This window comes from Streptosporangium sp. NPDC020072 (assembly GCF_040631445.1).
In the GTDB taxonomy this organism is placed as follows: Bacteria; Actinomycetota; Actinomycetes; order Streptosporangiales; family Streptosporangiaceae; genus Streptosporangium.
This window is the reverse complement of record NZ_JBEYAB010000010.1, coordinates 1-228464: the sequence shown is the minus strand read 5'-3', so window position 1 is coordinate 228464 and position 228464 is coordinate 1. Positions and strand designations below refer to the sequence as shown.

Here is a 228464-nt window from a genome sequence, read left to right as displayed (position 1 = left end):
GCCGGGTGTAGAGCGTGACACGGACCGCACCGGATATCCGGGTGGGCCCGGCCTTGGTGAAGCCCCGCTTCAGGGCGGCCAGCCGGGGGTCGCTCTGCCACTCGGTCCCCGGGAGCCGCCGGGAGACCAGCCACACCCGCTCCGCGCCGGGGTCGAAGGGCACCAGCTTCCCGTACGGCCCGCCGTACACGGAGACGAACAGCCAGAAGCGTTCCGGCGCGTAGAGCACGGCGTCGCCGGGGCGTTCGGCGGCGCCGAGCTCGGCCGCCAGGGTGCGCAGGTCGTCGGGGCGGTTGGCGGGGCCCCTGACGGTCAGCTGGGCGCTCATGGACAGCGCCGCGAGGGCGGCCAGGGCCGCCAGGCCGATCGGTGCCCGCCCGGAGAACGGCCGGGGCAGTCCCGCCAGACCGGCCCCGGCCAGCAGCGCCAGGGCGGGCAGGACGAACATGACGTAGCGCGGGTTGTAGACCGGGTACACCTGGGAGATCGCGTAGGACAGCGCGACCGGGACGAGGGCCCACGGCAGGGCGACCTCCGTGAGCGACGCCCTGCCGTACCAGACGCCGAGCAGGGCGAGCAGCCCCAGGAGGGCGAGGAACAGCGGCGGGGTGCCCGAGTCCTGCCAGGAGACGGGTCCTCCGGAGATCTCCACACCGAACTGCGCCAGGGCCGCCAGGTCGGGCGTCTTCAGCCAGAAGAGCTGTTCGTCCCGCTGCCCGGAGGCCATGAGGACCAGGGGAACCAGCAGCACCGCCGCCCCGGCGAGCGCCGCGAGCCAGGGCAGGATCTCCCGTCGCCCGCGGCGGAGCACGATGAGGGCGTGCGCGGGCAGCAGGAGCAGCGCGTAGAGGTGGAACCAGCCGAGCAGGGCGACCAGCAGGCCGTAACCGGCGTGGCGGGAGCGCCGTTCGCCGAGCAGGACCAGGGTCGAGGCCACCGCGACCGCGCTGACCAGGGCGTAGCTGCGTGCCTCCTGACCGTAGCGGCTGACCATGGGGATGAGCGCGTAGGCCAGGCCCGCGTAGGTCCCGGTCCAGGAGCCGGGGGCGGAGAGCCTGCGGCCCAGGGCCGTGATCCCGGCCGCCGCCCCGGCGACCGCGAGCGCGGAGGGCAGCCTGACCGCGACCTCCCCGCCGAGGGCGGCGAAGGGGCGTAGCAGCAGGTAGTACAGCGCGTGGACGGTGTCGATGTGGGAGAGCAGCTCGCGCAGCTCGTCGAAGGACATCCTGGCCGCCAGGACGCTGACCGACTCGTCACGCCAGAACGAGGGGACGCCGATCCCCCACATCACGAACGCGAAGGCCAGAACGGCGGGCGTCCCGGGGGAGCGAGCGATTCGCTCGGTAAGCGTCACTCGCCCAAGTTTCTCCCATGATCACATTCATTTGGACCATCCTGGGAGATCCCTTCCCGGGACCGTACTGGCAAGATGACTGGTATGAGTGAGAGTTTTCCTCGGCTGCACGCAAGGACCCGCCGCTTCACCCTCGGCGTTCCCCGTGCGTTCACGGTCGCGCCCGACGGTGCGCGGATTGTCTTCCTGCGGACCAAGGGCGGCTGTGACCCGGTCACCTGTCTGTGGGAGTTCGACGTGGCCAGCGGCACGGAACGGCTGATCGCCGATCCCCGGGTCATCGCCGCCGACGAGGAGAACCTCCCGCCGGAGGAACGGGCACGCCGCGAGCGCGCCAGGGAGTCGGCGGGCGGCATCGTCGCCTACAGCACCGACGCCGCGGTGACCACGGCCGCCTTCGCCCTCTCCGGCGGCCTGTACGTCGTGGACCTGCGGACCAGGAGCGTGCGCCACCTGCGCACCCCGGGCCCGGTCATCGACCCCCGGCTCTCCCCGACCGGTGTGCACGTCGGATACGTGACCGGTGGCGCCTTCCACGTCCAGGACCTTGAGGACGAGGTCGACCACGCGCTCGCCCGCCCCGAGGCGCCCGAGGTGACCTACGGCCTGGCCGAGTTCATCGCCGCCGAGGAGATGGACCGGATGCGCGGCTACTGGTGGTCCCCGTCCGGCGAGGCCGTACTGGTCGAGCGGGCCGACGACTCACCGGTCGAGAAGTGGCACATCGCCGACCCGGCCAACCCCGCCAGGCCCGCGACCGAGCAGCGCTACCCCGCGGCGGGAACCCCCAACGCCAAGGTCGAACTGTTCGTGCTGTCCCTGGCCGGTGGCCGCGTCCCGGTGCCCTTCACCGACGAGTACCTCGTCAACGCCGCCTGGGACGACCACGGCCTGTCCATCGTCACCATGACGCGTGACCAGCGGACCATGCGCCTGTTCGACGTCGACCCCGAGACCGGCGCCTCCTCCCTCGTCCGCGAGGACACCGACGCCGCCTGGGTCGACGTCGTCACCGGCGTCCCCGGCCACCTGTCGGACGGCTCCCTCGTCTGGGTGACGAACCTCGACGGGGGCCGCCGCCTGATCGTCGGCGACCAGCCCGTCACCCCGGCCTCCCTCCAGGTCCGCGACGTCGCGGGCGTCAGCGGCGACACGGTGCTGTTCCGCGCCAGCGGCGAGCCGTCCGAGATCGCGCTGTGGGCCTACAAGGACGGGCGGATCACCCTGGTCAGCCCGCAGGACAGCGGCGTCTACAGCGGCCAGGCCGCGGGCGGGACCCTCGTGGTCACCGGCCAGACCCTCGACGGAGAGGGACCGGTCACCCGCGTCTCCCACCACGGCCGCCACGTCGGGCACATCACCTCCCACGCCGAACGCCACGGCCTCGACCTGCGGGTCTCCCTGATCCGTACGGGCGAGCGCGAGCTGTCGACCGCCGTGGTCTTCCCGTCAGGGCACGTGCCCGGCTCGGCGAGGCTCCCGGTCCTCATGGACCCGTACGGCGGCCCGCACGCCCAGCGTGTCCTGTCCGCCTCGGGCGCCTACCTGACCAGCCAGTGGTTCGCCGACCAGGGCTTCGCGGTCGTGGTCGCCGACGGCCGGGGCACCCCGGGACGCGGCCCCGAGTTCGAGCGGGAGATCCTGCACGACCTGGCGACCCCGGTCCTCGACGACCAGGTGGACGCCCTGCACGGCGCGGCGGAGCGCTTCCCCGACGACCTGGACCTGTCCAGGGTCGGCATCAGGGGCTGGTCGTTCGGCGGCTACCTCGCGGCGCTGGCCGTGCTGCGGCGGCCCGACGTCTTCCACGCCGCCATCGCCGGAGCCCCGGTGACCGACTGGCGGCTCTACGACACCTGCTACACCGAGCGCTATCTCGGCCAGCCCGCCGAGGGGCACTACGACGCCTCGTCGCTGTTCGCGGACGCCGAGAAGCTCGAACGCCCGCTCCTGCTGATCCACGGCCTGGCCGACGACAACGTGGTGGCCGCGCACACGCTGCGCCTGTCGTCCGCGCTGCTGGCCGCCGGGCGCCCGCACAACGTGCTGCCGCTGTCCGGCGTCACCCACATGACGCCGCAGGAGGTCGTGGCCGAGAACCTCCTGCTGCTGCAGGTGGACTTCCTCAACAAGGCCCTGTCCTGACGAGGAGCGGCCGCCGTACCCTCCCCGGGGTACGGCGGCCGCTTCCGTTCAGTCCTGGGGCGTCACTTGAAACGCTGCCACTTGCCCGCCGACCGCTTGATGCCGTTGCGGCCGTGGCCGGTAGCGGGGCCCGTGTTGGAGCCGGGGCCCGCACCCGCGCTGCGGCCCCCGGGGGCGGCGTCGTCGGCACTGGCCTCGGGGTCGTAGGTGTCCCCGCCCTGCGGGCCGGTGGCGCCCCCGTTCTTGCCACCGCCCCTGCCGCCGACCTTGCCGCCGCTGTGGCCGCCGGTCATCGAGCGGACGTCCTGGCCTGCGTCCTCGGCGGCCCTGTTCCGCTTGGCGGGCCGCCCGGTCTTCGTCGGGCCGGGCGAGGGGGTCGCCACGGGGGCCGGGTCCGCGGTGACGGTGTGACCGACGGCGGGCACGGCGGCCTCGGCCGGCCCCCCGCAGATCATGAAGGCGGGGACAAGAAGGGCGGCTCCCGCCAGGAGCCTGCCCAGCGTCGAGCTCGTGACGGATGCGATCGATTCAGGTGACACGGGGGCACCCCTTTCCTGCGACTTTTCGCACTCGACTGACCACTGTCAGTGACGATCACTGTAGTCGCGCGGAGCCGTTTCCCCCGGAAGGTGCACCCGGAGGTTCCCCTCCTTTCCCCACCGGACAGGACGGTTTTCCTTCACTCCGCCGTTGGCGTGCCAGCTGCTCCACAGGGCGGCGTAGGAGCCACCCGCGGCGACCAGCTCTTCGTGGGAGCCGAGTTCGCTGATCCGCCCGTCCTCGACCACCGCGACCCGGTCGGCGTCGTGCGCCGTGTAGAGGCGGTGGGCGATGGCGATCACCGTACGGCCGTCGAGCACCGCGGCCAGCGAACGCTCAAGGGAACGGGCCGCCCTGGGGTCGATCAGCGAGGTCGCCTCGTCCAGGACGAGGGTGTGCGGGTCGGCCAGGACCAGCCGGGCCAGGGCGAGCTGCTGGGCCTGGGCGGGCGGGACCGGCTCACCGCCGGAACCGACCATCGTGTCCAGCCCGTCGGGCAGACCGGCGGCCCACTCCCAGGCGTCCACCGCCTCAAGCGCCGCCCTGACCTGGTCCGCGTCGGCGTCCGGACGGGCGATCAGCACGTTCTCCCGCAGCGTGCCCCGGAACACGTGGTGTTCCTGGGTCACCAGCGCGACGTGGCCGCGCAGGTCGTCGAGCGGGAGCTCGACCAGCGGGGCGCCGCCGACCGTGACCGAGCCGGTCCGCGGCCCGTGGACGCCCGCGAGCAGGCGGCCGAGCGTCGACTTGCCCGCCCCGGAGGGACCGACCATGGCCAGCCGCTCCCCCGGCCTGACCACCAGGTCGACGCCGTGCAGCACGTCGTGTCCCTCGCGGTAGGCGTAGCGGACGTCCTCGGCCCGCAACTCCTCCCCCTCGGGAGCCTCGGAACCGGCCTCCCGGTCGTCGGGCACCTCGGCGACGCCGAGCAGCCGGGCCATGGAGGCGCCGCCCACCTGGAGTTCGTCCACCCACGACATCAGCCGGTCGAGCGGGTCGGCCAGCTGCTGCACGTACAGCGTGGCCGCCGTCACCTGGGCGATCGTGACCCAGCCCTGGGTGTAGAAGACACCCCCGGCCAGCAGCGTCGTCACGATCGGGAGCACGTAACCGAACTCGACGGCCGGGAACCACACCATGCGCAGCCCGAGGGTGTAGCGTTCGGCCGCCCACGACCTGGCGATGTCGACGTCCGTACGGCGCCGCCTGCGCTCCTGGAGTCCCAGGGCCTCGACGGTACGGGCGCCGCCGACCGTCTCGGCCAGCCCCTCGGTCATGTCCGCGTAGGCGGCGTTCTCCCGCAGGTAGCCGTCCCGCGCCCGCCTGAGGTACCACCGCGTCGAGATCCACAGCAGCGGTACGACCAGCAGCGCGGGCAGCACGAGCAACGGCCCGGTCAGTATCAGCGCCCCCGCGGTGATCACGAAGGCCACCAGGGCGATCACCGTCTCCGGTACGGCGTGCCGCACGCTGCGGGAGAGGGTGTCCACGTCCCGCGAGGTGCGGGTGATCAGGTCGCCGGACCCCGCGCGCTCGACCGTGGACAGCGGCAGGGCGAGGACCCGGCCGACGAACTCCTCGCGCAGTTCGGCGAGGACCTTCTCCCCGAGCCGTGAGGAGACGTAGACCGCGAACCTGACGAGCACCCCCTGCGCGGCGAGGAAGCCCGCGATGGCCAGCGCGACCACGGTGACGTCGATCCCCGTGCCGTTCTTGATGCCGTGGACGAGGTCGCCGAGCATCCACGGCACGACCAGGCCCGCCGCCGCGGCCAGGCCGTGCAGGCCGAGGGCCGCCGACAGCGTGCCGGGATACTTCAGGGTGAGTCTGCGGGCGTAGGCCCGTACCTGTGCCCGGTCGGCGACCGGGAGGATCTGCCCGCTCACGCGGCCTCCTTTCCTGGGTTCCCGCGTCCGGCGCCGGCGGGTTCCGGGGGCCGCGTGGACTCCTCCTCTCCCCTGGTGACGACGGCGCGGTAGTCCGCGCTGACGGCCAGCAGTTCCCTGTGGGTGCCCTGGGCCCGCGCGACGCCCTCCTCCACGTAGATCACGTGATCGGCGTGGTCGAGCACCAACGGGCTCGTGGTGCAGACGAGGGTGGTTCTGCCCGCCCTGGCCTCCGCCAGCCGTACGGCGATGCGCGCCTCGCTGTGCGCGTCGACCGCGCTGGTCGGCTCGATGAGGATGAGCACCTCGGGGTCGGCGGCCAGCGCCCTGGCCAGCCGCAGCCGCTGCCGCTGGCCGCCGGAGAACTCCCGGCCCGCCTCGGCGACGGCCGCGTCGAGACCGCCGGGCAGCGCCTCGACGACGTCCTCGGCGCACGCGGCGCGCAGGGCGCGGTTGATCGTCTCCTCGGAGGCGGTCCCGGTCACGTCCAGCTCGTCCCTGAGCACCCCGGCGAACATCCCGGCCTCGTTGTCGGCGACCAGGATCCGGCGGCGGACCTCGGCGACCGGCAGACTGTCCAGCGGTACGTCGCCGAAGTCCACGTCGCCGTCGGCGTACCGGCCGAGCCGGTCGGCGATCGTCGCGCTCTCCTCGGGGACGGCCGAGACGACGGCCGTGAGGGCACCCGGGCGTACGGCGACGCCGGAGGCGACGTCACGCAGCAGGCCGCCGGGCGAGGTCCCGGTGCCGCCGGTGATCTCGGGCCGCAGGTTGAGGATCCGCACCACCCTGCGGGCGGCCACGTGTCCCTTGGTCAGCTTGTCCGCGGTCTCGGTGAGCGTGCGCAGCGGGGAGATCAGGAAGGCGGCGTAGCCGTAGAAGGCCACGAGCTGGCCCACGGTGATCTCCCCGCTGAGCGCGAACCTGGCGCCGAGCCAGGTCACGCCCGCGATCAGCAGGCCGGGCAGCAGGACCTGGGCTCCCTCAAGGGTCGCCTCGATCGCGGCGACCCGCACGCCCGCCCGCCGTACCTTCTGGGACTCCTCCGCGTAGCGCTCGGCGAAGATCTGCTCGCCGCCGACGCCGCGCAGCACGCGCAGGCCGGCGACGATGTCGGCGGCCCTGGTCGAGAGCTCCCCCTGGAGGTCACGGTGGGCGTGCTGGCGCCGGTGCAGCGGCCTGAGCAGGGGGCCGACCGCGACGGCCATGATCGGAACACCGACGAGCACGGTCAGTCCGAGCGCGGGCGAGGTGCTGATGAGGATGACGGTGACCGTGACGACGGCGACGACCGCCCCCGTGCCCCGCAGCAGGATGTCCATCGCGTTGCCGATGTGGGCGATGTCGGAGTTGCCGACGCTGACCACCTCGCCGGTCGACACCCGCTTGGGCAGGGTCGCCCCCAGCCTGGTGGCCTGCCTGACGGTGACCTGGACCGTGCGGTAGGCGGCGGACAGCCAGTTGAAGACGGCCATCCGGTGACGAAGGGTGCTCGTCACCGCCTGCGCCACTCCCAGGCCGAACACGACCGCCGTCCAGATGAGCAGGCTCCGCATGTCCTGGTTCCAGATGGCGTCCACGCTGCGACCGATCGCGGCGGGGATCAGGGCCATCGAGGTCCACCACAGGATGGCGTAGCCGATGCCGATGAGCAGGGGACCGGCTTGCGAGCGGGCGGTCCAGAGGAGATATCGGAAGGGACTTCGGGAATCGGGATCGCCGGGATCAGCGGCAGGCAGGGAACGCATAGCCCTACCAGGCTGACAAACCCCACGATCACCCGGCAAACCGTTTTCTGACCGTGAGACGGGCCTCGTCAATCAAGGTTGACATCTCAATGGCGTCAACTTACATTGACATACATGAGCGACACGGCACAGCTGGCCTCGGACGCGGGCAGCCGCGACCCGGCCGTCGGCCTGCGGGCCGTACGGGCGTTGCGGATCCTCGTCGATCGGCTGGAGGCCCTCCAGGTCGAGAACGCCAGACAACAGGGCTGGTCCTGGCAGGAGATCGCCCACTGCCTTGAGGTGACGAGGCAGGCGGTCCACAAGAAGTACGCCGGTGGCCGCGGGCTGCTGAGACGGGAGAGGTAGCGATGTTCGAACGGTTCCACCAGGAGAGCCGCCAGGCGGTCACCCTCGCCCAGGAGAACGCCAGGCGACTGCGCCACGACCGCTGCGGCACCGAGCACATCCTGCTCGGCCTGCTCGACCAGCGTTCCTGCATGGTCACCCGGGTGCTGACCGGGCACGGCCTCGACTACGAACGCGCCTACCGGGCCGTCGTACGGCTCACCCCCGTCAGACGCGCCACCGCCCTCGACGCCGAGGCCCTCGAAACGATCGGCATCGACCTGTCGGCCATCAGGGAGAGGGTCGAGGCCGCCTTCGGGCCCGGCTCCCTCGACCGCGACCCCGTCACGACCAGGAACGGACTCCGCAGCGGACGGCACATCCCCTTCACCCCACAGGCCAAGAAGGCCCTGGAGCTTTCCCTGCGCGAGACACTGGCGCTCAAGCAGAAGGGCATCCGCGACGGCCACCTGCTGCTCGGCATCCTCCGCGAGGGCAGAGGGCTGGGCTCCCGCGTCATCACCGACGCCGGCATCGACACGGGGGCACTACGCCGGGAGATCGTCGCGGAGCTCGGCCAGGATCAGGGCGGCGCCTCCCGGGCGTAGGCCGGGCCGGGGACCGGGCCTCTCTCCGGCCCGGTCCTAACCGGCCCGGAAGCGCGCGGAAACCGCGAGGGCCGCCGCGAGGCACGCGAACGGCACGACGGGAAGCACGCAACGGTGATCGAAATCGAGCACGGCGACGGGCAGCACCAGCAGAACCACCGCCGTCCCCCACGGCAGCAGCACATCCTTACGGCGCAGGCCCGCCACCCCCAGCAGAAGGATCACCCCGAGGAACGGCCCACGCAGGTAGGAGGGGTTCTGAAGGCCTGCAGGAACCCGGCGTACGGCTGGACCGCCTCGTACTCCCCGGTGACGCCCGGCGCGTATCTCCGCAGGTACGAACGGGCCCAGTCGGGAACGGCCGGCGCCGCCACGCCTCCCCACAGGCTGAGCGGCCCGGACATCCGCATCGGATGGTCCGCCGGGGTCCAGTGGAAGGCCAGCGAGACGTCACCGGCGACGGTCCGCAGATAGTCCAGTAGATCCGTCCGGGCCGGAATCCCAGCATCGTCAGCGCCCTGAGCCCCAGGGCGAGGGTCACGACCACCGCGAACAAGCGATGCCGGAAATGACTCCCGCGAATCCACCTATACCGGGAAAGGCGCTCCTGCCGGGATTCCAATGCCGTGACCACGCGAAATCCAGCCGTCGCTCAATAGGGGGACGCCGGCCTCCCCGCCACTGCGGATCGTGACGGCCCGGGGACGGCTCACCTCCGGCGCCCGCCAAATATGATCATGTCGATGGAGCGACCATATACGAATAAGGGCACCACAAGCCGACATTCAACATCATTTCCATTAGAACCGGCGATGAAAAGTGGTCATTTGTCGCCAGAGAGCCCCATACGTGCCGAGAATATATCTGACATACCGCCATTCCCATCGGTTCGGCACACCTCTGCGTTCACGCGGCAAGACTTACCGTGACCACCTTCGCGACCGGCGGCACATCATCCGTAACAGGGCGCGGAAACGTTCTGCCCGGGTGCGAAACCGGGCATTCATAGCAGATATTGAAGTACTTCCAGCCACCGCACACCCCACCTCGATCCGGAGCGAAAACACGCCGGGCAGGCCGTCCCCATGCCTTCGGGCTCCCGAGCGTTCCGCCGCCTTTCTCCATCTTTCGGATGGCATGAAAAGCGAATTATCGGCCCGCACTCCGGATTCGAAAACCGCGCCGACGGAGTGGGCGCAGTACGACTCCGAGGACACGCTCCGCGGGGAAGCAACCCACGTGCCGGGAGTCGTAACCGGCCTCCTGGTTGTCACCCAGGAGAACCGGCCTGCCCGGCGGCACACGATCCTCCGGCGCGTCGGACAGCGCGGGAACCCGGGCGAGGGCCGGCGTCGGCGGTCATCCCGCGCCTTCCGCCGTCGGCGCCGGCCCTTCGGCGGCGGGATCCCGACAACCGGACGGCTGGAGCGCGAACAACCGCGCGTACTCCCCGCCGCCGGGCATCAGCCGGGCATGGTCGCCCTGCTCCACCATCCGCCCGTCGCGGAGCACGACGATGAGGTCGGCGTCACGTACCGCGGGCCGGTCCGCTCCGCGCGGTGAGCGAGGCGTGGATCTCGTGCTCGGCCGCGGCGTCCAGCCCCGCCGAGGGCTCGTCGAGGATCATCAGGTCACGCCCGTCGCGCAGGAGCGCGCGGGCCGGCGCGAGCCGCTGCCGCCGTCCGCCGGACAGCGCCCCGCCGTACTCCACGAACCTCGGCAACCGTTCCCGGCAGGGGCCACAGCTCGGCGAGAAGAACCCGACCACCGTGTCATCGGCCAGCGATTCCCTGCCCAACGTTCCACCGTCAACGGTCAAGGTGAGGAATTCGCCGACCTCCTCACCCACCCCGAGAGGACATGACTTCTCCGTGGCCGGGCCTGGACAGCGGTTCCGTGTGTTCCCGGAGGCGTTTGATCACCCCTACCGAAAGGATCAGATTCGGTACGCAGACGTCCCGACGAGCACCAGGGCCGTGATCACAGAAAGCATGACGTCCTCCTTCAACCGACTGCCGGAGGGGATGGGCGCCGCTCGATGTCCTTGTTCATTGGTTGGAAAAGCTCGAATATGTCGTCGAGCGCGGTGACCAGCACGCCGAGCATCGTCCCGCCGAGGACGGCGATCAGCACTCCAGCGGTCTCCAGGCCTTTCTGCGGTGTCAGGGTCCCGATCACGCCGACAACGGCGACCGCGGCGAGAATCACGTTCCTTATGGCCTGGCGCGGCCCCATCGGGACGGAGGACGCCCCGAAACACCGGCACGCCGCCCGCGTCCCCCTGCGCACCACAAGAACGACGACCACCGTGAACACGGCGAGCAGTCCCGCCGCGACCACGAAACCGGCGACGCCGGTGACGGGTGTGGGTGTCGCGAGCAACACCCATGTCGCGAGTTCTGCGCCCAGCACAATTCGAGCGAGGGAACGCACCGAGGCCGGCGGCACCAAACGCATATCACGTATGGAGGCAACGAAGTCACCGAACGTGTCGCGCCCGATGAGCTTGCCCGTCGAAGATATTAGGAACACGGCGCCGATGACACAGCGGAGCCCGATCGCCAGATATTGCACCGGACGCCCTCCACATGATCAGCAATTGAATTTCAGTATGGCATCCGAATACACGGCCATCAAGTGTTGACATCATCGGAAATCACTGTTACGACAAACTCACAATAAAGCCCGCCACAAACACAAAATCCGTTTTTCAATCATCGGCACGACCGGCGCCGTGTGTGCAATCCCAGCCGAAAGGAAGTGCCGAGCCCAAAGAAGCTCGAAGCGATGGGAAGCAGTCTTCTTGGCATGTTCGTGCCCCGGGTCGAGGCCTCGGCGGCCTGCGGCCCCGTCGTGATCAAAAGCTACTCCAGCTGCTGGGAGTGCAAGGGCACCTTCGGATGCGACTGGAACGCCCCCTGTGACGCGTACTGCCGGAGCGGATGCGGGTGCGACGTCAGGACCTGCTACTGCTAGACAAGAGGCGGCCGTCACCGCCGAATAAAAGGTAGCCGATAAACATCGTGACCGCCGGAAAGGATTCGTCCGGCACGGGGCGCTTCGCCTTCCCGAGCCGACGTGAAAGACGGCGACCGGCGCGCCGCCGTGGACGGACGAAACGCAGAACGCGCCGCGGTCAGCCGGCACCGGCGGCGCATCAGCGGCGCACCGGTGGCATGAGGGCCATACCGAACGGCGAGCCGCGCGGCGGCTCGCAGAACGGTGTCACGGCAGATGGGGGAGATTACGCGGTCGTTCCCAGCGGCTTCGCCTTACGGGTCTCGACGCCGAAGAGGGCGACCGCCAGGACCGCCAGGACCAGGGGAACCGCGCCCAGGAGGGCGGTGGCGCCGATGGAGGGGACCGTGACCCCGGCGACCAGGACGGCCGTGACCGCGACCCCGCCGAACTTGCCGACCCCGGCGGACAGGCCGGAGCCACGCGAGCGGATCCGGGTCGGGTAGATCTCCGAACTGTAGGCCGCCACCACCGCGGCGATCGTGGCGGTGCCGACGATCGGGCCCGCGAGCAGCACGTACAGCCAGGTTTCGTCGTGCACCAGCGAATCCCCCGCCACGGAGAAGGCCAGCAGGGCGGCGGCCACCAGGGCGCTCAGCACGACGATGGTCTTCTTCGCGCTCCACAGCCCGTACATCGCGGCGGCGACGAAGACCAGCGGCAGACCCAGTAGCGCCGAGTCCCGCAGCGCGCGGTCGGCGGCCTGCTGGGCGAGGCCGAGCTTTTGCAGGTTGGAGGGGATCCAGAGCTGGAAACCGTAGGTGACCAGCCCGACGCTCAGCCCCAGGATCACCACCGCGACGCTGAGGCCGGTGAAGGGACGGTGGAACAACGGCGTGTAACCGCCCTTGTCCGCGGCGCTCTCCTCGGTGACGGCCCGCTCGATCTTGGCCTCGGCCGCCTCCGTGGAACCGTACCTGACCATGATGGCCCGCGCCTCCTCCTCACGGCCGTGGGCCAGCAGGAACCGGGGCGACTCGGGGATCCAGCGGTTCAGCAGGATGAGCACCACTCCGGTGGGGATGCCCAGCAGCCACAGCGACCGCCACGAGTAGACGGGGATGAGCTCGGACGACAGCCAGCTCGTCATGGCGTAGGCCAGGGCCAGGTTGCCGCCGATGAGCACCATGACCCAGCCCCGGTGCCGTCCCGGGATCGTCTCGGCCAGCAGCGAGAAGGTGATGGGCAGCATGCCGCCCGCGGCGAGTCCCATGACCAGGCACATCACCAGGTTCCATCCGAAGGACGGCATCGCCCCGCAGATCGCGGTCGCCACGAACATCACCCCGGCCAGCAGGATGGCCGCCCGCCGTCCGATCCGGTCGCCGAGCCATCCCCACAGGAACGACCCCAGGACCGTTCCCGTCAGGCCGAACAGCGGAAGGAGCGCGACGGGCAGGTCGCCGCCCGGGTTGAGGGCCGACTTGAGGCCGTACTCCTTGCCCATGCCCGGGGCCACGAACGCCAGCGTGATCGGCTTCATCGCGTCGATGGTCACCGCGGCGGTCATCACGAGGATCAGGCCGATGTGCGCGGGGCGGAGCCCGGCGTCGTCGGAGGTACGGATGCGCACCTCACCGGCCTGCCTCGCGGCCTTGAGATCACGCGGGACGAGCCCGTACGTGGTCACCGCCAGCCCGACGACGATCAACGCCATGCCGACCGTCATCGGGATGTCCATCGGCATGCCCGCCATGTGGAAGCCCATGTCCGCGGCGTGCACGTACATCGGGATGTGCAGCGCCACCCCCGCCACGCAGGTGAGAAATCCGGTCCAGAAAGCCAGGGGGTGGGCGAAGTCGATGCCGCCCACGGGCCGTTTGCTCATGAGTTCCCTCGGGATCACGATCGTCAGGGGGGTGACACCCGGGAGATGGGCCCGATCGGGTTTCGGTCACTGCCGCGAGATGTCTGCTTGTTCGATGCGTTCCGCACCGCTTTGGTTCGTCGAACAGTGCATCATCCGTGACTTGTGAACCGCTTGTGGGTCAGATGATCCGGCCGCCGCGCAGCCGCCAGTGGACCGACAGCACCCGCATCGGGCCGTTGGCGAACAGCCACTGGCCGATCCAGACGACCGTGAACATGGTCGCGAACGTCGAGAAGGCCACCGGGCGGGTGATGCCGGGAATCAGCCTCTGGTCCAGCAGGACCCACATGAGCAGGCCCTCGGGGACGATCGTGAGCAGCCCGAAGAGCGTCGGCCAGTCCTTGTCCCAGCGGAACTGCATCAGCAGGTGGTAGAGCAGTTCCCAGAGCAGGCCGACGACGGCGACCGCGAGCAGGATGAGGTAGGCGACGCCGTACGTCCTGGACATGGGGCCTCTCGTGCCCGGCAGCACCGGCACGACCAGCGCCGTGAGGACCACGCCGACGGTGGCGAGCAGGAAGATCCGGGTCTGGAGACGACCGGCGAGGGTGGGGATCACGACGTGAACTCCTCAGATGGGACGGCCCGCGGCCCACTTGAACCACTGGCTGACCGAGCGCAGGGGGCCGAGCCCGGCGCAGAACCCGCGCCGGGAGAGGTCGGCGGCGATGTCGAGGGCGGCGGTCTGCATGCCGAGGAAGCTGTCCACCGCCGGGAAGTGGTTGCCCGCGACGGCGGCACCGGAGGCGTACAGCATGCCGTCCCCGCTGCCCGCGCCGCTCACCTCGAAGTTCCTGCCGACGGCCAGGCGACCGGCGCCGTTGCGCTGGGCTCCGCCGTGTTCGAGCAGGTCCGCCAGGACCCGGTGCTCGGGCATGTCGGCCTCAAGCCCGGTGCAGTCGACGATGAAGTCCGAGACGACCTGCCCGGCCCTGCCGTCGTCGCTGCTGGTGAAGCTGACCAGCCGCCCGTCCGGGGTCGGTTCGACCCGGTGGACCACCGCCTGGATCGCGTGGTACCAGTTGCCCTCCCGGCCCCGGCGCATCTGCTCCTGCCAGCGGCGCAGCTTCGGCGTGGTCGTGCCTCCCACGAGCTTGGCCAGCGCCGCGCGTTCGGCGCCCTCCGCCCGGCGGAACCGCGCCTTCAGCTGGCCGCCGAAGGCCGACTTGGGCAGGGTGAACGCCTGGTAGGCCCAGCCGTCCCCGCCGGGGCGCCGCATCCACGGGCTCGGGCCGTGGGGTCCGGTCACGTACGTGCGCAGCAGGTGCACGATCTGGGTGTGCAGGCCGTAGCGCTCCCGGTCGTCCATCAGCCGCTGGAGCACCCGGGAGGCGACGATCCCGGAGCCGCGCACCACCACCGTGCCCGGCCTGGTCTTGAGGAACTCGTAGACGTGCTCGTGCGGCTCGTAGGCGTTGACGACGTGGTGGTAGTCGTTGTAGGTCTCCCGGAAGCACTGGAGGTCCTCAAGGAACTTCAGGCCGGGGTAACCGACCGCCAGGTGCACATACCGGGAGCGGATCGCCACCCGCTTGGTCGGCGTCATGCCCGCCGGAGGGGTGAGGAGCGTGAAGTAGCCGCCCCCGAACCTGCGGCGGACCATCCGTACCTGCCCCTTGAGCAGCATCTCCCAGTACGAGACGCGGTCGGCCTCGCGTTTGACGGTGGAGAAGACCGTCGAGGCCCTGGGACTGAAGAAGTCGGTCAGGAGCGGCTCGACCAGGACCTGCCAGAGCAGTTTGGGCGACCTGTCCCGCCAGGCCTCGTGCACGGCGTAGGACGGGAAGCCCCAGATGTTGTCCGGCCTGGCCCCCGCGTCGGAGCGGATGCGCTCCTCAGGCGGCAGCTGGGAGACTCGGGTGAGGTACTCCCAGCTCTGCCACGGGGTGTCGCTGTTGGACAGCACGCGTATGGACGAGGTGGGCACCCCGCAGATCCTCAGCACGTCGACGAGGGTGAAGGAGCCGAGTCCCCCGCCCACCGAGACCAGCGGCACGTCGTGGAACGGGATGCCCGCTTCCTGGACCATCTGGTCGTGCCAGATCGGTGAGTCGATCAGCTGAGGAGTGAGGTCGTCATGGCGCCGGGCATCTAACACGTGACGTCCCCCGTGGTCTGACTCCGAGCGAGTTGCGGGTCCCCTTATTTCAGATAAAAGGGATCACGCGCAACTCGCCCGCGAAGAGCGTCAGCCGACCAGCACCTTGATGTCGCCGGAGCCGGTGGACATCACGACCTTGTGCGCGGAGGCCGGATCCTGCGGCACGGAGACCTCCCTGTCACCCGATCCCGCCCTGGTCGACACGTTGTACGGCCCGCCGGGGAGGCGGACGGTCACGTCGCCGGAACCGCCCCGCATCTCGACCTCGTCGGGGACGGCGGTGTATCCCAGCTCGGCGGTTCCCGAGCCGACCTTGGTGAAGACCTTCCTGCCCGACAGCCCCGTGCCGGTGATGTCGCCCGACCCCGTGACGGCGGTGATCGCCCCGGTCAGGGAGGTGAGCCTGACGTGTCCCGAGCCCGTCTGCAGATCGACGGTCGTCCCCTTGGGGATCTCGATCCGGTAGTCGACGCCGCAGTTGTCCATGCTCGACGGGCAGTTGTAGCTCACGAACAGGGTCTCCCCCTGGACCCTGCGCGTGGTCTCCGGCTTCTCGTCGTTCCACCGGGCCGTCTCGACGACCTTGACGCCGCCCCCGGTTACCTCGGTCACCGAGACGTCGCCCGACCTGCCCCTGACGTTCAGCTTTGTGACCTTCTCGGTGACCTGGTGGGTCGCGGTCTCATGATGGGAGGCGGAGCCGATGTTCGTCAGCCCACACCCCGTCAGGAGCACCGCGACGGTCAGCAGGCCCCCGCCTGCCACGATCTTCTTCACCCGATGATCCTCCCAACGGCCTCACGAACACGCATCAGGGATGTCCCTGGAAAACCTCGGGGATCCCTTAGGGGGCGATGGCCCTCATCCGGTCTTGTCGCCGCGGCCGCCGGACGGCAGGCCGAAGGCCCGGCCCCCACGGGGAACCGGGCCTTCTTGGCTGTGGGGCCTACCTGGAGGCCTTGAGGTAGTCGTGGTTCATCCTGGCGATGGTGTCCAGCGGGATGCCCTTGGGGCAGACCGCCGTGCACTCGCCGGTGTTGGTGCAGCCGCCGAAGCCCTCGGCGTCCATCTGCTCGACCATGGCCCTGGCGCGGGCGTCACGCTCGGGCTGGCCCTGCGGCAGCAGGCCCAGGTGCGTGATCTTGGCCGCGGTGAACAGCGACGCCGAGCCGTTCGGGCAGGCCGCGACGCAGGCGCCGCAGCCGATGCAGGTCGCCGCGTCGAAGGCCGCGTCGGCGTCGTCCTTCTTCACCGGGACGCTGTGCGCGTCGGGGGCCGACCCGGCGGGAACGGAGACGAAACCGCCCGCCTGGATGATCCGGTCGAACGCGGAGCGGTCCACGACCAGGTCCTTGACCACCGGGAACGGCGCCGCGCGCCACGGCTCGATGGTGATGACCGCGTTGTCCGCGAAGTGCCGCATGTGCAGCTGACAGGTGGTGGTCGCCACCTGCTCACCGTGCGCCACGCCGTTGATGACCATGCCGCACATGCCGCAGATGCCCTCGCGGCAGTCGTGGTCGAAGGCGATCGGGTCGTCGCCCTCCAGGATGAGACGCTCGTTGAGCACGTCGAGCATCTCCAGGAAGGACATGTCCGGCGAGACGTCCTCGACACGGTAGGTGACCATCCGCCCCTCGTCCTGGGGGCCCTTCTGGCGCCAGACCTTGAGTGTCAGGTTCATACCCATGGCTCGCTTACCGCTCCTCGTTCGCTGTACGGACCACTCGTCGGTCTGGAGCCACGCGGGAGGCGCTCACTTGTAGCTCCGCTGGCTCATCTTGACGTACTCGTAGTCGAGCTCTTCCTTGTGCAGGACCGGGCCCTGCTCGCCGTACTCCCAGGCCGCGACGTAGGCGAAGTTCTCGTCGTCGCGCAGGGCCTCACCGTCGGCGTCCTGCGACTCGGCGCGGAAGTGTCCGCCGCACGACTCGGTGCGGTGCAGCGCGTCGAGACACATCAGCTCGGCCAGGTCGAAGAAGTCGGCGACCCGCCCGGCCCTTTCGAGCACCTGGTTGAGCTCCTCGGCCGTCCCGGAGACCTTGACGTTCCTCCAGAACTCCTCACGCAGTTCGGGGATGCGTTCGAGCGCCTTGCGCAGCGACTCCTCGGTGCGCTCCATGCCGCAGTAGTCCCACATGAGCTTGCCCAGCTCACGGTGGTAGGAGTCCGGGGTACGGTCGCCGTTGACCGCGAGCAGCTTCGCGATCTTCTCGCGCACCGCGGTCTCCGCGTCGGCGACGGCCTGCTCCTCGACCTCACCGTAGGGGCCGTTGGCGAGGTAGTCGCCGATGGTCGTCGGCAGCACGAAGTAACCGTCCGCCAGGCCCTGCATCAGCGCCGAGGCGCCGAGGCGGTTGGCGCCGTGGTCGGAGAAGTTGGCCTCACCGATCACGAACAGGCCGGGGATCGTGGACTGCAGGTCGTAGTCCACCCACAGGCCGCCCATGGTGTAGTGGACGGCCGGGTAGATGCGCATCGGCTGGGTGTAGGGGTCCTCGCCGGTGATGCGCTCGTACATCTCGAAGAGGTTGCCGTACTTCTTCTCGACCGCGTCACGGCCGAGGCGGCGGATCGCGTCGGCGAAGTCGAGGTAGACGCCCAGGCCGCCGGGGCCGACACCCCTGCCCTCGTCGCAGACGTTCTTCGCGGCGCGGGAGGCGATGTCACGCGGGACCAGGTTGCCGAACGCCGGGTAGATGCGCTCCAGGTAGTAGTCGCGCTCGTCCTCGGGGATCTGCGCCGCCGGGCGGTCGTCGCCCGCCTTGACCGGCACCCACACGCGGCCGTCGTTGCGCAGCGACTCCGACATCAGCGTCAGCTTGGACTGGTAGTCGCCGCTGACCGGGATGCAGGTCGGGTGGATCTGGGTGTAGCAGGGGTTGGCGAACATCGCGCCACGCCGGTGCGCGCGCCAGATGGCCGTGGTGTTGCAGCCCTTGGCGTTGGTCGAAAGGAAGAAGACGTTCCCGTAGCCGCCGCTGGCCAGCACGACCGCGTCGGCCACGTGCCGCTCGATCTCCCCGGTGACCATGTCCCTGACGATGACGCCCCGCGCCCTGCCGTCGGAGACGATCAGGTCGAGCATCTCGTGACGGGTGTTCATCTTCACGGTCCCCGCGGCGATCTGCCGTTCGAGCGCCTGGTAGGCGCCCAGCAGCAGCTGCTGGCCCGTCTGGCCCCTGGCGTAGAAGGTGCGGGAGACCTGGGCTCCGCCGAAGGAGCGGGTGTCGAGCAGGCCGCCGTACTCACGGGCGAACGGCACGCCCTGGGCGACCGCCTGGTCGATGATGTTCACGCTGACCTGGGCGAGCCGGTAGACGTTCGACTCACGGGCCCGGAAGTCGCCGCCCTTGACCGTGTCGTAGAACAGCCGGTAGATCGAGTCGCCGTCACCCCGGTAGTTCTTGGCCGCGTTGATGCCGCCCTGGGCGGCGATCGAGTGGGCGCGCCTGGGCGAGTCCTGGTAGCAGAAGGAGGTGACGTTGTAGCCGAGTTCACCGAGGGTCGCGGCGGCCGAACCGCCCGCCAGGCCGGTGCCGACCACGATGACGTGCAGCTTGCGCTTGTTGGCCGGGTTGACGAGCTTGGCGCCGAACTTGCGCTTCTCCCAGCGATCCTCGATCGGCCCCTCGGGGGCCTTGGTGTCGCGGATCGGCTCACCGAGGGTGTACTTCGTCACTTGACAACTCCGATCATGACCGCGACGGGGACGGCGAGGAAGCCGAGCACCAGCACGGCGGAGACCACGGCCGCGACGGCCTTCAGCGGGCGGTAGCTGCGCGAGCCCGCGAGGCCGAGCGTCTGGAAGGCGCTCCACAGGCCGTGCCGCAGGTGCAGGCCGACCATGACGACGGCGAGCACGTAGAAGGCGGTCACCCACCAGCGCGACGTCGCGAACCCCTCGACCAGCCTGTCGTAGGGCGTGCCGTCCCAACCGGCCGGGTTGACCACGCCGAAGGTCAGGTCGAGCAGGTGCCAGACGACGAAGAGGAGGATGGTCAGGCCGCCCCAGCGCATGACGTGGGTGGCGTAGCCGCTGGCCTGGGACTTGCGCTTGGCCGCGTACTTGACCGGGCGGGCCTTGTTCGCCCTGCGGGCCAGGGACACGGCCGACCACATGTGCAGTACGACGGAGGCGAACAGCACGACCTCGACGAGGGTGAGCAGAACCCTGCGCGGCACGAGCGGCTCGCCCATCGTCCGCAGGAACTCGGCGTAGGTGTTGAACGCCTCGGCGCCGAAGAAGCTCTTGAGGTTGCCGGCCATGTGGCCGACCAGGAAGAGCACCAGGATGGCACCGGTGACGGCCATCACGGCCTTCTTACCGTTGGACGAGCCCAGGAAGCCGCCTGACCTCCTGGGGGATGGGGTCTTGGCGGACCCGGAGGGTTTGACCGGCGCTGTGGCGGCGCCGCGCTCAATCGTGGCAGTCACGTCTCGACGCTAGGTAGGGTGGTTTCCCCTCGTCCAAGTCATCGTGGATGTGGTTCCCATAGCCCCCGGCTATCAGGTCTGGGTTTATGCGGGTTTTACAACGACGACCCCCGCGCGGATGCGAGCAATCTCACACCGGGTCCGTCATTGTCCCGGGGTCGGGGGGCCGCCCCGAATCCGCCACCGGCCCATCCGTACGCTAGGGAAACGTGCAGCTCCAGCAACTGGCCTACTTCGTGGCTGTGGCCGACTCCCGGCACTTCACCCACGCGGCCGAGCGGATGCGGGTCGCGCAGCCCTCGCTGAGCAAGCAGATCAGGGCTCTTGAGGCCGATCTCGGCGCGCCGCTGTTCAGCCGGGCCCGGGGGAACGTCACCCTGACCGCCGCCGGGGAGGCCCTGCTGCCGCTGGCCCGCAGGATGCTGGCCGACGCCGAGACGGCCAGGCGTGAGGTCGCCGAGCTGGCCGGCCTGCGCCGCGGCAGGGTACGGCTCGGCGCCACCCCCTCGCTGTGCGCCGGGCTGATGGCCGACGCCCTGGCCAGGTTCCACCGTTCCTACCCCGGCATCGAGCTGCTCGTCGAGGAGGGCGGCTCCCGCGACCTGGTCCGCGCCCTCGCCCGTGGCCAGCTCGACATGGCGCTGATCATCATGCCGTTGCAGAACGACGACCCCTCCCTGGTCACCGAGGAGGTGCTGCGGGAGAACCTGGTCGTGGTCGCCCCGTCCATCTCGCACGCGCGCAGGCCGTACATGCGGATAGAGGACCTGCGCGGGCAGCCGATGGTGATGTTCCGGCGGGGCTACGACCTGCGGGAGGCGACGCTGGGCGCCTGCCGTCAGGCGGGGTTCGAACCGAGGCTGTCGGTCGAGGGCGGTGAGATGGACGCCGTGCTCCGCTTCGTCGAGGCCGGGCTCGGCATCGCCCTGGTGCCCTCGATGGTCCTGGACGGCCGCCCCGGGCTGACCGGGACGCCGCTGGCGCCTCCCGGGCTGCGCCGTACGATCGCCATCGCCCACCGCAAGGACGTCGAACCGACCAGGGCCGCCCAGGCGTTCCGTGACACGTTGCTGTTCTTCCTGGCCGAGGCCTCCCATGAGGGTAGTCTTCCCGAAGGCCTTGAGCTGATCGTCCAGGACTGAGCGAGCGCGCGACCGGACGGCGCAGTCCGGGCGGTCGTTGTCCCGTACGTCCGGGTGCCGCACTATTCTTCATACCGTCAAGTAGGTTCCCCCTGAGACAGCGAAGAGGGGTCAGTGACCGCCCCGCCCAACGAAACGCTCACCGTCCTACTCATTGAGGACGACGCGGGCGACGCCTTTCTCGTGGAGGAACTGCTCGCCCAGGCCAACAACCCGCCGAAGATCATCTGGGTGCGCAGTCTGCAGGAGAGCCGGGAACGGCTGACCGACGACGTCCAGTGCGTCCTCGTCGATCTCTCCCTGCCCGACGCCACCGGTCTTGAGGCGCTCGAACAGGTGCTGGCGATGGTGCCCGACGCCGCCGTGCTCGTGCTGACCGGGCTGAACGACGCCCACGTGGGCGTGGAGGCCGTCGCGGCGGGCGCCCAGGACTTCCTGGTCAAGCAGGACGTGGAGGCCAGGCTGCTGGCGCGGGCCATCCGTTACGCGATGGAGCGCAAGCGCGCCGACCTGGCCCAGCGCAGGCTGGTCGAGGCCGAGCTGCTCACCAAGGAGAACTCCCGGCTCGAACGCGGCCTGCTGCCCGTCCCCCTGCTCGAACAGGGCGGCCTCGAACACCAGGCCCGCTACCTTCCCGGCCGCAGGCGCGCCCTGCTCGCCGGTGACTTCTGGGACACCGTGCAGAGCCCGGACGGCGCCGTGCACGTGGTCGTCGGCGACGTGTGCGGGCACGGGCCCGACGAGGCCGCGCTCGGCGTCGCGCTGCGCATCGCCTGGCGGGCCCTGGTGCTCGCCGGGCACACCGGCAACGAGCTGCTGAGCGTCCTCGACTCCGTGCTGCGTCTGGAGCGCAAGTCCGCGGAGATCTTCACGACGCTGTGCATCGCCACGATCGACCCCGCGCTCAGCCGGGCGCGGATGCACGTGGTCGGCCACCCGCCGCCGCTGCTGATCCGCGACGGCACGATCGGCGTGGTCCCCGGCACACCCTCGGGGCCGCCGCTGGGCATCTTCAAGGACGTCGTCTGGTCGGAGATCGAGGTCACGCTCGGCGACGACTGGTCGCTGCTGTTCTACACCGACGGCCTGATCGAGGCGACCGTCGGCGGAGGCCCCGACCTGCTCGGCACGGAGGGCCTGCTCGCTCTGGTGCACGAGCACGGAGGCATCCACCTCGACCGGTTGATCGAGCGGGTGATCGAGCTCAACGGTGACTCTCTCAGCGACGACCTCGCCACCGTGCTCATCTCCCGCGGCTCCTCCGGGAACGGCGGACGGTGAGCCGGCGAGCGGAGATCAGGCCGTTGCCCGCCGTCACCCCGGCGAGCGGCTTCGGCAGACTGCGGGTCGGTCAGTGGTTCACGCTCACCGGGGTCGCCATCACCCTGCTGTTCGCGATCTCCGCCGCCTTCACCGTCTCCTCGATCGAGGAGACGAGGGCGGCCAGCGTGGCCGTGGCCGACGTCGTCGATCCCGCGGCGTTGCGCACCATGGACGTCGCCAACGCGCTGTCGGCGCAGGAGAGCGCGGCCAGGGCGTACGGCAGGACCAACGAGGCCGTCTCCCTTGAGGACTACCGGGAGGCCGTCGCCGCGGAGACCGACGCCCTGCGCGCGCTCGACGGCCTGCTGCCCAGGATGCCGGACGAGCAGCCGATCAGAGCCGACGTGGAGCGCCTGAGGACCGCGGCCCAGGCGTGGCGCCGCGACTACGTGGACAAGGTCATCGCCGAGATCCCCGTCCACAAGTCGGAGACGGCCTCGCGGAACGCTCCCATCAACGCCAGCCGGTTCGCCGACGTCCGCCGTTCGATCGTCGCCCTCCAGGAGAATCTCGACCGGCTGCACGTCGAGGGCAGCGCACGTCTCGACCGGGGCTGGCAGGCCCTGTACCTCGCGCTCGGCGGGGTGGTCGCGGCGCTGCTCCTGGCCGCGATCGGCGCCGCGCTCATCGTGCGCAACGCCGTACTGCGCCCGCTCGCCGAGTTGAGCGGGCAGGTCCGGGCGGTCGCGCAGGGCGACTTCGAGCACCGGCTGAAGGTCGACCACCCCTCCGAGTTGTCGGAGCTGTCCGGCCATGTGAACTCCATGCGGCGGCGCATCATCGCCGAGTGGCGCAGGGTCGAGGACGCCCAGGCCAAGCTTGAGGAGCAGGCGGCCGAGCTGCGGCGCTCGAACGGCGAGCTTGAGCAGTTCGCCTACGTGGCCAGTCACGACCTGCAGGAACCGCTGCGCAAGGTGGCCAGCTTCACCCAGATGCTCGAACAGCGCTACGGCGACCAGCTCGACGACCGGGCCAAGCAGTACATCACCTTCGCGGTCGACGGCGCCAAGCGCATGCAGCTGCTGATCAACGACCTGCTCGACTTCTCCCGGGTCGGCAGGAAGGGCGGCGAACCGGCCCCGGTCGACGCCGACGTGCCGTTGCAGGCGGCGCTGAGGAACCTCGCCGCGCCGATCGAGGAGGCCGGGGCGACGATCACCTCCGACGACCTCCCCACGGTGCACGGCAACCGCACCCAGCTCGTCCAGCTCTTCCAGAACCTCATCGGCAACGCCGTCAAGTTCCGCTCCGAGGAGCCCCCCGTGATCCACATCGGCGTACGGCGCGCCGGGGACATGTGGGAGTTCTCCTGCTCGGACAACGGGATAGGCATCGAGAGCAAGTACACTGACCGGATCTTTCTGATATTCCAGCGGCTGCACGGCCGGGACGTCTACGCGGGCACCGGCATCGGTCTGGCCCTGTGCAAGAAGATCGTCGAGTACCACGGCGGCCGCATCTGGGTGGAGAGCGAGGCTCCCGAGCACCCGGGAACGACCTTCCGGTGGACCCTTCCCCCTGGAGAGAGCGATGAATGACCTGCGCTGGATCGACGTGCTCCTCGTCGAGGACGACCCGGGCGACGTCCTGCTGACGCGTGAGGCGTTCGAGCTGAACAAGGTCAGGAACAAACTGCACGTCGTCAACGACGGCGAGCAGGCCATGGCCTTCCTCCGCAAGGAGGGCGAGTACGCCGACGTGCCCCGGCCCGACCTGATCCTGCTGGACCTCAACCTGCCCCGCAAGGACGGCAGGGAGGTGCTCCAGGACATCAAGGGCGACGAGAAGCTGCGCGGCATCCCGGTGGTCGTGCTGACCACCTCGGAGTCGGAGGAGGACATCCTGCGCAGCTACCACCTGCACGCCAACGCCTACGTCTCCAAGCCCGTCGACTTCGACCAGTTCATCAGCGTGGTCCGCAGGATCGACGACTTCTTCGTGACCGTGGTCAAACTCCCCAGCTCCGACCAGCATTACTGACCCGGGCGGGCCCTGCGGGGCCCGTGACCGAGGATCTCCACTCGGCCCTCCCCAGCTCGCGGAATGTGGCGTCCTTATTCCCTGCTCCTGACCAACGTGACAGGAATCACACCGGGTGACGGAAAATGTGAGTGACGCTTCTCACATGAGCGGGTAGCAGCGTCGTAACGTATCCCCACCAACAAGCGCGCGCACGGTGATCCGGCGCGACCACGGCGCGGTGCGCGGACAACTGAAACGACCCGGACCCCTCCGGCGAGCAGCGGGGGTCCGCGGGAGGTGGAGAGGTCTCCGATGACCCAGACAGCGGCCGAGAACCCGGCCAGAAGGCAGCGCGCGCAGATCAAGGAGCGCACGCTGCGCACCGACCAGTGGTGGCGTTATCCGCTGGTCACCTTCATCATCTTCGGGGGGTTCCTCGTCTACGCCACGTGGACGCTCTTCGACAACAGTTATTACGCGGCGCCGTACATCGCTCCGTTCTCTTCCCCGTGCCTGGCCACGAGCTGCCCCGAGGGGGCGCGCCTGTTCGGGTTCGCGCCCTTCGGCGACTGGTACACCCTGTCGCCCAGCCTGCTGATCCTGGCCCTGCCCGCGGGTTTCCGTTTCACCTGTTACTACTACCGCAAGGCCTACTACCGCGGGTTCTGGCTCTCGCCGCCCGCGTGCGCCGTCAGCGAGCCGCACGGCAAGTACACCGGTGAGTCCCGCTTCCCGCTGATCCTGCAGAACGCCCACCGTTACTTCTTCTACACGGCGATCGTGGTCGGCCTGATCCTCGCCTGGGACGCGGTGCTGGCCCTGGTGGAGAAGCCGTTCGCTCTCGGGACGCTGATCCTGGTGGTCAACGCCGTGTTCATCAACCTGTACACGCTGTCGTGCCACTCCTGCAGGCACATCACGGCCGGGCGGCTGAACCACTTCTCCAAGCACCCGGTCCGTTACCGGGCCTGGGGCTTCGTCTCCAAGCTCAACGCCAAGCACCAGGAACTCGCCCTCATCTCGATGTTCACCGTCATGGGAGCCGACCTCTACGTACGGCTGGTCGCCAAGGGCATCGTCAACTTCCCGTTCGCATAAGGATCACCAGTGGAAATCGAGCGTCACGAATACGACGTCGTCGTCATCGGCGCGGGCGGGGCGGGACTACGGGCGGCCATCGAGGCCCGCCAGCAGGGCAAGCGCACCGCGATCGTCTGCAAGTCACTGTTCGGCAAGGCCCACACCGTCATGGCCGAGGGCGGCGCCGCCGCGGCCATGGGCAACGTCAACAGCGACGACAACTGGATGGTGCACTTCCGCGACACCATGCGGGGCGGCAAGTTCCTCAACAACTGGCGGATGGCCGAGCTGCACGCCAAGGAGGCCCCCGACCGGGTCTGGGAGCTTGAGGCCTGGGGCGCGCTGTTCGACCGCACCAAGGACGGCAAGATCAGCCAGCGTAACTTCGGCGGCCACGAGTACCCCCGGCTGGCCCACGTCGGCGACCGTACCGGCCTTGAGCTGATCCGCACCCTCCAGCAGCGGGTGGTCGCGCTCCAGCAGGAGGACGAGCGGCTGCACGGCGACCCCGAGGCCTACATCAAGGTCTTCCAGGAGTGCACGATCACCCGGCTGCTGAAGGACGGCGACGCAATCGCCGGGGCCTTCGGCTACTGGCGGGAGAACGGCAAGCTGATCGTCTTCGACGCCCCCGCGATCGTGCTGGCCACCGGCGGCATCGGCAAGTCCTACGTGGTGACCTCCAACTCCTGGGAGTACACCGGCGACGGCCACGCGCTGGCGCTGCTGGCCGGGGCGAAGCTGATCAACATGGAGTTCATCCAGTTCCACCCGACCGGGATGGTCTGGCCTCCCTCGGTCCGCGGCATCCTCGTCACCGAGTCGGTCCGCGGTGACGGCGGGGTGCTGCGCAACTCCGAGGGCAGGCGCTTCATGTTCGACTACATCCCCGACGTGTTCAAGGACAAGTACGCCACCACCGAGGAGGAGGGCGACCGCTGGTACACCGACCAGGCCAACAACCGGCGTCCTCCGGAGCTGCTGCCCCGTGACGAGGTCGCCAGGGCCATCAACGCCGAGGTGAAGGCCGGTCGCGGCTCACCCCAGGGCGGCGTCTTCCTCGACGTGTCCAGCAGGCTCCCGGCCGCGGAGATCATCAAGCGGCTGCCGTCGATGCACCACCAGTTCAAGGAGCTGGCCGACGTCGACATCACCGCCGAGCCCATGCAGGTCGGCCCGACCTGTCACTACATCATGGGCGGGGTCGAGGTGGACGCCGACACCGGCGCCGCGGACGTCCCCGGCCTCTTCGCCGCGGGTGAGGTCTCCGGCGGCATGCACGGCTCCAACCGGCTCGGCGGCAACTCGCTGTCGGACCTGCTGGTCTTCGGCCGCCGGGCGGGGGCGGGAGCGGCCGCGTACGTCAACGGGCTCGCCGCCAGGCCGCAGGCCACCGAGGAGGCGGTCTCGGCCGCGCAGGCGGAGGCGCTGGCCCCGCTTGAGCGCACCGGGGAGAACCCGTACCAGGTCCACCAGGAGCTCCAGCGGACGATGAACGAGCTCGTCGGGATCATCCGCAACGCCCAGGAGGTCACCGAGGCGCTGGAGGCCGTGGGCAAGCTCAAGGAGCGGGCCCAGGGGGTCGGCGCCGCGGGCAGCAGGATCTACAACCCCGGCTGGCACCTCTGCCTGGACCTGCGCAACATGCTGCTGGTCTCCGAGTGCGTCGCCAAGGCGGCTCTCATCCGTGAGGAGAGCCGCGGCGGTCACACCCGGGACGACTTCCCCGGCATGTCGGCCGAGTGGCGGCGCAGGCTCCTGGTGTGCGCCCTGTCCTCCGACGGCTCCGGCGTGTCCGTCGAGGAGAAGGTGCAGCCCCCCATGCGCGACGACCTGATCACGCTTTTCGACCGGGCCGAGCTGAAGAAGTACATCACCGAGGATGAGCTGGCCGACTTCGACGCGTTGGTCAAGGAGTAGCCATGAGTTACAAGGCGAAGTTCCGCGTGTGGCGGGGCGAGGGCGGCGAGGGGAAGCTTGAGGACTTCACCGTCGAGGTGAACGAGGGCGAGGTCGTCCTCGACATCATCCACAGGCTCCAGGCCACCCAGGCCCCCGACCTCGCGGTCCGCTGGAACTGCAAGGCCGGCAAGTGCGGCTCGTGTTCCATGGAGATCAACGGCAAGCCGCGCCTGGGCTGCATGACCCGGATGTCCACCTTCACGGAGGACGAGACGATCACCGTGACGCCCATGCGGACGTTCCCGGTGATCAAGGACCTGGTCACGGACGTGTCCTTCAACTACCAGAAGGCACGCGAGATCCCGTCCTTCACCCCTCCCGCGGACGTGCAGCCGGGCGAGTACCGCATGCAGCAGATCGACGTCGAGCGGTCCCAGGAGTTCCGCAAGTGCATCGAGTGCTTCATGTGCAACAACGTCTGCCACGTGATCCGTGACCACGAGGAGAACAAGCCCGCCTTCGCCGGTCCGCGTTTCCTGATGCGGATCGCCGAGCTGGACATGCACCCCTACGACGTGGCCGACCGCAAGGACTCCGCGCAGGAGGAGCACGGTCTGGGGTACTGCAACATCACCAAGTGCTGCACCGAGGTCTGCCCCGAGCACATCAAGATCACCGACAACGCGCTGATCCCGATGAAGGAACGGGTCGTCGACCGTAGGTACGACCCGCTGGTCTGGCTCGGCAACAAGATCTTCAAGCGGTCCGGCTCGAAGAGCTGACACCCCGCCCCGGCGCCGGTCACCCCCGTGACCGGCGCCTCGGCATGTCAGGGCTCATGACCCCGTACGGCTCGCGACCGGCCGCCCACGTAACGACTTCGCCGGTCCACGCCCTTCATGACGCGCCAGCCGTGGTCCGCCGGCCGTGATGCGCGGTCTGTGACTCACCACCCGCGTGACGGCGCCACCGCCCCGCGCCGGCTGTGACGCGTCGGCCGCGTGGCGGTGCCGTACGGCTCGCTTCACCGCGTTGACCGGCCATTTCCTGTCAGGACATATCCGGAAAAATGCTGATGAATTATTAGGGCCGGAAATCTCACCCTCTGGCCGACATATCACCTTTGACCAGGTATTTCATGCCAAATACCCCCGGGTGGCGACCCGGGGGTAGGTGACTACTTCTTGCGGAACAGGCCGCGCTTCTTCTTGCCGCCCTCCCCGGGGAGGGGGTAGACCGCGGTGCCCGAGGGGCCAGAACCGGGTGGCTCGAAGTTGGAAACCTCGGGGGCCGGTGCCTCAGGCTTGGGAGCCTCGGGCTTGGGGGCCTTCGACCTACCCCTCTTGGACTTGGCCGGGGGCAGCGGCTCAAGGCCGAAGGGACGGCGGGCGCCCTGCGGCTCCTGCGGGCCTCCCGAGGGTTCGGGCTTGGTGCCGGGCAACGGCTCAAGGCCGAAGGGACGCCGAGGCTGCTGTTCCCCTGCGGGCTTGGTGCCGGGCAGCGGTTCGAGACCGAAGGGACGCCTGTCGTCCCGCGGCTCCTGCGGGAACGGCGCCCCCGGGAACTCGCCCGGCCCCTGCGGCCCGTGGATCGGCCCGGCGAACTCCCCGGGTCCGCCGGGGAACCCTCCCGCTCCGCCGGGGAACTCGCCGGTTCCGCCGGGGAGGCCGCCGGGGAACTCGCCGGTTCCGCCGGGGAGGTCACCGGGCGGGAACGGCGCCCCGGGGAACTCGTCCGGTCGCTGCGGGAACGGCGCCCCGGGGAAGTCCCCCTGCACGGCGCCGGGAACGCCCCTCTGGGGAACGCCGGGAGGATCCTGCGGGAGAGGGCCGTCGAAGCGCTCCGAGCCCTGGGGGAACGGCCTCGCGGCGTCCCCGGTGAACTCCTCCGGCCGCGCAGGCTCGCCGTACCCGGGATGCTGCTCCTGGCCGGGAACCGGCATGTAGCTCGTCGGCTGCTCGTACTGCTCCGGCGCGTAGCCCTCGGGAAGCACCGGGGCGTACATCTGCATGGGGACGAAGCTGATGATCGGGGCGTAGGCCGTACCGCCCTGATAGACCGTGGGCGGCATGCCCGGCGCGGGGGCGTAGGCGGCGCCCTGCGGGTAGAGCCTCGGGTCGAGCCCGGCACCCGGGCCACGCGGTCCGGCCCTGCGTACGGCGGAGGCGTGGGCCAGACGGCGCAGCCTGCCCTCGAAGATCAACACGGCGAACAGGACCAGCAGCGCCAGGACCAACGCCGGGATGCCGAGCCGCTGGCTCAGCCCGGCGGCGTCGAAGTCGGAGCCCGCGTTACGGATCTCGTAGGGCACCGAGGCGGGCCCGTTGTCCTCGAACGTGGTGCTCTCGGTCGGCTCGGGCGTGGCGCCGGTCACGGGGGTCAGGGTCGGGGTCGGGGTCGGCTGCTGGGTCTCCTCCGTGGTGGGGAAGACCGGCGCCTGGTCGGAGGGCGTCGGATCGGCCGCCGGCGTCGGATCGGGGACCACCGGCGCGGTGGTCGGCGTCTCGACCGTCGCCGGGGTGGGGGTCGGCTCCGGAACCTGCGGCTTCTTGGGCTTCTTGGGCTTCGGGCTCGGCGTCACGGTGACCGTGGTGGTCACCGTCTTCTGCGGGGTCGGCGAAGGGGGAAGCGGGTCCGGGTCGCTGGTGACCGTGACGGTGACGACCGGCGTCGGCTCCTCCTCACACGGCCCGGCGGGATCGATGTCGCAGCCCGGGATCTCCGAGGGGTTGGCGGCCAGCAGCCGGGTGACCCCGACCGGGGTCCGGTTCGCGAACGGCGCGTTGGCGACCACCAGTCCCGCGCACACTCCCACCGACACCAGGACGGCTGAGACGGTCGCCGCACGCCGTGATCGCCTCACAGGTGCCCTCCGAGGATTCCCTATACAAGCCCAGTCAAGTCAAGGAAATACTAGTCGGATAAAAGGAATAACAAACCCCTGTTTCATGACACCTATCGCGTACCGCGTCTGCGCTGAATACGCGCCTGCAGCCACAGCAGACCGAGCAGACCGCCGACCGAACCCCCCACCACGGGAAATCCATTCGCGCCAGTCAAGGACGGAGTCCACAGGGCCACCGGCTCGATCTCCTGACCGGGCCCGTCCACGTCCTGGGGCAACGGCGCACCCGGCGGCGGGGCATCCGTGGCGATCGCGGGGGACGCGGGGGGCCCTGCGCCGACGGCCGTCGGCGCAGCCAGCGGCATCCTCAGGTTGGGGTCGTTCCACAGCGGAGGTACCTGCCCTGCCCCCGGCACGTTGACCGCCGCCCCTGCCCCCGGCGCATTGGCCGCCGATCCGGTCTCCGGCACGTTGGCCGCCTGCCCGGCCCCCAGCATGTTGGCCGTCTGCCCGGCCCCTGGGACACCGGCCGGGACCGGCGGCCCGGGAACCTCCGCCCGCCGCCCGGCGCCCGGCCCCTTCGGCGCTCTGACCGCCTTATGCGACGTGGGCGGCGTGACCGTCTCGTACGGCTCAGGCCCAGGCTGGACACCCACCTCCGTGACCTCGCCCCGGTCCCGCCCGGGGTCCGCCCCCTGATCCACCTCCCCGGAACCGCCTTCCGGCGGCACGACCTCCGCCTCCGGAACCGGACGGACAACCCCTGGCCACCGAACCGGCGGCACAGCCTCCGCCCCCCGAACCGGCGGCACGACCTCCGCCCCCGGAACCGGACGGACGTTCCCCGACCCCTGAACCGGCGGCACAGCCTCCACACCCAAGGCCGGAGGAACCCCTCCCGCTCCCTTCACCGGACGGACGGTCCCCGGCTTCCGGACCGGAGGCACGACCTCTGCCCCCGGGACCGGACGGGCGGCCTCCGCCCCCTGCCCTGGAAGGGTCTCCCCTGGCTCCCAGACCGGCGGAGACCCCTGAGTCAGCGGAGTCCCCTGCGCCGGCGGAACGGATCCCGGCCCCTGGATCGCCGGGGCCCACGCGCTCCCCCGCTCCCCCGCCCCCTCTTCTCCCGGCGAGCCAGGAACACCCCGGGTGTCCGGGCCCGGCGCCGACGAACCGCTTCCCTCGGGCCGTTCCCAGGCGATCGGCTCGATCTCGATCCTCTCGGGGCGCCGCCGCGGCAGGAAGTCCGCCTCCCCGGGGCCGCCCGTGGGCCGTGCCCCCCGCAGGCCGGTGGCCGTACGGGTCACCCACTCGCCCTCCGGGGTGCGCATCCGCAGCAGCGCGGCCAGCCCGACGGGCCAGGCCCCGGCCGTGGGCGCGTCGACCAGCACGTCAACGGACGTGCGCGCGCTCACCTCCCCCAGGAGGCACTCCCGCCATACCTGCACAGCTCCCGACGACCCCAAGCCCTCCGAGGATCCCAACGCGGCCCCCGGCTCAGGCTCTGACGCGGATCCCGACCTGGACCCCTGTGCGGGCCCCAACGCGGCCCCCGGCTCAGGTCCTGACCTGGACCCTGATGTGAGTCCCGGCGTGGGACAGCCGACGAACCGGATCTCCGTACCCGGCGTCGCCACGACCGTGAGCCGCGCCTCACTGCCCGGCCCGCTCAGCCACACCCGGAACCCCGCCGTCCCGTCGGCACGGACCACGTCCGGTGGTACGGCGTCGCCCGCCCCGGCCGCGTGGACCACCGGCCCCCCGCCGAGGACGAACGTCCCCGCTCCGACCGCCGACATGATCCGGGCACCCCGCCACCATCCGGTCACCGCATCTCTCCGATCCCCCGATTCGGACACGCGACAACAAACGTTCAGTGGTGTTATGTCACAGTGAGTAGCCGATCAACCCCCGCCGAGCCGACCTTGTACGGCCCGCACGATCGGCAGGTCCGCCGGAAGCCACGGCACGTCGTAGAGTTCGTGACCGGCCAGCCAGCGCAGGTCCAGGTGTTCCTTGGCCTCCGGCTCGCCCTCGACGATCCGCGCCAGCCAGACCCGCAGCACGTATCCACCCGCCAGCGGCCAGTCACCGCCGATCTGCTGCCCCACCTCGACCAGGACGCCGAGTTCCTCCTCGCACTCCCGGACCAGCGCGGTGCGGTCGTCCTCCCCCGGATCGACCTTCCCTCCGGGGAACTCCCAACCGCCCGCCAGCTCAGGGGGGTCGGCGCGCTGTGCGGTGAGCAGTCTCCCGTTGCCGTCGACGATCGCGGCTCCCACAACGACCTTGTCCATGGGCCCGATTGTGTCAGCCCTGTTCCCTCAACCTGAGCTGCTCGACGACCTGGGGGTTGGCCAGCGGCCGGGTGAACCCGACGATGCCGGTACGGTCCTTGTAGGTCGTGACCTTGATCGGCCCGCACAGACGGCACCTGGCCTCGACCATCTTGCCCGGTGAGACCACCATTCCGACGTGCCCCGGCCGGTCGGCCGAGGTGCCGGGCCCGGCGTTGAAGAAGACCAGGTCTCCCGCCTGCTCCTGCCCCTCCGGCACCTTGACGCCGAACGGCCACTGGCCGAAGGTCGTGCGCGGGATCGTCAGGCCGACGCTGCGGTAGGCCATGTAGATGATCCCCGAGCAGTCGAAGGCGTCGGGCCCCGTGCCACCCCACAGGTACGGCTTGCCGCGCTGGTTCAGGGCGTACTCCAGGATCCCGGCCACCGTGCCGGAGGGGGCCGCCGCGATCAGCGGCTCGTCGCAGAGTTCCTCCGCCTGTGACGGCACGCCGACCGCGCCGTCCTTGGCGTACCGCTCGGCGATCTCCATGACCTGGTCGACGTACCACCAGGCCCGGTTGTAGACGAACAGCGACCTGCGCACGTTCTCGGGTGCCCCGTTGTGCTTGAGCATCTTGGCCGCGCCCAGGATGGCGTCGGCCGGGTTGTAGACGTCCGCCCAGCCGTCGCCGTCGCCGTCCGAGGCGTAGCCGTTGAACGTCGACGGGATCTTGATCTTGGCCTTGCCGCCCCAGGTGCTGATCAGGAACTGCATCGGCCCCGCGGCGCCCGCGTAGTTGGTGCCGCTGCTGACCCCCGGCAGTGTCGAGCGTCCGTGGTCGGTCTCCCGCTTGCCGACCCCGGCGAGCACGTTCCACTGCACGCCGATCTTCTTGGCGCTGGCGCGGTACTGCTTGAGGTACTCGGAGGGGATGTCGGAGGCCGCGGTCTCCGACTCGTCTCCGACCGGCTGCGCCCTGTCGTTGCAGTCGGGCAGGTCACCGCCGGTGAAGGACGGGAAGGAGCCGATCATCAGCACCGGCGCCATGCTCAGCGTGAACAGGCACAGCGCCCCGACGGCCAGGATCAGCGCGAGACGGATCCTCTTGTTGTCCCTCATCCAGCCGCTCCGGCGGGCACGCCGTACGGGGTCAGGCGGACGAGCATCGCTTTCCCTCTCATCCGGCCGCGCCCGAGGACTGGTCGTCTCCGTCCTGTCCCTCGTCGGCGGGCTGCAGGTCGTGGATCCGCCACTCGGTGCCCATCTCGACGACCGTCACGGCGTAGTCGGCGGTGCGTTCCTTGGCGCCGCTCTTGGCGGTGACGGTCTGGGTCCCGGTGACCACGAAGATCACCGAGGACCGCTGGATCTGCCTGATCTCCTTCACCTTCGCCGATCCGACGGAGACCACCTCGTCGGCGGTGTTGGCCGCGATGGTGCCCGGCGAGGTGACCGTACGCAGCAGCACGTCGGCGAAGTCCGACGTGGTGTAGCTCCTGAGCCGGTCACCGTAGGCGGAGGGCTGTTCGTCGTAGCTGAACGTGCCGTACTCGACGGTGAACCGCCGGGCGTAGTCGGCGGCTGCCGCCAGCTCCTGCTTGGTCATCGGCAGGTAGGAGTAGACGTCGAAGGGCGCGTTGCTCGCCGTCGCCTCGGCGTGCGGCGGCTCGGCCTCCCCCCGTGTCGTACGGCTCACGCCCGCCGGTTCGGCGGCGGGCTCCTGCCCGCCGCCGTCCGGACCGGACCACATGGTCAGGTAGAGCCCGACCAGCGCGAGCACCGCCACCAGCACCGCGAAGACGACGCCCCGCCTGCCTTCGACCATCGTCAGTCCTTATCGGGGTTCGAGGCACGCAGCCAGAACGGCGCCGCCTCCCCTGCCTGCCTGTCGCGCTCCGGTCTGCTGGCCAGCCAGAGCGGCGGCGCCTCTGAGGACCGGCCGCGCCCCGCGTCGTCCCGGGAACCGGAGGAGCTGAAGATGCTGCTGCCGGACCTGGAGGAACCGCCCGAGGAGCCGGAGCCCCGCGGGCTCGACTCGGCACGCCGGGAACCGCCGCCGTTGTTGCCGCCACCGCCGCCGAAGAGACCGCCGCCCGACCGGCCACCGCCGGAGGAACCGGACGACCTGCCACCGCCGGAGGACGGCCTGCTGCCCGAGGACGGCGCGGAGGACCGGCCACCGCCCGACGACCGGCCCGTGGACGACCCGCCAGAGGAGCCTCGCGGAGCCCAGCCCCCCGAGGACCCGCCGAACCAGCCACCGCCGGAACCCGAGCTGCCGGAACCCGAACCGCCCAAACCGCCCGAGCCGGTGCCACGACCGGCTGAGCCCGTCCTGGCCGGGGTGGAGCCACCCGCGCCACCGGACAGGTTCAGCGGCGGGGCCGCGCCCGTACGGGTCGCGGTGACGGGACGCCCCACGCCCTTGCGCCGGTTGCCCGACTGGGCCTCGGTGTCCAGCGGCGCGGGCTGTGCGCCCGCCGGGACCCGGGTGCCCGCTCCCGCGCCCCGGTCGCCTTCCTCGCCCCTGACCTTGCCCTGGGCGACCGCCGCCGCGGCCGTCGCGACGGAGGCGCCGCCCGCCATGGCCGCCGCCTGCAGTACGGGCTCGGCCTTGCGCATCCCCCACCGGCCCGCCCTGGCCGCCGCGACCGGGGGCAGCACCCCCGCCGCGCGCTGCAGGGTCGGCGCGGAGGCCGCCTCACCCAGCATGCGCGTGGTGAACGTGTGGCCGTCCATCGAGGAGAACAGGTGCTGGAACGGCCGCCGGTAGAAGAACACCGCGATCGTCATCAGCGCCATGAACATGACCTGCATGCCCCACGGCAGCTCGGTGGCGATGATCAGGGCGTAGCCGTACACCAGGACGCCCAGGACCAGTGCCAGCACCGCCTGTCTGAGCAGGGTGCCGATCAGCATCTCCACCCAGCGCATCGCGATGATCCGCCCCGACCCCGGATGGACGCCGATCAGCAGGAAGACCGGCGCGAGGATCAGCAGCAGCAGGAACCCGATCTTCAGGACCAGCAGCGAGACCGCGACCAGGAAGATCAACAACCCCGCGACCATCGCGGCCATCAGGGCGCCGATCGCGATGCCGAGCCTGCTCGTCCAATCCTTTCCCTGGAAGAGGAAGAAAATGGGGGTGTTCTGCAGCTTGCTCGCGACCTCTTCCTCGTATCTTGCCTGGTGGGCATTGGTGTTGGGCGTCTGGTTCGCCTTCAGCTCGGCCGCGTCCAGTGCCTGGATGTCCAGCAGCTTCGCACCGAAGACCTTCACCACCGGCGCGTTGGGGTCGGCGGTACCGAACACACCCATGAGCCACGGCTTGCACACCAGGGTCGACCAGAGCGCCTCGGCGTTCTGGTCGACGCCGGGGACGCCGGTCTGGCCGTAACCACCGGGCTTCGCCTGGGGATTGGCGACGTCCTTGGGAGCGAGGCAGGAGGCACCTCCCGCGTTGGGCAGGTTGGAGAAGGCCGAGTTGACGACCTCTCCGGTCTTGTCCGTCACGGTCTTGCCGAGACCGGTGAAGTCGCCTGGCCTGCTGAAGAACCAGACGGCGACGGTGACGGCCAGGACCATCCAGATGATGCCCTCGGCGGTCGTGGTCGCACGTTTGCGGATGAGGCCGTACCACGCCAGCCAGATGGCGCCGAGGATGACGATGGGCCGCAGGTACGGCCAGTACATCGCCTCGGCCAGGTTGCCCACGATGTCGTCGACGACGCCCTTGATCGACTCAAGCGGCCCCTCGGTCGCCGCCGCCTGGTAGGTCGTGATGGTCAGCCGGTCGAGCGCCTTGGCCCAGGAGAAGACGGTGTTGGCGGTCATGTTGCCCATGACCGCCGCGACGTCGCCGCAGCCGAGCCCGTAGGTGTGCCAGAACTGGCCGCCGGTGCCGTACCGGGCGTAGTTGCTCTGCGGGGCGGCGCCGGGCGCGGTCGGCGCCGGGGTGGGTGCCGCGGTGGGTGTGCCCGCCGCAGGCGTGTCCGGAGGCGGCGCCTTGACCAGACCGTCCACACCCGAGCCCACGATCTCGGGGGCCAGGTCCGGGGAGAGGTCGCAGGGGCCGGCGGCGACGGCGGTCGAGTCCCCCGTCGGCACCAGCATCGGTAAGGCGAAGAAGGCGGCCAGGGCCACCAGGGTGATGGCTATCCGCCTGCGTAGTCGTCTCTTGCGGGAGTTTCTGCTGCCCTCGCGGGAGCCCTTCATGACCGTACCTCCAGCGCCGTGGCCCCCGGCCTACTGACTCTGTCGCCCCCGGAAAGATCATGCACGTTCTCGGCGGGTTTGTCGTGGGTCGGATTCGTGTCCAGCCAACGGAGCAGCTCATCGGAGATGAGGTCCACCCCTATCCGCCCCGCGCGCCCGTCCAGATCCCGGAAAACACACTCGCCGTTGCCCAGCGAGCGCAGCACCGCCTTGTGCTCCTCGGAGGGTTCGACCCCGAGCAGCGCCATGACATGGTCCACCTCCACCCGTTCGGTGGACCTGAAGGCGAACACCGACGACAGGCAGTTGGTCACCTGTTCGTTCAGCAGGTCGCCCGCGTTCTGTGAGACCAGCACCAGCGCGGTGTTGCGCGAACGCCCCATCCGGCTGACCTCGGGCACCAGCTTGGCGCCCTCCGGGGTCGAGGTGATGGCCCACGCCTCGTCCAGGAAGATCGCCTTCGGCGTCCTGCGGTCGAGGCCGTTCATGAGTCCCCTGGCGAACTGCGCGACCAGGTAGAGCAGCGCGACGGACAGGCGCTGTTCGTAGGAGTAGTCGTCGCGGCCCGTCGAGGCGTCGGGAAGCGTCAGGCCCCCCAGCGTGAAGACCGTCGTCCAGCCCTCGGTGTCGATCTGGTCGCCGCCCGACGGGTCGAAGCACAACCGCGCCAGGTGCATCTCCGACATCGAGCGCAGCACGGCGCCCAGGTTCTTCGAGGCCGCGTCCTCGGCCTGTTCGAGGAAGTCGACGACCTTGCCCAGCGACGGATCCGGCCTGGCGGAGACCGCCGCGACCGCCTGGATCATCGCCGACTCGCGTTCCTCCGACATCCGGGGAAGCAGCAGCCGCAGCGTCTCGCTGGCCATGGTCTTCTTGGCCGCGATGTCGTCGCCGAAGGAGAACGGGTCGAGCAGGCCCGGCGCCGCGGAACCGAGCGGGATGACCCGTGCCTTCCTGCCCCGCGCCTGCAACAGCTGGACCAGGGAGTCGGCGTCGCCCTTGGGGTCGATCACCGCGACCGTCACCCCGCGCAGCGCCATCTGATAGATCATCAGCAGGGCCAGCGTGGTCTTGCCGCCGCCCGGCTCACCGGTGATCGCGATGGCCGTCGGCCGGTTACGGGTCGCCGCGACCAGCGGGTCGAAGTGCACGATGCTGCGGGCCCTGCCCAGGGTCTCCCCGATGTACGGTCCCATCCAGCCCGCGTTGCCCTCGTCGACCCGGTCGCCGAGATCGACGGTGGCGCCGGCCATGCCGCCCGCGATCGTGCGCAGCGGCTGCCGCTGGGCGTAGGCGTTGACCCTGACCTTCTCCCCGGGAAGCGCCTCACAGAACAGCGAGAACTGGTCGCCGGTCGAGTTGACGATGTCGATGCCGATGTCCCGGTAGTGCTCGACGACCGCCTCGACCCGCTGCACGCAGATCTCCTCGGTCGGGGCGGACACCATCAGCCGGTGCCAGCCGTACACGAAGGGCAGGCGTTCCTTGGTGATGCCGTGTTCGAGCATCCGGGCCGCGTCGATCTGCTCGGCGAGCGCCAGTGGCGCCTCCGCTCCGGCCTCGCGGATGTGGATGTCCATGTCACGGGCGTGCGCGAGCTTGCGCGCCACGTCCTTGCTCGCCTTGATCGGCGAGATCAGCCGCATCCTGGAGCTGATCTCGACGGGGAAGGGCAGCTGGTCGGCGAAGTGCATCCACGGTTCGCCGTCGGGGAAGGGCATCAGGTCGGGGAAGCGGGCGAAGGACAGGTGCGCGACGTAGGAGTCGCCGTCCGGCTGCTCGATCCGCAGCAGGGACCTGCCGTTGTGGATCTGCCCCTCCACGAGGGACTCGATCTCACCCCTCCCCCACTGCCGCCTCGGGCTGGCCGAGGGGGGCGGATCGCCCAGGGAACCGGTCGCGGCGTGCTGGAACAGCCAGGCGATCTCGGTCGAGGTCGCGTGCCTGGCGTACAGCGCGCTCGACGACAGGGCCCGTCCCAGACGCTCGGCCTGCTCACTCCACCGGGTGATCTCCGCCTTGGGGACGTGGTCGTCCTCGATGCCCAGGACCTTCTCACCGCGCTGGTAGAAGCCGAACAGCTGGGACAGCACCCCGGTGCCGAGTTGCCTGCCTCGCGCGCCGAGCCGTACGCCGAGGTAGACCTCCTTGGTCCAGAAGTCCTTGGCCCAGACGTGCCGGTACATCTCCTCCAGGTAGTCGCGCCAGCCCGGCCCCTCGTCGGAGGTGGCGTCCAGCGCCATCGCCCATTCGGCCGCCGGGTAGGTGCGGTGCGCGACCCGCAGGTGCACCTCGGCGTCCGGCATCCTGATCGCCGCGAGCGCGATCGTGATGTTGGTGGCCAGCGCCTCCCGTTCGTCGGGGGTGATGAACTCGTAGCTGACGGTCGGCAGCCGGAAGTACGCCCAGACCGACGTGTCGGTCAGCAGAATCCTGTCGTCGAAGTAGCGGACGGCCAGACGGTTGCGCGCCCGCGAAGAGCGGCTCACCCGTGCCCCCCAACCGGCACGACCTTTCGGGGGTTCACCTGAGCACCTCGCTGTCTCCTCGCGCCCGGGGGATCACTGGGCCACTTCCTCCTCGCTCGGTCGAACCGCCTGCGCCGTCCCGAAGCCCGCGACCACGACCCCGGCCAGCGCGAGGTAGGCCCGGCGGCCGGGGGCACGCAGGTGGGACGGCTCGACACGCTCCGACCTTCCCGGAGCCAGCTCGTCCTCCCAGGGCACCCGCACGATCGCCCTGCACCGCCCTCTGGCGACGGCCTCGGCCTGCTCGACGTCGCCCATGCTGCGGCGGCTCACTCCGTTGACCACCATGATCGCGCGCTTGCGCAGGTCCGCGCAGCCGTGTCCGTCAAGCCACTCATAGGTCATGGCGACCGCGTCAGGGCCGTCCTCGCTGGCCGGGACGACCAGGACCAGCTGGTCGGCGTAGGGCAGCACCCTCGCCGCCAGCGCGGCGGCCGGGTCGACCACGACCAGCTTGTAGTGCCGGTCCAGGAGGTCCATGGTCCTGCCGAGCCGCCGGTCGGAGAAGAGCGTCCGGTCGGAGAGCCGCTGCTCGGCGCCCGAGTCGGCGTCGCCCGCCAGGACTTCGAGGCCGGAGGCGCACCTGCTGGTGTAGGCCCGCATGCCGAGGTAGCCGTTGACGCCGTCCAGGCCCGCGAGCAGGGAGGTCAGTGTCTCCGGCGACTCGGCCTGGATCCGGCCGGACAGGGCGTTCGCCCCGGTGTTGGCGTCCACCGCGAGCACCCGGTCCTCACGGTGCCTGGCCAGGGTGTGACCCAGCATGAGCGCGGTCGTCGTCTGGCCCGCGCCGCCGGTGCACCCGAGCACGACCACCCTGCGGCTGCCGGTGAACATGGCCTTGGCCCGCGCCTCGTCGATCTCCGACCCATCGGTACGGCCCGCGCCCGGCCCGATCACGACCTGCGCGAGACGCCGCCAGCCGCCGGCCGAGTCTCTGCCGACGACCGACTCGACCCGGCGGACCTTGGGCTCGGCCTGCCCCGGCCTCGACACCGGGACCGGGGGCACGACCGGTGCCGGGCCCGCCGTCGGCCCGCTGGGGACCGCCCTGATCGAGACGCCCTGCGGGGGCCCCTGCCGCTGGGCGGGGCGCTGGGTGGGGCGCTGAGCCGGTCTCTGCACCGGGTGTTCCCCGGTGGCCTGCTGGTCCTGGCTCCGCCGTACCTGGGGGATCTGCTCGGCGCGCGGCGCTCTGGCGACCAGCCGGTCCTGCCCTCTGCCTGCCTGCGCGGCCCGCTGCTCCTCGGCGAGGCGGCGTCGCTCGGCGAACTGCTCCGCGGGGACGGGCTGCCCCCTGCGGTGCTGGGCGCGAACCCCCTCGTCGGCTCCGGCGGGGGCACCCACGGGCGGGACGTTCCTGTACGGCGCCGCCTCCGGCCGCTTCACGGGCTCCTGGTCCGGGAGGCCGACGGGCGCCTCGGGAGCCGGGGCTTCGGTCGCCGGGGTGCCGGGTGCCGCGATCTCGAGGGCCGAGGTGCCAGGGGCCTCGGTCTTGGGCGCCTCGGTCGTGGGGGCCGGGGTGCCGGGTGCCGCGGCCTGGACCGGGGCCTGCGCGGCGGGCTTCTCGGGGGCCTTCGGCACCTCGGGCGCCGGGGCGGTCACGGCCTCGACGGGGGTGGCCCGCTCGGACGGACCGGGAAGCACGGCCTGCCGTTCCGGCCTGTCGTCGCGCGTGACGGTCGTGGGTCGTTCGGTCGCGGGCGGGTCGGCGCGGAAGGCGGCGGCGCGCTCGGCCTCGGTGGCGGCGGCGAGCCTGCGCAGCCGGCGCAGCGCCTCCGGACCGATCGGGGCCTCCTGGGCCACCGGGGCGGACTCCTCAAGAGCGGAGTCCTCGGAGGCGGGGTTCACCGGTACGGAGTCCGCGGGCGTGGACGCCGCGACCGCCGACGCCGTGGGGGCCACGGGCTCGGAGGCCGCCGGTTCCGAGACCGGTTCCGAGACCGTGGGGACGGCCTGGGGAGCGGGGGCCGGAGCCTGGGAGAGCGCGATCTCGGGGCTCCGCGCAGTGGGGCTCTGGGCCGTGGGGCCCTGCGCGGCGGGGGTCCGGGGCGCCGCGGCCTGGGGCGTGGCCATCTCGGCGCGGGATGCCGGAGCCGGGGTTCGCGCGTTCTCGGACGCCGTGGAGGGCTGAGCCTGAACCACAGGCTCGACCCGCGCCACCGGTACGGCGGGCGCCGCCTCGGCCTCCCGGACCGGGGCCTGCTCGGGAAGGGCGCGTGCGGACGGGGCGAAGACCCGCTCGACCGGGCTCGGCGTCTCGGTCCCGAGGGCCGGGGCCGTACCCCTGCGTGGGACAGCAGGCGTGCCCTTGACCGGACGTTCGCGGACGGCGGGAGCGGTGGTCGCCGCCGCCGCGGCGGCCACGGCGGGACGGACCTCACGGGCCGGGGCCGAGGGGGCGATCTCCGGGGCCGTGGCGCCCTTCGCCTTGCGCCCGGCCTTGCCCTTCACACGGTCCTTCACCCGCGCGGGACTGGGATCTGCCCGCCACACCCGGCCGGTCAGCGCGATCTCGCCGGGCTCGGAGGTCGGCGCCATCCGGCACCAGGAGCGTGGCTCCCCCATGTAGCGGACCTGTGACTGCAGCAGTTCGGTGAGCCGCTTGCTCTCGATCACCGGTCTGGTCGAGAGCCAGGTCACCACCCCGGGCGGCACGAGGTAGACCACGTGCCAGGGGGCGTCGAAGGGCAGACCGAGAAGCGCGAGCAGCAACGACCAGGGGGCCGCCACACCCACGAAGACACCGATCCAGACGATCGGCAGCGGCGTCGGCAGCCGTAGGTCGTACAGCTTGTAGAGCCGCTTTTCGATCCGCCAGATATTGGTATACGTGGGTAGATCCACACGCTCCTCCTCTCCGCCACTCGTTCTTTGACCGCAAACACGCGGTCTCAACCCGCCGAGATGCCCAGTGCTCCCGCGATCGCCTTGGCGGTCACCTCGATGATGTTGGGCACGTAGAAGATCACTCCGATGGCTATCGCGAGAATGATGAACTGGACGAACCTGGTGATCTCACGCGTGAAGAGGAAGAAGAGCGCCACCACGGAGACGATGACGAGGAAGAGCGGCGCGAAGAAGCTCCTGAGGAAGGTGGCCAGCCCCTGGGTGTTCACACCCTGTGGAGGGGACGTCGGCTGGGCGAGATCGACCGCGTGCAGCAGGATCGTCTTCAGGATCATTTCTCGTCCTCCGTGCTCATGATCACGGCCCGGGGGATAACGGGCCCGCGACGCGCATATGGGAACCCGCTCACTGCCGACTCACCGATCAGGGGGGGTTTGTTCACTGTGGACCGGCACCATTCGATCATGTGTTACCCCACAGACCGTTTCGCGCCTCGGATGTCCTTGACGAACCACTTGTCGCCCTGCTTCACCACGGTGAGCCGGTAGGCCTGCTCCAACTTCCCGCTCGCCTCGCCGGGATCGACGTTGGTGGTCGAGTCGAGGGACGTGGTGGTCCGCGCGGGCACCCCCCACACGACCGTCGCGGTCACCTCCCGGGTGGCCCCGCTCCCCGCGGGAACGACGAGGTCCTTGAGGCTCACGAAGGTGAAAGCGCCGCCGAAGCCCTCCAGGGTCACCCCGGCGGCGGCGTAACGCTGCAACGACACGTTGTTGCCCGCGGCGTACGCCTTGAAGAAGTCGGCCAAGGGTGTGCGCAGCTCGGTCTCCGCGGCCGCGTCCCTGTCTCCCGCCGGGATCGCGGGCAGGTTCGCCGAGGAGGGCGCGGGCAGGACGGCCGGGCGGCCGGAGACCACGAACCTCCCGGTCTCCGTGTCGTAGAACACCGGCACGGACAGCAGCTGACGGCGGTCGTCCGACTGGAAGGCCAGCGTCACGACGGCGTTCTGCCTGTCGATGATCTCCGAACCGTACGGCTGCACCGCCCCGGCGGCCATCCGGCCCAGGCCGTCCCAGCCGAACTGCGGCTCGGCGCCGTCGGGGAGATAGGGGGCCAGCCGCGACGCCCTTTCCTGGAGGCGGACGGCGTCGAAATTCAGATAGACCGCCGCGAACTGGCTGGCGAAAGAGGTCGCCCTGCTGACGGGGAATTCGGCGTCGGGGGAAATCTGCGGGGTTCCACTGGTCGTGTTCTGCTGGGTGAAGCGTTCAAAAGGTGCACGGACCCCGTTCACCACGATGACCACTATTAGCGCCCAAAGTATGGCGCGACCTGCCCATACGAGCCAACGACCACCGCCACCGGACCAACGACCCCTGGACGGCGCACCACGTCCCCGCGCCGGAGCACGGTCGAACTCGGGGTCGTGCGGCGCCCCCGGGTATGCCGACAGCTCAGGGTCGTCGGTGATCCGAGGATCACGGACGGTTGACCTTCGAGCCATCTTGCCTCCGCTCGCGCCAAACCCCCGGCTGACGCGGTCTCGTATTACTCCCGACCCCGTAAACCATGGTCAAGCACTTACTCTAACCGCCTTGACGATTGTTCCAGGAAAGCCACGCCTATGCTGCAGGCATCACGGTTACCGAGCAAACCGGGTCTGGAACCCGGCTGACGACCCATCCGGGGACAACAAGACGAAGAAAGCACATTCCACCTGGCCAGCCCCTACGTCGATTACTCAAACGCCACGCATTGCTATCCAAACGGTCCCCACACTGTCCCGACCTGCCCTTTCCTCCCCGAACCGGTCACTCACCGTAACCGCTCACGCAGGCCCGCTCCCCTCGCACGGGAGGCGCACGGGGAGGGGCGTCGCGAGGGACGCCGCGAAGGGCGCCGGGAGGGACAGAGCGGAACCAACACGTCAGAGGCGCTCGCGTCCATGATCACGAAGGCCGGGCCGGGAGCCGCCGCGCCGTTGGTCGCGGAAACGGCCGGGGAACGGGTACGGCGAGCGGAAAGTCTCGTCCCGCCCGCCGTACCTCTGATCAGCACGCCTGTGGCGCTCCCCGACCTGGGACCAGGGCACGCGTTTCCTCGACCCGGCAGGCCCGTGGCGGCGCGGTCCCGACGGGGACGCCGACGGCCCGCCACGCCGATACTTCCGCAAGGACGCATATCCGGCGGGTCCGCACCGTCAAGGACCTGAACCGAGCCCGACGGCCGCCCCACGCGAGACGCTCGGCGGGGAAACCCCTGCCGAGCGTCTCGCCAAGCCTCCGGCGGCAGCCGGTTGATCGGCCTGTGTTACGACGACCCCTGGAATCGGGCCTTCGGGCGTCGCGGATCTGCGGGGGCCGTCAGACGTTGAACCTGAACTCGACGACGTCGCCGTCGCGCATCACGTAGTCCTTGCCCTCGATGCGGGCCTTGCCCGCCTGACGGGCGGCGGCGATGGAGCCCGCCTCGACCAGCTCGTCGAAGGAGACGATCTCGGCCTTGATGAAGCCACGCTGGAAGTCGGTGTGGATGACCCCGGCGGCCTCGGGGGCGGTCGCGCCCTTGCGGATCGTCCAGGCCCTGGTCTCCTTGGGACCGGCGGTCAGGTAGGTCTGCAGGCCGAGCGTCTCGAAGCCGACGCGGGCGAGCTGGGCCAGGCCCGACTCCTGCTGGCCCACGGACTGCAGCAGCTCAAGGGCCTCCTCCTCGGACAGCTCGACCAGCTCGGACTCGATCTTGGCGTCGAGGAAGACCGCCTCGGCGGGGGCGACGAGCGCGGACAGACGCGCCCTGAGGTCGTCGTCGGTCAGCTCGTCGGCGTCGAGGTTGAAGGCGTACAGGAACGGCTTGGCGGTCAGCAGGTGCAGCTCACGCAGGTCGGCGAGGTCGATGCCCGCGCCCTTGGCCCCGGCGTACAGGGTGGTGCCGCCGTCGAGGAGCTTGACGGCCGCCTCGACCGCGTCGAGGGCCGACTTGCGGTCCTTGTTGGTCCTGGCCTCCTTCTGGAGGCGGGGCAGCGCCTTCTCCAGAGTCTGCAGGTCGGCGAGGATCAGCTCGGTGTTGATCGTCTCGATGTCGCGGCCCGGCTCGACGGCGCCGTCCACGTGGGTCACGTCGGGGTCGGCGAAGACACGGATGACCTGGCAGATGGCGTCGGTCTCCCGGATGTTGGCGAGGAACTGGTTGCCCCGCCCCTGCCCCTCGGATGCGCCCTTGACCAGTCCGGCGATGTCCACGAACTCGACCTTCGCCGGGAGGATCTTCGCGGAGCCGAAGATCTCGGCCAGTTTCTCCAGACGGGGGTCGGGAACACCGACGATGCCCACGTTGGGTTCGATGGTGGCGAAGGGGTAGTTCGCCGCCAGGGCGTTAGCGGTCTTCGTCAACGCGTTGAAAAGCGTTGACTTGCCGACGTTGGGCAATCCGACGATGCCGATGCTCAGGCTCACGTCAGCCGAGTTTACGGCGAATCACCCGGTGCTGACCGCCGCTGCGGGCCGGAGGCACCCGGAACCGGCGGTGCTGACATCATTCCGTGGTGGATGTCATGGCGCTCGCCTTCCAACTCGCCGTAGGACTCGCCGCCGGGCTCGCCATCGGGTTCCTGCTCGGCAGATCCCGTGCCTCCACGGGTGTGGAGGACGTCGTGGCGCGCATGGCGGACGCCGAGGCGAGGGCGAAGGCCGCCGAGGAGAAGCTCGCCTACGTCGAAGGGCAGCTCACCGACCGGTTCCAGGCGCTGTCGGCCAAGGCGCTCGACGTCAACAACCTGCGTTTCCTCGAACTGGCCGAGGCCAGGCTCGCGGCGGGCCGGGCGGAGGCCGCGGGCGAGCTCGAACAGCGCAAGCAGGCCGTCGAACACCTGATCGAGCCGCTGAAGGACACCCTGGCGCGGGTCGAGACGCAGCTGCGCGACACCCAGGCCGGTCAGCGGGCCGCCCACGCCGAGCTGGCCAAGCACATCGACGTGGTCAGGGAGAGCAACGAGCAGTTGCGGCTGCAGACGACGGCGCTGGTGCGGGCGTTGCAGCGGCCCGAGGCCAGGGGCAGGTGGGGCGAGCTGCAGCTGCGCAGGGTCGCCGAGATCGCCGGGATGCAGCGGTTCTGCGACTTCGACGAGCAGGCGAGCGTGACCACCGCCGACGGCGCCCTCAGGCCCGACATGGTCGTACGGCTCGCGGGCGGCAAGAACATCGTGGTCGACTCCAAGGTCTCCCTGGCCGCCTACCTGGAGGCGGCGGAGTCGGCCGACCCCGAGCGCCAGTCGGTCAGGCTGGACGCCCACGCCCGGCATGTGCGCGAGCATGTGGACCGGCTGGCGGGCAAGGCCTACTGGCAGGCGTTCAGCCCGGCGCCCGAGTTCATGGTGCTGTTCATCCCCGGTGAGGCCTTCCTGGCGCCCGCGCTCGAACGTGATCCGGGGCTGCTCGAATACGCCATGCGGCGGCGGGTCCACATCGCGACGCCGACCACGTTGATCACGATGCTCCGTACCGCGCACTACGCCTGGCAGCAGGAGGCGCTCAGCGAGAACGCGCGGGCCGTCTTCGAGCTGGGCAAGGAGCTCTACGAACGGCTCGGCACCCTCGGGCAGCACATGGAGACGATGGGCCGTTCCCTGGGCAGGGCGGTCGAGGCGTACAACAAGACCGTCGGTTCCCTGGAGAGCCGGGTCCTGGTGAGCGCGCGCAAACTGAACGATCTGGGCCTCGTGGACGGCGAGCTGGACGGCCCCGGCAGCGTCGAGAACCTGCCGCGGGCGTTGACCTCGCCCGAACTGCTGGCAGAAGAGGAGTCAAGCCCGTCTCCCATCTCCCGCCTGAACGGTAAGTTGGCGGGCGACCTGCCCTAGAGATGCTGTTCCCCGCGAAGCGCAGGCGGCCGGAGACCGCAGGCGGACAGGGGGGTCGACGCGGGCCGAGGTCGAGGGGGGCACAGTGGTGAACGAGCGAGGCGACGGGCAGCCGCTTGATGAGGCCGCCCGTGTGGGCGGAGCCGACCGGCCGGGCGGGACCGGCCAGTCGAACGGGGCGGGCCGTACGGGTGGGGCCGCAGGCCGTACGGGCGGGACGGGGCGTAAGGACGAACGCGGGCGGCCGGGCGGCGGTGTCCGGCTGACCGCGAGGGGCGCGATCGCGCTGGTGCTGGTCTCGACGCTGGCGGGCAGGGTGCTCCAGGCGGTGGTCGGGCCGTCGGCGCTGCTCGGCCTGACGTTCGTGGCCGGCTGCGCGGGCGCGGTCGTGCTGGTGAACCGGCGGGACCTGCTCTCGCTGGTGGTCAGTCCACCACTGGTCTTCTTCGTCGCGGCGCTGGTCACCGAGGGCGTGAGCGCGATGGGGGCCAAGGTGCCGATCCAGGCGTTCGGGCTCGGCATGTTCGCGCTGTTGTCGGCCAGTGCCCCGTGGTTGTTCGCGGGGTCGCTGCTGGTCCTGCTCGTCGCCTGGCGGCGCGGCCTGGCCACGTGCGTGCGCGAGCTGCGTGAGGAGCTGCGGGCGGCGGGACCGGCCCCCGTACGGCAGAAGGCGACCGGCGCGGCCTTCGCCCCGGAGCCCGAGGGCTACTTCGAACCCAAGGTGTACGGAACGCCGCGCGAGGAGCAGCCCACCGAGGAGCGGCCCGCCCAGGAGCAGGCGGCGGACGGCCGGTAGGGCGCGGGTGCCGTACGACACCCGCGCGGCCCGGTGGCGGGGCGGATCAGACGGTCGCGCGCAGGTCCTTGCGCAGCTCGTGCGGCAGGGCGAAGCGGACGCTCTCCTCGACCGACTCGACCTCCTCGACGTGGTCGAAGCCGTGCCCGGCGAGGCGGGCCAGGACCCCGGCGACCAGCTCGTCGGGGACGGAGGCGCCGCTGGTCACGCCGACCGTCGTGACGCCGTCGAGCCACTCGTCCCTGATGAAGGAGGAGTCGTCGACCAGGTGGGCGGCGTCGGCCCCGTGGTCGAGGGCGACCTCGACCAGGCGCTTGGAGTTCGAGGAGTTCTCCGAGCCGACGACGATGACGAGCTGGGCCTGGGAGGCGATCTCCTTGACCGCGACCTGACGGTTCTGGGTGGCGTAGCAGATGTCGTCGCTGGGCGGGTCGATGAGGTTGGGGAAGCGCGCCTTGAGCCGGGAGACCGTCTCGGTGGTCTCGTCGACCGACAGCGTGGTCTGTGACAGCCACACCAGCCGCTCGGGGTCGCGCACCTTGACCGTTTCGACCGAGTCGAGGCCGTCGACGAGCTGGATGTGCTCGGGTGCCTCGCCCGCGGTGCCCTCGACCTCCTCGTGGCCTTCGTGGCCGATGAGGAGGATGTCGTAGTCCTGGGAGGCGAAGCGCCTGGCCTCGTTGTGCACCTTGGTCACCAGCGGGCAGGTGGCGTCGATGGTCTTCAGGCGGCGCTGCGCGGCCTCCTCGTGGACGGCTGGGGAGACCCCGTGCGCGGAGAAGACGACGATGGCGCCCTCGGGCACCTCCTCGGTCTCCTCGACGAAGATCGCGCCGCGCTGTTCGAGCGTCCGGACCACATGGGTGTTGTGGACGATCTGCTTGCGGACGTAGATCGGCGCGCCGTACCGCTCCAGGGCCTTCTCCACAGCCTGGACCGCGCGGTCCACTCCGGCACAGTAACCACGAGGCTTGGCCACTAGGACGCGCCGGATCGTGGGGGTCTCTGACGTCATGTTCTTATGCTACGTGGAGCGCCCACTCGTCCTGTGGCCACATGAGGCATCGTCTTGCCCGACACTTGCCATACGGAACGACCCAAACAGATCCATCAGGGAGACGACATGTCAGTCCCCGACATCATTCGCAATGTCACCAGAAACGTGCGCGAGGCGCTTTCCAGCCGTGAGGAGTTCAAGGAGAAGACCAAGGATCTGCCGCTCTACGTGCTGCAGAGCACGCTGAGCGGGGTCGGCCAGGCCCTGCAGTTCGGCGGCCGAGTGAAGGACAGGATCAGGCGCCTCGCCGGGCAGGACGTGGAGGAGGAGACCGAAACCACCGAGACCGCCGAGCAGGCCGCCGACGACAAGCCCGCCCGCAGGGAGCCGGTGATCTTCGCCCCGCGTCCCGACAGGACGGCCGCCAAGGAGACCGCCGAGCCCGTCGAGCCGAAGGCCGAGGCGAACGGCGCCAGGACGCGCCCCGAACCCGTCATCTTCGCCCCCGCGAAGCCCGCCACCGAGCCCACCGCGAAGTCCACCACCGAGGCCGCCACCGAGCCCACCGCGAAGCCCGCCACCGAGACCCCGGAGAAGGCCGCCCCACAGGCCGAGACCACCAAGGCCGTCGCCGAGCCCGCCGCGAAGCCCGTCGGTGAGGTCGCCGAGGAAACCTCCGCCGCCCCGGCTGACGCCCCCACCGACGCCGCCGTGAGCGCCCCCGCCGACGTCCCCGCCAAGCCTTCGGCCGAGACCCCCGCCGAAGTCCCCGCTGAGGCTTCCACGGACGCCCCTGCGGAGGCCCCTGCCGAGCCCCTCGCTGAGACCACCACCGGGACCCCGGAGAAGGCCGCCCCGCAGGCTGAGACCACCGAGGCCCCCGAAGCCGCCAAGACTCCCAAGGCCGCTGAGACCGTTGAGACCGTTGAGCCTTCAGAGGCCTCAGGGACGAAGGCGGCCGAGGAGGAGAGCGCGCTCGTGGAGCCGATGCCGGGGTACGCCACCCTGACGATCGCCTCTCTGCGCGCCCGGATGCGCGGCAAGTCCGCCGAGCAGATCGGTGAGCTGCTCGCCTACGAGCGGGCCACCTCCGCCAGGCCCGAGGTAGTGCGCATGTACGAGAACCGCCTGGCCAAGCTCCAGGCCGCCGAATGACGGCCCGGGCCGCGTAGGCTCTGCGGACATGACCTCGAAGACCACCCCCGAACAGCCGCTTCCCGTCCGCACGGTGCTGCAGATGGTCGGCGGCTGGATCGGCAAACTCGGCACCGTGTGGGTCGAGGGGCAGATCACCGAGCTGACCGCCCGGGGTGGCACGGTCTTCCTGACGCTGCGCGACCCGGTGGCCAACGTCTCGGCCCGTGTCACCTGCCCGCGCGGCGTGTACGAGGCGACCGTCCCCCGCCCGGTGGACGGCGCCCGGGTCGTCATGCACCTGAAGCCGGACTTCTGGGTCAACAAGGGTTCCTTCGCCTTCACGGCCCTGGAGATGCGCCCCGTGGGGGTCGGCGAGCTGCTGGCCAGGCTCGAACGCCTGCGCCAGCTGCTCGCCTCCGAGGGGTTGTTCAAGGTGGACCGCAAGCGGCGGCTGCCGTTCCTGCCCGGCGTCGTGGGGCTGATCTGCGGCCGTGACTCGGCCGCCGAGCGCGACGTGCTGGAGAACGCGCGGCGCCGCTGGCCCGCGGTGCGGTTCAAGGTGGAGACAGTCGCCGTGCAGGGGCCGTACGCCGTGACCGAGGTCACCGAGGCGCTGCGCGGGCTCGACGCGGACGACGAGGTCGAGGTCATCGTCATCGCGCGGGGCGGCGGCTCCCTTGAGGACCTGCTGCCCTTCTCCGACGAGTCGCTGGTCAGGGCCGTGGCGGCCTGCCGTACGCCGGTGGTCAGCGCCATCGGCCACGAGCAGGACAACCCGTTGCTCGACATGGTCGCCGACGTGCGGGCCTCGACCCCCACGGACGCGGCCAAGAAGGTCGTGCCCGACGTCGGTGAGCAGCTCACGCTGGTGCGCCAGCTACGTGACCGGGGGCGCAGGGTCGCGGGCGGGTGGCTCGACCGCGAGCTGACCTGGCTGGCGGCCGTACGGTCCCGGCCCGCGCTGGCCGACCCGGTCCGGGAGATCGAGCGCAGGGCCGAGCAGGCCGAGCAGCTCAGGGACCGTGCCCGGCGCTCCCTGGGCGCCTCCCTCGACCGGGCGGAGGACGCCCTGGGGCATCTGCGGGCCCGGTTGGTCGCGCTGTCGCCCGCGGCGACGCTGGAGCGCGGCTACGCGATCGTGCAGCGCCCCGGCGGCGAGGTCGTACGGCGGGCGGCCGACGTCGCCCCCGGCGCCGAGCTGACGATCAGGTTCCCCGACGACCGGGTCACCGTCAGACGGGACTCCGCCACGTGAGCGAGGGGTAGCCGTCGGCGGTGAAGCCCATCTCCCGGTAGAGCGGCGCCCCGTCGGAGGTGGCGTGCAGGTCGATCCTGCGGATGTCCCTGGCGCGGTACCACGCCATGAGGGCGGCCAGCACGGCCCTGCCGTGTCCCTGCCTGCGGTGGGCGGGGTCGGTCGTCATGCCCTGGATGTAGCCGTAGCGTCCGTCGGGCAGGCCGGGGCCGGGGAAGCGGTCGAAGATGAGACCGACCCCGCAGGAGGCGAGTCCGCCCTCGGGGGCGTCGACCACGTAGACGGCGGTGTCGGTGCTGCCGATCCGCTCGCTGAGGCTGTCGGCGTAGGACTCACGCCAGCCTCCGTCGATCGGGAAACTGCCGTCCATCGCCATGCGGTCGGCCAGGATCTGGCGGAGCCGTACCAGTTCGGGGATGTCCTCGGATGTCGCGGGGCGAACACTCACCGGCCCAGTCTCCCAGGCGGAAGATCGTCGGCGGTCGGCGGGTCCCCGTCAGAGGCCTGTCCGCGGAACTTTCCACCTACCGAGGTCGCCCAGGCCGCGCCCCGCGGAACAAGCCCTAGGGTGGGGGCGTGGCCGATGAGAAGACACCGTCGTACGAGCAGGCGCGTGAGGAGCTGACCGAGGTGGTCCGCCGTCTTGAGGCGGGCGGGCTCACCCTGGAGGAGTCCATCCAGCTGTGGGAACGGGGCGAGCGGCTCGCGGCGCTGTGCGAGGAGTGGCTGCAGGGCGCCCGGGTGAAGCTGGCGGCGGCCATGGCACAGCGCAGGGGGCCGGACCCGGCGGGAGACGCGCCCTTCCAGCCCTTCTAGGTCAGTTTGGTCTGCTGCTTGAGGGTCGCGGCCAGGGCGGACAGCTCGTCCCACTGGGCGGTGCCGGTGACGACGAGTGTGACGTCGGGCAGGACCTGCACCAGGGAGCGCTGGTTCTTGTCCTCGCGGAAGCGCTTCTCCCAGGTCACCCCGTCGATCTGGAGGCTGCCCTGGGGCCGGTCGCTGTTGGCCATCCGGTTGGCGAACCCCGCGGCGGGCCGTTCGTCGCTCTGGGCGATCAGGGCGTGGGCGCGCTTGGCGGTGGCGAAGCCGAGCCGCCAGGTCACGGTCGCCTTGCCCTCGCTGTCCTTGCCCTTGGTCATCCGCGAACTCGTCGGCACCCAGTTGGCGAGCACGGACGCGGGGGACCACACCTGGTACGGCGCGTCCCGGCGCATGTTGGCCACGTCGATCGAGTAGTCGACCTTGGGAATGTGCTCGGTACGGCTCTGCGGGGTCACCAGGAGAAAGACACCGACGCCCGCGAGACAGACCATCATCGCGAACGCGTATCCGTAGAAGCCCTGAGTGAACCGTCTCACGACCATCGAGACTATCCGCTCACGGGGGCGCTCCCGCCTCAGGGGCGCCGGATCTGCCCGATGATGCCCAGTACGTTCTCGGCGAGGACGCGGGAAGTCTCCTCGTCCGGTGACAGGACGACCTCGATGACGGCGGCGTCCAGCGCCCCGGTGAGCACCACGACCAGCGCGTTCTCGCCGTCGAACAGGCTGGCGCTGCGCCTGGTCCACCGGCGCAGCCGTTCGCGCATGACGACCTCGAAGCCGGGCGGCCCGTCACCGCGCAGGAACAGCGCGGCGATCTCGCGTTCGGCCAGGCAGCCGTCGAGGTAGGCACGGGCGCCCGCGACGAACAGCCGCACGGGGTCGTCCTCACCCGTGGCGCGGGCCGTGTGGACGGCCTGCCTGGTCCGCCGGGCCTGCCGCTCCTGGAACTCCTCGAACAGCGTCAGGTAGAGGTCGGCCTTGCCGGAGAAGTGGTGGTAGAGGCTGCCGACGCTCGCCTCGGCCCTGGAGACGATGTCGGTGACGCCGGTGTCGGCGAAACCACCGGTGAGAAAGGCCTCCCTGGCGGCGGCGAGCAGGGCCGTACGTGTCGCGGCGCCTCGTTCCGAGGCGCGTGCGGTCAGGCCCGCGGGTTCCCGTTCCGTGTCACGGCTCATCGTGGGGACATTATCCTCCGCTGCTCGGTCAGAAGAGGGACAACTACGATCGATGTGCAGCAATCCACGAGAGGGGCCCTCCGCCATGTCCGATCAGACGACCGTCCCTGCCGAACTGGCCACGGGTGAACACGCACCTGATCGCAACCTCGCCCTCGAACTCGTCCGGGTGACCGAGGCGGCGGCGATGTCCGCGGCCCGCTGGGTCGGGCGGGGTGACAAGAACGGCGCGGACGGCGCCGCGGTGAACGCCATGCGCCAGCTGATCAACACCGTGTCGATGAGCGGTGTGGTGGTGATCGGCGAGGGTGAGAAGGACAACGCGCCGATGCTCTACAACGGTGAGCGTGTCGGCGACGGCAGCGGCGCCGAGTGCGACGTGGCCGTCGACCCGATCGACGGCACCCGGCTGACCGCGCTCGGCATGCCGAACGGCATCTCGGTCATCGCGGTCAGCGAGCGCGGCTCGATGTACGACCCGTCGGCCGTCTTCTACATGGACAAGCTGGTCACCGGGCCCGAGGCGGCCGACGCGGTGGACATCAACGCCCCGGTCGCCGACAACATCGCCGCGGTGGCACGTGCCAAGGGCGGCGCGCCCTCCGACGTGACCGTGGTGATCCTCGACCGGCCGCGCCACGACAAGGTCATCCGGCAGATCCGGGAGGCGGGCGCCCGGATCAAGCTCATCACCGACGGCGACGTGGCCGGTGCCATCATGGCGGCCCGCGCGGGCACGGGCGTCGACCTGATGCTCGGCATCGGCGGCACGCCCGAGGGCATCATCGCGGCGTGCGCGCTCAAGTGCCTGGGCGGGGTCATCCAGGGCAGGCTGTGGCCGCAGGACGACGCCGAGCGGCGCAGGGCGCTGGACGCCGGTCTCGACCTCGACGCCACGCTGACCACCGACGACCTGGTCAGGTCGGACGACGTCTTCTTCGCCGCGACCGGGATCACCGACGGTGAGCTGATGCAGGGCGTGCGCTACCGGAGCGGGCGGGCCGTGACCAACTCTCTGGTCATGCGGGGCCGTTCCGGCACGATCCGCAAGATCGAGAGCGAGCACCAGCTCTGGAAGCTGCGGGCCTACAGCGCGATCAACTTCGACGACGCGAGCTGACCCGTCACGCCGACCGGCGGCGGAACCACGGCCTGCGGGGACGCTTGGGTGACTTGGCGACGACGTTGCCCATGGTGACGAGGCCGGTGATCTCGATCACCGGCCCGTCCGGGGAGGGCGGGACCTGGTTCTTCCTTCCCGCCATGAACCCCGACCCGGACATCAGGATGCGCACCCCCTCGGGGACGATCAGGGTGAGGGTGGCGGCCATCACGGTGACGTTCAGCGTCACGTGGCTCGACTGGAGCACCGCCTCGCGCAGGTCGAGGGTGACGTTGGCGCAGATGGCGGTGGCGGAGTAGCGGGTGGGCACCACCCAGCGGCCCGCGTGTGTCTGGGTGCCGAAGAGGGCCATGACGGGCCGGACGTCGGTGCGCAGGGGCTGCTCCTCCGGCGGGAGCAGGTCCGTGGTGAACGCCGCGAGCTCACCCAGGGTCCTGGCCTGGTAGACGGCGGTGAGGCGTTCCTCGTGTTCGTCGGGGGTGAGCCTGCCGTCGGCGAGCGCGTCGGCCAGCACCGCCGCCACGCGTTCCCGGTCGTCGTTGCCCGCCCTCAGATCACCGGGACGCGGTTCGTACACGGGATCGCGAGGCGCCGGGGGAGGGTAGCTGTCCACCTCTCGACCATAACCTTCCGGGGAACCCGTGAAGCCTCCGCGTGAGCGTCCGTTGACCGTCGGGTACGGCAGCGCCCCGGTCCTGCGGTCTCCCGGCTCGCCGGAGGCTTCCGGCCCTCCCTGCCCGCGGGCCCTGTCCACGGTTGCGTCCGGGAGGCCGTCTAGGGCGCCTTCGTCATGGGCAGGCGCGGGTCGTCGGGGGCCTGGCCGTGCGCCCGGATCTCGGTGGCCGCCGCCGGGCGCTCGGGCCCGGCCAGCACGCTCAGGTGGTAGAGGTCGTGGCCCGGCGCCGCCGTCGACGGGCCGTGGCAGCCGTGCGGGACGAGCACCACGTCCCCTGAGGAGACCTCGGTCACCGTCTCGTGGGCGCCGTGAATCCGCTGGTAGCCGGGCCCGCCCTCGAAGTAGTAGATCCGCTCGCGCACGGCCCCGCACTCCGGGGTCGCGTCGTGCTCGTACGGCGGGCAGGGCGTACGGTTGCCGCCCGGGGTGAGCACCTCGACCGCGACGAGCCGGTCGCACTCGAAGGCGCCGGGGGCACAGAAGCCGTTGATCTGGCTGCTCGTCCGGCCCTCCCCGCGCACCTCGACGGGCACCTCGCGGGCGGGGCCGTACCTGACGGGGAAGCTTCTGCTCGCGCGGGCCGTGGGGAAGGCGAAGCGGCCTGCGCCGGTGATCCTGACCGTCGCGCCGACGGGCAGGTAGGCGAAGTCGCTGACCGCGTGGAAGACGGAGACACGCCCTTCGAGGGCGAGCCGTACGCCGTCGCACTCGATCCGGCACGAACCGGAGAGCGGCAGGACCAGCATCTCCTCGTCGCCGGTGCAGAAGAGCACGCTCTCGTCGGAGAGCGTGAGCAGGCGGAGCCCGGCGTGGTTCCAGCCCGCCGTCTCCGGGGTGATCCACAGCGCCCACGGCGCCAGGGTGGAGGTACCCGCGGGGACGAGGGTCATGGTCTCTCCCGACGTCGTGTTTCGCACGATCCTTCGCCCATGCCGCCTCCAGCGTGTCCTGGCCGTTACCGGCAGGCGTATAACACCGTCGGCCCGACCACAAGACCCATCGCCGCACACGGTATGACGGCGGCCGTGGACATCGACATAACGACGGCCGATTCCCGCGCGAATTACCCGTCCGACCTGCGCCGGGGCCGGGGCGGGCGGCCGGACTACCTTCGACAACCGCGGCCCGGGACCGGGTCGCGGGGTTCGACTGGAGGAGGACACATGGACCTGCGACTGTCCGGACAGGTGGCCGTCGTCACCGGGGCGTCCAAGGGAATCGGGCTGGCGGTCGTGAGCACCCTGCTGGCCGAGGGCGCCCGGGTGGTCGCCGCCTCGCGCGGGAGCAGCCCGGGACTTGAGGCGCTCGCCGGAGACGACCTGGTGCACGTCGCGGTCGACCTCATGGAGCCGTCGGCTCCCGGACTGGTGGTCGCCCGTGCCGTTGAGGAGTTCGGCGGGCTGGACATCCTGGTCAACAACGCCGGAGGGCCGCCGCCCGGGGTGACGTTGCCGCGTTCGTCGTTCTTCGAGGCCGGTGACGACGACTGGCGGACGGTGTTCGAGCTCAACCTGTTCTCGGTGGTGCGCGCCGTACGGGCGGCCGTCCCGCTGATGTTGCGGCGGGGCGGCGGGGCGATCGTCAACGTCTCCTCGGTCAACGCCAGGCAGCCCTCGCAGATGAACGTCGACTACGGCGCGGCCAAGGCGGGCGTGAACAACCTGACCAAGGCTCTGTCCGAGGAGTTCGGCCCGCAGGGCATCCGGGTGAACACGGTCTCCCCCGGTCCGGTCCGCACGCCGTGGTGGACCAAGCAGGGCGGCGCGGCCGATGTCATCGCCTCGATGACGGGTTCCGACCGGGACAGCGTGATGGACCGCCTGGCGCCGGAGATGATGCGCCTGACCACCGGCCGCCTGGTCGACCCGCAGGAGGTGGCCGACGCGGTCGCGCTGCTGGCCTCCCCGAGGTCGGCCAGCACCACGGGGGCCGACTTCGTGGTGGACGGCGGCTTCCTCAAGGCGGTCTGATCCGTCGCCTCCTCCGGAGGTCAGTGGTTGAGCCGCTCGTGGGTCTGTCCCTGGATCTGTCCGGGGCTCTGCTCCGGGGCGCTGCGCTGGCTGGGCAGGTCACTCCTCTCCAGCCGGCGCCTGCGCTGCTCCGCCTTGGAGATGTCGGCCGGCTGCTGGGGCGCCTCGCCTTCGTTGCTTCTGATGGTCGCCAGCGCTATCGCGATCAGCGAGACCGCCAGTCCCGCGACCACGAGGAGAGCCAGGATCGCGAGCATCACGATGTTGCTGCTCAGGATGGTGTCCACGGTTCTCATGACGTCCTCCGGCCTTCTCTCTTTCCACCTTTCTCCTCTTCTTCGCGAAGGGTGGTCGAAAAGCCGTCATTAAAGGCCCAAATGTTGATATATGCCTTTGGGTGGGTTTGTGGTGCCCGACCACGGCGAGGAGGCGTGAGCGGCAGGCCGTACCCTCTATGAGACCGGAGAAGGCCACCGGCACGGAGGACCGAGGACGATGCCCGAGTTCGACTACACCGACCTGCTTCCGCTGGGACAGGACGAGACCGAGTACCGCCTGATCAGCACCGAGGGGGTGCGTGTCGTCGAGGCGGCGGGCCGCAGGTTCCTCGAAGTCGATCCCGAGGCGCTGCGACTGCTGACCGAGACGGCCGTCCACGACATCTCCCACTACCTTCGCTCCTCCCACCTGGCCCAGCTTCGCAAGATCGTCGACGACCCCGAGTCGAGTGGGAACGACCGCTTCGTCGCACTCGACCTGCTCAAGAACGCCTCGATCTCGGCGGGCGGCGTGCTGCCGATGTGCCAGGACACCGGCACCGCGATCGTCATGGGCAAGCGGGGTCGTCACGTGCTCACCGACGGCGCGGACGCCGAGCACATCTCGCGCGGTGTCTACGACGCCTACACCAGGCTGAACCTGCGCTACTCCCAGATGGCCCCGATCACCATGTGGGAGGAGAGGAACACCGGCTCCAACCTGCCCGCCCAGATCGAGCTGTACGCCGAGGACCCCAACGGGCACCCCGACGAGTACAAGCTGCTGTTCATGGCCAAGGGCGGCGGCAGCGCCAACAAGTCCTTCCTGTACCAGGAGACCAAGGCGGTCCTCAACGAGAAGCGGATGCTCGCCTTCCTTGAGGAGAAGATCCGTTCCCTGGGCACCGCCGCGTGCCCGCCGTACCACCTGGCGATCGTCGTGGGCGGCACCTCGGCCGAGTTCGCCCTGAAGACGGCCAAGTACGCCAGCGCCCGCTACCTGGACTCCATCCCCACCTCGGGCTCCCCCAGCGGCCACGGCTTCCGCGACACCGAGCTTGAGGCGAAGGTCTTCGAGCTCACCCAGAAGCTCGGCATCGGCGCCCAGTTCGGCGGCAAGTACTTCTGCCACGACGTCCGCGTCATCCGCCTGCCCCGGCACGGCGCCTCCTGCCCGGTCGCCATCGCGGTCTCCTGCAGCGCCGACCGCCAGGCGCTGGCCAAGATCACGGCCGACGGGATCTTCCTTGAGCGGCTGGAGACCGACCCGGCGAGGTTCCTGCCCGAGACCACGGACGAGCACCTGTCCGACGACGTGGTACGGATCGACCTCAACCGCCCGATGCCGGAGATCCTCGCCGAGCTGACCAAGTACCCGGTCAAGACCCGCCTGTCCCTGACCGGCCCGCTGGTCGTGGCCCGCGACATCGCGCACGCCAAGATCGGCGAGCTGCTCGACGCGGGCGGCGAGATGCCGCAGTACATGAAGGACCACGCGGTCTACTACGCCGGTCCCGCCAAGACCCCCGAGGGATACGCCTCCGGATCGTTCGGGCCGACGACGGCGGGCCGCATGGACTCCTACGTCGAGCGCTTCCAGGCCGCGGGCGGTTCCATGGTCATGCTGGCCAAGGGCAACCGCTCCAAGCAGGTCACCGACGCCTGCGCGACCCACGGCGGCTTCTACCTCGGCTCCATCGGCGGCCCCGCCGCCCGGCTCGCCCAGGACTGCATCAGGAAGGTCGAGGTCCTGGAGTATCCGGAGCTGGGCATGGAGGCCGTCTGGAAGATCGAGGTCGAGGACTTCCCGGCGTTCATCGTGGTCGACGACAAGGGCGACGACTTCTTCACCGACCGCACGGGGCCGGTGCTGTCCATCGGGCGGCGCTGACCTGAGACGACCCTGGGAGGGGGCGGGGAGATCCTCGCCCCCTTTTCCGTGTTCCGTTTTGCGTCCCTGCCAAGGTGTTCCGGCGGCCGCGTTTCAATGGCCGGATGGACACCTCACGGGCGCGGGCCCTGTTCGTGACCGCCAGGGTCGCCCGCCTGGCAACCGTCAGCGCCGGTACCGCCGTCACCGCCGGCGCGCCCCGGATCGTCCCGGTGACCTTCGACGTGGACGGCGACACGGTCGCCTTCGCGATCGACCACAAGCCGAAGCGCACGACGGATCTGCGGCGGCTGCGTGACATCGCCGCCGACGACCGGGTGTGCCTGCTGGCCGACCACTACGAGGACGACTGGACGCGGCTGTGGTGGGTCCGTGCCGACGGCAGGGCCAGGATCGTCACGGACGGGCCCGGCAGGGAGCGCGCCCTGGCCCGTCTGGCCCGGCGCTACCCGCAGTATCGCGAACGGCCTCCGCACGGCCCCGTCGTGCTCATCGAGGTGACGTCGTGGACGGGATGGGCCTTCAGCGATCCGCCGGGAGAGGGCTGAGAAAGGTCCCGCGCGGGAGGACGGTGCGAACGCCCTCGATCCGACCGGCTCGGGACGACCCGGACCACACGGACGTCCGTGCCGCGCCGCGCCGTACGGGTGTGCGGGACCCCCTCCGGACCAGCTGACACCTGCCATCATGATGTAATTGCGAATTACTTGCAACTACTGAGAGTCCTAGGTCGCAAGTCTGATGCACATGCATGTATCCGGCAGTAGTGTCGGCGAAGTACCGACCAACGAGGAGGTAGACCTTCATGGGTGAGTACACCCTTCCGGATATGCCCTACGACTACGCGGCGCTTGAGCCCGCGATCACCGGCGAGATCCTGGAGCTGCACCACTCCAAGCACCACGCCGCCTACGTCAAGGGCGCCAACGACACCCTGGAGCGGCTGGCCGAGGCCCGCGACAAGGGCGAGTTCGGCGGTCTCGTCGGCCTTGAGAAGACCTTCGCCTTCAACCTGTCCGGCCACGTGCTGCACTCGATCTTCTGGGAGAACCTCTCCCCCGACGGCGGCGACCGCCCCGACGGTGAGCTGGCCTCCGCCATCGACGAGCACTTCGGCTCGTTCGAGGCCTTCCAGAAGCAGCTGACCACCGCGACCGCCGGGGTGCAGGGTTCCGGCTGGGGCGTGCTGGCCTGGGAGCCGCTCAGCCGCCGCCTGGTCGTCGAGCAGATCTACGACCACCACGGCAACGTCGGGCTGAACACCACGCCGCTGCTGGTCTTCGACGCCTGGGAGCACGCCTACTATCTCCAGTACCGCAACGTGCGCCCCGACTACGTCGAGAAGCTGTGGTCGCTGATCAACTGGGACGACGTGAAGCGGCGCTTCTCGACAGCGACGAGCGCGAAAATCTGACCGAAGAACGCAAGAAGTTTCGGCCCGGTCCCTACTGGTCGCATTACGCAAATCGGTAAGCTGCCCATCATGCGTGCGCCCTCCGGATACCTCCTTGCAGCGCGCTACCGGCTTTCCGAGCCGGTCGGGCGCGGCGGCATGGGTACCGTCTGGCGCGCGCACGACGAGTTGCTCGACCGCGAGGTCGCGGTCAAGGAGGTGCGGCTGCCCCTCGTCCTGGACGAGGACCTGCGGGCGGAACTGTGCGCCAGGACCGAGCGTGAGGGGCGGGCGACCGCGATGGTCGCCCATCCCTCGGTCATCACCGTCTTCGACGTCGTGACGGAGGACGAGCGTCCCTGGATCGTGATGGAGCTGCTGCGCGCCAGATCCCTGGAGCAGCTCCTGCAGGACCGGGGACCGCTGCCGCCCCGCGAGACCGCCGAGATCGGCCGCCAGGTCCTCGGGGCGCTGCGGGCCGTACACGCCAAGGGGATCCTGCACCGGGACGTCAAGCCGAGCAACGTCCTGGTGACCGACGACCGGGCGGTGCTCACCGACTTCGGCCTGGCCGCGCTCGAAGGCGACGTGTCGATCACCCAGGCGGGCATCGTGCTCGGCTCCGCCGGATACATCGCCCCCGAGCGCGTGCTCGGCGCCAAGGCAACCCCCTCGGCCGACCTGTGGTCGCTCGGCGCGACCCTCTACACCGCCGTCGAGGGCCGCGGCCTGCACGGACGCCGTACGGCGGCCGCCGCCCTGGCCGCGTTGACCAGCGGTGAGCCGATTCCGATGGAGAAGGCCGGCCCGCTGACCCCGGTACTGCGCGGCCTGCTCATGATCGACCCGGCGGCCAGGCTCGACGCGGTGCGCGCCTCGATGATGCTCGCCAGGGTCGCGGCGGGCGGGACGGCGGAGGAGCCGCTCGCCAGGACCACGGGCAGGATCGGCAGGAACACCGCGACGCTCACGGTCCCGTCGTTCAACCGTCGTCCGCAGCACCGTGGGCTGCACCGCGCGGGTTCCGCTCCGTTGCCGCCGCCCCCGCTCATCCCTCCGCCTCCGCAGACCGTGGCGCAGCCTCCCGCGCCGCCCCCGCCGTACCCGCCGCCCTCGTCCAGGGCGCACCGCCGCCCGGCGGAGGGGATGCACCGCAAGCCGATGAGCCAGGCCCCGGAACCGCGGCCGTTTGTCCGTTTCGTCACGCCCCTGATCCGCCTGGTACTCCCTCGGCTGTTGTGGCCTAAGGAGCTCCGTAAGCGAAGATAAAGCGAGCTTCAAGGAAGAATCGCTATCTTCTTCTCATGCCGGAACAGCAGACGCGCGTGCTCGCTGACCGCTACGAGCTGATCACACCGCTCGGCCGGGGGACGATGGGGACCGTTTGGCGTGCCCACGACCGTTCCCTCGGTCGTGAGGTCGCGATCAAAGAGATCCGTCAGGAGCCCGGGCTCAGCGAGGCACAACGCGCCGAACTTCGGGAGCGCATGATCCGTGAGGGTCGTACGGCAGCCCGCATCAGTCATCCCTCGGTGGCCACCGTCCACGACGCGATCGTCGAGGACGGCAGCCCGTGGATCATCATGGAGCTCGTCCAGGCCCGCTCCCTCGAACAGGTCATCGAGGAGGAGGGGCCGCTGCCGCCCCGGCTCGTCGCCGAGATCGGCGTGGACCTGATCGGCGCGCTGCGCGCCGCCCACGACCAGGGCATCCTGCACCGGGACGTCAAGCCGGGCAACGTGCTGGTCACCGAGAGCGGCAGGGTGGTGCTCACCGACTTCGGCATCGCCAAGGCGGAGGGGGACAGCAGCCTCACCAAGACCGGCATGGTGATCGGCTCGCCCGGCTACACGGCGCCGGAGCGGGCACGCGGTGAGCACACCGGTCCCGAGTCCGACCTGTGGTCGCTCGGCGCGACGCTGTACTTCGCCGTCGAGGGCCGTCCGGCCTACGAGCGTTCCTCGGTGGCCGAGACCCTGGCCGCGCTGATGACGGACAAGGCCGATCCGCCGACCCAGGCCGGCCCGCTCCGGCCGGTGCTCGAACACCTCCTGGAGCGGGACCACACCGCCCGTCCCTCACACCTGCAGGCGATCGCGATGCTCAGGACCGTCGCGGACACCCCGACCGGGTCCATCCCGGTCGTGCCGCCCCTGGAGTCCCCCGGCGCGTCCCAGAAGGCGGCCTCCCAGAAGGCGGCGTCCGGAACAGCCGCCGGAGGCACCGGAGACACTGCCGCGAAGGCCGTCCCTGAGGCGTCCAGGCCTGCCGGGGTACCCGTCAACCCCGTCCAGTCCCCGTCCCGCCCCTCCACGGCCCAGCCGCCCGTACAGGCTCCGGCTCCGGCTCCCGCCCAGCCCTCCGCGCCGGCTCCCGCTCCGGTCTCCTCGCAGGGAGACGACGAGGAGTTCGACGCCAACCGCACGGTGGTGGTCATCCGCCCCAAGGGGGGTCTGCGCCTGCCTCCCGGTCCGCAGGCCGCCGCTCCCGTCCCGCCGACGGCCCCCGCGCCGGTCGGCGGGCGCCCTGCCGTACCCGGCCTCGGAACGCCGGTCGCGGGAGCGCGGACTCCCTCCCCGCCTGCCCCTCCGGTGCTGGACAGACCGGTCGCGGGTCCCTCGGCCCCTCCCCCTTCCCCGGGCTTCCCGCCCGGCGGAGCCGTACCGCCGCCGCAAGGACCGCCGCCGCAGGGGCCGCCGCAGGGTCCCTGGGCGCCCGCCGGGCAGCCGGGGGACGGCGTGCGTTCCCACGGGCTCGGGACCGACCTGTTCGCCATCGCCGGGCAGAACGGCCCCTCCGCCCAGAACGGTCAGGCGCCCCAGCGGAAGTCCTCAGGGAGCCGGGCCGGGGTGCTCGTCCTCATGGGCGTGGCGGCCGTCGCCCTGGTGGTGATCGTCATCCTGGGCGTGTCCTTCCTGACCGGCTGAACCGGCTGAGCCGACTGAACCGTGGCGCCCGGCGACGGGCCGGGCGCCACGGGGCGTCGCCGGGTCAGACCCCGATCACGTTCAGGGACACCCACAGCGCCACGACCGCGAGCGGCAGCGTGGCGCCGACGGTGAGCAGGCCGAGCCGGGTGAACTCCCCCAGCCCGACCCCGGTGTCGTGCTCGCGCACGATCCGCCGCCACAGCAGGGTCGCCAGGGACCCGGCGTAGGTGAGGTTGGGCCCGATGTTCACCCCGATCAGCACCGCGAGGACCGCGCCCGGCCCGGCGGGGGCGGTCAGCGGCAGCAGGACCAGTACGGCGGGCAGATTGTTGATCACGTTCGCCAGGACCGCGGCCAGCGCCGCGATCCCCAGCAGGGCCGGCAGGCCGGTGCCACCCGGGACCAGGTGACCGAGCGCGTCGGCGAGACCGTTGCCGACCACCGCCCGCACCACGACGGCCAGCGCCAGGACGAAGGCCAGGAACGGCACCGCGGCCGACCGCACGACGGCCACCGGGGTGGTGTGCCCCCTGGCCAGGGCACGACAGGCGAGTACGGCCGCGCCCGCCAGGGCCGCCCACGCGGGGTTGATCCCCAGCCAGGAGGCGACCACGAACCCGGCCAGCGTGCACACCACGGTGACCAGCGCGAAGACCGGTGTCTCACGAGGCTCGGCGACGGCCGGGGCCACGGCCCCCGCGTCCAGGTCCGTGGCGAAGAACCTCAGGAACAGGACGTACTCCACCCCGACCGCGACCAGCCAGGGCAGCGCCATCAGGGCCGTGAACCGGGTGAAGCTCAGGCCGCTGGCGGCGAGGGCGAGCAGGTTCGTCAGGTTGGAGACCGGCAGCAGCAGCGAGGCCGTGTTCGACAGGTGGGCGCAGGCGTACACGTGCGGCCCTGGGCGGGCGCCGAGCCGGGCGGCGGTGGCGAGCACGACCGGCGTCAGCAGCACGACCGTGGCGTCCAGGCTGAGCACCGCGGTGATGAGCGAGGCCGCGGCGAACACCTGGGCCAGCAGGTGACGTGGCCGTCCCGCCGCGCCACGGGCCATCCAGACGCCGCAGGCGTGGAACAGCCCCTCGTCGTCGCACAGCTTGGCCAGGACGAGCACGGCCGCCAGGAAGCCGACAACCGGTCCCAGCCGGGCCATCTCGGCGACGGCCTGTTCCACGGAGATCGCCCCGATCGCGACGACCGCTCCGGCGGCGGGGACCGCGACCACGGCCTCCTGCCAGCCCCACGGCCGGATGACCGCGCAGGCCAGCACCGCCAGGAGCAGGAGGACCGAGACCGTCTCGGCGAGCACGGCGTTCAACGGCGTCCTTTCCTGGGCGGGACCTTCCGGCACGGACAGGGCGGCCACAACTGTGGGAGGAGTCTCGCAAACGCCCTCAGGTATGGTCACGTCACCCCAGGCGTCCGTGTCCGGCGAAGGCGCAAACTGGAAGCATGAGCGAGTTTCGGATCGAACATGACTCGATGGGCGATGTGCGGGTCCCGGCGGACGCGAAGTGGCGGGCGCAGACACAGCGGGCCGTCGAGAACTTCCCCGTCTCCGGCCGTGGCCTGGACAGCGCGCACATCGCGGCACTCGGCCTGATCAAGGCCGTCGCGGCCGAGGTCAACACCGAGCTCGGCGTGCTCGACAAGGAGATGGCCGAGGCGATCGCCGAGGCGGCGACGGACGTCGCGGAGAACGAGTGGGACGCCGAGTTCCCCGTCGACGTCTTCCAGACCGGCTCAGGCACCTCCTCCAACATGAACGCCAACGAGGTGATCGCGACCCTCGCCGAAGAGCGTCTCGGCCGCCCCGTCCACCCGAACGACCACGTCAACGCCTCGCAGTCCTCCAACGACGTGTTCCCGACCTCGATCCACGTCGCGGCGACGACCGAGGTGACCTACCACCTGATCCCGTCCCTGCGGCACCTGGCGACCGCGCTCAGGAACAAGGCGCTGCAGTTCGAGGACGTGGTCAAGGCGGGCCGTACGCACCTGATGGACGCCACCCCGGTGACGCTGGGGCAGGAGTTCGGCGGTTACGCCACCCAGATCGACAACGCCATCACCAGGGTTCGCGGGGTGATCCCCCGCCTCGTGCAGCTGCCGCTCGGCGGCACGGCCGTGGGGACCGGGATCAACACCCCGCCCGGCTTCGCCCCCAAGGTCATCGAGAAACTCCGCGAGGCGACGGGCCTGCCGTTCTCCGAGGCCCCCGACCACTTCGAGGCGCAGGGGGCCAGGGACTCCATCGTGGAGCTGTCCGGCCAGCTCCGCACCGTCGCCGTCTCGCTCAACAAGATCGCCAACGATCTGCGCTGGATGGGCTCGGGGCCGCGCACCGGACTCGGGGAGATCAACCTCCCCGACCTCCAGCCCGGTTCCTCGATCATGCCGGGCAAGGTCAACCCCGTCGTCCCCGAGGCCGTGTGCATGGTCGCGGCCCAGGTCATCGGCAACGACGCGGCCATCGCCTTCGCCGGGGCCTCGGGCAACTTCGAGCTCAACGTGATGCTGCCCGTCATCGCCCGCAACGTGCTGGAGTCGATCCGGCTGCTGGCCAACGTCTCCCGGCTGCTGGCCGACCGCTGCGTCATCAGGATCACCGCCAACGTGGACCGGCTGCTCGAATACGCCGAATCGTCCCCCTCGATCGTCACCCCCCTCAACCGGCACGTCGGCTACGAGGAGGCCGCGAAGATCGCCAAGCAGGCCCTGGAACAGCGCAGGACGATCAGGGAGGTCGTGGTCGAGCGCGGTCACGTCGCCAACGGCGCCCTCACCGAGGAGCAGCTCGACGCGCTGCTCGACGTGCTCTCCATGACCCGGCCGCCGTCGGCTCCCGAGGATCGGGGAGACTCCCGGACATGACACAGATCAAGATCTACGGCCGCCGCGACGTCTGGGCCGACCGGCGCCGGGAGGTGTCCGACACCCTGCACGCGTGCCTCACCGAGGTGTGGCGGCTGCCCGAGGACAAGCGTTTCCACCGGTTCCTGCTGCTCGACGCCGAGGACCTCCTCTGCCCGCAACGGAGCGAGCGGTACCTCATCGTGGAGATCGTCTGTTTCACCGGCAGGACGGACGAGGCCAAACGCGACCTCATCCGCACGCTGTTCGCCAGGGCCCAGGAGCGACTCGACCTGCCCGCCGCCGACCTGGAGATCGTGATCATCGAGTCTCCGCAGGTCAACTGGGGCATCAGGGGCATGCCCGGTGACGAGCTCACGCTGACCTACCCGGTTTCCGTCTGAGGCGACTGGACTCTCCCCCCGTGGGAGAGTCCAGCCTTACGGCATGAAGCAGATCCACCGCGACCTCTACACGGCCACCGCGACCCCGCGCCTCCTCGACGTCCCCGAACTGCCCTGCCTCATGTTCGACGGCTCGGGCGCCCCCTCGGACGAGTCGTACCTCGACGCCGTCGCCGCCCTGTACGGCGTGGCCTACGCCGTACGCGCCGAGTTGAAGCCGGTCGTGACCTACTCGGTCGCCCCCCTCGAAGGGCTCTGGGACGGCGACCCCGGCGACCTGTCCGCCATGCGCTGGACGGCCCTCATCCCCCAGCCCGCCCAGGTGACCGCCGAGATCGTCGAGCGGGCGGTGGAGACCGTACGGCGTAAGCGGCCCGGGACGCGGCTCGACGGCCTGCGGCTGGGCACCATGAACGAGGGCAGGTCGGCCCAGATCCTGCACGTCGGCCCCTTCAGCGAGGAGCCCGCGACGGTCAAGACGCTGATGGAGTTCATCACCGGGCAGGGCCTGGCCCTGGCGGGCAGGCATCACGAGATCTACCTGTCGGACTTCCGCCGCACCGCCCTGGAGAAGCAGCGGACCGTCATCCGTTACCCCGTCGGCTGACGGGCCTGGCGTCCACCGGATCGGCGGGACCGGACACTACATTCGACGTCATGACTGATCTGGCGGGGCGACTGGCCCTGGTGACCGGGGCGGGCAGCGGGATCGGACGGGCGTGCGCGCACCGGCTGGCCGCCGCCGGGGCGCACGTGGTCGTGCTGGACAGGGACGCGGGGGCCGCCGCCGAGGTGGCCAGGGAGGTCGCCGGGACGCCGGTCGTCGCCGACCTGGCCTCGCCCGGCTTCGTCGACCTGGTCCCCGCCGACGTGGACGTCCTGGTGAACAACGCCGGGTTCCAGCACGTGGCGCCGATCGAGGAGTTCCCGCCCGAGGTGTTCTCCACCATGCTGAAGGTCATGGTCGAGGCGCCGTTCCTGCTGGTCAGGGCGGTGCTGCCGGGGATGTACCGGCGGGGCTGGGGGCGGGTCGTCAACGTCTCCTCGGTCCACGGCCTGCGTGCCTCGCCGTACAAGTCGGCCTATGTCACGGCCAAGCACGCCCTCGAAGGGCTGTCGAAGGTCGTCGCGCTCGAAGGCGCCGAACACGGCGTCACCTCCAACTGCGTGAACCCCGCCTACGTCCGCACGCCCCTGGTCGAGGAGCAGATCGACGACCAGGCGAGGAACCACGGCATCGGCAGGGACGAGGTCGTGGAACGGATCATGCTCGGCCCGGCGGTGATCAAGCGGCTGATCGAACCGGAGGAGGTGGCCGAGCTGGTCGCCTACCTGTGCGGCCCGCACGGCTCGTTCGTCACCGGGGCCTCCCTGCCTCTCGACGGAGGCTGGACGGCCCGCTGAGAGCCACCGCCGGGGCGGGCGCGACAATGACGTCATGAGCGCGCGGGTCTTCCTCGAACTACTGGCCAGGGAGGCGTCCGCCGTGGAGTTCGAGGGCCCGGTCCTGGCCGCCAGGAGCGCGGGCGCGGACGCCGCGACGCTGGCCGACCTGGAGGAGGCCAAGATCGTCGCGCTGCGGGTGCGGGAGCTGCTGCGGCGCAGGGCCCGGCGTGAGGCCGAGCTGTCGGCGCTGTTCGACACCGCGGGCGACCTGGCCGGGCTGCGCGACCTCGACGCCGTCCTTGAGGCCATCGTGCGCCGGGCCAGGCAGCTGCTCGGCACCGACGCCGCCTACATGACGCTGCACGACCCCGACCGGGGAGACACCTGGATGCGAGTGACCGACGGCTCGGTCTCGGCCAAGTTCAGGGCGTTGCGGCTGCCCATGGGGGCGGGGCTCGGCGGGCTGGTGGCCCAGACGGCGACGCCGTACTCGACGGCCGACTACTTCGCCGACCCCCGTTTCCGCCACAACACGGACATCGACGACGCCGTGGTCGAGGAGGGGCTGGTCGCCATCCTGGGCGTCCCGCTCAAACTCGGCGGCCGGGTCATCGGCGTGCTGTTCGCGGCCAACCGCGGCGTGCGGCCCTTCAGCCAGGACGAGGTGGTGCTCCTGGGCTCGCTGGCCGCGCACGCGGCGGTGGCGATCGACAACGCCAGGCTGCTGCAGGAGACCAGGAACGCCCTTGAGGAGCTGAGCGAGACCAGCCGCCTGGCCAGCGCCCACAGCGGGGCCGTCGAGCGGGCGGCGCACGCCCACGACCGGATGGCCGGGCTGGTGCTGCGCGGCGGCGGCGTCGAGGACGTGGCCGCCGTGGTGACCGAGGTGCTCGGCGGCTCGCTGGTCGTGCTCGACGACGCGGGACGGCCGATCGCCGGCGACCCGGGCGAACTGGGCGAGGGCGTCACGGCGGTGATCGCCGAGGCGGCCAGGACGTCCCGCGCGCTCGGCCGTACGGTCAGGAGGGGCAACCTGCTGGTCGCCTCGGTCGACGTGGGCGCGGAACCGTTGTGCACGCTCGTGCTGCGGGCCGCGGAACCGGTCGCCGACACCGACCAGCGCATCCTGGAACGGGCGGCGCTGGTCACCGCGCTGCTGACGCTGTTCCGCCGTACGGTCGCCGAGGCCGAGGGCCGGGTCAGGGGCGAGCTGCTCGAAGACCTGATCTCCCGTCCCGGCATGGACGGCCTGACCGAGCGGGCCAGGCGGGTCGGCGTCGATCTCGGGGCCGCCCACGTGGTCGTCGTGGCCCGCTACGGCGACGAGCGGGAGCGGGCCGCGTTCTGGGCCTCCTCGCACGCCGCGCTCAACCGCGGCCTGGCGGCCCAGTGCGGGGACGAGGTCGTGCTGCTGCTGCCCGGCGAGGACCCCGGCGCGCTCGCCAGGCGGGTCGCGGCCGAACTCGGCGCCGCCCTCGGCCGTCCGGCGACGGCGGGCGCCTGTGGCCCCGTACGCGGCCCCGGAGAGGTGGCCGGGGCCCACCAGGAGGCAAGGCGCTGCGCGGACGCCCTGGTGGCCCTGGGCCGCGAGGGAGAGGGCGCGGGCGTCGCCGAGCTCGGCTTCGTCGGGCTGCTCGTCGGCGGAGGCCGTGACATCGAGGCGTTCCTCACCGCGACCGTGGGCCCGGTGCTCGACTACGACGCCCGGCGGGGGACGGCGCTGGTGCGCACGCTCACCGCCTACTTCGGCACCGGCTGCTCCCTGTCCCGTACGGCCGAGGCCCTGCACATCCACGTCAACACGGTCACCCAGCGCCTTGACCGGGTGGCGCAGCTCCTGGGGCCGGGCTGGCAGGCCCCGGAACGGGCCCTGGAGGTCCAGCTCGCCCTGCGGCTGCACCGGCTCAGCGGCCGGCCGGGCTCGGTCCCGCCGGGTCAGCCGGGCACGTAACGCCGCTGGGCGGCCCTCGTCACCCTGACGACCCTGCGAACCCCCGGGATGCGCAACGCCACCCGTTTGAACAGCGGGTAACGCGGGGCCGGTCTCCTCGCGGCGGAGGCCGCGCGGACCTCGACCCGGCCACCGAGGCTCATCCCGACCTTGAAGCGCAGTCCGACCTCCCGGTCCCCGATCCGCAGGAACGGCCGCCAGTCGCCGGGGGCGAGGAAACCCTCACGGTAGACCCGCCGTACCGGCACCTTGGCGACGAGCCGCCCGGCGAGCTGCCCCGGCACGCCCGGCTCGACCAGCGCGGGCGCGCAGATCTCGTGCTCCCCCCTGCTGGCCCTGCGCAGCACCAGCTCCGCCGCGGGCCCCCCGCTCGGCGGCACGTACGGCACGGGCACCACGACGAACACGTGGTCGCGCCGCGAGGTGACGGTCGCCCCCGGGGAGACCAGTGCGATCGACTCGGCGAACGAGCGGGGCTCGACACACACGCCGAGTTCTCCCCGGTCCGACCACCAGGGGATGACCAGGCGTTCGGAGTGGTCGGCCAGTGTCCCGGTGCGGTTCGGCGGGGAGCCGGTCACCCGGGCGCGGACCTGGTGGGGGCCGCCGTACATGCGGACGTGGACCTCCCACAGGCCGGGGGGCAGCGCCTCCCCGAGGGCCGCGGAGGAGGCGTCGAGCCTGGCCGATCCGGTGACCTGGAGCCTGACCCCGTTGTGGTGCCTGCTCTGGATCACCGAGCAGGTGACGGGCAGGAAGTAGATGAGCCCGCTCTCCTCGTGCCTGACGTAGACCTCGAACCTGGCCCGGGAGGCGGCGTGGGTGACGTCGGCCAGCTCGGGCCGCAGGCTGAGGCCGTCGAGGGGGACGGGCGGCTCCCAGGCCAGGCCGTCCTCGCCGTACCGGACGAACCGCACCGGTTCCCCGCCCGCGCGGACGATCTCCACGGCGAGGTTCATGGTGAAGGCGCCGTCCTGCCAGGACAGGCCTCTGAGGTCGGCCCGCAGGCGGGTGCCGCGCATGGCCTGGGCGAGTTCGACGAGCTGGTCGAGCCTGCCCGCGCGCAGCAGCGCCGCGCGCACACGCATGTGGACGGGCAGGTAGCGGTCCAGGCGTGGGGGGAAACGCTGCACGACCAGTTCGCGCAGGGTCGTGAAGGTCGCCGCCCTGTCCTTGGACGAGGTGACGAACCCGGCCCCCGCGAGACGGCGCAGCACGGCCGTGCGGAACCAGTGGGCGTACATCCGGTCGCGCCGCCGCCCCTGGGGGACCTCGTAGTCGACGACGTCGAGCAGTTCGCGTAGTTCGGTGGCGTGGACGTAGGGGTCGTCCTCCTGACGCGCCGGACGTTCCCCGAGGAGGCAGCAGACCCGGTCGGCCAGGACGGTGATCGTCCTGGCCCGCAGGTAGGCCCTGGTCACGAACGTCTGCTCGGCCAGCGTCCCCCCGGGGTCGGGGAAGGTGAGCACCTCCTCGTCGAGGAACTCCCTGCGGTACAGCTTGTGCGGCGTCGGCAGGGTGAGCAGCCGGTCCCCGAGCAGGTCGGCGTTCTCCCGGTTGCGTTCGAAGATCTTGGACGGCGGCGCCTGGCCGTCCGCCAGCCGCCCGATGAGGATGTCCGCTCCGGTCTCGACCGCCCGGTCGTACATGCGCTCAAGGGCGAGGCGGTCGAGGCGGTCGGTCTGGTCGAGCAGGTAGACGTACTCGCCCCTGGCGACCGCCATGGCGACGTTGCGCCCGCGCATCGGCGAGCCGGTCCGCCCGAGGTGCAGGACCCGGACGTTCGAGCGGACCGCGGCGATGGCGTCGAGGCGGAGCTGGATTCCGTCGTCCGATCCGTCGTCGGCGAAGATGACCTCGTACTCCTCCGAGGACATCGACTGTTCGAGCACGGACCGGATACACGCGTCGGCGGTATCACCGGGGTTGTACACCGGCACTACGACGCTGACTTTTACATCCATGCGCCCAAGCGTGCGACGCCCGCGTCTTCGAGATGGTCAGACTTGCCGACTCTTGGAGTCTCAGTACCACCCCGTGGCCTGGGAATGGCCCCAAGCACCACAAGGGGTGCCGTAACGCCCCTTGATGTAGGTGAGGCCCCACTGGATCTGGGTGGCCGGGTTGACCTGCCAGTCGCTGCCCGCGCTGGCCATCTTGCTGCCGGGCAGGGACTGCGGGATGCCGTAGGCGCCGCTGTAGCGGTTCATCGCCCGCTCGTTCCAGCCGCTCTCCTTCATCCAGAGCTTCTCCAGGCAGCCCCACTGGTCGCCCCAGCCCATGGCCTCAAGCATGCTCTTGCCGAGGGCCTTGTTGCCGGTGGGGTTCGCGCTTCCCGGCGGGAAGGCCTTGGGGTCGAAGCCGTTGCCGCCCGGCGCCTTCTTCGGGATGACGATCGGGTCCAGCGGGTCACGGTCGCCGCGCGCCGCCTTGAGTTTGTCCTCCTTGGCGGCCTGGGCTGCCTGCGCCTTCATGACGTCGGTCTTGGGGTCGGGCGCGAACGGGTCGCCGCCGCCGAACACCCTGGCCAGTTCGTCCACCGAGAGCGCCGACGCCGAGGAGGTGGCCGAGGCGTTCTGGATGGCGGTGTGGACGGTGAAGCCCCCGCCGCCGACCACCACGACGATCGACGTGCCGATGATGACGGCGCGCTTGGGAGTCAGCCATCCCCGCGGCTTGACGGTCCCGTCGGAGCGGGCCGTACGACGGGAACGCGGAGCCCGGGGCTCCTTCAAGTGCGGTGATCCTGAACTCACGACCTATGAGCTTGCCGTGCTCTGGGGGGTGCTTCGCAACCCGAACGATGGAGTTGACGGCTGTTCACGGAACGTCCAATGGGATTTGTGTGACCTAGGTGCGTGACTACATGGTCTTTCCTTGACACTGACCGGCAAATGTGATGTTAATCACACTTTTCTCAGGAGACCTGTCCCACGGGCCCCTGTTCCGAGGGAAGCGGCCTCGGTCAAGCCTCACAGAACAGCGTCATGATCTCGCCCAACCCTCGTCACAGTTTCGTGACGTGGCAGGTGCTATCGGGCATTGCAACAATAATGACCGCGTGGCTGGCATCCTCCTTGTAGAAGACGACCCCTCGGTCCGGACGGGACTTGAGCTGGCACTGAGCCGTCAGGGCCACACCGTGACCTCGTACGGCACCGGCGAGGAGGCACTCGACCACATCCGGTCGCGCCGCCCCGAGATCGCCGTGCTCGACGTCATGCTTCCCGGGATCGACGGAGTCGAGGTGTGCCGCAGGATCAGGAAGCTGGACCAGCTCCCGGTGATCCTGCTCACCGCGCGGGGCGACGACCTGGACGTGGTGGTCGGGCTTGAGGCCGGAGCTGACGACTACGTGATCAAACCGGTCGAGCCGAGGGTTCTCGACGCCCGGATCCGCGCGGTCCTGCGCCGGGTCGAGTCCCTGGCCTCCGACCGCATCACCTTCGGCGACCTGGTCGTCGACCGGGGGGCGCTGAAGGTCTCGCTCGCCGGCCGGGAGGTCCACCTGACCCCGACCGAACTGCGCCTGCTGCTCGAACTGGTCCGTCACCCCGGCCAGGTCCTCAACCGCAGATACCTGTTGCGGGCCGTGTGGGACCACACCCACGTCGCGGACTCCCGGCTGGTCGACGCCTGCGTCCAGCGGGTCCGCGCCAAGATCGAGGCGGTGCCCGCCGAGCCCGAGTTCATCCACACGGTGCGTGGTTTCGGCTACCGCTTCAGTCCGCCGTGAGACGGATCTACACCGGCCTGCGCGGGCGCCTGGTCATCACCTTCACCCTGATCGCCATCGCGGCCTCCTCCCTCGTCGCGGGGATCGGCTACGAGCTGGTCAAGACCCGGGTGATCGAACGCGCAGAACAGGTCGCGGTCGGCGACGTGCGCAACACCCTCGAAGGGATAAGGGTGCCCATCGGCGGCCTCTGGCCCGGTGAGACGCCGCCGACCGACACGGAGATCGACGAGCTGCAGAAGAGGCTGCGGACCCCCAACGGCGCCGTCGTCGTCCGCTACGAGGACCCCCGCGTGCCGCGGGACGAGTACCTCTACCCGGACGGCGACTTCAGCATGAACGACGTCCCGACCGACCTCGTCCTCGGGGCCGACCGCAAGATCGCGATCAAACGGCAGCGGATCAACGGCCGCATGTGGCTGATCGTCGGCACCCCGGTGTGGCGGATCGAGCCGATCCACACCGCCCAGCCGACCGGGATGAGCATCTTCGCCTTCGTCCCGCTGTCCGAGGAGGAGCAGCTCCTGAACGACCTACGCCAGCCCCTGGCGGCGGCGGGGGTCATCATGCTGGGCATCGCGCTCGCGGTCGCCCTGCTGTCGGCCAGGCGGGTGCTGCTGCCCGTCAGGAGGCTCGGCTCCGCCGCGCGCGCCCTCGGCGCCGGCCACCTGGACACCCGGCTGCCGGTGCACGGCCAGGACGAGCTGGCCGAGCTGACCGCGACGTTCAACGACACCGCGGCCGCCCTTGAGCGCAGCGTCTCCGAGCTGCGCGCGCTTGAGGCCATGTCCCGCCGTTTCGTCGCGGACGTGTCCCACGAACTGCGGACCCCGCTGACCGCGATGACCGCGGTGACCGACATGCTCTCCGAGGAGGCGGACCGGCTGCCCAGCGAGCCCGCGGCGGCCGTACGGCTGGTGCTCAGGGAGATCGCGCGGCTGCGGACCCTGGTCGAGCAGCTCATCGAGGCCAGCCGGTTCGACTCGGGGACGGCGACGCTGCACCTGGACAGCGTGAACGTCGCCGACGCGGTCAGCGACTGCCTTGAGGTGCGGGGCTGGCTGGACAAGGTGCGGACGAACGTGCCGCAGGGCCTGACCTTCTCCCTCGACCCCCGGCGCTTCGACGTGATCGTGGCCAACCTGGTCGGCAACGCCCTGCGCCACGGCGAGCCCCCCGTCGTGGTGACCGCGCGGAGCACGCCGAACGGGCTTGAGGTGAAGGTGCGCGACCACGGCAAGGGCATCCCCGCCTCCGACCTGCCGCACGTGTTCAACCGCTTCTACAAGGCCGGGGCCAGGGGCGACGGCAGCGGTCTCGGCCTGTCCATCGCGCGGGCCAACGCGCACCTGCACGGCGGCACGATCTCGGTGCGCCCGCAGGACCCGGGCACGCTCTTCACGGTCTGGCTGCCCCCCGCATGAACCGAGACACCAGGAGAACGAGGAGAACGGCGATGCGGCGCGCGCGGCGGCTCACCTGCCTGCTGACGGCCGTCCTGACGCTGAGCGCGTGCGGGATCGCGCCGACCGAGGTGCAGGACCTGGGACGCCCCCCGGTGATCAGCTACAGCCCCACGTGGGTGACGGTCTACCTGCTCCACAACGGCCGTCTGGAGCCCGCCAACGTCCCGGTCGGCTCGAACTCGGCGAAGAACATCATCGACGCCCTGTTCAGGGCGGGCAAGCAGCCGCCGAAGCCGGAGCTGAAGCTGACCAGCGCGCTCGGCTCCTTCAGCCACCACGACACCGAGACCACGAGGTACCGCGACGAGTCGCCGCGCAACGACCCGTCGGGCAACCTGGGCTACCGGCTGACCGTGATCGTCACGGGCGCCGGGGAGATGTCCAGGGAGGCTCTCGCCCAGATCACCTGCACGATCCGGCAGAACAAGCAGGAGAGCATCTGGAGCGTCGAGGTCACCAGGCTGTTCCCCGGAGCGCCGAAGACCTGGGGGGAGCACACCTGCTTCGAGTACCGCGATCTCGCGGCCAAAGGGGTGCGACTCCCCCCGTGATCGTCACGGGCCCTGCGGCCCGATCACATCGTGACGTCCTCCAGCATCTCGGTGACCAGCGCGGCGATCGGCGAGCGCTCGGAACGGGTCAGCGTGACGTGGGCGAACAGCGGGTGTCCCTTGAGCTTCTCGACCACCGCGACCACGCCGTCGTGCCTGCCGACCCGCAGGTTGTCGCGCTGGGCGACGTCGTGGGTGAGCACGACCCTGGAGTTGGCGCCGATCCTGCTCAGCACGGTGAGCAGGACGCCCCGCTCCAGTGACTGCGCCTCGTCCACGATGACGAAGGCGTCGTGGAGCGAACGCCCGCGGATGTGGGTCAGCGGGAGGACCTCCAGCATGCCCCTGTCGATGACCTCCTCGATCACCTCGGGGCTCGTCACCGCGCCCAGGGTGTCGTAGACGGCCTGGGCCCACGGGCCCATCTTCTCGTTCTCCGAACCGGGCAGGTAGCCCAGCTCCTGGCCGCCGACGGCGTACAGGGGGCGGAAGACGATGACCTTGCGGTGCTGGCGCCGTTCGAGCACGGCTTCGAGGCCCGCGCACAGGGCCAGGGCCGACTTGCCGGTTCCCGCCCTGCCGCCCAGCGAGACGATGCCGACCTCGGGGTCCATCAGCAGGTCGAGCGCGATGCGCTGCTCGGCGGAACGGCCGTGCAGGCCGAAGACCTCCCGGTCGCCGCGCACCAGACGGACCGACTTGTCCGGCTGCACCCGGCCGAGGGCGGAACCACGGCTGGACAGCAGCCGCAGGCCGGTGTGGGTGGGCAGGTCACGTGCCTCGGCCAGGTCGGCCGTACCGTGCTCGAAGAGCGTCTCGACGTCCTCGGTGGTCACCTGGAGCTCGGCCATGCCCGTCCAGCCCGACTCGACGGCGACCAGTTCCGCCCGGTACTCCTCGGCGGCGAGACCGATCGAGGCGGCCTTGATCCGCATCGGCAGGTCCTTGGAGACCAGAACCACGTCGTGCCCCTCCGCGGCGAGCGTGCGCGCCACGGTCAGGATGCGGGTGTCGTTGTCGCCGAGCCGGAAGCCGACGGGAAGGATGGATGGGTCGCTGTGGTTGAGCTCCACCCGGATGGTGCCCTCTCCGATGGGCATCGGCTCGTCCAGCCGTCCGTGTGTCACCCTCAGGTCGTCGAGGGACCTCAGCGCCTTGCGCGCGAAGTATCCGAGTTCTGGATGATGGCGCTTGCCCTCCAACTCGGTGATGACGACGATCGGGAGGACCACCTCGTGCTCCGCGAAACGGCTTATCGCCGCTGGATCCGCCAGGAGGACCGAGGTGTCCAGGACGTACGTACGCCGGTTGGTGACCGGCGACGTCGGTGAGGACGACGAAGGGTTTGCCACGCGTTCTCCCCCGGGCGCCATGGGGGGCGCCCTGCCATGAGCTGGGATGCGGACCGGACCCGGACCCACGCTCGCGGCATGACGAGGAGGCACCGGTGACCGGCCCTCCTTGGCAGGTCGTGACGCAAAGGTGGGCCCTCTCCGGAGTAGACGAGCTGCGCCCGTCTACTTGTTACGGTACGTCCTGAATGCCCGTCTTCCAACAGGGCAAGTCCTGCTGAAAGACGGAGTTCACGTCCTGTTTCAGGAGCCGTACCGTCGGTGTCGCGCGGCGTACGAGCGCAGGGCCCGCAGGAAGTCGATTCTGCGGAAGTCAGGCCAGTAGGCCTCGCAGAAGTAGAACTCCGAGTGGGCGCTCTGCCACAGCAGGAAGCCGGACAGCCGTTGCTCTCCCGAGGTCCTGATGACCAGGTCAGGGTCGGGCTGGCCGCGCGTGTAGAGATGCTCCGCGATGTGCTCGACATCGAGGACCTCCACGATGTCCTCGATGCTCGCGCCCTTGCTGGCGTGCTCCTGGAGAAGGGAGCGCACCGCATCAGCGATCTCACGCCTTCCCCCATACCCAACGGCAACGTTCACAATCAAACCCGGACGGTGTGATGTTGCCTCTTTAGCGTTTTTCAGGACACGGGCCGTGTGATCGGGCAGCAGGTCAAGCGCTCCCATGGGCTTGACATGCCAGCCGTCATCCACGAGTTCCTGGACCACGTCCTCGATGATCTTCACCAGGAGGTCAAGCTCGTCCTGGGACCGGTTGAGGTTGTCACTGGACAGCAGCCACACGGTGACCACCTCGACCCCGGCCTCCCGGCACCAGCCGAGCAGCTCGGAGATCTTGTCCGCGCCCTTGCGATGACCTCGGCTGACGTCCTCAAGGCCCATCGAACGCGCCCAGCGCCTGTTCCCGTCGACGATCACGCCGACATGCCGGGGGACCATCTCGCTCTGACGGGACAGCTTCCCTTCCAGCCGCCTCTCGTAGAGCCGGTAGACGAGATCACGCACGCCCATTGAAGCCCTCCCCTCAACGCCCGCCGTCGAAGGGCGCCGCCAGGCAATTATCGCCGCCCCAGAGACCTCCGCGCCCCCTCTATCGGGGTTCTGGGGGAGTTGCCGGACTTCTGTGCTCCCAGACATTCCTCGGCCTCGGCGACGAGTCCGTCCACGAAGGCCCCGAGTTCCGCTGAGGTGAGCACCGCGCGCATCCCGACACCGCCCTGGCCCCAGGCTTCGAGGAAAGCCCGCCTGGCCAGGCGCCACTCTCCCGGGTGGTCCCGGCCCCCGGGGATCCAGATCGGGATGGTGCGCAGCTGGCAGCGCAGCTCACCACCGCTGACGATCCCCCTCCTCGTCCGGTACCGGAAGGTGAACAGCTCGTCGTCCTCGGGGAAACGGTCGTCCGGATCCGGCCACTGGTCCTGCTGACCCGCGCGGGCCTCCGCGACGCCTGTGGCGAGGCTGACGAGGAACCACCCGCACCTCTCGCCGACCGTCCCGTACAGCGCGCCGTCCCGGTGGAGTTCGAGCGTGACCTCGTACGGCGAGCCGATGCTGTCGCGGCATGCCACCGGCGTAACGGTCAGGTACGACCCATCAAGGCAACGCAATCCCCCCACCTCAGAGAGGGTATCCCTGGCACAGGCTGCCAAAACGTCCCCGGGGCCGAGCGGGCCGCCATGGGACACCCCCGTCCCGGCTCAGCCGCTCCCTCTCCCCAGGACCCGGCCGAGCAGCCGTCCCAGCCCGCCGGAGCGGCCGACCGGCGCGGCGGCACCGGGGGGCTCCGGAAGCAGCCCCCGCTCGCCGAGCCAGGCCGCGAAGTCACGCGCGTCGGCCCGGGAGCCGCCCTCCGGCTTGGGGCGTCCGCGCGCGTAACCGTCGAAGTGGGCCGCGAAGCCGTCGCCGAGCAGGACGACCAGGTCGGGCCTGACCCTGGCGACCGTACCGCGCCGTTTGGAGATCAGCGCGCCCTCCTGGACCCGCAGCCGCGCCGCGTCGAACCCCTCGGGGACCTCGCCCCCCGCGACCAGGGCCGCGACCAGCTCCGTCTGCGCCCTGCCCAGCTCCTGCCGCGCCCGCTCACGGGAAGGCTCAGACACGGGCCATCGCACCGCGGATACGGCCGAGCTCCTCCTCGAACACGGCGTCACTGGGGTAGTCGCCGTCCCATTCGAGCAGCACGCCCGGCGGCTCGGTCCTGGCGCACAGCTCGGTGAGGATCTCCAGCACCTCCTGCGGCACCCGGGAGGTGTGCGTGTCGTGCCAGAGCCCGTGGTGGGAGTACCCGCCCGCGACGTGGACGTAGGCCAGGGCGGAAAGCGGCAGCCCGTCCAGCGCGGAGACCGCCCCGAGCCCCAGGTTGACCTGGTTGGTGTAGAGGTTGGCGACGTCGACCAGCAGCCCTACCCCGGTCGCCTCGACCAGCTCCCCGAGGAACTGCGCCTCGGTCATCTCGTCCTCGGGCCAGCCGAACAGCGCCGCCACGTTCTCCAGCGCCAGCGGTACGGCCAGCGCGTCCTGGGCCCGCCGTACGTTCTCCACCACGACCGACAGGGCGGCCCTGGTGCGCGGCACGGGCAGCAGGTGGCCCGCCTCCATGCCGCCCGCCCGCACGAAGGCCAGGTGCTCGCTGACCAGGGGTGAGCCCAGAGCCCGCGCACAGGCGTCCAGGTGGGCCAGCCTGTCCGGGTCGGGCGGCTCCGCGCCGCCGATCCCGAGGCCGACCCCGTGCGGGATCACCGGAACGCCTCGGGCCAGCAGCACCCGCAGCGACTCGGGGAGCGCGCCGGGCCGGATGTTCTCCGCGATCACCTCGACGAAGTCGACACCGGGCATGCGCTCGACGGTCAGGTCGATCTCGGGCCGCCAGCCCAGGCCGACCCCCAGTCGCCCGGCCGCCCCGTGTTCAGCCACCGCCGCATCCTCCTCCGCAGCCGGAACCACAGCCGGAGCCGCCGCCGCAGCTCGACCCGCCCGAGTCCCCACCACCGCCCGAGTCCCCTCCTGCGCCCCAGTCTCCCGACCCGAAGTCACCACCGCCGCCGAAGGAGGAGCCGTCGGAGGAGGACGAGCCTCCGCCGCAGGCGCCCGCGGCGCAGCTCGACCCGCCGCCGGCGGTGTGGGCGTTCCTCTTCAGCTCCTCGGTCAGCAGCGGGTCGCCCAGCTCGCCCAGGCCGTACAGGGCCACGGGGAAGGCGACCGCGAAGGCCAGGTCGGAGGTCGCGGGACGGGCGCCGCGCACGTGGACCCCGCGGGCGGCGGCGAGCGTTTCGTGCCCGGCCCGGCTGAGCGCCCCCCGCAGGGCTCGCCGCATCCGCGAGTAGACGACGAGCCCGCTCACCGAGGCCACCGCCCCGGCCAGCGTGGACAGCACGCCCAGGTGCCCCCACGACAGGACGGACAGCAGCGAGCCGAACTCGAAGAGCGCCGCGATCACGGTGAGGACCAGCAGCCTGCGGTGGAGTCTGCGCGCCTCGGCGAAGGCGCCCTCGGGCACCAGCAGTCCCATCCCCAGCAGGCGGTAACGCAGGCCGTCCACGGCGACCCCGGTCCCCACCGTACGGCGCAGCTCCGCCGCCGGGCAGGAGCCGCCCCGCTCCCTGAGGGCGTCGAGAACGGCCTTCTCGACAGGTTCCGCAGGAGGCAGGGCGCCCATCACGAGGCTGATCCGGCCGCCCCTGGCGACCCGGATCGAACCCGCCCTGGCCAGCACGCCGAGCGCGGTGTTGACCGCCCTGAGCGGCCCACCGGCCAGATAGGCCAGCTCGTAGGGACCCAGGGGCGCGCCCGTACCCCTCGGGGGGCCCGCGAGCACCCTGCGATGCTCGCTCCGCAGCCCCACCGCGGTGGTCCATACAGCCGCCACGAGGGTGACGCCGATGACGAGCAGTGTGAATTCCATGTCCGCCTCCGGGGGAAAGGCAAGGCGTGCGCGTGACTGTTCTGTCAGGTAGACGTGGGGAACGTCCCCGAGGTTGCGCCTGACCGCCTTTTTGTCGTCATCTTTGTCGCCTTGGTCTTCCCCTACCCCCGTACGGCACCCGTACGACACGACACGCCGGTCCCCGTACCGGAACCGGCGTGTCGGATGTCCCCGGCGAAAGGGACACGTGGATCAGCCCAGACGCTCGACCAGCGCCCGGTACTCGTCCCACAGTTCCCTGGGCAGGTGGTCGCCGAAGGTCTCGAAGAAGGCCGGGACCAGGGCCGCCTCCTGGCGCCAGACCTCCTCGTCCACGGTGAGCAGGGTGCGCAGGTCCTCGGCGGGGATGTCGAGGCCCTCGGTGTCCAGCTCGGCGGGCAGCAGGCCGATGGGCGTCCGCACGGCCTCCGCCTCACCGTTGAGGCGGTCCACGATCCACTTCAGGACGCGGCTGTTCTCCCCGAAGCCGGGCCAGATGAACCGGCCGTCCTCGCTCTTGCGGAACCAGTTCACGTAGTAGACCCGCGGGAGGCTGACGCCCTCACGCCTGCCCAGGCCGATCCAGTGGGCGAAGTAGTCGCCCATGTTGTAGCCGCAGAAGGGCAGCATCGCGAACGGGTCGCGGCGCAGCTCGCCGACCTTGCCCTCGGCGGCGGCGGTCTTCTCCGAGGCGATGTTGGCGCCGATGAACACGCCGTGGTTCCAGCTCAGCGACTCGGTCACCAGCGGTACGGCGCTGGCCCTGCGCCCGCCGAAGAGGATGGCCGAGATCGGCACGCCCCTGGGGTCCTGCCACTCGGGGGCGATGGTCGGGCACTGCCCGGCGGGCACGGTGAAGCGGGCGTTGGGGTGGGCGGCGGGCTCGTCGCTCTCCGGCGTCCAGTCGCGGCCCCGCCAGTCGGTCAGGTGCGCGGGAGGCTCGTCGGTGAGCCCCTCCCACCACACGTCGCCGTCGTCGGTCAGGGCGACGTTGGTGAAGATGCTGTTGCCCCAGAGCGTCCTGATCGCGTTGGCGTTGGTCGACTCGCCGGTGCCGGGGGCGACGCCGAAGAACCCGGCCTCGGGGTTGATGGCGTACAGGCGGCCGTCGTCGCCGAAGCGCATCCAGGCGATGTCGTCGCCGACCGTCTCGACCTTCCAGCCCGGGATGGTCGGCTGGAGCATGGCCAGGTTGGTCTTGCCGCAGGCGCTGGGGAAGGCCGCGGCGATGTAGCGGGTCTGCCCTGAGGGAGGCGTGAGCTTGAGGATGAGCATGTGCTCGGCGAGCCAGCCCTCGTCGCGTGCCATCGTGCTGGCGATGCGCAGGGCGTAGCACTTCTTGCCCAGCAGGGCGTTGCCGCCGTAGCCGGAGCCGTACGACCAGATCTCGCGGGTCTCGGGGAAGTGGCTGATGTACTTGGTGGAGTTGCACGGCCACGGCACGTCGGCCTGGCCGGGCGCGAGTGGCGCGCCGACCGAGTGGACGGCCTTGACGTAACCGCCGCGCTCCTCGATGAGCCGCAGGGCCCGCTCCCCCATCCGCGTCATGATCCGCATGGAGACCACCACGTACGGCGAGTCGGTGATCTCGACGCCGAGCTGGGAGATCTCACCGCCCAGCGGCCCCATGCAGAACGGCACGACGTACATCGTGCGCCCGCGCATGCAGCCCTTGAAGAGCCCCGCGAAGGTCCGGCGCATCTCGTCGGGGGCGATCCAGTTGTTGGTCGGGCCCGCGTCCTGTTCGCGCTCGGAGCAGATGTAGGTCCGGTCCTCGACACGGGCGACGTCCGTGGGGTCGGAGGCGGCGTAGAAGCTGTTCTGCCGCTTGGACAGGCGGGTGAGCGTCCCCTGCTCGACCAGCAGGTTCGTCAGCCGGGTCCATTCGACCTCCGAGCCGTCGCACCATTCGATCCGGTCGGGCTGGGTCAGCTCGGCGATCTCGTTGACCCACGCGGCCAACTCTTCGTGGGTGGTAGGACTGGGGGCGGTTACGTCCTCGATAACGGACACTGCTACGGCTCCTTACGCTCCTCAGGGCCAGGTCATCATTGACGACCAAACCGCCGTTAATCCAATTGGCATAGACCAGTGAATAACGGCTGTCCGTCGCCGCAACGACTCCGAACCGGCCCCGGTGACCGGCATAAGGGCAGGCAGGAGTCATGATGTTCCGGGTGACCTACCCAAAAGAAGCGACGTTAAAGGAGCGTGTTCCGCCAGTGGTATAGGCCATTAACAGAGGTCTAAACCAATCACCGCACAGGTTCAGACCAATTTCGGCCCGTTTTCCCTGGCCCGCCTCAGGAACCGATGTCCGGGCCGGAGGCACGCACCCGGTCGACGTGCTGAAGCGCGTCGCGCAGATCGGCCAGCCAGGTGTCGGTGTGGGCGCCCACCAGACGCACACACCAGGCGAGCGCGTCACTGCGGCTGCGTGCGACCCCAGCCGCCACAAGAGTGTCCAGGACGCGCCGCTCGGGCTGGCGCAGACGTGTCATGACCGGGACCGAGAGTGTGGTGAACATCACCGTCTCGTCACCCACCGCGATGCCCCACGAGACCTTCCTGCGGAAGCGGTGCTCGGCCTCCCTGGCGATCTCGACGCGCCGCTCCCTGGTCTCCTCGCGGAAGCGCTGGATGCCGCCCTCGACGGCGGCGGCCCGCTCGATCTCGGAGACGCCCTCGGCGGGCGCGGGCGCGGCGAGCCTGCCGACGACCGTGATCTCCTCACGGTCGAGCACGATTTCGGGACGCCCCTCGAACCACCCCTCGGGCAACCGCCCGGAGAACCAGCCACGCAGCTTCTCGACCGCTTCGTCACTATCCATGTAATCGAGATTACATCGCTTCATCCAAGGGGACCATCGCCGGTCCCGGACAGGGACGGGTGGGCCTCCTGTGGCACTCGTTGCAGTGTTCACACCTGTCGCCTAGACGCGACAATCGGCCCATGAGCTCACCTCAGCGCCCCGAGGGACTACGCGAACGCAAGAAGGCCAGAACCCGGCGAACCATACAGGAGCAGGCACTGCGCCTGTTCGCCGAGCAAGGCTACGACGAGACGACCGTCGAACAGATCGCGGAGGCCGCGGAGATCTCGGCGAGCACCTTCTTCCGCTACTTCCCCACGAAGGAGGACGTCGTCGTCCAGGACGACCACACCCCCCTGGTGATGACGGAGCTGGCCGCCCAGCCCCCTGAGCTGGCACCGGTCCCGGCGCTGCGCGCGGCGGTGCACACCGCCTTCACCCGGCTCGCCCCCGAGGAGGAGGCGCAGATCCTCGCCATGACCAGGCTCCAGCTACGCCACGTCGCGCTGCGGGCCAGGGCCGTGGACAGCATGATCTGCACGATCGACACCCTCGCCGAGGCCCTCGCCGGACGCCTGGGCCGCCACAGCGGCGATCCGCTGAGCCGTACGGCCGCGGGCGCGGTGGTCGGCGCGATCCTGCCCGCCCTGTTCGGCTGGGCCGAGTCCGGCGGCGTCACCCGCCTAGCAGACACCGTCGACGAGGCCCTGTCCCTCCTGGAAGGAGGCCTAAAGGTCTAGGACTCCTCCGGTGCCATCCGTGAGGGGTGTGGCTTGTGCCTTACCGGTGCCATGCGTGAGGAGTGTCCGGCTTGGGCGCGTCGGTGCTTGGACTGAGGAGCGAAGGAGCGACGAGGGAAAGCGCCGACGCGAAAGCGCCCAAGCCCGCGACGCCGCAGGCGGCGCAAATAGGCACAGTCATCTCACCTGGGCGGCTATCTGGGGGCTGATGCGGACGGCGCCGGCGAAGTTTCTGGTGTAGATCGGGACGAGCTTCACCACGTCACCGGTCCTCGGCGCGTGCAGCATCTTGCCGTCGCCCCAGTAGATCGCCACGTGGGAGACGTAGCCGGGGTTGGTCGGGTCGTTCCGCCAGAACAGCAGGTCACCCGGCTGGGCCTGGGACAGTTCGATCCGCGGCCCGGAGACGAACTGCTGGTGGGTCACCCGGGGGACCTGGATGCCCGCCTGGCGGTAGGCCCACTGGACCAGGCCTGAGCAGTCGAAGGTGTCGGGGCCCTCCGCCCCCCACACGTAGGGGCGGCCGAGTTTGCTGATCGCGGCGGTGAGGACGGTCCTGATCTGGGGGGCCGTCGGGAAGGCGCCCACGGGCCAGACGGTGCGCCTGGGCGCGGTGAACACCGGGTTGATCGTGGCGACCTGGCTGCCCTTGGGCAGGACGCGCAGCAGCCTGTTGCGCAGCTCGGCCGAGTCGGCGCCCGGCGCGCTCACCACCAGCGCGTTGTCCTGGGGGAAACCGAGGGAGCGCGCGGTCTGCTGGGAGACGACGGCGTCGATGGCGCCCATGCCCATGGTCGCGTAGGCGCCGACGCGCAGGCTCGTCCTGGAGGTGGAGACGGTCTTGCCCAGGGTCATGCCGCCGTCGTTGCCCAGGACGAAGGAGACGACCAGTTCTCCCGCCGAGACGTTGCGCCAGAGCCGGTCGGAGCGGGCGGTCGGCTTGGGGGTGAAGGCACGGAACGTCGAGGGGTTGACCCCCAGCGTCTGCACCCGTTTCCCGTCGAGGACGACCTCGGCGGCGTCGGCGCGTTCCACCGCCCGTACCCCGGAGAGCCGGGTCACCCTCGCCACGACCGCCGAGCTGAGCGGTTTGTTCGTCACGACGAACAGGTGCGGCTTGCGGATCGTGGTCAGCGGGGCGACCGGCGGTGGCGGGGTCTGGGCCGGGGTGGGGGTCGCCGTGTTCTGCGGGACCTCCTGGAGAGCTCCCTGGAGCGTCTGTCTGGCGGCGGGCCTGCGCAGGGCCGTCGTCGAGGAGTCGTCGGGCAGCCTCAGGACGATCACCACGGCCGCGGTCAGCATGACCACCGCGACCGTCGCCACGATGGGAACGGCAGGGCGCGGCGTGCCGATGCGGGGGCGTGGGCTGTAGGCGAGGTCCTGTCTGGCCTCGTCGATCAACCGGGAGACACGCGTCCGCCTGTCGGGCACGACATCTTCCCTTCCACCCGTCCTGATCCACCCCTACGTAGAGTGCCGTACGCCGCGCCACAATGCGCAGGAACTCACCAAAACGCTCCAAACACGACACGCTGTGCAGTGGCGGCGGGGTTTCGGCCGGCCCGAAGGGCCCCCAACATGGGTACGGACATGGCTATCCGCCGGGACCCGGTCCCGGCGGATCAGCGTGTCCGATGCGGATCAGTTGCCGATGTACGGCACGGCCTCGATGATCTCAACCGTGTTGGACCTGCCGTTCGGCATGGTGTAGGTGGCCTTCTCGCCGATCTTCTTGCCGTTGATCGCCGCCCCCAGCGGCGACTTGGGCGAGTAGACGTCGATCGGGGCACCGCTCTCCTCGCGGGAGGCGAGCAGGAAGGCGACCTCCTCGTCCTCTCCCTCGAACCGTACGGTGACGGTCATGCCGGGCCCGACCACGCCCTCGGCACGGGGGGCCTCACCGACCTTGGCGTTGTCGATGATCTGGCGGAGGTGGAAGATGCGGGCCTCCATCTTGCCCTGCTCGTCCTTGGCGGCGTGGTAGCCGCCGTTCTCCTTCAGGTCGCCCTCTTCCCTGGCGGCCTCGATCTTCTTCGCGATGTCGACACGCCCGGGCCCCGAGAGGTACTCAAACTCCGCCTTCAGGCGGTCGTACGCCTCCTGAGTTAGCCAGGTGACGCTCTCGTTTCGGGAGTCGGCCACGGGTTCTCCTTGCTTCCTCTGTGGGGCTTGGTACTAAGGGGTAGCGCTCGTTCGAATTTCGACAGGCTAACAAGTTAACCGGCCGAGCGCTTCCCCAAATGTCTCACTATACGAGATAGCAGTAGTGAACGTCGCCGGAAGTAGCCTGGCTACTGGTCTCTAGCCTCTCGGTAAGGCGGACATACCCCTCACCAGCGGGAATATTGACCTCGCGGCTGCCCACTTCGACGTGGCCCACATCCATGGCCCTGAGCCTGCACACGGCGGCGCGGCTGGACGGCTTGACCACTTCGAAGGTGATCTGCAGAGAATCGCCGCGGCTGGTGTCGAACGCGATGACCTGGTCGATGACCTCGGTGTTGCCCTTGGACGCCCACATCACGTATCCCCAGCCCCCGGCGCACACCGCGCAGAGGATCGCGATCACGACGTGCACGACGAAGCGCCCCCTGCGCTCCGGACGGTCGGGGAAGTCGTCCGGGGTGCCGAGCACGGGGCCGGTCTGGCGGCCCGTCCCGGCCTCGCTGGTGGCCATGCGGAATCTCCCTGCGCTACCTCGGTGTTATCCAAGACAATTGTCTCTCGCGGGGGCCTTGCCCTCGCGACCGCCCAAGAGAAACTAACCTCTCTTTAGAGTGACCCAGCCCAACCCGGGGAGCGGTGCGGCAGGCGGGGGCCGAGCACGTCACGGCGATGAGCGCGTCCGTGCGGCCCGCGCGGACCCCAGCGCGCCCAACGAAGAGGAGACACCGAGCCCGTGAGTGCACCGCTGAGGCTGATGGCAGTTCACGCGCATCCCGACGACGAGTCGAGCAAGGGTGCCGCGACCATGGCACGCTATGTCGCCGAGGGCGTGGACGTGCTCGTCTGTACCCTCACCGGAGGGGAACGCGGCTCGATCCTCAATCCCAAGATGGACCGTCCCGACATCCTGGAGAACATCGGGGAGGTCAGGCGTCTGGAGATGGAACGCGCGCGGGAGATCCTCGGCGTCGAGCAGCGCTTCATGGGGTTCGTCGACTCGGGCCTTCCCGAGGACGAGAGCGAGCCGTTGCCCGAGGGGTGCTTCGCCGTGCAGCCGCTTGAGGTCGCCGCCGCGCCGCTGGTCGCCGCGGTGCGCTCGTTCAGGCCGCACGTCATCCTCACCTACGACGACGACGGCGGCTACCCGCACCCCGACCACATCATGACCAACCGCGTCTCGGTCGAGGCCTTCGAGGCGGCGGGCGACCCCGACCGCTACCCGGAGGCGGGCGAGCCCTGGCAGCCGCTCAAGCTCTACTACCAGATGGGCTTCACCAAGGCCCGCTTCGAGGCGCTCCACGAGGCGATGAACGCCCGCGGCATGGGCTCGCCGTACGCCGACTGGATCTCCCGGTGGGAGGACCGGCCGGAGAAGTGGCCGGTGACCACCCGGGTGCCCTGCGGCGACTACTTCGAGGTCCGTGACCTGGCGCTCCTGGCGCACGCGACGCAGGTCGACCCGGACGGCTTCTGGTTCGTCTGCCCGCGCGAGCTCCAGGCGGAGATCTGGCCGACCGAGGACTACCACCTGGCCCGCTCCCTGATCGACACCACGCTCCCCGAGGACGACCTGTTCGCCGGCATCCACGCCGACGAGGTCTCCCCCGCCTGCCACTAGGGAAATCACCGGCCCCTTCGGCCCCGCCGGAGGCGGGACCACGGGGTCGGGATGGCAGACTTGAAGGGTGCCTACAGATCCGAACTCTCTCAACTCCCTGGTCAGCCCCGGCCTGCTGGGCTTCCTGATGGTCGCCGCGCTCGGGCTCGCCCTCTACCTGCTCGTCAAGTCGATGCGGCGGCAGATCTCCAAGATCGAGGTGCCGTCCGAGGCCGAGCTGCGGCAGCGCGACAGGGACGGCGCCACGCCGATCTCATGACCAGGCGCGCTCAAGGGCCTTCGGCAGGCCCCAGCGCCCCAGCGGGGTGAGCACCTCGCTCTTGTCGACGATGCCCAGGCAGGCCCACAGCGGCGTGACCGAGCTGAAGAGGGTCTCCGCCGCCTCCAGGTCCTCCGGGTCGTCCATCTGGACGTCGATGTCCTCGGACTCGGCGATGAACCTGGCGATCCGCTCCGGTGAGGCCAGCACGCCAGGCCCCCGCCTGGCCAGCGTCGCGACCACGGCCAGCCAGTCGGCGTGGTGGATGGCGCACAGCGCGGCCAGCACCGCGTCCTCGTGGCTCAGCTCACCGTCCAGGTCGGCGAACTCCTCGGGGACGTCGTCGTCCTCCGGCAGGTCGGAGACCGGTCCCGCGATGCCCGCGGTGACGCTCAGCCACAGCTCCTCGTCGTCGGCGGGAAGCGGCTCCCCCTCGTAGCCCGCGCAGGCCCGCAGTACGTTTCCCGGGTAGCCGGGGTCGGCCAGCACCTCGCGCAGCCGTACACAGGCGGCGCGCAGGTCCGCGGCGGGGCGCTCCGGGGGCGGCAGTTCGGCCAGGATGCGCCGCAGCTCGCCGAGCGCGAACGCCTCCTCCTCGTCCCAGGCCGCGAACAGCTCCTCGTCCTGCTCGTCGCTCACCGCGATCCCCGGCACCCGCCCGTCGGGCAGCGGGCCGTTGAGCCAGCGTTCCTGCAGGTCCTCGTAGGCCTCCCTGGCCCGTTCGTCCCGTAGCGCGAGCGCGTCCGGGTCGATCTCCCCCGAGGCGACCCGCTCCTCAAGGAAGGACACCATCCGCTGGAACATCTCCCTGGCGACCGGGCCTCGCTCGTCCTCCTCGGGCCAGACGAAGAAGCTGCGGGTGAGCAGGAGGGGTTCCGTGCCGGTCGACTCCAGCCACCTCTGCACGTCACCGACCGTCGCGTTGCCGGACTCGATCGCGCCAAGCGTCGTCTTGGCCGAGTCCCAGAAGTGGGGGGACAGCGGATTGCCCAGCGCCGCCAGCGCCCTGCGCAGGTCGGGAACCGCCACCAGGGCGACCCCCGAGGGTACGGCGAGCAGCGCGCGGGCCACGTCACGACGGGTCAGCTCAAGGGCGGGCCGTCCCGCGTGCACACAGACGAAGTCGAGATCCACGCCCAGTGAGCCTACGCGCGAAGCCGCTCGAACACACCTCCCAGCCCGTAAACTTCCTCCCCGCGTCCAAAGAGGGATCGCCGGGACACCTCACCCCATCCCTCCGGCCGTTTTCCCCGGCGCCGGGAAAGCCATCTAGAAAGCACCCATTCCTCATTTGTCGCTTTAAATCTATCAGACAACAGACATGACTAATAGTCATGATTTTTCGCCAATCTCCTGCTAGATCATGATTATCGCCTTTTGAGCAGTCTCGGCGATCTTCGAGACGTCAGGAGAACTCGTGCTACGACCCCCCAGAAGCGTCGCCACGGCGACGCCCGTCGCCGTGATCCTCTCCCTCACCGCGGCCCTCGTGACAAGCACCCCCGCCCACGCGGCCGACCCGCCCGCCCAGGTGGAGCCCCGTACCGGCACCGAGACCCCCGCCCTGGTCAGCGGCCTGAACGAGGCTCCGGTCAGCGGCGACCCCGTCACCGTCGCCCGGCACCACCTCCGCCAGGGCCGGTACGGGATCACGAACGTGAACACCGACCTGGTCCCCCTCGACGTGGTCCGCGACGGCCAGGACGAGACCGTCCGGTTCGAGCAGCGCTACCAGGGCATCCGCGTTTTCGGCGCCAACTACCTCGTGCAGATGACGAAGGAGGGCAACGCCCACCGGGTCACCGGAGCGGGCGGCCGTTTCCTCACCGAATTGAGTGTTTCGACCACGCCGAAATTCCCGGAAAGGCTCGCGCTCGACGTCGCGCTTTCCCGGACCGCGGCACGGACCGGCGGCGAGAAGGAGGCCCTCACCGCGGTCTCCGGCGGCCTCGTCGTCGTCCCGACCGGCAAGGGCCTGCTGGCCTGGCGGGTGACCGTCACCGGGACCGACGCGCGCAGGCAGCTGCCGCTGCTCACCGACGTCTACGTCAACGCCGGGAACGGCGCCCCGCTGTTCGCCTCCGACCGGATCCGCACCGCCGTCGAGAGCTCCGCCGAGGGACCCCTCGCCACCACGGGCACGACGGTGCGCGGCGCCACGGTGCCGATCAACGCCTACCAGCGGGCCGACGGCAGGTACGAGCTGCGCGACCGCACCCGGTGGAACGGCACCGCCGGCGAGGTCGTCACCTACGACGCGCAGAAGCGCGACGTCTCGCGGTTCCAGGGCTCGCTGCCCGCGGACACCCCGATCGTCGCCTCCGACACCCCCACCTTCACCGGCGCCACCACGGAGATCGGCGCGGTGGACGCCCACTGGGGCGCGAACCAGGTCTACGAGTACTACCGGCGGCTCGGACGTGACGGGCTCGACGGCAAGGGCGGCTCGATGCTCTCGGTCGTCAACGTCACCTCCTCCGGCAGGCCGTACATCAACGCCTTCTGGGACGGCACCAAGATGGTCTACGGCGGGGGCGGTGACCAGTACTACTCGCTGGCCTCGGCCCTGGACGTGGTCGGCCACGAGATGACCCACGGCGTGGTCGAGCACACCGCCAACCTGGTCTACTTCGGCCAGTCCGGCGCGATGAACGAGGGCATCGCCGACTACTTCGGCAACGCCATCCAGAGTGACGCCGAGGGGATCGACCCGGCCGACCCCGACGCGGGGCTGCTCGGCGAGACGCTCTGCCGTACCGGGACACCGCGTCAGTGCGCCCTGCGTGACCTCAACGACGGGCGGGTGGCCGCCGACGACTACGTGGGCTCCACCGGCCGCATCGACAGCGCGGGCGTCCACCTCAACTCGACGATCTTCAGCGGCGCGCTGTGGGACATCCGCGAGAAGCTCGGCGCCAGGGCCGACAAGGTCGTGCTCAAGGCCCTGTCCGAGTACATGACCCCGCTCGACGACTTCAGCGACGGCAGGCGAGCGGTGCTGGCGGCGGCCGTACGGTCCCGGCTCGGGGCGCGGGACCTGCTGACGATCGCGCGGGCCTTCGACGCCCACGGCATCAGGAACGGCTGGGAGCGTCGTATCGCCACCGACCACGACGTCCTGCTGCGCGGCGTCACCGACCCCTACGCCCAGCCGGACGCGGCCGGTGACCGTTACGTGGTCACCAACTCCTCCGCCGACCAGACCGCCCCCGCGGCCGTCTACACCGGACGGGTGCGCGGCGGCAAGGCCGTCCAGCTCTCCGAGCCGAACGAGATGTCGAGCTACGACGCCGTGACGGACGGCAGGAGCGCGGTGTGGACGACCTATGCCCAGCGGGAGGACGGCTGGAAGATGCAGGTGTGGAGCAGGCCGCTCGACCGCTCCCAGCCGCAGCGGCTGATCCACGAGGGCGACGGCGACGTGCCCAACATGGCGGTCGACGGTGACACGATCGCCTACTCGGTCTGGGACTCGGCCACGGGCGGCTACGACCTGTGGGTCAAGAAGGGCGACGCGGCCCCGGTCAACATGACGCCGCAGCCCGGGATCTACAGCAGGGTGCCGACGATCAGCGGCGGCCGGATCGCCTACATCAAGCTGTACCTGTGGGAGGGCGGCCCCCGCCGTATGGTCATCACCACCCGTGACCTCGCGACGGGCCAGGAGACCGACCTGCCGACCCCGCCGAGCCCGCCGAACGTGATCGGGCTCGTGAGCGGCCCGGTGCTGACCGGCACCTCCCTGTTCTGGCTCCAGGACGCCCAGCAGGACGGTCTTCAGGGCATCATGCGCGCCGACGCCGACGGCGGTTCCCCGGTGGCGCTCACCCCGGACGACGCCACGTCGCCCAAGCTGCTGGACATGGACGCCACGGACACGGCCGTCACCTACAGCGTCTACCCCGACCTGACGGTGATCAGCAACGACACCCTGCCCAAGATCACCCAGATCCCGGCCAGGGGCGGCAAGGCCGTACGGGTCACCTGCAACCGGGGTGAGCAGGCCCAGTTCGCCTCGGGCGAGGGTGGCAGGGTGATCTGGATCGACGGCACCGCGGCCCACGTGGACCTGGCCACCCGGGCCCGCCCGAGGGTTGCCTGCCGGGCGGCGTAACCGTACCGAGGTCGTCCAGCGGGCGTGGGGGCGCCCGCTGGACGGCTCCGCGAGCGGGATCAACGGGCGGTATCGGATGGATCCGCCGTTAAAGTGTGATGATGTACGTACGGCAGTCCGACAAGCTGGCCAACGTCTGCTACGACATTCGCGGTCCCGTACCGAAGCGCGCGGCAGAGCTGGAGTCCCAGGGTCACCACATTCTCAAGCTGCACATCGGCAACCCTGCTCCGTTCGGCTTCGAGGCTCCCGAGGAGATCCTGCAGGACATCATCCGCAACCTGCCCGTCTCCCACGGCTACGGTGACTCCAAGGGCATCCTCAGCGCCCGCAGGGCCGTCGTGCAGCACTACGAGGGGCACGGCTTCCCCGACCTCGGCGTGGAGGACGTCTACCTCGGCAACGGCGTCTCCGAACTGATCGTGATGGCGATGCAGGCGCTGCTCAACAACGGCGACGAGGTGCTGGTCCCCTCCCCCGACTACCCCCTGTGGACCGCCGCGGTCTCGCTCAGCGGCGGAACCCCCGTCCACTACGTCTGCGACGAGGGGGCCGACTGGCTGCCGGACCTCGACGACATCGCCTCGAAGATCACCGACAGGACCAAGGCCCTGGTGATCATCAACCCGAACAACCCGACGGGCGCCGTGTACCCGCCCCGGCTGCTCGAAGGCCTGGCCGACCTGGCCCGCAGGCACGGTCTCGTCGTCCTCGCCGACGAGATCTACGACCGGATCCTCTACGACGGCGCCGTCCACACCTCGATCGCGGCGCTGGCCCCCGACCTGTTCTGCCTGACCTTCTCCGGCCTGTCGAAGACCTACCGGGTGTGCGGCTACCGCTCGGGCTGGATGGTGCTCTCCGGTCCCAGGGAGCGGGCCTCGTCCTACATCGAGGGCCTCGACATCCTGGCCAACATGCGCCTGTGCCCCAACGTGCCCGGCCAGCACGCCATCCAGGCCGCCCTCGGCGGCCACCAGAGCATCGAGGACCTCGTACGGCCCGGCGGACGCCTGTGCGAGCAGCGCGACCGCGCCTGGAAGCTGCTCAACGACATCCCCGGGGTGAGTTGTGTCAAGCCCCTGGGCGCGCTGTACGTCTTCCCCAGGCTCGACCCCGAGGTCCACCCGATCACCGACGACGTCCGCTTCGCCCTCGACCTGCTCGAACGGGAGAAGCTCCTCATCGTGCAGGGCACCGGCTTCAACTGGGCCCGCCCCGACCACTTCCGCCTGGTCACCCTCCAGCACGCCGACGACCTCGAAGAGGCCATCGGCCGCCTGGGGGGCTTCCTGTCCACCTACCGGCAGTGACGTCCCGTGACCGCTTCTCCGTCGTGCTCTGACGGGAAGGCGGTCACGACCGCCCGGCCCCCTCACGGTGGCGCGGCGAACCGTCCACCGGCGCCTCCCGCGTGTGCGCGGCCCCTGGCCGGGCGGGCAGGCCGAGGTGGGCGATGATCCGGTCGGCGACGGGGGCCAGCAGGTCGTGGAGCCGGCGGGTGGCGTCAGCGCCGAGGGTGGCCCAGGGGCGTTCGGCGAGTTCGTCGGTCCGTTCCTCGACCGCCCGGCGGAGGGCCTGGCCCGCGGTGGTGAGACCACGCGTGTCGGGCTCCAGCAGCCCGCGGGTGATCAGGCGCCGCTCGGCCGCCTCCCACTCCTCGTCCGTCCACTCCCGGATCCCCTGCAGACGCTCGCGCCGGTCCGCGCCCGCGGCGACGACCAGCACCAGGGCCTCCGGCCCTTCGACGCCGGAGTGCAACAGCGTGGCGAAGTGGCCGTCACCCCGGTGTTCACGCAGAGTGGTCGCGGCCTGCCAGAGCGCCAGGTGAGGTCGCGACGGCAGGGGCAGCGCGGCGTTGGCGCTGCCCAGCGGGCGGCCCGGGGCGTCCCGGCAGGCGTTCGCGGCGAGCCCGGCGAGCCCGGCCGCCTCGGCCAGCTCGGGTGCGGCGACGGACTCCTCCCCGAGGATCGCGCGGAGACCGGCGTCCGCGGCGGCCAGTCGCGCCGCGAGCACCGCTTCGGGGTTCGTCTCCGCCCGGACCGCGCGGACTTCGCGCTCCACCATGCGCGGGCTGAAGTGGTGGAACAGCGCGTGGACAGCGGCCGGGGAGACCTCCCCCAGCGGAGCGGTGCGCAGCGCGAAGTACGGTGTCCAGCGGCCGGTCAGCCCGAGCCGCCGGAAGGCCTCGCCGGCCTGCGGGGCGAGGACGGCCACCAGATGGTAGGGCTCCAGGACGGCGCGCATGGCCCGGGTGAGATCGTTCACGGAAGCCTCCGAGGCGGGTGGGAAAGGTCGTGGAGCAGGCCCGGGCCGTGCTCCAATGTGCCCGGCGACCGGTCAGGGAACGCCGATCACCGCCGCCAGGTCGGGCCGGGCCCGGGTCGGCAGCAGTTCCGTGACCTCGTGCGCCACCAGACCCGCCCTCAGGTAGGGGTCCTCCCCCAGGATGCGGTCGAGCTCCTCACGGGACACCCCCTGGGCGAGGATGAACCCTCCGGTGGCCGGCACCTTGCGGCCGCCCAGAAGGAACGTCCCGCTCCTGAAGTGCTGGTCGATGAAGACGTAGTGCTCATCGCGCAGCGGGAGAATTCGCTCCTCCGGGACCAGATAGGACAGCAGTACCAGGAACATGCGGCCGCTCCCAGAGCTCATTGTCGGTGATGGGCGACGACGGACGGGGTGAGGGGACGCACCGCCGGACGGCGACGGCGCGCCCCGCTCCGGTCCGTCCGGGTCAGTCGGTCTTCTGGGCCAGCAGCAGCAGGCCACCGGGGATGTTGGGACGGACCGTCTTGCGGATCTCGAACCCGCCCTGGCGGAAGGCGTCGCTCCAGCCCTCCTCGCTGAGCAGGCCCTGGCCCATCAGCGCGTGGATGAGGGTGAACTCCGGGGTGAAGGTCTCCGGGCAGGCGCGGTCCCGCTGCGGGGGAAGCACCTCGGCCGCGAGCACGTGCGCCCCGGCCGGGAGCCGCTCGGCCAGGCCACGCAGATATGAGACGAAGTAGTCGAGGCCCTGCTCCAGCACCTCGTGCATGAAGAAGAAACCGACCACGAGGTCCACGGTCTCCAGGCCGGGGATCGCGGCGGCGTTGGAGGCGTCCGCCTCGACCACCGTGATGCGCTCCGTCAGGCCGTCCTTGGCCACTTCACGGCGGGCCTCCGCGATCGCGTCGGCGCTGATGTCCACGCCCAGGCCGTCGGCGTCCTTCAGCCCGCAGATCCCGATGAGGTTGCGGGCGTTCCCGCAGCCGAAGTCGGCGACCCGGGTGAACTCGATCTCGGACAGCAGGGAGTGCACATACGGCTTGAGGTCCTCCAGACCGAGGTCGGCCGAGGAGACCGCGACGATCCGGCCGTCGCGCGAGATGTCCTTGCCGTACTTGCTCTTGCCGGAGACCAGTTCGCCGAAGCGCCAGAACGGCTCGCCGAAGCCTCCCGCGATCCAGAAGATGTAGCCACGGTCGCGCAGCAGTTCCCGGCCGTACCCGGTGAGCCGGTAGACGTCGCCGTCGGGTGCCACGACCCCGCGGTCGACCAGGTAGAAGACGGTGTCCCGGGCCAGCTGGAGGTTGCCGCCCACGTCCTCGACCCGCAGCCCCTTCTCCTCAAGGATGTCCAGCACGCCCAGGTCGTCGAGCGAGGCGATGACCGAACACATGATGTAACCCTCAAGCAGCTCGAAGGAGTGCCGACGGGGGATGCCCCGGATAGCGAAGTCGTTCGTGGCCATAACAGTCCTTTCATGTTTCCCCTCCGCAGCCCCACGGGCAGCGGCGCAGGAAATTGGACGACAGGATACGAGGACGTTCAGCGCCCGCCGGAAAGCCGCCCCGACCATGGGACAGAACGTTCGGCCAGGGCCGGAAAAAGAAATCCGGAAACTATCGGCGGGGCTGTCGAAAACGGGCCGACGGGTAAATCCTCCAGGCTCGCCGTGGGAGTCGAATCAGCCGACGCGATGATTATGCCGCACGCGCCGGTGACGAACCAGAGGCCGGGATCGATTTTCTCTTATTCTGGGACGGAATGCGATGATCACTCGTGCTTCGGGCAGGTGCACAAACCGTCGAAGCCCTGGGCGCGGCGCTCAGAAACAGTGAATCCTCCGGCGCCCCAGTTGTCCAGCGGCACTTCCTGAACAATGACGTAGATCCGCTCCGGATCCTTGCGCAGCACGTCGTGCACCAAGTCGGTGACGCCGTCGATGAGTTGCTTCTTCTTCTCGGCGGTGAGGTTCTCGTTGATAACCTGAATGGTGACGATCGGCATAACGCTACCTCCGGGTCGGGAAGCCGTCGGCGCCGGCCGTTGGCGGCCTCGGACCGGCGCCGTGATCAATGAATCAGGTGCAGCGCGTCTGGGACGGCGAGCCTCGGTCAGGCCGCCGGACGGGGCAGGGTCCGCGGCTTGTAGGACGGGCGGTTCGCCTCGAACGCGGCGATCTCGTCCTCGTGGCCCAGTGTCAGAGTGATGTCGTCCAGACCGTTGAGCAACCGCCAGCGGGCGTTCTCGTCCATCTCGAACGGGGCGGTCACACCGTCGGCGCGTACCTCACCGGACTCCAGGTCCACGGTGATCTCGGCCGCCGGGTCGGCCTCGGTCAGGGACTGCAGCCGTTCCACGACCTCCTGCGGCAGCACCACGGTGAGCAGGCCGTTCTTCAGCGAGTTGCCGCGGAAGATGTCGGCGAACCGGGAGGAGATCACGGCCTTGAAGCCGTAGTTCTGCAGGGCCCAGACCGCGTGCTCGCGCGAGGAGCCGGTACCGAACTCGGGTCCCGCGACCAGCACGGTCGCGCCCTGCCGTTCGGGCCGGTTCAGTACGAACTCCGGGTCGGCGCGCCAGGCCGCGAAGAGCGCGTCCTCGAAGCCGTCGCGGGTCACCCGCTTGAGGAAGTGGGCGGGGATGATCTGGTCGGTGTCGACGTTGCTGCGGCGCAGCGGGACGGCCCGGCCGGTGTGGACGGTGAACTTCTCCATGGTGTCAGGCCTCCAGCAGGTCGGCGGGGGAGGAGAGGCGGCCGGTGACCGCGGTCGCGGCGGCGACGACGGGCGAGACCAGGTGGGTGCGTCCGCCCTTGCCCTGCCTGCCCTCGAAGTTGCGGTTCGAGGTGGACGCGCTGCGCTCGCCGGGCGCCAGCTGGTCCGGGTTCATCCCCAGGCACATCGAGCAGCCGGCGAACCGCCAGTCGGCGCCGGCCTCGGTGAAGACCTGGTGCAGGCCCTCCGTCTCCGCCTGCAGCCGGACCTTGGCGGAGCCGGGGACCACCAGCATCCGGACCCCCTCGGCGACCCGGCGGCCCCGCAGCACGTCGGCGGCGGCGCGCAGGTCCTCGATCCGGCCGTTGGTGCACGAGCCGAGGAACACCGTGTCGACCCGGACCTCGCGCAGCGGCGTGCCGGCCTCAAGTCCCATGTAGGACAGCGCCCGTTCGGCGGCGGAGCGCTCGACCGGGTCGGTGAAGGACTCCGGAGCCGGGACCAGCGAGCCCAGAGGAGCGCCCTGTCCGGGGTTGGTCCCCCAGGTGACGAAGGGCGTCAACGCGGCGGCGTCGATCACCACCTCCTTGTCGAAGACCGCGTCCTGGTCGGTGTACAGCGTCTTCCAGTAGGCCACCGCCGCGTCCCAGTCCTCGCCCTGCGGCGCGTGCGGACGGCCCTTCAGGTAGGCGAAGGTGGTCTCGTCCGGGGCGATCATCCCGGCCCTGGCGCCCGCCTCGATGGACATGTTGCAGATGGTCAGCCGGCCCTCCATCGACAACCCGCGGATCGCCTCGCCGCGGTACTCGATCACATGGCCCTGGCCGCCGCCGGTGCCGATTTCGGCGATCACGGCCAGGATCAGGTCCTTGGCGGTGACCCCCTCCGGCAGCTCGCCCTCGACGGTGACGGCCATCGTCCGGAACGGCGCCATCGGCAGGGTCTGGGTGGCCAGCACGTGTTCGACCTGCGAGGTGCCGATGCCGAACGCCAGGGCACCGAAGGCGCCCAGGGTCGAGGTGTGCGAGTCTCCGCAGACCACCGTCATGCCGGGCTGGATCAGGCCCAGCTGCGGGCCCATGACGAAGACGATGCCCTGCTCGGCGTCGCCCAGCGAGTGCCGCCGCACACCGAACTCGTCACAGTTGCGGCGCAGCGTCTCGATCTGGTTGCGGGAAACCGGGTCGCTGATGCGGTCGATCACGTCGGTCGGGACGTTGTGGTCCTCCGTCGCGATGGTCAGGTCGGTGCGCCGTACCGAGCGCCCGGCAAGCCGGAGGGCTTCGAACGCCTGCGGGCTGGTGACCTCGTGAAGCATGTGCAGATCGATGTAGAGGAGGTCGGGCTCGCCCTCGACACGTCGGATGACGTGCTCGTCCCAGACCTTCTCGGCGATTGTCCGTCCCATACGGCCCTCCGAGTTTCCGTGCATTATCTTGAAATGTGAGACGACACGTCTCGCAACGGACCGGACTCTAGTCGATCACAAGCCACGTCCGGAGCCAAATCCCAAAACGGCACAGGACAACTGTGACCCAATCTCTTTACGGACTAAACCCCCTTCGGAATATCTGGAATCTCCCTATGGATTAAACCCCTCCGGATATGAGTCTCGAATTCTGAGATTTTTAGCCGGAATCGTAGACATACTCGACCTCCAAAAGTAGCTTCGCCAACGGCGCAACCCTGCCCGGGAGATGGCCGAGTGGCCGTTCACAGAAGGAGATTGTCGCTATGTCCGTTTCTGTGGAGTTAGCCCTTCCCCGATGCGCGGACGCTCTCAACCCCCGTGCACTCGTCGAAATCATCAGCTCCTGGCTGCACATTCCCGCCACCGAACTCGATCTCACCGTCAACGCCGACCAGCGCAGGATCGTGATCGAGGCCGTGCGCACGATGAACGAATTGGCGGGCGGCGGCGACTCAGCGGCTTTCCATCAACAACAGTTACTGCTCTCCAGGCTCTACGGCCTGGTGCTGCGACTCCCCCAGGCGGTCACCGCCGAAGGTTCCGTGATACTCCACGAGGTGGTCCGGCTGCTGGAGGAGGCCACTCTGGCCCGCGAGGACCACGGGGTCGACACCGTCCTGCTGGACGAGGCGCCCGCCGACCCGAAGGACTACCTGTCCTGGCTCAAGAACCTCGCCCGCCGGCACCCCGCCTACAAGCATCCGTACTACGCCGAGTTCATCCGCGACCGCGCCGGGCGCGAGGACCTGCGTACCTACGTCATCCAGGAGTCGGTGGTCGACGGCCGTTTCGACGATCTGCTGGCCATGATGCAGGTCGGAACCGCGGACGACGCCAAGCTTGAGATCGCCCGCAACTACTGGGACGAGATGGGCAACGGTGACGCCGACCAGGTCCACACCCATCTGTTCAACCAGATCTTCCAGGTGTTCGACATCGGCGCGGACGAACTGGAGGGCGCGCTGACGGCCGAGGCCCTGCTGTCCGGCAACCTCGCCGTGATGCTCTGCCGCTACCGGCGCCTGTACCCGGAGGCCGTCGGCTTCCTCGGGATGACCGAGTGGTTCGCCCCTGACCGCTTCGTCCAGGTGGTCCACGCCTGGGAGCGGCTGGGGCTGCCGGACGTCGGCATCGTCTACCACCGGCTGCACATCACGGTCGACTCCCTGCACGCCGCAGGGTGGTTCCACAACGTGATCATTCCGGCGGCGGAGTCGCCGGCCATGCGACGCGGCATCGCCCGCGGCGCGCTCTTGAGACTCAACTCCTCCGCGCGCTACCTGGACGAGCGGCTGGCAGAGGCGCGCTCCCGCTCCTGAGCAGTGATGTGTCCCATGGCCGGAGGCCCGTCCTCCGGCCCCACACACCCGCACCCCCTGGAGTCCGCCATGCCCGTCCCCCAGCGCGGCCGGCCACCGCACACCGAACACGTCCTGCGTGAAGAGCTTCGGCTGCTGGTCTGCCGGATCAAGAACAGCGACCCCACGGCCCTCGGCGACACCGACGACTACGCCTCGGCACTTGAGTACGACTCGCTCGACTTCGTCGAGCTGGCGGTACGCCTGGACACCGAGTACGGGATCGAGGTCGGCGCCGAGGCCGACGACCTTCCCGCTCTGGCCTCCCTCGACACCCTGACCGCCCTGGTCCGCGACCGGAGGACGCGATGAACCCGCGCCACGGCCGGCTCCCGTCGCTTCTCGGCGCGCTCTCCGCCCTGGCCGAGGACACCCCCCGGCGCACCGCCCTGGTCGCCGACGATCGCGGCGTCGACTACGGGGAGCTGCACGAGCGCGTCCAGCGGACCGCCGCGGCACTGGTGCGCCGGGGTGTGGGTCCCGCCCAGCGGATCGCCGTGGTCGGCCACAAGACGGTGGACGCGGTGGTCGCGCTGCTCGCCGTACAGCGGGCGGGCGCGGCTTACGTACCGCTCGATCCCCGGGCACCCGCGGCCCGGCTCGCCGACCTGGTCGCCGACGCGCGCTGCCCGCTCGTCCTGGTCTCCGCCACCGACACCGACCTCGCGCGTGACCTGGCCGAACGGACCGGGACCCTCCCGCTCGGCGTCGGCGAGGCCGCCACCGAACCAGCGACGGCCCCGCTGCCGGAGGAGATCTCCCCGGAGAGCGTCGCCTACTGCATGTACACCTCGGGAAGCACCGGCCGCCCCAAGGGGGTGCAGATCCCGCACCGGGCCGTGGACGCCTTCTTCGCGGCGGTCCATCCGCTGCTCCGTGTCGGGCCGGACGACCGCTGCCTGAACACCTCGGCGCTGCACTTCGACGTTTCGGTCGTCGATCTGCTCTACCCGCTGACACGGGGCGCGACGGTGCACCTGGCGCCCGCCGTCCCGATGCCGCCGCTGCTGAACCGGCTGATCGAGCAGGAGCGGATCACCTATTTCGCCGCGGTCGGCTCGACCCTGACCCTGCTCGCCGACCACGCCCGCGGCTTCGCCGGACGCGACCTGTCGCACCTGCGCCGGGTGATGACCGGAGCGGAGGTGCTCCAGCCGCACACCGTGCAGCGCTGGCTGGCCGCCGCCCCCCAACTCGTCGTGATCAACGGATACGGCCCGACCGAGGCCACCTGCCTGGTCGTCGCCCATCCCATCGACGAACGGGAACCGGACCGCACCGCTCCCTACCCCATCGGCCGTCCGCTGGACGGGGTCACCGTGCGCTTCCTGCGCGACGACGGGCACATCGACGAGGAGGGGCCCGGCGAACTCCTGGTCGCAGGCGCACAGCTCATGAGTGGTTACCTGGAGCGTCCCGAGGAGGAACGGCGGGCCTTCCTCGACCTCGACGGCACCCGCTTCTACCGCACCGGCGACCAGGCGCACCGTGACGCCGACGCCGTACTGCACTTCCACGGCCGGCGGGACGACGAGGTCAAGGTCCGCGGCTACCGGGTCAACACGCAGGAGGTGCGCCAGACGCTGGAGGCCCACCGGACGGTGGGGCGCGCGTTCGTCACCGCCTCCCGGGACGGGCGCGGCCGGGAGATCCTCGCCTGCGCGGTCACCCCGCCCGGCGCCCCGGCGAGCGTCCCCTGCGGCGACGAGAGCCCGTTGCCCGCCCTGGACGCCGACCGGGCACGCGCGCTGCGGACGCACCTGTCGGAGCGGTTGCCCGGCTACATGGTGCCCGCCGACTTCCGGCTGCTGGACACGGTGCCGTTGCTCTCCAGCGGGAAACCCGACGTCCGCGGCATCGTGCGGCGCCTGACCGCGGCCTCCCCTCGGGGGGACGCGTGAACGCGCCGCGCACCGCGGCTCCGACCGGCTCGCCCGTCGACGACCTGGCGCCCACCGGACTGCGCGCCCGCGTCACCGAGTGCCTGCGCGAGTGCGCCTCCGACCGTGCCGAGCCGGTCGTCGCCGCGCTCGACGCGGCGGGCCTGTGCTTCCCCGGACTCCCCGACCGGGTCGTCCTCGCCGAGAGTCTCGCCGCGGCGCTGGACTTCGACCCGGCCGCCGAGGTGCTGGCCCGCCACGACAGGCCGGGGGCGGGCGCGGGCCTGCCGGTGGCCGCGCTGCAGGTCGCCGCCTCAGCCCGCCTGGTGGCCACGACCGGCGGCTGGCTCGGCACCCGGCACTCCTTCGGGCAGCGCCTGATCGACCACCAGGTCGTACGGTTCCGGCTCGCGGAGCTGATGGCCTACGCCGAAGGCGCGCGGCATCTGGTGCACGCGGCCACGGCCGACACGGCGGCCGGCGCGCGGGGGGACGGCGTGGTCGAGGCCGCCCGCCTCCAGGCCCGCAAGCTGCTGCGCCGTACCGCGAGGGTCTGCCTGCACCTGCACGGCGCCAGTGGGTATGTCGCCGGTCACCCGGCTCAGCGGCTCCTGCTCGCCGGTCACCGGCCCGCCGACGGAATCTCCGACGAACAGCTGCTGGACGCCGTCGCCCGGCACCTGCGAGGGACCGATGACTGAGCCTTCGCCCGTGGCGGCCCCGCACCACGGGCGGCCAGGACCGGGGTTCACCACCCCGGCCGCGTTCCGCCGGAGCGTCCGGGCGCTGGTCGACCGTCACCCCGAGGTGTTCGCGCCCGCGGTCTGGGACGTCCCCGGCCGCGTTCCACCCGGGCGGGAGGCGGTGGTCCTGCTGGGCCGCGCCGGGCTGCTCGCCCCGGCCGCCCCTGCCCCCGCCCCGGTTCTGCAGGTGCCGCCGGAGCCGGGCCCGGTCCCGTCCTGGCAGTTCGCGGCGGCGTTGCACGAGGAGCTGGGTCTGCTGCCCGCAGGGGCGGTGGTCCTCACCCAGGTCGAGGTGGCCGCCAAACTGCTGGCCGCCTTCCCGGCCACCGCCCACGCCGCCCGTCAGGCCCTGGCGGGGCGGTCTCTCGCCGCGCTCGCGGTGACCGAACCCGGCGGCGGCCTGGACTTCGACGCCATGACCACCTCGGTGCGCCGCGGTGACGAGGGGGTCGTCGTCGAGGGGGAGAAGTGGCTCTCCAGCAACGCCCCCTTCGCGGACGAACTGCTGGTACTGGCCCGGGACACCGCCTTCGCCGACTCGGCGCTCGGGCGTCACTCCCTGGTGCGGGTCCCCGTGGACGCGCCGGGGGTCGAGGTCCACCCGCTGCGGACCCTGGGGCACCGGGGCGTCACCGGGCGGATCCGGCTGACCGGCGTCCGGCTGGCGCCTGAGGCGCTGCTCGGCTCACCCGGTACGGGCCTGCTCACCCTGATGAGGCACTGGGTCCACGAGCGCGTCATGGTGGCGCTGCGGATGACGGCGATGGCCGAGGGGCTGCTCACCCTGCTCCGCTCCGCCGGTGGGCCACGCTCCGGGTACGCCGACCGGGCCGCCGCCGAGCTGTTCGTCGACATCGCCCAGGAGCGGGCGTCCTGCCGGCGGGCGCTCGAACTGCTCGGAGTCGGCGGCTGCCCGCCCCGGACCGCGGCGGGCTGCAAGCTCCGATCGGCCGACGTGCTGCGGCGTACGGCCGAGGCCGCGCTCCGGCGCGAGGCGAAACTCGCCTCGACCCGGCCGCGCTTCGCCGGACTCGACCCTGCCGATCCGGGGCTGGCGGAACGCGCGTTGCGCGACGCCACCGGCCTCGCCCTGGCCGGCGGCAGCGACGAGGCCCTGCTCATGGTGATCGCCCGGGAGCTGCGGTGACCGAAGCCGTTCCCACGCGCCGATCGGCCGCGCTGCCCTGCCGTACCCCGGTCGAAGGATCGCCGCCGCTGTTCCTGCTGCCCGCCGCCGGTGGCTCGACCACGCTCTACCGCGACTGGCCGGACGCGCTCGGACCGGGGGTCACCCCGTGCCCGGTCGAACCTCCGGGCCGCGGGCGCCGGATGGCCACCCCGCCCTTCACCGATCTGGCGGAGCTCGCGGGCGCGCTCGACGAGGAGCTCACGCCCCCGGCCGGGAGTCCCTGGGCTCTGCTGGGGCACAGCATGGGCGCCCTGGCCGCCGTGGCCTGGGCGGCCAGGGCACACCGCCGGGGCCGGTCGCCGAGCGTGCTCTATCTGAGCGCGGCCGCTCCACCATGGCTCCGCTCCACCGCCGAGCCCCTGGTCCACCTCGACGACGACGGCCTGTGGCGCCACATGCTGGGCCTGGGCGGCCTGTCGGCCGAGTTGGCCGGGAACGACACGGCCCGCAGGCTGCTGACCCCTCTGATACGGGCCGACGTACGGGCCGCCGCGTCCTGGCGGCCCGCCGCCGCTGTCGCGGTCGGCTGCCCCGTGGTGGCGTTCGTCGGGGCGCGGGAGACGGAGTTCCAGCCGTCCCTGGCTCTGGAGTGGCGGTCCGTCGCCACCGGCGGATTCGCCGCGCACGTGCTGCCCGGCGGTCACTTCTACCGGCACGGCCTGACCGATCTGCTGCCCGTGGTCTCCGCCGACCTCATCCGGCGCTTTCCTCCTGCCGAACCGTCCTGAACCGTCCTGAACCGTGCGTCCACCCGCACGTTCGACCAGGGAAAGGAAACCTTCATGGTCCTGCGGTCCGCCGTCCCCGACGTCCTCCCCGACACCGCCCCCGCACCGCTGGTGCTGATCGCCCCCGGGGTCCTCGACCCGCTGCTGGACGACGCGCTCTCCCAGTACCGGCGGGCCTGTGACGGCTCCCGCCGCGGCGAGCCCTACCTTCCCCGCTGCTGGGCCCTGCTGCTGGGCCAGATGGACCAGGGCGCCCTTCGGGTGCAGGCGTTGCGCTGGGCGGGCAACGTCCGGGAGAGCGACGAGGCGGTGCTGGAGGAGTTCGCCGAAGTCATCGTGCCGTGTTTCGGCTCCTCCTATACCAACGGCAGGCGCGGCTACTGGTGTGATCCGGCCGAGCTGTTGAAGATCATCCGCGAGGCGGAGGCGCAGGGGCTGGACGTGCTCGGCTCCGTCCACATGCACGCGGACATGCACCGCTTCTGGCCCGAGCACGCCAACGGCCAGCTGCTCAGCCACCGCCCCACCGCGATGGACGAGTACCTGTTCCGCAACGGGGGCTGGCCGCTGAACATGATCTGCCATCTGGAGAGCTTCGGCGACGACGTGGCGCTGAGCGTCGGCGCCTGGGCGCCACCCGTCTTCGAGGACGAGAACGGCAGGGCGACCGCCATGGAGGTACGGCTCAGCCTCGGCAGCTCCAGCGTGCCGGTGGAGAGCCGGAGGCCGGAGTGATCAAGCGCGTGGTGCTGGTCAGGACCGATCGGCCGGCTCGGATCGACGACGAACTCGCCCGCCTGGCGGGGCTCAGGGGCACCGTCCCCTGCCTGCGGGACATCGAGGTGGCCGCGGACATCGGTGGTCGTTGCCTCGGCTACGACCGGATGTTCGCGCTGAGCTTCGGTGACGCGGAGGACATCGCGGCCTGGAGCGACCACCCGGCCCACGCCCCGCTGCGGACCACGCTGCTGCGAGACGCCGAACTGCTCGTCTTCGAATACCGGACACCGGCGATCATCTCACAATCCGATACAAAGCATCTCTCATATTGATCGCGACTCATCTGGCGAGTAGTCAGGAGGGAACACAGCTCGCCGGATGAACGACCAGACCGTCCAGAGGAGAACCACCGTGAACAAGTCGGCCGCCCCGACACCGGGCGACACCGGCCGCAAGCGCTGGCTGATGTTGGGCCTCGGCGTCGCCGCCCAGGCCGTCGCCTGCGTCTTCGTCTACGGGGTCCCGTACCTCGTCCCCGAGCTCCGCTCGACGGAGCACCTGTCGCTGGCGCAGGCGGGGGTGGTGATCTCCGCCCCCACGATCGGGCTCATGGCCGCCCTGGTCGCCTGGGGGGCCGCGGCCGACCGGTACGGCGAGCGCGTCGTCCTGGGCCTCGGCCTCGCCCTGTCGACCCTCATTCTGTTCGCCGGCCTCATGGTGCACGGTCTCGTCCTGCTCTGGGTCGTCTTCTTCCTGGCCGGGGCCGCCGGCGCCTCGGTCTACGCGGCCAGCGGCCGAGTCGTCATGGGCTGGTTCAGCGCCAAGGAGCGCGGCCTGGCCATGGGTGTACGGCAGACCTCCACCCCGCTCGGCATGGGCGTCGCCGCCCTGGCCATCCCGCCGCTGGCCGCCGGGAACGGCATCTCCGCCGCCCTGCTGTTCACCGCCGTGCTGACCGGTGTGGTCGGGCTGGCCGTCGCGATCTGGGTGGTCGACCCGCCGCGCCCCGCGAAGCCCACCGCCGACGGGGCCGCGACCAAGCCGCCTTCCCCCTATCGCAGCCCGGTCCTGTGGCGCGTCCACGGTGCGAGCGCCCTGTTGGTCTGGCCGCAGTTCACCGTCGGCGCCTTCGGACTGCTCTATCTCGTCGACGTCCAGCACTGGAGTGTCACCGACGCCGGCCGGTTGATGGCCGTCGGCCAGCTGGCGGGCGCGCTCGGCCGAATAGCGGTGGGCAAGTGGTCCGACCGCGTCGGCAGCCGGCTCCGTCCGATGCGGCAGCTCGCCCTGGTCAACGGCGTGCTGATGCTTCTGATGGCGCTGTGCGCGCTGTGGCCCTCCTGGGCGGCGGACGTGGTGCTGATAGCCGCGTGTGGCCTGGCCGCCAGCACCAACGGCCTGTCCTTCACCTCGACCGCGGAGATCGCCGGTCCCCACTGGGCCGGGCGCGCCCTGGGCGTTCAGAACACCGGGCAGAACCTGACCGCGTCACTGACGCCGCCACTGGCCGGTGAGCTGATCATCGTCGGCGGCTACGCCGCGGGCTTCGGCTTGGCCGCCGTCTTCTCCCTCGCCGCGGTTTTCGCCACCCCGTCGGCCCACCGCGCCGAAACCCCCCGGCCGGACCCCGCTCCCGCCCCGCTCAAGACCTGAACCCCGCGCTCCCCGGCGGAACAGCCGGTTCCCGGGGTCGCGGCCTGGAACGCGGCCTGGCGTCCGCGCACGCCGTCCTCGTCCGGCGTGCCGCCTGTGGCAGAGTGGGTGGCATGAACAGACTGGCCGAGGCCCAGTCGCCGTACCTCCGTCAGCACGCCGACAACCCCGTCGAATGGTTCGAATGGGGCGAGGAGGCGTTCGCCGAGGCCAGGCGCCGTGACGTTCCCCTGCTGATCTCCGTCGGGTATTCGGCCTGCCACTGGTGCCACGTGATGGCGCACGAGTCGTTCGAGGACCCGGCGACCGCGGCGATGATGAACGAGCGGTTCGTCAACGTGAAGGTGGACCGCGAGGAGCGGCCGGACGTCGACGCGGTCTACATGGCGGCGACCCAGGCCATGACCGGTCAGGGCGGCTGGCCGATGACGGTCTTCGCCACCCCGGAAGGCCACCCCTTCTACACCGGGACCTACTTCCCCAGGGCGCACTTCCAGCGGCTGCTCGCCGGGGTCGCCAACGCCTGGGCCGGTGACCGGGAGGCGGTCGTCGGGCAGAGCTCGACGATCGTGGAGGCGCTGAACGAGCGCAGCGCGCTGCCCACGGGACCGCTGCCGACGGCCAGGACGCTCGCCGAGGCCGTCGAGACGCTCGGCCGGTCCTTCGACCCGGTGCGCGGCGGGTTCGGCGGGGCGCCGAAGTTCCCGCCGTCGATGGTGCTGGAGTTCCTGCTCAGGTACGGCGCCGCCGCCAAGACGTCTCCCGGCGAGGAGCCCGCGGTCCTGATGGCCGAGCGGACGTTGGAGGCGATGGCCAGGGGCGGGATCTACGACCAGCTCGCCGGCGGATTCGCCCGCTACAGCGTGGACGCCGACTGGGTGGTGCCGCACTTCGAGAAGATGCTCTACGACAACGCGCTGCTGCTGCGGGTCTACACGCACTGGTGGCGTCTCACCGGGTCGTCCCTGGCCAGGCGGGTCGCGCTGGAGACCGCCGAGTGGCTGCTGGCCGAGATGCGCACCCCCGAGGGCGGCTTCGCCTCGGCCCTGGACGCCGACAGCGAGGGCGTCGAGGGGAAGTTCTACGTCTGGACGCCCGAGGAGATCCGCGAGGTCCTCGGCGAGGAGGACGGTGACTGGGCGGTCGCCCTGTTCGAGGTGACCGGGACGTTCGAGCACGGCACCTCGGTCCTGCAGCTGCTCGCCGACCCCGACGACGCCGAGCGCCTCGCCGACGTGCGCGCCAGGCTGCTGGCCGCCCGGGGCCGCCGGGTACGGCCGGGCAGGGACGACAAGGTCGTGACCGCGTGGAACGGCCTGGCCATAGCCGCGCTCGCCGAGACCGGGGCCCTCTTCCGGCGGGCCGACCTGGTCGAGGCGGCACGGGTCGCGGCCACGCTGATCGACGACCTCCACACGGACGGCGACCGGCTGCTGCGCACCTCGCGTGACGGCAGGGCGGGCGGCAACGCCGGGGTCCTCGAAGACTACGCCGACCTGGCCGAGGGTCTGCTCACCCTGTACGGCGTGACCGGCGAGACCCGCTGGTTCGACCGGGCGGGCGTCCTGCTCGACGCGGTGCTCGACCGCTTCTCCGACGGCTCCGGCGGGTTCTTCGACACCGCCGCCGACGCCGAACGGCTCTTCCAGCGCCCGCAGGACCCCACGGACAACGCCACCCCGTCCGGCCAGTTCGCCGCCGCCGGGGCACTGCTGACCTACGCCGCGCTGACCGGCTCGATCAAACACCGGCAGGCGGCCGAGGAGGCCCTGGGCACGGTGACCGTCCTGGCGGGCAAGCACGCGCGCTTCGCCGGGTGGGGGCTCGCGGTCGCGCAGGCCGCCCTCTCCGGGCCGGTCGAGGTCGCCGTCGTCGGCCCCGCCGGTGACCCGGCGACCACGGCCCTGCACAGGGCCGCCCTGCTGTCGACCGTACCCGGCCTGGTCGTCGCGCTCGGCGAGCCCGGCTCGGCGGGTGCCCCGCTGCTTGAGGGGCGCGGCCTGGTCGGCGGCCTTCCCGCGGCGTACGTGTGCCGGGGGTTCACCTGCAGGATGCCGGTGACCACCCCTTCGGCGCTCAAGACCGAGTTGCTCGCCTGATCCGCCGGGCAGGTCCCAGGACTCCGCTCTCCTGGGACCTGTTCGCGGATTCACGCCCACCGCGGTCGCCCGGGCGGCGACCGCTCCACAGGCTCAGGGCAGCGGATTCACGCCCGCCGCGGTCGCCCGGGCGGCGACCGCTCCACAGGCTCAGAGCAGAGGCCGGTCAGTTCGGGCGGGACTGGGTGACGCTGTCCTGATTCGGAGCCTGCTCCCTGCCGCCGATTCCCGGCTCGTCGCCGTCGCCCTGATCGTCGCCGTCGCCGTTACCCGGACCGTTGCCCGAGCCGTTGCCCGGCCCGTTGTCCGAGCCGTCGCCCTGGTCGTCGCCGTTGCCCTTGCCGTTACCGGGGCCGTTACCGGGGCCGTCGCCGTCCGGTCCGTCGTCGTGGTCGCCGGGCTGCGGGGTGTGGTCGGGGGCCGGGGGTGTCGTCGGGTTCGAGCGCTGGGGCGGCGGGGCGGTGTCGTCCCGGGTCCCGTCGTCCGAATAGTCGCCGGTGTCCGAGCGGTAGGTGTCGCCGTAGTTGGAGTAGCCGTAGTTGGACGGCTCGGCGAACTCCTTGACCGGTTTGCCCGCCATCGCCTCCGTCATGAAGGCGCGCCAGACCTGGGCCGGGTACGTCCCGCCGTACAGGGCGCTGCCGTCCACGACGACCGGCTTGTTGTCGTCGCGGAACATGTCGACGGCCACCGCGAGCTGCGGGGTGAACCCGGCGAACCACACCGAGGCAGACTTGTCGGTGGTGCCGGTCTTCCCGGCGACCGGACGGTCGTAGAGGCGGGCGGCCGAACCGGTCCCCGCGGTGACGACCTGGGTCAGCGCGTAGGTGGCGTCGACGGCGGCCTGCTCGGTGAAGGCCCGCTTCCCCTTGGTCTCGATCTTGGTGGTGTCGCCGTTCGCGTCGGTGATCGAGCGGATCACGTGGGCCTCGCGGTGGACGCCTCCGGCGGCGAAGGTGGCGAACCCCGAGGCGTTCTGCACGGCGCTCACCGAGGCCACGCCCAGCGGGAGGGTGGCGGCGGCGCTGTGCGGGGCCAGCTGGTCGGTGGGGATGCCCGCCTTCTCCGCGGTCTCGACGACCTTGTCCAGGCCGACCTTGCGTCCCAGGTCGACGAAGGCGGTGTTGACCGAGCTCTGGGTCGCCTTGACCAGGTTGATCTGCCCGTAGGAGTATCCGCCGGAGTTCGGGATGCCCTTGCCGTCGGTGGTGATCCGCAGCGGGGAGTTGCCGTCGACCCGGGTGTCGAGGCCGAAGCCGTTGTCCAGGGCGGCGGCCAGCGTGTAGGCCTTGAAGGTGGAGCCCGCCTGGACCTTGGCGCCGAAGGCGTTGTCGTAGGGCTGCCTGCGCCAGTCGCGCCCGCCGTAGAAGGCGACGACCTCGCCGGTCTCCGGATCGACCGCGGCCAGACCGGTGCGGACCTCCTTGGGGGTGCTCTCCGGCAGGACGGAGGTGACGGCGCGCTCGGCGGCGGCCATCAGGTCCTTGTCGAAGGTGGAGACGATCCGCAGGCCGCCCTGGTTGATGGTCTCGTCGGTGTATCCCCTGCGCCTCAGCTCCGCGGCGACCTGGTCGAGCATGTAGCCCTCCTGCCCCTTGGGGGCGAAGATCGGCCTGGGCTTCTTGAGCTGGGGGAACGTGGTCGCCGCGGCCTGTTCGGCGGTGAGGGCGCCGGTCTGCCGCATGCCGTCGACCACCGAGCGCCAGCGCGCCCTGGCCGCGTCGAGGTCGGCGCCGGCGGGGTTGGCGAACCGGGAGGGCTGCTGGATCACGGCGGCGAGGTAGGCGCCCTCGGCGACGGTCAGCTTGCTGACGTCCTTGCGGAAGTAGGCGTCCGCGGCGGCCTGGATGCCGTCGGCGTTGCGGCCGAAGTAGATCGTGTTGAGGTACTGCTCAAGCACCCAGTCCTTCGACTTCGACTGGTCGACCTTCAGGGAGATCATGATCTCCTTGAGCTTGCGGACGATGGACCGTTCCTGGCTGAGGCCGCTGTAGTAGTTGCGGACCATCTGCTGGGTGATCGTCGAGCCGCCCTGGAGCTGCCGGCCGGTCAGCGTCGACCACATGGCGCGTACGGTGCCGGTGAGGGAGATGCCCTGGTCCTGGTAGAAGGAGCGGTTCTCCGCGGCGATCACGGCGTTCCTGACGTGCTGCGGGACCTGCTCAAGCGGCACGCGTTTGCGGTTGACGCCCTGCCTGGCCAGCACGGTCTTGCCGTCGCGGTAGTAGATCACCGACCCCTGGGCGGTGGCCTGCGGCTGGGTGCTTCCAGGGATCGGTGTCATCGCCCAGGCGAGGGCGAACGCTCCGGCCAGGGAGATCACGAGCGCTCCGAAGACGATGAGCGCCACCTTCAGGAGCCTTCTCCTGGGTCCGGCCTTGCCCGCCCTCTTCCGGTACTTGAGCACTCGTCCCCCTGTTCCGTCCGCGGCCGACCCCCCGCCGGCCGCACGGAACCGTAAGGGTAAACGATGCATAACGGTGTCTGAGCCTTGCTTGGGATAGTACGGCTAGGTCCTCCCCTGACGCGGCGCGTCGGCCACCAAGGGAAGGACCCGGTATGGCACGGGTGTGTCCAAGGCGATGACCGAGGAGGTCCTGACCACCCCGTGGACCTCCACGATCAGGTCGATCACCCGTTGCAGGTCGGCGTTGCTGCGCGCCACGACCCGGCAGTGCATGTCGTCACCGCCGGTGATCGTGTGGACCTCCAGCACCTCGGGGATGGCGGCGAGCTGGTCGGCGACGGGGACGTGGCCGCTGATCTGCCGGATCTGCAGGGTGACGAACGCCGTCACCACGTAGCCGAGGGCGGCCGGGGCGACGTCGGGGCCGTATCCGGTGATCACGCCCCTGGCGGCCATCCGGTCGAGGCGGGCCTGGACCGTCCCCCTGGCCACCCCGAGCCGCCGGGAGCACTCCAGCACGCCCAGCCTCGGTTCCGCGGCGAGCAGCGCGATGAGCCGCGCGTCAAGGTGATCAATCGTCATTGTGTACAGGTACTCCGGTGGGAGTGGCAGTCGATTGCACACATTGTCCACTAAATAAGCTAACTCTTGCACAACCAGCTCATCGAAACGGACAGTATTCGTATGAGCGACATCTTTCCCGTGAACGGCATGGACGCCGTGGTCTTCGCCGTCGGCAACGCCAAGCAGGCCGCCCACTACTACTCAAGCGCCTTCGGCATGCGGCTGGTGGCCTATCGCGGGCCGGAGAACGGCAGCCGTGAAGAGGTGGCCTACGTCCTCACCTCAGGAAGCGCCCGCTTCGAGTTCCGCGGCGCCGTACGGCCGGGCACCGGGGTCTCCCGGCACGTCGCCGAGCACGGGGACGGCGTGATCGACCTGGCCATCGAGGTCCCGGACGTCGAGGCGGCCTACCGCGGCGCGGTCACCAGGGGCGCCACGGGCCTCGTCGAGCCGTACACGGTCGAGGACGACCACGGCAAGGTCGTGCTCGCGGCGATCGCCACCTACGGCGAGACCCGGCACACCCTGGTCGACCGCTCCAACTACAGCGGCCCCTACCTTCCCGGGTACGTCGCCGCCCAGCCGATCGTCCCGGGTCCCGACGTGAAGAACGGCCGGGTGTTCCAGGCCGTCGACCACTGCGTGGGCAACGTCGAACTCGGCAAGATGGACGAGTGGGTCGACTTCTACGGCCGGATCATGGGCTTCACCAACATGGCGGAGTTCATCGGTGACGACATCGCGACCGAGTACTCCGCGCTGATGTCGAAGGTGGTCGCCGACGGCAGCCGCAAGGTGAAGTTCCCGCTCAACGAGCCCGCGATCTCCAAGAAGAAGTCGCAGATCGACGAGTACCTGGAGTTCTACGGCGGCCCCGGTGTGCAGCACATCGCACTGGCCACCAACGACATCCTGACGGCCGTCGACCACATGCGCGCGGCCGGGGTGCAGTTCCTCGACACTCCCGACTCCTACTACGACGACCCCGAGCTGCGGGCCCGCATCGGCCAGGTCAGGGCGCCGATCGAGGAGCTGAAGCAGCGCAAGATCCTCGTGGACCGCGACGAGGACGGCTACCTCCTGCAGATCTTCACCAAGCCGGTGCAGGACCGCCCGACGGTGTTCTTCGAGCTGATCGAGCGGCACGGGTCGCTCGGCTTCGGCAAGGGCAACTTCAAGGCGCTGTTCGAGGCGATCGAGCGCGAGCAGGACCTTCGCGGCAACCTGTAGTCCCTCTCCGGGCGCCCGCGTGTCCCGCGGGCGCCCGGTTTCCCTGTCAACATTTGTGCGCCTGTGTGGCCTCGCGGGGCGTGAGGGACAACTTGTAACTCCCCTTGGCTTTGGAATAGCCGTTATGCGGTGATTCACGACTTATGGGATCACCACCATCGGACAGTTCAGGACCTTCCTCCTGGTCCGACCAGCCGCCGGGCCCCGGGCGCCCCGCCGGGCCGTACGGTCCCCGGCACGGCGCGGGACCGCCGGGGCCGGAGTATCCCGGGTACGGCGCAGGGCCGCCCAGGCTCGGCGGACGCTGGCGCCGGCTGTTCGCCGGAATCCTGGACATCATCATCGTCGGGATCATCTCCTCGCCCTTCACCTACGAGTCGTTCAACACCGTGTGGGACACGAAGAAGGGCGTCTTCGTCCAGATCCCCGTGCAGCACACGCTGCTGGCGAGCGTGGTCGGCTTCCTCTACTACTGGCTGCTGACCGCCTTCTGGGACGGCAGGACCGTGGGCAAGAAGCTGTTCGGGCTGCGCGTGACCGACATCAGCGGGCGCAGGGTCGGCGTCGGGCAGGCCGCGCTCCGCGAACTGGTCGCGTGGGTGCTGTACGCCACCTGCTGCCTGGGATGGATCAACCTCGCCTTCATCCTCTTCACCAGCCGCAAACAGGCCATCCACGACATGGCGGCCAAGACCGTGGTCGTGGATTCCTGATCATCTGAGCTCCCCCGTCTCGCTCGCGTAGTGTGCGACAGGACGCCCGGCACGACCGGGCGCGGGAGGGGGATCTGTGATCATGGCGTCCGGCAGGCTCGCAGTCGTGGCGACGGCGGTGCTCATCGGGACAATCGGCGCCTGCGGGTCGGCGTCGCAGGGGGAAAGCGGCTCCACCACGGTCGTCGCCGACGGCTCCATGCCCGATGACGGGGTGGCGGCCCGGCACGCGGGCAGGGCGGGAGCGGCCGGCATCGGCGATCCCGACTTCCCCAACGACGGCAACGGCGGCTACGACGTCGGCCACTACCGACTCAAGATCGACTACGACCCGGAGCGGAAGTACCTCTCCGGTGTCGCGGGCATCCAGGCCAAGGCGACCCAGAACCTGTCCAGGTTCGACCTCGACCTGTCCGGCTTCACGGTCGGCAAGGTCACCGTGAACGGCGCCCCCGCGCGTTTCTCCCGTTCCGGGGACGAACTCGTCGTGACCCCGCCCAGGATGATTCCCGACAGGTCGGCCTTCACCGTCGAGGTCACCTACGCCGGGGAGCCGAAGCCGGTGCGCAACTCCCCCAACCTCGGGACGTACGGGTTCATCCCCACCTCGGACGGCGCGTTCGTCGCCTGCGAGCCCAACGGCGCGCGGACCTGGTTCCCCGGCAACGACCACCCCGCCGACAAGGCGCGCTACGACTTCGAGATCACCGTCCCCGAGGGCGTGACCGCGCTGGCCAACGGCGAGCAGGTCGGCAGCCCGGTCACCTCGGACGGGAAGACGACCTACAACTGGCGGGAGAGCCACCCGATGGCGAGCTACCTCGCCACCGTGACGATGGGCAGGTTCGAGCTGCGCGAGGGCAGGACGGCTCTGGGCACCAAGAACGTGGCGGCCGTCGATCCGCGCTACAGCGGCTCGCTCAACCGGCTCTACAACCAGTCGGCCAAGATCACCGACTACTGGAGCAAGGTGTTCGGCCCCTATCCGTTCTCCTCGACCGGCGGTGTGATCGACGACTTCCCCGCGGGTTACGCCCTGGAGAACCAGACGAAGCCGATGTACGGCGGTTTCAACCCCGGTGACGACGTCATCGCCCACGAGCTGGCCCACCAGTGGTTCGGCGACAGCATGAGCATCAGGCGCTGGCGGGACCTGTGGCTCAACGAGGGCTTCGCCACCTACGCCGAGTGGCTCTGGTCCGAGCACAAGGGCAACGCCAGCGCCGAGCGGATCTTCCGCAACCGCTACGCGGTCGACTCCGGTGCCGCCATCTGGAAGTACGCCCCGGGCCGCGCCAAGCCGGACGACCTGTTCAACGACTCGGTCTACACCCGGGGTGCCATGACGCTGCACGCCCTCAGGCAGCGGATCGGCGACCCGGCGTTCTTCCGGGTGCTGAAGACCTGGAACGCCGAGCACAAGTACGGCTACGTCACGACCCCGGAGTTCGTCGCGCTGTCCGAACGGATCTCCGGAAAGCAGCTCGACGACCTCTTCGACGCGTGGCTGTTCACCCCGAGGAAGCCGACCACCTGGTAGGCGGGCCGGGGTCAGTCGCAGATGACCCGGTAGCCGTCCTGGCGCAGGGACCCGAGCACCTCGTCCGAGTGGGCGGGGCCCTTGGTCTCCAGCTGTAGCTGGACCTCGGCCTCGCCCAGGTGCACGCCGATCCGTTCGTGCGCGATGTCGAGCACGTTGGCGCCCAGGCCGGCCAGTTCGGCCAGCAGGCCGGCCAACTCCCCCGGGCGGTCGGACAGCGGGACGCGCAGGGTCAGATAGCGCCCGGCCGCCGCCAGCCCCCGCCTGAGGATCTTCGACAGCAGCAGCGGGTCGATGTTGCCCCCGGACAGCACCGCGACCACGGGCGGTTCGAACACGTGCGGATGGGCCAGGATCGCGGCCACCCCCGCCACGCCCGCGGGCTCGACGACCTGCTTGGCGCGTTCGAGGCACAGCAGCAGCGCCTGGGATATCTCGCTCTCCGAGACCGTGAGGACACTGTCCACCAGATAGTGGATCAGCTCGAAGGGCAGCTCTCCCGGGCGGCCGACCGCGATGCCGTCCGCCATGGTCGTGGCGGGCGGGACCGTGACCGGCTCGCCCCTGGCCAGCGAGGCCGGGTAGGCGGCGGCCCGCTCCGCCTGGACCGCGATGATCCGCACGCCGGGCCGCAGCGACTTGACGGCCAGCGCCACCCCGGCGGCCAGCCCACCACCACCCAGGGAGACCACGATCGTGCCCGTCTCGGGAAGCTGTTCCAGGATCTCAAGCCCGATGGTGCCCTGCCCGGCGATGACGTCCGGGTGGTCGAAGGGGTGGATGAACACCGCCCCGGTCCGTTCGGCGTGCTCGACGGCGCTGGCCAGGGCGGTGTCCACGGTGTCACCCGAGAAGACCACCCGCGCGCCGTAGGAGTTGGTCGCGGCGACCTTGGGCAGGGGCGCGCCGTGCGGCATGTAGACCGTGGAGGAGGTGCCGACCAGACCGGAGCCGAGCGCGACACCCTGGGCGTGGTTGCCCGCGCTGGCCGCGACCACGCCCCGGGCCCGCTCCTCCTCGGTCAGGCCCGCGATCCTGACGTAGGCCCCGCGCACCTTGAACGATCCGGAACGCTGGAGGTTCTCGCACTTGAGGTGGACGGGACCGCCGATGGCCGCCGAGAGGACGTGCGAGTGCACCAGAGGGGTTCGCAGGGCCACATCGGCCAGTAGTTCGCGGGCGGCGACCACGTCGTCGTAGGTCACCTGACGATCTGACATGCGGGACATCCTGCCACCACCCGGTGGCTTTCCCCCGCGCTTCGCCGGTCGCACCCGGGTGTCGACGGTGCTGATCTCGGGGTTTTCCCCGTGTCACACCGGCCGGACCGGTTTCATGGACGGGCGCCGGACAGGCCTGTCCGTGCCGTGTGCGTGCCGTACACGGAAAATCTTGGACAAGTCAAAATAACTGAGCTATCAAATATTTTGATCGCTTAAATACCTGTCGCCGCCTCAGTATGCTCAGCACATGGCAGACGACAGTGACAAGACCACCGTCGCCGAGCAGGTGTGGCGCAGCATGTTCGGATTCATCATGCACACTCGGCCCCGCAGGGACGCCGTGCTCACCGGACTCGGACTGACCCCCACCGAGGCCAAGGCGCTGGACTCCCTCGACGGGGAGACCGGCCGCACCATGAAGGAACTGGCAGCCGAGTGGAGCTGCGACGCCTCGACCGCGACCTGGACCGTGGACCGGCTCGAACGCCTCCACATGGCCGAACGGCGTCCGCGCCCCGGTGACCGGCGCGTCAGACTCGTGGTCCTGACCCCGCTGGGCGTGACGACGAAGGAGGAGATGACCAGGGGGATGCACATGACACCCCCAGAGCTGCTCGACCTCGGCGAGGAGGAGCTGCGCGCCCTGCGCGCCCTGCTCACCAAACTCCCCGGGGGCACCCGGTCTCCCGCCTGACCGGCCGGGCCTGACCATACTTCGCCGGGCGAAGCATGGTCTCTCTCATGGTCAAAGGATCACCGGTGGTCAGCGAGCCGACCTACTCCATCCTCGCCTGCCTGCTCGACGGACCGCTGTACGGACACGGGATCATCAAGCAGACCCTTGAACTGTCGGAGAACCGGGTGAGGCTGCCGGTCAGCACGCTGTACGGCGCACTGGACCGGCTCACGGCGAACGGCTGATCGCCGTGGACCGCGAGGAGATCGTCAACGGCAGGCCGCGGAGACACCTCCGGCTCACCGACGAGGGAAAGTCCCTGGTGACGGCGGAGGCTCCGCGCATGCGGAGGACGGCTCAGATCGTGACCGGGCGAACCATGCCCGGACCGGCGTTCTCATGACCGCCGCCATGGGTCCCCACGCTCCGACGGGGGTGGGCGTGGGGCTCCTGGAACGACGCTACCGGCGGCTACTGCTGGGTTGTCCCCGTCCGTACAGGGATGCCCACAGGGACGAACCGGTCGCGACCCTGCTGGAGACCGCGGAGCCGGGACGCGTCCCTGGTCGTCGGCGGGCCGCGGACCAGGGCGGCCCACGTCGAGTCTGGTCGAGCGCGACGGCTGGAAGCGCTTCCGGACCGAACTCCAGAAGCTCCCCGAGGTGGACACGCCGCACCTGGACAGGGAGATCAGGGCGTCCCTTGAGGACCTGGAGTGCGGCAGGGGCTTCTCCACCGCCTTCCCGCCCAGGCGCAGGCAGATCATGGAGAGGACCCTTCAGGAGTCCGGCTGGAAGGACGGGCTGCTGCGGTGGTGAACCCCTCCGGGGAACGGCCGGTGAACGGCCCGCTCCCGGCCTATGGACGCTGGGTGGCGGATAGGCAATCATCTACCGATGAAATCGCTCCCCCTCACGTCGGGCATCATCGGCGGCGTGCTCGTAGTCGGTGTCGCAGGCTGGATGATCTGGCAGTTACAGGAGCCGGACTCGACGGGCCTCGCGCGTGAGCCGGTCGTCGTCGTCGGCGACAAGACGCGCGCCTCCCTGATGGAGGCCATCGACCGGTACCTGGAGACGGCCGATCCCAAGCGGGAGAAGCCCCAGGTGCTGGCCGCGTTGAAGCCGGAACTCAAGCCCAGGATGTTCTGTCACGAGAACCTCGTCGAGGTTCGGAAGAAGAGCGAGAGCCAGCAGCTCGTCGGCATCGCCGCCTCGTGCGAGGAGTACGCCCGGGTCGGGCAGAAGCTCCTGGCCAGCAGCCAGTACAAGAACCTGTCACTGCTGACCGTCGAACCGAACGGCGAGACCTACCGCGTCATCGACATCCAGGAGGCCCTTGAGGGGGACCTGGTGCGCTCCTCGGTACGGGAGATGTTCTCCGCCGAAGGGGCGCCCCGGGCCCTGGAGATCAGCGACTCCGACTTCTCCGCGCTGAGCGAGGAGAACCGGGTCGAGGGCCGCAAGGTGTTCGGCCTGCCGCCGAACGCCGAGATCCAGCTCTACCAGCCTTCGTAGGGGTTCCCCCTCATTCGAGGCTCTTCGGCGTCGGACTCCCCTCGCCGACGTGTGACCCGCCGCTCGCCGGGGCTCCGGACAACCCCCACATGTCCCGAACCCGGCGCGCCGCGGCTGTTTTTTCAGCCCCCGGTACGGTGCCAGAATCACGTCCATGATCACCGTTCGCCCCTACCTCCCCGAAGACCGTGCCGCCGTGCTCGCGCTGACCCCCCGCCTGGCCGAGGGAGTCGCGACCTGGCGGGACCCCGGCGCCGTGGGCACCGCCGTACTCGGCTGGGTGACCGGGTCCCTGGAACGGACGGGCAACGACGACCATGGAACGTTCGTGGCGGTTCACGACGGCCATGTCGCGGGGTTCGTCACGGTCACCACCCGCACGCACTTCACCGGCGCACGGGACGCCTACGTCGGCGAACTCGTCGTCTCCCCCGAAGCCGAACGCACGGGTGTGGGAAGCACCCTGATGTCCGCGGCCGAGTCATGGGCACGCGCGCACGGCCTGCACCGCGTGACCCTGGAGACCGGCGCCGCCAACCTCCCCGCCCGCGCCTTCTACCGCTCCCTGGGCTTCACCGAAGAAGACGTACGGCTGAGCAAACCGATCTGACCCGATTCGATCTGTACCTTCCCACCACCGCGAACCGGAGGCCCGAGCTTTCCCCACGCCGCACACGAAGAGTTCAACAGACTTTTCCGGCACCATGCGTGAAGGTTCGGCCCACTTTTTCCGAGCACCGTCCGTGAGGACTTTGTCTTCGCCCTTCCCGATACCGCGCAGAGAGGTTCGCCCCGCACCACCCGATGCCAAGGACCTGCGCCTTCCCCATGCCAAGCCCAGGGGTTCGACCTGCGCTTTCCGGTGTCGTGCGTGAAGGGTTTGCTTGTGCCTTACCGGCCCCAAGCGTGAGGGGTGTCCGGCTTGGGCGCGTCGGTGCTTGGACTGAGGAACGCAGGAGCGAAGCGACGAAGAGACGAGGGAAAGCACCGACTCAGGGCGCCCAAGCCCGCGACGCCGCCAGGCGGCGCAAAGAAACACAGTATGGCTTGAATGAGCACACCCAAGAAGTGAAAAATTGCCGTACCGGTCTGTTCCATCCGACGGTGCCCCGGCACGAAAACGCCTGGTACCGTCCCCCTCACCATGAGTTATGGATTATTTGTCGGACTGCTTTCGAGGTCAGAGTTCCCGTGAAAAGGATTCCCAGGTCAGAGTGGGCAGGACAATGACAGTTGATTGGTTTTCCCGGTCTGGTTTCCGTTCCCCTCCCGATGCCGGGACGACACCGGGAACCGGGTCACCGGCGTCCCGGAGGGGTCACGATGGGTGACGTCCCCTCCCTCGACCCCGGTTCTCCTCGTGTGCGGTTCGGCGTGGAGATGCGGCGCCTGCGCGAGGCGGCGCACCTGTCCCAGTCCGCCGTCGCCGCCCGTCTCGGATGCACGCAGACCCAGATCAGCAGGCTGGAGATGGCCACCCGTACCCCGTCGAGGGCGGACGCGGAGAAGCTGGACCAGATTTTCAACCTGGCCGAAAGACAGCATTTCGTCGGTCTGCACCGGCGCATCGTGGCCAGACCGGGCGGCCCGAAGTGGTTCATGGGCTGGGTTGAGGAGATCGAACCCAATGCGCTGGCCCTGCACTCCTGGGACCCCCTGCTGATTCCCGGGCTGTTGCAGACCGAGGCCTACGCGCGGCGGATCTTCAGCCTGGAGCCGAGGATCACCGCCACCGAGGTGGACGAACGCGTCCAGGCCCGCATGCGCAGGCGGCAGATCCTCGACCAACGGAACCCTCCCTCCCTGCTGGTCCTCATGGACACGGGTGTGCTGCGGCGCCCGGTCGGCGGCCCCGAGGTGATGCGGGAGCAGCTCGACCATCTGCTCGACGCGGTGAGACACCCCTCTGTCTCCCTTCAGCTCGTCGCCCCGGAATGCCTGCCGGGAATGCTCGGCGCTTTCATGATCGCAAAACTTCCGAACGGCGATCCCGACATCGTCCATGTGGATTCTTCGGCAGATGGACGGGTTTCCTCCGAGCGCGAGACCGTCGCCTCCGTCTGGAAACGCTATGAAGCCATACGACTGTGGGCCTATCCTGAGCACGCATCCCTCCGCATGATCGAGGAAGTGAAAAAGGAATGGACCTGAGCACCACTGTGTGGCGAAAGTCCTCACTCTCCGGCGGAAACGGTGGGCAGTGTGTCGAGGTCGCCGGTCTGACAGGCGGCACGGCGGTGCGTGACAGCAAGAACCCCGACGGGCCCAGCCTTCTCTTCACCGCCGCCGAATGGCGGACGTTCGTCGAAGGCGTCAAAACCGGTGAGTTCGACAGGTTGGTCTAGGGTTTTTTCCTGATCGGTCACAGGACGACGCGTCGGATGACACCGGCCCGCCCCTCACGGTGCGGGGACCGGTGTCATCTCATGCCAGAGGAAGGTAAACAGGAATGGACCTGAGCACCACCGCATGGCGAAAGTCCTCATTCTCCGGAGGAAGCGCCGGGGCCCCCGAGCTCGCCCGGCTCACTTGATGCGCGGGAGCCGGTTCGCCGGCGTCCTCGTACTGCTGGCGACGGTCTCCGCCTGTGGCCAGAGCGCCGTGAGCGCCCGGATCCCCGCTCCGGCGCCGTCGTCCTCGCCGCCTTCGTCCCTGGCCGCGTCGGTCTCGGCGCCGTCGTCGCCCGTTCCCCGGCCCGCCGTGACGGTCGGTCCCGGGGTGCCCGGCAAGAAGACCAAGGGGTGCCCGGTGACCAAGCTGCGCAGCCGGGGTGACATGCCGCAGGACGTGGGCGAACAGTTCCGGCAGGAGCAGCTGACCCCCGGCGACTGGTACGGCGTGGGCGGCCTGTGGACGTTGCTGGACACGACCGACGTCGCCTACAAGCGTTCCGGCGAGACGGTGGCCGTCAAGACGGTGTGGTGGCGGGATCGTGACGAGGCGCTGACGGTCGAGGCCGTCTCGGTCAAGACGGGTGAGACCGTGCGGGGGGAGAGCCCCGGCCCCTACCCGGTGCCCGGTGTGCAGCCCATCTCACTGCCGCTTCCCCACCTTGGCTGCTGGCATGTGTCCGCCTCTCTCGGCGGAACAAAGGTCAGTTTCATCACCGACGTGGCCCGCATCGGGGTTCTTGACTGACCAAAACATCCGAATAAATCCCCAAAGGGGATCATAAACGGAAATATAACCCTCCGTTATGATAAAAAGCTATATAAGCGGAGGGGAGTCGCGTGTTGACGATGCGTTCTCGTCGTGGACACGCCGGAGCGGGGTTCGGTCCGGCATCACGGGACGCCGGACCGGAGCCTTTTCCCGGATTCCCCTGAAGCGGGAAAAGGCCGGGAGCACGGAGCCGAAGGCGGCGACGCCGCGAATCCTCACCGACTCGGCCCCCGCGGAACCCCGTGCCGACGACTGAATCTCGACCCCGGCGGTCACCACAGGGCCGGTTTTCACGTCGCCGACGCTCCGCCGGGACAACACGAACGCATCAGGTTCCCCAATCGCCCCGGCGAGGACGATCCATGGCCCCTGCAGGCCCGTTTCACGATCCGATCACGCGCGACAAGGAACAGCGCGCCGCCGTACACCGCCCATCATCCGCTTGTCCGATAAACGGAAGCGGGGAGGGAGGGGTGCCCGCGCTCGTCGCCCGCGTGCCGGGCCGGACGGCACGCGGGCGGACGCCCCGAAGGGCCACGGTGACGCAGCGGGTTCGCGGCAAACCCCGCGCGGGGCGATCGGCGCGTTCCGGTTCGGCACTTCGCGGGCGGAGAGCGAAACGGGCATGACAATTTTGCCTCCAGAGAGCATCCGAAACGCCACCAAACCACCATCTTGCCTGCTCAAGCGGGCATATGTGGAAGGAAGCACCGGTACCCAAAATCCCTGCACCTTCGCAGGGAAGAGCAAGACAAATCCCAATTTGGACTGACAACCGGTGAGTAATTCTTTGCCACTAATCGATAGGTTGCTATCGTTTTTGGGAAGGAACAGAACGGCCGGAAGGTAAGTCAACCGGGGGGTCGCATGACCGAGTCCATTGCGCTGCCGCTGCACATGTGGCGGGCGGGGTTCGACCCCGCTCCCGAGCTGGAGGCACTTCGGGACGAGGAGGGCATAAGGCGGATCACGACGACGCTGGGCTTCGACGCCTGGCTGGTCACCCGCCACGACGACGTACGGGCGGTGCTCGGTGACGCCGAGCGCTTCAGCAACGACTGGCAGAGCCACTACCCCGTGCCCGGTGATCCGTACCGGACCGAGGAGGAGAAGGCCAGGTTGCGCGCGGGCAACCTGCTCTCCTTCGACCCTCCTGAGCACACCCGGATACGCCGGATCCTGACGCCGGAGTTCACGCTGCGCCGGATGCGCAGGCTCGAACCCCGGATCACGCGCATCGTCGAGGACCATCTGGACGCGATGGAGAAGGCCGGATCCCCCGCCGACCTGGTCTCCTCCTTCGCGCTGCCGATCCCCTCGCTGGTGATCTGCGAGCTGCTCGGCGTGCCGTACGCCGATCGGGAGGACTTCCAGCGCAGGACCGGCAGGCTGCTTGACCTGTCCCTCGCACCGGAGGAGCGGATCGCGGCCCAGCGTGAGTCGCGGCAGTACATGGCCGAGCTGGTCGCCCACGTCAAGTCGGACCCGGGCGAGGAACTGCTCGGCATGCTGGTGCGCGAGCACGGCGACGAGCTGAGCGACGACGAACTCGCCGGCATCGGCAGCCTGCTGCTGGTGGCCGGGCACGAGACCACCGCCAACATGCTGGGCATCGGCACGCTGGCCCTGCTGCGCCACCCCGACCAGCTCGACCTGCTCAGGAAGGAGCCCGAGCGTGTCGAGGCGGCGATCGAGGAGCTGATGCGCTGGCTCAGCATCGTCCACTCCGGGGGCTTCAGGATGGCGACGACGAAGGTCGAGGTCGCGGGGCAGGTCATCGAACCGGGCGAGCTGGTGCTGTGCTCCCTGCCCGCGGCCAACCGCGACGCCGCGTTCGTGCCCGATCCCGGGCAGCTGGACATCACCAGGGGCGCCTACGGCCACATGGCCTTCGGACACGGCGTACACCACTGTCTGGGGGCCCCGCTGGCGCGGATGGAGATGCGGGTCGCCTTCCCCGCGTTGCTTCGGCGCTTCCCCGGGCTGCGCGTCGTCGATCCCGAGGCGCACTTCCGCACCTTCCACGTGGTGTACGGCCTGACCTCCCTGCAGGTCGCCTGGTAACCGTCCGCATCCGGACTGCTAGCGTTCGGTGTGTGCCAGAGCAACGACACAGAGCCGATGCCCTGCGCAACTCCGACAGGATCGTCAGGGCTGCGATCACGGCCTTGCGGGAGGGGGGCACCGCCGTACCCCTCGATGAGATCGCCCGCAGGGCCGGGGTCGGGATCGCCACCGTCTACCGGCGGTTCGGCGACCGTGACGGCGTGATCAGAGCCTGCTTCGAGACGTACTTCACCGAGGAGGTCGAGCCGCACGCGCTGGCGGCCCGCCGGGCGGCCGACCCTCGGCAGGGGCTCGCCGAGGCGCTGGGCGCCATAGTGGACACGTTGGCCGCGCACCGCGCCCTGCTCACCGCGGCACGGGAGGCGGGCGCGTTCACCGAGTCCCTGTTCGAGCGGTTCGGCGCGCCGCTGGGCGACGTGCTCGCCGACGCCCAGCGGCGCGGACTGGTCCGCGCCGACCTGCTGGTCCGCGACCTGGCGGCGATGGTGGTGATGACCCTGGCCACGATCGGCCCGACGGGTCTCGACGGCCACCGGAGATATCTGACGCTCCTGTTCGACGGGACCCGTCCCTCGGAGGCGCCGCTGCCTCCGCCGTCCGAGCCGGGCGAGAGGATCAGTCCCGCAGGGCAGCGGCCTCACGCCCGTGCACGATCAGCGCGTACAGGATGACGACGTCGACCGCGATGACGACGATGGACCACCACGGATTGGCCGCGAGCCAGGCCATCTGGGTGATGGCGTTGACCGCCACGAGGACGACGGCCGCCATCCGCGCCCACTCCTGACCCATCAGCAGGGTGATGCCGACGGCCACGAGCAGGATGCCGAGTATGAGGTGGACCCAGCCCCATCCGGTGAGGTTGAGCACCAGCAGCTTGTCGCGGATCTGCACGTAGAGATCGTTGTTGAAGATCGCGTACAGACCGGAGATGGCGTTGAAGAAGCCGTCCACGATCATGACCACGCCCGCGAACCAGATCCAGCCGATCCAGCCCGTCATCCGCGTGTTGTGTGCCATATGGTGCTGTGCCATATGAATCTGCTGCCCCTTGACCGGTGAGTCGTCACCGACGCCGGGGAAACCTCGCCCGTCCCGGTGCCGTCCCGTGGACGGGTCTTTGCCCTCCACTCCTCCACGGGCGAAACCACGGGCGAAACCACCGCCGGCCGTACCGTCCCGGCTGTGCGGATTGAGTGATCCGACCCCGGGTACATCGCACGTTCCGTCCGGGTCCGCGGCACGCGTCCGCACTGATCACTTTCAGATACACTCCTGTATCTGAGCGCGGAGGTATGTGGATGCGGTTGTCAAGGGAGCAGAGCCGTGAGGAGACCAGGCGCAAGTTACTGGCCTCGGCCTCGGAGCTGTTCGCGGAACGCGGGGTCAACGGCACCTCCATCGAACAGATCGCCGAGCGGGCCGGCTACACCCGAGGGGCTTTCTACGGCAACTTCGACGGCAAGCACGAGCTGGTCGTCGCACTGCTCACCAGGCGCACCGAACGGGCACGGGAGGAGTTGGCCGAGATGTGCGGCCGGGCCACCTCGTCCGAGCATCTGACGAGCCTGCTGTACGCCTGGCACCGCGACCACGCCGAGCACCAGGAGAGCTGGCTGGCGCTACGCCTTGAGCTCCTCCTCTACGCCCTGCGCAACCCGGAGATCCGCCCGTTGCTCGCCCAGCGGGAGCTGTTCGCCAGGGACGCGATCGCCGAGGGGGTACGACGGGAGCTCGTCCGCCGGGACGCGGGCCCGCCCGCGGACCCGAAACTGCTCTCCATGATCGTCCACGCCCTGGAGGACGGCCTGCTCGTACAGAGGCTGCTCACCCCCGACGACGTCGACGACCGCACGGTGACCGACGCCGTCGCCCTCCTCCTCGACTCCTGGGCGGCACTCGACACGCGAAAGAAGGACTGATGCACGACTACCGGGTGACCATCAGAGGCAGGTTCATCGGTCTCACCGACGACCAGCGGGCCGAACTGACCGCGCGACTGGCCGACCGCGACATGCTGCTCAACGGCTTCACCAGGGAGGGCGGCTTCGCCTACGACGCCGCCATCGGGCCGTTCAGCTTCCGCTACGTCATCGCGGTCGACGACGAGGAGGGCGAGGCCGAGGCCGTCGAACTGGCCCTGGCCGCCGTCAAGGCCAGACTCGGCGAGTACGGCCACGGCGACCTGTCGGTCTCGGCCGTCGACATGCGCGAGGTGAAGATCCGCCGCCGCTGACCGCCTTCCCCAGACCGTCCTCCCCGGTGGCCGTCTTTCGGCGGCCGTCCTCCCCGGTGGGCCGGGTCAGCCTCCGGGCGTGGAGGGCGGCTCGGCGACGGTGGTGTGAAGCGCGAGGCCGCCGCCGTCCAGGGGCCGGAACCCCAGTTCGTGGAGTTCGGGAACGTCGAGCGCGGTGACCACCCGTAGGGCACCCGCCTCGGCCGCCTCGTGGATCACGACACGCACCAGCGCGGCACGCACCTGCGGGGGGACGCCGGGCTGGACGTGCGCCAGTTCCAGGCGGGCGGTGGTGCGCGGCGCGTCCTCCCAGGAGGCCGCCGCCTGACCGACGAAAGGCTCTCCCCTCTCGTTGTCGGCGTAGGCCTGCAACCAGCAGACGAGCCTGTTCTCGGCGACCAGCCTCCGGGGAACGGTCACGTCCATCCCCGCCTCGGCCAGCCAGGAGCCCGCCTCGGACGCGGCGACGGGAACCACCGTCCGCCTCCGCGCGAGACGGAACCCCCTTCGCAGGGATATGAGCGGAACATCACTGACATAGAACCCCGCAGGCCAGGGGTCCGGGGCGTCGCGAACGCCCAGCACCACATAACCGTCCCTGACCGTCCTGCGCCCCCGGCGGACCAGCCCGGTCGCGAGTTCCTCCGCGAGGCGGTAACCGACGTCCGCCGCCCATTCGTCCGGTGAGGTCATCGGTTCGCCGATCACGGAGTTCCTCGGCTCCGTGGGAAAGGCGACCTCGACGGCGTAGGTGTTCGGGTCCTTCCTCCAGCGGAAGACCACCAGCATGCCGTACGGCTCCGCGACGACATCGACGACGAAGGCCCCCTCCGTCAAGACCCTCACCCGCAGCAGACACCCCCTGAGCGCCGCGAAGACCTCCTCCCGAGACCACCCGGTCGTCATTTCCCCACCTTCCCGATGTCGCTCAGCCCAAGGCGTACTCATATAGCTCTCATATAGCTGGAAATTTGATCATCATTGGCTCGTCGCCTGATTTCCAGGAAAGGTGGTCCGTTCGTGGTTCCCGAGGGTTTCGTTCGCGCTCTTGACGGGTTCGAAACGGTGCTGGCCGCCGTGCCTTCCGGCCGGTGGGACTCGCCCTCCCCGTGTGAGGGCTGGCGCGCCGTCGATGTGGCCGGTCATGTCATCGCCGGACTGTCGGTGGTCAAGGCCCGTGCCGTCGGCCAGGCGCTCCCCGAGGCCGACCCCGACTGGCGGGAGGTCGCGGGCCCGGATCCGGTGGCGACGTGGCGGGCCGTACGCGCCGACATGACGGCCGCGCTGGAGCCTGAGGCGCTGGCTCGCCGGATCCCACTTGCCCTGGACCTGGAGGTGACGCTGGGCCAGTGGCTTGAACAGTATCCACTGGAACTGCTCGTGCACACCTGGGACCTGGCGCGGGCCACCGGGCAGGACGTCGTCCTTGACCCCGGCCTCACGCGTCAGGCCCTGGAGACGGCGAGGCTCTTCGCTCCGCAGGGCCGGGAGGCGGGCATGCTGGGGCCGGAGCGCGCCGTGGCCGACGACGCCGACGACCAGACCCGCCTGCTGGCCCTCTTCGGCCGTGACGTCACAGAAACGGCCTGAGAGCCTGACGCGCCCTCAGGTCGCCGTGGACGGTCCGGCGGTCGAACCGTCCTGAGTTCCGCTCTCCGATCCCTGGAGCAGGACGCGGACGTCCCCCGCCCGATAGCGGCGGTGCCCGCTGGGGGTGCGGACGGAGGCGATCTGGCCACGCAACGCCCAGCTCCAGCCGACGACATCTCTGCCAAGCCAATACGCGATCTATATCGGGTTTGAGTCCGAAGCCGAAGGAGTCAGGAACTACGAGATCCTGGCCGTCCCCGGCCTGCTGCAGACCGAAAGTTACGCACGGGCCATGATCAAGGGAACCGTTCCCGACGTGTCGCGCGACGAGGTGGAAACCCGAGTCGCCGCCCGACTGCAGCGACAACGTCTGCTCGACCGCCCCACTCCGCTCAAACTGTGGGCCGTGATCGACGAATCAGCCCTGCTTCGCGAGGTCGGTGGTCGACAGGTGATGCATGACCAACTGGCCAAACTGCGCGAGGCGGCCGAAGAGCCGAACATCACCATCCAGGTGATCCCCCGAAGCGCCGGAGCCTATCCCGGAATGCACGGCGCTTTCGTACTGCTTGATTTTCCCGGCGAAGGTCACGACGTCGTCTATATGGAAGGCGGCTCAAGCGATCTATTCTTGGAGGGCGAGCAAGATATTTCGCACTACAGCATGTTGTTCGAGCATCTCCGGGCGGTCGGCGCCGGCCCGGATGCAACACGTTCCATATTGGCCACAGCCCAAGAGAATTGGAAGGAGGGCAGGGCATGATGGATCTTGACCTGTCCGGCGCCGAATGGCGCGTGAGCAGTCGCAGTCAGGGCAACGGCCAGTGCGTGGAAGTCGCCACCAATCTTCCTGGACTCGTGGCCGTCCGGGACAGCAAGGATCGCGGTGGACCGGCGCTGACCTTCACACCCGCAGAGTGGACCGCTTTCACCGAAGCCATCAGGCACGGAGGGTTCGACCTCCCTCCTGCGTGATCTCTCCACGAATAAAAACCCCTTTTGGAGCCCCTGCCTCTACGGCAGAGGCTCCACCTCTCAGGCACGATGCATTTGCTCCAGCGCATTTGCATCGTCACAAAAACTCTGCCGAAGAGCAGTGTCCAGAGCGCTAAGATCCCCCACCCTCCTCCCATGAGTTTCCTGCTCCGGTCTTATCCCACTGATGCTTATACGGATTAAAGCTCCCTGCCGCCCTAATCCAGATCGCGCAGAACCATGAAATCGATTACGGCTGATCCGCCGCCCCCATCCGGGTCACGACCGGCCGCGAATAAACTGTTTAGGCCTTCGATCACCTACTCCTGCCCATACGAGCAGGCGGGTCCGCCACTCATCGCCGAAGGTCCGCAGATCGGGAACGCTCAGCCCACGCAGGTCGGCCGGGTGCGGCGCCAGTAGGACCAGGCGGCCAGGGCCAGGGCCAGGCCGTACGCGGCGAAGGCGCCCAGGCCGAACCAGGTCACCAGGAGGGCGTCGCCCACGGTGGAGAAGTCTCCCCTGGAGACGGTGATCACGCCCGCCGTGCCGAGGGTGGCGTAGACGACTCCGGCCGCCCCGTAGGGCGCGAGCGTGGCGGCGCCGATCAGTGCCGGGGTGAGCGGCAGCCAGCGGGGCACCCGCCTCCCCCGCAGGACGAGCGTCCAGCGGGGGAACACCTGGCCCCAGGGCCGCACCAGACCGAGGAGGAGGAACACTCCGAGCGCCGCCAGCAGCGCCGTGGGGTCGATGCCCCAGCGGTCCAGGGTGAGCCACAGCTCCGAGGCGCCGTTGCGCTCGTGCATCGCCACCATCTCCTCGCCGGTGATCCCCGCGAAGGTCCCGCCGAGCGCCCATGTCGTCTTCATGACCGCGTAGGGCAGGAACGCCGCGGCGCCCACGTAGGCCGACGCCCGGACGCGCCGCGGAGCGGGTGTGGGTTCCGGCCTGTTCCACACGGTCGAGGAGGTGTGTACGGCACCGCACCGCGGGCAGACGCCGGAGGTCGAGGAGCGGTAGGAGAGGGCCGTGGCGGCGAGCAGCACCACACCGAGCCCGGCGAGCGCCCGGTTGGCGGCCCCCGTCCAGCTGTCGACGGTCTGACCGAAGACGAAGGTGATCGCGTCCATCAGCAGGCCGAACGCGGCCACGCCGACCAGCGCGCACAGCCCGATCAGGGCGGCGAGAACGACCTTCCGGGGAAGCCGCGGGCCCCGGGGCCGCGCCGCGGCCAGCGTCGTCACCGCCACGAGGGCGGCGGCGGTCACGGCGGCCCAGTTCAGGCCGACCGGCAGCGGATGCGCGGCACGGTAGAAGATCGCGGTTCCGGTCAGCGCCGTGACCAGGCCGAACCCCCCGTAGGCCACCGCCCAGCCGAAGGCCGCGTATCCGGTCCACGCCAACCGCCGATCGGGTGACGATGGATGTGCGATGTCAGTCATGAGCCAACCCCCGTTCGGCTCCGGAACCTACACAGGTGGTCCTGTGGCGAAGCTGAGCCGGGCTGAGAGGGCTCACAGCCGATCGGTCAGTCGTCCTCGTCGGGGGGCGGGTCGGGCAGCCGCCAGCCCTCCAGGAGGAGGGGCAGGGTGTAGTGGGTGGCGAGCAGGGTCAGGGCCAGGGGCAGCAGCAGGGCGGTCGGCACGTCCAGGGTCAGCCGGCCCCCCGTGCTCCACAGGCCGGCCAGGACCACCAGTACGGCCAGCACGACCGTGGTGAGGGTGTGCGCGCCCGTGTAGGCCCGCTGCTGTTCGCCACGCTGCCGTTCGTCGAGATACTCGGCGGGGATGGTGGTGACGCCCTTGGTGGCGAGGGTGAGCCAGCCGTACACCGGGACCAGGACGGCCACGGCGAGCGCGAACATGGACAGGTAGACGTTGCGGGCCAGGTCGCTCGGCGCGAGCCTGACGATGACCACCAGGCCCGCCCAGAGCACCAGCAGGGCCGCGCCCCCGGCGGTCACGAGCCGCCTGCGGTTGCGCCTGCCCGTCCAGACACGGCGGGCCGGGCTGTTCTCGATGAGGGCCACACGTTCGCGGACGCGACGGTCGATCCAGCGACGCATCGGTCTCTCCTTCCTCATGTCCCGCCCCCGCTGCCCAGCCGGGCGAAGGGGGTCAGTGAGAACACGACCTCCACCGGCACCTCGAAGTACTCGGCGATCCGCAGCGCGAGGAACAGGCTGGGGCTGTACTCGCCGCGTTCCAGGTAGCCGACCGTCTGGTAGTGCACGCCCAGGGCCGTCGCCAGGTCCTTGCGGGAGATCCCGCGTTCGGCGCGCAGCATCGAGATGCGGTTGTAGACGATCTCGCTGGACATTCGGGAGCCTCATATCCGCCGCTCGGCCTGCCGGGTCCCGGACGCCCCGCGGGTGACCTTGCGCAGCAGCCAGGGTGCCAGAACCATACCGGCGATCGCCCAGAGTCCCATCACCGTCGCGGCGGTCCCGAGCTGCCAGGCGCCGCCGAGTTCGGCCGCCGCGGCGCCCGGCGGCAGGAACGCGGCCCGCAGGGCGTGTCCCTGCCAGTAGAGCGGGAAGGCCTGGGCGACCCGGCCGACCACCTCGGGCAGCATCCGCAGCGGGAGCATCACCCCGGAGATCAGCATCAGCAGCATGGACGGCAGCCCGAGCACCAGCGCCGCGCTCTTGGGGTTGGACAGCATCGCGCCGAGCGCGGCCCCGACGGGCACCACGGAGAGCGCCCCGAGCACGAGCGCCCAGCCGAAGATCAGCCACGCCTGCGGGGTCGCGGGGGGCCGGACGCCCGCGACGAGCACGCCCGCCAGCAGCATCAGCGTCGCCTGCGTCAGGATCTGGCACAGCACCGAGACGGCGCGTCCCGTCACGTAGACCGGGATGCCGCGCGGCAGCGCCCGCAGCCGGAGCAGCGCGCCCTCCTCCCGGTCGGCCGCGATCAGCATCGGCAGCGTCGTCACCCCGGTGGAGAACACCATGAACGCCGTGAACCCGACCGCCATGAACGTGGCCATGTCGACTCCGCCACCGGCCGGGTTGCCGCCTATCCACAGCGTGAGCAGCAGGAAGACGCCGACCCCGCCGGCGAGCTGGCCGGTCACCTCCTTCCTGTCCCGCAGGAGGGTGCTCTGCTCGATCAGTCCTCGGCGGATCCCGAGGCCCAGTGTGCCGTTCATGCCGCGCTCCGATCGATCAGGCTCAGGTAGCTCTCCTCCAGCGTCGGCCGCCGGATCTCCAGGTCGGGGACGGGCCCGCCGTACCTCTGGTGGAGTTCCCAGGCCAGCCGTGACGGGTCGTCGGTCAGCTCGCACCCGTCCTGCCAGCGCACCCGTGACGGCGCCCGTACGGCGGCGGCCAGCTCGGCGGGGGTGCCGGAGACGGCGACGCGTCCCTCGACCAGCACCGCGATGCGGTCCGCGAGCCGTTCGGCCTCGGCCAGGTCGTGGGTGGTCAGCAGGATGGTCGTGTCGAGCCCGCGGACCAGGTCGTGGAACTCGCGCCGCGCCTCGGGGTCGAAGCCGGTCGTCGGCTCGTCGAGGAAGAGCAGGTCGGGCCTGCCGACGACGCCGAGCGCCACGTCGAGCCTGCGGCGCTGGCCGCCGGAGAGCTGGCCGACCTTCGCGGTGGCCTTCCCGGACAGGCCGAGGGCGTCGAGCAGCTCCCCGGTGTTCCACGGCGCCGGGTAGTGCGCGGCGACGTGGCCGAGCAGTTCGCCCACCCGCCAGCGCGGGTGGTCCCGCCAGTTCTGCAGGACGACGCCGAGCCTGGCCCGCCAGGCGTCGTCGCCCCGCGCGGGATCGACGCCCAGGACCTCGACCTCGCCCGCCGACGGGAGGCGGAAGCCTTCGAGGATCTCGACGGTGGTCGTCTTCCCCGCGCCGTTCGGCCCGAGCAGTGCGACGGTCTCCCCGCGTCGCACCTCAAGGTCGACCCCGCGCAGCACCTCGTTCCGGCCGTACGACATTCGCAGCCCGCGAACGCTAATCACAGCATCCATGCTTTCGAATGTAGTACACCTACTACATCCCAAACAACCACTACTACAAACGGATCACGGCTGCCAGGATGGAGAGATGATCGACGTTCGTACGGCCCACACCTCGGAACTGGACACCGCCACCCTCGAAACCGCCAGGAGACTGCTCGTCGAGGTCTTCGACGGAGACCTGAGCGACGACGACTGGGAGCACGCCCTGGGCGGGGTGCACGCCCTGGCCTGGCGGGGAGCCGAGCTGGTCGGGCACGCCTCGGTGGTCCAGCGGCGGATGCTGCACGGCGGCAGGGCGCTGCGCGCGGGCTACGTCGAGGCCGTCGGGGTCCGCGCGGACCTACGGCGCGGAGGGTACGGCACCGCCCTGATGGACGCGCTGGAACGGGTCGTCCACGGCGCCTACGACCTCGGCGCGCTCAGCGCGTCCGACGAGGCCGTGCCCTTCTACCGGGGACGCGGCTGGCGGCAGTGGCGGGGCGAGACGTTCGCGCTCACCCCGGACGGCCTCGAACGCACCGAGGAGGAGGACGAGGGGGTCCACGTCCTCCCCGTGACGGTTCCGCTCACCCTGTCGGGCACGCTGACCTGCGACTGGCGCGACGGTGACGTCTGGTAGGCGCCGGTCACCGCGAAGTCAGGGGGCGGCGATCCACTCGGTCTCGGTGGTCAGCGCGTCCAGGTCCTCCTGGACGGGGGTGATGCCGATCCCCGGCCCCGAGGGCACGGTCATCTCTCCCCCGGTCAGCACGAACGGCGCCGTGACGTCCCGCCCGTAGTAGCGCGCGGTCGCCGAGATGTCGCCGGGCAGCGTGAAACCGGGCAGCGCGGCGAGCGCCAGGTTGGCGGCCCTGCCGAGACCGGTCTCCAGCATGCCGCCGCACCACACGGGCAGCCCGTTGGCGCGGGCCACGTCGTGGATGCGCCGCGCCTCCAGGTAGCCGCCCACCCGGCCCGGCTTGATGTTGATGATCGAGCAGGCGTCCATCCTGATCGCCGCCGCCGCGTCACGCGCCGAGGTGATGCTCTCGTCCAGGCAGACCGGGGTGTTCGACCTGGCCGCGAACCGGGCGTGGGTGTGCAGGTCGCCGGGGGCGAAGGGCTGCTCGATCATCGCCAGGCCGTAGGCGTCGAGCCTGGTCAGATGGGGGATGTCGGCGGCCTCGTAGGCGGTGTTGGCGTCCACGGTGAGCATCACGCCGGAGCCGAAGGTCTCCCTGACCCGCCTGACGGGTTCGAGGTCCCAGCCGGGCTCGATCTTCAGCTTCACCCTGGCGTATCCGGCGGCCAGGTGCCGGTCCACGGTGTCGAGCAGCGCGTCGATGCTCTCGGCGATGCCGACCGAGACGCCGACGGGCAGGCTGTGCCGTACCGCGCCCAGGTAGGAGGCCAGGGAGACGCCCCGGGAGCGCAGCCAGGCGTCGAGCACGGCCGTCTCGACGGCGGACTTGGCCATCTGGTGGGCGCGCACGTGGCCGAACGCGGGGGCGACGGCCGCCGGGTCCAGGTCGAGGGGGAAGAGCACCGGCAGCAGGAACCGGCGGATCACGTCCGCGGCGCCCTCAAGGTACTCGGGGCAGTAGCTCGGCTCGTCCTCGGCCACGCACTCCGCCCAGCCCTCGCCCTCGTCGGTCACCACCCGCACGAGCAGCGCCTCCCGCACCGTCTGGGTGCCCAGGGACGTCCTGAACGGGGTCACCAGCGGCAGCGCGACCTTACGCAGCTCCACACCTGTCAGTTTCACGCCGTGCCTCCTCTGGCCAGCAGATACCACCCGGATCGGGTGAAGCCGGTGATCCGGTAACCGTCGGCGAACGCCGCGCCGAGCACCCCGCCCAGCGCGGCCCGCCAGTGTCTGGCCTCGCCGGGCTCGTCCACGCGCAACCGCTCGATGTCCGGCGGAGTCGCGCAGCGTAGCAGAGGCGCCCCGCCGCCGGGCCGTACGGTCCCCGCCTCGTCGAGGACGGTCACGGCGGCGGTCTCGGACGGCCCTGCCGCCCGTTCGGTGGCCGGGGCGGGGTCCGGGGTGACGGGCCAGGTGACGAACAGCCGGTCGGAGACGTCCCCGTCGTTGATGCCGTCACTCATCGGGCCGTAGAAGTCAGGGAGGTACTCGACGACCTTCGCGCCGAGTTTGACCAGGTTGAAGTAGGCGTTGCGCCGTACGAGCGGGTCGAAGGTCCAGGAGACGGCGACGAGGCCGCGCTCGGCCGCCCAGGCTCGCTGGTGTTCCTTGAGCGCCAGGCCGACGCCGAGTCCCCGTGCCCGGGAGGCGACCCCGGCGACGTGGGAGTGCAGGCTCCTGTCCGCGGCGAGGAACCCCACGGCGGCGCCGACCAGTTCCTCGTCGAGGAAGGCGCCGCCGATGTAGCCGCCGACGTGCGCCAGCGCGCACATCACGTCCAGGGAGATGGGCGGATCGTCACCCGGCCTGGTCCCCCAGACCTGACGGAGCAGCCGGTCGGCGCGCTGCAGGTCGGCGGTGCCGTGCAGAGAGAGGAGACGTACCCCGGCCCGAGCCGAGGCGAGGAGTTCGACCATGGCAGACAGCATCCTGCCGGAAGGCCTCCGGAGCGTTGGCGCACACGCCGAACTTCACCCGCCCGGATTTGTGGTCCCGCTCAGCGCCACCCGTCCGGCGCTCGCACGACCTCGCGGCGTCGCCAGAACCCGTACGGCCCGGCGACGCCGTTCGAAGCCCGCCTGCCTCTCTCACAACCTGCCCGGCCGATGACGCCGCTCACGAGCCGTCCGGTCCCGCGGCGCCGCTCAGCCGGAGCTGGAGCGCCAGGACCAGGCGGGTGTCCGGGTCGTCCAGGTCGATCAGCTCGCCGATCCTGCGCAGCCGGTAGCGCAGGGTGTTGGGGTGCAGGGACAGCGTGTCGGCCGCCCTGGGCACGTCGTAGTGCGCGGTCACCCACACCCGCAGGCTGCGCACGTAGTGGGTGCCGTGCCTGGCGTCGTGCGCGGCGACCACCCCGAGCGGCTCGCCGTGCAGGGAGGGCTTGGCCCGGACGGAGGCGTCCATGTCCATCAGGAACAGCGCCGCCGACAACTCCTCGTGGTGCCCTACCTCGGCCCTCGCGTACGGCCCGCACACCGCCCGCAACGCCTCCTCCGCCTGACGGGCGCTGGTCGGCGCCAGCGCGGCCGCCGGGACCACCCTGCCGATCCCCGCCCGCCACTGCCCGCCGAGCCGGTCGCGCATCCTGGCCAGGACGTCGGCGGTGATCCTGCGCAGCAGCGGCGTCACCGAGTCCGTGGCGACGATCGCGTGGGCGCGCCCGTCGACCGCCCCCGTCGCCGCGCGCATCCGGTAGGCCGCGTAGGCGGTGCGCAGCAGGTCGCCGGTGTGGGTGGCCGCGAAGGCGTCGGCCGTACGGCCGTGCGGCCCGATGGTGACCACGGTGACCGGTTCGTCGGGCAGCAGGCCGAAGGAGGTGGCCAGCTCCCTGACCGGCCCGATGCCGCGCAGCAGGTTGCCCAGGCACTCGTCACGGCGCCTGCGGGCCTCGTCCGCGGCCAGGGTGATCCTGGCCAGGTGGGGGGCGGCGGCGCGGGCCGCCTCCGCGAGCACCTGCGCGGCGTCGGCCGCCAGCGGCTCCTCCGCCCTGAGCGCCCAGATCGTGCCGAGCGCCTCACCGTGCGCGCGGATGGCGATGGCCAGCCGGGGGTAGTACTCGCGCGGTTCGTAGCTCCACACCGCGTCCTCGGCGCGCAGCACCGCGGCGTATTCCTCGGTGTTGGTCGGGTGCTCGGGCACCCTGCGGCCCAGGATGCCCTCCCTGCGCAGGTCGTCGATCTGCTGCCCCTCGACCGTCGAATAGGCCAGCACCCGCATCGCCAGGTCCTCGATGGCCACGGCCCCGCCGACCCGTACCGCCACCTGGTTGGCCAGCGCGAACAGGTCGGCCGCCCTGGCGTCACCCAGCGACTCGACGGGCGCGACCACCGCGAGCAGGGCGTCGATCAGCGTGTAGAGCTGCCCCCAGGACAGGTCGGGAGCGGCGGCGAGCAACGCCGTACCGGCCGCCTCCGCCACCTCGGCCAGCGGCTCCGGGTCGCTCGTGCCCGGTTTGACCACCACGACCGCGACGCCCGCCTCACCCGCGCGGGCCAGCATCTCGGCGGACGGGCGCCCGGTGACCAGCAGCACGGCGCCGTCGAGACCGGTCATGGCCTCCTCGGGGTCGTAGATGACCGGTGTGCCGATCAGCGGCTCCCTGCCGCCGGGCAGGGCGAGTGGACGCACCATCTCGGGACCGAGACTGTCCAGCAGCACACCGAGCGTGACCCGGCCGCGCGCCGTCATGACATCCCCCGGCGCAGGACCGTTCCATGCCTGCCCCCGGTGAACTCGCCGTCGGCGACCACCTCCCGCCCGGCGAGGAACACGTGCCGCACCCCGTGGGGACGCACGTCGGGGACCTCGTAGGTGCCGTCGTGACCGACGGTCGCGGGGTCGAAGACGCAGACGTCGGCGACCGCGCCGGGACCGAGCCAGCCCCGGTCGGTCAGCCCGAACTGGGCGGCGACGGCCGAGCTGACCTTGCGGATCGCCTCGGGCATCGGGACGACCTTCCGCTCCCTGACGTAGGTCCCCAGGAAGGTGGGGAAGGTGCCGAACGTACGCGGGTGGTTGGGGCCGACCGGGGGCCCGCCGTCCGAACCGATGGAGACCAGCGGATCCGCCATGATCGCGGTCACGTCGTCGTCGTGCATGGTGTGGAAGACCCCGGAGGCGTGCGGGTCCCGCCGAAGCAGGTCGCACAGGGCCTCCCACGGGTCCCCGGGCAGGTCGGCAAGGCGCCTGCCCTCGACGGCGGGGTCGGAGTGGGTGAGGATCTGCACGTCGGCCGGGTGCAGCTCACGCCACAGGCCGACCCCGGTGCCGGTCGCCGGGTCCTCGGCCATCGCGCGGAGCGCGGCCCTGGTCAGGGGGTCGGCGAGCCTGGCCAGCAGTGCCTCCTGGCCACCCTCGCAGGCGACCGGCGGCAGCACGGCGACCAGACCGGTGCAGAAGGCCAGGTACGGATACACGTCCGCGCGCACGTCCAGGCCCGACCTGCGCGCCTCGGCGAGCTTGGCCAGCAGCATGGCCGAAGACCCGTGTACGGCCCGGCCCGACGCCTTGCAGTGCGAGACCTGCAGCCGCACCCCGGCCCGGGTTGCGACGGTGATCGCCTCGTCGAGCGCGTCGGCCAGGCCCTCGCTCTCGCTGCGCATGTGCGTGGCGTAGGGCAGGTTCCACCGCCGGGCGACCAGCGCGAGCGCGACCAGTTCGTCGGTGCCGGCGTAGGCGCCGGGGACGTACTCAAGGCCGCTGGACAGCCCGACGGCGCCCGCCTCGAACGCCTCGGCCGCCAGGACGCGCATCCGGTCGAGCGCCTCACCCGTCGGCTTCGCCTCCATCCCGCTCGCCGCCAGCCGCAGCGTGTTGTGCCCCACCATGACGGCCAGGTTGTTGCTCGGCCCCGCCGCCCGCGCCGCGTCGAGGTACTCGCCGAACGTGGTGAACGCCTGCTCGGCCAGTACGGCGGGCATGAACCCGGCCGTCTCCGGGTTCGCCGGCCCGCAGGAGAAGCCGCAGTTGCCGACGATCTCGGTGGTGACGCCCTGGTGGAGCTTGAAGGGCTGGGGTTCGGCGAGGAAGGGCACGGTGTCGGAGTGGCTGTGCGGATCGACGAAACCGGGGGCGACGACCATCCCCGCGACGTCGATCACCCGCCTGGCGGGCCCGAGGTCACGGCCGACGGCGACGATCCGGCCCTGGGAGATCGCGACGTCGGCGTCCTTCGCGGGGCTGCCGAACCCGTCGTGAACGCTTCCATGGCTGAGCAGCAGGTCGTGCATGATGCAAGGTTTCCTTTCTCGCTACTCCGGCCACAAGCGACCAAAGTATGCAGTGTCTTTTGCGCTGCCTTCGGCAGCGCGGGCTTGGGCGCCTCCGAGTCGGCGTCTTCCCTCGTCACTCCGTCGCTTCGCTCCTGCGTTCCTCAGTCCAGACACCGACGCGCCCAAGCCATGTCTTCTTGCTCCGCCTGGCGGCGTCGCGGGCTTGGGCGCCCTGAGTCGGCGTCTTCCCTCGTCGCTCGTCCGCTGCGCTCCCTCACTCCTCAGTCCAGACACCGACGCGCCCAAGCCGACACCCCTCACGCACGGCGCCGGTAAGGCAAAGATCAAACTCCTCACGCGCGGGGCCGAAACGAGAGCTCTAGGGGGTTGGGGGGACCGAGGCCAGGAGTTTCTGGGTGTAGGGGTGGGTGGGGGCGTCCAGGATCTGGGGGGTTCGGCCCTCCTCGACCACCTCTCCCTTGAACAGGACCACGGTCCTGTCGGTGATCTGTCTGACCACGGCCAGGTCGTGGGTGATGAACAGCAGGCTGGTGCCCAGGTCGCGGCCCACCGTGCGCAGCAGTTCCAGCACGTGGGCCTGGACCGAGACGTCCAGTGAGGCGACCGGCTCGTCGCAGATCAGCAGGGCGGGCCGTACGGCCAGGGCCCTGGCGATGGCCACGCGCTGCCGTTCGCCGCCGGACAGCGCCCTGGGGCGGCGCTCGGCGTAGGAGGCGGGCAGGCCGACCAGGTCGAGCAGTTCGGGGACGGAGAGCCGTCCCTCACGTGATCCCTGGGCGGCGGCCTCGGTGAGCGTCGAGCCCACGGTCAGGGAGGGGTTGAGCGAGGTCGAGGGGTCCTGGAAGACGCACTGCACCAGCCGGTGCGCCCGGTCTCCCCGCCGCCCGCGCCGGGTCAGGTCGAGCCCGGCCAGCTCCACCCGGCCTCCGTCGGGGGTGGCCAGGCCCAGGACGCACCGGGCCAGGGTGGTCTTGCCCGAACCCGACTCGCCGACGACGCCGACGCTCTCGCCCTCCATGACGGTCAGCGAGACGCCGCCGAGGGCGGTGTGCCCGCCGTACTGTTTGCGCAGGCCGTCGATGGTGAGCAGCGGGCCGCCCGCCGGGGCCTCGCGGAGCGCGGCGGGCTGTGACCCGGCACGGGACCCGGCGTGGGGGCGGGGGCGCACCTCGTACAGGCAGGCGGTGTGCCTGCCCGGGGTGACCTCGCGCAGCGGCGGACGGGCGTGCCCGCACCCGGGTTCGGCCTGGGAGCAGCGGTCGGCGAAGGCGCACGTCCCGGTGACGTCCCCCGCGGACGGCACGGCGCCCGGGATGCCCTCAAGCCTGGGCAGCGTCACGCTCACCGAGGGCAGCGCCGCCAGCAGCCCGGACGTGTAGGGGTGGGCGGGCACCTTGGCCACGTCGAAGCCCGGCCCGCTCTCGACGATCCGGCCCGCGTACATGACCGCGACCCGGTCGCACATCTCGAAGGCCACCCGCAGGTCGTGGGTGATCAGCAGCACCCCCATCCCGCGCGTCCGCTGGACCTCGCGCAGCAGCATGAGGATCTCGTGCTGGGTGGTCGCGTCGAGCGCGGTCGTGGGCTCGTCGGCGATGAGCAGCTCGGGGTCACCGGCCAGGGCCGCGGCGAGGGCGATCCGCTGCCGCATCCCCCCGGAGAGCTGGAAGGGGTAGCGTCCCGCGACCGAGGGGTCGTCGATGCCCACCTCGGCCAGCCGCCGCGTCACCTCCTCCCCGCGCTGGGCGCGGTTCCGGCGCGCCGCCCTGGTCCTGGGCAGTGACTCGGCGATGTGGGCGCCGGCAGTGATCAGCGGGTTGAGCATGGCGAAGGGGTCCTGCATGAGCAGCGCGACCCGGCTGCCGCGCACCGACCGCAGCACGCGCTCGCGGGCGCCGAGCAGTTGCAGGCCGGACAGGGTGACCGAGCCGGACGCGGTCATGCCCTTGGGCAGCAGCCCCGCCACGGCCCTGGCGGTCAGCGACTTGCCGCTGCCCGACTCGCCGACCAGCCCGACGGTCTCCCCCGCGGAGACGGTCAGGTCGACGCCGTCCACGACCAGGTGACGGCCGGTGACGGTCAGGCCGGTGACGTCGAGGAGGGTCATCGGGCGCCTCCCTTGGAGAGGGTGTCGAACAGCCGGTCGCCCAGCAGGGTGGCCGAGGTGGCGATCAGGGTGATCAGGACGACCGGGGCGACGGAGGCCCAGGGGTTGAGGTCGAGCAGATCCCGGTTCTCCTCGACCATCAGCCCCCAGTCGGGGGTGCCCGCGGGCAGGCCGATCCCCAGGAAGGAGAGCCCGGCCAGCGAGACCAGGGCGGCCACGAAGCTCAGCAGGGCGTTGGAGACGACCGTGGGGGCGAGGTTGGGCAACAGGTGGCGGAACATGACGCGCCGGGGCGGCAGCCCCAGGGTCCTGGCCGCCTCGGCGTAGGCCAGGTCGCGCTGGGCGAGCGTCAGGCTGCGGATCACCCGGATGTCGCCCGGTGTGAACAGTACGGCCATGGCCAGCACGGACCAGCCGTACCCGCCGCCGAGCACGCCGACCAGCACGATCAGCACCAGCATTCCGGGCATCGCGATGGCCAGGTCCACGGTCCGCATCATCAGCGCGTCGATCCAGCCGAGCCGGTACCCGGCGAACAGGCCGAGCGAGGTGCTCAGCGTGGTCGTGCCGAGCGCGACGAGGACGGGCCACAGCAGCGCGGACCCGGCCCCGGTCAGGAGGCGGGACAGCACGTCCCTGCCCAGGTCGTCGGTGCCGAGCCAGTGGGCCGCGTCCGGACCGGCCGCGCCGAGCGCCAGGTCCTGCGTCGCCGGGTCGTAGGGGGCCAGGTGGGAGCCGAACAGCCCGACGAGGATCGCCAGGCCGAGCACCCCGGCCAGCACGCCCCTCACAGCGCCACCGCGCCGTGCCGTACCCGGGGGTCGACCACGAGGTAGGCCAGGTCGATCAGCAGGTTGACCACGACCACGATCGCACCGCTGAACAGGACGAGCGCCTGCACCACGGGGATGTCCTTCTGGCTGACGGCGGCGATGAGCAGGGCGCCGAGCCCGTGCAGACCGAAGGCCTGTTCGACGAAGAGGGCGCCGGTCAGGTTCGCCGCCAGCAGCAGGCCGCCGACGGTCAGCACGGGCAGGGCCGCGTTGCGCAGCGCGTAACCGATCCAGACACGCGCGCGCGGCAGCCCCCGCGCTCTGGCGAAGGTCAGGAAGTCCTGCCCGGCCAGGTCGAGCGCCGCCGCCCGCATCTGCCGTACCACCATGGCTCCCTGCGCCGCGGCCAGGGCGAGCGCGGGCAGCGTCAGGTGGGTGACGCGTTCGGCGAACGTCTCGCCCGCGCCGAAGACGGGGAACCAGCCGAGGGTGACCGCGAAGCCGTACAGCAGCAGGATGCTCATCGCGAACGGCGGTACGGCCAGCAGGACCAGGGAGCCGAGGGTGATGCCCTGGTCGAGGAGGCCGCCCCGGCCCATCGCGGCCACCAGCCCGACCGGGACGCCGACGGCGAAGGTGATCAGCAGGGCGTAGCCCGCCAGGCCCGCGGTGACCGGCAGCCGGTCGGCGATGACGTCGGCGACCGGCTCCCTGGAGTAGATGGAGACGCCGAAGTCACCCTGTACGGCGTCGCCGAGCCAGCGGGCGTAGCGCAGCGGGAACGGGTCGTCGAGGTGGTACTCGGCCCTGATCGCGGCCCTGGTCTCCGGCGTCGAGGGGCGGGTGCCCAGCAGCACCTGCTCGGGACCGCCGGGTGAGGCGACGAGCAGCCCGTAGGTGATCACCGAGAGCGCGCCGAGCAGGACCAGCGCGGCGGCCAGGCGGCGGGCGACGAGAGTGAGGACGGCCATGTCACTTGCCCGCCGGGCGGATGACGACGAAGAAGTTGGGGTTCCAGACACTCAGTCCCGGCGCGGTGAACCCGTCGCGCAGCGCGATGCCGTTGTCCATGTGGAACAGCGGGACGTACGGCACCTGCTCCCCGATCTCGGTGAGCAGGGCGGTCACCTGGTCCTGACGCTCCTGACCGGTGGCCTCGCTCAGGGCGTCGAGCCGGGCGTCCAGTTCGGCGGAGCCGTACCCGGAGAAGTTGAAGCCCTGCGGTTTCGCCGCGGCGCGGCCGATCATGTCGGGCAGGACCTCGATCGGCTCCGGGGTGCCGTAGGAGAGGTTGACGTACTGCACACCGAGCCCCTTGTGGTCCATCAGCATGGCGATGTACCTGTCGCCGGGGCTCGGCTCCATGGTCAGCTTGATGCCGATCTTCGCGAGGTCGGCGGCGACGGCCTGCATGACGGTCGCGCCGTCCGACCCCGAGGAGTACGGCACCGCCATCGTGAACCCGTCCGGGTAGGCCGACTTGGCCAGTTCGGCCTTGGCGGCGGCCAGGTCGAACGGGTGGTCGGGGAACTTCGGCGTGTCGTCGCCGTAGAGGGCGGTCATCTGCGGCATCGGCAGCATCGCCCTCGCCGTGGTGCCGTGCCCCCCGGTCATCAGGGTGGTCAGGGCCTGGCGGTCCACGGCGTGCGCGATGGCCCGCCGTACGTGGACGTCCTTGAGCGGGCCGTTGCCGACGGCCAGCGACAGGTAGGCGATGTTGTTGCCGGGGTAGAAGCTCGTGGTGACGCCGGGGAGGTTCGTCCACTTGCGGGCGTCCCGGGCGTTGAGACCGTCGGTGGCGTCGATCTCCCCCGACCTGACGGCCATCCTGAGCGTCTCGGCGTCGGAGATGGATTTGATCTCGACCCGGCGCAGCGCGGGCTTCGGCCCCCAGTAGGACTCGTTGCGCTCCAGCACGGTGCCCGAGGTGAGGGAGAACTTCACGACCTTGAAGGGGCCGGTGCCGATCGTGCCGACCTCGGGGCTGCCCAGGTCCCTGGGGTGCGCCTCGGCCAGCTTGCGCGGCACGACCTGCCAGGCGATGGCCGCCACCGACAGGAAGGCCGGGTTGGGGCGGGTCAGGGTGACCCTGACCTTGTCGGTTCCGACGGCCTCGGCCTTCTTGACGGTGGTGAAGTAGCTGGCCGCCTGGGAGGCGACGGCCGGGTCCAGGTGACGGCTCAGGGAGTAGGCGGCGTCGTCGGCCGTCAGCGGGGAGCCGTCGGTGAAGGTCACGGCCTTGCGCAGAGTGAACTCGTAGCTGTCCGGCGTCGGCTGGGTCCACGACGTGGCCAGGCCCGGGGCGGGCGCCCCCTTGGCGTCGAGGGTGACCATGGTGTCCAGCACCGCGAGCTGGATGGTGGTCGAGGCGTTGTTGAAGCCGTGCGCGATGTCCAGGCTGTTCGGCGCCGCGGAGGACGCCCAGACCAGGGTGTCGCGGTCGGCGCCGGTCGCGCCCTTCTGCGGGGAGCCCGCGCAGGCCGCGACGGGAAGGAGGAGCAGGGCGACCACGGCGGCCCTGATGGTCGGCGTTTTCATGGTGACCACCTCGGGAGGGGAGCGGGATAGTGGGACGCTAGAAGCCGTCCGGCCCGCGTTCACTGACCCCGCAGCCAAAACCCTCGGTCCCGCCCTCGTGCTGCAGGCCAACATGGGCTCCCGCTCCCCGCCTCGGCCCGCCCTCCGGCGCTCCCGGGCCGCCCCGGAAAAGCCCTCTCCGGGCTCATCCGGGAAGGCCCTCTCCGGGCTCATCCGGGAAGGCCGTCTCCGGGCTCATCCACGGAGGTCGCCGCCGGGCTCGCCCGTGAAGCGCATCCGGCGCAGGCCGCCCCCGCTGATCAGCAGGTCGTCGCCGTCGGGCCGCAACGTGAACGGCCCCGCCTGCCACACCCCCGCCGGGGCTGGTTCGACGGGAAGCCGCAGCTCACGCCCGGCGCGCAGCACGCCGTCCCTGACCGTGACGCGGACGTCCAGTTCCTCGCTGTGGTAGGCCCCGCCGGGCATGGGCTCGGTGCCCGGCGCCTGACACGGCCGGTAGACGATCGGGCGCCGGGCTCCCAGGCCGCTGTCCAGCGCCAGCTCGCCGTCCCGGCGCTCAAGCCAGAGCCCGTCCGCGTCGCCGAGGCCGTACCAGCGGCCGTCCTTGGCGAGGGCGAACTCGGTGACGTCACCGCTCCTGTCGAGCCTGACCCGGCCGTTCTCCGCGGCTTCGAGCGTGAGGAAGGCGTCTCCCACCGGGTCGTGCCAGTGCCCGGCCGGCACCTCGACCGCCGGGTCCACCGTCTCGGCCGGTTCGAAGAGTGCCCCGGGCACCTCGCCCAGCAGCGCCCTGGCCAGGCGTTCGCTCAGCCTGACCGGGTCGACCGCCGTCTGGTTGGACAGTACGGCGACGCCGAAGCCGGCCTCGGGCAGGTACAGCAGGTTCGACAGGTAGCCGGGGACGCCTCCCGCGTGCCCGTAGCCCGCGCTGCCCGCCATCGGTGTGTGGTAGATGCCGCTGGCGTAGCGCAGGGCGGTGCCGTCGGCCAGCACGGTCGGTTCGAGCAGCTGCCGCCGCAGGTCGTCGCCCAGGACCCGCCCGTCGGCCAGGAAGCCGAACCAGGGGGCCAGGTCGGCCACGCTGGTCACCACGCCGCCGTCACCGACCGCGCTCTCCAGGGTGTCGGCCCGCTTCGGCTCGCCGTCCGCGTTGCCGTAGCCGTACGCCAGCCTGGGCAGCGGCAGTGTGGTGTCGTCCCTGAACAGGGTGTCGTCCATGCCGAGCGGACCGAAGATCCGCTCGCGGGCGAACTCGGCGAGCGAGCTCCCGCTCACCGTGCGGACCACCACGGCGGCCAGGACGTAGCCGGTGTTGGAGTAGCTGAAGTCGGTCCCGGGCGGGAAGGCCGTGTGCCGGATCCCCCGGACCTCGTCGAGCAGCCGTTCCTCGGTCAGCGCGGTGAACGGCGTCCCGGTGAACGCCTGCAGCGTGTACCACTCGGGCAGCCCGCCGGTGTGCTGCAGGCACTGCCGCAGCGTGACGGGTACGGTCAGCGCCAGGTCCGGGATGTGCTTCCTGATGTCGTCGTCGAGGCTGAGCCTGCCGTCCCTGGCCAGCAGCATGACGCACGCGGCGGTGAACTGCTTGCTGACCGAGGCGATGTCGAAGCGGGTGTGGGCGTCGACCGGGACGCCGAACTCGACGCAGGCCATCCCCTGGGCCGTGGTGAGCAGAGTCTTTCCGTCGGCGTAGACGCCGACCGCGAGCCCCGGGGCGTCGGGCCCGACCAGGGCCGCGACCTCGCGTTTTACCAGTTCAAGATCCATGGCTTCACTATGCACGACACGGTGCCGCGAACCTTTTGGCCGTGGACGCAAAGTTGACGACACCGCTTTGGCGCCGGGGACGACGCGGGACCGGCAACCTTTGTCGCGCGGCCCCACGCCCGCGGGAAAAGCCGGAATTAGGTTCGTCGAATGATCAAAGTTCTCGTGAGAGGGCTGGCGGCCTGCGTCACCGTGGCCGTGGTCGCCGCCCCTGCCCATGCCGCTCCCTCCTCCGCTCCCGTGTCGGTGTCCGCGTCGGTGAGCGCCGCCCGGTTCACGGTCCCCGTCCTGCCGAAGCCGACGGGCCCCCACCCGGTCGGCGCCGTCGACCTGCACCTGGTCGACTCCTCCCGCGCCGACCCGTGGGAGCCGGGGCGGCGGCGCGAGCTGATGGTCACGCTCCGCTACCCGGCCCGCGCCAAGACCGGCGTCAGGACGCGGTACGTGACCCCCGCCGAGTCGGCGCTGCTGCTGGCCGGGCTGGGCGTCGAGGGCCCCCCGCCGGACCTGCTGAACAGGATCAGGACGAACGCCAGGACCGGGGCGCGGCCCTTGCGTTCGGGGCTGCCCCTGGTGGTCCTCTCACCGGGGTTCGGCCTGCCGCGCTCCTCGCTCACCACGCTCAGTGAGGAGCTGGCCAGCCGGGGCTACGCGGTCGCCACGGTCGGGCACCCGTACGAGGCGATGGCGACCACCCTGCCCGACGGCACCACCGTCACCTGCGCGGCCTGCGAGATCGAGGACTCCCCCGGCCTCGTCCCGGCGATCCGCTCGGCGGACGTGTCCTTCCTCATCGGCAGGCTGACCGGCGCCCGTCCCGCGTGGGGGCCGCCCGGCCTGATCGACGCGTCGAGGATCGGCATGGCGGGCCACTCCATCGGCGGCAACAGCGCGGCCCAGGCCATGGTCGACGACCCCAGGATCGACGCGGGCCTCGTCATGGACGGCTCGTTCATCGTCCCGCTCCCGGAGAGCGGCCTGGCCAGGCCTTTCATGTTGTTCGGCACCGAGGGGTCGTTCCTTCCCGGCGGTCCCGACGAGGAGACGTCCTGGCGGGACAACTGGCCCCGGCTGACCGGCTGGAAGCGCTGGGCGACGGTCACCGGCGCCGAGCACGAGTCGTTCACCGACTACCCGGTGCTGATCGAGCAGTTCGGCACGCCTCCGGGCGCGCTCCCCGCCGCCAGGGCGGTGCCGATCACCCGTTCCTACGTGCGGGCCTTCTTCGACCTGCATCTGCGTGGGGTCCCCTCCCCCCTGCTCAACCGCCCCTCCCCCAGGAACCCCGAGGTCAGGCTCTGGAAGACCCCCTGACCCCCTCCCCGGTACGGCCCCGCCGTACCGGGGACACAACCGTCGCAACCGTCCGGTTGATCGCCGACTTCGGAGACGAGCAGCTCAAGGTCGGTTAGCGGGGCCAGTAGTGGGAGGCGGCGAGGATGAGGGCGGCGGCGCCCACCAGGCCCGCGTCCTGGCCGAGGGCGGCGGGCACCACCCTGGCGCGGCGGGCGAAGCCCATCCGGGTGTGCTCGCCGAGCGCGGCCTCAAGCGGGTCGAACAGCAGGCGTCCGGCCTGGGAGAGGCCGCCGCCGACGGTGACGAGGTCGAGGTCGCAGAGGTTGACGGCGGCGGCGACGGCCAGGCCGAGGGCCCGTCCCGCCCGTTCCATCGCGGCCAGTGCCAGCCGGTCGCCCGCCGCGGCGTCCAGGGCGAGCTGCCGCCCGCTCGCCGTCGCCGCCTCCACGTACGGCACGGCCTCCCCCTGACCGGGCGCCTCCCGTACGGCGGCGCCCGGCTGCCAGCCGCGTCCCAGCGCCCAGGCGGCCAGGGCCGGGCCCCGCGCGACGGCCTCAAGGCAGCCCCTGGCCCCGCACCCGCAGACCGGCCCGCCGGGTTCGACCACGACGTGCCCGACGTGCCCGGCGTTGCCGCTGCCGCCGTTGATCAACCGGCCGTCCAGGACGAGCCCGCCGCCCACTCCCGTCGAGACGACCATGCCGAGCATGTTGGCGCTGCCCCGGCCCGCACCCCGCCAGTGTTCCGCGACGGCCAGGCAGACGGCGTCGTTGTGCACGCGCACCGGCACGCCGGGGAAGCGCTCCGCCAGCCGCGCCCTGAGCGGGAAGTCACGCCAGCCGGGCATGTTGATCGGCGAGACCTCGCCCTCCGGCCAGTTCATCGGGCCGCCGCAGCCGACCCCGACACCCACGACCTCGGCCGGTTCCGTGAGCAGCGCGTCGATCAGGGAGTCGAGCGTCCTCCACAGCGTCTGGGCGTCGCCACCCGGGGGTGTCGCGGTCCTGCGGGCCCTGAGGACCTCGCCCTCGCTGCCGGCCTCACTGCCGACCAGGGCGACGGCGAACTTCGTCCCGCCGATGTCGACGGCGAGCACCGATCCGGACATCTAGCGATCATACGGTCTGTCGCCGCCGGGGCGTGAGGAGAAGACCAGAACGGAGGCGGTGAAACCGTGCACGTGGTTGTGGCCCCCGACGGGGCCGACCTCGCCCGCGGCGAAGAACCCGGCGACGCCGATCGGGCCGAGGGTCTCCCTGACCGCGACGGCGTCGTGGTCGGCGCTGCCGAACATGGCCGATCCCCTGCCGTTGCAGGAGAACAGCAGCGCGCCGTCCACTCCGCCGAACTCCTCGCGGTGGGCGTCGAGCAGCTCGTAGAGGTCCTCGTCGGCGGTCGCGGCGTCACGCACCTGGAAGCGCACCGTACGGCCGATCTCGACGACGTCCCCGATGGCGACGGCCTCCCGTTCCGGGTCGATGCCGAGCACCCCCCGGATGAGGAAGTCGCCGTGCTCGTGCCGTTCTGCGTACTCGTCCATGGCGACGCCGATCTGCAGTCCTGAGGCGACCAGCTCCCGTTCGTCCTCGTCAAGCGCGCTGACCACCTCCTCAAGTCTGGCCAGGGCGGGCTGGCCCGCGAGTTCGAGCAGGAGGTTGTCCTCGACCCCGGTGACGGCCATCGTCGGGCCGATCGGACGGCAGCCCTGGCTGACCACGGTCCTGACATCGACGGCTCCGCCGAGCAGGACGCCGACCGCTCCCTCGGTGTAGACCTCGCCGTCGGCGAACAGCCGTACGGCTCCCCTGCCCCTGAGCGCGTTGGCCAGGCCGCCGATCAGCGGCAGGTCACCGAGGACCTCGTCGGAACGTTCGACGAAGCCGTCGGTCGGAAAGCTGTAGGGGTCGGCGAAAAGGATGGCCGCGTGGTCGTCGGCCTGGGGTTCCGGCAGGCCGACGACCACGAAACGGTCATCGGCCCTGAGGGTGTCCAGGGCGAAGGTCGTCAGCCGGGCTCCGTCGAGGGTCGCGGCCCAGGCGCTCACCGCGGGGGTGACCTCCACGCCCCGGCCGTCGCCGATCACGCCCGTCGCGCTGCAGCCGATCACCGCCGCCTCCGGTGTCATCCGCATGACGCGCAGCCCCGCCTGGGCGACCTCGTCGGGGTCGTCGCCGCAGATGAAGAAACAGACCAGGTGAGGCGGCCCGGTCAGGCCGGAGATGGCCTGGCGCACGGCGGTCTCCGCCGCCATGACCAGGTCGGAGCCCACGGCGAGACCGTCGGAGAAGCAGCTCGTCAACAGCGCCACTCGTCTCACCTCCCCTTCTTGTCCGAAGCCTTGCCTTGCAGCGATTCTCCCCACTGTGAGGACATGCACGCGCGCCGGACGGCACACGATGTCCAAGATCCGAAAGCGGGATAACAGTCCCGGTTTCGGCTTCGGGGACGTAGGCTCAATCTCGTGCCTCAAATCCCAGAGCCACGTACTCTGCGCGATCTTCGCGCGAGCGGCCATGTCCACCGCACGGTAAAGGCCGAGATCCGCGAGAACCTGCTGGCCCGGCTACGGGCCGGGCAGCCGAGGTTCCCCGGCATCGTGGGTTTCGACGAGACCGTCCTGCCACACCTGGAGACAGCCCTGCTGGCCGGGCACGACCTGGTCCTGCTCGGCGAGCGGGGGCAGGGCAAGACCCGGCTCATCCGCACGGTGACCGGTCTCCTCGACGAGTGGACGCCGGTCGTCGACGGCTGTGAGATCAACGACCACCCCTACGCCCCCTCCTGCGCCCGCTGCCGCAGGCTCGCCGACGAGGCGGGCGAGGAGCTTCCGGTCGCCTGGCGGCACAGGGACGAGCGTTACGGCGAGAAGCTCGCCACCCCCGACACCTCCGTCGGCGACCTGATCGGTGACATAGACCCCATCAAGATCGCCGAGGGGCGCACGCTCGGCGATCCGGAGACCGTCCACTACGGCCTGGTCCCCCGCAGCAACCGGGGTGTCTTCTCGGTCAACGAGCTGCCCGACCTGGCCGAGCGGATCCAGGTCTCGCTGCTCAACGTGCTTGAGGAGCGCGACATCCAGGTCAGGGGATACAACCTGCGCCTGCCGCTGGACATCCTGCTGATCGCCAGCGCCAACCCGGAGGACTACACCAACCGGGGCCGGATCATCACCCCGCTGAAGGACCGCTTCGGCGCCGAGATCCGCACCCACTACCCCCTGTCCGTCGAGACCGAGCTCCGGCTCATCCGCCAGGAGGCCGCGCTCGACCAGGTGGGAGCCGACCTGCCCGACCACCTGGTCGAGGTGATCGCCCGCTTCACCCGCCTGGTCCGTGAGTCGACCGCGGTCGACGCGCGCTCCGGGGTCTCGGCCCGTTTCTCCATCGCCGCCGCCGAGACCGCCGCCGCCTCGGCCGTACGGCGGGCGGCGCTGACCGGCGAGGAGCGCGCGGTGACCCGGGTCGCCGACCTGCCGGGCATCGTGCACACCCTGCGGGGCAAGGTGGAGTTCGAGGTCAGCGAGGAGGGCCGGGAGACCGAGGTCCTGTCCCACCTGCTGCGCAGGGCCGTCGCGGAGACCTTCCGGGGCACCATCGGCGGCCTCGACCTGGCCCCGCTGCTCGAACGGTTCTCCGAGGGCACCCAGGTGGAGTCGGGGGCCATGGTCCCCGCCGCGGACCTGCTGCGCGGGATCGGCCCCGTGCCGGGACTCGCCAAGATCATGTCGGGGCTCGGCATCGGCGACGAGTCCCCCGGGCACGCCGCGGCGGCCCTTGAGTTCGCCCTTGAGGGCCTGTATCTCCTGCGGCGTCTGTCCAAGGACGAGGTTGACGGCACGACGGTCTACCGCACCTGAGGCCCGGCGGCGCGTGTTGGAGGGCGTTCGATGAGCTATCGCTATGGCGAGTACCGGGAAGGGCCCGACCCGCTCGCGCCGCCGTACGACGTGCGTTCGGCGCTCGACCAGATGGGCGACTCCGTGCTGGCCGGGGCCAACCCGTCCCACGCCCTGCGTGACCTGCTCAAGCAGGGCCTGCCGGGGGCGGACGACCGCCGCGGCCTGGACGACCTGCTCCGCGAGGTACGGCGGCGCAGGCGTGAGCTGCGCGAGCGCGGTCGTCTCGACGGGACGCTCGAACAGGCCAGGGCGCTGCTGGACAAGGCGATCGGCCAGGAGCGCGCGGAGCTGTTCCCCGACCCGTCCGACGACGCCAGACTGCGTGAGGCGGAGCTGGACGGCCTGCCCTCCGACGCGGCCGGCGCGATCCAGGAGCTGAGCGGCTACCAGTGGCGTTCGGCCGCCGCGCGTCAGACCTTCGAGGAACTGCGCGACCTGCTGCGCAGGGAGGTGCTCGACACCCAGTTCCGCGGGATGCGCGAGGCGCTGGCCAACCCCGATCCGGCCGCGATGGAGCGGGTCGGGCAGATGATGTCGGCGCTGAACGACATGCTGGACCGGGACGCACGGGGCGAACACACCCCGGAAGACTTCGACGCCTTCATGTCGAAATATGGGGACATGTTTCCGGAGGCGCCGCGGAACCTGGAGGAGCTGGTCGACCTCCTCGCCCGCAGGGCCGCCGCCACCCAGCGCCTGATGGCCTCGCTCACCCCCCGCCAACGCGAGGAGCTCAGCCGCCTGATCGACCAGACGCTCGACCAGGCCGGGCTCGGCGAGCAGATGCGCCGCCTCGGCGACTCCCTCTACGCCCGCCGGCCCGACCTGGCCTGGAACACCCCCGAACGACTCTCCGGCGAGGACCCCCTGGGGATGGGCGACGCGGTCAACGCCCTTGAGGAGCTGGCCGACCTCACCCAGCTTGAGGCCGCGCTGCGCCAGGACTACCCGGGCGCCCGCCTCGACGACATCGACGAGGCGGCCGTCCGCCGCGCCCTCGGCCGTTCCGCCGTCGACGACCTGGACGCGCTCAAGCGGATCGAACGAGAGCTCGAACGGCAGGGATACCTGCGCCGCCAGCGGGGCAAGCTCGAACTCACCCCCAAGGCGGTGCGCCGCCTCGGGGAGACCGCCCTACGCCGCGTCTTCGCCTCCCTTGACTCCGGTCGCAGGGGCGACCACGACCAGGTGGACGCGGGCTCCGCCGGGGAGCTGACCGGCTCAACCCGGCCGTGGCGCTTCGGCGACGAGCAGCCCATCGACGTGGTCCGCACGGTCGTCAACGGCGTACGGCGCGGCGGAGCGGCGGGGACGGTGACCCTCTCGGTCGACGACTTCGAGGTGGCCGAGACCGAGCGGCGCACCGCGGCCGCGGTGTGCCTGCTGGTCGACCTGTCCTACTCGATGGCGCTGCGCGGTACCTGGGCGGCGGCCAAGCAGACCGCGATGGCCCTGCAGGCGCTGGTCGCCTCGAAGTTCCCCCAGGACTCGGTGCAGATCATCGGCTTCTCCAACTACGCCCGGGTCCTGCAGCCCGACGAGCTGGCCGGGCTCGAATGGGACATGGTCCAGGGCACCAACCTGCACCACGCGCTGCTGATCGCGGGCCGCCACCTGGACCGCCATCCGGACTTCGAGCCGGTCGTGCTCGTGGTCACCGACGGTGAGCCGACCGCCCACCTGCGGCGCAACGGCTCGGCCGCCTTCGAGTGGCCGCCGACGCGCGAGACGCTCGACCTGACGCTGGCCGAGGTGGACAAGATGACCCGGCGCAGGGCGACGCTCAACGTCTTCATGCTCGCCGACGACGAGCGGCTGAGGGACTTCGTGAACGAGGTGGCCAGGCGCAACGGCGGCCGGGTCTTCTCCTCCAACGCCGACCGGCTCGGCGAGTACGTCGTCAGCGACTTCCTGCGGGTCCGCAGGAAGCGCTGAACCCTTCCTCGAAGGGCCTGTCAGGCGTCGGCGTAGGCGAGGTAGTGGTTGAGCGCGAGGTCGAAGCCGTCGTGGTAGTGGCGGTACGACCGGTAGCAGGGCCGCCAGGCCGTACTGTTGCCGACTCCGGCGCGGGCGTCCTCGACCGCGGCGGGAACCCGTTCGGGGCTGGGCAGCAGGCCTCCGCCGAGATAGCGGGGGTCGGCCAGGACGGTGCAGCGCTCACGGTCGCCGGACACGTAGCGGCCCCGGCACCAGCCGCTCTCCTCGTCCCACACCAGGGCGTCGCCGCCGGTCAGCAGGATCGTGGCGGCCCTCGGGTCGCAGGGCCCCGCCCACCAGCCGGTGGCCTGGACGCCCAGCGCCTCGACGACGCGGCTCACGTAGGAGGACGGCTGGCTGCGCCACTCCTCGGTGTACGGCTCCACATGTCTCACACCCACAGGGGGCACTCCCTTGTGCCGTCGTGCATGATCTGGTTGACTGCTCGCCCGGCACGGCCGTGATCTCGTTGCCGACGGCCTCGGCGCCCAAGAGCGAACCCACCGGTGATCCTACTCACTTCAATGGGATGCTTAGCGCATTAATAAGAAGATCTACCATCGCACATCACCATAAATGCGGATTATCCAAATTGTGATGTTCTGTCCCCAAACTTGGGGCGCCGGTTCCGGCGGAGCCCCCGCTTCCGACCTGAGCCCCTCCCTGAAGCCCCGCCCTCTGACCCTGTGTGATCCAGGACCGCGGCCGCCGGCTTCCCAGGGCGTGCCTTCCCTGACCGAGATCACCGAGGGCTAATGTCTGGTTCATGACCCAACTGCTGCTCTGGCTGCACATCGGCTTCGCGATCTTCACGCTCGGACCGCTCACCGCGGTGACGATGTCCACGCCGAAGTTCATCCGCTCCAGGGACCTCAGCGTCCTGCGCTACCTGCACAGGACCACCCGGATCTACGCCATCGGCGCGATCGGCGTCTTCGTCGCCGGCCTGCTGCTCGGCCGCGAGTATCTCGGCAGGCCCTACCTGTCGGTCTCCATGACGCTGTTCATCGTCGCCGCGGTCCTCCTGGTCATCGTGGACCGCGACCAGGCCTCCGCCATCAAACTGCTCAGCGCCGAGCCCTCGACCGACGACGCGAAGGCCCAGCGCGGGCGGATCGCCGCCTTCTCCGGGGTGATCGCCCTGATCTGGCTGGTCATCCTGGTGCTGATGGTCTGGGGCAGCCCCGCCTGAGAACGGACCGGAGACCTCTGACGGCGGCGGAGACGGCCGACCCGGAAGACGGCGGGCACGAGATCATCTCCGCCCGGCCGTCAGCCAGGAAAGGATCTTTTCCGGAACACCTGAAAAGCGCCTTTTCCGGCAGGGAGTTTCCGATTCACTGCCATTCCCCTTTTCCCGTGCCGGGGCGGTTCACCGGAACGCACGGGAACAGGCGGCAGAGCACACGAAGCCGGGCGGAAGGGGCACGCCCGGCCCGGCCTCGACCCAGCCGTTCAGCCTCAGCCCAGCGCCCGGCCTCAGCCCAGCGCCCGGCTGAGATCGGCGAGCAGGTCGTCGACCGACTCGATGCCGACGGACAGGCGGACCAGGTCCGCGGGCACCTCAAGCGGCGACCCGGCCGCCGAGGCGTGTGTCATCCGCCCCGGGTGCTCGATCAGCGACTCGACACCGCCCAGGGACTCACCGAGCGTGAAGAGCTTGGTCCGGTTGCAGATCTCGACCGCCTCCGCCTCGCCCCCCGCGACCCGGAACGAGACCATGCCCCCGAAGCGCCGCATCTGCTTGGCCGCGGTCTCGTGCCCCGGGTGGTCCGGCAGACCGGGATAGAGCACCGAGGAGACCCTCGGGTGGGCGAGCAGCAGGTCGGCGACCCGCTCGGCGTTGTCGCAGTGCCGTTCCATCCGCACCGCGAGCGTCTTGAGCCCGCGCAGCGTCAGCCACGCGTCGAACGGCCCGGCGACCGCGCCCATGGCGTTCTGGTGGAAGGCGAGCCTTTCGCCCAGTTCGGCGTCGGCCGTGACGAGCGCGCCGCCGACCACGTCGGAGTGCCCGCCGACATACTTCGTGGTCGAGTGGACGACGACGTCCGCGCCGAGCGCCAGCGGCTGCTGCAGGTACGGCGAGGCGAAGGTGTTGTCCACCACGAGCAGCGCGCCGTTGTCGTGGGCCAGTTCGGCCAGCGCCGCGATGTCGGCGATGCCGAGCAGCGGGTTCGTCGGCGTCTCGACCCAGACGATCCTGGTCTTCGGCGTCATGGCGGCGGCGACCGCGTCGAGGTCGCCCAGGGCCACCGGGTCGTAGTGCAGGTCCCACGGCCGGTTCACCTTGGAGAACAGCCGGTAGGTGCCGCCGTAGGCGTCGTTCGGGATGAGAACGTGGTCACTCGGCCTGCACACCGTGCGCAGCAGCGTGTCCTCAGCCGCCAGACCGGAGGCGAAGGCAAGACCTCGCGCGCCGCCCTCGACCGCGGCGACGGCCTCCTCAAGGGCGGTCCTGGTCGGGTTGGCCGAACGGCTGTACTCGTATCCGGCGCGCAGACCGCCGACGCCGTCCTGCTTGTACGTGGACACCGCGTAGATCGGCGGAACGACGGCCCCCGTATACGGGTCCGGCTCCTGACCTGCGTGGATGGCCAGAGTTTCGAATCCTTCAGTCATAGGGCAACGCTACTCGCACCCGGGCGGGCACATGTCGCGTCCACCCGGCCAGGCGTGCCGGACCGTCCCCGACGACCCGGTCCGCCTGGCCGTACCCCCAGGTGGAGCCGCCACGGGCACACCGCGAAGCCCCTTCGGCGGATTCGCCGTCAGGCGGCCCGGTGCCCGCTGCCGGCCGTGTGACGCCCCGGCAGCCACACGACCTCACCCCCCGCCTCGACCGGCGGCACCTTGATGTGACGGCCGCTGGCGCCCTCGCCGCCCTGGCCGTTGATCCGCGAGAGAACCACCGGGTCCGCGAGCGCCAGAGCCAGCGCGACCACGAACCCAACGATCAGTACCAGGACTCCGATGACGGTCATCTCCGTCCCCCCTTCGACTCCTCAAGCATCGGCCGCGGACCCCGGCGGGCGCCTCCGCTGAAGGACCGGTTCCCCATGAGGCCGCTCCACCGAATGGCTGATGTCCGATTTGGCCAAGAGTCTTAGGCTCAGTGGCCGTGGGGGAGACACATCGCATCGTCTACTGGATCCAACGGCTCAGCGAGATCGCTCTGATCGGCTGGCTCACCCTGCTGTTGCTGCTCGACGTGATGGTCGTGCTCACCCGCCCCGACAACCCCGTGGTCTGGCTCGGCCCGGTCTGCGGCGCCATCGGCGTCCTGGCGGTGCTGCTGCGCCGTACCCACAGGATCAGCGGATACGCCACCCTGCTCGTCGCGTCGTTCGTCACCACCCTGATCATCGGCTCCAGCCACGTCAGCGGGCTGCCTTCCTTCGCCGAGACCGGGTCACTGCTGATCCTCACCATCGCGGGCCTGCGCTGGATCGAACCCATCAGCAGGGCCGCGATGTTCTCCATCGCGTCCGTCGTCGTGCTGGAGAGCGCCGCCGGACGGCTGCGCGAGGACACCCCGTCCCTGGCCGTCGGCTTCCTCGTCTTCGTCGGCTGGTCGATCGCCGCCGGGGTGGGCGCCTACCTGCGCTTCCAGCTCGAACGCCGCAAGGAGGCCGTCAACTCGGTACGGCGCGCCGAACGCCTCGAACTCGCCAGGGAACTGCACGACCTGGTCGCCCACCACATCACCGGAATCGTCGTCCAGGCCCAGGCCGCCAAGATCGTGGCCGAGCACAAGCCCGAGGCCGTCGTCCCCGCGCTCGACGCGATAGCCGGGGCGGGCGCCGACGCGCTGACCTCCATGCGCCGCCTGGTCAGCGTGCTGCGCGCCCAGGACGGGGCCGCCCGCTCCCCCGGCAGCACGCTCATGGACATGCGCACCCTGGTCGAACGGTTCTCCGCGGGCGGCCCCCAGGTCGCCTTCGACATCGGCCAGGGCATCAACGACGAGACCATGGCCCCCGAGGTGCTGACCACCCTCCACCGGGTCCTGCAGGAAGCTCTCACCAACGTGCGCAGGCACGCCCCGGGCACCGGCTGGGTCGAGGCCGACCTACGGCTCGGCGGCCCCCCAAACGGGCCCTCCGCCGGGCCTTCCCCCGGCCCTCCCAGGAGGGAGCAGCACCAGGGAACACACTGGGTGTGGCTGCGCGTACGCAACTACGGCTCGGCGACCGACGCCAAGATCTCCCGCCTCGGCGGCGGATTCGGTCTGGTCGGCATGTCCGAACGCGTGGAGGCCCTGGGCGGCCGCCTGACCGCGGGCCACACCTACACGGGGGCCTGGGAAGTGGTGGCGGGCTTTCCCGTGTCCCTTGGCGGCGCCTAGCGGGGCTCCGAAGGCCGCGCCCCTTCGCGCCGCCTTCGGCTGACCTCGATCACCTGTGACGGTGAGGGAGCGTCCAGGGCTTCACCCCACGGCGCCGACAGCGGGCTGGGCGTCCCTCCGCCTCTGCCCGCGACGTCACGCCGCTCAGTTGAAACAGTCCTGCTTGTTGAGCGCGATGCCGTACTCGGTGACCTTGCCGCGCGTGACGCCGAAGGTGTAGTAGGCCTTCTTGTTTCCGGGAACCGTGATCACATAAAAGTCGTGGACGTCTTTCCTGATGTGCGGATAGGCGGTCTTCATCTGCTTGGCGGTGGAGCCGATCCCGACGCCTTCCGGAGTCCTCATGCCCTTCGCGGCGAAGATGGCGGCCAGCCCCACCTTCGGCGAGATGAAGACGCCGACCGAGTCCTTGGGAGTGGGGAAGTCCTTCAGGTCCCAGCCGGAGCAGCCGCCGTCGCCGGACAGCTTCTTGACGACGCCCCCTGTCTTCTTGGCCTGCGTGACGGTCATACCGAGCTTGACGGCACCGTAACCGTAGGGGCCCAGCGTGGGCTTCGTCTGGGCGTCGGCCACGGTGGTGCCGACGACCAGCAGTGAACCGGCGAGGAGCGATGCCCCGATCATCGTCTTCATCATGCTCTGTTCGACTACGAAACGGTGGCGAAGGTTCTCAACGGAGCCGTTTTCCTCCGACGACCCCGACCCGGGTCCTCGTGCTGGACGGGCCCTGTCGGACGTTCGTCTCCGACTGCCGGGTGCGCGCAGCGGCCGAACCGGTCGGCCACGTGTGGGACCCCGCCGTGATCTCGGCCCTGCGCATGGGACCGACACGGCGCAGGGAACTGCTCACGAGGATCGCGGGAGCCAGCGACAAGGTCCTGACCCGGACGCCGCGGCGCCTGCGAGCGCACGGGCTCGTCGTGAGGGACAGCGGCGCCAACCAGGCGTCAGCACCCACAGGCGCGGTCTACCGGCTCTCCGCACTGGGCGAATCGTTCGCGAACGGCCCTCTGGCGTACCTCGCGCAGTGGGCCGCCGACAACCAGGACCGCCTCACCGGCGAGCCCACCACATCGTGACGGGCTGCGGGTCCGTCGCGGAAGCCGGTCCGACCTGCGACAACGACCCGGTGATCACCCACAGCCCGGACCGAGGGGACATGGACCCGCGGCGTCCAGGCCCTCGCGGCGTCGAAGGCGCCGCGAGGGAAAGGGGAGCACGACTAGTTGTTGACCAGGAACGCCAGCAGGTCCTGGCGGGTCACCAGGCCAACGGGCTTGCCGTCGTCCAGGACCACGGCGGCGTCGGCCTTCTCCAGGGCCTCTATCGCGATGGAGACCGGCTCTCCCGCGCCGATCATGGGCAGGGGCTGGGACATGTGTTCGGCCAGCGGGTCGGTCGGCCGTACGCGGCCCCGGTAGAGGGCTTCGAGCAGGTCGCGTTCCACGATCGAGCCCACGACCTCGGCGGCCATGACCGGCGGCTCCTCCTTCATCACCGGCAGCTGCGAGACGCCGTACTCCCGCATGATCGCGATGGCCGTGTCGACCGACTCGTGCGGGTGGGTGTGCACGAACTCGGGCATGCCCGCGCCCTTGCGGACCAGCACGTCCCTGACCAGGCCCTCCTCCGAGGAGGTGGTCAGGAAGCCGTAGTCGGCCATCCACTCGTCGTTGAAGATCTTCGACAGGTAGCCCCGGCCGCCGTCGGGCAGCAGCACGACGACCACGTCCTCGGGGCCGGCCTGCCTGGCGACCCGCAGCGCCGCGACCGTCGCCATCCCGCAGGAGCCGCCGACCAGGAGCGCCTCCTCACGGGCCAGACGGCGCGTCATGCCGAAGGAGTCCTTGTCGGAGACCGCGATGACCTCGTCGCAGATCGTGGTGTCGTAGGTGGAGGGCCAGATGTCCTCTCCGACGCCCTCAACGAGGTACGGCCTGCCGGTGCCGCCCGAGTAGACGGACCCCTCGGGGTCGGCTCCGATGATCTTGACCCGGCCGCCGGAGACCTCCTTGAGGTAGCGTCCGGTGCCGCTGATCGTGCCGCCGGTGCCGATGCCCGCGACGAAGTGGGTGATCCGCCCCTCCGTCTGCTCCCAGATCTCCGGCCCGGTCGAGTGGTAGTGGCTCTCGGGGTTTCCGGGGTTGGAGTACTGGTCTGGCTTCCAGGCGTTCGGCGTCTCCCTGGCCAGCCGGTCGGAGACCGAGTAGTAGGAGTCCGGGTGGTCCGGGGAGACCGCCGTCGGGCAGACCACGACCTCGGCCCCGTAGGCGCGCAGTACCGCGATCTTGTCCTGGGCGACCTTGTCCGGCACGACGAACAGGCAGCGGTAGCCGCGCTGCTGCGCCACCATGGCCAGGCCGATGCCTGTGTTGCCCGAGGTGGGTTCGACGATCGTGCCGCCGGGCACCAGCGCGCCCGACCGCTCCGCCGCGTCGATCATGCGCACCGCGATCCGGTCCTTCACCGAGCCGCCGGGGTTGAAGTACTCCACCTTGGCGAGCACCTGGGCGGGCACCCCGGCGGTCACCTTCCGCAGCCGGACAAGCGGCGTGTTTCCCATCAGTTCCACAAGCGAGTCATACACACGCATCGCGACGATCACCTCGAAATACAGAGCCAGGTCGGCTTGTTGTGCTGAACGCCGTGCCCCCAAGGGGGTTGGTGGGACTCTCGGCTAGGTTCAAGGCAACGCTACCCGTCGTGGGGTACCGAAGGGGCAACGCCAGGTGATCTGGACACCGGGGGCGGCTCGGGCCGCCCGTCGTATCGCCGCCGCCGCGGCCGTCGGCGGAGGAGGGCTCACCGCGCTCGGCGCGGTCACGTACGGCCTGCTGATGGGTGAGGCCCTGCTGGCCCGGCGCATCGTCGGCCGCCCGCACGGCATGGAGGGGCCGCCCTCCGACGGGGTTTACGGTGACTTCGCCGGTGAGCCGGTCCGGATGGTCATGCTGGGTGATTCGACCTCGGTCGGTCTGGGCACCTCCGAGGCGGCGCAGACCCCGGGCGTGTTGATCGCCACGGGGCTGGCCGCGGTGGCCGAGCGTCCGGTACGGCTGACCGTGGTCGGCAGGTCCGGCGCGGTCTCGGCGGATCTGGACGACCAGACCGACCTGGCGCTCGAAACCTCCCCCGAGATCGCGGTGATCTTCGTCGGCGCGAACGACGTCACCACCCAGACCAAGCCCACCCACGCCGTGCGGCACCTGCAGAAGGCGGTGCGGCGGCTGCGTGAGGCGGGGGCGGAGGTCGTCGTCGGCACCTGCCCCGACCTGGGGACGGTCAGGCCGATCGCGCAGCCGCTGCGCTGGGTGACCCGGCGCTGGAGCCGTCAGCTCGCCGCTGCGCAGACCGTGGCCGTGGTCGAGGCGGGTGCCCGTACGGTCGCCTTCGCCGACCTGCTTGGCGGTGAATTCTCCGCAAACCCGGACGAGATGTTCGGACCCGATCGTTTCCACCCATCTGTCCAAGGCTATCTACAGGTTGCTTACGCGGTGCTACCTTCTGTGTGCACCGCGCTTGGACTGTGGCCGGAGCCGCGCTCCGAACGCGGCGGGTCGATCTACCTCGTGGCGGCCAAGGCCGCGGAGGAACCCGGCGCCGAAGTCTCCGCGACTCGCGTCGCCGGCCGAGCAACCGGACCCCACGGACGGTGGGCGACACTGCTCCGCCGGAGGCACGGGGTGCTGCCCAACGACGCCTGACCACGGTCACTCTCCGCGGTGAGGCCGTTACGTCTCGCCTTTTTGGAGTGCAATGCCCGTGATCCGGCCCCACGTGAAGAAGGCTGCGGTCCTCGCCGGAGTGCTCGCCCTGACCGGCTGTTCCGGCAGCGAGGCGGCCGTTCCCGCCCATCCGACCTGGCACAACGGCGAAGTGAACGCGGTGAGCCGTACCACCTCGGCCGCGGGTGTCGCCATGACGACCTCCATGAGGGCGGACGGCACACTGGAGACAGTCGCCCTCGATCTGGCCACGGGCAGAAAGCTGTGGGCGCACCCCGCGACCATGGCCGGTCGGCTGCCGGGCATGGGCGTCCCCGCCCCGGCGATCGTCCAGTCCTCCGGCGGACGGCTCGTCGCGGTCACGGTCGACCCTGTCCGCCAGGGTCGTTGGAACGCCGCCCTTGTCGGCCGTGACGCGCGCACCGGCAACCGGCTGTGGACACGCCCGCTGCACTCGACCTTCGGGCCGCAGCGCTGCGGGGCGTTCGTGTGCGTCTCCGAGGACACCGCCCTGTCCAAGGCCCGGATGTCCGTGCTGGCCCCGGAGACCGGCAAGCCGATGTGGCAGTTGCCCGGCATCGCCGAGGTCGAGTGGTCCGGCGCCTCCCACGCCGTGCTCCTGCGCATGGCCCGCCACCCCGTCCTTGAGGCCTACGACCTGGCCTCGGGCAGGCGTCCGTGGCGGCTGCCCGTCGAGGAGGCGCTCGGCCCCGGGGTCGACCTGTCCGGCGGGTGGGCCTTCGGCTCGACGGCCGACGACCTCGTCGGCTACGTCGCCCCCTACACCGGTCCCTCGAAGAAACGGGTCTCCGCCTTCGGCCTGTTCTCCGTCAAGCTCACCGACGGCACGGTCAACTGGCTGCGTCCCTCCGTGGTGCGGGTCTACCCCAGCGGCAGCCCCGGCCTGGCCCCCGTCGTGCGCCCCGTCGACCCACGGGGCCAGTACGGCGGGTTCGCCAGGCTCGACGCGAGCAACGGGCGGGTCCTGGGTCAGATCTCCGCGGCCCAGATCCCCGGTTCCGGCTGGTGGCTGGCCTTCCCCGACCGGATGGACACCCTCGGCTTCCTCAAGCACGGCCGGCAGGGCAACGCCTTCGACCTGGCCACGGGCCGCGGCACCGAGATCAGGGACCAACGCGGCTGGTCCTTCTGCGTCACCGACCCCAGGCCGCTCCCCCTGAAGCACCAGGCGGCGGGTTTCTACCCGGTGGCCTCCCTGTGCGAGTTCGACCTGGCCAGCGGCAAGAGGACGAACGGCTCCGAGGCTCCGCCCGCGTGGTTCACCGGCAGCCAGGGGGGCTGGCGGATATGGCGCGACGAGCTGGGCGGGCTGCACGGCGTCAAGGACGGCACCCCGACCGCCCCCGGCATGTACGGCTGACGCCCCCGTACAAAGTTCTGTTCCGGGCCGCCCCACTCGCGACCTTCGCCCTACCGGGGAGTAGCCTCCGCTCAGGAGTGCCCGACAACCCAGGAGAGCCCCATGCCCGAGGCAGTCATCGTCGCGACCGCGCGCTCGCCCATCGGACGCGCCTTCAAGGGATCGCTCAAGGACATCCGCCCTGACGACCTGACCGTCCAGATCGTCAGGGCCGCCCTGGCCAAGGTGCCCCAGCTCGACCCCACGACCATCGACGACCTGATGCTGGGCTGCGGCCTGCCCGGCGGCGAGCAGGGGTTCAACATGGGCCGGGTGGTCGCCACCCTGCTCGGACTCGACGGCGTGCCCGGCACGACCGTCACCCGCTACTGCTCGTCGTCCCTGCAGACCACGAGGATGGCCCTGCACGCGATCAGGGCGGGCGAGGGCGACGTCTTCGTCTCGGCGGGCGTCGAGTGCGTCTCCCGGTTCGTCAAGGGCAACTCCGACTCGCTGCCCGAGACCGAGAACGAACTGTTCGCCGAGGCGCGCAGCCGTACGGCGCGGGCCGCCGAAGGCGGTGGCGAGGTCTGGCACGACCCCCGTGAGGACGGCGAGCTGCCCGACGCCTACATCGCCATGGGCCAGACCGCGGAGAACGTCGCCGCGCTCAGGGGCGTCTCGCGCCGGGAACAGGACGAGTTCGGTGTCCGGTCGCAGAACCTCGCCGAGGAGGCCATCGCCAACGGCTTCTGGGAGAGCGACATCACCCCGGTGACCCTGCCGGACGGCACCGTGGTGACCAGGGACGACGGCCCCCGCCAGGGGACGACCTACGAGGCCGTCTCCCAGCTCAAGCCGGTCTTCCGGCCCGACGGGACCGTCACGGCGGGAAACTGCTGCCCGCTGAACGACGGCGCGGCCGCGGTGATCGTGATGAGCGACGTCAGGGCCGCGGAACTGGGCATCACCCCGCTGGCCAGGATCGTCTCGACCGGTGTGACCGGCCTGTCCCCCGAGATCATGGGGCTCGGGCCGGTCGAGGCCTCCCGGCAGGCACTGTCCAGGGCGGGCATGGCCATCGGCGACGTGGACCTCGTCGAGATCAACGAGGCCTTCGCGGCCCAGGTCATCCCGTCCTACCGCGACCTCGGCGTCGACCTCGACCGGCTCAACGTCAACGGCGGCGCCATCGCGGTCGGACACCCCTTCGGCATGACCGGAGCCCGCATCACCTCGACCCTGGTCAACAGCCTGCGCTTCCACGACAGGACGATCGGCCTGGAGACCATGTGCGTCGGCGGCGGCCAGGGCATGGCCATGATCCTGGAACGCCTCAGTTGAGCCGGGAAACGCCGCGCCGTACCCCTGCGACACGGGCGGGTACGGCGCGGCGGCGTCTCAGCCGTGGATGTCGGGGCCCGCGCGGGTGATGGTGACGCGCAGCAGGACCCGCCGGTCCCGCTCCATGGCGGCCCGGTAGTCGTCCCAGTCGGGGTGCTCGCCGGAGATGTCCCGGTAGTAGCCGACCAGCGGTTCCATCGCCTCAGGCAGCGAGAGGACCTCCGTCTCCCCTTCGATCTGGATCCAGTCACCGTAGAAGGAGTCGTTCATCACGCAGAGCGTGGCTCGCGGGTCCCTGCGAAGGTTGCGAACCTTGGCGGCGGTCTCCCTGCTACTGACGATCGCGCGCCCCTCGGCGTCCAGCCCGACCGTCACCGGGGAGAGCTGCGGACGTCCGTCGGCGTGCTTGGTCAGCAGAACCGCACGGTGGTTGACGCGGATGAAGTCACGTGCCTTGTCGAGATCCATGATCCCCATCATGGACCGGGCACACAGAAGCCCGCACCCCCCGATGGGAGGCGCGGGCTCGCAGAAGACGGATAACTTACATACGACGGCTGTGGCGGCGACGTTCGTGCTCACGCACGATGGCGGCGGCGTAGCCGTGGGACAGCCCGTGCTCCTGGGCGAGCCAGTTGGCCCGCTCCTCGCAGCGCAGGAAGGACGGGCCGTTGTCGATGGCTTGGAACCACTCTGGGAGTGCGCGGCCGGTGATATCCGTGACTCTAGCGATCAGCTTGCTCTGCGTCTCCAGTGAGTGGCTCAACGACATGGGCACCTCCACGGATAGGCTCCTTTGCTTGACAGTGCCTCACGTGTCCCCAGATAGCAAGCCCTGCGGACCTGCCCATCCATCATTCTTCGTCGCCTTGTCGTCTCTTTGCGTCACCTTCGGTGACGCGGGCTGTGTCCCTTTGCTCCGCCTTCGGCGTCGCGGGCTTGGGCGCCCTGAGTCGGTGCTTTCCCTCGTCACTCCGTCGCTGCGCTCCTGCGTTCCTCAGTCCAAGCACCGACGCGCCCAAGCCGGACACTCCTCACGCTGAGGGCCGGTAAGGCACAGGCAAAGCCCTCACGCTTGGCGTCGGTGAAGTTCTCTCTCACGGCGTCGGGGGTAAGTGGGGTGGAAAGCGAACACCCCGCGTCACCGGGGTGGCGCGGGGTGTTCGGGGTGGTCGGGCAGCTAGTCATTACTGGTGAAGTAGCTGACGAAGCGGAGGATCTCCAGGTAGATCCAGACCAGGGTGACCGTCAGGCCGAAGGCCATCAGCCAGGAGTACTTCGCGGGGGCTCCGGCGCGGATGCCCTGCTCGACCGAGTCGAAGTCGAGGAGCAGGAAGAAGCAGCCGACCAGGATCGCCGCGATGCTGAAGACGTAGGACAGCGGGCCGCCGGAGCGGATGCCGATGCCGTCCTCGATGAAGAAGGTCGCCAGCCAGTTGACGAGCATGAGACCCATGAGGCTGATCAAGGCCGCCACGACGAACTTGGTGAACTTCGGCGTCACCCGGACGATGCGCAGCGTGTAGACCGCCAGCATGGCGCCGAAGGCCAGTGCCGTACCGACGACCGCCTGGAAGACGACACCGTTGTACAGGTCGTTGTAGGCGTGGCTGATCACACCGATGGCGACGCCGTAGGAGACCGCGTAGCCGAGGATCAGCACCGGGTTGGTGCTCTGCCTGAACGAGACGATCAACGCGAGCACCAGACCGGCGAGCACGCCGATGATCAGTGCGGGTCTTCCGAGGTTGAGCGCCCAGGCGAGCGCGGCGGAGACGACCAGCGTGCCCAAGGTGATGAAACCGCGCACGACCACGTCGTCGATGGTCATCCTCCGTTGCGCGGGCGGCGCGTAGGAGGGCGCGTCATACATTCCCCTGAGCTGCTCGGGGGTCGGGGTGCCCCAGGCCTGCTGGCTCCCGGGCGCCTGCCTGCTGAACACAGGATTCTTGCTTTCCATCGCTAGCCTCCACGCTGCGACCTACGCGATCGGCGTATAGATCGGTTGTCACACGGCCGTATCGTGTTGTTGTCCGTTTTAGGGTCAAGTGACCGTACGGCTACCGCCGAGGATTCCAACGAACGGCCGCAGCGCCGGGTTCCCGGCCCTACGGAGGCATCATGGCCCGCCCGCCGGGTCCACGCCAGGCCCCCTCCCCCACCGGGAGGCCCGGGAAGGGGCCGGTGGGTCAATGGAAACGACCGGAGCGAGGGCGGGAAACGCCTCCCGGAATCGGCCGGTCGCTTCCGGAAACCGGCCGCCCGTGGATTTGTCGCGTTGTTTTCCCCACCCGGTGTCTCCGGTAAGGAAAACGACACGGTCACAGCGGGGAAAACAACCGTGCACCGTCGAAAGCGTGTTCCGCTCCATCAACCGAAGCGCTCGACGAGTCGCCGATAAGTGTCGAACGCGGGTTTAGGCCGGTAGTCGTCACCGAGAAGGCCGAACCGGTGGAACAGACCGGGTTTCGCACTGTCGGCATCCCGCAGGGCGAAATGGGTGTAGCCGCCGATGTTGAGCCGAGTGCGGTGGTCCGCGATCACCGTGACGATCGTCTCCAGGACCTCGGCCTGTCGCTGTGGACTCCGGTCAGGACCGGTCGGCCAGCCGTTCTCGGTGATCCACAGGGGGACCGACTCGTCGATGCCCGCCGGGGTGAGGCACCGGTCGCGGTGGTGGCCGAGCAGTCCCGCGACGGCCTCCGCCAGGCCGTCCGCCGGGGCGGGCTGGAAGACGTCGGGGAAGAAGTCGAGGCCGACGTAGTCGACGGCCTCGACGAAGCGCCGTCCGCCGTCGGCGGTGAGCGCGGCGACGAAGCCCTCGGCGGGGCCGAAAAGGGGCGTGGTGTTGAACCCGACCCTGAGGTGGTCCAGGCCCAGCAGGCGCGCCTCCTCCTTGGCCGCGACGACGCCCTCGACGAGGGCTTCGAGCACCCGGGGGTGGCCTCCGTCGTACAGCGGCAGGTTCGGCTCCTCCGTCACCTGGAGGGTCGCGACACGCGTCCCGTGACGGCGGACGAGGTCACGGACGAAGCCGACGTAGCCCGCGACGTCGCCGCTGTGGGAGCGGTACTGCGCGACCAGGTCGAGTGCGCGCCCGTCGGTGGCGTACCGTTCGACGCGCTCGGGGGCCTGCGGGTAGACGTCTCCGGGATCGGCGAAGCTGACGTAGCCGCGGACCAGGAAGGGCCCGCCGTCAGGGCGCAGGCGGGTGAGCGCCTCGGTGATCCGTCTCGGGTCGTCCGGAGGCCCCTGGAGCACGCCGCCGTTCTCGTCGCCGGCCGCTCCGCCGGGGTAGATCCCGAAGAGAAGGCCGTCCGATGTCATGTCAGGTCCTTTCGGTCGTCGGGCCAGGTCAGGCTTCCTGTGCGGATCTCCTCCGCGGCGCCGGTGACCCAGTCGAGTTCGCCACGGGTCATGTGCAGGGCGTATTCGGCCTCGATGACGAACAGGCGGGGCACCTGTCCCGAGGCCAGCGCGTCGTCGAGGGCCCGCCGGTCCTCGGCCATGGCGGCGCGCAGCCGTTCGGCCCGCTCCAGCAGCGCCGCCCGCGCGCGCTCGGGGCCGAGGGCGCCGAGGTAGGCGACGGCGGTGAGGAAGAGGGGATATTCGCGCCGGGGAACGCGGATCTGCTCGTCGAGCCGACGTACGAAGGCGTCCCTGCCCGCCTCGGTGATCGCGTAGACCGTGCGAGCCGGTCTGTTGCCCTCCTGGACCCTGGCCTTCTCGACGATCCACCCCTCCCCCTCAAGGGCCGTGACCACGTCGTAGAGCGAGCCCCGGTTGATCCGGACGCTGGCGTCCTTGCCGCGTTCCCGCAGCACGACGGCCATCTCGTAGGGGTGCATGGGCCTTTCGAGCAGCAGCCCCAGCACTCCCAGGGCCAGAGGGTTGTCCACACTTCGAGCCATAGTCGCCTCCTGATAGCAGGAACCGACTATAGGAGGCGCCGTACGGCACCGCAACGGCGCCCGAAAACGCCCTGAACAGATCACGACATCCGGCCGATCTGGAAGACCGGGATTTCCGCGCCATAATTTGGCCGACAGGACCACATACGATCCGCGCGCAAACGACGGGACAACACGAAACGCCCCGACCCGGGGTTTTCCCACACAACAGAGCGGCCCGTGACCGATTTTTCCTGGTCACGGGCCGAACTTCGCGGATCACTACGAGTGCCCCCGGAGGGACTCGAACCCTCACTCGAACCCTTTTAAGGGGTTTGCCTCTGCCATTGGGCTACGGGGACGCCGTAATCATACGTAACTGACCACTCATCAGAGGAGCACAACTTTGTATCAGGCGTCACACAAACCATGCCACAGCGTTCCGATCTCCGAGACCGCCCCCAGTCCCGGCCGTACGGCGTGAACGCGCGAGCCCCCTCCCGGAACGGACCGGGAAGGGGCTCGCGACGGACGGCGGCCACCTTCGGGGGGCCGCCGGGTGGCCGTCAGGTCCTGGCCGCGCTGCGGAACTCCTCACGGGGCGCCTCGATCTCACCGAGCGAGACGGTCTCCCGCTTGAAGAACAGCGCGAGGGTCCAGTCCATCGTCACGCGGACCTTGCGGTTGACGGTCGGCACCCGCGACAGGTGGTAGGTGCGGTGCATGAACCAGGCGAGCAGCCCACGGAGCTTGACCCCGTAGACGTTGGCGACGCCCTTGTGCAGGCCGAGCCCGGCGACCGAGCCGACGTACTTGTGGCGGTAGTCGGCCAGCGGCTGGCCGTGCAGGTGCCGGGTGATGTTGTCGGCCAGCACCTTGGCCTGCCGTACGGCGTGCTGGGCGTTGGGCGCGCAGTACTGACCGGGGCTGGTCACGTCGGGCACACCGGCCACGTCGCCCGCCGAGAAGGCGTCCTCGACGCCGGCCACGGTCAGCCGGGTGGTGGTCTTGATCCGGCCGCGCTCGTCCAGGGGCAGGTCCCCGGCGTTGACGACGGGGCTGGGCTTTACCCCCGCGGTCCAGACGATGGTGGCCGCCTCGAACTCCTCACCGTCGGAGAGCTTCACCAGGCCGCCCTCGCAGGAGTCGAGGCGGGTGTTCATCTTGACCTCGATGCCGCGCTCACGCAGCTGCTCGGCGGTCCACTTGCCCATCTCGGGGCCGACCTCGGGCAGGATGCGGTCCGTCGCCTCGACGAGGACCCAGCGCATGTCCTTGCGGGAGACGTTGCGGTAGTAGCGGACGGCGTCGACGGCCATGTCCTCAAGCTCGGCCAGCGCCTCGACGCCCGCGAAGCCGCCGCCGACCACGACGAACGTCAGCGCCCTGCGGCGCAGCGCCTCGTCCTCGTCGGTCTCGGCGCGGTCGAGGAGTTCGAGTACCCGGTTGCGCAGCGCGATGGCCTCACCGACCGTCTTGAAGCCGATCGCGGCGTCGGCCAGACCCGGGATGGGCAGCGTGCGCGAGACCGATCCCGCCGCCATGACGAGGATGTCGTAGCCGATGTCGTGCGGGGTGCCGACGTTCGGCTCGAAGGCCACGGTCTTGGCCGCGTGGTTGACCTTGGTGACCTTGCCGTTGAGGATCGTCGCCTTCGACAGCACCCGCCGCAGCGGGACGACGACGTGCCGGGGCGAGAGGTTTCCCGCCGCCGCCTCGGGAAGGAACGGCTGGTAGGTCATGTGGGATTCGGGGGTGAGAACGGTGATCCGGACGCTACCGTCGCGCAGTTCCTTACGAAGGGTGTGCTGCAGACGCAGCACGGTGTAGAGCCCGACGTAACCTCCGCCGACGACCACGATGTGCTTGGCGGTACGGTTCACTTCGACGCCATCCTTAGGTCGATGCCTTGTGAAAGCTTTCACAAGCATACGTCTCCCTCGAAAACCAGACCAGGCACCCCCTGTGTAACTTTCGCCATAGTTTCCAGAACGGCGAGAAAATCCGGACATTTCAGAGCGAAGTTTTGACGATCTTCTCTTTGTGATCGAGTTCACAAGCTCCGCAACACATTTGCCCTGGTCAGAAGGGTGTCGAGCATCTCGGCCGTCACCCGGCCGGTGAACGTGTTCTGCTGGCTCGGGTGGTAGCACCCGAGAAGACGGGCCGTTTTCCCGCCACGGGAGATCTCGACCTCGGCGCCGTGTCCGAAGGGCGGCCTGCGGGAGGGCAGGACGTACCCGGCCTCCCGCAGCGCGGGCCAGATCGCCTGCCAGGCGAATCCCCCGAGCACGACGATCACCCGGACACTGTCGGCGACCAGTTCGATCTCCCTGGCCAGCCAGGGGAAGCAGGCCGTACGCTCGGCCGGCTCCGGCTTGTTGCCCGGCGGGGCGCAGCGCACCGAGGCCAGCATCCGGGCGCCGACGAGCCTCTGCCCGTCCCCGGCGCGCGTGCTGGTCTCCTGTACGGCGAGCCCCGTCCGGTACAGCGAGGCGAACAGCCAGTCCCCGCTGCGGTCACCGGTGAAGATCCTCCCGGTGCGGTTGCCGCCGTGCGCCGCGGGGGCGAGCCCCACGATGAGGACCTCCGGCCTGTCCTCCCCCCACCCGGCGATGGGCCTGCCCCAGTAGGCCTCCTCCGCGAAGGCCCGCCGTTTGACCGTCGCCACCTCCTCCCGCCAGGCGACCAGGCGTGGGCAGGCCCGGCAGACGGACTGCCTGGCGGTCAGTTCACCGAGCGTACGGCTCGCCGCCGCCAGCCGTACGACCTGGGCGGGGTCGTGGGCGACGGGGGTGTCCGGCAGGGCGGGGTCTTCGGGCCAGCCGGACCCCGGAGGAACGAATGTCATGTCCTCGATCGTGCCAGGAGGAAACATGCCCTTAACCTCGGGCACGCGAAAGCGGCGCCCGCCTGAGGCGAGCGCCGCTCTCTCAACTCGTTTCCGCCCCCGCGTCAGACGTGGGACGGGCCGTCACGGAGCCGGGAGGGTTCCCCCGGCACGCGCTCAGGCTTAGCAGACCGCGTTGAAGTTCACCGACTGCGAGCCGGCCCCGTCGATCGCCAGCTTCGCGCTGCCGCCGTGGGTGCCGTTCGTCGCCTTGGTGAAGGTCACGGTCTTGGTGCCGGCCTCGGTGAAGACCAGCGGGCCGGACTCGACGGTCACGCCGTCAACGGTCCAGCGGTAGGTGAGCGTGGTCGCGCCACTGGCGTAGATCTGGCCGGAGCCGGACAGGGAGGCCGCAGGGCAGGCGCCCGCGGTCTGCGTGGCCGAGACGCTCTCGCCCACGACCCAGACCTTCACCTCGGGAGCGGGGGCCTGGCAGGTGACCTTGCCCTCGACGGTGCCGGTGGTCGAACCACGGTAGAGCTCGATCGCCCGCTTGCTCGTCCCGGAGGCCGAGGCGCCCCAGGAGTCGGTCACGGTGCGGGACTGGTAGCCGTGGCCACCGAAGTAGACGTCCTGCCAGGAACCGGCGACGCCGTCACGGATCCAGCGGTACTTGACGCTGCCACGACCCTCGGAGACCGAGATCGTGCCGGTGAAGTTACGGGTGACCGGGCAGGTGCCGGTGTAGGAGTCGGGAGCGCTGACGGACGCGGTCACCTTCGGCGACTCGTCCTTGCACCAGACCCTGAAACCGACGCGGTTGGAGGAGTTCTGAACCGGGTCCACGATCTCCAGAACGGCCCAGCCGCTGAGGCTGTGACGCGGCCTGATCACGTGGAACACCTTGGTCGAGCTGCTGACGCGGACGACGTCACGGTCGACGACGTCACCGTTGACGACCCAGCGGTACCGCACCCAGGTGGGGCTGGAGGCGGTGATGCGGCCGACCAGCGTGGCCTGGCAGTTGCCCTCGTTGACCCACGCGCGGGCGCCGACGCCGACCTGGATGACTTCCTTGCCGCCGCCCTCGTCGCCACCACCACAGGAAACCCGGAAGCTTCCCTTCTTGGAGGTCGCGCCCCTGGGGGCCAAGACCTGCAGGGCCTGCCAGCCCTTGACGTCACCCTTGAACTTCGAGGTCTCCTTGACGGTGACCGACTTGTTGCCCTTGCCCTTCAGAACAAGGGTCTTGACCTTGCTCTTGGAGCCGTCGCCGCGCAGCCAGCGGTAGGCGACGGTGGTCCGGGAGGCGACGGCCTTCACCTTGACGGTCGAGGAGAAGGTCACGTTGACGGGGCAGTCACCCTTGTAGTTCGAGGGGGACGCCTTGGGGGTGCCGACCGAGACCGCGGGCCTCGGCTTGGCGACGGCCGTGGCGGCCGTCTGGGTGGATGCGCTCGCAGCGGCCGCGGGCGAGGCCATCAGGGCCGTCGCCATCGTCGCCAGCATGGCCGTGCCGGCGCTCACCGCGGCTAGCCTGCGTGCTAGTCCGGACTTCATGAGGGGTTGCTCCGTTTCGTTAGGAAGCGAATGCGCTCCGGAGACGGTTGCCGCCCCGACACCAGCTGTGCCGGGCCCCACGGCAAAGCCTCGCTAAAGCCCCTTTACCTAATCATGAACGGAACGATCTCTCAATACCCCATCAACAAGTCAAATGTCTAGATCTCATTAAAGTTTAGATGTCAGCCATGCGATTCCATCGAGGATGTCACGTTCGCTGACAACGACTTCGTCGAATCCGTACCGCTGCAGGACGCGGTCGAGAATGAGGGCACCCGCGCCGATGACGTCCACCCGGCCGGGATGCATGACCCCTATGGCCGCGCGTTCCTCGTGGGTCATCCCCAGCAGCCGGCGGGAAATCTCATGCGCCCGATTTGCCGGAATTCGCGAGTGGTGAATTTTATCCGGGTCATATTCCGGCAGGTCAAGCGCTATTCCCGCGACGGTCGTCACCGAGCCCGCGAGACCCACCAGCGTCAGCGCCCGCTCTACCGGAACCTTCTCCGCGACCCGGTCGAGCGCGTCGTCGATGTCGGAGGTGATGGCCTCGACCACCTCGGGGGACGGCGGCGCCGTCGAGCCCCGCAGGTGCCGCTCGGTCAGCCTGACGCAGCCGATGTCCACCGAGATCGCCTCCTCGGCGTGCGTCGAACCGAGCACGAACTCGGTCGAGCCACCGCCGATGTCGAACACGAGGTAGGGCGGCCTGGTTCCCTCCGGGGTCGGCAGGCCGGTCTCCGGCGAGAGCCGTACCAGGTCGCGGGTGGCCCCGGTGAAGGACAGCTCGGCCTCCTCGGCTCCGGTGATCACCTCGGGCTCGACGCCGAAGATCTCCCTGACACCGTCGACGAAGTCCTGGCGGTTGGCGGCGTCCCTGGTCGCGCTGGTGGCGACGACCCGCACCGCCGAGGCGCCGTGCCGTTCGATGAGCCCGGCGTAACCGCGCATCGCGGCGAAGGTGCGTTCGAGCGCCTCCGGGGCCAGCCTGCCGGTCCTGTCGACGCCCTGTCCCAGCCTGACGATCTCCATCTGACGCTCGACGTCGGTCAGGACGCCCCCGTCGATGTCGGCGATGAGCAGGCGGACGGAGTTGGTGCCACAGTCGATCGCGGCGACACGGGTCACATGGTCTCCTCGTTGGTTGTCGTGTCTGAAGACTGGGTTTCCCCGGCGCAGCAGGGGCCGTCCGCCCACCACTCGCCGAGCGCGTCCAGCGCCTCGCGGCCGAACGGGTTGGTCCCCGGCGCCGCCAGTTCGTGCCCGACCAGGGCGTGCAGGCACTTGACCCTGACCGGCATGCCCCCGGTGCTCTGCATGTCCCTGGGCAGCGGCTCGATGCCCAGCTCGGCCGCGGCCTTGTCGCGGCGCGCGACGTAGTCGTCGTGCGCGGCCTGGTAGGCCCGGGCCAGCTCGGGGTCCTCGGCCAGCCTGGCCTGCATGTCCCGCATCATCCCCGAGGTTTCGAGCCTGCCGATGGCCGAGGCCGCCCTGGGGCAGGTCAGGTAGAACAGCGTCGGGAACGGCGAGCCGTCGGGCAGCCTGGGAGCCGTCTCGACCACGTCCGGCAGTCCACACGGACAGCGGTGCGCGACCGCCCGCAGACCCCGTGGGGTCCGGCCGAGCTGCCGCTCCACAGCCGCGACGTCGCGGTCGTCAACCATCTGTGACACCCCCTGAAAGACGACATCCAGGGTATCGGGGTCATCCGCCGGTCCCGGCCACCTTCGCACCGGTTCCCGAGTCCGCCGCCTCGACCGACTCCCAGAGCGTCTGGTACCACGGCGACGTCACGGCCTTCTTCCCCCCGGCCGGGATGCTTCCGCCCTGCCCCTGGCTCTGGCCCTGCCGTTCCCGCATGACGACGTAGCACTTGCGGCCCGGGTCGCAGTAGAAGAGCCGCTCCCTGCCCTGCCGCTTGATGTAGCCGGGGTCGAAGTGCTGGCGGTAGCGGTCCTCCTGCTCCTTGATCTCGGCCAGTTCCCTGGCCCGTTGCTGTTCGAGCTGGGCGATGTAGCGCCGCTGCGCGACGTACTCCCTGATCGGATAGGCGAGGCTCATGGCGATCGCGCACACCACGATCGCGAGGACCGCGGCCCGTCCCGTCAACTGCGGCCGTCTCGCCACCCGCGCCTCCCCGTCCCCGCTCGCTTCGCCCGCCTCGCCGTACGGCCGGGCCCTGAGCGCCCGCCGTATGGCTCGCGCCCGAGCAAATCGGGCGCAAGCCATACAGGCGAAACTACCGCTGGAAGCGCGGGAAAGCGGCGCGACCCGCGTAGCGGGCGGCGTCGTCGAGCAGTTCCTCGATGCGCAGCAGCTGGTTGTACTTGGCCACGCGGTCGGAGCGGGCCGGGGCGCCGGTCTTGATCTGACCGCAGTTGGTGGCCACGGCGAGGTCGGCGATCGTGGTGTCCTCGGTCTCGCCGGAACGGTGGCTCATCATGCAGCGGTAGCCGCTGCGGTGCGCCAGGTCGACCGCCTCGAAGGTCTCGGTCAGGGTGCCGATCTGGTTGACCTTGACCAGCAGGGCGTTGGCGGTGCCCTCGGCGATGCCCCGGCCGAGCCGCTCGGGGTTGGTCACGAACAGGTCGTCACCGACGATCTGGATCTTGTCGCCGAGCGCCTTGGTGATGGCCTTCCAGCCCTCCCAGTCCTCCTCGTTCAGCGGGTCCTCGATGGAGACCAGCGGGTAGTTGGCGACCAGGTCCTCGTAGAAGGCCACCAGTTCGGCGGAGGAGAGGCCCTTGCCGTCGATGGTGTAGACGCCGTCGGAGTGGAACTCCGAGGCCGCGACGTCGAGCGCGAGGGCGACGTCCTCACCGGGCACGTAACCCGCCCGCTCGATGGCGACCAGGATCAGGTCGAGCGCGTCACGGTTGGAGGGCAGGTTGGGCGCGAAACCGCCCTCGTCGCCGAGCCCGGTGGCGTAGCCCTTCTCCTTGAGCACGGCCTTGAGCGCCTGGTAGACCTCGGTGCCCATTCGCACGGCCTCACGGAACGACTCGGCTCCGATCGGCGCGATCATGAACTCCTGGATGTCGACGTTGGTGTCGGCGTGCGCGCCACCGTTGAGGATGTTCATCATCGGCACGGGCAGCACGTGCGCGTTCGGGCCACCGAGGTAACGGAACAACGGCAGCTCCGCGCTCTCGGCCGCCGCCTTCGCCACGGCGAGGGAGACGCCGAGGATCGCGTTCGCGCCGAGACGGCTCTTGTTCGGCGTGCCGTCGAGGTCGATCATCACCTGGTCGATGCTGCGCTGCTCGGCCGCGTCGAACCCGAGAATCTCGTCGGCGATCTCGTCGGTCACCCCGAGCACGGCCTTCTCGACGCCCTTGCCGCCGTAGCGGTTGTCGCCGTCACGCAGCTCGACGGCCTCGAACTGACCGGTCGAGGCACCACTCGGCACCGCTGCGCGCCCCTCGCTGCCGTCGTCGAGCAGGATGTCGACCTCAACCGTCGGGTTGCCCCTGGAGTCAAGGATCTCGCGGGCGGTGACACCCTCGATGGAAGCCACGAAGCGCTCCTAAAGTCGCAGGACAGATTGCCGCAGAAGCCTATCGAGGCCTACCTCCCAGTACGGTGGGCGGCTTCCCCCTTCGAATTCCGGATGTGCTCAAATCAGAACCATGAGCCAAGCCACGGCACTCGACCGGGTCCGTGAACTGCTGGACCCCACCCTGCTCGACCTGGCGGGACGGGACGCCACGGCCGGCGGCTACCTGGACCTGCTCGGCGCGGAGCCCGCCGGATCGCCCGTCCAGTGGCTGATGCGTTCGGGATTCCTGCCGGGGATCTACGAGCGGGTCTGGCGCCCGGCGGTCCTCGGGGCGATGAAGGGCCCCTTCGGGCCGGGCACCCGCCAGGAGCTGGCACTGGTCGGCAGGATGCTCGAACTCGGACCCGGCGACCGGGTGCTGGACGTCGCCTGCGGGCCGGGCAACGTGACCCGGGCGCTGGCGGACGGCGTCGGCCCCGCGGGCCTGGCCGTCGGCCTGGACGCCTCGGCGTCGATGCTCGCCCGCGCGGTGCGCGACACCCGGGCGCGTGACCTCGGCAACGTCGGCTACGTCCGGGGTGACGCCGCCGGCCTGCCGTTCCTGCCCGGCTGCTTCGACGCGGTCTCCTGCCTGGCGGCGCTCTACCTGTTCGAACACCCCTTCGAGGCTCTCGCCGGGATGGCCAGGGTCCTCAGGCCGGGCGGCAGGATCGCCGTCATGACGACCAGGCGGGTGCCGTACGGCGGGCCGCTCAACGCCCTCGTCGGCGTGGCCTCGGGGGTGCGCCTGTTCGGGGACGAGGAGGTGGTCGAGGCCCTGAACAGGCTCGGCTTCTCCGGCCTGCGCCACCGCGCCTACGGCCTCGTCCAGTTCGTCAACGGCCGTCTGGTCTGACCCGGTTCAGGCTTCCCCGGTCTCCCCCGCCTCCCAGGCGCGGACCCGGTCGCGGTAGCGGCGGGCGGTGGCGCGCAGTTCGGCCTCGGGGTCGAGACCGGCCTCGTGCGCCCGCCGTACGAGGGCGAACAGGCGCGCTCCCAGGTCGTCTCCGGCGGCCTCGGGATCGACGAGCAGGCCGTCCGGTGCGCCGACCCGCTCCGCGCGCCGGATGAGCTGCGCCGCCAGGGAGAGAGCGGGCTGGCCCATCGGGACCCCGTCGAGGACGGACCCGGCGTCGCCGTCGTTCTTGGCCGCGCGCTCGGCGGCCTTGATGGCCTCCCAGTTGTCGCCGACCTGCTCGGCGCCGGTGACCTTGACGTCCGCGAACACGTGCGGGTGGCGGCGGACGAGCTTGGCGACGATCCCGTCGGCCACGTCGTCGATGTCGAACCCGCCCTCCCCCGCGGAGCGCTCACGGGCGAGCCTCGCGTGGAAGGCCACCTGGAGGAGCAGGTCGCCGAGTTCCTCACGCAGCGCGGCGTGGTCGCCCTCCTCGATGGTCTCCAGCACCTCGTAGGCCTCCTCAAGGAGGTACGGCGCCAGCGACTCGTGGGTCTGTTTGGCGTCCCACGGGCAGTTCGTCCTGAGACGGTCCATCACCTCGACCAGGTCGAGCAGCCGCCCGCCCGGCAGGTCGTACGACCCCGGCACCACCTCGATCACCGGCGGGTCGTCGAGGGCGAGCGCCGCGTGCCCGACCGCGCGCATCAACGCCTCGTCGGCCCCGAGCCAGACCACGGTCCCGTCACGGGCCTCGCGCACCAGGGCCGCCGGATCGGGCTCGACGACCTCGACGGTGACGCCGGCCTCCTCCAGATGGGGCAGGTGCGGATGTCCGGCGGAGCCGGTGCGCACCGGCCCCTCCCTCAGGACCTGCCACGCGTGGTGGCTGAGCAGCCCGGGGGCGACCCTGGGCGAGGTGGTGACGACGATCAGGGGCATGCCCCCGAGACTACTGGGCCCGTGCGGCGGGAGGGATCGCGCCGAAACGGCCCGCGTCCACGAACAGCTGCGGAGACTGCTCGCTGCGGTTGTCGTTCAGCACGCCGTAACGCGGGCTCCAGGTGACCTTGACGGCCTGCAGGTCCTTGATCGCCTGGGCCTGGCCCCGCTGGAGCGCCTCCTGGTCGGCGCCGCCGCCGTACTTGGCCATGAGCTTGGTGAGCATCAGACCGGCCTTGGTGAACTCGCGCGAGTGCGACGGCGCGACGGCCTGCTGGAGCATCCGCTGCTCGTGCTGGGCCTCGCCACCGGAGGCGGCGACCACCTGGTCGATCTCGGCCTCGGTGACCGTGATGCCCTGCCGCTCGGCCGCCTTGGTGTACTGCTTGGCGGTGGCCAGCTGGAACAGCACCACCTGCGGGACGCTGCCGGGGAACTGCAGGTCAGCGGGGGAGACGTTGGCCTTGGCGAGGGCCTCCTCGTACTCCTTGACGCTGCTGTCCAGCTCGCCGGTGCTGATCCGCTCACCGCCGACGATGGCGGCGGTGCCTGCCTGCCCCGGAGAGCAGGCGGTCAGCGCGGCTCCTGCGGCGGCGACCGCCAGGATGACGCGCAGTCGAGTCGACTTCACTTGCGATCCCTTCACGACAGACGCCGTTTACTTTACCGGCTGGTTCTCAAGGAACATCGCCTGGACCAGGTCACCGCACCACCTGAGCAGGTCCAGGTCGCGCAGCGGCTGGCCGCCGAGCGGCCTGGTCTTCGGCACGGGTACGAGCAACGTACCGGCCGCCTGCTTCAGCAGTGCCTTCGGGTACAGCCTCTGCAGCCTGACCTGCTGGGAGTCCCTCAGGTCCACGGGGGCGAAGCGGATGTTCTGCCCCTGGAGGGTGACGTCGGTCAGCCCCGCCATACGGGCCCGGATCCTGAAGCGGGCGACCTCAAGGAGGTTCTCGACCGGCTGGGGCGGCCTGCCGTACCGGTCGAGGAGCTCGTCACGGACCGCGGCGACCTGCTCGTCGGACTCGACGGCGGCGATGCGCTTGTAGGCCTCCAGGCGCAGCCGCTCGGAGGTCACGTAGTCGTGCGGGATGTGCGCGTCGATCGGCAGCTCGACCTTGACGTCGGCGCGTTCCTGGGTGACGGGGGCGCCGGACAGCTTGGCCTTCTGCTCCTGGACGGCCTCGGCCATCATCCGCACGTACAGGTCGAAGCCGACTCCCGCGATGAACCCGGACTGCTCGGCGCCGAGGATGTTGCCCGCGCCCCGGATCTCCAGGTCCTTCATCGCCACGTACATGCCCGCGCCCATCTCGGTGTGCTGGGAGATGGTGGCCAGGCGCTCGTGGGCGGTCTCGGTGAGCGGCTTCTCCGGCGGGTACAGGAAGTAGGCGTAGCCGCGCTCACGGCCACGCCCGACCCGGCCGCGCAGCTGGTGGAGCTGGGACAGGCCGTAGTTGTCGGCCCGGTCGACGATCAGCGTGTTGGCGTTGGGCACGTCCAGGCCCGACTCGACGATCGTGGTCGAGACGAGCACGTCGAACTCACGCTCCCAGAAGCCCACCATGATCCGTTCGAGCTGGTGCTCCTGCATCTGGCCGTGCGCGACGGCGATCCTGGCCTCGGGAACCAGTTCGTGCAGCATGGCCGCGACCTTGTTGATGCTGGAGACCCGGTTGTGCACGAAGAACACCTGGCCGTCGCGCATCAGCTCGCGCCGGATGGCGGCGGCGATCTGCTTGTCGTCGTACGGCCCGACGAAGGTGAGGATCGGGTGCCGCTCCTCCGGCGGGGTGAGGATCGTCGACATCTCCCGGATGCCGGTGAGGCCCATCTCCAGTGTGCGCGGGATCGGCGTCGCGGACATGGCCAGCACGTCGACCTGGGTCCGCAGGTGCTTCATGGCCTCCTTGTGCTCGACGCCGAAGCGCTGCTCCTCGTCGATGATGATCAGGCCGAGCTCCTTGAACCTGATCTCCGGGGAGAAGAGCCTGTGGGTGCCGATCACCACGTCGACGGAGCCCTCACGCAGTCCCTCCATCGTCGCCTTGGCCTCGGCGTCCGTCTGGAAGCGCGAGAGCGGCCTGACGTTCAGCGGGAATCCGGAGAAACGCTCGGTGAAGGTCGACAGGTGCTGCTGGACCAGCAACGTCGTGGGCACGAGCACCGCGACCTGCTTGCCGTCCTGGACGGCCTTGAACGCCGCCCGCACCGCGATCTCGGTCTTGCCGTAGCCGACGTCGCCGCAGATCAGCCTGTCCATCGGGACGGCCCGCTCCATGTCGCGCTTGACCTCGTCGATGGCCTCCAGCTGGTCGCCGGTCTCGGCGTAGGGGAAGGCGTCCTCCATCTCCCGCTGCCAGGGGGTGTCGGTCCCGAAGGCGTGCCCGGGTGAGGCCATCCTGGCGGAGTAGAGGCGGATCAGCTCCCCGGCGATCTCCTTGACCGCCTTCTTGGCCTTGGTCTTCGCCTTGGCCCAGTCGGCGCCGCCCATCCGGTTGAGCGTGGGGGCCTCTCCGCCGACGTAGCGGGTGACCTCGTCGAGCTGGTCGGTCGGCACGTAGAGGCGGTCGCCCTTGGCGTACTCGATCACGAGATACTCGCGGGTCGCGCCCTGCACGGTCCGCTGCGCCATCTCGACGTAGCGTCCGACGCCGTGCTGCTCGTGCACCACGTGGTCGCCGACCTTGAGCTGGAGCGGATCGACCATGTTGCGCCGCTTGGAGGGCAGCCTGCGCATGTCCTTGGTCGAGGCCTTCTGCCCCACCAGGTCCAGATGCGTCAGTACGGCCAGCCCCGGCGCGACGAAACCGTGCTCGACCAGGCCGGTCGTGACGTGCACGACCTTGGGGTCGGGGGCCGTGTCGAGCCCGGCCTCAAGACGGGCGGGCAGGTCCACGCCCTTGAGCAACTCGACCATGCGCTCGGCGGGACCGTGGCCCTCGCTGAGCAGCACGACGGCCCTGTCCTCCTCAAGCCAGCCCTTGATGTCGCCGAGTGCCCGCTGGGTGTCGCCCCGGTAGCTCTCCGCCTCCTTGGCGGGCAGGAGCAGCCCGTCGCCCAGGTCGTCGCCGCCGAACGGCGCGATCGACCACCAGGGCTGGCCCAGCTCCCGCGCGTGGTCGCGGACCTCCTCAAGGCTGCGGAAGGCCGCCGCCCCGAGGTCGATGGGCGCCTCGCCGCCCGAGGCGGCGTTGATCCACGACGCCTCAAGGAACTCCTGGCTGGTGCGCACCAGTTCCTCCGCCCGTCCCCTGATGCGCTCGGGGTCGCAGACGAACACCGCGGCGCGCGCGGGCAGGTGGTCGACCAGCAGGTCCATCTCCCCGGCGAGCACTGGCGCGAACGCCTCCATGCCCTCGACGGCGACCCCCTCGGCCAGCTGCCCGAGGATCTCGGTCAGCGCCGGGTGCTCCTCGGCCAGCAGCCGTGCCCGCTCCCTGACCTCCTCGGTCAGCAGCAGTTCCCGGCAGGGGGCCGCGAACAGGCCGCCCTCGGCCACCTCAAGGGAGCGCTGGTCGGCGACCTTGAACCAGCGGATCTCCTCGACGGTGTCGCCCCAGAACTCAAGGCGCAGCGGGTGCTCCTCGGTGGGCGGGAAGACGTCGAGCAGCCCGCCCCTGACCGCGACCTCGCCGCGCTTCTCCACCATGTCGACCCGGCTGTAGCCGTTCTCGACGAGCTGGGCGACGACGGCGTCGAGGTCGGCGTCCTGACCTGCGCGCAGCCGTACCGGGCGCAGGTCGCCCAGGCCCCGCACGATCGGCTGGAGCACGGCCCTGACCGGGGCGACGATCACCCGCAGCGGCCCGGCGGCGGCGTCGCCCGCGACGGGGTGCGCCAGCCTGCGCAGTACGGCCAGCCGCTGCCCGACCGTGTCGCTGCGCGGTGAGAGGCGCTCGTGCGGCAGGGTCTCCCAGGCGGGGAAGACCGCGACCGAGTCACCGTCGATGAGGCTGGTCAGCGCCGCGGCGAGGTCCTCGGCCTCGCGGCCGGTCGCGGTCACCGCGAGAACGGTCCGCGCGCCGTCCTCGGCCCCGTCCCTGGACAGCGCGGCCACGGTGAACGGCCGCAGCGCGGGCGGCGCGATCAGCGAGACGTCGGAGAGGTCGCCCCCGCGCACGTCACGAAGGACGGAGGCCAGCTTCGGCTCTCCAGCGACAAGGTCAAGTAGTCCGGAAAGGCTCATCAGATTCGCCCACAGCCCCACGACGGCAACACGGCAGGCCCCGGGCCGGGTCCGGCACGGGGCTCTCCCAGGCTACCGGTGTTCGCCCACGGTGTTCCGGCCCGCCGTCCGCCCGGTGGGCACGTGGGGCCCCTGGGGCGGGGACCGCAATCGTCACCGTCGGGCGATGGCCAATGCGCGACTATCGGTGCGCAATTGACTACTGTCGGTTGCATGTCTGAGGTACGGTCGGTCGTCTCGCGGGACGACATATTCAGCAGGCGGATTCGTGAGCAGGCGGCGGGGCAGCCCGGCAGACGGCTGGACATCCTGGTCGCCGGGTGCGGATGGCCGGAGCCGCTCGACCTCGAAGGGGTCCAGGCGCGGGTCACCGGGATCGACGAGGACCTGCCCGCGCTGCGGGTGAGCGCGGGGGCCCGCAAGGACCTCGACGCGCTGGCGCTGGGAGATCTGCGCTCGGTGCCCGTGCCGCCCCGCGCGTTCGACGTCCTGCACGTACCGTTCCTGCTCGAACGGATCGAGCACCCGGAGCTGGTGCTCGACCGGCTGCTCGCCGGGTTGCGCCCGGGCGGCCTGGTGCTGCTGCGGATGCGCGACCGCGCCTCGGCCTACGGCACGTGCGAACGGCTGCTGCCCAACGTGCTACGGCGGCTGCTGTGGCCGAAGCTGGCCCCCGAGGGCGCGGTCGGCCCGCTGCGCCCCTTCTACGGCGAGATCACCTCGCGCGAGGGAATGCACTCCTACTGCCTGACACGCGGCCTGATGGTGACCGACGACGTGTCGGCCACGAGCGGCCCGGCGCTGAGCGGGCCGAAGCACGCCCTGGTCAAGCTCGTCTGCTCCATGGTCGAGACCGTCTCCCGGGGGCGGCGGCCCGCCTCGCACGACGAGATCACCATGGTCGTCCGCAAGCCACAGAACCACTTCGCCCGGTTGATATGAGCCGGAGGGGTTGGTGTGGGACAACTGGAGTAGGTAAGGTGATGAAATCCGACTAAGTTGATCGGGATTGTGGAGCAGATGACGGCCCCTTTCGAGTGGACCCCCGACGCCCATGAGCTGGCCGACCTGGAGCTGCTGCTCTCCGGTGCCTTCCAGCCTCTGACGGGCTTCATGAGCTCGGCCGACGCGCACTCCGTCGACGGGCACGGCGTCCTGACGGACGGCACGAGCTGGCCCGCGCCGGTCACGTTCGCGCTGCCCGACGACCACCCGGCCGCCCCCGGCGACCGGGTCACGCTGCGCGACCCCGAGGGCGCCGCGCTGGCCGTGCTCACCGTCACCGACCGTCACGACGGCCTCGTCGCCGGTCCGGTCGAGGCGCTCGACGCCCCGGAGCACGGCCCCTTCGCCAGGTTGCGCCTCACCCCGGCGGAGATCCGCAAGGAGCTGGGTGAGCGGCCCGCGCTCGCGGTCACCATGCGCGGCCCGCTGGACGACCTCGGCGAGATCGAGGCGACCGCGCGGGAGCTGGGCGCCGTGGTGCTGCTGCTGCCGCTGGCGTTCGGTGAGAACGGCCCCGCGGTGGTCCGCGCGGCGCTGAAGGCGCGTGAGAGGCTCGGCGAGGACGCCCTCCTGGCCGTGGTGCCCCTGGCCCGCAGAGACGACCCCAGCATCGATCTGGAGCTGCGTGAGCGTGTCGCGGAGGCCTACGGCGCCACCGAGCACCTGGCGGGCCCCGAGCCGGTGACGCTGCCCGGCCCGCCGCACCGGCGCGGCCTGGTGGTCTTCTTCACCGGCCTGTCCGGCTCAGGGAAGTCCACCGTGGCCAGGGGCCTGCGGGACGCGCTGCTCGAACGCGGCGGCCGTACGGTCACCTATCTGGACGGGGACGTGGTCAGGCGGCTGCTGTCCGCGGGGCTGACCTTCTCCAAGCAGGACCGCGACCTGAACATCCGCAGGATCGGGTTCGTCGCCGCGGAGGCGGCCAGGCACGGCGGGCTGGCGATCTGCGCGCCCATCGCGCCCTACGCCGCGACCCGCGAGGAGGTCAGGGAGATGGTCGAGGCGGTCGGCGCCGACTTCCTGCTGGTCCACGTGGCCACTCCGCTCGAAGAGTGCGAGCGCCGTGACCGCAAGGGGCTCTACGCCAAGGCGCGCGCGGGTCTCATCCCCGAGTTCACCGGGATCTCCGACCCCTACGAGGAGCCCGACGACGCCGACCTGGTCGTCGACACCACCTCGATCAGTGTGGACCAGGCGGTACGGCAGGTGCTCGACCCGTTGATCCGGGGAGGGTGGGTCCGTTGACCCCGGGGCCCGGGGCGCCGGGCCCCCGCAACGGGCGGCCCCGCGCCGCCCGCCACACAGTGACCCTGAATGACCCAGAGTGACCGAGAAATGGTGAGCGACCGATGGCCATCGACATCCCCCTGGCAGCCGGCTCCTTCATCGTCGCGATCATCGTCGGGCTGACCGGCATGGGCGGCGGCGCGTTGATGACGCCGATGATGCTGCTGTTCTTCAACGTCCCTCCCCTGGCCGCCGTCTCCAGCGACCTGGTCGCCTCCGCCGTCATGAAGCCGGTGGGCGGGGTCGTCCACATGCGGCGCGGGACGGTGAACCTGCGCCTGGTCGGCTGGCTGTGCGCGGGCTCGGTGCCCGCGGCCTTCTGCGGGGTCTTCGCCGCCAGGGCCTTCGGGGACGGCGAGCAGGTCCAGGAGGTGGTCAAGTACGCCCTGGGCGTCGCCCTGCTGCTGGCGGTCGTCGGGCTGGTCACCAAGGCCTGGATGTCACGTGACGACCAGGGGAAGGCCTCGGCGGAGCTGTCGTCCATCGTCGTGCGCCCTATTCCGACCTTACTGGTCGGTACGGTCGGAGGCTTGGTCGTCGGCATCTCGTCGGTCGGCTCGGGTTCGCTGATCATCGTGGCGCTGCTCGCGCTGTATCCGGCGCTGAAGGCCAACCAGCTCGTCGGCACCGACCTGGTCCAGGCCGTGCCGCTGGTCGCCTCGGCCGCCCTCGGCCACCTGCTGTTCGGCGACTTCCAGCTGTCCATCACCACCTCCCTGCTGGTCGGCTCGATCCCCGGTGTCTACATCGGCGCCAGGATCTCCGCCTGGGCACCGGGCGGCGTCATCCGCGCGCTGCTCGCGGTCGTGCTGCTCGCCTCGGCGCTGAAGCTCCTGGGCGTCGGCAACACGGCCCTGCTGTGGAGCGTCGGCGGGATGTCCGTCGTCGGCGCCGTGGCCTGGTCACTTCTGCGGAACCGCGGGGGCGCGCAGGTCGGGGTCGTGCGCGAGGCCGGAAAAGGCCTGTAGGGCCCCCGGGGTGGTGTCGAAGCGGGTGTCCCCCCTCGGGGCGTGCGGCGAGTCGAAGTAGACCAGCGCCTTGATCCGGGGATAGTCGCGCACCTGCCGCCGTGCCCCGGCGAAGAACCTCTCCTTGAAGGCGGGGTCGCCCGGCCGCTCGAACACGCCCCACTCGGCGAGCATGACGGGCTTGCCCGGCAGGTGCGCGTTCATCCACCGGTAGGCCCCCGGCCAGCGGGCGAACCCCTCGCGGGTCCTGTCGACCAGGTCGCCGAAGTTCCGCACCCGCTCGTCGGCGTAGGGGTCCATCGCCACCCAGTCGACCACGTCGTCGCCAGGGTAGAGCCGGTCGAACCAGGGGCTCGCCCCCCAGTTGGGCGCGCCCATGTAGGTCATGACCGTGACCGCGTTGCGCACGCCGTCCCCCCGCAGGCGCAGCACCACGTGCCGGAACATCGCGGCGTAGTCCTCGGCGGTCATGCCCGAGCCCGGGCGCTGCCGTACGTCGTTCTCCGGCTCGTGATGGACGGTGAGGAAGAACCTCTCGGGGAAGCTCCCGGTGATGTGCGCGGCCAGCCGGTCGATGCGGGAGTCGATCGCGCCCTTGGCGATCTGCGCCCAGGTGTGGTCGAGGGACGGCTTCCAGTTGACCAGCAGGATTCTGCGGCCCTTCGGGTCACGGGCGATCCGGCGCTCCTGAGGGGTCGGGAACAGCTCGGTGCCCCGGTGGTAGAGGTGCACGATGTCGGCGCGGCGGCCCATGCGCCGTTCGGCGCGGGCGATCGCCCGCTGCGGGGGCCTGCCGGTGAAGATCTCCGGCGCGATCCCCCACCAGGCGCCGCAGGCGGGGACGAGCTTGGCGTCGACCGCGCAGGCGGACGGCCTCACGTCGGCCCGTGCCGGAGTGCTCCGCGGCCGGTCGCGGGAGGCGCCCTCGGAAGGAGCGCACGCCCCGGTTCCGAGCACCAGCGCCAGACCCGAAACGGCGAACAACGCCTTCCGCGAAAAAAGCCGCATCGCGGCATCACACAAATACACCGTCAGAACCACCGTTTCCTCACGAACATTCCGACCATTCCGGTCATTCCGGTTTCTGGCTCCGCGGTCACCGCCGCGCCCCAAGCCTGCCACCGCGTGGACGTGCCACGTCACCGGCTTCGACGTTCCCGAGCCGCCCCCGCATGGCAATCGCAAGGAAATATCGGATAAATGGTGTTTATTTTCTTTCGGCCGCGACGGCGCCCGTCACGAAAATCTTGTGTATCGGATCGAGAAAACAGCAGGCGGACCTATAGTTCCTAGCGTTCGAAATCATCGAACCCTCATATCAAACCCCCTCGAAAAGGACTCGAAACATATGAGCCCTCCGCCGGACGCCTCGGTCCGCCGCTCCGGCGGAGACCTGACGGACTACGTGTCCTTCCTCCGCCGCCGCTGGCCGACCATCCTGTTCCTGCTCGCCGGTGGCGCGGGCGCGGGTGCCGTGCTGCTGTGCGTGATCCCCCCCTCCTACACCGCCTCGGCCCAGGTGCTGGTCACCCCGACGGGCCTGCAGGAGCAGACGAACCAGGTCACCAACCGGCAGCGCGAGGCGCTCAACCTCGACACCGAGGCCCAGGTCGCCCAGTCCGCCGTGGTCGCGAGAAAGGCCGGGCGCACGCTCGGCGGCACCCCGGGGCCGGTGGAGGTCTCCGTGCCCCCGAACACCTCGGTCCTGGACATCTCCTACACCGCCTCCGACCCGGCCGCCGCGGCGGCGGGAGCGGGAGCCTACGCCAGGGCCTACCTGGACAACCGGCGCGAGGCCGCGGCACGGGCGATGGACGCCCAGCTGGGGGCGCTCCAGTCCAAGCTGAAGCAGGTCAACGCGAGCCTGTCCGCCGTGGTCGCCTCGCTCCCCAGCCTGCCCAAAGGTACGGCGGAGCGGACCCTGGCCGCGCAGCGGCAGAACGTCCTCGGCCGCCAGGTCTACAACCTCACCGTGAAGTACGACGCGCTGCGGACGGTGGCCGTGACCCCCGGCACCGTGATCAGCGAGGCCGTCCCCCCGGCCGCCCCCAGCCAGCCAAGCCCGCCCCTCTACCTCGGCAGCGGCCTGATGGCCGGGCTCCTGACCGGGGTCGGCCTCGCCTGGCTCCGCGACCGCCCCGCCAGGCAGAACGCGCCCGCGACCGGAGGGACGGGACCCGGCGCCGTCCTGCGGGCACGCCCCGAGGAGATCGAGAGACTGGCGGGCGAGGAGGGCGCGGTGCTGCTGGTCAGCGTCGCCGGGATCTCCCCACGCGGAATGGCGCGGGCCGTACGGCGACTCGGAAGGCAGGGCATGCCGGTGGTCGGAGGCCTCCTCACCCCCCCGCCTCCCCCGCAGCGAACGGTGGAGCGCCCCGCCCAGCAGATCCCGCCGCAACCCCCGCAGGACACACCGCGCCATACGCGCAGCGTCGCGTCGCGCCGTGACGAGGCCCCCGGCGACTGGCCCACCTCCTTCCCGGTGAGCCGCCCGACGCCCCGCTCCGCCGGCCGTGCCCCGGAGAGCGTCCCCGAGCCGGGCAGATGGGTCGCCGGGGCCTCGATGCCCACCGTGCCGATCAGGACGTTGTCCCCGCCAGAGACGGCCTTCCCCCCGTGAGAGGCCTGGACCGGGCGGCCTGGCCGATCGCCGCGCTGCTCGTCGGCTACCCCGTCTGGTGGGCGCTCGGTTTCGGCGGCCTGTCGATCGTCGTGCTGGCCCCGGCGATGGCGGCGGTGCTGTGGCGGCGACGGCCGATCAGGGTTCCCCGGGGGTTCGGCCTCTGGCTGATGCTGCTGGCCGGTTACCTCATCAGCGCGCTCATGCTGGGGGAGATGCCGCCGGGGACCTACGGCGACTTCGGTCTCGGGCGGGTGCTCGGCTACCTGATGCGCCTGGCCCTGTACGTCTCCCTGCTGATCATGGTCCTCTACCTGGGCAACCTGACCCAGCGGGAGCTCCCCCAGCTCACTCTGGTGCGCATGCTCGGCGCGCTGTTCGTCACGACCGTCGTGGGCGGCCTGCTCGGGGTTCTCGTCCCCGGCGCCGACCTCACCTCACCGGTCGAGATGGTGCTGCCCCACTGGATCGCCGACAACCCCTACGTGCACAACCTGATCCACCCGACCACGGCCCAGGTGCAGAAGGTCCTCGGCCACGCCTCCCCCCGCCCCGAGGCCCCCTTCGAATGGGCCAACGCCTGGGGAAGCAACGTCTCGGTGCTGCTGGTCTGGTTCGTGGTCGGCTGGTGGACGTACGGCGGGCCGCGCAGACGCCTGGCCGTGGCCCCGCTGCTCGCGCTGTGCGCCGTCCCGGTCGTCTACTCCCTGAACCGGGGCCTGTGGATCGGCCTCGGGGTCGCGGCCGTCTACCTGCTGCTGCGCCTGGGCGCGCGGACCCGGATCATGGCCTGCTCGGCCATCGCCGCCGGGGCGCTGCTGCTGCTCCTGAGCCCGTTGCGCACCCTGGTCGCCGAGCGGCTGGACAACCCGCACAGCAACGACATCCGCGCCTTCACCGTCTCGGCGACCGTCGCCGCGGCGCGCACCTCGCCGATCATCGGCTACGGCAACACCAGGAACGCCATGGGCAACCACAACACGATCACCACCGGCAGGACCGACTGGTGCGAGGGGTGCGGCCATCCACCGCTGGGCAGCGACGGTCAGCTCTGGCACCTGATGATCACCCAGGGGTTCGTCGGGGCCGGGCTGTACGTGGCGTTCTTCGTCGGGGCGATCCGCCGCCACTGGCCCGACCGGAGCCCCGTCGGCCTGGCCGGGGTGCTGGTGATGATCCTGACCCTGCTCTACATGTTCGTCTACGACGGGCTGGTCACACCGCTCAGCCTGTATCTGATCTCTTTCGCGCTGCTCTGGAGGAACTCGATGACGAGTGGGGCCGCATGAACGACACCCGTGTCCGGCTGCGCTACCTCACCAGGACGGTCGGCCTGCTGTTCCCCTCGGAAGGCGAGCCCCGCCCCTACAGCCTGCTCCCCCACCGCACGCTTCCCCGCAGGCTGGCGCCCCGCGCGTGGTGGCACCCGGGAAGGAGGGTGCTGGTGCCCTCCGGGGACGACACCATCGAGACCTACCTGAGCCAGGCGCTCGGCACCCCGATCCGGGTCGTGCTGCACGTCCGTCCCCCCAGGCGCGCCAACCGCAAGCCGATCCTCGAAGCCCACGCGCGGGACGGGCTGGCCGCCTTCGTGAAGATCGGCGACACGCCCCGGGTCCGTGACCTCGTCACACACGAGGCGCGCACGCTCGCCATGCTCGCCGACATCCCCCTGAAGACCGTCGTCGCCCCGACCGTGCTCCACCACGGGACGTGGCGCGGCCTGTCCGTGCTCGCGCTGTCCCCCCTGCCCGTACGGCGGAACGCCCGAGCGACCCCCGTGCCCGGCCGCCTCCTCGTCGAGGCCGTCACCGAGATCGGCCACCTGCCCGTCCCGCACAGGCGGGGCTTCGCCTGGCACGGCGACTTCGCCCCCTGGAACATCGCACGCGCGGCGGACGGCAGGCTGCTGGTGTGGGACTGGGAACGGTTCGGCACCGGTGTCCCGTTCGGCTTCGACGCCGTCCACCACCTCTTCCACCGCCTGCTGCGCCGCAACGGCCCGGCGACGACCGCCAGGGCCTGTCTCGCCCAGGCCCTTCCCGCGCTGGCCCCCTTCGGGCTCTCCGCGGCCGAGGCCAAGCTGACGGTGATCCGCTACCTGATCGCGCTGGCTGACCGGCACGCGGCCGACGGCCACGCCCCTCTCGGCCCGCCGGAGCGCTGGCTCAACCCCACCGTCGACTTCCAGGAGCTCCTGTCGTGAAGCCCATGCTGAAACGTTCCGTGCACGCCGTCGCGCGGACCGCCGGCCGGTTCACCGCCGCAGGACGGGTGCTGCCCTCCTTCCTGATCGCCGGGGCGCAGCGCGCGGGCACCACCTCGCTCTACCGGGCGCTCTCCCAGCACCCGCTGATCCTCAAGCCCGGCCTCCACAAGGGGGTGCACTACTTCGACGTGGCCTATGACCGTGGCCTGTCGTGGTACCGGGCGCACTTCCCGCTGCGCGCCGGAACCTCCAGGCTGACCCGCCGGTACGGCTGCCGCCCCCACGTCTTCGAGTCCTCCCCCTACTACCTGTTCCATCCGCTGGCCGCCTCCCGCATCGCCCGTGACCTGCCGGGTGTGAAGCTGATCGTCCTGGTGCGCGACCCGGTCGAGCGCGCCTTCTCCGCGCACGCCCACGAACTGGCCAGGGGGTTCGAGACGGAGCCCTCCTTCGCCAGGGCGGTCGAGCTTGAGGAGGAACGGCTCGCCGGAGCCGCGGAGGGGCTGTGCGCCGCGCCGTACTCGACGAGTCACGCGCACCGTCACCACGCCTACCTCGCCAGGGGCCGCTACGCCGAGCAGCTCGCCCGGTTCGAGCCGCTGATCGGCAGGGACCGGATACTCGTGATCGACAGCGGGCGGTTCTTCGGCGAACCCGAGATCGTCTACGACCGGGTGCTGGAGTTCCTGGGGCTGCCGCACATCGGCGATCCGGTCTTCGAACGGCACAACGCCCGTCCCCGGCCCGGTCCGATGCCCGATTCGTTGCGCCGTGAACTCACCGACCACTTCGAGGAGTGGGACGCCAAGCTGCCCCACTGGCTCGGCGCGTCCCCCTCGTGGCGCCGCTGATCTCCGCGGGCCTGGCCAGGCTGCCGCGCGTCGGAGGAGCGGCCAGGGACGGCCTGGCGGGACTCGTCGGCGCCGGAGTCGGAGCGGGCGCCCAGTTCCTGACGGTCGTGCTGGTCACCAGGGGCACCGACCGGCAGACGGCGGGCGCCTTCTTCACCGCGACCGCGCTGTGCCTGACCGTCGCGGGCGTCCTGCGGCTCGACGCGGGCAACGGACTCGTCCACGCCATCGCCGGGACCGGCGCCTGCGGTCACGACCGGGCGCGAGGGCAGGTCCGTGCGGCGCTGGCGCCGGTCGCGGTGCTCTCGGTGGCCGTGGGGACGGTCCTGTTCGCCTGCCTGTCCGACCCGGCTTTCCGGGTGCTGGCGGTCGCACTGCCCGCCGTCGTGTGCGCGGACGTCCTGGTCTCCGCCACACGCGGCTTCGGGATGATGCTGCCGACCCTGCTGCTCGACGGTCTGCTCCAGCCCGTCGCCCAGCTCGTGCTCGTCTCCCTCGCCGTCGCCTCCGGAGTGCGGACGGTTCCGGTCCTGGTGGCCGCCTGGGCGTTGCCGTACGTCCCGGTGCTGTGCCTGGCGGCGCTCTGGCTGCGCGGACGGCTGCCCCACACGCCCTACGCCGGGCCGTACGCCCTGGAGGCCGCGCGTGAGCTGTGGCGCCACACCTGGCCCAGGTCGGCCGCCGCCGCGATCCAGGCGGTGTTCCAGCGGCTGGACGTCATGGTCGTCGCGGTCCTCGCCGGGCCGGAGGAGGCCGCCGTCTACACCGCCGCCACCCGTTTCAAGGTGGTCGGCCAGCTCGTCAACCGGGGTCTAGCCCAGGCGGCGCAGCCCAGGCTGGTCGAGGCGCTCACCGCCGGGAACCTGGGCCGCGCCCGCGCGCTGTACCAGTCGGCGACGACGTGGCTGGTGGCGCTGACCTGGCCGCTCTGGCTGGGGTACGCCCTGTGCGCGCCGTGGCTGCTCGGCCTCCTCGGCGACGGGTACGCCTCGGGTGCCGCCGTGGCGCTGGTCCTCGCCGTGACGATGATGCTCGCCGGGGCCTGCGGCATGGTGGACGTGGTGCTGACCGCCGCCGGGTACACCCGCTCCAGTCTGGCCAACCTGGTCGCCGCGATCACGGTGACCACGGCCTGCGGGGTGTTCCTGACCCCCGCGTACGGCGCGGCGGGCGCGGCCCTCGCCTGGGCCTCGGGCACGCTGGTCAAGAATCTGCTGCCGCTGTGGCAGATCCACCGCCGCCTCGGCCTGCGCCCCTTCGGCGCCCACAGTCTGGGGGCGTTGCGGCCCTGGCGGCCCCGGTGACGGGCCGGGTTCCCGTGCTCGTCACGGGGCTGCCCAGGAGCGGCACGAGCTGGACGGGCAAGATGCTGGCGGCGGGCGGCGACCTGGTCTACGTCAACGAGCCGCTCAACCCCCAGCACCCGCCCGGCCGCTGCCCCGGGGTGCTGAACGCCCACGTCACCCACCGTTTCCAGTACATCTGCCCGGACAACGAGGACCTCTGGCTGCCCGCCTTCACCGACACGGTCGCGCTGCGCTACCGGTTCCTGGCCGAGCTGCGGCGCAACCGCTCGCCGTACGACCTGGCACGGATGGCCAGGTACGGCGCGGCCTTCACGCTGGGGCGGCTGACCCGGCGGCGGGCGCTGCTCGACGACCCGTTCGCGTTGTTCTCCGCCGGGTGGTTCGCAGAGCGCCTCGGCTGCCGGGTGGTCGTGCTGCAACGTGACGCGGTGCCGTTCGTGGGCAGCTGGCAACGGCTCGGCTGGACCGTCTACTTCCACGAACTGCTCGAACAGCCGCTGCTCATCAGGGACCACCCCCACCTGGAGGCGCTGCGCGCGTTCGTCGGCTGCCAGGACCGCATCGCCAAGGCCGTCGCGCTGTGGCGGGCCGCCAGACGGGTCGTCACGACCCTGGCGGCCGGGCACCCGGGGATCACCCTGGTCCGCTACGAGGACCTCGCCGCCGCCCCCGAGGAGGGCTTCCGCGCCCTGTACGGCAGGCTGGGCCTGACCTGGTCGGCCCGCGCGCGCGAAAGGGTCCTCAGGGCGTGCACGGCGTCCACAGGACCGGCGGGCGGCTTCGTGTGGCACGGCCTGTCCCGTACGGCCTACCGCCCCATGGACTCCCGGCTGGCCCTGGCCCACGCCGCGAACCGGCTGAACCCCGAGGAGACCCGCCGGGTCCTGGAGCTGGCCTCCGGCGGGTGAGCCTCCTTCAGGAGAACAGACGCCGCAGCAGACAGACCGTGAGCAGCTTGAGCGCGAACGGCAGGTCGTGCAGAAGATAGCGGCGGGCCAGCCTGCCGGGCTCGTTGACCAGCCGGAAGAGCCATTCGAGCCCGGAGCGCCGCATCCACGCAGGCGCCCTGCGGGCCGTACCCGCCGCGAACGAGATCGCCGCGCCGCAGCCGATGAACCAGGTCGCGGGCATGTCCTGGCGGAGCCTCGCGATGAGCCGGTCCTGTTTGGGGAAGCCCAGGCCGACGAACACCACCCGGGGCGCGGCGGCCAGCATGGCGTCCTTGACCTCCGCGTAGCCCTCCTCGGTCGTCTCGAACCCGTGCGGCGGGGCGTCGGCCCCCACCACGCGCAGCCGGGGATGGCGGCCGCGCAACCGGGACGCCGCCTGCGCGGCCGCGCCCTGCGGGCCGCCGAGCAGGTAGACCGGGTAGCCGTAGAAGGCCGCCGCGTCCGAAAGGGACCAGATCAGGTCGGCGCCGGTGACCCTGCCGGGGACGGGTGTGCCGAGCAGGTCGGCCGCCCACACCAGCGGCATGCCGTCGGCCACCGCCAGATCGGCCTTCTCGACCAGCTCGCGCGCCTCGGGGTCGCGGGCGACGGCCCAGCCGATGTCCACGTTGGGGGTCACCAGGTGGCCGCCCTCGCCGCGTTTCAGCGAGGCGACCACATGCTCGACGACCTCGCCCTCGGTCATCGGGTCGAGGACGAGACCGGCGACCCGCACCCTGCGGCGTTTACGGGCCTCCTCGCCCCTCCCCCCGTCCTGGCTCTTGTCCCGGCGCCGCCTGCCGTGGGCCGGGCCCGGGGTCTGCCTGGCCGTACCGGTCGCCATCAGATGCCGTGCCCGCGGTGGTGCAACGCGCCCAGCACCGTGTGGGCGGAGACCAGACCGGCCGCGACGGCCAGCGCGATGGGCGTGCGTGGCTCGCCGCGCCGTACGGTGAACGCCCGCAACGCCCAGCGTCCGGCCTCCCTGCGCCTGCCGAGGGCCGCGTTGTGGAAGGCGATCTGGCCGTAGACCCGTGCCGCGCCGCGCGGGTCCACGGCCAGATCCGGGTGCCGGGCGAGCATCCACTCAAGCCCGGCGATGCGGTCCGCCCATCTGGTCGCATACTGCGAGGCGCCCCAGCGGACTCGCACCAGCGGACGGTCCACATGCACGATGGGACGGCGCGCGGCGGCGCGCAGCGCAAGGTCCCAGTCTTCGTTCTGACCGTTCGGCGCGCTCTCGTCGACCAGGAACGCTCCACGCCGGAACAGGAACGTCGAGGAGTGCACCATCGCCATCCGTGAGCGCAACAGGTGGGCCCGGGTGATGGAGGAGGTGCCCGCCAGGCGCCGGACACTGCGGGAGCCGTACTCGATCTCGATGGCGCAGCTGGCGAACTCCGCGCCGGGCCGCGCCGCGAGCGCGCCCATCTGGGCGGCGAGTTTGCCCGGTGCCCACTCGTCGTCGTCGTCGCAGAAGGCGACCAGGTCGGTGTCGAGCGCCTCGATGCCCGTGTTTCGCGCCCCGGGAAGACCGGGGAGACGCCGGTTGGCCACGACCCGGACACTCCGCGAGGTCGTTCCCGCCCCCCGGGCGAGGAAGTCGGCCAGCTGGTCGGTGACCCCGGCGGTGTCCGTGCCGTCGACGACGACGACCACCTCGACCGATCCGGAGCACACCTGGCCGAGGGCGGCGCGCGTCGCGGCGCGCAGGTGCTCCGGCCTGTGACCTCTCGTGGGGATGACCACTCCCACCGACGGACTCACACAAGCCTCCCGCGATAGCCGTACTTGATCATCAGTGGCCAGGTCAGCGCGGTGACCAGGCTCCGGTGCAGGACGGGGGCCGCGGTGCGCCAGGCATCGTCGGGGACCAGCCCGATGGGGCCGACCGCGAAGCGCATCGGGTTCCCCGCGACCGTGTGCGCCCTGGAGAGCAGGGCCTTCTCACCGGTCAGGAAGTCAAGGCCGGCGGGCAGGCCGATCCTGGCGGCCAGGTGCCCGAGCGTTTCCGCCGGGGCCCGGACGAGGTCCTCGTAGCGGACCCTGGTGACCGGCACGCCGCCACGGGCCAGCAGTTCGATGCCGAGGTTCTGCGCCAGCCAGTGCACCGAGGTGCGGCCGGGCGACCAGCGGGTCATCGGGGAGCCGCTCTCCGGGCGGATGACCCGCCTGTGCCAGGAGTGGGCGACCGCCCGGGGGTCGCGCACGACGTGCACGACGTGCACGTCGACCCCGGAGGCGGCCAGGCAGAAGGCCAGGGAGGCGTGCTTGCTCGAATCGACGACGACCGGGCAGCCCGCGACCTCACTCGCCGCGTCGTAGAGACGGCGATGGGCGGCGACGTACTCGCCCAGTGCGGCGGGCCTCCGCGACGACCGGCCGCCGGCCAGGAGCCGGGCCAGGGCGGGGATGCGCCGGGTGCGGTCGACCCGCAGGCCGAGTGTGACGACCCTTTCAGCGAGGTTCTCCGACCAGCCGCCGAAGGCGCGGGCGCCGACCTCGCGCCAGAAGGGGCAGGTGCCGAACGGCCTCGCGCACCCGCAGTCCTCGTTCGCGAGCACGCCCCGCGTCCAGAGGTGGGCGACCTCGCCGAGCGGCGCGATGCCGGGAACCTCACCGAGCAGCCGTTCGAGCAGTGTGGTGCCGCTGCGGCCGAGACCACCCAGGAAGACGACCCTGGCGGGAGACGGACTGTCAGACACGGGCACGAATCCTCACCGGATGGATACGGAACGTGCCGAGACTAGCGCGGAGAGTCACATTCGGGTTGGGGAACGGTCAAACGATCTACCGACCCCCACGCGGCGCGGCTTCGCGACCCGCCGGGACGGCTCGGCCGCGTGAACGCGAAGGTCCCCTCCCCCACCCGCGTACGGCGGGCGGTGAAGGGGACCGGAGGCAGGGCGTTATCGGGCCTCGACGATCATCCCGGCGCCGACGGTGTTGTTGGTCGTCTCGTCCACGAGGATGAAGCCGCCGGTGAGGCGGTTCCTGGCGTAGTCGTCGACGAACAGCGGCTGGGTGACGCGCAGCGAGACCCGTCCGATCTCGTTCAGGCCGAGGGCCTCGGCCGACTCGTCGCGGTGCAGGGTGTTGACGTCGAGCCGGTAGTGCAGGTCGCGGACCAGCGCGCGGGCCGTACGGGTGGTCTGCTTGATGGTCAGCTTGGCGCGCGGGCCCAGTTTGCTGGCGTCGGTCATCCAGCAGACCATCGCCTCAAGCTCCTGGGCGGCCTGCGGCTGGTTGTTCGGGCGGCAGATCATGTCGCCCCGGGAGATGTCGATGTCGTCCTCAAGGCGGAGGGTCACCGACATCGGCGGGAAGGCCTCGTCCACGGGGCCGTCGAAGGTGTCGATCGAGGCGATGCGCGTGGTCAGCCCGGAGGGCAGGTGCATGACCTCGTCGCCCGGCTTGAGGACGCCGCCCGCGACCTGGCCCGCGTAGCCCCGGTAGTCGTGGAAGGCCGGGTCGGTCGCCCGCTGCGGCCTGATCACGTACTGCACGGGGAAGCGCACGTCCACCAGGTTGCGGTCGGAGGCGATGTGCAGGTGCTCAAGGTGGTGCAGCAGCGAGGAGCCGTTGTACCAGGGCATGTTCTCCGAGCGGGAGACCACGTTGTCGCCGTGCAGCGCCGAGATCGGGATGAACGTCAGGTCCGGGGCGTTCAGCTTGGCGGCGAAGGCGGTGAACTCCTCGCGGATCTCCTCGAACCGCTCCTGGGAGTAGTCGACCAGGTCCATCTTGTTGACCGCGAGCACCAGGTGCGGCACCCGCAGCAGCGTGGTCAGGAAGGCGTGCCGCCGCGACTGCTCGACCACGCCCTTGCGCGCGTCGATCAGGATGATCGCCAGGTCCGCGGTCGAGGCGCCGGTGACCATGTTCCGGGTGTACTGGATGTGGCCCGGGGTGTCGGCGATGATGAACTTGCGCTTGGGCGTGGCGAAGTAGCGGTAGGCCACGTCGATCGTGATGCCCTGCTCCCGCTCGGCCCGCAGGCCGTCGGTGAGCAGCGACAGGTCGGTGTACTCGGTGCCGCGGTCGCGGGAGGTCCGCTCGACGGCCTCAAGCTGGTCCTCGAAGATCGCCTTCGAGTCGAAGAGCAGGCGGCCGATGAGGGTCGACTTCCCGTCGTCGACGCTTCCCGCGGTGGCAAAGCGAAGAATGTCCATCAGAGCTGCTCTCCAGAGATCGTACGGCTGGCACGGGAAGGCCGCGCGGCGCGCGGGCCGAGGGGGCGGGGCCGCTCCCGGGAGGGAGCGGGCCGGTGCGGCAGGACCTCGCGCACTAGAAGTACCCCTCCCGCTTGCGGTCCTCCATCGCCGCCTCGGAGGCCCGGTCGTCGGCGCGGGTCGCGCCGCGCTCGGTGAGCCGGGTCACCGCGATCTCCTCGATGATCTCCTCGACCGTGGTGGCGGTCGACTGGACGGCGCCGGTGCAGGTCACGTCGCCGACCGTGCGGTAGCGGACCGTCATCTCGACGAGCGGCTCGTCCTCGTCGCGGGGGATGAACTCGGTGTCGGACAGCAGCATGCCGTCGCGCTCGAACACCTTGCGCCGGTGGGCGTAGTAGATCGACGGGATCTCGATGCCCTCACGCCGGATGTAGTCCCAGACGTCGAGCTCGGTCCAGTTGGACAGCGGGAACACCCGGATGTGCTCGCCCTTGCGGATTCGCCCGTTGTAGAGGTTCCACAGCTCGGGCCGCTGGTTCTTCGGGTCCCACTGACCGAAGTCGTCACGGAAGGAGAAGACCCGCTCCTTGGCGCGTGCCTTCTCCTCGTCCCGGCGGGCGCCGCCGAACACGGCGTCGTACTCGTTGTCCTCGATCGCGTCGAGCAGGGTCGTGGTCTGCAGCCGGTTGCGGGAGGCCCTGCGGCCCGTCTGCTCGGTGACGCGCCCGGCGTCGATGGAGTCCTGCACGCTCGCCACGACCAGGCGGGCGCCCAGCTCGGCGACCCTGCGGTCGCGGAACTCGATGACCTCGGGGAAGTTGTGCCCGGTGTCGACGTGCATCAGCGGGAAGGGGATCGGCGCCGGCCAGAAGGCCTTCTCCGCGAGACGGAGCATGACGATCGAGTCTTTACCACCGGAGAAGAGCAGACAGGGACGCTCGAACTCGGCCGCCACCTCACGCATGATGTGAATGGCCTCTGCCTCAAGGACATCGAGCTGCGACGTGGTGTAGTCGCACTGAAGCATCTGACTCTCCTAGCGGGGATTATCGGTGGAGATCCCGGATTCCGGCGAGCAAGGTCGGCGCCAGTCCCGGTAGGGAAACAAGGATATCCGGCAGCGACGGGTCGCCCTGGTTGTAGGTCAGGGGTGAGCCGTCGATCCGGCTGGCGTGGGCTCCCGAGGCGAGGGCGACGGCGACCGGGGCCGCGGAGTCCCACTCGTACTGGCCGCCCGCGTGCACGTAGGCCTCGACCCTCCCGGTGAGGACCGCGGAGATCTTGGCGCCCGCCGACCCGATCGGCACCAGGTCTGCCCCCGTACGGCGGGCCAGTTCGACGACGAACTCGGGGGGCCTGCTCCTGCTGACCGCGATCTTCGGCCTGGTGCCGGCCGTGAGCTGCGGGAGGACGGGGGGTTCCAGAGTGGACAGCGTCGTGCCGGCGGCGGGCAGCGCCACCGCCCCCGCGCGCAGTGCGCCGTTCTCCCACAGCGCCACGTGCACCGCCCAGTCGTCGCGGCCCTCCTCGGCGAACTCGCGGGTTCCGTCGAGCGGATCGACGATCCACACCCGCTCCGCCGTCAGGCGCCGGGGGTCGAGGCGCTCGTCCTGAGTCGCCTCCTCGGATAGCACACTGTCACCTGGACGTGAGGTCGCCAGGGCGTCCATCAGGAGGCGGTGCGCGGAGGAGTCGCCCTCGGCGCGCAGCGCGGCCGGGTCGTCGAAGCCCCTCTTGTCGCGCAGGGCGAGCAGCAGTTCGCCCGCCTGAGTCGCCAGGTCCGCGGCGAGAACGTGGTCGTCGCGAATCGTCATCAGTATGCTCCAGCCCCTCGCGCGACAGCCGACCAGGTCTTCCACAGGATCTGCAGGTCCAGCGTGAGGGACCAGTTCTCCACATAACGTAGGTCCAACCGTACAGATTCCTCCCAAGATAGGTCAGACCGCCCACTGACTTGCCACAGGCCGGTCATGCCCGGCTTTACCAGCAGCCGCCGCCGGACGTCGTCGCCGTACCGGGCGACCTCCTCGGGCAGCGGGGGTCTCGGGCCGACCAGCGACATCTGACCGAGCAGCACGTTGACAAGCTGCGGCAACTCGTCCAGGGAGTGACGCCGCAGCCGGGCGCCCACCGGGGTGATGCGCGGGTCGTTGCGGATCTTGAAGAGCACGCCCTGGCCGTCTCCGGTCAGGGTGATCCGGCGCCGCTCCGCGTCGGTGGTCATGGTGCGGAACTTGTAGATCGTGAACTCGGCGCCGTCCCTGCCGACCCGCCGCTGCCGGAAGAACACCGGCCCCGGTCCCGAGGCCCGTACGGCCAGCGGCAGCACGGCGAACAGCGGCAGCAGCGCGACGAGCAGCACCCCGGCGCCGACCCGGTCGAAGAGGTTCTTGACCAGTTGCCGCGGGCCGGTGAGCTCGGGGTGCTCCACGTGCAGCAGCGGCAGGCCCGCGGCGGGGCGGATGGTGATCCGCGGCCCGGTGACCTCCATGAGCGCCGGGGCGACGACCAGGTCGGTCTCGGTGCGTTCGAGGCGCCAGGCCAGACGCCGCAGCGCCACCCCGTCCATCTCGGGACAGGCCAGGACCGCGACCGTGTCGGCCGACACCTGCGGCACGGCGATCGGGACGTCCGACAGGCCGCCGAGCACGGCGACCCCCTCCACGTCCCCCATCCCGTCGTACGGCACGCAGGCCCCGACGACCTCCATGCCGTGGTAGCGCTCCCTGCGGAAGCGTCGGACGAGGTCGGCGACCGCGGCGCGGTGACCGACCGCGACGACCCGGCGCATGCAGGCCCCCTGGGCCCGCCTGCGGTGCAGACGGCGGCGCAGGCCGTACCTGGCGAGGATGGTCAGCAGCGTCGCCAGCGGCAGGGCGAGCACGACGTATCCCCTGGCCACGTCGGTCTTCGTCACGTATGCGCCGATGGCGAGGGCCGCGGTGAGGGTGAACCCGCACTGGAAGATCCGCTGGAACTCCTCGGCCCCCAGCCCGATCAGGCGAGGCTCGTAGGCACGGTTGATCCTGATCGCGCAGACCCAGACGACCGGAAGCGTGAGGCTCAGCAACACGTACGGGGTCACATATGGGGTGACCTCGCCGAACCGGACGAACAGCGCGAGCGTTCCGGCCAGGGAGGCTGAGCCGAGATCGGCCACCGCGGCTCGCACCCGGTAACGACGGACCCAGTCCGGCAGACTCGGACGGACCGCCCATGCGGCCCTCGGCCTCGCCCGGTCGACGATTACGTCACGCACACACTCCCCCTGCGTAACCATGCACCAACGGACAGTGACCGAATGTTAGCGTCAGGAACGGGAGGTACGAGGTTCGAAGGCCGAAACGCGCGCCGTTCGTACGAACGGCTAGAAGTCGATCACCGGGGCGGACCCGAGATGTTCAGGTCGGTCGCGTGGAAGGCGTTCTGAGTGGGTTCGAGCCCCGCCTTCATCAGCGACTCGACCACGTCCGCCGCCTTGTCCACCAGGAACGGCAGGTCCTTGCGCTCGGCGGTCACGAAGTCACGCAGGACGAAGGAGGCGGCGTCCATCCGGCCGGGCGGGCGGCCGATCCCGAAACGGACCCGCAGGTAGTCACGCGTCGCGAGGGACTTGGTGATCGACTTCAGCCCGTTGTGGCCGTTGTCGCCGCCGCCGAGCTTGGCCCTGAGCGCTCCGTAGGGGATGTCCAGCTCGTCGTGGACCACGATCACCCGGGCCGGTTCGACCTTGTAGAAGTCGGCCAGGGCCTTCACCGGGCCACCGGAGAGGTTCATGAACGACAACGGCTTGGCCAGCACCGCGGAAAGGCCGGCGACCCGCCCCTCAAGCACCTCGGCCCGTGACCTGTGGGCCTTGAAGCGCCCCCCGGCCCGCGCGGCGAGCTCGTCGAGCACCATGAAGCCCGCGTTGTGCCGGTTCCCCGCGTACTCGGGACCGGGGTTCCCCAGACCAACGACCAGCCAGCGGTCCACGGTCGGCATCCCTTCTCGCATGCGCGTCAGGTCTCGCACGCGCGTCAGGGCAGCCCGGTCCCGGACTGCCCTGACAGGGGACGACGCGACGACCGCGCACCCCCGGCGTGCTCGGTTTCCCCGCCGCCGTACGGCGGAGCGGGGAAACGGGCCGGGCCGGCGCCCGTACGGCGCGCGGCCCGGTTGTACCGGTCTTACCCGGTGTCCTACTCGGCGGCCTCGGCGGCCTGCTCGCCCTCGGCGGCCTCGGCGGCCTCACCCTCGGCGGCCTCGGGCTCCGGCTCGGCGGTCGGGGCGGCGGTGACGTGCAGGACCAGCGTCTCGGGGTCGGCGACCAGCGTCGTGCCCTTGGGCAGCTTCAGGTCGCCCGCGGTGACCTGGGCGCCGATCTCCAGGCCCTCGACGTCGACCTCGACACCCGTCGGGATGTGCGTGGCCTCGGCCTCGACGGAGACGGAGACGAGCTGCTGGTCGAGGATGCCGTCGGCGACCTCACCGGTCGTGGTGACCGGGATTTCGACGGTGACCTTCTCGCCGCGCTTGACCAGCAGGAGGTCCACGTGCTCAAGGAAGCCCTTGAGCGGGTCACGCTGGACGCCCTTGGGCAGCGCCAGCTCGGAGACCGCACCCTGGAGGCGGATCAGGACGTTCGGGGTGCGCAGCGCGAGCAGCAGCTCGTGGCCCGGCAGGGACAGGTGCTGGGGCTCGGTACCGTGACCGTAGAGGACGACGGGCACCTTGTGCTCGCGACGGATCTTGCGGGCGGCGCCCTTGCCGAAGTCGTTGCGGGACTCGGCGGTGATGACTACCTCGGACACGGTGGATCTCCTAGGGATCTTCGTCGGTGGAAAAGGACGCGCTCTCCCTCACCCGCCCTAGCGGAAGGCGTTACGAGCGCTGCGTCTCTTTGCCGGGCTGGCGCCCGGCGGCTCGGATGCCTTTCGAGCCGATGTCTTCACCCGTCGTGCGGTTTCGGACAACTGCGGCATCCTCGCGGCGAACGCCATCAGCTTAGTGGGTTCCGCGGGGAGGTACGGCCCGGCGACGCCGGGCCGTACATCAGGGGAGGGTCAGCTGTCGCCCTCGAAGAGGCTGGTCACCGAGCCGTCGCTGAACACCTCGGTGATCGCGCGGGCGATCAGCGGGGCGATCGACAGCACGGTGAGCTTGTCGAAGCGCTTGTCCTCGGCGAGCGGGAGCGTGTTGGTGACGATCACCTCGGAGACCCTGGAGTTCTTCAGCCGGTCGACCGCCGGGTCGGAGAAGACCGCGTGGGTGGCGGCGACGAGCACGTTGGTCGCGCCCTGCTCGTAGAGCGCGTCGGCCGCCTTGCAGATCGTCCCCGCGGTGTCGATCATGTCGTCGATCAGCACACAGGTACGGCCCCGCACCTTGCCGACGACCTCGTTGACCGTCACCTGGTTGGCCACGTCGAGGTCGCGGCGCTTGTGGATGAAGGCCAGGGGGGTGCCGAGCGTGTCGGCCCACCGTTCGGACAGGCGCACCCGGCCCGTGTCGGGCGAGACGATGGTCGTCGTCTCCAGGTCGAGCTTGTCCCTGAGGTAGTTGACCAGCACGGGCATGGCGAACAGGTGGTCGACCGGGCCGTCGAAGAACCCCTGGATCTGGGAGGTGTGCAGGTCGATCGACATCAGCCGGTCGGCCCCGGCCGTCTTGAACATGTCGGCCATCAGACGGGCGGTGATGGGCTCGCGGCCCCTGCCCTTCTTGTCCTGCCGGGCGTAACCGAAGAACGGCATGATCACGGTGATCCGCTTGGCGGAGGCGCGCTTGAGCGCGTCCACCATGATCAGCTGCTCCATGATCCACTTGTTGATGGGCCCGGTGTGACTCTGCATCACGAAGGCGTCGCACCCCCGGACCGACTCAAGGTACCGGGCGTAGATCTCCCCGTTGGCGAAGTCCCGCAGGGCCGTCGGCGTCGTCCTGACACCGAGGTGGCTGGCCACCTCCTCGGCCAGTTCCGGGTAGGCGCGTCCGGAGAAGAACATCAGGTTCTTCTGGCCGGTCTGCTTCATACCGCTGCTCGTACCGCTGGTCATGCCGTCCTCCCGCCGTGACGGCCCACCGTTGCATTAGCGACGCCGCCGCGCCTGATGGCCCGCTTGCTTCGCTCGCTCACGTCTTGCTCCCCTGCTGGTTTTCGGCCTCGGCTGCCCGCAGTGCCGCCTCCGCCGACCTGGTGCCCGCGCGCCTGCGCGCGACCCACCCTTCAATGTTGCGCTGCCGCCCGCGGGCCACCCCTATCGCCCCGGGAGGGACGTCGCCGGCGATGACCGAGCCCGCGGCAGTGTAGGCGCCGTCGCCGATGTTCACCGGCGCGACGAGCATGGTGTCGCACCCGACGAAGGCGTGCTCGCCGACCGTCGTCTGGTGCTTGTCGACCCCGTCGTAGTTGACGAAGATCGTCGAGGCGCCGATGTTGGCCCCCGCCCCGATGACCGCGTCTCCCGCGTAGGTCAGGTGCGGCACCTTCGCGCCCTCGCCCACCTTCGCGTTCTTCATCTCGACGTAGGTGCCCGCCTTGGCCTTCCTGGCGAGCACGGTGCCGGGGCGCAGGTAGGCGTAGGGGCCGACGAGGGCCTCGGGGCCGATCTCCGCCTCGACGCAGACCGCGTTGCGCACGACCGCTCGCTCACCGACGAGCGTGTCGGTCAGCGTCGTGGCCGGGCCGACCTCCGCGCCCTCCGCGATCGCCGTACGGCCGTGCAGCTGGGTTCCGGGGTGGAGGACCACGTCGGGCTCCATGGTCACCTCGACGTCGACCCAGGTGCTGGCGGGGTCGATCACGGTGACCCCGGCGCGCATGTGGGCTTCGAGCAGCCGGGTGTTGAGCACCTTGCGGGCGAAGGCGAGCTGCACCCGGTCGTTGACGCCCTCGACCTCGACGTGGTCGGCGGCCACGTGCGCGCCGACCCGGTGGCCGTCCTCCCTCAGGATGGACAGCACGTCGGTGAGGTACTCCTCGCCCTGGGCGTTGGTGGTCGAGACGCGCTTGACCGCGTCGGCGAGCAGGGTCCCGTCGAAGGCGTAGACGCCGGAGTTCATCTCCCTGATCGCCCGCTGCTCCGCGGTCGCGTCCTTCTCCTCGACGATCTGCAGGACCGCCCCCGTGGCGTCTCGCACGATGCGGCCGTAGCCGTACGGGTCGGGGACCTCGGCGGTCAGGACGGTGACGGCGTTGCCGTCGGCCTCGTGCCGCTCCAGCAGGGCGGCGAGGGTCTCGGTGCGCAGCAGCGGGGTGTCGCCGTAGGTCACCAGGACGGTTCCCTCGATCGCACCGACCGTTTCGAGCACGACTCTGACCGCGTGGCCGGTTCCCCGCTGGTCCTCCTGGATCACGGGCAGCGCGTCGGGACCGGTTCTCGACAGGTGTTCCCGGACCCGGTCTCTCTCATGACCGATGACAACAATGAGCCGCCCGGGTTCGAGGCCTCGGGCGGCTGTGAGCATGTGGTCGACCAGGGTGCGGCCGCACAGCTCGTGCAGGATCTTGGGTGTTTTCGATTTCATCCGGGTGCCCTCGCCTGCGGCGAGGACGATGACGGCGGCCGGGCGCGGCACACTCACGGACGAGGCTCCCTCGGCGTCGCAGCTGAGACATGACAAAGCGGGATGAGATGCGATTACCGCCTGGGAACCGTCCCGTCACCCACTCGACAACGCGAGGATACCTTCCCGTCCACCAACCCACCCAGCCGACCAGCCGGGTTGCCAAACTAGGCAGAACGGACAGCTCCGGCACCAGGACTCGAACCTGGACAACAAGGACCAAAACCTTGCGGGCTGCCAATTACCCAATGCCGGATCAGCCTGGCGACTCGGATCACATCCGATCGCCCGACTCCCCTACGATACCGACCCCTTGCTATCAAACGCGCCTCGTTTGGAGACCTCATCTGATACAGGGCGTGCCGGTCGCCGGAACGGCGCCGGACAGGCGCAGGCCAAGTGCCGTCTAGCAGACGGCCGGGTGGCGCGCAAGTCGTTAAACCCCTAGACGACGTTCCCCCAAGAGTCACCTTCCCCACATTAAGCACTTAGGGATTCCTAACTTACGATGGCGTAGGTTACGGTTGCGTAGCCCGACAAACGCCCACCTCCTCCCAGCTTCCGTGAGGTAGTGCATGACCGTCATCGAAGAACGCCCCGCGCCCGGCCCGAAGCCGGAGGCGGACCCAGAGCCGAAGACCACGATCGAACTCGTCACGTTCGGCGTGGTCGTGGCCGCGCCTCTGCTCGCCTTGCTCGCCGCCGTTCCCTTCGCGTGGGGATGGGGGCTCGGCTGGACCGACGTCGCGATCTTCTTCGTGTTCTACGCGGTTTCCGGGCTGGGTGTGACCGTTGGCCTGCACCGCCACTTCACTCACGGTTCCTTCAAGGCCAAGCGCCCGATGAAGATCGCGCTGGGCATCGCGGGCAGCCTCTCGCTGGAGATGTCGGTGCTCGACTGGGTGGCCACCCACCGCAAGCACCACAAGTTCTCCGACAAGGAGGGCGACCCGCACTCGCCGTGGCGGTTCGGCAGCGGCTTCCTGTCGCTGACCAAGGGACTGCTCTGGGCGCACGCGGGCTGGCTGTTCGAGACCGACCGGGTCAACCGGGAGAAGTACGCCCCCGACCTGCTCAAGGACCCCGACATCGTCAAACTGCACAAGTTCTTCCCGGTGATGGCGATCTCCTCGATGGTGCTCCCCCCGCTGCTCGGCGGCCTGCTGACCTGGTCGTGGTGGGGCATGCTCACCGCCTTCTTCTGGGGCACGCTGGTCAGGATCGGACTGCTGCACCACGTGACCTGGTCGATCAACTCCATCTGCCACGTCTTCGGCGAGGAGGTCTTCGAGTCGCGTGACAAGTCGCGCAACGTGTGGTGGCTGGCCATCCCGTCGTTCGGCGAGTCCTGGCACAACCTGCACCACTCCGACCCGACGTGCGCCAGGCACGGCGCGCTCAAGGGACAGATCGACCTCAGCGCCGGGGTCATCCGCTGGTTCGAGAAGGCGGGCTGGGTTCACGACGTCCGCTGGCCGACGCCGGAACGACTGGCGGCCAAGCGCATATCCGCCTGAATCATGACACCGCGCCGCACCTCCGGTGTCCCCCCTAACACCTTGGACAACACGCCCGCGCCCCCCTCAAGAAGGGGGCGACGGCCCCCGGTCCGGCGAAATACGGTTCCCGTTTCGCAACCTGGGAGCGCCATCATTGGAAACGTGAGCGAACCCCGACGACGCATGTCAGGCAAGGAACGCCGGGAGCAGCTGATCCAGATCAGCCGGACCCTGTTCGCTGAGAAGGGGTTCGACGGCACATCGGTCGAAGAGATCGCGGCGACCGCCAACGTCTCGAAGCCCGTGGTCTACGAGCACTTCGGCGGCAAGGAGGGCGTCTACGCGGTCGTGGTCGACCGTGAGATGCAGAAGTTGCTCGGCCTGGTGACGGAGGCCCTCTCCGCCTCACACGCGCTGATCAAGCTGGAGCGGGCCGCGCTGGCGCTGCTGGCCTACGTCGAGGAGAACAGCGAGGGCTTCCGCATCCTGGTCCGCGACTCACACGCGGCCTCGGGGACGGGCACGTTCGCCAGCCTGATCAACGACATCGCCAGCCAGGTCGAGGACGTGATGGTCGACCAGTTCGCCGAGCGCGGCTACGACCCGAAGCTGGCGCCCATGTACGCCCAGATGCTGGTCGGCATGGTCGCGCTGACCGGCCAGTGGTGGCTCGACGTCCGCAGGCCCGCCCGCGAGGAGGTGGCCGCGCACCTGGTCAACCTGGCCTGGAACGGCCTCACCGGTCTGTCCCCGACCCCCCGCCTGACCTCCTTCTCCCACGGCCTGGAACCCCGCGGCCTGGAACCCCGCGGCCCCGAAGCTCACGGCGTCGTGGCCCCGGCGCCGACCGAGAAGGAGCTTCGCGAGCGGGAGAAGGCGCGCGAACGCGAACTGAAGGAGCAGGAGAAGGCCCGCGAGCGCGAGCGGCGCGAGGCCGACAAGCTCGCCCGTGACCTGGAGAAGATCAGGCAGCGGGAGCTGAAGGAGCAGGAGAAGGCCCGTGAGCGCGAGCAGAAGGAGCGCGAACGGCTGCTCAGGGAGCAGGAGAAACTCCGCGAGCGGGAGCTGAGGGAGCAGGAGAAGCTCCGTGCCAGAGGGGCGAGGACACCCGCGGGAGGGTCGGCGACGGCCTCCGGAGATGGGGAAAACCTGGAAACAAGCGAGTAACCAACAGCAGCCGTTGATCCCAAATTAACGTTCCGTTCAATCAAAGCGGGCATTCTGGTCATATGTCCGCCGATCCCGCGCACCCCACCCCCGAAGGACTTCCTCTCCCCCAGGAACGCTTCCTCAACCGCGAGGAGAGCTGGTTGCAGTTCAACCAGCGGGTTCTTGAACTGGCCGAGGACACGTCCCTGCCCCTGCTTGAGCGGGTACGGTTCCTGGCGATCTTCGCCAGCAACCTGGACGAGTTCTTCCGGGTACGGGTCGCGGGCCTCAAGCGGCGGATGGCCACCGGCCTGCTGCTTCGCACCAAGAGCGGGCTCAAGCCCCGCGAGGAACTGGCCAGGATCGCCGCGATCGCCGACGAGCTCGCGCAGCGGCACTCGGCCTGTTTCCACGAGCAACTGCGCCCGCAGCTCGCCTCCGAGGGCATCGAGATCGTGCGCTGGGACGACCTCGGCCGGGACGAGCGCACCGAGATGCGCAAGCTGTTCCGGGAGCGGATCCGGCCGGTTCTGACCCCGCTGGCCGTCGACCCCGCCCATCCTTTTCCCTATATTTCCGGACTCTCGCTCAACCTTGCCGTGACCGTCCGAAACCCGGCGACCGGCAACACCGTGTTCGCCAGGGTGAAGGTGCCCAGCAGACTCCCCCGGTTCGTCGCGGCCTCCAAGGACCGCTTCGTCCCCCTCGAAGACGTCATCGCCGCCCACCTGGGACAGCTCTTCAAGGGCATGGAGGTCGTCGAGCACCACGTCTTCAGGGTGACCCGCAACGAGGACCTGGACGTGGACGAGGACGTCACGGAGAACCTCATGCAGGCCCTGGAGCGGGAGCTGCTCAAGCGCCGCTTCGGCCCCCCGGTGCGCCTGGAGGTCGAGGACACCATCACCCCCGAGGTTCTCGACCTGCTGGTCGACGAGCTGGGGGTGGCCCAGCACGAGATCTACCGGGTGCCCGGTCCGCTCGACCTGACCGGGCTGCACGCGATCTCCGACCTGGAGCGGGGCGAGCTGAGCTTCCGCCCCTTCGTGCCCGCCGAGGTGGTCCACGTCGAGGACGACATCTTCGCCGTCCTGCGCGAACGGGACGTGCTGCTGCACCACCCCTACGACTCCTTCTCCACCAGCGTGCAGCGCTTCATCGAGCAGGCCGCCGCCGACCCGAACGTGCTGGCCATCAAGCAGACGCTCTACCGGACCAGCGGTGACTCGCCGATCGTGGACGCGCTGATCGACGCGGCCGAGGCGGGCAAGCAGGTCGTCGTGGTCGTGGAGATCAAGGCGAGGTTCGACGAGCACGCCAACATCACCTGGGCGCGCAAACTGGAACGGGCCGGATGCCACGTGGTCTACGGGGTCGTCGGCCTGAAGACCCACTGCAAGCTCGCCCTCGTCGTACGGCAGGAGCCCTCCGGCGAGCTGCGCAGCTACTGCCACATCGGCACGGGCAACTACAACCCCAAGACCGCCAGGCAGTACGAGGACCTGGGTCTGCTGACCGCGGACCCGCTGGTCGGCGAGGACGTCACCGACCTGTTCATCCACCTGACCGGCTACTCCAACCACTCGGCCTACCGGCGGCTGCTGGTCGCCCCGCACTCGCTGCGCGGCGGTCTGGTCGCCAGGATCGAGCGGGAGATCTCCCACCAGGAGGCGGGCCGCCCGGCCAGCATCAGGATGAAGACCAACTCCCTGGTCGACGAGCTGGTCATCGACGCCCTCTACCGCGCCTCTCAGGCGGGCGTCCCGGTCGACCTGTGGGTGCGCGGGGTGTGCACGCTGCGTCCCGGCGTTCCCGGGCTCTCCGAGAACATCCGGGTCAGGAGCGTGCTCGGCCGCTTCCTCGAACACTCCAGGATCTACGAGTTCGGCCACGGGCGCAGGCCGGAGATCTGGATCGGCAGCGCCGACCTCATGCGACGCAACCTGGAGCGCCGCGTCGAGGCGCTGGTCAAGGTCACCAGCCAGCAGCAGCGGATGTACCTCAGCTCGCTGCTCGACCGGGCCATGTCGGAGGAGACCTCGACCTGGTGGCTCAACGCGGACGGCAGCTGGGCCCAGCACCCCGGTGACGACCTGCAGAACCATCTGATCAGCACCCGGCGGTGGAGGACGATAGATGACTGAACTGGACGTCCACCCGACCGACATGATCCGCGCCGCGGGGGCGGTGGTGTGGCGAGGGCAGGAGACGGCCCCCGAGGTCGCGCTCGTCCACCGTCCCAAGTACGACGACTGGACCTTCCCCAAGGGCAAGTTGAAGCCGGGTGAGCACGTCATCGCCGGAGCCCTGCGCGAGGTGGCCGAGGAGACCGGGATCACCGCGCTGCTCGGCCGGGCGTTGCCGCCGATCCACTACCTGAAGGGCAAGCGGCTCAAGCGCGTCGACTACTGGGTGGCCAGGGCCGCCACCAGCGAGCCGTACACCGACGTCGAGGAGGTCGACGAGGTCGTCTGGCTCTCGCTGAAGGAGGCCAGGCGGCGGCTGACCTACGAGTGGGACGCGGGCCTGCTGCGCGCCCTCACCGCGGTCCCGCTCGCGACCACCCCCCTCGTCCTGGTACGGCATGGCATGGCCGGTTCGCGCCAGGATTGGGAGGGTGACGACGACGAACGTCCCCTGGACGAGGTGGGAAGGCTGCAGGCCGAGGTCCTCACCGACGCCCTGGCGGCCTACCGTCCCGTCGAACTGATCAGCTCGACGAGCAGCCGGTGCGTGCAGACGCTTGAGCCGTACGCCGAGAGCGCCGGGCTTGAGATCCGTCAGGAGCGGCTGCTGTCCGAGACCTACCACGACCCGAGGGCCGCGCTGCGGCTGGTGTCGAAGGTGCTGGACTCGGAGCGTTCGACGGTGCTGTGCAGCCACGGCAAGGTGCTTCCCGAGCTGATCGCCGGGATCACCGACCGGCCCGGGGACGTGCAGTTACGCAAGGGCGCCTTCATGGTGCTGCACCACGCCGGCGGCAGGGTCGTCGGCGTGGACCGCTACATCACCTGAAAGCCGACAGAAGCTCCTCCACGGCCTTGGAGGTCTCGGCCCAGACCGCCGGGAACTCCTCCCACGCCCGTGCCGCTCCGGCCCGCTCAAGGCCGGTCAGCACGCCGTAGGTGAAGGTGTCCTCCCCCGCGAGCCTGGCGTTGGCCGCCTCGGCCGCGAGCCGTTCCTGGGCGACGACGCCGTCCTGGTGGGTGCCGAGCACCTCCTGTACGGCCTCGGCGTGCTTGGCCAGCTTGCCCAGGCCGAGCACCTCGGCGGTGTAGCGGGCCCGCTTGGCCGTCTTGCGCACCTCGTGCATGGCCTCCTCGCGCTCCGGGCCCTCGACGGCCTGGGCCGCCGCGTACGCCTTGGTGACCCGGTTCCAGCCCTTGGCCGCGACGGCTTCGAGGGAGTCGGCGGGCCGCTTGGCGGCCTTGGTGAGCGTGGGCGTGGCGACCAGGTCGTCCAGCGCGTCGAGCAGCGCGAAGTAACGCTCCCCGCCGAGCACCTCCCTGATCCGGTCGTAGGCCTCGTGCTCGGCGTCGAGCAGGTCGGAGCTGAGGCGGGTCCCGACCGGGCCCACGACCAGCTCCTGGTCGAGGGTCGCGAGGCTGCGGGCGAAACGCTCCCTGATGACCTCCAGGTCCCGGGCCTCGCCGAGGACCCCGGCCAGCCACTTCAGCTCCTCCTGGAGGGTCTCGGTCCCCTCGACGACCGATTTGAAGGACTTCAGCGCGCTGCGGAGCCTCCGGGAGGCGACGCGCATCTGGTGGACGGCGTCCTCCTCGGCGCGCCGTACCCGGGGGTCCTGGGCCAGGAGAGCGGCCACCTGGGCGCCGAGATAGCCCATGACGACCTCGCCCGCCGAACCGGACTTGGTCTCGGCGAGCCGTACCGTGGGGACGGGGGCGGCGGAGTTGAGCAGGCGGGCCAGCTTGCTCGACGAGTCGGCGGGCGAGGCTCCCGCCTTCGTCAGCCGCTTGCCGACCTTGGCGAGCAGTTTGACGTCGCCCTCGATCAGTTCGGCCTCGACCTCACGCCAGCGTTCGAGGTGCGGCTGCTCACCCAGCACGGTGCCCTTGACCCGGTCGTCGGCGATCTCGACGAGCCGAACCCCGGCCCCGTTCACCAGGTGGGTCACCGAACGGCGGGTGTCGAGCTCGGCGACGGGGGTCAGGGGCGCGCCCCTGGTGTAGGCGAGCACGAGGTCGGCCAGCTCCCTGGGCACGATCTTGGCACTGCGGGTCAGCGGGTGGACGATCTCCTGCCGGACGCCCTTCGCCTTGGGGAGCTTCAGGTGCCAGCCCGGGTCGGTGCCGCCCCGGCGCCGCCGCAGGGTGATGCCCCGGGCCGCGAGCCGCAGGTCAGGGGTGTCGAAGTAGAGCGCGACGAGCTGGTGGGTCTTGGGACCGACGACCCCCGAGCAGCCCGGCAGACCGGTCAGTTCGGGCAGCTCGTAGTCCACCGGCACGTCGAACTTGTCTTCTATTTCTATAGCCACAGGCCGTCCCCTGGTGTGCCCAGATATCTCTCTCAGTCCCTGCAGTATTTATTGACGTCCCACCATTCGTCCACAACTCCGGACGATCGACCTGCAATTACCCATCGGGTACAGACCCCACCCTGTCCGGACAACGCCTTTCGTTAAGGGTTTGTTCATTTTTCGGTCATCTTTTGGGCCACCACGAAAATCCGCCGGAAGGGGAACAGGGTGCCATGCGGACCGCGGGGGTAGGCCCGCGCGAGCACGTCGGAGCAGTCGTGCAGGAAGTCGTCGGCCTCCTCGGGGGACAGCCGGTCGAGCATGAGACGCAGGAAACTGCCGGTGATCCATCCGAGCACGGTCTCCTCACCGGTGAGAACGTGCAGGTAGGTGGTCTCCCAGGCGTCAACCCGGCAGCCTGCCCCGGCCAGCAGGTCGTGATACTCGGCGGGCTCACCGACCGGAGTCGGCCTGACCAGGTCGGCGAGCCGATCACGCCAGGTCGTACGGCACAGCTCGTGCACCAGCGCGTGGCTGGGCGCGCCGAAGTTGCCGGGGACCTGGAAGGCGAGCCAGCCCCCCGGCGCGAGCGCCTCCACCCAGCGCGGCAGCAGGTCACGGTGGCCGGGAACCCACTGCAGGACGGCGTTCGACACGATCACGTCGACCGGTTCGCGGGGACGCCACCGGGTGACGTCCTCGACGGAGAAGCTCAGCCCACCCGTCGCCGGGGCCCCGGCGAGCATCGCGGGCGAGGAGTCGAACCCGTGCACCTCGGCCTCGGGCCAGCGTTCGGCCAGCGTGGCGGTCAACTCGCCGGTGCCACATCCCGCGTCCACCACCCGGCGCGGACTCCGCGCCGCTATCCTCGCGACCAGGTCGAAGAAGGGCCGCGACCGCTCGTCGGCGTACCGGCCGTAGACCCGTGGGTTCCATATATCTCTTGACATCAAGACAACTCATAACGGGTTATTTATCTCGATGTCAAGACAGATAGACTCACCGCATGACCGTGCACCGCTCCGGCCGCGACCTCGACCGGCCCCGCGACGAGGTGGACCGGCTGGTCACCGCCTGGCGCCAGGAACGCCCCGACCTCGACGTCGAGCCCCTCCAGGTGCTGAGCCGGGTCTCCCGGCTGGCCCGCCACCTGGACCGCGCCCGCCGGGCGGCCTTCGCCGAACACGGCCTGGAGAACTGGGAGTTCGACGTCCTCACCGCGCTGCGCCGGGCGGGCGAGCCGTACGAGCTGAGCCCCGGCGCGCTGCTCAGGGCCACCCTGGTCACCTCGGGAACCATGACGAACCGGATCGACAGGCTCGCCGCCGCCGGTCTGGTACGGCGCCGCCCCGACCCCGAGGACAGGCGAGGGGTGCTGGTCTCCCTGACCGACGCCGGACGGGTCCGGGTCGACAACGCCTTCGCCGACCTGCTCCGCCGCGAACGCGACTTACTGGCAGGCCTCGGAAAGCATGAACAGCAGGCCCTCGCGGGCCTGCTGCGCACGCTACTCGTCCCTTTTGACGCGACCGACACCGGAGCGCACTGACCCCACTGCCCTCACGTCAGGGGACAAACCTCTGACTTTCACTCGCCCAGGCGGTCGGCCAGCTCCAGCCACTCGGTCTCCACGGCCTCCTTCTCCGCGAGGACCTCCTTGAGCTCGGCGTCGAGGGAGGCCAGCCTGCCGTAGTCGGCGGCGGCGTCCGCCATGGAGGCGTGCAGCTTCTCCTCGCGGGTGCCCAGCTTGTCGAGCTGACGCTCAAGACGCGAGAGCTCCTTGCGCAGCTCCCGCTCCTCCTTCGCCGACAGGCCGGTGGTCTCCGTCGGCTGCGGCGTGGCACGGACGTCCGTCGAAGCCGCGGCCCTGGCCGACAGCGCCCCGCCGGAGGCACGCCGTTCGAGATACTCGTCGACACCGCCGGGCAGCATCGACAGCCTGCCGTCGCCCAGCAGCGCGACCGTCCTGTCCGAGACCCGCTCCAGGAAGTAGCGGTCGTGGCTGACCACGATCAACGTGCCCGGCCAGCCGTCGAGCAGGTCCTCAAGCTCGTTCAGCGTCTCGATGTCGAGGTCGTTGGTCGGCTCGTCCAGCAGCAGCACGTTGGGGTCGTCCATCAGCAGCCGCAGCAACTGCAGGCGGCGCCGCTCGCCACCCGACAGGTCACCGACCACCTTCCACTGCGCCTCACCCCGGAAACCGAGGCGCTCAAGCAGCTGGGAGGCGGTCCACTCCTTCTTGCCGACCTGGATGAACTTGCGGATCTCCTCGACGGTCTCCAGCACCCGCCGTGTGGGGTCCAGCTCGGCCAGTTCCTGCGACAGATGAGCCAGCCGGACGGTCTTGCCCCGCACGACCTTGCCGGAATCAGGTCGCACCGTGTCGGCCAGCAGCCGCAGCAGCGAGGACTTGCCCGAACCGTTGACCCCGATCAGGCCGACCCGGTCACCGGGGCCGAACTGCCAGGTCGCGTGCTCCAGAACCAACGGCCCCGCCCCGGGACCGCCCGCGTGCAGCGTGACGTCCTCAAGGTCATAGACCGTACGGCCCAGCCTGGCGGCGGCGAACTTCACCAGCTCGACGCTCTCCCTGGGCGGCGGCTCGTCCGCGATCAGCGCCTGGGCCGCCTCGATGCGGAACTTCGGCTTCGAGGTACGCGCGGGCGGGCCCCGGCGCAGCCAGGCGATCTCCTTGCGCATCAGGTTCTGCCGACGGGCCTCCGAGGCGGCGGCCACCCGGGCCCGTTCCGCCTTGGCCAGCACGTAGGCGGCGTACCCGCCCTCGTAACGCTCGACCGTGCCGTCGACCACCTCCCAGGTCCTGGTGGAGACCGCGTCCAGGAACCACCGGTCGTGGGTGACCACCAGCAACGCCGTACGGCGCGCGGACAGGTGCCTGGCCAGCCAGTCGATGGCCTCGATGTCCAGGTGGTTGGTCGGCTCGTCCAGAATGATCAGATCGTGCTCGCCGACCAGCAGCCTCGCCAACGCCGTACGGCGCCGCTCACCACCTGACAGGGTCCCGGCCAGCGCGGTGAGGTCGATGTCGCCGAGCAGGCTGGCCATGATCTCGCGGATGCCCGCGTCACCGGCCCACTCGTGCTCGGGCCTGCCGCCGACGACGATCTCCTGCACCGACAGCGCCGGGTCGAGGTCGTCGCCCTGGGACAGAACCCCCACGTGCAGACCCCGGTTGTGGGTGACCCGTCCCGCGTTCGGCGTGAGGGCACCCGCGATCACCGAGATGAGCGTGGTCTTACCACCACCGTTGCGGCCGACCACCCCGACACGGTCACCGGCCTCGATGCCCAGGGAGACATCCCTCAGCAGAGGCTTGGGACCGTAGGAGTGGGAAACCGACTCAAGATTGACCAGATTCATCGTTTCATAAGGTTACTGCGTTGATGGCGGCGCCTTCGGCGCCGCGGGGCTTGGGCGCTTTCGAGTCGGCGCTTTCCCTCGTCACTCCGTCGCTGCGCTCCCTCACTCCTCAGTCCAAGCACCGACGCACCCAAGCCCTGTCTCTTTGCTCCGCCTGGCGGCGTCGCGGGTTCGGGCGCCTTGAGCCAACGCTTTCCCTCGTCGTTCGTCCGCTTCGCTCCCTCACTCCTCAGTCCAAGCGTCGGCGCGCCCGAACCGAAACTCCACACGCTTGGCGCCGGGAAAGCACAAGGTGTGCTGCTTTGCGGCGCCTTCGGCGCCGCGGGGCTTGGGCGCTTTCGAGTCGGCGCTTTCCCTCGTCACTCCGTCGCTGCGCTCCTTCGCTCCTCAGTCCAAGCGTCGGCGCACCCAAGCCCTGTCTCTTTGCTCCGCCTAGCGGCGTCGCGGGCTTGGGCGCTTTCGAGTCGGTGTCTTCCCTCGTCGCTCATCCGCTTCGCTCCTTCGCTCCTCAGTCCAGACACCGACGCGCCCAAGCCGGACACTCCTCACGCACGGCATCGGTAAGGCCGAGATCTAACCCTTCATGGCCGGCGCCGATGGTTGTGAGTCGGACTGGGGAGGGCGGCACCTTGGCCGAGTTGTCGCGCTGTCTTGCCGGGGATCGGGGCCGCCTGGAGGGGCTGGGAACAAGGGAGTGGGGCGGGGTGGGGTTTGGGACTCCTCTGATGATCGTTTTTGGGTGTTCGTATTGGTTGTTTGCTGATCAATCGGTGAATATGTGGCATATGGTGCGCGGATGCGTCCTCCTGAGCAGCCTTCCCCCACGGGCCCGCCACCCGGTCGGCGGCCGGAATCGCCGCCGCCGCGGCGGAGTCGCAGGAGCATCGCCGTCTTCGTGGTCATCGCGGCCGTCGCGGTGATAGGCATGCTCAGGCTGTTGGGCGGCCTGGCAGCCCCGCCCGACGGCGGCGCCGGGACACCCGTGGCGGAACCGGTGGCCTCGACGCCGACGCCCATGAGGACACCGCCCCCGGTCGAGGAGGACACCGGGCCGAGCACGCCGAGCATGGAGCCGACGGCGGCACCCGACCCGTCGGCGTCGGCACTCGAAGCGGCGTTCACGGCGGCGGTGAGGCAGCGGAAGGCGCTGAGGGACGCCGACCCCTACAAACTGGGATGGCTCGGCCGGAACATGTGCGCGGCGCTGGAGGAGGGAAAGGGTTTCGCCGCAGCCGCGCACCTCGGGACCAGCGGGTTCGACCCGGAGACGTCCGCGTACATAGCGAAGCTCGCCATCGTCAACCTGTGCCCGCACCAGCGGGATGCGATTCCCGGTTAACGCGCTCCCCGGGCCTCAGACGACCGTGGGGCCCGGGGTGGGGCCCTGGGCGGTCAGGACGTCCCTGGCCACTCCGGCGGCCCGCAGGCGGGCGGCCAGGGTGACGGCGTGGTCGGCGGACTCGGCCAGGAAGGCGCAGGTGGGGCCCGAACCGGAGACCAGGGCGCCCAGGGCTCCGTGTTCGCGGCCCGCGTCCAGGGTCCTGGCCAGGCTGGGGCGCAGGGACACGGCGGCGGGCTGCAGGTCGTTGGCCAGTTCGGCGCCCAGGGCCTTGGCGTCTCCGGCGCGCAGCGCGGCCAGCAGGGGCTGTGACGCCCGGGGCGGGCCGACCGGGTCACCGCTCTCGGCGCGCAGGCGGTCGCACTCGGCGTAGACCCTCGCCGTGGACAGGCCGCCGTCGGCCAGGGCGAAAACCCAGTGGAACGTGCCATCCGCCTCAAGGGAGGTCAGCCGCTCCCCCCTGCCGGTGCCGACGGCCGTACCGCCAAGCAGGGCGAAGGGCACGTCGCTGCCGAGGTCGGCGGCGATCTCCATCAGGTCCTCGACCGGCAGGCCGAGGCCCCACAGTTCGTTGCAGGCGACCAGGGCCGCGGCCGCGTCGGCGCTGCCGCCGGCCATGCCGCCCGCGACCGGGATCGCCTTGCGGATGACGAGACTGACGCCGTAGGACCTGCCTGCGTGCCCGGCGAGCGCAAGGGCGGCCCGGATGGCCAGGTTGTCGGCGTCCTGCGGCACCTCGCTCGCCGACTCGCCCTCGACGCGGACCCGCATCCCGGTCTCCGCGACGGCCGTCACCTCGTCGAAGATCGACACGGCGTGGAAGACGTTCACCAGGTCGTGGAAGCCGTCGTCGCGGAGCGGCCCGACCGCGAGCCGCAGGTTGACCTTGGCGGGCACCCGGACGGTCACCGAGTTCATGCGTCCCTCTCATCGCTCGTCACGGTCCCCGATCGTAACGGGGTCCCCGCACACGTCCTCGCAAAGCTCCCCGACAAATCAGCTCATGTGCGCTTTTCAGCGATTCGTGCGAAGTCCTCGATGGACAGCTGCTCGCCACGGAGTGTGGGATCGACCCCGGCGGCGCGCAGCGCCTGCTCCGCGGCGGCGGCCGTACCGGCCCAGGAGGCGAGGGCGGCGCGCAGGGTCTTGCGGCGCTGGGCGAAGGCGGCGTCCACCACCGCGAAGACCTCCTCGCGCGAGGCGGTGGTCTCCGGGGGCCGCCTGCGGGTCATCGCGACGAGCCCGGAGTCCACGTTGGGCACCGGCCAGAAGACCGTCCTGCCGACGGGACCGGCTCTGCGGACGTCGGCGTACCAGGCCGCCTTGAGCGAGGGGATGCCGTAGACCTTCGAACCCGGCGCCGCGGCCAGCCGGTCGGCCACCTCGGACTGGACCATGACCAGGACGGCACGCAGGGACGGCAGCGTCTCCAGCAGGTGCAGCACCACCGGGACCGACACGTTGTAGGGGAGGTTGGCGACCAGGGCGGTCGGCCTGTCCTCGGGCAGTTCCTCGGGCAGCACCCGCATGGCGTCCGCGAGCACCACGGTCAGGCGGTCGGCGAGTTCGGGGGCGTGCCCGGCGACGGTCAGCGGGAGCTGTTCGGCCAGGACCGGGTCGATCTCGACCGCCACGACGCCGCGTACCTCGGGGAGCAACGCGAGGGTGAGCGACCCGAGGCCGGGCCCGACCTCGATGACCACGTCGTCGGGGCGCAGATCGGCCACCCGGACGATCCTGCGCACCGTACCGGCGTCGATCACGAAGTTCTGGCCGAGCTTCTTGGTCGGGCGGACGCCGAGCCGCTCCGCCAGCTCACGTATCTCGACCGGGCCGAGAAGGCTCATCGCCGCCCCTCACTCACCGCATGCTCCCCACGTCATCCGACAAGTGTCGCGCATGGAATCCCCCGGTGAGGACGCCCGGTCTTCCGGATAACGTGATCCGTACGGGGGTTCGTCGGCGATGGAAGGATTGCCCCCGTGATGGATGCCAACCGGCCCGGCGTCGAGGGGTTACGTCCCGGCGACCCCGGATGGATCGGGGAGCATCGGCTTCTCGGGCGCCTCGGCGAGGGCGGCATGGGCACCGTCTACCTGGCACGGAACGCGCAGGGACGCCTGGTCGCGGTGAAGGTGATCAAGCCCGAGGTCGCCGTCGAGGACGGCTTCGCCGAACGGTTCCACGCGGAGGTGCGCAACGCCCGGCGGGTCGCCTCGTTCTGCACCGCCCAGGTGCTCGGCGACGGCAACGCCGACGACGGCAGGCCGTACATGGTCACCGAGTACATTCCGGGCACTCCCCTGTCACGCCAGATCAGCGTGTACGGCGCGCTCGACCCCGCCCAGCTGCACGGTGTGGCCCTCGGGGTGGCCGCCGCCCTGGCGGCGATCCACGTCGCCGGGCTGGTCCACCGCGACCTCAAGCCCGCCAACGTGATCCTGTCCCTGTCCGGGCCGCGTGTGATCGACTTCGGCGTCGCCAGGGCGCTGGACTCCACCCGTGGTTTCACCCGTTCCGGCGAGGTGCTCGGCAGCCCGGGGTGGTGGGCGCCGGAGCAGGTGAAGGGGCTTGAGATCACCCCGGCCGCCGACGTCTTCGCCTGGGGGTGCCTGATCGCCTACGCGGGCAACGGCCGCCACCCGTACGGCCGGGGCGACATGATCACCATGGCGACGCGGCTGCTGAACACCCCACCCGACCTGGGCTCGCTTCCCGCCCCGCTCGACGACCTGGTCCGCAGGGCGACCGCGATGGACCCCGGAGCGCGCCCGACCGCGCAGGACCTGCTGATCGCGCTGGTCGGCGGCGCCCCGGCCCCCGCGGGTCCCCTGACTGCGGACCAGCCGGCGCCGGTCGTCGACGTGCTCGGTGACACGTGGCGGCCTCCGGCCAACGTGGAACCGGACACCACCCAGGTCCTCGGTGGCCTCGGCGCCCCCGGGGCGCCCCCCGCGGCCCGGTCCCGGCGGAGGAAATCAATCATGGTGGGACTCGTGGTGGCCGCCGCGCTCGCGGTCACCGTCGCGGTGCTGGCCCACGTCCTCGGGAGCCCTGGCGGCACAGGAGGCGGAACCTCCTCGGGCGGCGGTCCGACCGACGTGGGCAGGCGGATCCCGATCGGCTCTCCGGTCGGAGATCCGCAGCTGATCGTGCCACGGGCTCCACGCTGCGGCCTGACCTCCTACGAGGGCACGACGGCGCGCGGCAGGTTGTGCGTGGTCACGCTCACCCTGCTCAACCCGGGCGGCGAACGCGTCCCCCTCAGTCGTGACCCGTTCACCCTGCTCGACGACGCGGGGACGCCCCACACCCCCGAGGCGCCCGTGGCGGGCCTGACGGACACGCTGGCCCCCGGGGGCAGGCTGGACCGGGTCCTGGTCTACGACCTGCCTCCCGAACGGCGACCGGCCCGGCTGAGCGGCCAGGTGACCGACGGCGGACGGCGGATCGAGGTGCGGCTGTGAGGTTCCTCCCGCAGGCCGCCGTGCCGTTCGCGCTGCTGTTCGCCCTCGTGGCTGTGCCGTCGTCGCCGTCGTCATCCCCGTCGCCCGCGGGCTGTGGCGGGGACACCGCCGTCGGCGACCCGTTCGCCTCCCCGGGAGGGGTGACCGGGGCGGGAGCCGTACACGTCCTGTCCGGCAGGGGCGACGAGGCAAGGGTCGTGCGCGCCCCCGCGCCCGCGGTGGGCGACGGGTTCGGCTGGTCGGTACGGCTGGCCGACCTCGACGGCGACCGCTGCGCGGACCTGGTGGTCGGCGCGCCGTACACGGACGTGGCGGGGCGGCCGGACGCGGGTGCCGTCTACATCGTGTACGGCACGGCCTCCCGCCCTCCGGTGCGCCTGCTCCCCTCCTCTCCCGAGGCGGGCGCCCACTTCGGCTGGTCGCTGGCCGTGGGGCGGGGCACGCTCGCCGTCGGAGCCCCGCACGAGGACGCCGACGGGGTCGAGGACTCCGGCGCGGTCCACCTGTTCGACGTGGGGGCGGGGTTCGGTGAGGGGCGGCGGATCTCCCAGGACACGCCGGGGGTGCCGGGCAGCGGTGAACCCGGCGACATGTTCGGCTGGTCGGTGGCCGTCGGCAGGATGGGCGGCCGACGGGACGCGGCAGACCTCGCGGTCGGCGCGCCGTACGACAACGACGACGGAACGGGACGACAGGAGAGCGGGGGCGCCGCGGACGCGGGCTCGATCGCCGTGATCTACGACGTGTCCGGCGCGAGGGACGCCTACACCAGCAGGAAGTGGGACCTGCGCCGGATCGTGGAGACCCACGCCGGCGACCGGTTCGGTTACTCCATGGCCTACGCGGAGGAGGGGGAGGCGGGCTACCTCGCGGTCGGGGCGCCGCTCGGCGACGGCGGTGGGGTACGCGACTCTGGGCTGGTGCGGCTCTTCCGCTCCTCGGCGGCAGCGGAGATCACCCCGCTGGCCACCCTCGACCAGGGCTCCCGAGGCGCCACGGGCGACGGATACGGCTTCTCGCTCGCCCTCACCGGGGAGGGCGGCGCCCGGCTGGCGGTCGGCGCCCCGTTCGGCGGTCCCGGCGGACGCGGCCGGGTCGTGGTGGTCCCGGTGCGAGATCCGTCCGCGGCCCGGGTGGTCGAGCGGGGGAAGGCGGGAGACCGGTTCGGCTGGGCGGTCGGGTTCGGCGGCAACCGCCTCGTGGCCGGCGCTCCGGACCGCGACGGCTCCGGGGCGGTGACGGTCCTCGGCCGCAACGACACCGTGGGAACCCCGCTGCCCCCCGCCCGGGACGACGGGGAGCCTGCGGAGTTCGGCGCCTCGGTGGGCTGAGCCTCTGTGGGCTGAAGACGAGGTGAAGCCGCCGTGCCCCGGACACCGTGGGCCGAGCGGCGCTGTGGGCCGAAAGCCGTTGTGGCGGGGCGTCGTGTGGCCTGGTTGTGTTCTGGCGGTGCTCTGACAGTGTTCTGGCGGTGTTCTGGCGGTGTTCACCAGGTGCCGAAGACGGCCTCCCCGTTGGCGCTGATGGCCGTGGCCAGCTCGCCCGGGTCGATCCCCTTGACCTCGGCGAGGCAGCGCAGCGTGAGGGGGATGAGATAGGGGGCGTTCGGCTTGCCCCGGTGCGGCGTCGGCGGAAGGTAGGGCGCGTCGGTCTCCACCAGCATCAGCTCCACGGGCGCGAGCGCGACGGCCTCCCGGAGATAGCCCGCGTTCTTGTAGGTGACCGGGCCGGAGAAGGACATGTGATAGCCCGCCTGGACGCACCTGGCGGCCATCTCGGCGTCACCGGAGAAGCTGTGGAAGACCACGACGTCCGGCGCCCCCTGGTCGGCCAGGACGTCCAGCACGTCGTCGTGGGCCTCCCGGTCGTGGATCACCAGGGCCTTGCCGGTCCGTTTGGCGATCTCGATGTGCGCCCTGAAGCTGGCGTGCTGGTCGTCCTTCGACGCCCAGTCGCGGTAGTAGTCGAGGCCCGTCTCCCCTACCGCCCTGACGTGCGGCAGCCGGGCCAGCGCCTCGATCTCGGCGAGCACCTCGGGCGTCGAGGCGTGCGCCTCGTTCGGGTGGATCGCGACCCCCGCGTAGACGTCGGGGTGCAGTTCGGCCACCTCCGCGTTCCACCGGGAGGAGGGCAGGTCGTAGCCGATCGTGACCAGCCGGGTCACCCCGACGGAACGGGCCTGGTCGAGGATGCTCTCGACGCTCGCCTGAGCCGCCTGCGCCGCCTGGGCGACGGGGTCACCCGAGGACGCCTGACGGTTGCCCACCATGATGTCGAGGTGGCAGTGGCTGTCGAACACCTCCGCGGCCAGGGGCTCGGGAGGGACGGGAAGCTTCGTCGTGCTCACCCGCCCCAACCTATCGAGCCTGCCACGTCACCCCAACCGGGCGAGCTCCTCATCGACGATCTTCGGGTCGAGCTTGGTGAAGAGCCTGGTCGGCGGCGCGAGCGGGACCCCGGGCCGGATCGGGGTGTGCTCCCAGCGCGCCTGGCCGTCGTAGTCGCCGGTGATGATGGGGTACGGCCTGCCGTTCTCCTCGACCTCCCTGATCTCCGGCATCCCCGACCAGACGCCGGTCCCGCCGAGCATCTCGTGGATCTTGTTGGAGGAGGAGGGCAGGATCGGGGTCAGCAGCGTCTTGGCGTCGTCGACGACCTGCAGGGCCACGTGCAGGATCGACTTGACCCGCTCGGGGTCGTCCTTGATCTTCCACGGCTCCTGGTCCGCGAGGTACTTGTTGGCCTCACGGATGACGTCGAACGCCTCGTTCGTGGCGTTCTTGAAGCGGGAGCGCCCGAGCTCGGCACCGACCCTGGGGAAGGCGGCCCGGCTGCGTTCGAGCATGGCGCGGTCGGCGTCGGTGAGGTCGCCCGCCTCGGGGATGGCGCCGAAGTTCTTGGCGGCCATCGAGATCGACCGGTTGACCAGGTTGCCCCAGGCCGCGACCAGTTCGCCGTTGTTGCGGTTGAGGAACTCCGACCAGGTGAAGTCGGTGTCCTGGTTCTCCGGACCGGCGACCGCGATGTAGTAGCGCAGCGCGTCGGCGTCGTAGCGGGCCAGGAAGTCACGGACGTAGATGACGACCTGACGGGAGGAGGAGAACTTGCGCCCCTCCATGGTCAGGAACTCGCTGGAGACGACCTCCGAGGGCAGGTCCAGCGCGCCGAGCGCCCCCGGCGTGCCGTTCCTGGCGCCCTGGCCGTTGTAGCCGAGCAGCAGCGCCGGCCAGATCTCGGCGTGGAAGACGATGTTGTCCTTGCCCATGAAGTAGTAACCACGGGCGTCGGGGTTCTGCCACCACTGCCGCCAGGCCTCGGGGTCGCCGGAGCGGCGGGCCCACTCGATGGAGGCGCTGAGATAGCCGATGACGGCGTCGAACCAGACGTAGAGCCGCTTGTTCGCCTGGTCGCTCCAGCCGTCGAGCGGGATCGGCACGCCCCAGTCGAGGTCACGGGTGATCGCCCGGGGCTGCAGGTCGCCCAGCAGGTTGAGGGCGAACTTCAGCACGTTGGGCCGCCAGTCGCCCTGCTTGGACTGCAGCCAGGTGGCGAGCACCTCGGCGAAGGCGGGCAGGTCGAGCATGAAGTGCTCGGTCTCGACGAAGACCGGCTTCTCGCCGTTGATCCTGCTGACCGGGTTGACCAGCTGGATCGGGTCGAGCTGGTTGCCGCAGTTGTCGCACTGGTCGCCACGCGCGCCGTCGTAGCCGCAGATGGGGCAGGTGCCCTCGATGTAGCGGTCGGGCAGGGTGCGCCCGGTCGACGGGGAGATGGCGCCCATCGTCGTCTTGGGGAAGACGTAGCCGTTGGCGTGCAGCCCCTTGAAGACCTCCTGGACCACGGCGTAGTGGTTGTCCGTCGTGGTCCGGGTGAACAGGTCGTAGGACAGGCCGAGCGCCTGGAGGTCTTCGGCGATGACCCGGTTGTAGCGGTCGGCGAGCTGACGGGCACTCAGCCCCTCCTTGTCCGCCTGGACCTGGATCGGGGTGCCGTGCTCGTCGGTCCCGCTCACCATGAGGACCTTGTTGCCCACCATCCGCTGGTAGCGGCTGAAGATGTCGGACGGCACGCCGAATCCGGAGACGTGCCCGATGTGGCGGGGGCCGTTGGCGTACGGCCAAGCGACCGCGGTCAGGATGTGCTGGGACATGTAGCCAAGCCTAAGGGACGCCGACTCAGGCCTTGGTGCGCTCCCGGGGATCGGGTCGTGCCGCTCTCCCGGGAGGGGCTCAGGCCTTGGTGCTCTCTCGGGGGACCGTCTGCTCCTCGCCGTCCAGGCTGACGGCTTGGGCGGCCTCCTCGGCCGCGGAGGCGGCCACGTCGATCGGCGTCTCCTTGGAGCGGCGGATGCCCAGGATGCTGATGAACAGGGCGGCGAAGATGGTCTGGAAGCTCATGATCAGCGCGGTCGCCGAGGGGACGACCAGGCGCAGTGACTCCGACGGGATCAGCGGGCCGAAGCTGCGCGTCTGCCAGTGGACCAGCGAGGCGCCCAGGCCGAAGAGTCCGGCCAGGGCCAGCAGGCCTCCGGCGATCAGGCCCTTCTCCAGGGTCACGATGTCGACGAGCTTGCGCACGCGCCTGTCTTCGGGCAGGAAGCCCTCCTCGGCCGCGTAGACCTTGGTGAACAGGGCGAACAGGACCGCCTGGAAGCCGATCACCACGGCGGCCGAGGCGCCGACCAGGGTGTCGACGTCGAAGCCGAGCTTGCCGATGTAGATCGGCCCGAAGCTCAGGGCTGCGCCCGCGACCAGGCCCAGGGTCATCAGGATCAGGCCGGGGATGAAGAACAGCCAGCGCGGGCTGTACAGCATCAGGAAGCGCAGGTGGCGCCAGCCGTCGCGCCAGGAGCGCAGGTGCGGCGGGCGGGAACGGCCGTCGGGCGACAGGGTGGTCGGCACCTCGCGCACGTCGAGACCGGACAGGGTCGAGCGCACGACCATCTCGCTGGCGAACTCCATGCCGCCGGTCTGCAGGCCGAGCCTGAGGATCGAGTCGCGCCGGAAGCCGCGCAGGCCGCAGTGGAAGTCACCGATGGCGCTGGGGAAGAACAGCCTGCCGATGAAGGACAGCACCGGGTTGCCGAGGTAGCGGTGCAGCGGGGGCATGGCGCCGGGGGCGATGCCGCCCTTGAAGCGGTTGCCCATCACCAGGTCGGCCCCGTCGCGCAGTTGCTCGACGAACGGCAGCAGCGCGGTGAAGTCGTAGGAGTCGTCGGCGTCGCCCATGATGACGTACTTGCCGCGGGCAGCCCTGATGCCCCCTATGAGGGCGTTGCCGTACCCCTTGGCGTCGACGTGCACGACGCGGGCGCCCGCGTCACGGGCGAGCTGCTGGGAGCCGTCCGTGCTGCCGTTGTCGGCGATCAGCACCTCTCCGTCTATCCCGTGCTCCCGCATGCAGGCCAGTGCCTTGCGTACGCAGGTCTCCACGGTCTCCGCCTCGTTCAAGCAAGGCATGACCACGGTCAGTTCCACGTCTCAACCTCTCAGTTACGGCACAGCCCAACCTCATCATGATGCCCTCTAACGTCTACTGTGCGGGTCAACTCCACCAAACGGCTGGCATCCTGTAATGCATGGTGACCGTCACCGAGGCGCCGCGCCTCGACTCACCCGCGGCGGGTGTGCTCTCGCGCGCGCTGGCCCTCCTCGGCCGCCACCGGCTGTTCGCCGTGGCCGTGGCGCTGGCGTTCGCGCTGCGTGTGGTCACGATGCTGGGATACGGTCCGGCGCTGTGGTTCAACGACTCCTTCGAGTACGTCTCGGGGGCGGTCAATCCTGGCAGACCCAGTGCCCTGCGACCGAACGGTTATTCCTTCTGGCTGCTCCTGCTGCGGCCCTTCCACAGCTTCTCCCTGGTGGTCCTCACCCAGCACCTGATGGGCCTGGGTGTGGCGCTGCTGATCTACGTCCTGCTGCGCAGGAGGTTCGGGTTGCCGGGGTGGGGGGCGACGCTGGCCACGCTGCCGGTGTTGTTCGACGCCTACCAGATCCAGCTCGAACACCTGATCATGTCGGACGCCATGTTCATGCTGCTGGTCGTGGGCGTCGTGACGTTGGTGCTCTGGCACAGGAAGATGTCCTGGCAGGTCGGGGCCGTGGTCGGCCTGCTGCTCGCGCTGACCGCGCTGACCAGGTCGATCGGCCTGCCGATCCTGGCCCTGGTCGCGGTCTACATGCTCGTCAAGCGGACCGGCTGGAAGCCGATCGTGGCCATGGTCACGGCCTGTGGCGTTCCGGTGGCCGGTTACATGGCCTGGTTCGCCGCGACGTACGGCAACTTCGCGATGACCAGCAGCGACGGCGCGATCCTGTACATGCGGACCGCGCTGTTCGCCGACTGCAGGACGATGAGGGTCGATCCGCGCAAGGAGCTCGAACTGGCGCTGCTGTGCATCAGCGCCCCGCCGAGCGAGCGTCACTTCTCCGGGCAGAAGTACCTGTGGTGGGCGCAGCCCGGGCAGCGGTTCCACGCCTTCGGGCCCAACACCACCTTCACCCCCGACATCAACCGGGCCGCGGGGGCGTTCGCCAGGCGGGCGATCCTGGCCCAGCCGCTCGACTATCTCGGCGTCATGGCCGGAGACTTCTTCCGCGCCTTCCGCTGGGACCGGCCGCAGTTCCCCGACGCCAACACCTACCGGCAGTACGAGTTCCTGCCGGAGGGCAAGGTGCTGCCCACCTGGCCGTCGTACAGGGGCACCAGCGACCGTGACGCCCAGACCTACGACCCGAGCCTGCCGACCGCCCAGATCCGCGGCAAGCCCAGTGTGATCGGCACCGAGGTCCACGACCCGTGGGCGAGGTTCATGCAGGGCTACCAGCAGACGGTCAGGCTGCCCGGCATCGTGGTCGGCGTGCTGCTGCTGATCGGCCTCGCCGGGGTCGTGGCGCGCTGGCGCACCCTGGGCGGTCCGGTCCTGCTGCCGTGGCTGGGCGCCTTCGGGCTTATCCTGGCGCCCGCCGCGACGGCCGAGTTCGACTACCGCTACGTGCTGCCCGCCGTACCGCTGGCGTGCCTGGCGGCGGCGATCGCGCTGCGGCACGGGTTCAGACCCAGCTCCGCAGGAGCATCCGGCGCCACCACTCCTCGTGCGGAATGACGTCGGCGGTCAGCACCGGATAGAGCCACCAGAAGTTGATGATCGCGAGGAGGGCGAAGAGGCCGACCACGCCCGCTCCCACGGCCCTGCGGTTCGGTGTGGCGTCCGCGGGGCCGATGATCAGCCCGGCGACCAGGGTGATGGCCAGGATCATGAACGGCACCATGGGGATCGTGTAGAAGTTGAACATGGTGCGGTGGTCGGCCAGCGCCCAGTAGAACCAGGGCAGCCAGCCCGCGGCGTAGCCGAGCAGGGCGGCCCCGGCCCGCCAGTCCCGGGACGACACGTACCAGACGATCATGGCGACCAGGGCGGCGAGCCCGCTGTACCAGATGACCGGGGTGCCGACGCCGAGGATGGCCGAGGCGCAGGTCTTGACCCCGCAGACGTTGTCCGAGCCCTCGTAGAAGAACGCCACGGGGCGAAGCATCAACGGCCAGCTCCACGGCTCCGACTGGTAGGGGTGGGAGGCCGAAAGGCCGGTGTGGTAACCCAGCACCTGGAAGTGGTAGTTGAGCCACGACCGGATGGAGTCGAAGACGAAGAAGACCGGTCCCTGTGAGGTGGCCTGCGCCCAGTTGCGGCCCCAGCCGAGCGGCGAGACGAACCATCCGGTCCAGGAGACGAGATAGGTCAGCGCGGGCAGCAGGCCCATCGCCCCGAGCAGTGTCGGCAGGTCCTTGCCCAGCGCCCCGCTGTACGGCCTGCCCAGGCCGACCGCCCTGCGGGCCCCGGCGTCCCAGATCAGCGACATGACGACGAACGCGACCAGGTAGAAGATGCCCGACCACTTCACCGCGCAGGCGGCGCCCAGGAGCACTCCGGCGGCCATCCGCCAGGGCCGCAGTCCCAGCCAGGGGCCCTGGTCGCTGATCGG

Annotated in this window: 209 protein-coding genes, 2 tRNA genes and 1 pseudogene (1 of these 212 running past the window's edge); 93 read left to right on the top strand and 119 right to left on the bottom strand. The window is 70.5% G+C overall.

Going from position 1 to position 228464, the window contains the following annotated elements:
• A protein-coding gene (locus ABZ470_RS25100; RefSeq protein ID WP_362914204.1) for a hypothetical protein crosses the window boundary here: on the bottom strand, positions 1–1354 show its 5' portion. 59 nt of this gene lie to the left of the window's left edge; only the first 1354 of its 1413 coding nucleotides appear in the window; it begins with the start codon at positions 1352–1354; the stop codon falls past the left edge of the window.
• A gap of 84 nt (positions 1355–1438) precedes the next feature.
• Here ABZ470_RS25100 and ABZ470_RS25095 point away from each other — a divergent pair, with 84 nt between their 5' ends.
• Positions 1439–3499 carry a prolyl oligopeptidase family serine peptidase gene (locus tag ABZ470_RS25095; RefSeq protein WP_362914202.1) on the top strand — a complete coding sequence of 687 codons (2061 nt, stop codon included), beginning with the start codon at positions 1439–1441 and terminating at the stop codon, positions 3497–3499.
• Between the two features lie 62 nt (positions 3500–3561).
• On the opposite strand, the gene ABZ470_RS25090 is transcribed toward ABZ470_RS25095, so the two are convergent.
• From ABZ470_RS25090 to ABZ470_RS25080, 3 genes are read right to left on the bottom strand one after another with little or no spacing between them, the layout of a single operon-like run.
• Positions 3562–4038, bottom strand: coding sequence for a hypothetical protein (locus tag ABZ470_RS25090; RefSeq protein WP_362914200.1), 477 nt, complete (start codon positions 4036–4038; stop codon positions 3562–3564).
• Positions 4039–4083: 45 nt separating this feature from the next.
• A complete protein-coding gene (locus tag ABZ470_RS25085; RefSeq protein WP_362914198.1) occupies positions 4084–5925 on the bottom strand; it encodes an ABC transporter ATP-binding protein in 1842 nt (613 codons plus the stop codon).
• The gene (locus ABZ470_RS25080) at positions 5922–7673 is read right to left on the bottom strand and encodes an ABC transporter ATP-binding protein (RefSeq protein WP_362914196.1); all 1752 of its coding nucleotides are present in this window, start codon (positions 7671–7673) and stop codon (positions 5922–5924) included. The genes ABZ470_RS25085 and ABZ470_RS25080 overlap by 4 nt, the downstream gene beginning before the upstream one ends.
• Before the next feature lie 114 nt (positions 7674–7787).
• Here ABZ470_RS25080 and ABZ470_RS25075 point away from each other — a divergent pair, with 114 nt between their 5' ends.
• Positions 7788–8021 carry an RNA polymerase subunit sigma-70 gene (locus tag ABZ470_RS25075; RefSeq protein WP_352013739.1) on the top strand — a complete coding sequence of 78 codons (234 nt, stop codon included), beginning with the start codon at positions 7788–7790 and terminating at the stop codon, positions 8019–8021.
• A gap of 2 nt (positions 8022–8023) precedes the next feature.
• Entirely contained in the window at positions 8024–8608 is a 585-nt protein-coding gene (locus ABZ470_RS25070; RefSeq protein WP_352013740.1) for a Clp protease N-terminal domain-containing protein, read from the top strand.
• A 36-nt stretch (positions 8609–8644) separates the two neighbouring features.
• On the opposite strand, the gene ABZ470_RS25065 is transcribed toward ABZ470_RS25070, so the two are convergent.
• The 5 genes from ABZ470_RS25065 to ABZ470_RS25045 all read right to left on the bottom strand — a co-directional run bounded on the left by ABZ470_RS25065 (position 8645) and on the right by ABZ470_RS25045 (position 11182).
• The gene (locus ABZ470_RS25065; protein WP_362914194.1) at positions 8645–8833 is read right to left on the bottom strand and encodes a hypothetical protein; all 189 of its coding nucleotides are present in this window, start codon (positions 8831–8833) and stop codon (positions 8645–8647) included.
• A complete protein-coding gene (locus tag ABZ470_RS25060) occupies positions 8830–9012 on the bottom strand; it encodes a hypothetical protein (RefSeq protein ID WP_362914192.1) in 183 nt (60 codons plus the stop codon). The genes ABZ470_RS25065 and ABZ470_RS25060 overlap by 4 nt, the downstream gene beginning before the upstream one ends.
• A gap of 745 nt (positions 9013–9757) precedes the next feature.
• A complete protein-coding gene (locus ABZ470_RS25055; RefSeq protein ID WP_362914188.1) occupies positions 9758–9910 on the bottom strand; it encodes a S26 family signal peptidase in 153 nt (50 codons plus the stop codon).
• Between the two features lie 226 nt (positions 9911–10136).
• Complete coding sequence (locus tag ABZ470_RS25050; protein WP_362914186.1) at positions 10137–10406, bottom strand: hypothetical protein; 270 nt, start codon at positions 10404–10406, stop codon at positions 10137–10139.
• 206 nt (positions 10407–10612) lie between these two features.
• Positions 10613–11182, bottom strand: coding sequence for a MauE/DoxX family redox-associated membrane protein (locus ABZ470_RS25045; protein ID WP_352013744.1), 570 nt, complete (start codon positions 11180–11182; stop codon positions 10613–10615).
• 213 nt (positions 11183–11395) lie between these two features.
• Between ABZ470_RS25045 and ABZ470_RS25040 the strand changes: the two genes are divergently transcribed.
• A complete protein-coding gene (locus tag ABZ470_RS25040) occupies positions 11396–11584 on the top strand; it encodes a hypothetical protein (RefSeq protein WP_362914184.1) in 189 nt (62 codons plus the stop codon).
• 268 nt (positions 11585–11852) lie between these two features.
• On the opposite strand, the gene ABZ470_RS25035 is transcribed toward ABZ470_RS25040, so the two are convergent.
• From ABZ470_RS25035 to ABZ470_RS25005, 7 genes are all read right to left on the bottom strand, one after another.
• The gene (locus ABZ470_RS25035) at positions 11853–13454 is read right to left on the bottom strand and encodes an MFS transporter (protein WP_352013746.1); all 1602 of its coding nucleotides are present in this window, start codon (positions 13452–13454) and stop codon (positions 11853–11855) included.
• Between the two features lie 160 nt (positions 13455–13614).
• Positions 13615–14055 (bottom strand): hypothetical protein, encoded by a 441-nt coding sequence (locus tag ABZ470_RS25030; protein WP_362776570.1) that lies wholly within the window; start codon positions 14053–14055, stop codon positions 13615–13617.
• A gap of 12 nt (positions 14056–14067) precedes the next feature.
• On the bottom strand, positions 14068–15594 hold the full coding sequence (locus ABZ470_RS25025; RefSeq protein WP_352013748.1) for a hypothetical protein: 1527 nt from the start codon (positions 15592–15594) through the stop codon (positions 14068–14070).
• A 90-nt stretch (positions 15595–15684) separates the two neighbouring features.
• Entirely contained in the window at positions 15685–16374 is a 690-nt protein-coding gene (locus ABZ470_RS25020; protein WP_352013749.1) for a DUF4097 family beta strand repeat-containing protein, read from the bottom strand.
• 169 nt (positions 16375–16543) lie between these two features.
• Positions 16544–17281 (bottom strand): succinate dehydrogenase/fumarate reductase iron-sulfur subunit, encoded by a 738-nt coding sequence (locus ABZ470_RS25015; RefSeq protein WP_352013750.1) that lies wholly within the window; start codon positions 17279–17281, stop codon positions 16544–16546.
• 72 nt (positions 17282–17353) lie between these two features.
• Positions 17354–19279 carry a fumarate reductase/succinate dehydrogenase flavoprotein subunit gene (locus ABZ470_RS25010; RefSeq protein ID WP_362914181.1) on the bottom strand — a complete coding sequence of 642 codons (1926 nt, stop codon included), beginning with the start codon at positions 19277–19279 and terminating at the stop codon, positions 17354–17356.
• On the bottom strand, positions 19276–20034 hold the full coding sequence (locus tag ABZ470_RS25005; RefSeq protein ID WP_352013752.1) for a succinate dehydrogenase cytochrome b subunit: 759 nt from the start codon (positions 20032–20034) through the stop codon (positions 19276–19278). The genes ABZ470_RS25010 and ABZ470_RS25005 overlap by 4 nt, the downstream gene beginning before the upstream one ends.
• A 209-nt stretch (positions 20035–20243) precedes the next feature.
• Here ABZ470_RS25005 and ABZ470_RS25000 point away from each other — a divergent pair, with 209 nt between their 5' ends.
• From ABZ470_RS25000 to ABZ470_RS24970, 7 genes are all read left to right on the top strand, one after another.
• Positions 20244–21176: a LysR substrate-binding domain-containing protein gene (locus tag ABZ470_RS25000; RefSeq protein ID WP_352013753.1), complete on the top strand. Its 933-nt coding sequence runs from the start codon at positions 20244–20246 to the stop codon at positions 21174–21176.
• Positions 21177–21290: 114 nt separating this feature from the next.
• On the top strand, positions 21291–22457 hold the full coding sequence (locus tag ABZ470_RS24995; protein ID WP_352013754.1) for a SpoIIE family protein phosphatase: 1167 nt from the start codon (positions 21291–21293) through the stop codon (positions 22455–22457).
• On the top strand, positions 22454–24037 hold the full coding sequence (locus tag ABZ470_RS24990) for an ATP-binding protein (protein WP_352013755.1): 1584 nt from the start codon (positions 22454–22456) through the stop codon (positions 24035–24037). The genes ABZ470_RS24995 and ABZ470_RS24990 overlap by 4 nt, the downstream gene beginning before the upstream one ends.
• Positions 24030–24479 (top strand): response regulator, encoded by a 450-nt coding sequence (locus tag ABZ470_RS24985; protein WP_352013756.1) that lies wholly within the window; start codon positions 24030–24032, stop codon positions 24477–24479. The genes ABZ470_RS24990 and ABZ470_RS24985 overlap by 8 nt, the downstream gene beginning before the upstream one ends.
• Positions 24480–24773: 294 nt before the next feature.
• Complete coding sequence (locus ABZ470_RS24980) at positions 24774–25559, top strand: hypothetical protein (RefSeq protein ID WP_352013757.1); 786 nt, start codon at positions 24774–24776, stop codon at positions 25557–25559.
• Positions 25560–25568: 9 nt separating this feature from the next.
• Complete coding sequence (locus ABZ470_RS24975) at positions 25569–27461, top strand: fumarate reductase/succinate dehydrogenase flavoprotein subunit (RefSeq protein ID WP_352013758.1); 1893 nt, start codon at positions 25569–25571, stop codon at positions 27459–27461.
• A 2-nt stretch (positions 27462–27463) separates the two neighbouring features.
• Positions 27464–28225: a succinate dehydrogenase/fumarate reductase iron-sulfur subunit gene (locus ABZ470_RS24970; protein ID WP_352013759.1), complete on the top strand. Its 762-nt coding sequence runs from the start codon at positions 27464–27466 to the stop codon at positions 28223–28225.
• Between the two features lie 395 nt (positions 28226–28620).
• Here ABZ470_RS24970 and ABZ470_RS24965 read toward each other — a convergent pair whose 3' ends face one another.
• From ABZ470_RS24965 to ychF, 11 genes are all read right to left on the bottom strand, one after another.
• Positions 28621–30306 (bottom strand): hypothetical protein, encoded by a 1686-nt coding sequence (locus ABZ470_RS24965; protein ID WP_362914178.1) that lies wholly within the window; start codon positions 30304–30306, stop codon positions 28621–28623.
• A gap of 92 nt (positions 30307–30398) precedes the next feature.
• Entirely contained in the window at positions 30399–31703 is a 1305-nt protein-coding gene (locus tag ABZ470_RS24960; RefSeq protein ID WP_362914176.1) for a hypothetical protein, read from the bottom strand.
• Between the two features lie 489 nt (positions 31704–32192).
• On the bottom strand, positions 32193–32585 hold the full coding sequence (locus tag ABZ470_RS24955) for a (deoxy)nucleoside triphosphate pyrophosphohydrolase (protein ID WP_352013763.1): 393 nt from the start codon (positions 32583–32585) through the stop codon (positions 32193–32195).
• A gap of 13 nt (positions 32586–32598) precedes the next feature.
• A complete protein-coding gene (locus ABZ470_RS24950; protein WP_352013764.1) occupies positions 32599–33687 on the bottom strand; it encodes a bifunctional lytic transglycosylase/C40 family peptidase in 1089 nt (362 codons plus the stop codon).
• A 58-nt stretch (positions 33688–33745) separates the two neighbouring features.
• A complete protein-coding gene (locus tag ABZ470_RS24945) occupies positions 33746–34393 on the bottom strand; it encodes a conjugal transfer protein (RefSeq protein WP_352013765.1) in 648 nt (215 codons plus the stop codon).
• A 2-nt stretch (positions 34394–34395) separates the two neighbouring features.
• The gene (locus ABZ470_RS24940; protein ID WP_362914174.1) at positions 34396–36783 is read right to left on the bottom strand and encodes a type IV secretion system protein; all 2388 of its coding nucleotides are present in this window, start codon (positions 36781–36783) and stop codon (positions 34396–34398) included.
• Positions 36780–39272 carry an ATP-binding protein gene (locus ABZ470_RS24935; RefSeq protein ID WP_352013767.1) on the bottom strand — a complete coding sequence of 831 codons (2493 nt, stop codon included), beginning with the start codon at positions 39270–39272 and terminating at the stop codon, positions 36780–36782. Before ABZ470_RS24935 ends, ABZ470_RS24940 begins: the two co-directional genes overlap by 4 nt.
• 72 nt (positions 39273–39344) lie before the next feature.
• Positions 39345–42155 carry a TcpE family conjugal transfer membrane protein gene (locus ABZ470_RS24930; protein WP_362914172.1) on the bottom strand — a complete coding sequence of 937 codons (2811 nt, stop codon included), beginning with the start codon at positions 42153–42155 and terminating at the stop codon, positions 39345–39347.
• A 47-nt stretch (positions 42156–42202) separates the two neighbouring features.
• Positions 42203–42493 carry a hypothetical protein gene (locus tag ABZ470_RS24925; protein ID WP_352013769.1) on the bottom strand — a complete coding sequence of 97 codons (291 nt, stop codon included), beginning with the start codon at positions 42491–42493 and terminating at the stop codon, positions 42203–42205.
• A 134-nt stretch (positions 42494–42627) separates the two neighbouring features.
• Positions 42628–43452 carry a conjugal transfer protein gene (locus tag ABZ470_RS24920; protein ID WP_362914170.1) on the bottom strand — a complete coding sequence of 275 codons (825 nt, stop codon included), beginning with the start codon at positions 43450–43452 and terminating at the stop codon, positions 42628–42630.
• 1069 nt (positions 43453–44521) lie between these two features.
• A complete protein-coding gene (ychF, locus tag ABZ470_RS24915; protein ID WP_352013771.1) occupies positions 44522–45610 on the bottom strand; it encodes a redox-regulated ATPase YchF in 1089 nt (362 codons plus the stop codon).
• 98 nt (positions 45611–45708) lie between these two features.
• Between ychF and ABZ470_RS24910 the strand changes: the two genes are divergently transcribed.
• Positions 45709–47013: a DNA recombination protein RmuC gene (locus tag ABZ470_RS24910; protein WP_362914327.1), complete on the top strand. Its 1305-nt coding sequence runs from the start codon at positions 45709–45711 to the stop codon at positions 47011–47013.
• 88 nt (positions 47014–47101) lie between these two features.
• A complete protein-coding gene (locus ABZ470_RS24905; protein WP_362914168.1) occupies positions 47102–47809 on the top strand; it encodes a DUF6542 domain-containing protein in 708 nt (235 codons plus the stop codon).
• A 46-nt stretch (positions 47810–47855) separates the two neighbouring features.
• Here the strand turns inward: ABZ470_RS24905 and ABZ470_RS24900 are convergent, their stop codons facing one another.
• Entirely contained in the window at positions 47856–48824 is a 969-nt protein-coding gene (locus tag ABZ470_RS24900) for a 4-hydroxy-3-methylbut-2-enyl diphosphate reductase (RefSeq protein WP_362914166.1), read from the bottom strand.
• 108 nt (positions 48825–48932) lie between these two features.
• Between ABZ470_RS24900 and ABZ470_RS24895 the strand changes: the two genes are divergently transcribed.
• The gene (locus tag ABZ470_RS24895) at positions 48933–49961 is read left to right on the top strand and encodes a hypothetical protein (protein WP_362914164.1); all 1029 of its coding nucleotides are present in this window, start codon (positions 48933–48935) and stop codon (positions 49959–49961) included.
• Positions 49962–49989: 28 nt separating this feature from the next.
• Positions 49990–51198 (top strand): exodeoxyribonuclease VII large subunit, encoded by a 1209-nt coding sequence (xseA, locus tag ABZ470_RS24890; RefSeq protein ID WP_362914162.1) that lies wholly within the window; start codon positions 49990–49992, stop codon positions 51196–51198.
• On the opposite strand, the gene ABZ470_RS24885 is transcribed toward xseA, so the two are convergent.
• Positions 51176–51646 (bottom strand): GNAT family N-acetyltransferase, encoded by a 471-nt coding sequence (locus tag ABZ470_RS24885; protein WP_362776607.1) that lies wholly within the window; start codon positions 51644–51646, stop codon positions 51176–51178. The genes xseA and ABZ470_RS24885 overlap by 23 nt on opposite strands.
• A gap of 128 nt (positions 51647–51774) precedes the next feature.
• Between ABZ470_RS24885 and ABZ470_RS24880 the strand changes: the two genes are divergently transcribed.
• A complete protein-coding gene (locus tag ABZ470_RS24880) occupies positions 51775–52014 on the top strand; it encodes an exodeoxyribonuclease VII small subunit (protein WP_352013777.1) in 240 nt (79 codons plus the stop codon).
• Here ABZ470_RS24880 and ABZ470_RS24875 read toward each other — a convergent pair.
• Positions 52011–52562, bottom strand: coding sequence for a DUF4245 domain-containing protein (locus tag ABZ470_RS24875; RefSeq protein ID WP_362914160.1), 552 nt, complete (start codon positions 52560–52562; stop codon positions 52011–52013). The genes ABZ470_RS24880 and ABZ470_RS24875 overlap by 4 nt on opposite strands.
• Before the next feature lie 32 nt (positions 52563–52594).
• On the bottom strand, positions 52595–53197 hold the full coding sequence (locus tag ABZ470_RS24870; protein WP_362914158.1) for a TetR/AcrR family transcriptional regulator: 603 nt from the start codon (positions 53195–53197) through the stop codon (positions 52595–52597).
• Between the two features lie 85 nt (positions 53198–53282).
• On the opposite strand from ABZ470_RS24870, the gene glpX reads away from it, so the two are divergent.
• On the top strand, positions 53283–54317 hold the full coding sequence (gene glpX / locus ABZ470_RS24865) for a class II fructose-bisphosphatase (protein WP_352013780.1): 1035 nt from the start codon (positions 53283–53285) through the stop codon (positions 54315–54317).
• 4 nt (positions 54318–54321) lie between these two features.
• Here glpX and ABZ470_RS24860 read toward each other — a convergent pair whose 3' ends face one another.
• Entirely contained in the window at positions 54322–54933 is a 612-nt protein-coding gene (locus ABZ470_RS24860) for a DUF1707 domain-containing protein (RefSeq protein WP_352013781.1), read from the bottom strand.
• Positions 54934–55094: 161 nt separating this feature from the next.
• The gene (locus ABZ470_RS24855; RefSeq protein WP_362914155.1) at positions 55095–55886 is read right to left on the bottom strand and encodes a 5-deoxy-glucuronate isomerase; all 792 of its coding nucleotides are present in this window, start codon (positions 55884–55886) and stop codon (positions 55095–55097) included.
• Between the two features lie 273 nt (positions 55887–56159).
• Here ABZ470_RS24855 and ABZ470_RS24850 point away from each other — a divergent pair, with 273 nt between their 5' ends.
• Positions 56160–56966, top strand: coding sequence for an SDR family oxidoreductase (locus ABZ470_RS24850; RefSeq protein ID WP_362914153.1), 807 nt, complete (start codon positions 56160–56162; stop codon positions 56964–56966).
• Positions 56967–56986: 20 nt separating this feature from the next.
• Here ABZ470_RS24850 and ABZ470_RS24845 read toward each other — a convergent pair whose 3' ends face one another.
• The gene (locus ABZ470_RS24845) at positions 56987–57262 is read right to left on the bottom strand and encodes a hypothetical protein (RefSeq protein ID WP_362914151.1); all 276 of its coding nucleotides are present in this window, start codon (positions 57260–57262) and stop codon (positions 56987–56989) included.
• A gap of 199 nt (positions 57263–57461) precedes the next feature.
• Here ABZ470_RS24845 and ABZ470_RS24840 point away from each other — a divergent pair, with 199 nt between their 5' ends.
• From ABZ470_RS24840 to ABZ470_RS24820, 5 genes are all read left to right on the top strand, one after another.
• The gene (locus ABZ470_RS24840) at positions 57462–59114 is read left to right on the top strand and encodes a fumarate hydratase (RefSeq protein ID WP_362914149.1); all 1653 of its coding nucleotides are present in this window, start codon (positions 57462–57464) and stop codon (positions 59112–59114) included.
• A gap of 104 nt (positions 59115–59218) precedes the next feature.
• A complete protein-coding gene (locus ABZ470_RS24835; RefSeq protein ID WP_362914147.1) occupies positions 59219–59662 on the top strand; it encodes a TIGR03668 family PPOX class F420-dependent oxidoreductase in 444 nt (147 codons plus the stop codon).
• A 257-nt stretch (positions 59663–59919) separates the two neighbouring features.
• On the top strand, positions 59920–60528 hold the full coding sequence (locus tag ABZ470_RS24830) for a superoxide dismutase (RefSeq protein ID WP_352013787.1): 609 nt from the start codon (positions 59920–59922) through the stop codon (positions 60526–60528).
• Positions 60529–60597: 69 nt separating this feature from the next.
• Positions 60598–61776, top strand: coding sequence for a serine/threonine-protein kinase (locus ABZ470_RS24825; protein WP_352013788.1), 1179 nt, complete (start codon positions 60598–60600; stop codon positions 61774–61776).
• 35 nt (positions 61777–61811) lie between these two features.
• Positions 61812–63434, top strand: coding sequence for a serine/threonine-protein kinase (locus ABZ470_RS24820; protein ID WP_362914145.1), 1623 nt, complete (start codon positions 61812–61814; stop codon positions 63432–63434).
• Between the two features lie 64 nt (positions 63435–63498).
• Here ABZ470_RS24820 and ABZ470_RS24815 read toward each other — a convergent pair whose 3' ends face one another.
• The gene (locus ABZ470_RS24815) at positions 63499–64746 is read right to left on the bottom strand and encodes an SLC13 family permease (protein ID WP_362776848.1); all 1248 of its coding nucleotides are present in this window, start codon (positions 64744–64746) and stop codon (positions 63499–63501) included.
• Between the two features lie 143 nt (positions 64747–64889).
• Here ABZ470_RS24815 and ABZ470_RS24810 point away from each other — a divergent pair, with 143 nt between their 5' ends.
• The 5 genes from ABZ470_RS24810 to ABZ470_RS24790 are packed head-to-tail and all read left to right on the top strand — an operon-like array spanning position 64890 to position 70031.
• Complete coding sequence (locus tag ABZ470_RS24810) at positions 64890–66311, top strand: class II fumarate hydratase (RefSeq protein WP_362914143.1); 1422 nt, start codon at positions 64890–64892, stop codon at positions 66309–66311.
• A complete protein-coding gene (locus ABZ470_RS24805) occupies positions 66308–66694 on the top strand; it encodes a tautomerase family protein (RefSeq protein ID WP_362914141.1) in 387 nt (128 codons plus the stop codon). Before ABZ470_RS24810 ends, ABZ470_RS24805 begins: the two co-directional genes overlap by 4 nt.
• Positions 66695–66737: 43 nt before the next feature.
• Positions 66738–67301, top strand: coding sequence for a GyrI-like domain-containing protein (locus ABZ470_RS24800; protein WP_362914139.1), 564 nt, complete (start codon positions 66738–66740; stop codon positions 67299–67301).
• 50 nt (positions 67302–67351) lie between these two features.
• The gene (locus ABZ470_RS24795) at positions 67352–68098 is read left to right on the top strand and encodes a 3-hydroxybutyrate dehydrogenase (protein ID WP_352013793.1); all 747 of its coding nucleotides are present in this window, start codon (positions 67352–67354) and stop codon (positions 68096–68098) included.
• Between the two features lie 34 nt (positions 68099–68132).
• On the top strand, positions 68133–70031 hold the full coding sequence (locus ABZ470_RS24790) for a GAF domain-containing protein (RefSeq protein ID WP_362914137.1): 1899 nt from the start codon (positions 68133–68135) through the stop codon (positions 70029–70031).
• Here the strand turns inward: ABZ470_RS24790 and ABZ470_RS24785 are convergent.
• The gene (locus tag ABZ470_RS24785) at positions 70016–71995 is read right to left on the bottom strand and encodes a glycosyltransferase family 2 protein (protein ID WP_362914136.1); all 1980 of its coding nucleotides are present in this window, start codon (positions 71993–71995) and stop codon (positions 70016–70018) included. The genes ABZ470_RS24790 and ABZ470_RS24785 overlap by 16 nt on opposite strands.
• A 60-nt stretch (positions 71996–72055) precedes the next feature.
• Positions 72056–72766 carry a lytic transglycosylase domain-containing protein gene (locus ABZ470_RS24780; RefSeq protein WP_352013796.1) on the bottom strand — a complete coding sequence of 237 codons (711 nt, stop codon included), beginning with the start codon at positions 72764–72766 and terminating at the stop codon, positions 72056–72058.
• Between the two features lie 326 nt (positions 72767–73092).
• Between ABZ470_RS24780 and ABZ470_RS24775 the strand changes: the two genes are divergently transcribed.
• Genes ABZ470_RS24775 through ABZ470_RS24765 form a run of 3 tightly spaced genes read left to right on the top strand, consistent with a single transcriptional unit; the run spans position 73093 to position 75784 of the window.
• Positions 73093–73767 carry a response regulator transcription factor gene (locus ABZ470_RS24775; RefSeq protein WP_352013797.1) on the top strand — a complete coding sequence of 225 codons (675 nt, stop codon included), beginning with the start codon at positions 73093–73095 and terminating at the stop codon, positions 73765–73767.
• Positions 73764–75191 (top strand): ATP-binding protein, encoded by a 1428-nt coding sequence (locus ABZ470_RS24770; RefSeq protein ID WP_352013798.1) that lies wholly within the window; start codon positions 73764–73766, stop codon positions 75189–75191. The genes ABZ470_RS24775 and ABZ470_RS24770 overlap by 4 nt, the downstream gene beginning before the upstream one ends.
• 32 nt (positions 75192–75223) lie before the next feature.
• Complete coding sequence (locus ABZ470_RS24765) at positions 75224–75784, top strand: hypothetical protein (RefSeq protein ID WP_352013799.1); 561 nt, start codon at positions 75224–75226, stop codon at positions 75782–75784.
• Between the two features lie 23 nt (positions 75785–75807).
• Here the strand turns inward: ABZ470_RS24765 and ABZ470_RS24760 are convergent, their stop codons facing one another.
• The 8 genes from ABZ470_RS24760 to ABZ470_RS24725 all read right to left on the bottom strand — a co-directional run bounded on the left by ABZ470_RS24760 (position 75808) and on the right by ABZ470_RS24725 (position 83868).
• Positions 75808–77157, bottom strand: coding sequence for a PhoH family protein (locus tag ABZ470_RS24760; protein WP_352013800.1), 1350 nt, complete (start codon positions 77155–77157; stop codon positions 75808–75810).
• A 222-nt stretch (positions 77158–77379) separates the two neighbouring features.
• Positions 77380–78147 (bottom strand): isoprenyl transferase, encoded by a 768-nt coding sequence (locus ABZ470_RS24755; protein ID WP_352013801.1) that lies wholly within the window; start codon positions 78145–78147, stop codon positions 77380–77382.
• Positions 78148–78194: 47 nt separating this feature from the next.
• Positions 78195–78704, bottom strand: coding sequence for a hypothetical protein (locus ABZ470_RS24750; protein WP_352013802.1), 510 nt, complete (start codon positions 78702–78704; stop codon positions 78195–78197).
• Between the two features lie 129 nt (positions 78705–78833).
• The gene (locus tag ABZ470_RS24745) at positions 78834–79235 is read right to left on the bottom strand and encodes a hypothetical protein (protein ID WP_362914134.1); all 402 of its coding nucleotides are present in this window, start codon (positions 79233–79235) and stop codon (positions 78834–78836) included.
• Positions 79228–80049 (bottom strand): DUF692 domain-containing protein, encoded by an 822-nt coding sequence (locus tag ABZ470_RS24740; RefSeq protein ID WP_362914132.1) that lies wholly within the window; start codon positions 80047–80049, stop codon positions 79228–79230. Before ABZ470_RS24740 ends, ABZ470_RS24745 begins: the two co-directional genes overlap by 8 nt.
• A complete protein-coding gene (locus ABZ470_RS24735; protein WP_362914130.1) occupies positions 80042–81037 on the bottom strand; it encodes a TIGR04222 domain-containing membrane protein in 996 nt (331 codons plus the stop codon). Before ABZ470_RS24735 ends, ABZ470_RS24740 begins: the two co-directional genes overlap by 8 nt.
• A gap of 213 nt (positions 81038–81250) precedes the next feature.
• Positions 81251–83050, bottom strand: a complete 1800-nt coding sequence (locus ABZ470_RS24730; RefSeq protein ID WP_352013806.1) for a phosphoenolpyruvate carboxykinase (GTP) — start codon at positions 83048–83050, stop codon at positions 81251–81253.
• 290 nt (positions 83051–83340) lie between these two features.
• Positions 83341–83868, bottom strand: coding sequence for a hypothetical protein (locus ABZ470_RS24725; RefSeq protein WP_352013807.1), 528 nt, complete (start codon positions 83866–83868; stop codon positions 83341–83343).
• A 122-nt stretch (positions 83869–83990) separates the two neighbouring features.
• Between ABZ470_RS24725 and ABZ470_RS24720 the strand changes: the two genes are divergently transcribed.
• On the top strand, positions 83991–84590 hold the full coding sequence (locus ABZ470_RS24720; RefSeq protein ID WP_352013808.1) for a TetR family transcriptional regulator: 600 nt from the start codon (positions 83991–83993) through the stop codon (positions 84588–84590).
• Between the two features lie 177 nt (positions 84591–84767).
• On the opposite strand, the gene ABZ470_RS24715 is transcribed toward ABZ470_RS24720, so the two are convergent.
• From ABZ470_RS24715 to ABZ470_RS24705, 3 genes are all read right to left on the bottom strand, one after another.
• The gene (locus tag ABZ470_RS24715) at positions 84768–86021 is read right to left on the bottom strand and encodes a C40 family peptidase (protein ID WP_362914128.1); all 1254 of its coding nucleotides are present in this window, start codon (positions 86019–86021) and stop codon (positions 84768–84770) included.
• A gap of 210 nt (positions 86022–86231) precedes the next feature.
• A complete protein-coding gene (gene greA, locus ABZ470_RS24710) occupies positions 86232–86732 on the bottom strand; it encodes a transcription elongation factor GreA (RefSeq protein ID WP_352013810.1) in 501 nt (166 codons plus the stop codon).
• A gap of 106 nt (positions 86733–86838) precedes the next feature.
• Entirely contained in the window at positions 86839–87267 is a 429-nt protein-coding gene (locus ABZ470_RS24705) for a DUF4307 domain-containing protein (protein ID WP_362914126.1), read from the bottom strand.
• 222 nt (positions 87268–87489) lie between these two features.
• Here ABZ470_RS24705 and mca point away from each other — a divergent pair, with 222 nt between their 5' ends.
• Both mca and ABZ470_RS24695 read left to right on the top strand, forming a co-directional pair.
• Complete coding sequence (gene mca / locus ABZ470_RS24700; protein WP_352013812.1) at positions 87490–88374, top strand: mycothiol conjugate amidase Mca; 885 nt, start codon at positions 87490–87492, stop codon at positions 88372–88374.
• Positions 88375–88441: 67 nt separating this feature from the next.
• Complete coding sequence (locus ABZ470_RS24695; protein ID WP_352013813.1) at positions 88442–88633, top strand: hypothetical protein; 192 nt, start codon at positions 88442–88444, stop codon at positions 88631–88633.
• Here ABZ470_RS24695 and ABZ470_RS24690 read toward each other — a convergent pair.
• The gene (locus ABZ470_RS24690; protein WP_352013814.1) at positions 88628–89767 is read right to left on the bottom strand and encodes a hypothetical protein; all 1140 of its coding nucleotides are present in this window, start codon (positions 89765–89767) and stop codon (positions 88628–88630) included. The genes ABZ470_RS24695 and ABZ470_RS24690 overlap by 6 nt on opposite strands.
• Positions 89768–90050: 283 nt before the next feature.
• On the opposite strand from ABZ470_RS24690, the gene ABZ470_RS24685 reads away from it, so the two are divergent.
• Together ABZ470_RS24685 and ABZ470_RS24680 are read left to right on the top strand one after the other, a co-directional pair.
• Positions 90051–92747: a M4 family metallopeptidase gene (locus ABZ470_RS24685; RefSeq protein ID WP_362914124.1), complete on the top strand. Its 2697-nt coding sequence runs from the start codon at positions 90051–90053 to the stop codon at positions 92745–92747.
• A 98-nt stretch (positions 92748–92845) separates the two neighbouring features.
• Positions 92846–94060: a pyridoxal phosphate-dependent aminotransferase gene (locus ABZ470_RS24680; protein WP_362914122.1), complete on the top strand. Its 1215-nt coding sequence runs from the start codon at positions 92846–92848 to the stop codon at positions 94058–94060.
• Positions 94061–94103: 43 nt separating this feature from the next.
• On the opposite strand, the gene ABZ470_RS24675 is transcribed toward ABZ470_RS24680, so the two are convergent.
• The 6 genes from ABZ470_RS24675 to leuC all read right to left on the bottom strand — a co-directional run bounded on the left by ABZ470_RS24675 (position 94104) and on the right by leuC (position 99137).
• Entirely contained in the window at positions 94104–95015 is a 912-nt protein-coding gene (locus ABZ470_RS24675; protein ID WP_362914120.1) for a hypothetical protein, read from the bottom strand.
• A gap of 72 nt (positions 95016–95087) precedes the next feature.
• Complete coding sequence (locus tag ABZ470_RS24670; RefSeq protein WP_352013818.1) at positions 95088–95381, bottom strand: YciI family protein; 294 nt, start codon at positions 95379–95381, stop codon at positions 95088–95090.
• Between the two features lie 103 nt (positions 95382–95484).
• Positions 95485–96480, bottom strand: a complete 996-nt coding sequence (locus ABZ470_RS24665) for a class I SAM-dependent methyltransferase (RefSeq protein WP_352013819.1) — start codon at positions 96478–96480, stop codon at positions 95485–95487.
• A gap of 305 nt (positions 96481–96785) precedes the next feature.
• The gene (locus tag ABZ470_RS24660; protein WP_352013820.1) at positions 96786–97019 is read right to left on the bottom strand and encodes a 4-oxalocrotonate tautomerase family protein; all 234 of its coding nucleotides are present in this window, start codon (positions 97017–97019) and stop codon (positions 96786–96788) included.
• A 107-nt stretch (positions 97020–97126) separates the two neighbouring features.
• On the bottom strand, positions 97127–97729 hold the full coding sequence (gene leuD / locus ABZ470_RS24655) for a 3-isopropylmalate dehydratase small subunit (protein WP_352013821.1): 603 nt from the start codon (positions 97727–97729) through the stop codon (positions 97127–97129).
• Positions 97730–97733: 4 nt separating this feature from the next.
• Complete coding sequence (gene leuC / locus ABZ470_RS24650; RefSeq protein WP_362914118.1) at positions 97734–99137, bottom strand: 3-isopropylmalate dehydratase large subunit; 1404 nt, start codon at positions 99135–99137, stop codon at positions 97734–97736.
• 326 nt (positions 99138–99463) lie between these two features.
• Between leuC and ABZ470_RS24645 the strand changes: the two genes are divergently transcribed.
• The 10 genes from ABZ470_RS24645 (at position 99464) to ABZ470_RS24600 (ending at position 109570) form a co-directional block, all read left to right on the top strand.
• Positions 99464–100519 carry an iron-containing redox enzyme family protein gene (locus ABZ470_RS24645; RefSeq protein WP_362914116.1) on the top strand — a complete coding sequence of 352 codons (1056 nt, stop codon included), beginning with the start codon at positions 99464–99466 and terminating at the stop codon, positions 100517–100519.
• A 69-nt stretch (positions 100520–100588) separates the two neighbouring features.
• On the top strand, positions 100589–100870 hold the full coding sequence (locus ABZ470_RS24640) for an acyl carrier protein (protein WP_352013824.1): 282 nt from the start codon (positions 100589–100591) through the stop codon (positions 100868–100870).
• Positions 100867–102459 carry an amino acid adenylation domain-containing protein gene (locus ABZ470_RS24635; protein ID WP_362914114.1) on the top strand — a complete coding sequence of 531 codons (1593 nt, stop codon included), beginning with the start codon at positions 100867–100869 and terminating at the stop codon, positions 102457–102459. Before ABZ470_RS24640 ends, ABZ470_RS24635 begins: the two co-directional genes overlap by 4 nt.
• Positions 102456–103139 carry an acyl-CoA dehydrogenase family protein gene (locus ABZ470_RS24630; protein ID WP_362914112.1) on the top strand — a complete coding sequence of 228 codons (684 nt, stop codon included), beginning with the start codon at positions 102456–102458 and terminating at the stop codon, positions 103137–103139. Before ABZ470_RS24635 ends, ABZ470_RS24630 begins: the two co-directional genes overlap by 4 nt.
• On the top strand, positions 103132–104328 hold the full coding sequence (locus tag ABZ470_RS24625) for an acyl-CoA dehydrogenase (protein ID WP_362914110.1): 1197 nt from the start codon (positions 103132–103134) through the stop codon (positions 104326–104328). Before ABZ470_RS24630 ends, ABZ470_RS24625 begins: the two co-directional genes overlap by 8 nt.
• The gene (locus ABZ470_RS24620) at positions 104325–105098 is read left to right on the top strand and encodes a thioesterase domain-containing protein (RefSeq protein WP_362914108.1); all 774 of its coding nucleotides are present in this window, start codon (positions 104325–104327) and stop codon (positions 105096–105098) included. Before ABZ470_RS24625 ends, ABZ470_RS24620 begins: the two co-directional genes overlap by 4 nt.
• 54 nt (positions 105099–105152) lie before the next feature.
• Positions 105153–105833, top strand: a complete 681-nt coding sequence (locus ABZ470_RS24615) for a hypothetical protein (RefSeq protein ID WP_362914106.1) — start codon at positions 105153–105155, stop codon at positions 105831–105833.
• Entirely contained in the window at positions 105830–106150 is a 321-nt protein-coding gene (locus tag ABZ470_RS24610; protein WP_362914104.1) for a Dabb family protein, read from the top strand. Before ABZ470_RS24615 ends, ABZ470_RS24610 begins: the two co-directional genes overlap by 4 nt.
• A 79-nt stretch (positions 106151–106229) precedes the next feature.
• Entirely contained in the window at positions 106230–107471 is a 1242-nt protein-coding gene (locus ABZ470_RS24605) for an MFS transporter (RefSeq protein ID WP_362914102.1), read from the top strand.
• A 113-nt stretch (positions 107472–107584) separates the two neighbouring features.
• Positions 107585–109570: a thioredoxin domain-containing protein gene (locus ABZ470_RS24600; RefSeq protein WP_362914100.1), complete on the top strand. Its 1986-nt coding sequence runs from the start codon at positions 107585–107587 to the stop codon at positions 109568–109570.
• Positions 109571–109736: 166 nt separating this feature from the next.
• On the opposite strand, the gene ABZ470_RS24595 is transcribed toward ABZ470_RS24600, so the two are convergent.
• Both ABZ470_RS24595 and ABZ470_RS24590 read right to left on the bottom strand, forming a co-directional pair.
• The gene (locus tag ABZ470_RS24595) at positions 109737–111977 is read right to left on the bottom strand and encodes a transglycosylase domain-containing protein (RefSeq protein ID WP_362914098.1); all 2241 of its coding nucleotides are present in this window, start codon (positions 111975–111977) and stop codon (positions 109737–109739) included.
• Between the two features lie 102 nt (positions 111978–112079).
• Positions 112080–112559 (bottom strand): Lrp/AsnC family transcriptional regulator, encoded by a 480-nt coding sequence (locus ABZ470_RS24590; RefSeq protein WP_352013834.1) that lies wholly within the window; start codon positions 112557–112559, stop codon positions 112080–112082.
• Positions 112560–112661: 102 nt separating this feature from the next.
• Between ABZ470_RS24590 and hppD the strand changes: the two genes are divergently transcribed.
• The 3 genes from hppD to ABZ470_RS24575 all read left to right on the top strand — a co-directional run bounded on the left by hppD (position 112662) and on the right by ABZ470_RS24575 (position 116024).
• Complete coding sequence (gene hppD, locus ABZ470_RS24585) at positions 112662–113771, top strand: 4-hydroxyphenylpyruvate dioxygenase (protein ID WP_362914096.1); 1110 nt, start codon at positions 112662–112664, stop codon at positions 113769–113771.
• A gap of 143 nt (positions 113772–113914) precedes the next feature.
• The gene (locus tag ABZ470_RS24580) at positions 113915–114484 is read left to right on the top strand and encodes an RDD family protein (protein ID WP_352013836.1); all 570 of its coding nucleotides are present in this window, start codon (positions 113915–113917) and stop codon (positions 114482–114484) included.
• Positions 114485–114566: 82 nt separating this feature from the next.
• Complete coding sequence (locus tag ABZ470_RS24575) at positions 114567–116024, top strand: M1 family metallopeptidase (protein ID WP_362914325.1); 1458 nt, start codon at positions 114567–114569, stop codon at positions 116022–116024.
• Positions 116025–116035: 11 nt separating this feature from the next.
• Here ABZ470_RS24575 and ilvA read toward each other — a convergent pair whose 3' ends face one another.
• Positions 116036–117244 (bottom strand): threonine ammonia-lyase, encoded by a 1209-nt coding sequence (gene ilvA, locus ABZ470_RS24570; RefSeq protein ID WP_352013837.1) that lies wholly within the window; start codon positions 117242–117244, stop codon positions 116036–116038.
• 250 nt (positions 117245–117494) lie between these two features.
• Between ilvA and ABZ470_RS24565 the strand changes: the two genes are divergently transcribed.
• From ABZ470_RS24565 to ABZ470_RS24520, 10 genes are all read left to right on the top strand, one after another.
• Entirely contained in the window at positions 117495–117941 is a 447-nt protein-coding gene (locus ABZ470_RS24565) for a MarR family transcriptional regulator (RefSeq protein WP_362914094.1), read from the top strand.
• 47 nt (positions 117942–117988) lie between these two features.
• Positions 117989–118168, top strand: a complete 180-nt coding sequence (locus tag ABZ470_RS24560) for a PadR family transcriptional regulator (protein ID WP_362914092.1) — start codon at positions 117989–117991, stop codon at positions 118166–118168.
• Between the two features lie 417 nt (positions 118169–118585).
• Entirely contained in the window at positions 118586–118741 is a 156-nt protein-coding gene (locus ABZ470_RS24555) for a hypothetical protein (protein ID WP_362914090.1), read from the top strand.
• Between the two features lie 78 nt (positions 118742–118819).
• Entirely contained in the window at positions 118820–119440 is a 621-nt protein-coding gene (locus tag ABZ470_RS24550; RefSeq protein WP_352013841.1) for a hypothetical protein, read from the top strand.
• A gap of 154 nt (positions 119441–119594) precedes the next feature.
• A complete protein-coding gene (locus tag ABZ470_RS24545; RefSeq protein WP_362914088.1) occupies positions 119595–120050 on the top strand; it encodes a GNAT family N-acetyltransferase in 456 nt (151 codons plus the stop codon).
• A gap of 662 nt (positions 120051–120712) precedes the next feature.
• Positions 120713–121591, top strand: a complete 879-nt coding sequence (locus tag ABZ470_RS24540) for a helix-turn-helix transcriptional regulator (protein ID WP_362914086.1) — start codon at positions 120713–120715, stop codon at positions 121589–121591.
• A complete protein-coding gene (locus ABZ470_RS24535) occupies positions 121582–121785 on the top strand; it encodes a DUF397 domain-containing protein (protein ID WP_352013845.1) in 204 nt (67 codons plus the stop codon). The genes ABZ470_RS24540 and ABZ470_RS24535 overlap by 10 nt, the downstream gene beginning before the upstream one ends.
• Positions 121786–121972: 187 nt before the next feature.
• Positions 121973–122578, top strand: coding sequence for a hypothetical protein (locus tag ABZ470_RS24530; RefSeq protein ID WP_362914084.1), 606 nt, complete (start codon positions 121973–121975; stop codon positions 122576–122578).
• Between the two features lie 891 nt (positions 122579–123469).
• Positions 123470–124666 (top strand): cytochrome P450, encoded by a 1197-nt coding sequence (locus ABZ470_RS24525; RefSeq protein WP_352013847.1) that lies wholly within the window; start codon positions 123470–123472, stop codon positions 124664–124666.
• Between the two features lie 32 nt (positions 124667–124698).
• The gene (locus ABZ470_RS24520; RefSeq protein ID WP_362914081.1) at positions 124699–125340 is read left to right on the top strand and encodes a helix-turn-helix domain-containing protein; all 642 of its coding nucleotides are present in this window, start codon (positions 124699–124701) and stop codon (positions 125338–125340) included.
• Here ABZ470_RS24520 and ABZ470_RS24515 read toward each other — a convergent pair.
• Positions 125285–125689 carry a hypothetical protein gene (locus tag ABZ470_RS24515; RefSeq protein WP_362776697.1) on the bottom strand — a complete coding sequence of 135 codons (405 nt, stop codon included), beginning with the start codon at positions 125687–125689 and terminating at the stop codon, positions 125285–125287. The genes ABZ470_RS24520 and ABZ470_RS24515 overlap by 56 nt on opposite strands.
• Before the next feature lie 281 nt (positions 125690–125970).
• On the opposite strand from ABZ470_RS24515, the gene ABZ470_RS24510 reads away from it, so the two are divergent.
• Together ABZ470_RS24510 and ABZ470_RS24505 are read left to right on the top strand one after the other, a co-directional pair.
• Entirely contained in the window at positions 125971–126591 is a 621-nt protein-coding gene (locus ABZ470_RS24510; RefSeq protein ID WP_362914079.1) for a helix-turn-helix domain-containing protein, read from the top strand.
• Entirely contained in the window at positions 126591–126905 is a 315-nt protein-coding gene (locus ABZ470_RS24505; protein WP_352013851.1) for a DUF6204 family protein, read from the top strand. Before ABZ470_RS24510 ends, ABZ470_RS24505 begins: the two co-directional genes overlap by 1 nt.
• Positions 126906–126971: 66 nt before the next feature.
• On the opposite strand, the gene ABZ470_RS24500 is transcribed toward ABZ470_RS24505, so the two are convergent.
• Positions 126972–127811 (bottom strand): hypothetical protein, encoded by an 840-nt coding sequence (locus tag ABZ470_RS24500; RefSeq protein WP_362914076.1) that lies wholly within the window; start codon positions 127809–127811, stop codon positions 126972–126974.
• A gap of 114 nt (positions 127812–127925) precedes the next feature.
• Between ABZ470_RS24500 and ABZ470_RS24495 the strand changes: the two genes are divergently transcribed.
• The 3 genes from ABZ470_RS24495 (at position 127926) to ABZ470_RS24485 (ending at position 129470) form a co-directional block, all read left to right on the top strand.
• The gene (locus ABZ470_RS24495) at positions 127926–128495 is read left to right on the top strand and encodes a TIGR03086 family metal-binding protein (protein WP_362914074.1); all 570 of its coding nucleotides are present in this window, start codon (positions 127926–127928) and stop codon (positions 128493–128495) included.
• A gap of 124 nt (positions 128496–128619) precedes the next feature.
• The gene (locus ABZ470_RS24490; RefSeq protein ID WP_362914072.1) at positions 128620–129258 is read left to right on the top strand and encodes a DUF5753 domain-containing protein; all 639 of its coding nucleotides are present in this window, start codon (positions 128620–128622) and stop codon (positions 129256–129258) included.
• Positions 129258–129470, top strand: a complete 213-nt coding sequence (locus ABZ470_RS24485; RefSeq protein ID WP_362914323.1) for a DUF397 domain-containing protein — start codon at positions 129258–129260, stop codon at positions 129468–129470. The genes ABZ470_RS24490 and ABZ470_RS24485 overlap by 1 nt, the downstream gene beginning before the upstream one ends.
• 386 nt (positions 129471–129856) lie before the next feature.
• Here ABZ470_RS24485 and ABZ470_RS24480 read toward each other — a convergent pair whose 3' ends face one another.
• From ABZ470_RS24480 to ABZ470_RS24460, 5 genes are all read right to left on the bottom strand, one after another.
• The gene (locus ABZ470_RS24480) at positions 129857–130912 is read right to left on the bottom strand and encodes a hypothetical protein (RefSeq protein ID WP_362914070.1); all 1056 of its coding nucleotides are present in this window, start codon (positions 130910–130912) and stop codon (positions 129857–129859) included.
• Between the two features lie 86 nt (positions 130913–130998).
• A complete protein-coding gene (locus tag ABZ470_RS24475; protein WP_362914068.1) occupies positions 130999–131535 on the bottom strand; it encodes a hypothetical protein in 537 nt (178 codons plus the stop codon).
• A 14-nt stretch (positions 131536–131549) separates the two neighbouring features.
• Positions 131550–131789 carry a helix-turn-helix transcriptional regulator gene (locus ABZ470_RS24470; RefSeq protein WP_352013855.1) on the bottom strand — a complete coding sequence of 80 codons (240 nt, stop codon included), beginning with the start codon at positions 131787–131789 and terminating at the stop codon, positions 131550–131552.
• A gap of 9 nt (positions 131790–131798) precedes the next feature.
• Positions 131799–132623, bottom strand: coding sequence for an ABC transporter permease (locus ABZ470_RS24465; protein ID WP_362914066.1), 825 nt, complete (start codon positions 132621–132623; stop codon positions 131799–131801).
• Positions 132620–133444, bottom strand: coding sequence for an ABC transporter ATP-binding protein (locus ABZ470_RS24460; protein WP_352013857.1), 825 nt, complete (start codon positions 133442–133444; stop codon positions 132620–132622). Before ABZ470_RS24460 ends, ABZ470_RS24465 begins: the two co-directional genes overlap by 4 nt.
• A gap of 76 nt (positions 133445–133520) precedes the next feature.
• On the opposite strand from ABZ470_RS24460, the gene ABZ470_RS24455 reads away from it, so the two are divergent.
• Positions 133521–134054: a GNAT family N-acetyltransferase gene (locus ABZ470_RS24455; protein WP_362914063.1), complete on the top strand. Its 534-nt coding sequence runs from the start codon at positions 133521–133523 to the stop codon at positions 134052–134054.
• An 18-nt stretch (positions 134055–134072) separates the two neighbouring features.
• On the opposite strand, the gene menC is transcribed toward ABZ470_RS24455, so the two are convergent.
• The 9 genes from menC to ABZ470_RS24410 form a co-directional block, all read right to left on the bottom strand.
• Positions 134073–135179: an o-succinylbenzoate synthase gene (menC, locus tag ABZ470_RS24450; RefSeq protein WP_352013859.1), complete on the bottom strand. Its 1107-nt coding sequence runs from the start codon at positions 135177–135179 to the stop codon at positions 134073–134075.
• Positions 135176–135976, bottom strand: coding sequence for a GNAT family N-acetyltransferase (locus ABZ470_RS24445; protein WP_362914061.1), 801 nt, complete (start codon positions 135974–135976; stop codon positions 135176–135178). The genes menC and ABZ470_RS24445 overlap by 4 nt, the downstream gene beginning before the upstream one ends.
• Before the next feature lie 199 nt (positions 135977–136175).
• Positions 136176–137747: a helix-turn-helix domain-containing protein gene (locus ABZ470_RS24440; protein WP_362914059.1), complete on the bottom strand. Its 1572-nt coding sequence runs from the start codon at positions 137745–137747 to the stop codon at positions 136176–136178.
• Positions 137744–139288 (bottom strand): D-aminoacylase, encoded by a 1545-nt coding sequence (locus ABZ470_RS24435; RefSeq protein ID WP_352013862.1) that lies wholly within the window; start codon positions 139286–139288, stop codon positions 137744–137746. Before ABZ470_RS24435 ends, ABZ470_RS24440 begins: the two co-directional genes overlap by 4 nt.
• 361 nt (positions 139289–139649) lie before the next feature.
• Positions 139650–141398: an ABC transporter ATP-binding protein gene (locus tag ABZ470_RS24430; protein WP_362914057.1), complete on the bottom strand. Its 1749-nt coding sequence runs from the start codon at positions 141396–141398 to the stop codon at positions 139650–139652.
• On the bottom strand, positions 141395–142189 hold the full coding sequence (locus ABZ470_RS24425) for an ABC transporter permease (RefSeq protein WP_352013864.1): 795 nt from the start codon (positions 142187–142189) through the stop codon (positions 141395–141397). The genes ABZ470_RS24430 and ABZ470_RS24425 overlap by 4 nt, the downstream gene beginning before the upstream one ends.
• Positions 142186–143142, bottom strand: a complete 957-nt coding sequence (locus tag ABZ470_RS24420; protein ID WP_352013865.1) for an ABC transporter permease — start codon at positions 143140–143142, stop codon at positions 142186–142188. Before ABZ470_RS24420 ends, ABZ470_RS24425 begins: the two co-directional genes overlap by 4 nt.
• 1 nt (position 143143) lies before the next feature.
• Positions 143144–144709, bottom strand: coding sequence for an ABC transporter substrate-binding protein (locus ABZ470_RS24415; protein ID WP_362914054.1), 1566 nt, complete (start codon positions 144707–144709; stop codon positions 143144–143146).
• Positions 144710–144943: 234 nt separating this feature from the next.
• Entirely contained in the window at positions 144944–146476 is a 1533-nt protein-coding gene (locus tag ABZ470_RS24410) for a serine hydrolase domain-containing protein (protein WP_352013867.1), read from the bottom strand.
• Positions 146477–146626: 150 nt separating this feature from the next.
• Here ABZ470_RS24410 and ABZ470_RS24405 point away from each other — a divergent pair, with 150 nt between their 5' ends.
• Positions 146627–147790: an alpha/beta hydrolase gene (locus tag ABZ470_RS24405; protein WP_362914052.1), complete on the top strand. Its 1164-nt coding sequence runs from the start codon at positions 146627–146629 to the stop codon at positions 147788–147790.
• 94 nt (positions 147791–147884) lie between these two features.
• Here ABZ470_RS24405 and ABZ470_RS24400 read toward each other — a convergent pair whose 3' ends face one another.
• Positions 147885–148880 (bottom strand): ROK family protein, encoded by a 996-nt coding sequence (locus tag ABZ470_RS24400; RefSeq protein ID WP_362914050.1) that lies wholly within the window; start codon positions 148878–148880, stop codon positions 147885–147887.
• On the bottom strand, positions 148881–150023 hold the full coding sequence (locus ABZ470_RS24395; protein ID WP_352013938.1) for an FIST N-terminal domain-containing protein: 1143 nt from the start codon (positions 150021–150023) through the stop codon (positions 148881–148883). It abuts the gene before it with no gap.
• Between the two features lie 210 nt (positions 150024–150233).
• On the opposite strand from ABZ470_RS24395, the gene ABZ470_RS24390 reads away from it, so the two are divergent.
• Both ABZ470_RS24390 and ABZ470_RS24385 read left to right on the top strand, forming a co-directional pair.
• Positions 150234–151631, top strand: a complete 1398-nt coding sequence (locus tag ABZ470_RS24390) for a sigma 54-interacting transcriptional regulator (RefSeq protein ID WP_352013870.1) — start codon at positions 150234–150236, stop codon at positions 151629–151631.
• Positions 151632–151661: 30 nt separating this feature from the next.
• Entirely contained in the window at positions 151662–153608 is a 1947-nt protein-coding gene (locus ABZ470_RS24385; protein ID WP_352013871.1) for a hypothetical protein, read from the top strand.
• 20 nt (positions 153609–153628) lie between these two features.
• On the opposite strand, the gene ABZ470_RS24380 is transcribed toward ABZ470_RS24385, so the two are convergent.
• Entirely contained in the window at positions 153629–154051 is a 423-nt protein-coding gene (locus tag ABZ470_RS24380) for a DUF6292 family protein (RefSeq protein ID WP_352013872.1), read from the bottom strand.
• Positions 154052–154416: 365 nt separating this feature from the next.
• On the opposite strand from ABZ470_RS24380, the gene ABZ470_RS24375 reads away from it, so the two are divergent.
• Positions 154417–154842, top strand: a complete 426-nt coding sequence (locus ABZ470_RS24375; RefSeq protein WP_362776743.1) for a hypothetical protein — start codon at positions 154417–154419, stop codon at positions 154840–154842.
• Positions 154843–155129: 287 nt separating this feature from the next.
• Here ABZ470_RS24375 and ABZ470_RS24370 read toward each other — a convergent pair whose 3' ends face one another.
• Both ABZ470_RS24370 and ABZ470_RS24365 read right to left on the bottom strand, forming a co-directional pair.
• Positions 155130–156269 carry a cystathionine gamma-synthase gene (locus ABZ470_RS24370; protein ID WP_352013874.1) on the bottom strand — a complete coding sequence of 380 codons (1140 nt, stop codon included), beginning with the start codon at positions 156267–156269 and terminating at the stop codon, positions 155130–155132.
• A gap of 149 nt (positions 156270–156418) precedes the next feature.
• Positions 156419–156631, bottom strand: coding sequence for a hypothetical protein (locus ABZ470_RS24365; protein ID WP_352013875.1), 213 nt, complete (start codon positions 156629–156631; stop codon positions 156419–156421).
• 137 nt (positions 156632–156768) lie between these two features.
• On the opposite strand from ABZ470_RS24365, the gene ABZ470_RS24360 reads away from it, so the two are divergent.
• Positions 156769–157995, top strand: coding sequence for a histidine kinase (locus ABZ470_RS24360; RefSeq protein ID WP_362776749.1), 1227 nt, complete (start codon positions 156769–156771; stop codon positions 157993–157995).
• A 144-nt stretch (positions 157996–158139) separates the two neighbouring features.
• Here the strand turns inward: ABZ470_RS24360 and ABZ470_RS24355 are convergent, their stop codons facing one another.
• Complete coding sequence (locus ABZ470_RS24355; protein ID WP_362914047.1) at positions 158140–158619, bottom strand: hypothetical protein; 480 nt, start codon at positions 158617–158619, stop codon at positions 158140–158142.
• 89 nt (positions 158620–158708) lie between these two features.
• On the opposite strand from ABZ470_RS24355, the gene ABZ470_RS24350 reads away from it, so the two are divergent.
• On the top strand, positions 158709–159074 hold the full coding sequence (locus ABZ470_RS24350; protein ID WP_362914045.1) for a helix-turn-helix domain-containing protein: 366 nt from the start codon (positions 158709–158711) through the stop codon (positions 159072–159074).
• Positions 159075–159217: 143 nt separating this feature from the next.
• Here the strand turns inward: ABZ470_RS24350 and ABZ470_RS24345 are convergent, their stop codons facing one another.
• Positions 159218–160588 carry a cystathionine beta-synthase gene (locus ABZ470_RS24345; RefSeq protein WP_362776753.1) on the bottom strand — a complete coding sequence of 457 codons (1371 nt, stop codon included), beginning with the start codon at positions 160586–160588 and terminating at the stop codon, positions 159218–159220.
• 136 nt (positions 160589–160724) lie between these two features.
• Between ABZ470_RS24345 and ABZ470_RS24340 the strand changes: the two genes are divergently transcribed.
• The 3 genes from ABZ470_RS24340 to ABZ470_RS24330 all read left to right on the top strand — a co-directional run bounded on the left by ABZ470_RS24340 (position 160725) and on the right by ABZ470_RS24330 (position 164424).
• Positions 160725–161699 (top strand): SGNH/GDSL hydrolase family protein, encoded by a 975-nt coding sequence (locus ABZ470_RS24340; protein ID WP_362914043.1) that lies wholly within the window; start codon positions 160725–160727, stop codon positions 161697–161699.
• A 73-nt stretch (positions 161700–161772) separates the two neighbouring features.
• Complete coding sequence (locus ABZ470_RS24335) at positions 161773–163101, top strand: PQQ-binding-like beta-propeller repeat protein (protein WP_362914041.1); 1329 nt, start codon at positions 161773–161775, stop codon at positions 163099–163101.
• A 102-nt stretch (positions 163102–163203) separates the two neighbouring features.
• Positions 163204–164424: an acetyl-CoA C-acetyltransferase gene (locus ABZ470_RS24330; RefSeq protein ID WP_362776759.1), complete on the top strand. Its 1221-nt coding sequence runs from the start codon at positions 163204–163206 to the stop codon at positions 164422–164424.
• A 57-nt stretch (positions 164425–164481) separates the two neighbouring features.
• Here ABZ470_RS24330 and ABZ470_RS24325 read toward each other — a convergent pair whose 3' ends face one another.
• The 13 genes from ABZ470_RS24325 to eno all read right to left on the bottom strand — a co-directional run bounded on the left by ABZ470_RS24325 (position 164482) and on the right by eno (position 176221).
• Positions 164482–164892 carry a PPOX class F420-dependent oxidoreductase gene (locus ABZ470_RS24325; protein ID WP_362776762.1) on the bottom strand — a complete coding sequence of 137 codons (411 nt, stop codon included), beginning with the start codon at positions 164890–164892 and terminating at the stop codon, positions 164482–164484.
• A gap of 76 nt (positions 164893–164968) precedes the next feature.
• Positions 164969–165196 (bottom strand): DUF4287 domain-containing protein, encoded by a 228-nt coding sequence (locus ABZ470_RS24320; protein WP_352013939.1) that lies wholly within the window; start codon positions 165194–165196, stop codon positions 164969–164971.
• A gap of 408 nt (positions 165197–165604) precedes the next feature.
• The gene (locus tag ABZ470_RS24315; protein ID WP_352013884.1) at positions 165605–166384 is read right to left on the bottom strand and encodes a Bax inhibitor-1/YccA family protein; all 780 of its coding nucleotides are present in this window, start codon (positions 166382–166384) and stop codon (positions 165605–165607) included.
• Between the two features lie 410 nt (positions 166385–166794).
• Positions 166795–167751: a hypothetical protein gene (locus ABZ470_RS24310; RefSeq protein ID WP_362914038.1), complete on the bottom strand. Its 957-nt coding sequence runs from the start codon at positions 167749–167751 to the stop codon at positions 166795–166797.
• Positions 167748–168335 carry a helix-turn-helix transcriptional regulator gene (locus ABZ470_RS24305; RefSeq protein ID WP_362776768.1) on the bottom strand — a complete coding sequence of 196 codons (588 nt, stop codon included), beginning with the start codon at positions 168333–168335 and terminating at the stop codon, positions 167748–167750. The genes ABZ470_RS24310 and ABZ470_RS24305 overlap by 4 nt, the downstream gene beginning before the upstream one ends.
• Positions 168336–168603: 268 nt before the next feature.
• A tRNA-Leu gene (locus tag ABZ470_RS24300) sits at positions 168604–168676 on the bottom strand.
• Between the two features lie 204 nt (positions 168677–168880).
• A complete protein-coding gene (locus ABZ470_RS24295) occupies positions 168881–170197 on the bottom strand; it encodes an FAD-dependent oxidoreductase (RefSeq protein WP_362914036.1) in 1317 nt (438 codons plus the stop codon).
• 170 nt (positions 170198–170367) lie between these two features.
• Entirely contained in the window at positions 170368–171165 is a 798-nt protein-coding gene (locus tag ABZ470_RS24290) for a uracil-DNA glycosylase (RefSeq protein WP_362914034.1), read from the bottom strand.
• Between the two features lie 162 nt (positions 171166–171327).
• Entirely contained in the window at positions 171328–172671 is a 1344-nt protein-coding gene (locus ABZ470_RS24285) for a hypothetical protein (RefSeq protein WP_362914032.1), read from the bottom strand.
• A gap of 201 nt (positions 172672–172872) precedes the next feature.
• Positions 172873–173832: a Ppx/GppA phosphatase family protein gene (locus ABZ470_RS24280; RefSeq protein ID WP_352013890.1), complete on the bottom strand. Its 960-nt coding sequence runs from the start codon at positions 173830–173832 to the stop codon at positions 172873–172875.
• A complete protein-coding gene (locus ABZ470_RS24275; protein WP_352013891.1) occupies positions 173829–174368 on the bottom strand; it encodes a DUF501 domain-containing protein in 540 nt (179 codons plus the stop codon). Before ABZ470_RS24275 ends, ABZ470_RS24280 begins: the two co-directional genes overlap by 4 nt.
• A 40-nt stretch (positions 174369–174408) precedes the next feature.
• The gene (locus ABZ470_RS24270) at positions 174409–174831 is read right to left on the bottom strand and encodes a septum formation initiator family protein (RefSeq protein WP_352013892.1); all 423 of its coding nucleotides are present in this window, start codon (positions 174829–174831) and stop codon (positions 174409–174411) included.
• 112 nt (positions 174832–174943) lie between these two features.
• Complete coding sequence (gene eno / locus ABZ470_RS24265) at positions 174944–176221, bottom strand: phosphopyruvate hydratase (protein ID WP_352013893.1); 1278 nt, start codon at positions 176219–176221, stop codon at positions 174944–174946.
• Positions 176222–176333: 112 nt separating this feature from the next.
• Between eno and ABZ470_RS24260 the strand changes: the two genes are divergently transcribed.
• Positions 176334–177098, top strand: coding sequence for a methyltransferase domain-containing protein (locus tag ABZ470_RS24260; protein WP_362914029.1), 765 nt, complete (start codon positions 176334–176336; stop codon positions 177096–177098).
• Positions 177099–177104: 6 nt separating this feature from the next.
• Here the strand turns inward: ABZ470_RS24260 and ABZ470_RS24255 are convergent, their stop codons facing one another.
• From ABZ470_RS24255 to mfd, 3 genes are read right to left on the bottom strand one after another with little or no spacing between them, the layout of a single operon-like run.
• The gene (locus ABZ470_RS24255; RefSeq protein WP_362914027.1) at positions 177105–178082 is read right to left on the bottom strand and encodes a MazG family protein; all 978 of its coding nucleotides are present in this window, start codon (positions 178080–178082) and stop codon (positions 177105–177107) included.
• Positions 178083–178092: 10 nt separating this feature from the next.
• Entirely contained in the window at positions 178093–178713 is a 621-nt protein-coding gene (locus ABZ470_RS24250; protein WP_352013896.1) for a SurA N-terminal domain-containing protein, read from the bottom strand.
• A gap of 27 nt (positions 178714–178740) precedes the next feature.
• Positions 178741–182271: a transcription-repair coupling factor gene (gene mfd, locus ABZ470_RS24245; RefSeq protein WP_362914025.1), complete on the bottom strand. Its 3531-nt coding sequence runs from the start codon at positions 182269–182271 to the stop codon at positions 178741–178743.
• 213 nt (positions 182272–182484) lie between these two features.
• Between mfd and ABZ470_RS24240 the strand changes: the two genes are divergently transcribed.
• The 3 genes from ABZ470_RS24240 (at position 182485) to ABZ470_RS24230 (ending at position 185531) form a co-directional block, all read left to right on the top strand.
• Positions 182485–183213, top strand: coding sequence for a class I SAM-dependent methyltransferase (locus ABZ470_RS24240; protein WP_352013898.1), 729 nt, complete (start codon positions 182485–182487; stop codon positions 183211–183213).
• Between the two features lie 78 nt (positions 183214–183291).
• Positions 183292–184521 (top strand): adenylyl-sulfate kinase, encoded by a 1230-nt coding sequence (gene cysC, locus ABZ470_RS24235; protein ID WP_362914022.1) that lies wholly within the window; start codon positions 183292–183294, stop codon positions 184519–184521.
• Between the two features lie 104 nt (positions 184522–184625).
• The gene (locus ABZ470_RS24230; RefSeq protein ID WP_362776789.1) at positions 184626–185531 is read left to right on the top strand and encodes a sulfite exporter TauE/SafE family protein; all 906 of its coding nucleotides are present in this window, start codon (positions 184626–184628) and stop codon (positions 185529–185531) included.
• On the opposite strand, the gene ABZ470_RS24225 is transcribed toward ABZ470_RS24230, so the two are convergent.
• Positions 185466–186539 (bottom strand): hypothetical protein, encoded by a 1074-nt coding sequence (locus ABZ470_RS24225; RefSeq protein ID WP_352013901.1) that lies wholly within the window; start codon positions 186537–186539, stop codon positions 185466–185468. The genes ABZ470_RS24230 and ABZ470_RS24225 overlap by 66 nt on opposite strands.
• A 340-nt stretch (positions 186540–186879) precedes the next feature.
• Here ABZ470_RS24225 and ABZ470_RS24220 point away from each other — a divergent pair, with 340 nt between their 5' ends.
• The 6 genes from ABZ470_RS24220 to ABZ470_RS24195 are packed head-to-tail and all read left to right on the top strand — an operon-like array spanning position 186880 to position 193426.
• A complete protein-coding gene (locus tag ABZ470_RS24220) occupies positions 186880–188151 on the top strand; it encodes a Wzz/FepE/Etk N-terminal domain-containing protein (protein WP_362914020.1) in 1272 nt (423 codons plus the stop codon).
• A complete protein-coding gene (locus tag ABZ470_RS24215) occupies positions 188148–189440 on the top strand; it encodes a hypothetical protein (protein ID WP_352013903.1) in 1293 nt (430 codons plus the stop codon). Before ABZ470_RS24220 ends, ABZ470_RS24215 begins: the two co-directional genes overlap by 4 nt.
• The gene (locus tag ABZ470_RS24210) at positions 189437–190357 is read left to right on the top strand and encodes a hypothetical protein (protein WP_352013904.1); all 921 of its coding nucleotides are present in this window, start codon (positions 189437–189439) and stop codon (positions 190355–190357) included. Before ABZ470_RS24215 ends, ABZ470_RS24210 begins: the two co-directional genes overlap by 4 nt.
• A 5-nt stretch (positions 190358–190362) precedes the next feature.
• Positions 190363–191211: a sulfotransferase gene (locus tag ABZ470_RS24205; RefSeq protein WP_362914018.1), complete on the top strand. Its 849-nt coding sequence runs from the start codon at positions 190363–190365 to the stop codon at positions 191209–191211.
• Positions 191199–192515, top strand: coding sequence for a lipopolysaccharide biosynthesis protein (locus ABZ470_RS24200; protein ID WP_362914016.1), 1317 nt, complete (start codon positions 191199–191201; stop codon positions 192513–192515). The genes ABZ470_RS24205 and ABZ470_RS24200 overlap by 13 nt, the downstream gene beginning before the upstream one ends.
• A complete protein-coding gene (locus ABZ470_RS24195) occupies positions 192512–193426 on the top strand; it encodes a sulfotransferase (protein ID WP_362914014.1) in 915 nt (304 codons plus the stop codon). Before ABZ470_RS24200 ends, ABZ470_RS24195 begins: the two co-directional genes overlap by 4 nt.
• Before the next feature lie 7 nt (positions 193427–193433).
• Here ABZ470_RS24195 and ABZ470_RS24190 read toward each other — a convergent pair whose 3' ends face one another.
• The 12 genes from ABZ470_RS24190 to ABZ470_RS24135 all read right to left on the bottom strand — a co-directional run bounded on the left by ABZ470_RS24190 (position 193434) and on the right by ABZ470_RS24135 (position 205426).
• On the bottom strand, positions 193434–194291 hold the full coding sequence (locus ABZ470_RS24190) for a WecB/TagA/CpsF family glycosyltransferase (protein ID WP_362914012.1): 858 nt from the start codon (positions 194289–194291) through the stop codon (positions 193434–193436).
• Positions 194291–195214, bottom strand: a complete 924-nt coding sequence (locus tag ABZ470_RS24185) for a glycosyltransferase family 2 protein (RefSeq protein WP_362914010.1) — start codon at positions 195212–195214, stop codon at positions 194291–194293. The genes ABZ470_RS24190 and ABZ470_RS24185 overlap by 1 nt, the downstream gene beginning before the upstream one ends.
• Positions 195211–196152, bottom strand: a complete 942-nt coding sequence (locus ABZ470_RS24180; protein WP_362914008.1) for a sulfotransferase — start codon at positions 196150–196152, stop codon at positions 195211–195213. Before ABZ470_RS24180 ends, ABZ470_RS24185 begins: the two co-directional genes overlap by 4 nt.
• A gap of 204 nt (positions 196153–196356) precedes the next feature.
• Positions 196357–197619: a sulfate adenylyltransferase subunit CysN gene (gene cysN / locus ABZ470_RS24175; protein WP_352013911.1), complete on the bottom strand. Its 1263-nt coding sequence runs from the start codon at positions 197617–197619 to the stop codon at positions 196357–196359.
• Positions 197620–197734: 115 nt separating this feature from the next.
• Positions 197735–198649, bottom strand: a complete 915-nt coding sequence (gene cysD, locus ABZ470_RS24170) for a sulfate adenylyltransferase subunit CysD (protein WP_362914006.1) — start codon at positions 198647–198649, stop codon at positions 197735–197737.
• A gap of 19 nt (positions 198650–198668) precedes the next feature.
• The gene (locus ABZ470_RS24165; RefSeq protein ID WP_352013913.1) at positions 198669–199436 is read right to left on the bottom strand and encodes a 3'(2'),5'-bisphosphate nucleotidase CysQ; all 768 of its coding nucleotides are present in this window, start codon (positions 199434–199436) and stop codon (positions 198669–198671) included.
• Complete coding sequence (locus tag ABZ470_RS24160; RefSeq protein ID WP_362914004.1) at positions 199436–200902, bottom strand: sugar transferase; 1467 nt, start codon at positions 200900–200902, stop codon at positions 199436–199438. The genes ABZ470_RS24165 and ABZ470_RS24160 overlap by 1 nt, the downstream gene beginning before the upstream one ends.
• A 98-nt stretch (positions 200903–201000) precedes the next feature.
• Positions 201001–201606 (bottom strand): aminoacyl-tRNA hydrolase, encoded by a 606-nt coding sequence (pth, locus tag ABZ470_RS24155; protein WP_362914002.1) that lies wholly within the window; start codon positions 201604–201606, stop codon positions 201001–201003.
• Between the two features lie 197 nt (positions 201607–201803).
• A complete protein-coding gene (locus ABZ470_RS24150) occupies positions 201804–202415 on the bottom strand; it encodes a 50S ribosomal protein L25/general stress protein Ctc (protein ID WP_362914000.1) in 612 nt (203 codons plus the stop codon).
• A gap of 252 nt (positions 202416–202667) precedes the next feature.
• Entirely contained in the window at positions 202668–203660 is a 993-nt protein-coding gene (locus ABZ470_RS24145; RefSeq protein ID WP_352013916.1) for a ribose-phosphate diphosphokinase, read from the bottom strand.
• Positions 203661–203736: 76 nt separating this feature from the next.
• Positions 203737–205188, bottom strand: a complete 1452-nt coding sequence (gene glmU / locus ABZ470_RS24140; RefSeq protein ID WP_362913998.1) for a bifunctional UDP-N-acetylglucosamine diphosphorylase/glucosamine-1-phosphate N-acetyltransferase GlmU — start codon at positions 205186–205188, stop codon at positions 203737–203739.
• A gap of 166 nt (positions 205189–205354) precedes the next feature.
• Positions 205355–205426, bottom strand: a tRNA-Gln gene (locus tag ABZ470_RS24135).
• A gap of 319 nt (positions 205427–205745) precedes the next feature.
• Here ABZ470_RS24135 and ABZ470_RS24130 point away from each other — a divergent pair.
• The 4 genes from ABZ470_RS24130 to ABZ470_RS24115 all read left to right on the top strand — a co-directional run bounded on the left by ABZ470_RS24130 (position 205746) and on the right by ABZ470_RS24115 (position 210833).
• Positions 205746–206687 (top strand): acyl-CoA desaturase, encoded by a 942-nt coding sequence (locus ABZ470_RS24130; RefSeq protein WP_362776818.1) that lies wholly within the window; start codon positions 205746–205748, stop codon positions 206685–206687.
• Positions 206688–206831: 144 nt separating this feature from the next.
• Positions 206832–207836, top strand: a complete 1005-nt coding sequence (locus tag ABZ470_RS24125) for a TetR/AcrR family transcriptional regulator (RefSeq protein ID WP_362913996.1) — start codon at positions 206832–206834, stop codon at positions 207834–207836.
• A 62-nt stretch (positions 207837–207898) separates the two neighbouring features.
• Entirely contained in the window at positions 207899–209962 is a 2064-nt protein-coding gene (locus ABZ470_RS24120; protein ID WP_352013920.1) for an RNA degradosome polyphosphate kinase, read from the top strand.
• The gene (locus tag ABZ470_RS24115) at positions 209955–210833 is read left to right on the top strand and encodes an NUDIX hydrolase (RefSeq protein ID WP_352013921.1); all 879 of its coding nucleotides are present in this window, start codon (positions 209955–209957) and stop codon (positions 210831–210833) included. The genes ABZ470_RS24120 and ABZ470_RS24115 overlap by 8 nt, the downstream gene beginning before the upstream one ends.
• On the opposite strand, the gene ABZ470_RS24110 is transcribed toward ABZ470_RS24115, so the two are convergent.
• Both ABZ470_RS24110 and ABZ470_RS24105 read right to left on the bottom strand, forming a co-directional pair.
• Positions 210826–212313 (bottom strand): CYTH and CHAD domain-containing protein, encoded by a 1488-nt coding sequence (locus ABZ470_RS24110; RefSeq protein WP_352013922.1) that lies wholly within the window; start codon positions 212311–212313, stop codon positions 210826–210828. The two genes, ABZ470_RS24115 and ABZ470_RS24110, sit on opposite strands and share 8 nt — an antisense overlap.
• 155 nt (positions 212314–212468) lie before the next feature.
• Positions 212469–213245 (bottom strand): trans-aconitate 2-methyltransferase, encoded by a 777-nt coding sequence (locus ABZ470_RS24105; RefSeq protein WP_362913994.1) that lies wholly within the window; start codon positions 213243–213245, stop codon positions 212469–212471.
• Between the two features lie 56 nt (positions 213246–213301).
• Between ABZ470_RS24105 and ABZ470_RS24100 the strand changes: the two genes are divergently transcribed.
• Entirely contained in the window at positions 213302–213844 is a 543-nt protein-coding gene (locus ABZ470_RS24100; protein ID WP_352013924.1) for a MarR family winged helix-turn-helix transcriptional regulator, read from the top strand.
• 38 nt (positions 213845–213882) lie between these two features.
• Here ABZ470_RS24100 and ABZ470_RS24095 read toward each other — a convergent pair whose 3' ends face one another.
• Complete coding sequence (locus ABZ470_RS24095) at positions 213883–215676, bottom strand: ABC-F family ATP-binding cassette domain-containing protein (RefSeq protein ID WP_352013925.1); 1794 nt, start codon at positions 215674–215676, stop codon at positions 213883–213885.
• Between the two features lie 895 nt (positions 215677–216571).
• On the opposite strand from ABZ470_RS24095, the gene ABZ470_RS24090 reads away from it, so the two are divergent.
• Entirely contained in the window at positions 216572–217015 is a 444-nt protein-coding gene (locus ABZ470_RS24090) for a DUF732 domain-containing protein (protein WP_362913991.1), read from the top strand.
• A gap of 15 nt (positions 217016–217030) precedes the next feature.
• On the opposite strand, the gene ABZ470_RS24085 is transcribed toward ABZ470_RS24090, so the two are convergent.
• Both ABZ470_RS24085 and rsmA read right to left on the bottom strand, forming a co-directional pair.
• A complete protein-coding gene (locus tag ABZ470_RS24085) occupies positions 217031–217933 on the bottom strand; it encodes a 4-(cytidine 5'-diphospho)-2-C-methyl-D-erythritol kinase (RefSeq protein ID WP_362913989.1) in 903 nt (300 codons plus the stop codon).
• 83 nt (positions 217934–218016) lie between these two features.
• The gene (gene rsmA, locus ABZ470_RS24080) at positions 218017–218862 is read right to left on the bottom strand and encodes a 16S rRNA (adenine(1518)-N(6)/adenine(1519)-N(6))-dimethyltransferase RsmA (RefSeq protein ID WP_352013928.1); all 846 of its coding nucleotides are present in this window, start codon (positions 218860–218862) and stop codon (positions 218017–218019) included.
• Between the two features lie 138 nt (positions 218863–219000).
• Between rsmA and ABZ470_RS24075 the strand changes: the two genes are divergently transcribed.
• Positions 219001–220482 (top strand): serine/threonine-protein kinase, encoded by a 1482-nt coding sequence (locus tag ABZ470_RS24075; protein ID WP_362913987.1) that lies wholly within the window; start codon positions 219001–219003, stop codon positions 220480–220482.
• Positions 220479–221813, top strand: coding sequence for a hypothetical protein (locus tag ABZ470_RS24070; RefSeq protein ID WP_362913985.1), 1335 nt, complete (start codon positions 220479–220481; stop codon positions 221811–221813). The genes ABZ470_RS24075 and ABZ470_RS24070 overlap by 4 nt, the downstream gene beginning before the upstream one ends.
• 155 nt (positions 221814–221968) lie before the next feature.
• Here ABZ470_RS24070 and ABZ470_RS24065 read toward each other — a convergent pair whose 3' ends face one another.
• The 3 genes from ABZ470_RS24065 to ABZ470_RS24055 all read right to left on the bottom strand — a co-directional run bounded on the left by ABZ470_RS24065 (position 221969) and on the right by ABZ470_RS24055 (position 225959).
• On the bottom strand, positions 221969–222829 hold the full coding sequence (locus tag ABZ470_RS24065) for a TatD family hydrolase (protein WP_362913983.1): 861 nt from the start codon (positions 222827–222829) through the stop codon (positions 221969–221971).
• A gap of 27 nt (positions 222830–222856) precedes the next feature.
• Positions 222857–224632, bottom strand: coding sequence for a methionine--tRNA ligase (metG, locus tag ABZ470_RS24060; RefSeq protein ID WP_352013932.1), 1776 nt, complete (start codon positions 224630–224632; stop codon positions 222857–222859).
• Between the two features lie 79 nt (positions 224633–224711).
• Positions 224712–225959: a glycosyltransferase gene (locus tag ABZ470_RS24055; RefSeq protein WP_352013933.1), complete on the bottom strand. Its 1248-nt coding sequence runs from the start codon at positions 225957–225959 to the stop codon at positions 224712–224714.
• Between the two features lie 101 nt (positions 225960–226060).
• Here ABZ470_RS24055 and ABZ470_RS24050 point away from each other — a divergent pair, with 101 nt between their 5' ends.
• Entirely contained in the window at positions 226061–227587 is a 1527-nt protein-coding gene (locus ABZ470_RS24050) for a hypothetical protein (protein WP_362776839.1), read from the top strand.
• Here the strand turns inward: ABZ470_RS24050 and ABZ470_RS24045 are convergent.
• Positions 227535–228464 (bottom strand): annotated as a pseudogene (locus tag ABZ470_RS24045) (phospholipid carrier-dependent glycosyltransferase); the annotation flags it as partial. The gene ABZ470_RS24050 and the pseudogene ABZ470_RS24045 sit on opposite strands and share 53 nt — an antisense overlap.

Coding starts and splice junctions, on each gene's coding strand:
- ABZ470_RS25095 (WP_362914202.1), top strand. CDS start 1,439: ATGAGTGAGAGTTTTCCTCGGCTGCACGCAAGGACCCGCCGCTTCACC.
- ABZ470_RS25080 (WP_362914196.1), bottom strand. CDS start 7,673: ATGCGTTCCCTGCCTGCCGCTGATCCCGGCGATCCCGATTCCCGAAGT.
- ABZ470_RS25075 (WP_352013739.1), top strand. CDS start 7,788: ATGAGCGACACGGCACAGCTGGCCTCGGACGCGGGCAGCCGCGACCCG.
- ABZ470_RS25070 (WP_352013740.1), top strand. CDS start 8,024: ATGTTCGAACGGTTCCACCAGGAGAGCCGCCAGGCGGTCACCCTCGCC.
- ABZ470_RS25060 (WP_362914192.1), bottom strand. CDS start 9,012: ATGTCCGGGCCGCTCAGCCTGTGGGGAGGCGTGGCGGCGCCGGCCGTT.
- ABZ470_RS25040 (WP_362914184.1), top strand. CDS start 11,396: ATGGGAAGCAGTCTTCTTGGCATGTTCGTGCCCCGGGTCGAGGCCTCG.
- ABZ470_RS25035 (WP_352013746.1), bottom strand. CDS start 13,454: ATGAGCAAACGGCCCGTGGGCGGCATCGACTTCGCCCACCCCCTGGCT.
- ABZ470_RS25015 (WP_352013750.1), bottom strand. CDS start 17,281: ATGAACCTGACACTCAAGGTCTGGCGCCAGAAGGGCCCCCAGGACGAG.
- ABZ470_RS24985 (WP_352013756.1), top strand. CDS start 24,030: ATGAATGACCTGCGCTGGATCGACGTGCTCCTCGTCGAGGACGACCCG.
- ABZ470_RS24980 (WP_352013757.1), top strand. CDS start 24,774: ATGACCCAGACAGCGGCCGAGAACCCGGCCAGAAGGCAGCGCGCGCAG.
- ABZ470_RS24970 (WP_352013759.1), top strand. CDS start 27,464: ATGAGTTACAAGGCGAAGTTCCGCGTGTGGCGGGGCGAGGGCGGCGAG.
- ABZ470_RS24955 (WP_352013763.1), bottom strand. CDS start 32,585: ATGGACAAGGTCGTTGTGGGAGCCGCGATCGTCGACGGCAACGGGAGA.
- ABZ470_RS24950 (WP_352013764.1), bottom strand. CDS start 33,687: ATGAGGGACAACAAGAGGATCCGTCTCGCGCTGATCCTGGCCGTCGGG.
- ABZ470_RS24945 (WP_352013765.1), bottom strand. CDS start 34,393: ATGGTCGAAGGCAGGCGGGGCGTCGTCTTCGCGGTGCTGGTGGCGGTG.
- ABZ470_RS24940 (WP_362914174.1), bottom strand. CDS start 36,783: ATGAAGGGCTCCCGCGAGGGCAGCAGAAACTCCCGCAAGAGACGACTA.
- ABZ470_RS24925 (WP_352013769.1), bottom strand. CDS start 42,493: ATGATCCTGAAGACGATCCTGCTGCACGCGGTCGATCTCGCCCAGCCG.
- ABZ470_RS24910 (WP_362914327.1), top strand. CDS start 45,709: ATGGCGCTCGCCTTCCAACTCGCCGTAGGACTCGCCGCCGGGCTCGCC.
- ABZ470_RS24900 (WP_362914166.1), bottom strand. CDS start 48,824: ATGACGTCAGAGACCCCCACGATCCGGCGCGTCCTAGTGGCCAAGCCT.
- ABZ470_RS24895 (WP_362914164.1), top strand. CDS start 48,933: ATGTCAGTCCCCGACATCATTCGCAATGTCACCAGAAACGTGCGCGAG.
- xseA (WP_362914162.1), top strand. CDS start 49,990: ATGACCTCGAAGACCACCCCCGAACAGCCGCTTCCCGTCCGCACGGTG.
- ABZ470_RS24875 (WP_362914160.1), bottom strand. CDS start 52,562: ATGGTCGTGAGACGGTTCACTCAGGGCTTCTACGGATACGCGTTCGCG.
- ABZ470_RS24870 (WP_362914158.1), bottom strand. CDS start 53,197: ATGAGCCGTGACACGGAACGGGAACCCGCGGGCCTGACCGCACGCGCC.
- glpX (WP_352013780.1), top strand. CDS start 53,283: ATGTCCGATCAGACGACCGTCCCTGCCGAACTGGCCACGGGTGAACAC.
- ABZ470_RS24855 (WP_362914155.1), bottom strand. CDS start 55,886: ATGACCCTCGTCCCCGCGGGTACCTCCACCCTGGCGCCGTGGGCGCTG.
- ABZ470_RS24850 (WP_362914153.1), top strand. CDS start 56,160: ATGGACCTGCGACTGTCCGGACAGGTGGCCGTCGTCACCGGGGCGTCC.
- ABZ470_RS24845 (WP_362914151.1), bottom strand. CDS start 57,262: ATGAGAACCGTGGACACCATCCTGAGCAGCAACATCGTGATGCTCGCG.
- ABZ470_RS24840 (WP_362914149.1), top strand. CDS start 57,462: ATGCCCGAGTTCGACTACACCGACCTGCTTCCGCTGGGACAGGACGAG.
- ABZ470_RS24835 (WP_362914147.1), top strand. CDS start 59,219: ATGGACACCTCACGGGCGCGGGCCCTGTTCGTGACCGCCAGGGTCGCC.
- ABZ470_RS24830 (WP_352013787.1), top strand. CDS start 59,920: ATGGGTGAGTACACCCTTCCGGATATGCCCTACGACTACGCGGCGCTT.
- ABZ470_RS24825 (WP_352013788.1), top strand. CDS start 60,598: ATGCGTGCGCCCTCCGGATACCTCCTTGCAGCGCGCTACCGGCTTTCC.
- ABZ470_RS24820 (WP_362914145.1), top strand. CDS start 61,812: ATGCCGGAACAGCAGACGCGCGTGCTCGCTGACCGCTACGAGCTGATC.
- ABZ470_RS24810 (WP_362914143.1), top strand. CDS start 64,890: ATGAGCGAGTTTCGGATCGAACATGACTCGATGGGCGATGTGCGGGTC.
- ABZ470_RS24805 (WP_362914141.1), top strand. CDS start 66,308: ATGACACAGATCAAGATCTACGGCCGCCGCGACGTCTGGGCCGACCGG.
- ABZ470_RS24800 (WP_362914139.1), top strand. CDS start 66,738: ATGAAGCAGATCCACCGCGACCTCTACACGGCCACCGCGACCCCGCGC.
- ABZ470_RS24795 (WP_352013793.1), top strand. CDS start 67,352: ATGACTGATCTGGCGGGGCGACTGGCCCTGGTGACCGGGGCGGGCAGC.
- ABZ470_RS24790 (WP_362914137.1), top strand. CDS start 68,133: ATGAGCGCGCGGGTCTTCCTCGAACTACTGGCCAGGGAGGCGTCCGCC.
- ABZ470_RS24785 (WP_362914136.1), bottom strand. CDS start 71,995: ATGGATGTAAAAGTCAGCGTCGTAGTGCCGGTGTACAACCCCGGTGAT.
- ABZ470_RS24765 (WP_352013799.1), top strand. CDS start 75,224: ATGCGGCGCGCGCGGCGGCTCACCTGCCTGCTGACGGCCGTCCTGACG.
- ABZ470_RS24760 (WP_352013800.1), bottom strand. CDS start 77,157: ATGGCGCCCGGGGGAGAACGCGTGGCAAACCCTTCGTCGTCCTCACCG.
- ABZ470_RS24755 (WP_352013801.1), bottom strand. CDS start 78,147: ATGGGCGTGCGTGATCTCGTCTACCGGCTCTACGAGAGGCGGCTGGAA.
- ABZ470_RS24735 (WP_362914130.1), bottom strand. CDS start 81,037: ATGGAATTCACACTGCTCGTCATCGGCGTCACCCTCGTGGCGGCTGTA.
- ABZ470_RS24725 (WP_352013807.1), bottom strand. CDS start 83,868: ATGGATAGTGACGAAGCGGTCGAGAAGCTGCGTGGCTGGTTCTCCGGG.
- ABZ470_RS24720 (WP_352013808.1), top strand. CDS start 83,991: ATGAGCTCACCTCAGCGCCCCGAGGGACTACGCGAACGCAAGAAGGCC.
- ABZ470_RS24705 (WP_362914126.1), bottom strand. CDS start 87,267: ATGGCCACCAGCGAGGCCGGGACGGGCCGCCAGACCGGCCCCGTGCTC.
- ABZ470_RS24680 (WP_362914122.1), top strand. CDS start 92,846: ATGATGTACGTACGGCAGTCCGACAAGCTGGCCAACGTCTGCTACGAC.
- ABZ470_RS24670 (WP_352013818.1), bottom strand. CDS start 95,381: ATGTTCCTGGTACTGCTGTCCTATCTGGTCCCGGAGGAGCGAATTCTC.
- ABZ470_RS24665 (WP_352013819.1), bottom strand. CDS start 96,480: ATGGCCACGAACGACTTCGCTATCCGGGGCATCCCCCGTCGGCACTCC.
- ABZ470_RS24660 (WP_352013820.1), bottom strand. CDS start 97,019: ATGCCGATCGTCACCATTCAGGTTATCAACGAGAACCTCACCGCCGAG.
- leuD (WP_352013821.1), bottom strand. CDS start 97,729: ATGGAGAAGTTCACCGTCCACACCGGCCGGGCCGTCCCGCTGCGCCGC.
- leuC (WP_362914118.1), bottom strand. CDS start 99,137: ATGGGACGGACAATCGCCGAGAAGGTCTGGGACGAGCACGTCATCCGA.
- ABZ470_RS24645 (WP_362914116.1), top strand. CDS start 99,464: ATGTCCGTTTCTGTGGAGTTAGCCCTTCCCCGATGCGCGGACGCTCTC.
- ABZ470_RS24640 (WP_352013824.1), top strand. CDS start 100,589: ATGCCCGTCCCCCAGCGCGGCCGGCCACCGCACACCGAACACGTCCTG.
- ABZ470_RS24635 (WP_362914114.1), top strand. CDS start 100,867: ATGAACCCGCGCCACGGCCGGCTCCCGTCGCTTCTCGGCGCGCTCTCC.
- ABZ470_RS24625 (WP_362914110.1), top strand. CDS start 103,132: ATGACTGAGCCTTCGCCCGTGGCGGCCCCGCACCACGGGCGGCCAGGA.
- ABZ470_RS24615 (WP_362914106.1), top strand. CDS start 105,153: ATGGTCCTGCGGTCCGCCGTCCCCGACGTCCTCCCCGACACCGCCCCC.
- ABZ470_RS24600 (WP_362914100.1), top strand. CDS start 107,585: ATGAACAGACTGGCCGAGGCCCAGTCGCCGTACCTCCGTCAGCACGCC.
- ABZ470_RS24590 (WP_352013834.1), bottom strand. CDS start 112,559: ATGACGATTGATCACCTTGACGCGCGGCTCATCGCGCTGCTCGCCGCG.
- hppD (WP_362914096.1), top strand. CDS start 112,662: ATGAGCGACATCTTTCCCGTGAACGGCATGGACGCCGTGGTCTTCGCC.
- ABZ470_RS24580 (WP_352013836.1), top strand. CDS start 113,915: ATGGGATCACCACCATCGGACAGTTCAGGACCTTCCTCCTGGTCCGAC.
- ABZ470_RS24575 (WP_362914325.1), top strand. CDS start 114,567: ATGGCGTCCGGCAGGCTCGCAGTCGTGGCGACGGCGGTGCTCATCGGG.
- ilvA (WP_352013837.1), bottom strand. CDS start 117,244: ATGTCAGATCGTCAGGTGACCTACGACGACGTGGTCGCCGCCCGCGAA.
- ABZ470_RS24565 (WP_362914094.1), top strand. CDS start 117,495: ATGGCAGACGACAGTGACAAGACCACCGTCGCCGAGCAGGTGTGGCGC.
- ABZ470_RS24560 (WP_362914092.1), top strand. CDS start 117,989: ATGGTCAAAGGATCACCGGTGGTCAGCGAGCCGACCTACTCCATCCTC.
- ABZ470_RS24550 (WP_352013841.1), top strand. CDS start 118,820: ATGAAATCGCTCCCCCTCACGTCGGGCATCATCGGCGGCGTGCTCGTA.
- ABZ470_RS24545 (WP_362914088.1), top strand. CDS start 119,595: ATGATCACCGTTCGCCCCTACCTCCCCGAAGACCGTGCCGCCGTGCTC.
- ABZ470_RS24540 (WP_362914086.1), top strand. CDS start 120,713: ATGCCGGGACGACACCGGGAACCGGGTCACCGGCGTCCCGGAGGGGTC.
- ABZ470_RS24535 (WP_352013845.1), top strand. CDS start 121,582: ATGGACCTGAGCACCACTGTGTGGCGAAAGTCCTCACTCTCCGGCGGA.
- ABZ470_RS24530 (WP_362914084.1), top strand. CDS start 121,973: ATGCGCGGGAGCCGGTTCGCCGGCGTCCTCGTACTGCTGGCGACGGTC.
- ABZ470_RS24525 (WP_352013847.1), top strand. CDS start 123,470: ATGACCGAGTCCATTGCGCTGCCGCTGCACATGTGGCGGGCGGGGTTC.
- ABZ470_RS24515 (WP_362776697.1), bottom strand. CDS start 125,689: ATGGCACACAACACGCGGATGACGGGCTGGATCGGCTGGATCTGGTTC.
- ABZ470_RS24510 (WP_362914079.1), top strand. CDS start 125,971: ATGCGGTTGTCAAGGGAGCAGAGCCGTGAGGAGACCAGGCGCAAGTTA.
- ABZ470_RS24505 (WP_352013851.1), top strand. CDS start 126,591: ATGCACGACTACCGGGTGACCATCAGAGGCAGGTTCATCGGTCTCACC.
- ABZ470_RS24500 (WP_362914076.1), bottom strand. CDS start 127,811: ATGACGACCGGGTGGTCTCGGGAGGAGGTCTTCGCGGCGCTCAGGGGG.
- ABZ470_RS24485 (WP_362914323.1), top strand. CDS start 129,258: ATGGATCTTGACCTGTCCGGCGCCGAATGGCGCGTGAGCAGTCGCAGT.
- ABZ470_RS24480 (WP_362914070.1), bottom strand. CDS start 130,912: ATGACTGACATCGCACATCCATCGTCACCCGATCGGCGGTTGGCGTGG.
- ABZ470_RS24475 (WP_362914068.1), bottom strand. CDS start 131,535: ATGCGTCGCTGGATCGACCGTCGCGTCCGCGAACGTGTGGCCCTCATC.
- ABZ470_RS24470 (WP_352013855.1), bottom strand. CDS start 131,789: ATGTCCAGCGAGATCGTCTACAACCGCATCTCGATGCTGCGCGCCGAA.
- ABZ470_RS24465 (WP_362914066.1), bottom strand. CDS start 132,623: ATGAACGGCACACTGGGCCTCGGGATCCGCCGAGGACTGATCGAGCAG.
- ABZ470_RS24460 (WP_352013857.1), bottom strand. CDS start 133,444: ATGGATGCTGTGATTAGCGTTCGCGGGCTGCGAATGTCGTACGGCCGG.
- ABZ470_RS24455 (WP_362914063.1), top strand. CDS start 133,521: ATGATCGACGTTCGTACGGCCCACACCTCGGAACTGGACACCGCCACC.
- ABZ470_RS24445 (WP_362914061.1), bottom strand. CDS start 135,976: ATGGTCGAACTCCTCGCCTCGGCTCGGGCCGGGGTACGTCTCCTCTCT.
- ABZ470_RS24440 (WP_362914059.1), bottom strand. CDS start 137,747: ATGACGGCGCGCGGCCGGGTCACGCTCGGTGTGCTGCTGGACAGTCTC.
- ABZ470_RS24435 (WP_352013862.1), bottom strand. CDS start 139,288: ATGCACGACCTGCTGCTCAGCCATGGAAGCGTTCACGACGGGTTCGGC.
- ABZ470_RS24430 (WP_362914057.1), bottom strand. CDS start 141,398: ATGACCCTCCTCGACGTCACCGGCCTGACCGTCACCGGCCGTCACCTG.
- ABZ470_RS24420 (WP_352013865.1), bottom strand. CDS start 143,142: ATGGCCGTCCTCACTCTCGTCGCCCGCCGCCTGGCCGCCGCGCTGGTC.
- ABZ470_RS24415 (WP_362914054.1), bottom strand. CDS start 144,709: ATGAAAACGCCGACCATCAGGGCCGCCGTGGTCGCCCTGCTCCTCCTT.
- ABZ470_RS24410 (WP_352013867.1), bottom strand. CDS start 146,476: ATGGATCTTGAACTGGTAAAACGCGAGGTCGCGGCCCTGGTCGGGCCC.
- ABZ470_RS24405 (WP_362914052.1), top strand. CDS start 146,627: ATGATCAAAGTTCTCGTGAGAGGGCTGGCGGCCTGCGTCACCGTGGCC.
- ABZ470_RS24400 (WP_362914050.1), bottom strand. CDS start 148,880: ATGTCCGGATCGGTGCTCGCCGTCGACATCGGCGGGACGAAGTTCGCC.
- ABZ470_RS24395 (WP_352013938.1), bottom strand. CDS start 150,023: ATGGCGGCGGAGACCGCCGTGCGCCAGGCCATCTCCGGCCTGACCGGG.
- ABZ470_RS24385 (WP_352013871.1), top strand. CDS start 151,662: ATGAGCTATCGCTATGGCGAGTACCGGGAAGGGCCCGACCCGCTCGCG.
- ABZ470_RS24375 (WP_362776743.1), top strand. CDS start 154,417: ATGACCCAACTGCTGCTCTGGCTGCACATCGGCTTCGCGATCTTCACG.
- ABZ470_RS24370 (WP_352013874.1), bottom strand. CDS start 156,269: ATGACTGAAGGATTCGAAACTCTGGCCATCCACGCAGGTCAGGAGCCG.
- ABZ470_RS24365 (WP_352013875.1), bottom strand. CDS start 156,631: ATGACCGTCATCGGAGTCCTGGTACTGATCGTTGGGTTCGTGGTCGCG.
- ABZ470_RS24355 (WP_362914047.1), bottom strand. CDS start 158,619: ATGATCGGGGCATCGCTCCTCGCCGGTTCACTGCTGGTCGTCGGCACC.
- ABZ470_RS24345 (WP_362776753.1), bottom strand. CDS start 160,588: ATGCGTGTGTATGACTCGCTTGTGGAACTGATGGGAAACACGCCGCTT.
- ABZ470_RS24330 (WP_362776759.1), top strand. CDS start 163,204: ATGCCCGAGGCAGTCATCGTCGCGACCGCGCGCTCGCCCATCGGACGC.
- ABZ470_RS24325 (WP_362776762.1), bottom strand. CDS start 164,892: ATGGATCTCGACAAGGCACGTGACTTCATCCGCGTCAACCACCGTGCG.
- ABZ470_RS24320 (WP_352013939.1), bottom strand. CDS start 165,196: ATGTCGTTGAGCCACTCACTGGAGACGCAGAGCAAGCTGATCGCTAGA.
- ABZ470_RS24315 (WP_352013884.1), bottom strand. CDS start 166,384: ATGGAAAGCAAGAATCCTGTGTTCAGCAGGCAGGCGCCCGGGAGCCAG.
- ABZ470_RS24310 (WP_362914038.1), bottom strand. CDS start 167,751: ATGACATCGGACGGCCTTCTCTTCGGGATCTACCCCGGCGGAGCGGCC.
- ABZ470_RS24305 (WP_362776768.1), bottom strand. CDS start 168,335: ATGGCTCGAAGTGTGGACAACCCTCTGGCCCTGGGAGTGCTGGGGCTG.
- ABZ470_RS24290 (WP_362914034.1), bottom strand. CDS start 171,165: ATGACATTCGTTCCTCCGGGGTCCGGCTGGCCCGAAGACCCCGCCCTG.
- ABZ470_RS24275 (WP_352013891.1), bottom strand. CDS start 174,368: ATGGTTGACGACCGCGACGTCGCGGCTGTGGAGCGGCAGCTCGGCCGG.
- ABZ470_RS24260 (WP_362914029.1), top strand. CDS start 176,334: ATGAGCCAAGCCACGGCACTCGACCGGGTCCGTGAACTGCTGGACCCC.
- ABZ470_RS24255 (WP_362914027.1), bottom strand. CDS start 178,082: ATGCCCCTGATCGTCGTCACCACCTCGCCCAGGGTCGCCCCCGGGCTG.
- mfd (WP_362914025.1), bottom strand. CDS start 182,271: ATGAGCCTTTCCGGACTACTTGACCTTGTCGCTGGAGAGCCGAAGCTG.
- ABZ470_RS24240 (WP_352013898.1), top strand. CDS start 182,485: ATGTCTGAGGTACGGTCGGTCGTCTCGCGGGACGACATATTCAGCAGG.
- cysC (WP_362914022.1), top strand. CDS start 183,292: ATGACGGCCCCTTTCGAGTGGACCCCCGACGCCCATGAGCTGGCCGAC.
- ABZ470_RS24230 (WP_362776789.1), top strand. CDS start 184,626: ATGGCCATCGACATCCCCCTGGCAGCCGGCTCCTTCATCGTCGCGATC.
- ABZ470_RS24225 (WP_352013901.1), bottom strand. CDS start 186,539: ATGCGGCTTTTTTCGCGGAAGGCGTTGTTCGCCGTTTCGGGTCTGGCG.
- ABZ470_RS24220 (WP_362914020.1), top strand. CDS start 186,880: ATGAGCCCTCCGCCGGACGCCTCGGTCCGCCGCTCCGGCGGAGACCTG.
- ABZ470_RS24210 (WP_352013904.1), top strand. CDS start 189,437: ATGAACGACACCCGTGTCCGGCTGCGCTACCTCACCAGGACGGTCGGC.
- ABZ470_RS24205 (WP_362914018.1), top strand. CDS start 190,363: ATGCTGAAACGTTCCGTGCACGCCGTCGCGCGGACCGCCGGCCGGTTC.
- ABZ470_RS24190 (WP_362914012.1), bottom strand. CDS start 194,291: ATGGCGACCGGTACGGCCAGGCAGACCCCGGGCCCGGCCCACGGCAGG.
- cysN (WP_352013911.1), bottom strand. CDS start 197,619: ATGGACATTCTTCGCTTTGCCACCGCGGGAAGCGTCGACGACGGGAAG.
- cysD (WP_362914006.1), bottom strand. CDS start 198,649: ATGCTTCAGTGCGACTACACCACGTCGCAGCTCGATGTCCTTGAGGCA.
- ABZ470_RS24165 (WP_352013913.1), bottom strand. CDS start 199,436: ATGACGATTCGCGACGACCACGTTCTCGCCGCGGACCTGGCGACTCAG.
- ABZ470_RS24160 (WP_362914004.1), bottom strand. CDS start 200,902: ATGGTTACGCAGGGGGAGTGTGTGCGTGACGTAATCGTCGACCGGGCG.
- pth (WP_362914002.1), bottom strand. CDS start 201,606: ATGCCGACCGTGGACCGCTGGCTGGTCGTTGGTCTGGGGAACCCCGGT.
- ABZ470_RS24145 (WP_352013916.1), bottom strand. CDS start 203,660: ATGACCAGCGGTACGAGCAGCGGTATGAAGCAGACCGGCCAGAAGAAC.
- ABZ470_RS24130 (WP_362776818.1), top strand. CDS start 205,746: ATGACCGTCATCGAAGAACGCCCCGCGCCCGGCCCGAAGCCGGAGGCG.
- ABZ470_RS24120 (WP_352013920.1), top strand. CDS start 207,899: ATGTCCGCCGATCCCGCGCACCCCACCCCCGAAGGACTTCCTCTCCCC.
- ABZ470_RS24115 (WP_352013921.1), top strand. CDS start 209,955: ATGACTGAACTGGACGTCCACCCGACCGACATGATCCGCGCCGCGGGG.
- ABZ470_RS24105 (WP_362913994.1), bottom strand. CDS start 213,245: ATGTCAAGAGATATATGGAACCCACGGGTCTACGGCCGGTACGCCGAC.
- ABZ470_RS24100 (WP_352013924.1), top strand. CDS start 213,302: ATGACCGTGCACCGCTCCGGCCGCGACCTCGACCGGCCCCGCGACGAG.
- ABZ470_RS24095 (WP_352013925.1), bottom strand. CDS start 215,676: ATGAATCTGGTCAATCTTGAGTCGGTTTCCCACTCCTACGGTCCCAAG.
- ABZ470_RS24085 (WP_362913989.1), bottom strand. CDS start 217,933: ATGAACTCGGTGACCGTCCGGGTGCCCGCCAAGGTCAACCTGCGGCTC.
- rsmA (WP_352013928.1), bottom strand. CDS start 218,862: ATGAGCCTTCTCGGCCCGGTCGAGATACGTGAGCTGGCGGAGCGGCTC.
- ABZ470_RS24075 (WP_362913987.1), top strand. CDS start 219,001: ATGGATGCCAACCGGCCCGGCGTCGAGGGGTTACGTCCCGGCGACCCC.
- metG (WP_352013932.1), bottom strand. CDS start 224,632: ATGTCCCAGCACATCCTGACCGCGGTCGCTTGGCCGTACGCCAACGGC.
- ABZ470_RS24050 (WP_362776839.1), top strand. CDS start 226,061: ATGGTGACCGTCACCGAGGCGCCGCGCCTCGACTCACCCGCGGCGGGT.